Source organism: Comamonas sp. JNW (assembly GCF_003105075.1).
GTDB lineage: Bacteria > Pseudomonadota > Gammaproteobacteria > Burkholderiales > Burkholderiaceae_C > Comamonas > Comamonas squillarum.
The window spans coordinates 1-230686 of the sequence record NZ_QETI01000004.1 but is presented as its reverse complement, the minus strand read 5'-3'; the positions used below and the strand labels follow the sequence as shown (position 1 = coordinate 230686).

General features: G+C 62.4%; 194 protein-coding genes (1 of these 194 cut by a window edge). 99 read left to right on the top strand and 95 right to left on the bottom strand.

Features of this window, described 5'->3' with window-relative positions:
• Window positions 1-1155, bottom strand: the 5' portion of a protein-coding gene (locus DCO45_RS08535) for a putative Ig domain-containing protein (RefSeq protein ID WP_165841156.1). The gene continues 8556 nt to the left of window position 1, outside the view; only the first 1155 of its 9711 coding nucleotides appear in the window; the start codon lies at window positions 1153-1155; its stop codon lies beyond the left edge, outside the window.
• Between the two features lie 587 nt (window positions 1156-1742).
• Between DCO45_RS08535 and DCO45_RS08530 the strand changes: the two genes are divergently transcribed.
• A complete protein-coding gene (locus DCO45_RS08530; RefSeq protein ID WP_116925438.1) occupies window positions 1743-2453 on the top strand; it encodes a response regulator transcription factor in 711 nt (236 codons plus the stop codon).
• A complete protein-coding gene (locus DCO45_RS08525; protein WP_243419292.1) occupies window positions 2450-4480 on the top strand; it encodes an ATP-binding protein in 2031 nt (676 codons plus the stop codon). Before DCO45_RS08530 ends, DCO45_RS08525 begins: the two co-directional genes overlap by 4 nt.
• Window positions 4481-4510: 30 nt before the next feature.
• Here DCO45_RS08525 and DCO45_RS22625 read toward each other — a convergent pair whose 3' ends face one another.
• The 6 genes from DCO45_RS22625 to DCO45_RS08495 all read right to left on the bottom strand — a co-directional run bounded on the left by DCO45_RS22625 (window position 4511) and on the right by DCO45_RS08495 (window position 10119).
• Window positions 4511-5518, bottom strand: coding sequence for a hypothetical protein (locus DCO45_RS22625; protein WP_133248104.1), 1008 nt, complete (start codon window positions 5516-5518; stop codon window positions 4511-4513).
• 604 nt (window positions 5519-6122) lie between these two features.
• Complete coding sequence (locus DCO45_RS08515) at window positions 6123-7115, bottom strand: metal ABC transporter substrate-binding protein (RefSeq protein WP_116925436.1); 993 nt, start codon at window positions 7113-7115, stop codon at window positions 6123-6125.
• Complete coding sequence (locus DCO45_RS08510; RefSeq protein ID WP_116925435.1) at window positions 7112-8005, bottom strand: metal ABC transporter permease; 894 nt, start codon at window positions 8003-8005, stop codon at window positions 7112-7114. The genes DCO45_RS08515 and DCO45_RS08510 overlap by 4 nt, the downstream gene beginning before the upstream one ends.
• Entirely contained in the window at window positions 8002-8736 is a 735-nt protein-coding gene (locus DCO45_RS08505) for an ABC transporter ATP-binding protein (protein ID WP_116925525.1), read from the bottom strand. Before DCO45_RS08505 ends, DCO45_RS08510 begins: the two co-directional genes overlap by 4 nt.
• Window positions 8737-9402: 666 nt before the next feature.
• Window positions 9403-9831: a Fur family transcriptional regulator gene (locus DCO45_RS08500; protein ID WP_021026186.1), complete on the bottom strand. Its 429-nt coding sequence runs from the start codon at window positions 9829-9831 to the stop codon at window positions 9403-9405.
• 27 nt (window positions 9832-9858) lie between these two features.
• Window positions 9859-10119 carry a hypothetical protein gene (locus DCO45_RS08495; protein WP_116925434.1) on the bottom strand — a complete coding sequence of 87 codons (261 nt, stop codon included), beginning with the start codon at window positions 10117-10119 and terminating at the stop codon, window positions 9859-9861.
• 172 nt (window positions 10120-10291) lie between these two features.
• On the opposite strand from DCO45_RS08495, the gene zigA reads away from it, so the two are divergent.
• Window positions 10292-11521: a zinc metallochaperone GTPase ZigA gene (zigA, locus tag DCO45_RS08490; protein ID WP_116925524.1), complete on the top strand. Its 1230-nt coding sequence runs from the start codon at window positions 10292-10294 to the stop codon at window positions 11519-11521.
• An 89-nt stretch (window positions 11522-11610) separates the two neighbouring features.
• Here zigA and DCO45_RS08485 read toward each other — a convergent pair whose 3' ends face one another.
• From DCO45_RS08485 to DCO45_RS08440, 10 genes are all read right to left on the bottom strand, one after another.
• Entirely contained in the window at window positions 11611-12771 is a 1161-nt protein-coding gene (locus DCO45_RS08485) for a glycosyltransferase family 1 protein (protein ID WP_116925433.1), read from the bottom strand.
• The gene (locus DCO45_RS08480) at window positions 12771-13394 is read right to left on the bottom strand and encodes a NeuD/PglB/VioB family sugar acetyltransferase (protein WP_116925432.1); all 624 of its coding nucleotides are present in this window, start codon (window positions 13392-13394) and stop codon (window positions 12771-12773) included. The genes DCO45_RS08485 and DCO45_RS08480 overlap by 1 nt, the downstream gene beginning before the upstream one ends.
• The gene (locus DCO45_RS08475) at window positions 13391-14989 is read right to left on the bottom strand and encodes a glycosyltransferase (RefSeq protein ID WP_116925431.1); all 1599 of its coding nucleotides are present in this window, start codon (window positions 14987-14989) and stop codon (window positions 13391-13393) included. Before DCO45_RS08475 ends, DCO45_RS08480 begins: the two co-directional genes overlap by 4 nt.
• Window positions 14980-17247, bottom strand: coding sequence for a glycosytransferase (locus DCO45_RS22620; RefSeq protein WP_133248103.1), 2268 nt, complete (start codon window positions 17245-17247; stop codon window positions 14980-14982). Before DCO45_RS22620 ends, DCO45_RS08475 begins: the two co-directional genes overlap by 10 nt.
• Before the next feature lie 12 nt (window positions 17248-17259).
• Entirely contained in the window at window positions 17260-18003 is a 744-nt protein-coding gene (locus DCO45_RS08465; protein ID WP_116925429.1) for an ABC transporter ATP-binding protein, read from the bottom strand.
• Window positions 18000-18782, bottom strand: a complete 783-nt coding sequence (locus tag DCO45_RS08460; RefSeq protein ID WP_116925428.1) for an ABC transporter permease — start codon at window positions 18780-18782, stop codon at window positions 18000-18002. The genes DCO45_RS08465 and DCO45_RS08460 overlap by 4 nt, the downstream gene beginning before the upstream one ends.
• Window positions 18783-18819: 37 nt before the next feature.
• Window positions 18820-19902, bottom strand: a complete 1083-nt coding sequence (locus tag DCO45_RS08455; RefSeq protein ID WP_116925427.1) for a DegT/DnrJ/EryC1/StrS family aminotransferase — start codon at window positions 19900-19902, stop codon at window positions 18820-18822.
• Between the two features lie 9 nt (window positions 19903-19911).
• Window positions 19912-21003, bottom strand: a complete 1092-nt coding sequence (gene gmd / locus DCO45_RS08450) for a GDP-mannose 4,6-dehydratase (RefSeq protein WP_116925426.1) — start codon at window positions 21001-21003, stop codon at window positions 19912-19914.
• A gap of 74 nt (window positions 21004-21077) precedes the next feature.
• Complete coding sequence (locus DCO45_RS08445) at window positions 21078-22520, bottom strand: mannose-1-phosphate guanylyltransferase/mannose-6-phosphate isomerase (RefSeq protein WP_116925425.1); 1443 nt, start codon at window positions 22518-22520, stop codon at window positions 21078-21080.
• 38 nt (window positions 22521-22558) lie between these two features.
• A complete protein-coding gene (locus tag DCO45_RS08440) occupies window positions 22559-22912 on the bottom strand; it encodes a DUF2304 domain-containing protein (RefSeq protein ID WP_021026198.1) in 354 nt (117 codons plus the stop codon).
• Between the two features lie 305 nt (window positions 22913-23217).
• Between DCO45_RS08440 and dinG the strand changes: the two genes are divergently transcribed.
• Window positions 23218-25401, top strand: coding sequence for an ATP-dependent DNA helicase DinG (dinG, locus tag DCO45_RS08435; RefSeq protein WP_116925424.1), 2184 nt, complete (start codon window positions 23218-23220; stop codon window positions 25399-25401).
• Window positions 25402-25535: 134 nt separating this feature from the next.
• On the opposite strand, the gene DCO45_RS08430 is transcribed toward dinG, so the two are convergent.
• Window positions 25536-26450, bottom strand: a complete 915-nt coding sequence (locus DCO45_RS08430; protein WP_116925423.1) for a pirin family protein — start codon at window positions 26448-26450, stop codon at window positions 25536-25538.
• Window positions 26451-26774: 324 nt separating this feature from the next.
• Here DCO45_RS08430 and DCO45_RS08425 point away from each other — a divergent pair, with 324 nt between their 5' ends.
• Complete coding sequence (locus DCO45_RS08425) at window positions 26775-27017, top strand: hypothetical protein (protein ID WP_021026201.1); 243 nt, start codon at window positions 26775-26777, stop codon at window positions 27015-27017.
• 251 nt (window positions 27018-27268) lie between these two features.
• On the opposite strand, the gene DCO45_RS08420 is transcribed toward DCO45_RS08425, so the two are convergent.
• Window positions 27269-27676 (bottom strand): OsmC family protein, encoded by a 408-nt coding sequence (locus tag DCO45_RS08420; RefSeq protein WP_116925422.1) that lies wholly within the window; start codon window positions 27674-27676, stop codon window positions 27269-27271.
• A 154-nt stretch (window positions 27677-27830) separates the two neighbouring features.
• Window positions 27831-28832, bottom strand: a complete 1002-nt coding sequence (gene gap, locus DCO45_RS08415) for a type I glyceraldehyde-3-phosphate dehydrogenase (protein ID WP_021026203.1) — start codon at window positions 28830-28832, stop codon at window positions 27831-27833.
• A 377-nt stretch (window positions 28833-29209) separates the two neighbouring features.
• Here gap and DCO45_RS08410 point away from each other — a divergent pair, with 377 nt between their 5' ends.
• Window positions 29210-30205: a glycosyltransferase family 2 protein gene (locus DCO45_RS08410; protein WP_116925523.1), complete on the top strand. Its 996-nt coding sequence runs from the start codon at window positions 29210-29212 to the stop codon at window positions 30203-30205.
• A gap of 109 nt (window positions 30206-30314) precedes the next feature.
• Here DCO45_RS08410 and tkt read toward each other — a convergent pair whose 3' ends face one another.
• Window positions 30315-32354, bottom strand: coding sequence for a transketolase (tkt, locus tag DCO45_RS08405; RefSeq protein ID WP_116925421.1), 2040 nt, complete (start codon window positions 32352-32354; stop codon window positions 30315-30317).
• A 217-nt stretch (window positions 32355-32571) separates the two neighbouring features.
• On the opposite strand from tkt, the gene DCO45_RS08400 reads away from it, so the two are divergent.
• Window positions 32572-33090, top strand: coding sequence for a PepSY domain-containing protein (locus tag DCO45_RS08400; RefSeq protein ID WP_116925420.1), 519 nt, complete (start codon window positions 32572-32574; stop codon window positions 33088-33090).
• A 66-nt stretch (window positions 33091-33156) separates the two neighbouring features.
• On the opposite strand, the gene DCO45_RS08395 is transcribed toward DCO45_RS08400, so the two are convergent.
• The 15 genes from DCO45_RS08395 to DCO45_RS08325 all read right to left on the bottom strand — a co-directional run bounded on the left by DCO45_RS08395 (window position 33157) and on the right by DCO45_RS08325 (window position 47419).
• Window positions 33157-33684 (bottom strand): GNAT family N-acetyltransferase, encoded by a 528-nt coding sequence (locus tag DCO45_RS08395; protein WP_116925419.1) that lies wholly within the window; start codon window positions 33682-33684, stop codon window positions 33157-33159.
• Between the two features lie 33 nt (window positions 33685-33717).
• Complete coding sequence (locus DCO45_RS08390; protein WP_116925418.1) at window positions 33718-34287, bottom strand: carboxymuconolactone decarboxylase family protein; 570 nt, start codon at window positions 34285-34287, stop codon at window positions 33718-33720.
• A gap of 35 nt (window positions 34288-34322) precedes the next feature.
• Window positions 34323-35663: an aspartate aminotransferase family protein gene (locus tag DCO45_RS08385; RefSeq protein ID WP_116925417.1), complete on the bottom strand. Its 1341-nt coding sequence runs from the start codon at window positions 35661-35663 to the stop codon at window positions 34323-34325.
• A 158-nt stretch (window positions 35664-35821) separates the two neighbouring features.
• Complete coding sequence (locus DCO45_RS08380; RefSeq protein WP_116925416.1) at window positions 35822-36124, bottom strand: hypothetical protein; 303 nt, start codon at window positions 36122-36124, stop codon at window positions 35822-35824.
• A 98-nt stretch (window positions 36125-36222) separates the two neighbouring features.
• Window positions 36223-37455, bottom strand: coding sequence for an ammonium transporter (locus DCO45_RS08375; protein ID WP_116925415.1), 1233 nt, complete (start codon window positions 37453-37455; stop codon window positions 36223-36225).
• Between the two features lie 242 nt (window positions 37456-37697).
• Entirely contained in the window at window positions 37698-39125 is a 1428-nt protein-coding gene (locus tag DCO45_RS08370) for an FAD-binding oxidoreductase (protein WP_116925414.1), read from the bottom strand.
• Window positions 39126-39259: 134 nt separating this feature from the next.
• Window positions 39260-40087, bottom strand: a complete 828-nt coding sequence (gene hutG, locus DCO45_RS08365) for an N-formylglutamate deformylase (protein ID WP_116925413.1) — start codon at window positions 40085-40087, stop codon at window positions 39260-39262.
• A 3-nt stretch (window positions 40088-40090) separates the two neighbouring features.
• Window positions 40091-41488: a formimidoylglutamate deiminase gene (locus DCO45_RS08360; protein WP_116925412.1), complete on the bottom strand. Its 1398-nt coding sequence runs from the start codon at window positions 41486-41488 to the stop codon at window positions 40091-40093.
• Between the two features lie 4 nt (window positions 41489-41492).
• The gene (locus tag DCO45_RS08355) at window positions 41493-42083 is read right to left on the bottom strand and encodes a HutD family protein (protein WP_116925522.1); all 591 of its coding nucleotides are present in this window, start codon (window positions 42081-42083) and stop codon (window positions 41493-41495) included.
• A 16-nt stretch (window positions 42084-42099) separates the two neighbouring features.
• On the bottom strand, window positions 42100-42876 hold the full coding sequence (locus DCO45_RS08350; RefSeq protein ID WP_116925411.1) for an amino acid ABC transporter ATP-binding protein: 777 nt from the start codon (window positions 42874-42876) through the stop codon (window positions 42100-42102).
• Window positions 42873-43541, bottom strand: a complete 669-nt coding sequence (locus DCO45_RS08345) for an amino acid ABC transporter permease (RefSeq protein ID WP_116925410.1) — start codon at window positions 43539-43541, stop codon at window positions 42873-42875. Before DCO45_RS08345 ends, DCO45_RS08350 begins: the two co-directional genes overlap by 4 nt.
• Before the next feature lie 63 nt (window positions 43542-43604).
• A complete protein-coding gene (locus DCO45_RS08340; RefSeq protein WP_116925409.1) occupies window positions 43605-44345 on the bottom strand; it encodes a transporter substrate-binding domain-containing protein in 741 nt (246 codons plus the stop codon).
• 44 nt (window positions 44346-44389) lie between these two features.
• Complete coding sequence (locus DCO45_RS08335; RefSeq protein WP_116925408.1) at window positions 44390-45169, bottom strand: IclR family transcriptional regulator; 780 nt, start codon at window positions 45167-45169, stop codon at window positions 44390-44392.
• Window positions 45170-45485: 316 nt separating this feature from the next.
• The gene (locus DCO45_RS08330) at window positions 45486-46220 is read right to left on the bottom strand and encodes a 16S rRNA (uracil(1498)-N(3))-methyltransferase (RefSeq protein WP_116925407.1); all 735 of its coding nucleotides are present in this window, start codon (window positions 46218-46220) and stop codon (window positions 45486-45488) included.
• Between the two features lie 53 nt (window positions 46221-46273).
• Window positions 46274-47419, bottom strand: coding sequence for a phosphotransferase (locus tag DCO45_RS08325; RefSeq protein ID WP_116925406.1), 1146 nt, complete (start codon window positions 47417-47419; stop codon window positions 46274-46276).
• A gap of 228 nt (window positions 47420-47647) precedes the next feature.
• Between DCO45_RS08325 and DCO45_RS08320 the strand changes: the two genes are divergently transcribed.
• The 3 genes from DCO45_RS08320 to rsmA all read left to right on the top strand — a co-directional run bounded on the left by DCO45_RS08320 (window position 47648) and on the right by rsmA (window position 52349).
• Complete coding sequence (locus DCO45_RS08320) at window positions 47648-50008, top strand: LPS-assembly protein LptD (protein ID WP_313900067.1); 2361 nt, start codon at window positions 47648-47650, stop codon at window positions 50006-50008.
• A gap of 14 nt (window positions 50009-50022) precedes the next feature.
• A complete protein-coding gene (locus DCO45_RS08315; RefSeq protein ID WP_116925405.1) occupies window positions 50023-51450 on the top strand; it encodes a peptidylprolyl isomerase in 1428 nt (475 codons plus the stop codon).
• A gap of 119 nt (window positions 51451-51569) precedes the next feature.
• Window positions 51570-52349 carry a 16S rRNA (adenine(1518)-N(6)/adenine(1519)-N(6))-dimethyltransferase RsmA gene (rsmA, locus tag DCO45_RS08310; protein ID WP_116925404.1) on the top strand — a complete coding sequence of 260 codons (780 nt, stop codon included), beginning with the start codon at window positions 51570-51572 and terminating at the stop codon, window positions 52347-52349.
• Between the two features lie 73 nt (window positions 52350-52422).
• On the opposite strand, the gene DCO45_RS08305 is transcribed toward rsmA, so the two are convergent.
• From DCO45_RS08305 to DCO45_RS08295, 3 genes are all read right to left on the bottom strand, one after another.
• Window positions 52423-52848, bottom strand: a complete 426-nt coding sequence (locus tag DCO45_RS08305; protein ID WP_027010748.1) for a barstar family protein — start codon at window positions 52846-52848, stop codon at window positions 52423-52425.
• 135 nt (window positions 52849-52983) lie between these two features.
• Window positions 52984-53331 carry a ribonuclease domain-containing protein gene (locus DCO45_RS08300; protein ID WP_243419294.1) on the bottom strand — a complete coding sequence of 116 codons (348 nt, stop codon included), beginning with the start codon at window positions 53329-53331 and terminating at the stop codon, window positions 52984-52986.
• A gap of 228 nt (window positions 53332-53559) precedes the next feature.
• Window positions 53560-55872, bottom strand: coding sequence for an NADP-dependent malic enzyme (locus DCO45_RS08295; protein ID WP_116925520.1), 2313 nt, complete (start codon window positions 55870-55872; stop codon window positions 53560-53562).
• Window positions 55873-56193: 321 nt separating this feature from the next.
• On the opposite strand from DCO45_RS08295, the gene DCO45_RS08290 reads away from it, so the two are divergent.
• The 3 genes from DCO45_RS08290 (at window position 56194) to DCO45_RS08280 (ending at window position 57877) form a co-directional block, all read left to right on the top strand.
• A complete protein-coding gene (locus DCO45_RS08290; RefSeq protein WP_116925402.1) occupies window positions 56194-56826 on the top strand; it encodes a hypothetical protein in 633 nt (210 codons plus the stop codon).
• Between the two features lie 81 nt (window positions 56827-56907).
• Window positions 56908-57279, top strand: coding sequence for a hypothetical protein (locus DCO45_RS08285; protein ID WP_116925401.1), 372 nt, complete (start codon window positions 56908-56910; stop codon window positions 57277-57279).
• Between the two features lie 61 nt (window positions 57280-57340).
• On the top strand, window positions 57341-57877 hold the full coding sequence (locus tag DCO45_RS08280) for an ureidoglycolate lyase (protein ID WP_116925400.1): 537 nt from the start codon (window positions 57341-57343) through the stop codon (window positions 57875-57877).
• A 4-nt stretch (window positions 57878-57881) separates the two neighbouring features.
• Here DCO45_RS08280 and DCO45_RS08275 read toward each other — a convergent pair whose 3' ends face one another.
• The 6 genes from DCO45_RS08275 to DCO45_RS08250 form a co-directional block, all read right to left on the bottom strand.
• Window positions 57882-59066 carry an amidase gene (locus tag DCO45_RS08275; RefSeq protein WP_116925399.1) on the bottom strand — a complete coding sequence of 395 codons (1185 nt, stop codon included), beginning with the start codon at window positions 59064-59066 and terminating at the stop codon, window positions 57882-57884.
• A 41-nt stretch (window positions 59067-59107) separates the two neighbouring features.
• Window positions 59108-60124 (bottom strand): ABC transporter ATP-binding protein, encoded by a 1017-nt coding sequence (locus tag DCO45_RS08270; protein WP_116925398.1) that lies wholly within the window; start codon window positions 60122-60124, stop codon window positions 59108-59110.
• 15 nt (window positions 60125-60139) lie between these two features.
• A complete protein-coding gene (locus tag DCO45_RS08265) occupies window positions 60140-61189 on the bottom strand; it encodes an ABC transporter ATP-binding protein (protein WP_116925397.1) in 1050 nt (349 codons plus the stop codon).
• 3 nt (window positions 61190-61192) lie between these two features.
• A complete protein-coding gene (locus DCO45_RS08260) occupies window positions 61193-62095 on the bottom strand; it encodes an ABC transporter permease (protein ID WP_116925396.1) in 903 nt (300 codons plus the stop codon).
• Between the two features lie 27 nt (window positions 62096-62122).
• Window positions 62123-63073, bottom strand: coding sequence for an ABC transporter permease (locus DCO45_RS08255; protein ID WP_021024900.1), 951 nt, complete (start codon window positions 63071-63073; stop codon window positions 62123-62125).
• Window positions 63074-63199: 126 nt separating this feature from the next.
• Complete coding sequence (locus tag DCO45_RS08250) at window positions 63200-64870, bottom strand: ABC transporter substrate-binding protein (RefSeq protein ID WP_116925395.1); 1671 nt, start codon at window positions 64868-64870, stop codon at window positions 63200-63202.
• A 162-nt stretch (window positions 64871-65032) separates the two neighbouring features.
• Between DCO45_RS08250 and DCO45_RS08245 the strand changes: the two genes are divergently transcribed.
• A complete protein-coding gene (locus DCO45_RS08245) occupies window positions 65033-66286 on the top strand; it encodes a Zn-dependent hydrolase (RefSeq protein WP_116925394.1) in 1254 nt (417 codons plus the stop codon).
• Between the two features lie 60 nt (window positions 66287-66346).
• Here the strand turns inward: DCO45_RS08245 and DCO45_RS08240 are convergent, their stop codons facing one another.
• From DCO45_RS08240 to DCO45_RS08230, 3 genes are all read right to left on the bottom strand, one after another.
• Complete coding sequence (locus DCO45_RS08240; protein WP_116925393.1) at window positions 66347-67237, bottom strand: IclR family transcriptional regulator; 891 nt, start codon at window positions 67235-67237, stop codon at window positions 66347-66349.
• A gap of 89 nt (window positions 67238-67326) precedes the next feature.
• A complete protein-coding gene (locus tag DCO45_RS08235) occupies window positions 67327-68844 on the bottom strand; it encodes a CoA-acylating methylmalonate-semialdehyde dehydrogenase (protein WP_116925392.1) in 1518 nt (505 codons plus the stop codon).
• 109 nt (window positions 68845-68953) lie between these two features.
• Window positions 68954-70315 carry an aspartate aminotransferase family protein gene (locus DCO45_RS08230; RefSeq protein WP_116925391.1) on the bottom strand — a complete coding sequence of 454 codons (1362 nt, stop codon included), beginning with the start codon at window positions 70313-70315 and terminating at the stop codon, window positions 68954-68956.
• Window positions 70316-70626: 311 nt separating this feature from the next.
• Here DCO45_RS08230 and DCO45_RS08225 point away from each other — a divergent pair, with 311 nt between their 5' ends.
• Together DCO45_RS08225 and DCO45_RS08220 are read left to right on the top strand one after the other, a co-directional pair.
• Window positions 70627-72234, top strand: a complete 1608-nt coding sequence (locus DCO45_RS08225; protein ID WP_116925390.1) for an alkaline phosphatase D family protein — start codon at window positions 70627-70629, stop codon at window positions 72232-72234.
• Window positions 72235-72383: 149 nt separating this feature from the next.
• Window positions 72384-72800, top strand: a complete 417-nt coding sequence (locus DCO45_RS08220; RefSeq protein WP_116925389.1) for a VOC family protein — start codon at window positions 72384-72386, stop codon at window positions 72798-72800.
• Between the two features lie 18 nt (window positions 72801-72818).
• Here the strand turns inward: DCO45_RS08220 and DCO45_RS08215 are convergent, their stop codons facing one another.
• The 6 genes from DCO45_RS08215 to iteA all read right to left on the bottom strand — a co-directional run bounded on the left by DCO45_RS08215 (window position 72819) and on the right by iteA (window position 80803).
• Window positions 72819-73685: a methylglyoxal synthase gene (locus DCO45_RS08215; protein ID WP_116925388.1), complete on the bottom strand. Its 867-nt coding sequence runs from the start codon at window positions 73683-73685 to the stop codon at window positions 72819-72821.
• Window positions 73686-73838: 153 nt separating this feature from the next.
• Entirely contained in the window at window positions 73839-75119 is a 1281-nt protein-coding gene (locus DCO45_RS08210; RefSeq protein WP_116925387.1) for a YeeE/YedE family protein, read from the bottom strand.
• Window positions 75120-75210: 91 nt separating this feature from the next.
• Complete coding sequence (locus DCO45_RS08205; protein ID WP_116925386.1) at window positions 75211-76167, bottom strand: sulfurtransferase; 957 nt, start codon at window positions 76165-76167, stop codon at window positions 75211-75213.
• A 250-nt stretch (window positions 76168-76417) separates the two neighbouring features.
• A complete protein-coding gene (locus tag DCO45_RS08200) occupies window positions 76418-76957 on the bottom strand; it encodes a cysteine hydrolase family protein (protein WP_116925385.1) in 540 nt (179 codons plus the stop codon).
• A 455-nt stretch (window positions 76958-77412) separates the two neighbouring features.
• Window positions 77413-79662, bottom strand: coding sequence for a S8 family anti-phage peptidase IteS (iteS, locus tag DCO45_RS08195; protein WP_116925384.1), 2250 nt, complete (start codon window positions 79660-79662; stop codon window positions 77413-77415).
• Window positions 79634-80803 (bottom strand): anti-phage ATPase IteA, encoded by a 1170-nt coding sequence (gene iteA, locus DCO45_RS08190; protein WP_243419291.1) that lies wholly within the window; start codon window positions 80801-80803, stop codon window positions 79634-79636. Before iteA ends, iteS begins: the two co-directional genes overlap by 29 nt.
• A gap of 908 nt (window positions 80804-81711) precedes the next feature.
• On the opposite strand from iteA, the gene DCO45_RS08180 reads away from it, so the two are divergent.
• The 11 genes from DCO45_RS08180 to DCO45_RS08130 all read left to right on the top strand — a co-directional run bounded on the left by DCO45_RS08180 (window position 81712) and on the right by DCO45_RS08130 (window position 92819).
• Window positions 81712-82884 (top strand): NADH:flavin oxidoreductase/NADH oxidase, encoded by a 1173-nt coding sequence (locus DCO45_RS08180; RefSeq protein ID WP_116925382.1) that lies wholly within the window; start codon window positions 81712-81714, stop codon window positions 82882-82884.
• A gap of 310 nt (window positions 82885-83194) precedes the next feature.
• Complete coding sequence (locus DCO45_RS08175; protein WP_313900094.1) at window positions 83195-84085, top strand: LysR family transcriptional regulator; 891 nt, start codon at window positions 83195-83197, stop codon at window positions 84083-84085.
• A gap of 291 nt (window positions 84086-84376) precedes the next feature.
• Window positions 84377-85495 (top strand): LacI family DNA-binding transcriptional regulator, encoded by a 1119-nt coding sequence (locus tag DCO45_RS08170; protein WP_116925380.1) that lies wholly within the window; start codon window positions 84377-84379, stop codon window positions 85493-85495.
• A 118-nt stretch (window positions 85496-85613) separates the two neighbouring features.
• A complete protein-coding gene (locus DCO45_RS08165; RefSeq protein WP_116925379.1) occupies window positions 85614-86285 on the top strand; it encodes an amino acid ABC transporter permease in 672 nt (223 codons plus the stop codon).
• An 18-nt stretch (window positions 86286-86303) separates the two neighbouring features.
• A complete protein-coding gene (locus DCO45_RS08160; RefSeq protein WP_116925378.1) occupies window positions 86304-86945 on the top strand; it encodes an amino acid ABC transporter permease in 642 nt (213 codons plus the stop codon).
• Window positions 86946-87123: 178 nt separating this feature from the next.
• Window positions 87124-87921, top strand: coding sequence for a transporter substrate-binding domain-containing protein (locus tag DCO45_RS08155; RefSeq protein ID WP_116925377.1), 798 nt, complete (start codon window positions 87124-87126; stop codon window positions 87919-87921).
• 304 nt (window positions 87922-88225) lie between these two features.
• Window positions 88226-88981: an amino acid ABC transporter ATP-binding protein gene (locus DCO45_RS08150; protein WP_021027999.1), complete on the top strand. Its 756-nt coding sequence runs from the start codon at window positions 88226-88228 to the stop codon at window positions 88979-88981.
• Window positions 88982-89132: 151 nt separating this feature from the next.
• Entirely contained in the window at window positions 89133-89945 is an 813-nt protein-coding gene (locus tag DCO45_RS08145; protein WP_116925376.1) for a TIM barrel protein, read from the top strand.
• A gap of 49 nt (window positions 89946-89994) precedes the next feature.
• A complete protein-coding gene (locus tag DCO45_RS08140) occupies window positions 89995-90945 on the top strand; it encodes a sugar kinase (RefSeq protein WP_116925375.1) in 951 nt (316 codons plus the stop codon).
• 23 nt (window positions 90946-90968) lie between these two features.
• Window positions 90969-91958, top strand: coding sequence for a D-glycerate dehydrogenase (locus DCO45_RS08135; RefSeq protein ID WP_116925374.1), 990 nt, complete (start codon window positions 90969-90971; stop codon window positions 91956-91958).
• A 114-nt stretch (window positions 91959-92072) separates the two neighbouring features.
• Window positions 92073-92819: a siderophore-interacting protein gene (locus tag DCO45_RS08130; RefSeq protein WP_116925373.1), complete on the top strand. Its 747-nt coding sequence runs from the start codon at window positions 92073-92075 to the stop codon at window positions 92817-92819.
• 9 nt (window positions 92820-92828) lie between these two features.
• Here DCO45_RS08130 and DCO45_RS08125 read toward each other — a convergent pair whose 3' ends face one another.
• Window positions 92829-93704 (bottom strand): GntR family transcriptional regulator, encoded by an 876-nt coding sequence (locus DCO45_RS08125; RefSeq protein WP_232539490.1) that lies wholly within the window; start codon window positions 93702-93704, stop codon window positions 92829-92831.
• Between the two features lie 242 nt (window positions 93705-93946).
• Here DCO45_RS08125 and DCO45_RS08120 point away from each other — a divergent pair, with 242 nt between their 5' ends.
• The 9 genes from DCO45_RS08120 (at window position 93947) to DCO45_RS08080 (ending at window position 103989) form a co-directional block, all read left to right on the top strand.
• Window positions 93947-95098, top strand: a complete 1152-nt coding sequence (locus DCO45_RS08120) for a C45 family peptidase (RefSeq protein WP_116925372.1) — start codon at window positions 93947-93949, stop codon at window positions 95096-95098.
• A 5-nt stretch (window positions 95099-95103) separates the two neighbouring features.
• Complete coding sequence (locus DCO45_RS08115) at window positions 95104-96048, top strand: ABC transporter permease (protein ID WP_116925371.1); 945 nt, start codon at window positions 95104-95106, stop codon at window positions 96046-96048.
• Window positions 96045-96863 (top strand): ABC transporter permease, encoded by an 819-nt coding sequence (locus DCO45_RS08110; RefSeq protein WP_116925370.1) that lies wholly within the window; start codon window positions 96045-96047, stop codon window positions 96861-96863. Before DCO45_RS08115 ends, DCO45_RS08110 begins: the two co-directional genes overlap by 4 nt.
• Window positions 96860-98524: an ABC transporter ATP-binding protein gene (locus DCO45_RS08105; RefSeq protein ID WP_116925369.1), complete on the top strand. Its 1665-nt coding sequence runs from the start codon at window positions 96860-96862 to the stop codon at window positions 98522-98524. The genes DCO45_RS08110 and DCO45_RS08105 overlap by 4 nt, the downstream gene beginning before the upstream one ends.
• Before the next feature lie 28 nt (window positions 98525-98552).
• The gene (locus tag DCO45_RS08100) at window positions 98553-99416 is read left to right on the top strand and encodes an alpha/beta hydrolase (RefSeq protein ID WP_116925368.1); all 864 of its coding nucleotides are present in this window, start codon (window positions 98553-98555) and stop codon (window positions 99414-99416) included.
• Window positions 99417-99467: 51 nt separating this feature from the next.
• Window positions 99468-101030: an ABC transporter substrate-binding protein gene (locus DCO45_RS08095; protein WP_116925367.1), complete on the top strand. Its 1563-nt coding sequence runs from the start codon at window positions 99468-99470 to the stop codon at window positions 101028-101030.
• Window positions 101031-101119: 89 nt separating this feature from the next.
• On the top strand, window positions 101120-102556 hold the full coding sequence (locus DCO45_RS08090) for an amidase (RefSeq protein WP_116925366.1): 1437 nt from the start codon (window positions 101120-101122) through the stop codon (window positions 102554-102556).
• 12 nt (window positions 102557-102568) lie between these two features.
• Window positions 102569-103204 carry an FMN-binding negative transcriptional regulator gene (locus DCO45_RS08085; protein WP_116925365.1) on the top strand — a complete coding sequence of 212 codons (636 nt, stop codon included), beginning with the start codon at window positions 102569-102571 and terminating at the stop codon, window positions 103202-103204.
• Window positions 103201-103989, top strand: a complete 789-nt coding sequence (locus DCO45_RS08080) for a peptidoglycan DD-metalloendopeptidase family protein (RefSeq protein ID WP_116925364.1) — start codon at window positions 103201-103203, stop codon at window positions 103987-103989. The genes DCO45_RS08085 and DCO45_RS08080 overlap by 4 nt, the downstream gene beginning before the upstream one ends.
• On the opposite strand, the gene DCO45_RS08075 is transcribed toward DCO45_RS08080, so the two are convergent.
• Window positions 103990-104289: a hypothetical protein gene (locus tag DCO45_RS08075; protein WP_116925363.1), complete on the bottom strand. Its 300-nt coding sequence runs from the start codon at window positions 104287-104289 to the stop codon at window positions 103990-103992. It lies immediately after the preceding gene.
• 71 nt (window positions 104290-104360) lie between these two features.
• Window positions 104361-104609, bottom strand: a complete 249-nt coding sequence (locus tag DCO45_RS08070) for a DUF2061 domain-containing protein (protein ID WP_116925362.1) — start codon at window positions 104607-104609, stop codon at window positions 104361-104363.
• A 352-nt stretch (window positions 104610-104961) separates the two neighbouring features.
• Between DCO45_RS08070 and DCO45_RS08065 the strand changes: the two genes are divergently transcribed.
• The 4 genes from DCO45_RS08065 (at window position 104962) to DCO45_RS08050 (ending at window position 110413) form a co-directional block, all read left to right on the top strand.
• A complete protein-coding gene (locus DCO45_RS08065; RefSeq protein ID WP_116925361.1) occupies window positions 104962-106521 on the top strand; it encodes a DUF4178 domain-containing protein in 1560 nt (519 codons plus the stop codon).
• A 68-nt stretch (window positions 106522-106589) separates the two neighbouring features.
• Entirely contained in the window at window positions 106590-106808 is a 219-nt protein-coding gene (locus tag DCO45_RS08060; RefSeq protein ID WP_021027983.1) for a DUF350 domain-containing protein, read from the top strand.
• A gap of 353 nt (window positions 106809-107161) precedes the next feature.
• Window positions 107162-108649, top strand: a complete 1488-nt coding sequence (locus tag DCO45_RS08055; protein WP_116925517.1) for a polyamine aminopropyltransferase — start codon at window positions 107162-107164, stop codon at window positions 108647-108649.
• A gap of 42 nt (window positions 108650-108691) precedes the next feature.
• A complete protein-coding gene (locus DCO45_RS08050; RefSeq protein ID WP_116925360.1) occupies window positions 108692-110413 on the top strand; it encodes an FAD-dependent oxidoreductase in 1722 nt (573 codons plus the stop codon).
• 141 nt (window positions 110414-110554) lie between these two features.
• On the opposite strand, the gene DCO45_RS08045 is transcribed toward DCO45_RS08050, so the two are convergent.
• Complete coding sequence (locus DCO45_RS08045) at window positions 110555-111547, bottom strand: tripartite tricarboxylate transporter substrate binding protein (protein ID WP_116925359.1); 993 nt, start codon at window positions 111545-111547, stop codon at window positions 110555-110557.
• Window positions 111548-111783: 236 nt separating this feature from the next.
• Between DCO45_RS08045 and DCO45_RS08040 the strand changes: the two genes are divergently transcribed.
• Window positions 111784-112569: an enoyl-CoA hydratase/isomerase family protein gene (locus tag DCO45_RS08040; protein WP_116925358.1), complete on the top strand. Its 786-nt coding sequence runs from the start codon at window positions 111784-111786 to the stop codon at window positions 112567-112569.
• Window positions 112570-112602: 33 nt separating this feature from the next.
• On the opposite strand, the gene DCO45_RS08035 is transcribed toward DCO45_RS08040, so the two are convergent.
• From DCO45_RS08035 to DCO45_RS08005, 7 genes are all read right to left on the bottom strand, one after another.
• A complete protein-coding gene (locus DCO45_RS08035; RefSeq protein WP_116925357.1) occupies window positions 112603-113418 on the bottom strand; it encodes an amidohydrolase family protein in 816 nt (271 codons plus the stop codon).
• Window positions 113415-113990, bottom strand: coding sequence for a carboxymuconolactone decarboxylase family protein (locus tag DCO45_RS08030; protein WP_116925356.1), 576 nt, complete (start codon window positions 113988-113990; stop codon window positions 113415-113417). Before DCO45_RS08030 ends, DCO45_RS08035 begins: the two co-directional genes overlap by 4 nt.
• Window positions 113991-114066: 76 nt before the next feature.
• A complete protein-coding gene (locus DCO45_RS08025; RefSeq protein ID WP_116925355.1) occupies window positions 114067-115035 on the bottom strand; it encodes a LysR substrate-binding domain-containing protein in 969 nt (322 codons plus the stop codon).
• A 33-nt stretch (window positions 115036-115068) separates the two neighbouring features.
• Window positions 115069-115923 carry an alpha/beta hydrolase gene (locus DCO45_RS08020; RefSeq protein WP_207788058.1) on the bottom strand — a complete coding sequence of 285 codons (855 nt, stop codon included), beginning with the start codon at window positions 115921-115923 and terminating at the stop codon, window positions 115069-115071.
• 4 nt (window positions 115924-115927) lie between these two features.
• Window positions 115928-116953 carry a tripartite tricarboxylate transporter substrate binding protein gene (locus DCO45_RS08015; protein ID WP_116925354.1) on the bottom strand — a complete coding sequence of 342 codons (1026 nt, stop codon included), beginning with the start codon at window positions 116951-116953 and terminating at the stop codon, window positions 115928-115930.
• A gap of 79 nt (window positions 116954-117032) precedes the next feature.
• Window positions 117033-118100, bottom strand: a complete 1068-nt coding sequence (locus tag DCO45_RS08010; RefSeq protein ID WP_165841154.1) for an enolase C-terminal domain-like protein — start codon at window positions 118098-118100, stop codon at window positions 117033-117035.
• A gap of 5 nt (window positions 118101-118105) precedes the next feature.
• On the bottom strand, window positions 118106-119074 hold the full coding sequence (locus DCO45_RS08005) for a tripartite tricarboxylate transporter substrate binding protein (RefSeq protein ID WP_116925352.1): 969 nt from the start codon (window positions 119072-119074) through the stop codon (window positions 118106-118108).
• Between the two features lie 175 nt (window positions 119075-119249).
• On the opposite strand from DCO45_RS08005, the gene DCO45_RS08000 reads away from it, so the two are divergent.
• The 4 genes from DCO45_RS08000 (at window position 119250) to DCO45_RS07985 (ending at window position 123126) form a co-directional block, all read left to right on the top strand.
• Window positions 119250-120488 carry a CaiB/BaiF CoA-transferase family protein gene (locus tag DCO45_RS08000; protein WP_116925351.1) on the top strand — a complete coding sequence of 413 codons (1239 nt, stop codon included), beginning with the start codon at window positions 119250-119252 and terminating at the stop codon, window positions 120486-120488.
• Between the two features lie 15 nt (window positions 120489-120503).
• On the top strand, window positions 120504-121163 hold the full coding sequence (locus DCO45_RS07995) for a glutathione S-transferase family protein (protein ID WP_347707642.1): 660 nt from the start codon (window positions 120504-120506) through the stop codon (window positions 121161-121163).
• A 146-nt stretch (window positions 121164-121309) separates the two neighbouring features.
• A complete protein-coding gene (locus DCO45_RS07990) occupies window positions 121310-122047 on the top strand; it encodes a hypothetical protein (RefSeq protein ID WP_116925349.1) in 738 nt (245 codons plus the stop codon).
• 236 nt (window positions 122048-122283) lie between these two features.
• Window positions 122284-123126 carry a siderophore-interacting protein gene (locus DCO45_RS07985; RefSeq protein ID WP_116925348.1) on the top strand — a complete coding sequence of 281 codons (843 nt, stop codon included), beginning with the start codon at window positions 122284-122286 and terminating at the stop codon, window positions 123124-123126.
• A gap of 13 nt (window positions 123127-123139) precedes the next feature.
• Here the strand turns inward: DCO45_RS07985 and DCO45_RS07980 are convergent, their stop codons facing one another.
• The 3 genes from DCO45_RS07980 to DCO45_RS07970 form a co-directional block, all read right to left on the bottom strand.
• Window positions 123140-123613 carry a lysozyme inhibitor LprI family protein gene (locus DCO45_RS07980; RefSeq protein ID WP_165841153.1) on the bottom strand — a complete coding sequence of 158 codons (474 nt, stop codon included), beginning with the start codon at window positions 123611-123613 and terminating at the stop codon, window positions 123140-123142.
• 41 nt (window positions 123614-123654) lie between these two features.
• Window positions 123655-126357 carry a transglycosylase domain-containing protein gene (locus DCO45_RS07975; RefSeq protein ID WP_116925346.1) on the bottom strand — a complete coding sequence of 901 codons (2703 nt, stop codon included), beginning with the start codon at window positions 126355-126357 and terminating at the stop codon, window positions 123655-123657.
• A gap of 284 nt (window positions 126358-126641) precedes the next feature.
• Window positions 126642-127430, bottom strand: a complete 789-nt coding sequence (locus DCO45_RS07970) for a 3-hydroxybutyrate dehydrogenase (RefSeq protein WP_021027177.1) — start codon at window positions 127428-127430, stop codon at window positions 126642-126644.
• Window positions 127431-127629: 199 nt separating this feature from the next.
• Between DCO45_RS07970 and DCO45_RS07965 the strand changes: the two genes are divergently transcribed.
• The 3 genes from DCO45_RS07965 to DCO45_RS07955 all read left to right on the top strand — a co-directional run bounded on the left by DCO45_RS07965 (window position 127630) and on the right by DCO45_RS07955 (window position 129417).
• The gene (locus DCO45_RS07965; RefSeq protein ID WP_021027176.1) at window positions 127630-128100 is read left to right on the top strand and encodes a peptidylprolyl isomerase; all 471 of its coding nucleotides are present in this window, start codon (window positions 127630-127632) and stop codon (window positions 128098-128100) included.
• Between the two features lie 115 nt (window positions 128101-128215).
• A complete protein-coding gene (locus DCO45_RS07960) occupies window positions 128216-128776 on the top strand; it encodes a GNAT family N-acetyltransferase (RefSeq protein WP_116925345.1) in 561 nt (186 codons plus the stop codon).
• A gap of 278 nt (window positions 128777-129054) precedes the next feature.
• On the top strand, window positions 129055-129417 hold the full coding sequence (locus DCO45_RS07955) for an HPF/RaiA family ribosome-associated protein (RefSeq protein WP_021027174.1): 363 nt from the start codon (window positions 129055-129057) through the stop codon (window positions 129415-129417).
• Window positions 129418-132876: 3459 nt separating this feature from the next.
• Here the strand turns inward: DCO45_RS07955 and DCO45_RS07950 are convergent.
• Window positions 132877-133440, bottom strand: a complete 564-nt coding sequence (locus DCO45_RS07950; protein ID WP_116925344.1) for an acyloxyacyl hydrolase — start codon at window positions 133438-133440, stop codon at window positions 132877-132879.
• A gap of 175 nt (window positions 133441-133615) precedes the next feature.
• The gene (locus DCO45_RS07945; protein ID WP_116925343.1) at window positions 133616-134170 is read right to left on the bottom strand and encodes a Spy/CpxP family protein refolding chaperone; all 555 of its coding nucleotides are present in this window, start codon (window positions 134168-134170) and stop codon (window positions 133616-133618) included.
• A gap of 312 nt (window positions 134171-134482) precedes the next feature.
• On the opposite strand from DCO45_RS07945, the gene DCO45_RS07940 reads away from it, so the two are divergent.
• A complete protein-coding gene (locus tag DCO45_RS07940) occupies window positions 134483-135562 on the top strand; it encodes a recombination-associated protein RdgC (RefSeq protein ID WP_116925342.1) in 1080 nt (359 codons plus the stop codon).
• Window positions 135563-135638: 76 nt separating this feature from the next.
• On the opposite strand, the gene cueR is transcribed toward DCO45_RS07940, so the two are convergent.
• The 3 genes from cueR to gstA form a co-directional block, all read right to left on the bottom strand.
• Window positions 135639-136115: a Cu(I)-responsive transcriptional regulator gene (cueR, locus tag DCO45_RS07935; protein ID WP_116925341.1), complete on the bottom strand. Its 477-nt coding sequence runs from the start codon at window positions 136113-136115 to the stop codon at window positions 135639-135641.
• 2 nt (window positions 136116-136117) lie between these two features.
• Window positions 136118-136312, bottom strand: a complete 195-nt coding sequence (locus DCO45_RS07930) for a cation transporter (protein WP_021027169.1) — start codon at window positions 136310-136312, stop codon at window positions 136118-136120.
• Window positions 136313-136467: 155 nt separating this feature from the next.
• The gene (gene gstA, locus DCO45_RS07925) at window positions 136468-137070 is read right to left on the bottom strand and encodes a glutathione transferase GstA (RefSeq protein ID WP_116925340.1); all 603 of its coding nucleotides are present in this window, start codon (window positions 137068-137070) and stop codon (window positions 136468-136470) included.
• Between the two features lie 221 nt (window positions 137071-137291).
• Between gstA and mnmG the strand changes: the two genes are divergently transcribed.
• The 7 genes from mnmG to DCO45_RS07890 all read left to right on the top strand — a co-directional run bounded on the left by mnmG (window position 137292) and on the right by DCO45_RS07890 (window position 144403).
• Complete coding sequence (gene mnmG, locus DCO45_RS07920) at window positions 137292-139271, top strand: tRNA uridine-5-carboxymethylaminomethyl(34) synthesis enzyme MnmG (RefSeq protein ID WP_116925339.1); 1980 nt, start codon at window positions 137292-137294, stop codon at window positions 139269-139271.
• Entirely contained in the window at window positions 139268-139924 is a 657-nt protein-coding gene (rsmG, locus tag DCO45_RS07915; RefSeq protein WP_116925338.1) for a 16S rRNA (guanine(527)-N(7))-methyltransferase RsmG, read from the top strand. The genes mnmG and rsmG overlap by 4 nt, the downstream gene beginning before the upstream one ends.
• 158 nt (window positions 139925-140082) lie before the next feature.
• Entirely contained in the window at window positions 140083-140697 is a 615-nt protein-coding gene (locus tag DCO45_RS07910) for a LysE family translocator (RefSeq protein ID WP_116925337.1), read from the top strand.
• A gap of 22 nt (window positions 140698-140719) precedes the next feature.
• Window positions 140720-141493, top strand: coding sequence for an AAA family ATPase (locus DCO45_RS07905; protein WP_021027164.1), 774 nt, complete (start codon window positions 140720-140722; stop codon window positions 141491-141493).
• 181 nt (window positions 141494-141674) lie between these two features.
• On the top strand, window positions 141675-142232 hold the full coding sequence (locus DCO45_RS07900; protein ID WP_116925515.1) for an alpha/beta hydrolase: 558 nt from the start codon (window positions 141675-141677) through the stop codon (window positions 142230-142232).
• A gap of 3 nt (window positions 142233-142235) precedes the next feature.
• Window positions 142236-143153 carry a ParB/RepB/Spo0J family partition protein gene (locus DCO45_RS07895; protein ID WP_116925336.1) on the top strand — a complete coding sequence of 306 codons (918 nt, stop codon included), beginning with the start codon at window positions 142236-142238 and terminating at the stop codon, window positions 143151-143153.
• A gap of 209 nt (window positions 143154-143362) precedes the next feature.
• Window positions 143363-144403 carry a peptidoglycan-binding protein gene (locus DCO45_RS07890; protein ID WP_116925335.1) on the top strand — a complete coding sequence of 347 codons (1041 nt, stop codon included), beginning with the start codon at window positions 143363-143365 and terminating at the stop codon, window positions 144401-144403.
• Between the two features lie 57 nt (window positions 144404-144460).
• Here DCO45_RS07890 and DCO45_RS07885 read toward each other — a convergent pair whose 3' ends face one another.
• The 3 genes from DCO45_RS07885 to DCO45_RS07875 all read right to left on the bottom strand — a co-directional run bounded on the left by DCO45_RS07885 (window position 144461) and on the right by DCO45_RS07875 (window position 148807).
• Window positions 144461-146554, bottom strand: coding sequence for a hybrid sensor histidine kinase/response regulator (locus DCO45_RS07885; RefSeq protein ID WP_165841152.1), 2094 nt, complete (start codon window positions 146552-146554; stop codon window positions 144461-144463).
• Window positions 146555-146559: 5 nt separating this feature from the next.
• Window positions 146560-148068, bottom strand: coding sequence for an ABC transporter substrate-binding protein (locus tag DCO45_RS07880; protein WP_165841151.1), 1509 nt, complete (start codon window positions 148066-148068; stop codon window positions 146560-146562).
• A gap of 85 nt (window positions 148069-148153) precedes the next feature.
• Window positions 148154-148807, bottom strand: coding sequence for a response regulator transcription factor (locus DCO45_RS07875; protein WP_021027159.1), 654 nt, complete (start codon window positions 148805-148807; stop codon window positions 148154-148156).
• A gap of 367 nt (window positions 148808-149174) precedes the next feature.
• On the opposite strand from DCO45_RS07875, the gene DCO45_RS07870 reads away from it, so the two are divergent.
• The 4 genes from DCO45_RS07870 to DCO45_RS07855 all read left to right on the top strand — a co-directional run bounded on the left by DCO45_RS07870 (window position 149175) and on the right by DCO45_RS07855 (window position 155038).
• Entirely contained in the window at window positions 149175-149750 is a 576-nt protein-coding gene (locus tag DCO45_RS07870) for a hypothetical protein (RefSeq protein ID WP_116925332.1), read from the top strand.
• Window positions 149751-149769: 19 nt separating this feature from the next.
• The gene (locus DCO45_RS07865; RefSeq protein WP_116925331.1) at window positions 149770-151146 is read left to right on the top strand and encodes a CsgG/HfaB family protein; all 1377 of its coding nucleotides are present in this window, start codon (window positions 149770-149772) and stop codon (window positions 151144-151146) included.
• A gap of 118 nt (window positions 151147-151264) precedes the next feature.
• Window positions 151265-154264, top strand: coding sequence for an S-layer family protein (locus tag DCO45_RS07860; RefSeq protein ID WP_116925330.1), 3000 nt, complete (start codon window positions 151265-151267; stop codon window positions 154262-154264).
• A gap of 144 nt (window positions 154265-154408) precedes the next feature.
• Window positions 154409-155038: an N-acetyltransferase gene (locus tag DCO45_RS07855; protein WP_116925329.1), complete on the top strand. Its 630-nt coding sequence runs from the start codon at window positions 154409-154411 to the stop codon at window positions 155036-155038.
• A gap of 15 nt (window positions 155039-155053) precedes the next feature.
• On the opposite strand, the gene DCO45_RS07850 is transcribed toward DCO45_RS07855, so the two are convergent.
• Entirely contained in the window at window positions 155054-155668 is a 615-nt protein-coding gene (locus DCO45_RS07850) for a flavin reductase family protein (RefSeq protein ID WP_116925328.1), read from the bottom strand.
• A 59-nt stretch (window positions 155669-155727) separates the two neighbouring features.
• Window positions 155728-156639 carry a helix-turn-helix transcriptional regulator gene (locus DCO45_RS07845; protein ID WP_116925327.1) on the bottom strand — a complete coding sequence of 304 codons (912 nt, stop codon included), beginning with the start codon at window positions 156637-156639 and terminating at the stop codon, window positions 155728-155730.
• A gap of 125 nt (window positions 156640-156764) precedes the next feature.
• On the opposite strand from DCO45_RS07845, the gene DCO45_RS07840 reads away from it, so the two are divergent.
• Window positions 156765-158054, top strand: coding sequence for an MFS transporter (locus tag DCO45_RS07840; protein WP_116925326.1), 1290 nt, complete (start codon window positions 156765-156767; stop codon window positions 158052-158054).
• 110 nt (window positions 158055-158164) lie between these two features.
• Here DCO45_RS07840 and DCO45_RS07835 read toward each other — a convergent pair whose 3' ends face one another.
• Window positions 158165-159586 (bottom strand): FAD-linked oxidase C-terminal domain-containing protein, encoded by a 1422-nt coding sequence (locus DCO45_RS07835; RefSeq protein ID WP_027011072.1) that lies wholly within the window; start codon window positions 159584-159586, stop codon window positions 158165-158167.
• A 136-nt stretch (window positions 159587-159722) separates the two neighbouring features.
• Window positions 159723-159947, bottom strand: a complete 225-nt coding sequence (locus DCO45_RS07830; protein WP_116925325.1) for a hypothetical protein — start codon at window positions 159945-159947, stop codon at window positions 159723-159725.
• 154 nt (window positions 159948-160101) lie between these two features.
• Between DCO45_RS07830 and DCO45_RS07825 the strand changes: the two genes are divergently transcribed.
• A complete protein-coding gene (locus DCO45_RS07825) occupies window positions 160102-160713 on the top strand; it encodes a cob(I)yrinic acid a,c-diamide adenosyltransferase (protein ID WP_116925324.1) in 612 nt (203 codons plus the stop codon).
• 17 nt (window positions 160714-160730) lie between these two features.
• Window positions 160731-161630: a LysR substrate-binding domain-containing protein gene (locus DCO45_RS07820; RefSeq protein WP_116925323.1), complete on the top strand. Its 900-nt coding sequence runs from the start codon at window positions 160731-160733 to the stop codon at window positions 161628-161630.
• A 37-nt stretch (window positions 161631-161667) separates the two neighbouring features.
• On the opposite strand, the gene DCO45_RS07815 is transcribed toward DCO45_RS07820, so the two are convergent.
• Window positions 161668-162885 carry a D-amino acid dehydrogenase gene (locus DCO45_RS07815; RefSeq protein WP_116925322.1) on the bottom strand — a complete coding sequence of 406 codons (1218 nt, stop codon included), beginning with the start codon at window positions 162883-162885 and terminating at the stop codon, window positions 161668-161670.
• A 225-nt stretch (window positions 162886-163110) separates the two neighbouring features.
• On the opposite strand from DCO45_RS07815, the gene DCO45_RS07810 reads away from it, so the two are divergent.
• Window positions 163111-163995 carry an amino acid ABC transporter substrate-binding protein gene (locus DCO45_RS07810; RefSeq protein ID WP_021027896.1) on the top strand — a complete coding sequence of 295 codons (885 nt, stop codon included), beginning with the start codon at window positions 163111-163113 and terminating at the stop codon, window positions 163993-163995.
• Window positions 163996-164074: 79 nt separating this feature from the next.
• Entirely contained in the window at window positions 164075-164806 is a 732-nt protein-coding gene (locus DCO45_RS07805) for an amino acid racemase (protein WP_116925321.1), read from the top strand.
• A gap of 8 nt (window positions 164807-164814) precedes the next feature.
• Here the strand turns inward: DCO45_RS07805 and DCO45_RS07800 are convergent, their stop codons facing one another.
• From DCO45_RS07800 to DCO45_RS07775, 6 genes are all read right to left on the bottom strand, one after another.
• Window positions 164815-165243, bottom strand: a complete 429-nt coding sequence (locus DCO45_RS07800) for a hotdog fold thioesterase (protein WP_116925320.1) — start codon at window positions 165241-165243, stop codon at window positions 164815-164817.
• Between the two features lie 153 nt (window positions 165244-165396).
• Window positions 165397-166353 (bottom strand): LysR family transcriptional regulator, encoded by a 957-nt coding sequence (locus DCO45_RS07795; RefSeq protein ID WP_116925514.1) that lies wholly within the window; start codon window positions 166351-166353, stop codon window positions 165397-165399.
• An 83-nt stretch (window positions 166354-166436) separates the two neighbouring features.
• Complete coding sequence (locus DCO45_RS07790) at window positions 166437-167828, bottom strand: L-serine ammonia-lyase (RefSeq protein WP_116925319.1); 1392 nt, start codon at window positions 167826-167828, stop codon at window positions 166437-166439.
• Between the two features lie 13 nt (window positions 167829-167841).
• A complete protein-coding gene (locus DCO45_RS07785) occupies window positions 167842-169566 on the bottom strand; it encodes an acyl-CoA dehydrogenase family protein (RefSeq protein WP_116925318.1) in 1725 nt (574 codons plus the stop codon).
• Between the two features lie 61 nt (window positions 169567-169627).
• Window positions 169628-170431 (bottom strand): iron export ABC transporter permease subunit FetB, encoded by an 804-nt coding sequence (gene fetB / locus DCO45_RS07780; RefSeq protein ID WP_116925317.1) that lies wholly within the window; start codon window positions 170429-170431, stop codon window positions 169628-169630.
• Window positions 170428-171057 carry an ATP-binding cassette domain-containing protein gene (locus tag DCO45_RS07775; RefSeq protein ID WP_116925316.1) on the bottom strand — a complete coding sequence of 210 codons (630 nt, stop codon included), beginning with the start codon at window positions 171055-171057 and terminating at the stop codon, window positions 170428-170430. Before DCO45_RS07775 ends, fetB begins: the two co-directional genes overlap by 4 nt.
• Before the next feature lie 396 nt (window positions 171058-171453).
• Between DCO45_RS07775 and DCO45_RS07770 the strand changes: the two genes are divergently transcribed.
• The 23 genes from DCO45_RS07770 (at window position 171454) to DCO45_RS07705 (ending at window position 204745) form a co-directional block, all read left to right on the top strand.
• Window positions 171454-173394: a filamentous hemagglutinin N-terminal domain-containing protein gene (locus DCO45_RS07770; RefSeq protein ID WP_116925315.1), complete on the top strand. Its 1941-nt coding sequence runs from the start codon at window positions 171454-171456 to the stop codon at window positions 173392-173394.
• Window positions 173395-173396: 2 nt separating this feature from the next.
• Window positions 173397-175100: a ShlB/FhaC/HecB family hemolysin secretion/activation protein gene (locus tag DCO45_RS07765; protein ID WP_243419290.1), complete on the top strand. Its 1704-nt coding sequence runs from the start codon at window positions 173397-173399 to the stop codon at window positions 175098-175100.
• A gap of 86 nt (window positions 175101-175186) precedes the next feature.
• Window positions 175187-186325: a hemagglutinin repeat-containing protein gene (locus DCO45_RS07760; protein WP_116925314.1), complete on the top strand. Its 11139-nt coding sequence runs from the start codon at window positions 175187-175189 to the stop codon at window positions 186323-186325.
• The gene (locus DCO45_RS22615) at window positions 186322-186945 is read left to right on the top strand and encodes a hypothetical protein (RefSeq protein ID WP_133248101.1); all 624 of its coding nucleotides are present in this window, start codon (window positions 186322-186324) and stop codon (window positions 186943-186945) included. Before DCO45_RS07760 ends, DCO45_RS22615 begins: the two co-directional genes overlap by 4 nt.
• 1153 nt (window positions 186946-188098) lie before the next feature.
• Window positions 188099-188320, top strand: coding sequence for a hypothetical protein (locus DCO45_RS22610; protein ID WP_133248100.1), 222 nt, complete (start codon window positions 188099-188101; stop codon window positions 188318-188320).
• Window position 188321: 1 nt separating this feature from the next.
• A complete protein-coding gene (locus DCO45_RS22605) occupies window positions 188322-188723 on the top strand; it encodes a hypothetical protein (RefSeq protein WP_133248099.1) in 402 nt (133 codons plus the stop codon).
• Window positions 188724-189075: 352 nt separating this feature from the next.
• Window positions 189076-189480 carry a hypothetical protein gene (locus DCO45_RS22600; protein ID WP_133248098.1) on the top strand — a complete coding sequence of 135 codons (405 nt, stop codon included), beginning with the start codon at window positions 189076-189078 and terminating at the stop codon, window positions 189478-189480.
• Between the two features lie 297 nt (window positions 189481-189777).
• The gene (locus DCO45_RS22595; RefSeq protein WP_133248097.1) at window positions 189778-190062 is read left to right on the top strand and encodes a hypothetical protein; all 285 of its coding nucleotides are present in this window, start codon (window positions 189778-189780) and stop codon (window positions 190060-190062) included.
• The gene (locus DCO45_RS07755) at window positions 190058-190393 is read left to right on the top strand and encodes an Imm49 family immunity protein (RefSeq protein ID WP_116925313.1); all 336 of its coding nucleotides are present in this window, start codon (window positions 190058-190060) and stop codon (window positions 190391-190393) included. Before DCO45_RS22595 ends, DCO45_RS07755 begins: the two co-directional genes overlap by 5 nt.
• A gap of 65 nt (window positions 190394-190458) precedes the next feature.
• Window positions 190459-194277, top strand: a complete 3819-nt coding sequence (locus tag DCO45_RS07750; protein WP_116925312.1) for a hemagglutinin repeat-containing protein — start codon at window positions 190459-190461, stop codon at window positions 194275-194277.
• 103 nt (window positions 194278-194380) lie between these two features.
• Window positions 194381-194752 (top strand): hypothetical protein, encoded by a 372-nt coding sequence (locus tag DCO45_RS22590; protein ID WP_133248096.1) that lies wholly within the window; start codon window positions 194381-194383, stop codon window positions 194750-194752.
• Window positions 194753-195268: 516 nt separating this feature from the next.
• Complete coding sequence (locus tag DCO45_RS22585; protein WP_133248095.1) at window positions 195269-195664, top strand: hypothetical protein; 396 nt, start codon at window positions 195269-195271, stop codon at window positions 195662-195664.
• 94 nt (window positions 195665-195758) lie between these two features.
• The gene (locus DCO45_RS22580; RefSeq protein WP_165841149.1) at window positions 195759-196070 is read left to right on the top strand and encodes a hypothetical protein; all 312 of its coding nucleotides are present in this window, start codon (window positions 195759-195761) and stop codon (window positions 196068-196070) included.
• 59 nt (window positions 196071-196129) lie between these two features.
• Window positions 196130-196435: a hypothetical protein gene (locus tag DCO45_RS22575; RefSeq protein ID WP_133248093.1), complete on the top strand. Its 306-nt coding sequence runs from the start codon at window positions 196130-196132 to the stop codon at window positions 196433-196435.
• 56 nt (window positions 196436-196491) lie between these two features.
• A complete protein-coding gene (locus DCO45_RS22570; protein ID WP_133248092.1) occupies window positions 196492-196908 on the top strand; it encodes a hypothetical protein in 417 nt (138 codons plus the stop codon).
• 228 nt (window positions 196909-197136) lie between these two features.
• On the top strand, window positions 197137-197766 hold the full coding sequence (locus DCO45_RS07745; RefSeq protein WP_116925311.1) for a hypothetical protein: 630 nt from the start codon (window positions 197137-197139) through the stop codon (window positions 197764-197766).
• Between the two features lie 163 nt (window positions 197767-197929).
• The gene (locus DCO45_RS07740) at window positions 197930-198403 is read left to right on the top strand and encodes a hypothetical protein (RefSeq protein WP_133248091.1); all 474 of its coding nucleotides are present in this window, start codon (window positions 197930-197932) and stop codon (window positions 198401-198403) included.
• Window positions 198403-199491: a hypothetical protein gene (locus DCO45_RS07735; protein WP_116925309.1), complete on the top strand. Its 1089-nt coding sequence runs from the start codon at window positions 198403-198405 to the stop codon at window positions 199489-199491. Before DCO45_RS07740 ends, DCO45_RS07735 begins: the two co-directional genes overlap by 1 nt.
• 196 nt (window positions 199492-199687) lie before the next feature.
• Entirely contained in the window at window positions 199688-201409 is a 1722-nt protein-coding gene (locus DCO45_RS07730; RefSeq protein ID WP_116925308.1) for a molecular chaperone HscC, read from the top strand.
• 2 nt (window positions 201410-201411) lie between these two features.
• Window positions 201412-203211 carry a molecular chaperone DnaJ gene (locus DCO45_RS07725; protein ID WP_116925307.1) on the top strand — a complete coding sequence of 600 codons (1800 nt, stop codon included), beginning with the start codon at window positions 201412-201414 and terminating at the stop codon, window positions 203209-203211.
• A gap of 225 nt (window positions 203212-203436) precedes the next feature.
• Window positions 203437-203907 (top strand): hypothetical protein, encoded by a 471-nt coding sequence (locus tag DCO45_RS07715; RefSeq protein WP_243419288.1) that lies wholly within the window; start codon window positions 203437-203439, stop codon window positions 203905-203907.
• A gap of 92 nt (window positions 203908-203999) precedes the next feature.
• Window positions 204000-204257: a MafI family immunity protein gene (locus tag DCO45_RS07710; RefSeq protein WP_116925304.1), complete on the top strand. Its 258-nt coding sequence runs from the start codon at window positions 204000-204002 to the stop codon at window positions 204255-204257.
• 137 nt (window positions 204258-204394) lie between these two features.
• On the top strand, window positions 204395-204745 hold the full coding sequence (locus tag DCO45_RS07705; protein WP_243419287.1) for a hypothetical protein: 351 nt from the start codon (window positions 204395-204397) through the stop codon (window positions 204743-204745).
• 89 nt (window positions 204746-204834) lie between these two features.
• Here the strand turns inward: DCO45_RS07705 and recQ are convergent, their stop codons facing one another.
• Window positions 204835-206763 (bottom strand): DNA helicase RecQ, encoded by a 1929-nt coding sequence (gene recQ / locus DCO45_RS07700; RefSeq protein WP_116925303.1) that lies wholly within the window; start codon window positions 206761-206763, stop codon window positions 204835-204837.
• A gap of 332 nt (window positions 206764-207095) precedes the next feature.
• Here recQ and DCO45_RS07695 point away from each other — a divergent pair, with 332 nt between their 5' ends.
• Entirely contained in the window at window positions 207096-208160 is a 1065-nt protein-coding gene (locus tag DCO45_RS07695) for a homocysteine S-methyltransferase family protein (RefSeq protein WP_116925511.1), read from the top strand.
• A 29-nt stretch (window positions 208161-208189) separates the two neighbouring features.
• Here DCO45_RS07695 and DCO45_RS07690 read toward each other — a convergent pair whose 3' ends face one another.
• Window positions 208190-208864 (bottom strand): GntR family transcriptional regulator, encoded by a 675-nt coding sequence (locus DCO45_RS07690; protein WP_116925302.1) that lies wholly within the window; start codon window positions 208862-208864, stop codon window positions 208190-208192.
• Window positions 208865-209179: 315 nt separating this feature from the next.
• Between DCO45_RS07690 and DCO45_RS07685 the strand changes: the two genes are divergently transcribed.
• The 6 genes from DCO45_RS07685 to DCO45_RS07660 all read left to right on the top strand — a co-directional run bounded on the left by DCO45_RS07685 (window position 209180) and on the right by DCO45_RS07660 (window position 215827).
• Window positions 209180-209914 (top strand): DUF969 domain-containing protein, encoded by a 735-nt coding sequence (locus DCO45_RS07685; protein ID WP_021027884.1) that lies wholly within the window; start codon window positions 209180-209182, stop codon window positions 209912-209914.
• Window positions 209911-210867, top strand: coding sequence for a DUF979 domain-containing protein (locus DCO45_RS07680; protein ID WP_116925301.1), 957 nt, complete (start codon window positions 209911-209913; stop codon window positions 210865-210867). Before DCO45_RS07685 ends, DCO45_RS07680 begins: the two co-directional genes overlap by 4 nt.
• A 24-nt stretch (window positions 210868-210891) precedes the next feature.
• Window positions 210892-211560 (top strand): pyroglutamyl-peptidase I, encoded by a 669-nt coding sequence (pcp, locus tag DCO45_RS07675; RefSeq protein ID WP_116925300.1) that lies wholly within the window; start codon window positions 210892-210894, stop codon window positions 211558-211560.
• A gap of 22 nt (window positions 211561-211582) precedes the next feature.
• Window positions 211583-212359, top strand: a complete 777-nt coding sequence (locus DCO45_RS07670; protein WP_116925299.1) for a 5-oxoprolinase subunit PxpA — start codon at window positions 211583-211585, stop codon at window positions 212357-212359.
• A gap of 14 nt (window positions 212360-212373) precedes the next feature.
• On the top strand, window positions 212374-213966 hold the full coding sequence (locus DCO45_RS07665; RefSeq protein WP_116925510.1) for a 5-oxoprolinase/urea amidolyase family protein: 1593 nt from the start codon (window positions 212374-212376) through the stop codon (window positions 213964-213966).
• 136 nt (window positions 213967-214102) lie between these two features.
• Window positions 214103-215827, top strand: a complete 1725-nt coding sequence (locus DCO45_RS07660; RefSeq protein WP_116925298.1) for a biotin carboxylase N-terminal domain-containing protein — start codon at window positions 214103-214105, stop codon at window positions 215825-215827.
• A gap of 106 nt (window positions 215828-215933) precedes the next feature.
• Here DCO45_RS07660 and DCO45_RS07655 read toward each other — a convergent pair whose 3' ends face one another.
• The gene (locus DCO45_RS07655) at window positions 215934-218336 is read right to left on the bottom strand and encodes a glucose/quinate/shikimate family membrane-bound PQQ-dependent dehydrogenase (RefSeq protein ID WP_116925297.1); all 2403 of its coding nucleotides are present in this window, start codon (window positions 218334-218336) and stop codon (window positions 215934-215936) included.
• 300 nt (window positions 218337-218636) lie between these two features.
• Between DCO45_RS07655 and DCO45_RS07650 the strand changes: the two genes are divergently transcribed.
• A complete protein-coding gene (locus tag DCO45_RS07650) occupies window positions 218637-219473 on the top strand; it encodes an aminoglycoside phosphotransferase family protein (protein WP_116925509.1) in 837 nt (278 codons plus the stop codon).
• A gap of 193 nt (window positions 219474-219666) precedes the next feature.
• Here DCO45_RS07650 and DCO45_RS07645 read toward each other — a convergent pair whose 3' ends face one another.
• Window positions 219667-219927, bottom strand: coding sequence for a hypothetical protein (locus DCO45_RS07645; protein ID WP_116925296.1), 261 nt, complete (start codon window positions 219925-219927; stop codon window positions 219667-219669).
• 118 nt (window positions 219928-220045) lie between these two features.
• Complete coding sequence (locus DCO45_RS07640) at window positions 220046-222010, bottom strand: sigma-54-dependent Fis family transcriptional regulator (RefSeq protein ID WP_116925295.1); 1965 nt, start codon at window positions 222008-222010, stop codon at window positions 220046-220048.
• 280 nt (window positions 222011-222290) lie between these two features.
• Here DCO45_RS07640 and DCO45_RS07635 point away from each other — a divergent pair, with 280 nt between their 5' ends.
• Both DCO45_RS07635 and DCO45_RS07630 read left to right on the top strand, forming a co-directional pair.
• Window positions 222291-224144 carry an NAD(P)/FAD-dependent oxidoreductase gene (locus tag DCO45_RS07635; RefSeq protein ID WP_116925294.1) on the top strand — a complete coding sequence of 618 codons (1854 nt, stop codon included), beginning with the start codon at window positions 222291-222293 and terminating at the stop codon, window positions 224142-224144.
• Between the two features lie 102 nt (window positions 224145-224246).
• Window positions 224247-225227 (top strand): YihY/virulence factor BrkB family protein, encoded by a 981-nt coding sequence (locus DCO45_RS07630; protein ID WP_116925293.1) that lies wholly within the window; start codon window positions 224247-224249, stop codon window positions 225225-225227.
• 81 nt (window positions 225228-225308) lie between these two features.
• Here the strand turns inward: DCO45_RS07630 and DCO45_RS07625 are convergent, their stop codons facing one another.
• The 3 genes from DCO45_RS07625 to DCO45_RS07615 all read right to left on the bottom strand — a co-directional run bounded on the left by DCO45_RS07625 (window position 225309) and on the right by DCO45_RS07615 (window position 229891).
• Window positions 225309-226610 carry an MFS transporter gene (locus tag DCO45_RS07625; RefSeq protein ID WP_116925292.1) on the bottom strand — a complete coding sequence of 434 codons (1302 nt, stop codon included), beginning with the start codon at window positions 226608-226610 and terminating at the stop codon, window positions 225309-225311.
• A gap of 231 nt (window positions 226611-226841) precedes the next feature.
• On the bottom strand, window positions 226842-228362 hold the full coding sequence (locus DCO45_RS07620; protein ID WP_116925291.1) for an acetyl-CoA hydrolase/transferase family protein: 1521 nt from the start codon (window positions 228360-228362) through the stop codon (window positions 226842-226844).
• A gap of 236 nt (window positions 228363-228598) precedes the next feature.
• Entirely contained in the window at window positions 228599-229891 is a 1293-nt protein-coding gene (locus tag DCO45_RS07615) for a solute carrier family 23 protein (RefSeq protein WP_116925290.1), read from the bottom strand.
• Between the two features lie 287 nt (window positions 229892-230178).
• Between DCO45_RS07615 and DCO45_RS07610 the strand changes: the two genes are divergently transcribed.
• On the top strand, window positions 230179-230686 hold a 508-nt coding region (locus DCO45_RS07610), incomplete at its 3' end, for a zinc ribbon domain-containing protein (protein WP_133248090.1).

Here is a 230686-nt window from a genome sequence, read left to right as displayed (position 1 = left end):
GATGGACGCGCCCACCGGCATCTCCGCCAGCACTTGGATATCGCCGCCTTGCCCTGACGCTGTGCCGCATACGGCACCACCGCGCGCACTGCAGGTCCAGCGCATGTCCTCCACGCCCGAGGGCATCAAATCTTGCAGCCGCGCTGCGCTGACCGCTGCCGGGCCATGGTTGACAGCCACCAGCTGGAAGGCCAGCTTGCCGCCGGGCAGCACTTTGGGTGTGCTGGTGGTTTTGAACACCGCCAAATCGGCCTGCGCAGCCCCTGCAGTGCTGACACTGACCTGCACCAAGCTGTCATTGTTGGCTGCATTCGTATCCACGGTATCGGCGTTCGTTGGCGCCACCGAGGCTCGGTGCGTCAGCACGCCATCTGCAGTCGCTTTACCGGTCACCGTCACCATTACCTGGTTGCCAGCGCCAGCGGGCACCTGGGCATCCACCCGCAGCTGGTGGCCCATGCCTGGGCTGGCATCGCAGGCAGCCAGGCCCTGGGCAGTACACACCCACTGCACATCGGCCAGCGAGGCTGGCACCGTACTGCTCAAGGTCACGCCCGAGCCAGCAGCCAGGCCGGCATTGCTGACCACCAGGCGGTATTGCACCAACTCACCCACCTTGTATTGGGTACTGGCCACCGTCTGCGTGACGGCGTAATCCACTTGCGCACGGTTATCCGGTGCCGCGCCTTTGAATAGATAGAACTGCGCAAAATGCTTGCGCAGCGATGCCAGGTCATTTTGCGTAGCCCCGGCATTGTCCTGGTCACCCACAACCAACCAGACGCTGAGCTCCTGTCCGGGAGCCAATTGCCCGGGTATGGCGGACAGGGCGATCGCCATATCCTCGCCAGCAGCCGGTGCCTGGGTGCTATTGAGCAGATCACCGACCGCAGCGCGTGACAGCAAGGAGCCGGTCCAATAGCCCATCTCTCCCGCTTCCCATCGATCCGCAGCAATATGGCCAGCAGGTGCGGTCAGCGTCGGGGCCAACACCGATTCGTTGAAAAAGGTGTTATCGGCAGCATCCTGGTCAATATCCACAAAGCCGGTGATGCGCACATCGTCAAGCGGCGATAAGGTGCTATTGCGAAGTAACCACTTCCACTGCACGCCACTTGCACCAAAGCTGGATTTCTCGGCATTGATAAGCGTCAAGCCGTTTTTAAGCGGTGCTTGGGCTTGCGCAGGGACTTGTCGTATTTCCTCAGCTGAAACGCCATCGCTGAAGAAAAGACTTACCCGCTCCAAAGTCATATTGGCAGTCTGTGCGGCAGCAGATGCGGACCACAGCCATAAAGTCATCAAAAATATGCTTACCCAAACTATCTTTTGTTGCAGCTCTTGTCTTTGCGGCTGCGATACCTTCTGACCTGTCATACCCCGCCCGTCATCCAATTATAGAAATGGGCGCCATTCTCTCTTGAAACCTTTGTTTCTCTCTATCACTGTTTTCAAAAAGAACTATATTTACTTATGGTTTCTAAACTTATAGATTACTTACGGTGTGACTTCCGTCAATCTATTTGCCGAACCTATAAATAGAAAACTGCATTTTAAGGTAGGTTGTTTTTTCGTAAACGTCAGATTTAAAACCCGCATTAACTGCTTCTTCCCCTGCCATTCGCTGCGCAGGCCTGGCTCCAGCCGGAGCGATTCCGCGCAAATTCCCCACTTTCAGGGATAGCATTTTTCGCCCACTCGCATACCATCGCGGGGTCCGCCCGCGCGTTTTTTGGTTATCCATGCTTGAACCTTCGTTGCTTGTTGAAGATGCTCTTTTGCCTGTCCCCGTCCTGGTCGTGGAGGACGAGCCGCTTCTGCAGCAACGCTTGCGCCAGGTGCTGCACCAGCTTGGCTATGAGGACGAGGCGCTGATCTTTGCCGGCACGCTGGCAGAGGCGCGGGCCGTGTTCGCCGAGGGGCCGGTGGGCCTGGCCTTGGTGGATTTGCGCCTGCCCGATGGCAATGGCCAGTCGCTGATCGAAGAGCTGCGGGCCGAGGATCCGGGGCTGGGCATTCTGGTGGTGTCGGCCTGGAGTTCCGAAGACTTGATCCTGAGCGCGTTGCGCGCCGGGGCCACCGGCTATGTACTCAAGCAGCGCGACGATTTCGAGGTGATGCTGTCCATCCGCAGCGTGCTGCGCGGGGGCGCGCCCATCGACCCTTTTATTGCCCGGCGCATTTTGCAGCTGCTGCCACTGCGCGCGCCCAAGCCGGCCGGCCACGCAGCGCCCGCTGCCAGCGGCGGCGAGCCCGATGTGGGCCTCACGCCCCGGGAGGCCGAGATCTTGCGCCTGGTGGCCGATGGCATGAGCAACCGTGAGATTGCCAACGAAGTGCATCTGTCCCGCCATACGGTGGAGAGCCATGTCAAGCGCATTTACCGCAAGCTGGCCGTCTCCTCGCGCATGATGGCGGTGCGCGAGGCGCGTGCCCGGGGAATGATTGAGTGAGCCCGCGCGCTCACCCCCTGCCCCGCCTGTTGCAAGCCGGGGCGTACCTGCTGGCGCTGCTGCTGGTACTGCTGTTTGTGCTGCTGGCTGGACCTGCGATGGCCCAAACCGCGCCAGCCAGCACTCTCCAGGCTGGTAGCTGCAAGGCGCAGATCCTGCACGTGGATGCGGCACGCGCCAGCGCGCTCAACCCGCAGCTGCCCGCCCCTAGCGAGGGCTGGGAGCCGGTCACGCTGCCCGATCTCTGGACCCAGCGCTGGCCTGCGCACGATGGCGCGGTCTGGTACCGCATTGCCTGGCAGCGCAGCTGCGCCAGCCCACAGCCGGGGCTCGATACCGAGTCCACAGCGCCCCCCGAGCCCATCGCACTGGGCATTGATGGCATCAGTGTGGCCGGCGCGGTGTATGTGAACCATGACCTGCTCTGGAGTGATGCCTCCCTGGTCGAGCCGCTGTCGCGCAGCTGGAATGTGCCGCGCTGGTGGCTGCTGCCCGAATCGCTGCTGCAGCCCGGGGTCAACACCATCTGGGTATATGCGGTAGGCCACCGCGCCTTGAGCCCGGGCCTGGGCCAGCTGCGCCTGGGATCGCCGCAAGAGGTGGCCCAGGTGCAGGCGGGCAAACAATGGCGCCAGCGCACGGTCTACTTTGTCAATGCCGTGCTGTGTGCGATGGCCGGGGTGCTGTTCTTCAGCATCTGGTTGCTGCAGCGCAAAGCCCGCACCTATGGCTGGTTTGCACTGATGGCCTTGTGCTGGATGCTGTATTTGAGCACCTACCTCGCGGGCAGCCAGTGGCCCTGGCCCGATTCACTCACCCGCGCCCGCTTCAGCCTGGTGGCGCTGCTGGGCTATGTGCTGAGCGTATGCATCTTCACCTTCCGCTTTGGCGCGCAAAAGCTGCCCTGGGTAGAGCGCTTTTTGTGGCTGCTGGCCTTTGTCGGTGCAGCGGTCACCTGCCTGGTGCCGGCCGAGCATGCGCGCCAGGGCTTTAGCCTGGTGTGGCAGGGCGCGACGGCGGTGTTCCTGGTCAATGGGCTGCAGTTCCAAGTCCATGCCTGGTTTCCGCGCAAACGGCCGCGCAATCTGGCGCATATCCTGCTTGCCTGCATCTGGCTGCTGTTGACTCTGGTGGCGCTGAACAACCTCTACTCGGTGCTGGACCGCTGGCAGGTGGCGCGCGACTGGGCAGCGCTCAGCGGCGTGCTGGTGATTGGCCTGCTGATGCTGCTCTTGGGCGGCCAGCTGGTGCGGCAGATGCATGAGGTACGGCGCTTTAACCGCGAGCTCAAGGTCGGGGTGGAATCGGCACGCAGCGAGCTGGCCCAGGCGCTGCAGCGCGAGCATGTGCAGGCGCTGGAGAACGCCAAGCTGCAAGAGCGCATGGCCCTGGCCCATGACCTGCACGACGGCCTGGGCGGTGCCCTGGTACGCAGCATGGCGCTGGTCGAGCAGGCGGACGAGACCATCAGCAGCGCGCGCGTGCTGTCCTTGCTCAAAAGCATGCGCGATGACCTCAACCAGCTGATCGACTACGGTTCCAGCGCCGGCGCATCGGTGCCCGACACCCCCGTGCAATGGGCCGCGCCCCTGCGCCACCGCATCACCCGCATCTTGGATGAGATTGGTGTGCAGACCCACTGGAGCATTGCTGCGCAGTGGCAGGGCAGCGTCGAAGAAGGCAAGCGCCCCAATGCGCTGCAATGCCTGCTGCTGACCCGGCTGGTGGAGGAGGCGCTGTCCAACGTCATCAAGCACAGCCATGCCAGCAAGGTGCGGGTGGAGTATTCGCAACCCCGGCCCAACCAGCTGCTGGTGCGGGTTGAGGACGATGGCGTGGGCTTTGATGTGCAGGCTGTGCAGCGCGCCGGCCAATCGGTGGGCATGCGCAGCATGGCTGCCCGCGCCGAACGCCTGGGCGCCAGCTTCAGCGTGCAATCGAGCCCGGCCGGCACGATGGTGACGGCGGTGCTGCAGCTGGGGGCGGGGCTGCCTCATGCCGCCACCACCGTCACTGGCAAGCGCTGAATGCTGCGGCAATCACCAATACGCAGGGTTTCAGGGTGTCAGCACCCCGTCTGGCATCACACTTAAAGCTCGAACGCCCTGCACAGGTCGTCCATTATGTCTCTGCGCCGTCGGATCTTGGGGCTGTATGTTGTCCTGTTGCAGGCATTCGGTGCCCACCCAGCCGTTACCAACACCAGGGACCTGAGGTGTGCAAGACGACACTGGCTTCCACGGGGTGCGGCGCACATCACAGGTCAAATCGTAGCCAGGCGTGACAGTGGTGCGGCAGGCGCCCGGTCCGCCTTGCTCCCGCTTGCTCCAGCGGTTCTGAGGTTCGGTGCATTCAACCATGTAGTTGCCTTCTAACCCCGCATGGCAGGCGCTGGGGGCAACAGTGCTGCTCAAGGGGCTGCCACGGCCTTCGCAATAAAGGTTCATCCGCCCGGGTTGGTCATCGCCCTTCCCAGGCTCGCAAAAGGCGACCATTTCTGAGTCCGAACGCTGCGCACACGCGGTATAGATGCCACTGAGCGCATCCCATACCGGTGCGCTGGTAATGGGACAGCTGTTGTCCGTTTCTCCATCGGCGCCGTTGACTGCCACGGACGCACAGTTGGCATCCTGGTCCACATCCGTGGGGGCGCTTTGGGTGGCTATGCACCGTTGGCGATACTGCATTTTATGTATGTAAGTCCAGCTCAGGCGCTGCTGGTACAGTTTTTTGGTGACGGTGTGGGTGCCTTGAACATACCAGTACTGGCTCGCTAGCGCCAAGGCCTCCCCATCCAAGACCAACTTCTGGCGGGTGTTACCACTTCTGCTGGTCGCATGAATGGCCGCAAGGCTAGCGGCAGCACTATCTTGAGCATGCGGCGAAATAGGACCGGCGGTCGCCACGTTGGGGCATAAACCCGCCGCCATTGCCCCCACAACGGCTAATACACACCGCTTCACCGCTAAGCGCAGAGCCACAAAAGTTCTGAATCCTTGCGGATTCAGCCAACGCAGCTTTGAATAGGTGTAGGCACCGGCCAGCGTGGTCTGTAGTCTGCACAAGGTGCCACAGCCCTCACACAAGTACAGAGAGGTTGCTTTTGGTCGTAGGGGTCTGGATTGCATCATCCACGCATGATTAATAAATACTATCTTAAATTACATTTTTATAGATTATCTATTAGAGCAAATCATAGATGACCTCTTACCCATCAAGCAAAAACAAGTCCATCTGCCGCTACTTTCGGGGTTCTAAAATGCTGAAAATTTAAGCAAATTAACATCAATTAACAATGATCAGAAAAGCGAATTTGATACCAGTTTTTTATAATTTGAGAGCCTTAACAGATATTTGATTGCTCGTAAGGTCGACCCTAGCCCAGGGTATGCGTCAGGCAGAGGGACGGGAAAGCATTCACACCGGCGGTCGAGTGTGCATCTTCCAAACCAAAAACTGCCGCAAACGCGCACATTGAATAAAGTCAGACCCGCTCCAGATCCCAACCTGTGTGCGTGATCCACTGGCGCCAAACGGGTGCGTAACGCCATGGAGAAGCGTCAAGATGGAGGACGCTCCGCACCATGGACAGCAATAGTCCGTCGTGGTCGTAAACGCCGTCTGTCATGCTGCAGGGACAAACGGCGATCCACTATGGCTGCGGATTGCCTAACCCGCCTGCAAGGCCTTGAGCAAGGTAGCCGCGTTGGTCTCGACCATGTCGACGTAGGTGCTGGCAGGGCCGCCGTCGGGCGACAGTGCATCGGAGTAGAGGCGCCCACCTATGGCAGCGCCGGTCTCGCGAGCGAGTTGCTCCAGCAAGCGCGGGTCGGAGATGTTCTCCAGGAAGATGGCGCCAATGCGCTCTTCGCGTACCTGTTTGACGAGGGCCGCCAGATCACGGGCAGAAGGCTCGGACTCGGTCGACAGGCCCCGCACCGGCACAAAGCGCAGACCGTAGGCCTGGGCAAAATAGCCAAAGGCATCGTGGGTGCTGACGACACTGCGCCGTTCGGCCGGCAGCGCGGCAAAGCGCTGGCGGAGGCTGGCATCCAGCGCCGTCAGGCGGGCGATGTACTGCGTGGCCTGCTTGTCGTACTGCGCCGCGTTGGCCGGGTCTGCTTTGGCCAGGCCTTTGGCGATATTGCGCACATAGACGATGGCGTTTTTCACATCCTGCCAGGCATGGGGGTCGTTGGGGCCATGGTGGTGGCCGTGCCTATGGTCATGGTCGTGGTCGTGGTCATGCCCTTCCTTGCCAGCGCCGTGGTCGTGCCCGTGGTCATGGCCTTGGCCTTTGGGCAAGCTGCGTACCGCAATGCCCTGCGATGCGACGATCTCCTGGCCTTGAAAGCCGGACGCTTTTTTCAAGCGCGGCAACCAGCCCTCAAAATCCAGGCCATTGGCCACCAGCACCTTGGCCTGCTGCAGCTGGCGCGCCTGCTGCGGGGTGGGCTCAAACACATGGGCATCGCCATCGGGACCGACCAGCGCAGAGACGCTGACCCGATCACCGCCGACCTGGCGCGTCAAGTCCTGCAAGATCGAAAAGCTGGCCACCACGGGCAGCGGCTGGCCCGCAGCCCAGACGGAGCCGACAGGCAAAGCGCTGGTCAGTGCCAGCCCCAGCAGCGCACGGCGGTTCAAGTAGAAATTGCTCATTCGGATACTCCCATTGGTTCAGACACAGAATCGTTGGCCGGCCGCTGGCGTTGCGCCCGCACGCTGCCCAGCCGCCCCAGGCAGAGCGACAGCAGGTACAGGCAGCCGAGGCTCAAGGTGATGGCGGCCGACGCCGCAATGCCCGCGTGGTAGGACAGCAGCAGGCCCAGCAGGCTGCCGGCCATCGCGATAGCGGTGGACAGCGCCATCTGCAAGCCCACGCCGCGCAGCCAAAAGCGCGCACTGGCGGCGGGCAGCACCACCAGGGCCACCGCCATCAAAGTGCCCAGCGAATGGAAGCCCCCGACCAGGTTGAGCACAAGCAGCAGCATGAACAGTGCATGGCTGATGCTGCCCATGGGCCCCTGCAGGCGCAAAAAGCCGGGGTCCAGGCATTCCATCAGCAAGGGCCGGTACACCAGCGCCAGGCCCAGCATCGACAGGCTGGCGATGGTGGCGGTCAGGTACAAGGTGGGGTCATCCAGCGCCAGCACCGAGCCAAACAGCACATGCAGCAGATCCACATTGGAGCCGCGCAGCGAGATCAGCAGCACGCCCAGCGCGAGCGAGATCAGGTAGAAGCCGGCAAAGCTCGCGTCCTCGCGCAAGGCGGTGTAGCGGGTCACCACGCCCGAGAGCATGGCCACGATCAGGCCGGCCGCCAGCCCGCCGATCGTCATCGCCGGCAAGGACAGGCCAAACAGCAAATAGCCCAGGGCCGCGCCCGGCAAGATGGCATGCGACATCGCATCCCCCACCAGGCTCATGCGGCGCAGCAGCAAGATGGTGCCCAAGGGCGCGGCGCCAGCGCTCAAAGCCAGGCAACCCGCAAACGCGCGGCGCATAAAGCCGTAGTCCACAAAGGGCTGCCACAACAGCTCGGCGATCATGCGCGCCTCCTGGCACCCGCGCGCGCAGCCAGGCTCGGCAGCACATCGGCGCTTGCCCCCCAGGCCAGCTGCGTGCCCGCCAGCGCCAAGGCCTGCGGAAAAAATGCCTCCACCATCTCGCGGTCATGCAGCACGGCCAGCACGGTGCGGCCCCGCGTATGCCACTGCTGCAACAGCTGCAGCAGCACATCGATGGAGGGCTCGTCGACGCCAGTGAAGGGCTCGTCCAGCAGGATCACCGGCGGGTTCTGCACCCACAGCCGGGCAAAGCGCATGCGCTGGAACTGCCCGCCCGAGAGTTCGGCAATCCAGCGCGGCTGCCAGCCCTGCAGGCCCACTGTCGCCAATGCCATGCTGATCTGCGCGCGTTGCGCATCGCTGACGGCCCCCAGCGCACCCGTCTGCGCCCACAGGCCCATGCTGACAAAGTCCTCCACGCTGATGGGAAAGTCGCGCTCTACCTCGCAGGCCTGCGCCAGGTAGCCCAGCGCAGCGCGCGGATAGCGGCAGCGCAGCGACCCCTGCATCGGCGCAAGCTGCCCCAGCAGGCCCTTGAGCAACGTGGATTTGCCGCCCCCATTGGGGCCGACGATGGCCGTCATCGAGCCGGCCGCAAACTGCCCACTGACCCCGCGCAACGCCAGCTTGCCGCCATAGCCCAGGCCCAGGTTGGAGAGTTCGAAATCATTGCCATGCACGGCCGCCGCTGCCAGGCCGGAAACGGACTGCATCATGGCTGCTGCACCGCCCATAGCACCACGCCCCAGAGCAGCACGCTCAGGCCCAGCGCCAGCAGGCAGCGCGAAAGCGCAGACGCCTGCAAGGCACTGCGGCGCCTGGTTGTTTGTATTGATCCCATAGCTCGCCCATTCGCAGGCGCCCTGCCGACCAGTCAAACTGGCAGCATCGACGATTCACCTGCAGCATTTTCAAAATGTGATGTTATAACATCAAATGAAAATACCAACGCAAAAAGCGCAGCCCAGCTTGGCGGTGGCTGCCATGCACTAAAGCAGAAGAATCGTGTGTTGTGAGGAGAGAAGGGAGCTGGCCCAGGCGCTTAGAACCTGTTCAAAGTCTCCTCGCGCCGCGACAGTGTCTTTGCGGGATGGGATGCTAGGGGGCGCCCAGCCGCGCAACACCGCAGCAATAGCCCAGCTATTGCGAGGATTTGCAACAACGCAGACCGCCCCTGCCCGGGCGGCCCTAGCCGGGCGGCCCTAGCCGGGCGCCCCTTCCCGGGCAGCGCAAAGCCACTGTCCCGAAGGGTTGGAGTGAAATCGGGCGATTTCTGCGCGCTGGCCCTGGCTTGCACCCCGGTGCAAGCTGCGTTCCATCCCTTCGAACTCATCCCGATTGCACTCCAACGCGGCTGCGTAGAGACTTTGAACAGGTTCTTAGGCCGCCGGTGCCGCAGCGCAGCGGCTGCAGATGCCATGCATCTCGACATGGGTGCTGCTGGGCCGGAAGCCGTTGGCCTTCGACCAGGTCTTGAGGCGCCGCTCTACCGCAGGCTCCAGAAACTCATCGACCTGGCCGCAGGTATCGCAGATGGCGAACACCACCAGGCCATGGTCATGGCCTTCGGCATGCGTATGGGCGCAGACCACAAAGGAGTTGAGGCTCTCCACCCGGTGCACCAGGCCGTACTCGATCAGCTTGTCCAGCGCGCGGTACACCTGCTGGGGCGCACGCAGGCCCTCATCACGCAGCTGGTCGAGCAAGGCATAGGCACTGGCCGGATTGGCCTCGCGCGCAAGCGCTTGCAGCACCAGGGCTTGGTGCTTGGTCAACTCGGGCTGGGGCGTTTTGGCGGCTGTGGACATGGTGACAACAAAGGCAGAGGCCCGAGTTTAGCCGGTCTGCTGTGCGGGCGCCGCCAGCGGGGACACCGCAGCAGCGCCCTCCTGCTTTTGCTCCTGCGCCGCCTGCACAAACCAGCGCTGCACCGCCTGCCAATGCGCGTCGCCATAGAGGCGCCTGAAGCGCTGTGTTTCTTCCAGCCCCGGATTGCGCCATACCGCCAGGCGTTGCGCGATGAAGTCGGCGCTCAAGGGGATGCCGCATTCGACGGTGATGCAGTGCCGCCACTGCGCGTAGGTTCTGGGAATCATCGCTGTCCTTCTTCAATCTTCACAGCCACCAAGCCAGGTTCTCGGTAAACAGTTGAGAAAGCTGATTTTCATTTGTTATGTTATAACATACCACACTGCAGTTGAACCATAGCCAAGACCTGGCCTGGACATGCACCACGCCACCCAGACCAGCGCCAACCCGCATTCCACGATGACCTCCACCACACGCTCCTACCCGCTGGCCAACACCGCCCAACCCAAGCTCCCCGTCACCGTACTCTCGGGATTCCTGGGCGCCGGCAAAACCACCTTGCTCAACCACATCCTGAACAACCGCGAAGGCCGCCGCGTGGCGGTCATCGTCAATGACATGTCCGAGGTCAATATCGACGCGGCCTTGGTGCGCCAGGGCGGGGCGGAGCTGTCGCGCACCGATGAGAAGCTGGTGGAGATGAGCAATGGCTGCATCTGCTGCACCTTGCGCGAGGATTTGCTGCTGGAAGTCAGCCGCCTGGCCAGCGAAGGCCGCTTTGACCAGCTGGTGATCGAATCCACCGGCATCTCCGAGCCCCTGCCCGTAGCAGAGACCTTTACCTTTGCCGGCGAGGACGGCCGCAGCCTGGGCGATGTCGCGCAGCTGGACACCATGGTCACGGTGGTCGATGCCTTCAATTTTCTGCGCGACTACAGCTCGCGCGACCACCTGCGGGCACGCGGCCAATCGCTGGGCGATGAGGACCAGCGCACCGTCGTGGACCTGCTGGTCGAGCAGATCGAGTTCTGCGATGTGATCGTGCTCAACAAGTCGGACTTGGTATCCAACGAAGAGCGCGAACAGCTGATGGGCATCTTGCGCGGTTTGAACCGCCGCGCCCGCATCGAGCTGGCCGCGTTTGGCCAGGTGCCCCTGCACAAGGTGCTGCTAACGGGTCTGTTCGATTTTGAGCAGGCCTCCCAGGCCCCTGGCTGGCTGCAGGAGCTGCGTGGCAGCCACCAGCCCGAAACGGAGGCCTACGGCATTGGCAGCTTTGTCTACCGCGCGCGCCGCCCTTTCCACCCCGAGCGCTTTTTTGCGCTGATCAACCAGGAATGGCCGGGGGTCGTGCGCTCCAAAGGCTTCTTCTGGCTGGCCAGCCACCCCACGTTGGCAGGCCAGTGGTCACAAGCCGGAGCGGTGGCCCGCCACAGCGCCGCCGGCTACTGGTGGGCCGCCGTGCCACAAGAGCGCTGGCCGCAGGACGAAGAGGCCCTGGCCCTGATTCGCGCCGCCTGGGACGAGCGCGTGGGCGATGCGCGCCAGGAGCTGGTGCTGATCGGTATCGACATGGACGAGGCGGCGTTGCGCACGCAGCTGGACAGTTGCCTGCTCAGTGATGCGGAGATGGCGCAGGGGCCTGGGGTGTGGACGGGGTGGCGGCATTCGTTTGTGGATTGGCCTTGAGGGGCCGGCAGCGCCTCTGCCTTTGCCCCGCTGTTGCAAGCGCTGCAGATTTCGTCAGCTTCAAGCAAAGGAAAATTAGGTGGGCGCACTCACACCAGTTTCTGATATACAGCGATGGTTTCACTGGCACAGCGGTCCCATGAGAGCTGTGCCGCTCGTGCGAGCCCTTTGGCCCGCGCATCGGCCTGCCATGCCTCGTCGCTCAAACAGTGCTCCAGACCGTGGCGGATGTCATCTACATCTCGAGGGTTGACCAAATAAGCGGCACCACCAGCTACTTCGGGCATACAGGATGTGTTGGAGGTGAGCACAGGTGTGCCACTGGCCATCGCTTCCACGATGGGCAGACCAAAGCCTTCGTAGAGGGACGGATAGGCCATCAAACGCGCTCCCGCATAAAGGGCAGGTAGCAGGCGCTGATCAACAAAAGACATATATCGAAGCCATCCTTGCTCTTGCGCTTTAGCCATTCGAGCGTGAACGGACTCGGAGTTCCAGCCTTGGCCTCCGGCTACCACCAACGGACATGCGCGCCGCATTTCTTCTGGCAGCAACGCATAGGCTTGCACCAATCGATCCAGGTTCTTGCGCGGCTCCACCGTACCTACGAATAGGCTGTAGGCCCCACACTGCAAGCCGAGCTCTGTCATCGCCGGTGCTAGCATTTCATGGGTATGCGGCCGATACACGTCGCTTGCTGCCAAGTGCACTGCTGTGACGCGATCTGCTGGCACCTGGTGGCGGCTGATCAACTCTTTGCGAACAGCTTCCGATACCGTGATGACGTGGTCTGCCCGACGGAGAGACTCGGGCAGCATGGAGGACATCAACAGCGCGCGAGCAGCAGGGTGAAATTCTGGAGACTGTTCGTGCGAAAGATCATGAACGGTAACGATCTTGATCGCTTGACTAGGCAAAACGAAAAAGTTGGGCGCATGGAAAATTGTTTTGCTGTCCAGCTTTCGCAGTGCCCATTGAAAGTACATGGGTGCTAGCGCGGTGTAAGCCGATGCAGCCAAGCGATTGTTGGCCAAACGTGCACGCAAGTCCCATGCCTGACGCCGGGCAGACCCCTGTGACGTCATGCACTGCGTAAGAGGATCTGCGATCCAGCGCCCCAACGAAAAATACCTCACGCGACTAATGCGCTCATCGCTTTCCAACCGCGATGCTAACTCGTAGGCATAACGGCCAATACCAGTGAGCGGGTAGTGAAGATTGTCAGCACCAAAAACCAGATCCAGCTTCATCACTGCTTTCGGATGGGCTTACAGGGTGCACCGGCATAGACACCGGGACTGGCAATGCTTCTGATAACAACGGATCCAGCTCCCACCATCGTATGGTCGCCAATAGTGATCCGATCAATGACTGTGGCTCCAGCACCTAGCATCGAAAAATTTCCAATTCTAGAGCTGCCAGCGAGCGTCGCATTGACCGACACATGTGCAAAGTCGCCTACGTAGGTATCGTGCTCCACCACAGCAGCCGTATTGACGATTGCACCTCGTCCCACACAGGCGCCAGGCCCAATATGGGCGTGGTGCCCAACAAAGCTACCTATGGCAACTTTTGCATTGAACGCAATGGTGCTCCGAGGTGATAACAACGAGATCACTTGAAAGCCCAACTGCGTCAACTCATCGAGCTGCATTTGGCGTTTGGATCCATCTCCCGACGCGGCGATTGCCTCTGACCAATCTCCTTGCAAATCTCCAAATGTAGGCACCACGGGGTGCCCAGTGAATGTTTCATGGGGTCGGGCTTGTGCGTCAACAAACGCCAGGTGGGTATAGCCACAGCACAGCGCTACATCCGCCACACTTCGCGCATGGCCCCCAAATCCATATACAAGAAGTTTGCGGTCACTCATGGTTGAGAGATGCGATCCAAAATAGCGACGTGCTCATTGACGACATCTGTCCAAGTCCTGCGGGAAAGCTGCTCAAAGGCCTTGTTCTGCACTTCCAGGAGTTCCTCCCGATGCTGGAGCCCCCATTCAATGCGGTTTGCACAGTCCTGCCAGCTGTAGGGATCAAACAGGGTCACTTGCTGCAAATCCGGGTCAGTCAATACCTCTTCTGTCACGGGTATACGTGCCATCACCACCGGAGTGCCTACAGACAATGCCTCCGTAAAGGTAAATGGGCAACCACCTTCGGCAAAAGACGGATTCACCGCCAAATCCGCCAATTGATAGCATGCAGCCAATTCGCTGGTGGATAGTCCATGCAAAAACAGCACGTCGTTTTGCAGGCGATGGCGGGTCACAAATTCTTTGACGTCAGCGGCCTCCCCATTACCTGTCAGAAACAATTTATGAGAAATATGCTTTTCCCTGAGTAAATGCACATAAGCTCGAAGCAACGTCAGGACATTTTTATTAGGTCTAAATTGGCTCGCATAGAAAATATAATCTACTTTGGAATTTTGAAAGCTGCCAGTGTACTTCTGATTTACGCTGCGGCGGATTGCTGATAAAAGTAGGTTCTGACAATATTTCAGCGAAAGTCCTGGATTAGGTGGACGCGTCGAGTTGAACCCATCCATGCGATTGGGGGCATGGTGAATAACGGAAACCTTGTTAGGATTGATCCCATAGTGATCAACGAGAGTACTCCACTTAATTTCATTACTATAGGTAACCAAGTGATCCGCGCGATAAATTGATTCATTTACACGTTCAACAATGAGCTTCAATCGGTCACCATGGCTTGAAAAGCCGACAGGAAAGTCCGTTGGCCATACATCAGGAATACAAATCAGACGCGGTTTGTCGATATCATGAAAGGAAGGCCAAAATGCAACAGGGCAATACCATGCACGTACATCACTCAACTGCCCAATTATATTTTGCATTCGATCCAGTTCAGCCCGATGCATCTCATCAAAAAGATGCATTGCAAGCCCATTTGCAGAAGTGGGCACAAGAACAGAAATAATGCGATGGTATATTTTAGACCGAGATATCTTTTTAAGAAAATACGTGACTACAGCAGCAACTGTGACCACAGGCACTATAAATAGACCAAGAATTATAGCAATCAGCCCCTTAAGACCTGTCGAGGCAAGAAAAATCAATAAAGCAGATAAAGAGTGCACCTGTACCGCTTGAGAAGCGATATTACCCCAAAAGCCCAAACTCAAAGCTCGGGCCTTTTGAACAAAATTAAGGAGCCATCTGCCTCGTCTATTTTTCTTACGCCTATGCAGTCTCTCGAAAAATTTGAGTGCGTATGGTTCGCCTTGAGGGGTACAAATAGTAAAAAGATCTGCAGAAATTCTTTCACTCTCAAATAACTCTGCCAGCGCCTCTCTACTCCAACTGGGACACACAATGGTAAAGCTCAGGTCTTCCCTCTCCCCAGCACCTTTGAGGAACATGGCCAGGTATCGACCTAGCCCTTCCTTTTTGAGATCCACCATAGGTGGATATGCAATATAGATACCGTATTCTTTCACAGACATTTTCTGACCTCTTGCCAGTACCGCTGCGCATGAACAGATATGTCATTGGATTCAAATACCTCTGCCTTTGGCAGCGATGATCGCAGTGACTCAAAATTCTTTTCCATCTGCATGAGCATTCCAGCCATATTCCGCGCAGAGCTTCCATCCATGAACTGAAGATTCAGTGAATACCATTGATTCATCTCACGCATTGCGGGATAGTCTGTTGACAATGAAGGAACACCCAACTGGGCAGCCTCAATGACACTGATCGTCCCGTTATCAATGCGCGCAGGATGCATAAGAAATGCAGCCGATTTCAATTGAGCACGGTATTCGTGATCTGGCAGGTCGCCAAGCCAACGAACCCGTGAACTCAGCAGAGGAGATTGCCGGAGCAATGGTATTATTGGCTTTAGGTGCGGGAGTTTCCCCTCCGGAATGGCATCCGAACCGACGCCGGTCACCTTGCAAAGCAGCACTCCTCCATATTCTTCATAATAAATTCTTAACGCCCTCATTACCTCGATGTGATTTTTATGGGGCGCTGCATTTGTTGTCCAGATGAAATAAGGCTCAACGACCTCATTCATGCTAACCTGCCATTTTGAAAATTGAGGGATCAGCATGGGTAGTTGCGCCAAACGTCGAGGATCAACCCCTGCATATTGCAAAGCATCATTCTTCGTAAACTGTGTAGTTACTAAGACTCTATCGGCTGAGCGAGCAGTTTGGATAAATTGGAGGTCTGCTGACCGAGCGATCACATCTTCGTAGCGCTGCAAGTAATCGTAAATCATCGCTACAACGGGGCGTAGGGGCAGTAGCGGTGCTCCAACTCGGTCACTGACAACTAACCAAAGATCGCAGTCCATGAACTGACGCATTCCATCATCAGGTACTACGTGAGAAGAAGCACTAAACCAGCCTTCATGTCCTGCAAAATGCATCGCACGGCAAGCCTCCTTACTTGAAAGTTGATGCCAGCGGAAGGGCCTCAGCGCAATATCCTTCCCTAGATCAACAAAATCATCTTCTCCGTATAGATTAGACTCTTCTCTATAGGCAAATACAACTTCTACCGCTTCGCCACATTGCCGACTACCTATATGGATTGCTTGCGCTAGCATCAACGCTCCACGCAAAGTACCACCCCGATATGCCTCGGGGAGGATCACGGCAATACGCTTTGGCCGAGAAGGACGTTTACTTTCTATCTGTGACAATATCTGAAGGTCACCCTCCAACTGCTGAACTCCGGCTTTCCAAGTTGAACTCAATAACTCTGCATCAACGCTTTTGAGTAGAACTTGCTGAGAGTTGCGAATTGTTTCTACAAGACCCTTATCACCCTTCATCAGACGTCGAATAATTCGACGAGCATCCTTCAACGATGTTGCTCGACCTGGCAAATCTCTTCCACCCAGCCGATCAAGCATTCCCCCAGCCATGAAGACCAAAGGCATACCGGCCAAAACAGCTTCAAAAGGATGATGATGAATATGATTAGGCTCCTGAGAATGATAAAACATCACCCGGTTTTGATTAATATGGGAATGTCTATCTTTCTCAGTTACCTCAATTAACACACGTGAATCATTAACAGGTATTAGCTGCTCACCTCCAACAACAAAATCGAAATCCGAGAAGCTCTCTTTAAAATTCTCAAAGACCTTTTTATAATAATCACTAGTTTCAATTTGAGGGCATATGAAGTATATTCTCTCTTCGCTACCTTGCCATTTATCAGAAGCTTGAGTCATCACCCCCAACGGCATATTTAATCGCCGATTAGACAGATAGCGCTCTTCCATATCTATCAAATGAGGGAAGGATTCTGAAAAATAAAAACGAGAGTATATTTTTCGAATATGATGCTCAAGCTTATATTTAAAAATTATCTCGCTATATGTGTGTGAATTTTTCAGACCATAGGCTCTGCAGACAACCAAGCCTTTGAAGTACTTAGCAATCTCCTTTAAAAGCACCCCATCATGGAAAATGCAGAATACGACGTTAAAATATTGATTTGCTATAGCCCAGGCTTCTGGTGTTGCTCCAGAATACCAGTCACAACTATTTAGAACCTCAAGCTCAGCTGGCGGTATTTCAAGGCCAATATCTTCTTCGTAACTAACACTGTTGCTTTGAAAAGATAATTCATTCGGCACTATTTTAGGAAGATAGAACTGTGACACACCACACCGCTTAAGCATGGGAATTTCGAATTCCCTTGCCAAAGTGTGATTGAGCATCCACATAACACGTAAAGTCATGACAGGCCCCAATCACTGATTTGCTAAATGAAAATCAATAGCGTCATTAATAGCGCCATCAAACATCAATGAACCGCGCTGCAACACAATTCCTCTGTCACAGAGATTTTTCAAGGCACTCACATCATGTGATGCCAGTACCAATATCTCCGCTTGCGCAATCAGCTGTGAAATACGGCTTTTTGCCTTGGCCATGAAATTTGCATCACCGGCACCAATCACTTCATCAAGTAACAATATATCCCCACCGATCGCAGTAGAGACAGCGAAAGCCAAGCGCACTTGCATACCCGCTGAATAGGTTTTGATTGGGTAATCAATGAACTCACCCAATCCAGCAAATTCCACGATTTCCTCTTCTTTGGAACGCATGAACTTGGGAGACATACCTAACAATAGGCCTCGATAGAGTATGTTTTCTCTTCCTGTGGCATCCGGTTCAAAGCCAAGGCTCAGATCAAACAAGGATCTAATCTCTCCAGTCACATTCAAGTTGCCGCTAGAAATTGGATAAAGTCCTGCAATAGTTTTTAGCAAGGTACTCTTTCCCGCACCATTATGGCCGAGCAAGCCTACGCGTTCCCCTTGTTTGATGGACAAAGAGAGATTCCGCAGTGCATGCACATCCGCGACCTTAGATTTAAAGGTACGGGTTTTTACCAGACGTGTAATGGTAGCCTGAAGGGAATGATCTTTAAAAGCGGAGGATGCATAGTGAAGATTCACCGCATCCAGCTTGATGCCGGGGTTTGTCATATGTAAAAAATCACTTGCTTTTCAGCACGCCTGCCCACAATCCAGGCAGCACATAAAAATACGAAAGCGGTGCCCAATGAAAAAGCATAATTTTCTACTGTGGGCCATTGGCCTGTCAGCAAAGGGGCGCGGAAAATTTGCAGCAAATGGTATATGGGATTGTAATCAACCAAGAAGCTAAGGCCACCTTGCCTAAATATTTTCTCTTCAAAATACACAGGGGATACAAACCACAAAGCCTGCATTACCAAACCAGCAGCATGCGGAATATCTCGAAACCGGGCACCTGAGTAAGCTAACAACGTTGAAGCTGGCCACAATATGCAAGCCAAGATTGGAAAAATAGTCAGCGTTGCCAACCATGACCATCCGAAATTTTTCGAAAGAACAATTGCAGACCATCCATACAGAGAAGTACTGGCAAGGGCCAGTACAATCAAACTGGTCAGTACCGTTCTTAATGTATAGATCGCCAGGGGATGACGATACTGCTTGATATACGCATCTGCCTGAACAAATGACAATGATCCCCCAACCACGCAGGCCATGATGCATTCCCACACGATAATTCCGGAAAGGATATATGGTGCATAAGCATAGATATTCGAATTGAACATCTTGCTGAATACCAGTGCTATCAATGCCGTCATACCCAAGGGTTGCAGAATCGACCACAATATCCCGAAGAATGATCTGCGCCATCTTGAGCGTAGATCTGACAACGATAAATGCGTCCAAAAATAACGTGCTTTCCAAACGCCGGTCAAATAGTTGATCACGCTCGCCTTCCCCTGTCAATCTTAGAAATTACAATACTCAATCAAAAAAACCTCGAATTGACTTAGTGACCAAACTCACATCTTCGCGCTTCAGGCCGGGATAACTAGGCAAGTTGATTCCTCGTGCGCCGATGGATTCAGCGATGGGGTAATGACCGTCAGCAGCACAATGTGGCATGGTATGCGCAGGAAAGAATAAGGGCCGCGTCTCGATTCCCTCATTTTTTAGTTTACTGCGCAAATCCGATCGATTTTCTGCATCATCGACAGCAATCGAGCACATCCAAAATGAATGAACAGTATCCGGCTGCTCATCATGCGTCTTAAGTGGCAACCCTTCCAGATCCTGTCTGTACCATTCCGCAATACAGCGTTTTTTCTCCAGGATCTCTGGCGCATTTTCTAGCTGTGCCAAGCCGATGGCTGCACAAATATTGGTCATGCGGTAGTTATAGGCGACGCGATCATGCCAATACTCTCTAGTCGGAGAGACGCCTTGGTTTTTCAAGTGGTAAGCTTTTTCCAAGATGTCTTTATTTTTGGCAACCACCATACCACCTTCTCCAGTAGTAATGGTTTTATTACCAAAAAAGCTAAAAGTGGCAATGTCCCCAAAAGTGCCGGCGTGCTGACCCTTGTAGCTACTACCAAATGCTTCTGCACAATCTTCGACCAAAAATATCTGATGTTCTTTGCAAATAGCTACCAAAGGATCCATATCGCAAGGCAGGCCGTAAAGATGCACGGCCATCACAGCTTTGGTCTTAGGAGAAATTTTGCGCTTGACATCTTCCGGGTCAATTTGCCAGGTGCTCTCCAGCGAATCGACAAACACAGGCGTAGCACCTGTTTGCAAAATGGTATTAACTGACGCAATGTACGTCAACGTAGGGACAATGACCTCGTCACCAGGACCAATACCCAAAGCCTCTAACGCCAAGTGAATAGCAACGGTTCCATTACTGACAGTCGTTGCATGCTCTACACCGATGAAATCTGCAAAACCACGCTCAAATCTATTGATGAATTCACCCTTGGATGAGATCCACGTCGAATCAAGACACTGGTTAACATACTCTTTCTCACGACCTGAGAAATAAGGCTGATAAACGGGGATCATGTTGACTCTTTACTCGTGGTGATTGAAATATTTAAAGCCATGCTGCTTTACAAGCTCGTCACGCTGTGCTTCTTTAAGGTCTTCACGCATCATTTCTGCAACCAACTCGGCAAAGCTTGTCCGTGGCGTCCAACCCAGTTTGTTTTTTGCTTTGGATGGATCACCGAGGAGCGTTTCGACCTCAGCAGGGCGGAAATAGCGCGGATCAACAGCAACAATGCACTTTCCAGTGGCAACGTCGTAGCCCTTCTCCTCAATGTCATTGCCTTCCCAGCGGATCTCAATACCAATCTCTTTCGCTGCCAGCTCGACAAACTCTCGCACAGAGTGCTGCTCGCCGGTCGCAATAACAAAGTCTTCAGGCTTATCTTGCTGAAGCATCAACCATTGCATCTCGACATAGTCACGTGCATGGCCCCAATCGCGCAGAGCGTTCATGTTTCCCAGGTAAAGACAATCTTGCAGGTTGAGCTTGATGCGAGCTAGTGCACGGGTAATCTTTCGCGTGACGAATGTCTCTCCGCGAATCGGAGATTCATGGTTGAACAAAATCCCATTACACGCGTAAATGCCATAGGCTTCACGATAATTGACCGTGATCCAATATGCATACATTTTCGCTACCGCATACGGCGAGCGAGGATAAAATGGAGTTGTTTCTTTCTGTGGAATCTCTTGCACAAGCCCATATAGTTCCGAAGTAGATGCCTGATAAAAGCGCGCAGTTTTCTCCAGTCCGGCAATTCGAATGGCCTCTAGGATACGCAATGTACCCAGCGCATCAGAATTAGCGGTATATTCAGGTTCTTCGAAGGATACGGCCACATGGCTCTGTGCTGCCAGATTATATATTTCATCTGGCTTGACCTGTTGAATGATGCGAATGAGGCTAGATGAATCAGTCAAATCCCCATAATGCAGAGTCAGGTCGTAGCCTTTTTTATGCGGATCATGGTACAGATGATCAATACGATCAGTATTAAACAATGAAGCTCGGCGTCGGATTCCATGCACCTCATAGCCCTTGGCCAGTAGGAATTCAGCCAAATAAGCTCCATCTTGCCCAGTGATACCGGTGATCAACGCAATTTTCTTACTCATAAAACTCTCAATTAAAATATTATATTAATAAAAGGACAGTGTAAATATCTTCATTACCGAAGAGTTCTCACCATTTATTTGGTTCGCCCATAGGTATCTTCAAACCGAACAATATCGTCCTCACCCAGATAGCTGCCTGACTGCACCTCGATGATCTCAAGCGGCAACTTGCCCGGGTTGGCCAAACGGTGGACATGGCCCAGCGGGATAAAGGTGGACTCGTTCTCACCCAGCAAGAACGTCTGATCGCCATTGGTCACTTCGGCCGTACCCTTGACCACAATCCAGTGCTCGGCACGGTGGTGGTGCATCTGCAAACTCAGTTGGCCGCCGGGATTGACGACGATGCGCTTGACCTGGAAGCGGCTGCCGCTGTCGATGCTGTCGTACCAACCCCAGGGGCGGTGCACCTTGCGGTGGGCCGAGGCCATGCTGCGGTTCTGGGCCTTGAGGGCGGCCACCACTTTCTTCACATCCTGGGTACGCGATTTGTCGGCCACCAGCACGGCATCGGCGGTCTCCACCACTACGACATTGTCCAGGCCCACTGCAGCGATCAAGCGGCTTTCAGAGAACAGCAGGCTGTTGTTGGTGTCGATGGCCAGGGTCTCGCCACTGCCGGCATTGCCTTGTTCATCGCGCGGCAGCACATCCCAAAGGGCATCCCAAGCACCCAAATCGGACCAGCCGGCATCGAGCGGTACCACGCGTGCAGGCACGCCCAGTTCGGGGCGCACCGGCAGCTTTTCCATCACCGCGTAGTCGATAGAGTCTGCGGGGCAGGCGCCAAACAGTTCGGCATGGGGGCGGATAAAGTCCATATCCCGGCTGCTCTGCGCCATGGCTTGCTCGCAGGCCTGCAGCATCGCGGGTTGCAGGGCGGCCATGGCCTTGAGCCACTGGTCAGCACGCACCATGAACAAACCGCTGTTCCACAGGTACTGGCCGCTGCGCAGGTACTGCTCAGCCAGTTCCAGCGTTGGCTTCTCGGCAAAGCTCTCAATGCCAAAAGCACCATTGCTGTCTGCAGCGCCCTTTTGGATATAGCCATAACCCGTCTCGGGGCGGTTGGCCACAATGCCAAAAGTCACCATCGCGCCTTCGCTGGCCAGCGGCCAAGCCGCTTCTACGGCACGGTGCAATTGCTCAGGGCGCGTCATCACATGGTCGGCCGGCATGGCCAGCAATACCGCATCGGCGTCTGCAGCCAAGGCGGCCAAGGTCAGCGCGGGGGCGGTGTTTCTACCAGCGGGCTCCAGCACCAGCTTGGCATTGGCAATACCTTGCTCCTGCAATTGCTGCGCGGCCAAAAAGCGGTGGTCGGCATTGCAGACCAGCACAGGGCTGGTTTGCGTAATGCCGGGGTGGACGCCATTCAAGCGCAGCGCCGTGTTCTGCAGCATCGACTGGCCGTCGCCTCCCAGGCTCAAAAACTGCTTGGGATAGTGCTCGCGTGACAAGGGCCACAGGCGGGTTCCACTGCCACCACACAGAATGACAGGCGTTAGTTTTGGCATTCGAATCAATCTCGGTAAATAGGAGTTGCAGCAGCGTCTCAGCGCTTGTCGTTGGCCGCTTGCTGGTTTTTGAGCTGCAGCAGCGCCAGGCTTTGGTTCAGGCGCCGAACCTGCCGCTCGATACGGGTATTGACCATATCCGCATGCAGGGCCTTGATAAACAGCACGCCGACTGCACAGACCAGCAGCAAGGTGGGGGAGTAACGAATCCCCAGCTCGTCGGCAAAGTGGTCCAGCAGGCGCGGCCATACCCCCAGCAATACGGCCAGCAAGGCAACAGCCATCCAGAACAGGCCCAGGCGCAAATACAGCCGGTCGCCGCGGATCAGAAACAAAATCACCGCAGCAAAAAGCACACCCAGAACGGTGGTCGTAATTTGATAATTGGCCATTCCAACCTTGATGCACAGGGACATAACGACGGCCTGGATAAGACGCAAGCGGCGCGTGTCCCATGGTGGCGTCTTTACTGCCTGACACAGAAAATTCTTTTACCCTGCTCAAATCGCTTATTTGAACAGCCGCATGATTCTACTGTGCAGGGACGCCAGGGATTGCAGCCAAATGTCACTGCCTGGCGGGAGTTCGTCCTCTGAATGCCCTGGTTGCGCTGCTCCTGAACTGCCGACCACGGCCAACTACCGCATAAAACCCCAGTACCCGCGATAGCGGCCAATCCATGCCACACTCCCCGCCTATGTCTAGTTCCGAATGGGCCCGCAGCGCTGTTTCCGCCTTCGATCGCATGGTCAATGTCGAGGGTGGCTTTCGCTCGCGCCCCGGCCAGCGGCTGATGGCGGAGAAAGTGGCAGAGACTTTTGCAGCTGCCCAGCTGGGCAAGCTCGAAGAGGACGAAGAGCCGCAGCGCGCCATTGCGGTGATCCAGGCGGGCACGGGGGTGGGCAAGTCGCTGGCCTATGCGGTGCCGGCGATTGCGATGGCGCTGCAGCGTGGCACCCGGGTGCTGATCTCGACGGCCACCGTGGCGCTGCAGGAGCAGCTGGTGAACAAGGATTTACCGGCGCTGGCCCAGCAGATGGACCAGCCCTTCAAATACGCGCTGGCCAAGGGCCGGGGCCGCTATGTCTGCAAGCTCAAGCTCGAGCGCCTGGCCAGTGTGGCCCAGGGCGATGGTACGGAGGGCGGCGAGCCCATCGACGACGATTTCTTTCCCGAAGAAGCGGCGCAGGCACGCCAGTCGCAGCGCAGCCCGCAAGAAAACGCCGCGCGCCTGCAGTTCTACACCAGCATGGCCGATGCGCTGACCACCCGGGGCTGGGATGGCGACCGCGACAGCCTGGACACGCCGCCCGAGCCCGAGGTCTGGAGCCCGGTCGCGGCCGAAGGCAGCTCCTGCACCGGAAAGCACTGCCCGGTGTTTGGCAGCTGCAGCTACTACGAAAAACGCAAGGACTTGGTCCAGGCCCAGGTGCTGGTGGCCAACCATGATCTGCTGCTGTCCACCCTGGGGGCGCGCCTGCTGCCCGAGCTGGACAACTGCCTGCTGATCCTGGACGAGGCCCACCACCTGCCCGCCACTGCGCTGTCGCAGTTCGCCTGCGAGATGAACCTGAGCCAGCTCACCTGGATCGACAAGCTCGCCAGCCGCGCCCAGCGCGTGGGCGCCTTGGTGGAGGTCAGCGAGATTGCCGACATCCCGCGCCACTCGGGCCAGTTGCGCCAGCATCTGCAAGATTGCGCAAGGCTGTTGATGGATGAATACGGCGAGGGCATGCGCCAGCAGCTGCAGTCGGGCGGCCGGGGCCCGGCCCGCGTGCGCCTGCCCCGGGGCGAGCTGCCGCCCGCGCTGGTCGAGCCGCTGGCCCAGGCCGCGCACCATGCCAGCGCATTTCTGGATGTGCTGCAAGCGATCTCCAAGGCCCTGCGCTCGCAGATGCGCGACCGGCCCGACGAAGCCAAGCGCCTGTCCACCTTGTATGCCCAGGTGGGCAGCCTGGCCCCGCGCCTGGAGGCCGTGCATGACACCACCCAGCTGCTGCTGCAGGATGCGCCCCAGGGCAGCGTGCCGGCCGCCAAGTGGTTCACTCTGGATGTCGTGGGCGATTTTGTTGCGATAAAAGCCTATGCGAGCCCGGTGATTCCGGGCTCCACCTTGCGCCACCACCTCTGGAGCCAGGTGCGCGGCGCAGTGCTCACCTCGGCCACGCTCACCAGCGGTGGGCAGTTCGATTTCTTCTTGCGCGAATCGGGCCTGTACAACGACGCGGCCGTCTCGACCTTGGAGGTCGCCAGCCCCTTCAACTATGCCGAGCAAGGCAGTCTGATCGTCACCGAGACCCAGGCTGACCCGCGCACGCCCCAGCAGTTTGCCAACGAGATGGTCGATGCGCTGCTCGAAGACCTGGCCCAGGTGCAATCGGGCGGCCTGGTGCTGTTCACCTCGCGCGAGCAGATGCGCCTGGCCGTTGACGCACTGCCCACCGCGATGCGCCAGCATGTGCTGGTGCAAAACACCTTGCCACGCAGCCAGCTGCTGCACCAGCACCGCGAGCGCGTGGCCGCTGGCCTGCCCAGCATCATCTTTGGCATGCAAAGCTTTGGCGAAGGGCTGGACCTGCCCGGCGCGCTGTGCGAATCGCTGTTCATCACCAAGCTGCCCTTTGCGCCGCCCGATGACCCGGTCGACGAGGCCCGCGCCGAATGGCTGAAGAACTCGGGCCGCGACCCTTTCAGCGAGATTGTGGTGCCCGCCACCGCCATTCGCCTGGCCCAGTGGGTCGGGCGCGCGATCCGCACCGAGGTGGACCAGGCCCATGTCTACTGCTACGACAAGCGCCTGGTGCGCACCGGCTATGGCCAGCGGCTGCTGGCCAGCTTGCCGCCTTTTACGCTGCAGCGCCGCACGGCCAGCGCTGCTTAGAGTCGCTAAAACGACCCAGCAAACCGAAGGTTTGCGGTTGAGACTAGGCGTCCCCGACTAGGCGCCGAGCTGCAGGCAGTACAGTAGTACGACAAGGCTCGGTAACGACGTATCAAGGGTTGTGTTACCGACTCTTAGTCCTTGGTGGGCGCCTCGCCCGGACTGCGCAGGTGCACGCCTTCGAGCGAAGGAGCCACCAGCGGCGGCAGCGGCGAGGCCACCGGCGCCCCAAAGCCTTCACCGTTTTGCCAGTCGCGCAAAAAGCCCTCGATCTCTTGCTGGCTCTGGCCAACAAAGTTCCACCAGATCATCACGCCGCCTTCATAGGGCGTGCCGCCCAGCAAGATGCAGCGGCTGCCGGCGCCGCATTGCAGATCCAGGCTGGTTTGGCCATCGGGCAGGTAGACCAGTTCATTGCTGGGGGCCGCCTCGCCATTGACCTGCACTTCGCCGTAGAGGCAGAGCACCGCGTATTCAAAATCGGGCCGCAACGCGAGGCTGGCGCTGCTGGCCTGCGCCGCTTCCATATCGACTGCTACCAGCGGGCTGTGCACCTCGGTGGGTGCCTGCTGGCCCAGCCAGTCTCCCGCCAGCACCGTCATCTGGATGCCCTGATCCTGCAGCCGGGGCAGCTGCGGGTAGTGCTGAAAACGCGGGGGCATAAAGCGCTGGTCCTTGGGCAGCGCAATCCACAGCTGCACCGCATGAAAGTCCGGCTTACCCAGGCTCTCTTCCGAATGCGCAATGCCCTTGCCAGCGGTCATCAGGTTGACCTGGCCGGGGCGGATCGGCTGCTCGCTGCCCAGGCTGTCGCGGTGCAGGATCTCGCCCTCGATCATCCAGGTGAAGGTCTGCAAACAGGTGTGGGGGTGTGGGCCCACCTGCATGCCGGGCCCGCTCTCAAAGTGCGAAGGACCCGCATGGTCCAGAAAACACCAGGCGCCCACCATGCGCCGTCCGCGCTGGGGCAGCGCGCGCAGCACCGGCACACCGCCCACATCCGCAACCCGCCCGGGGTAATGCCGCAAGGCCTTGTTATCGTTACTCATATTCCATCTCCTTCATCGGGGGCGGGTGCGCTTGCGCGAAGGCGCGCACATTCCGCCGAAACAGACCTACACATCACTGCCTTGCAGGTATGGTACAAACAAGTGGTGCGGAAGTGATGACCAGAGAGGGCGTCACTGCCACATATTCCAACGTGTTAGCGCCCGGCAGCAGCTGGCGCGACGACAGGCTCCCAGGGATTCGCTCTGGCAGCCGGTGCAACTCTCAGATTTGCCAGGTCGTGCTGGCGGCTTCCATGACTCCGGCTTGGCAACGCATGATGCCAGGCTGGAATTCGGTGCCCCCTCATTGAAAGGAGACAACCAATGACGACTCAACACTCCCACAACTACCCCGAGAACTTCAAGGCTCGCGTGGTAGGCATTGTTCAGCACCGCATCGGGGACGGTCAGCTCGAAACCATCCCAAGCCCCATGGAAGTCGATGTATCAACGGCCATCGCCAGCTTTGTGCTGTCCTGGACCATCGAAGGCCAACCCGTGACCGTGTCGCTGGCCAAGCCCGACTTTGACTACCATATCGACCACAACAATATCGTTGTGCAATAACGCGCCGTCAATCGCGCTCCAAAGCAAGCCTTCAGGGCCTGCTTTGACTCTCCGGGTGTCCGGCCAGCCTTCATGAGGCGTTAATACAGCCCAACAAACCGAAGGTTTGCGGTTGAGACTAGGCGTCCCCGACTAGGCGTCCCCGACTAGGCGTCCCCGACTAGGCGTCAAGCCGCAGGCAGTACAGACGTACGACAAGGCTTGGCGCGGCCGGCCAGGCAACGACGTATCAAGGGCTGTACTAGCGTCTCTCAAGCCAGCGCCGTGACCACCCGCACCTCCCCCACCAACAACTTGTGCACCGGGCAGGCTTCTGCAATCTGCTGGAGGCGGCTGCGCTGCTCGTCGCTCAGATCGCCTTCGAGCTGAATGCGGCGCACGATGTCGTTGCCCGCTGCGGCGCCGCCATCGGGGTTCAGCGCCAGATCCACCTTCACCCCCGTCAGTGGCCAGGCCTTGCGCTGTGCATACATCTGCACCGTAATCGTCGTACAGGCACCCAGGGCCGACAGCAGCAGCTGCATGGGGCTGGGGGCCGTATCGCCACCGCCCACGGCCTGGGGCTCATCGCCATGCCATGCATGGCCTTGGGGGTTGTGCAAATCCACGCGGTAGTTGCTGGTCGTGCTCTGTGCCTGGGCTTGTGCCTGCTGCGCCATATCAGTAGATCTCCTCAAATTGATCAGGCAATATAGGTGTTTCTGCCAGACGGCGCTTGCAAACGGGCACAAAAAAACCAGCACGGTTGCCGGTGCTGGTTTTCTGGGTAGGGTGTGCCGTGCGCCGGGCCTGCGCCCGGGCCGCCCACCGCGCTTACTTGGCGGTGACGACGCGCACCATCTCCAGGCACTTGTTCGAGTAACCCCACTCGTTGTCGTACCAGGAGACGACCTTCACAAAGGTCTTGTCCAGGGCAATACCGGCTTCGGCATCGAACACCGAGGTGCAGGTCTCGCCACGGAAGTCAGTGGCCACGACCTTGTCTTCGGTGTAGCCCAGCACGCCCTTGAGCGCGCCTTGCGACTGGGCCTTCATCTCGGCGCAGATCTCTTCGTAGGTCGCTTCGCTGTTCAGCTCCACGGTCAGGTCGACCACGGACACGTCCGACGTAGGCACGCGGAAGGACATGCCGGTCAGCTTCTTGTTCAGCTCAGGAATCACCACGCCCACGGCCTTGGCAGCGCCCGTGCTCGATGGGATGATGTTTTCCAGAATGCCACGGCCGCCGCGCCAGTCCTTGTTCGAGGGGCCGTCCACGGTCTTTTGCGTGGCAGTGGCTGCGTGCACGGTGGTCATCAGGCCGCGCTTGATGCCCCACTTGTCGTTGAGCACCTTGGCCACAGGGGCCAGGCAGTTGGTGGTGCACGATGCGTTGGAGATGATGGCTTGACCGGCATAGGTCTTGCAGTTCACGCCAAACACGAACATGGGGGTGTCGTCCTTCGAGGGGGCCGACAGAATCACCTTCTTGGCGCCCGCATCGATGTGCTTTTGTGCCGTTTCCTTGGTCAGGAACAGGCCGGTCGATTCGATCACCACATCGGCGCCGACTTCGTCCCACTTCAGGTTGGCAGGGTCGCGCTCTTGCGTCAGGCGGATCTTCTTGCCGTTGACGATCAGGGTGTTGCCTTCGACGGCAATCGTGCCCTGGAAACGGCCGTGCACGCTGTCGTACTGCAGCATGTAGGCCAGGTAGTCAGGCTCGAGCAGGTCGTTGATCGCAACGATTTCGATATCGGAAAAATTCTGCACTGCAGAGCGCAGCACATTGCGGCCGATACGGCCAAAGCCGTTGATGCCTACCTTGATTGCCATAGTGATCTCCAAGTAATGAAATGCCGCATGCCCGCCGGCCTGGGCCACGCTCGCTGCCGCTGGCGCCACTTGCCGGATAGGCCAGACCTGCCAAACCGCAGCCATGGGCACGCTACAGAGAGCGGGCCGGGAAGGTGCGAGGAGGGGCGGTCTGATTTTGCCGCGTATTGTAGAGAACACTGGCTGGGCCCTGGAATAGTGGGCCATTGCCAGCCCCCAGCCAGCTATCGCCGGCGTGACTACCGGCACGCAACGGCCGTTGGCGGCCCTGGCCCCCAGGCTGTGCAACAATCCTTGCCAGCACGGGGGCCCTCCCGGCATCCTTTCAACAGCCTGCAGCAACACTGCCCCAGATGGTGGGCCGCCTCACAAACGCCATGAGTCTGTCGCTCCCCTCTTCGCCTTCCAGCCTGCGCACGGCAGTCGTCATTCCCTGCTACAAGGTGACGCGCCATATCCTGGCGGTGATTGCCGAGATCGGCCCCGAGGTCGATGGCATCTACATCGTCGACGACTGCTGCCCCGATGGCAGTGGCCGCTTTGTGCAGGAACACTGCCCCGACGCGCGCGTGCGGGTGCTGTTCAACGAGCTCAACCTGGGCGTGGGCGGCGCCGTGATGGCGGGCTACCGCGCAGCGATTGCAGACGGCTATGGCGTGCTGGTCAAGATCGATGGCGACGGGCAGATGGACCCGACCCTGGTGCCCCGCTTTGTAGCCCCCATTGCCAGCGGCCGCGCCGATTACACCAAGGGCAACCGGTTTTTCAACCTGGAGAAGATCGCCCGCATGCCGCGCATCCGCATCTTTGGCAATGCGGTGCTGTCGTTCATGACCAAGTTCTCGTCGGGCTACTGGAGCAGCTTTGACCCCACCAATGGCTTTACCGCCATTGCCGCCAGTACGGCCGCGCAGCTGCCGCTGCACAAGATCAGCCAGCGCTATTTTTTCGAGACCGACATGCTGTTCCGGCTGAACACGGTGCGCGCGGTGGTTCTGGACATCCCCATCGATTCGCGCTACGAGGACGAGGTCAGCAACCTCAAGATCCACAAGGTGCTGACCGAGTTCATGAGCGGCCATCTGCGCAACTTCTGCAAGCGCATTTTCTACAACTACTACCTGCGCGGCATGTCCGTGGCTTCGCTGGAGCTGCCGCTGGGCCTGCTGCTCATCACCTGGGGCACCGTGTTTGGCCTGTTCCACTGGGTCCAGTCCATCGTCTCCAATGTCGCCACCACCGCGGGCACCGTCATGGTCAGCGCGCTGCCCATCATCCTGGGCGTGCAACTGGTGCTGGCCTTTATCGCGTTCGATGTGGCGTCCGAGCCCACGCAATCGCACCGCCACGACGGCGAAGGCCTGGGCCGATAAGCACTGCCCTGCCTGCCACGGCGATCACCCAGCAACAGGCATAAAAAACGCAGGGTGCAGGCCCTGCGGCCCGCATCCCTGCGTTATTGGTTGCTGAGGCGGTGCGCGTTTAACGCTTTTGCAGCGCCACTTGCACCGTGTTGGCCACGTTGTCGGCGGTAAAGCCAAAGTGCTCGAACAGCACGCCAGCGGGGGCCGATTCGCCATAGGAGTCAATACCCACTACGGCCGCGCAGCCGTACTTCCACCAGAAGTCGGTCACACCCATCTCGACGGCCACGCGTGGCAGGCCAGCGGGCAACACGCTGCGCTTGTAGGCCACGTCTTCGCGGTCGAAGGTGGTCGTGCTGGGCATCGAGACCACGCGCACAGCAATCTTGCGCTCGGCCAGAAGGCGCTGGGCCTTCAAGGCCAGCTGCACTTCCGAGCCGGTGGCGATGATCACGGCTTGCGCCTTCTTGTTCAGGCCGATGTCCGAAGGCTCGGACAGCACATAGGCGCCGCGGCTGATGTTGCCGATCGCGTCGCCATTCTTGGGCGCATAAGGCAGGTTCTGGCGCGACAGCAGCAGCGCGGTGGGCTTGTTGCGGTTGGTCAGCGCCACGCTCCAGGCCACGGTGGTCTCAGCCGTATCGGCCGGGCGCCACACATCCAGGTTGGGGATCAGGCGCAGGCTGGCGGCGTGCTCGATCGACTGGTGGGTGGGGCCGTCTTCGCCCAGACCGATGGAGTCATGGGTAAACACATGCACCACGCGGCGCTTCATCAGCGCAGCCATGCGGATGGCATTGCGGCTGTAGTCGCTGAAGGTCAGGAAGGTGCCACCGTAGGGGATGAAGCCGCCATGCAGCGCCACGCCATTCATGATGGCGGCCATGCCGAACTCGCGCACACCGTAGTTGATGTGTCGGCCGATCTTGCCGTCTTCGGTCTTGACCACGGCGCCGCTGTCGTCCACGCGGAAAGCGGGTGTCGACTTGGTGTTGGTCAGGTTGGAGCCGGTCAGGTCGGCCGAGCCGCCCAGCAGCTCAGGCATGGCAGCGGTGAAGGCTTCCAGCGCCAGCTGGCTGGCCTTGCGGCTGGCCACGGTCTCGCCCTGGGTGTGGGCCTGGGCCACGGCTTCCACGGCCACTTGGGCAAACTGCTTGGGCAGGTCGCCGGCCATGCGGCGCTTCAGTTCTGCGGCCAGCTCAGGGAAGGCCTTGGCATATTCGGCAAACTGCGCATCCCAGGTGGATTCGGCCTTGGCGCCAAAGGTCTTGTGGTCCCAGGCTTCGTAGACATCGGCCGGGATCTCGAACGGGGCCGAGCTCCAGCCCAGCGCGGCGCGGGTCAGGCCGATTTCTTCAGCGCCCAATGGCTCGCCGTGGGCCTTGCTGGTGTCCTGGCGGTTGGGGCTGCCCTTGCCGATGGAGGTCTTGCAGATGATGAACGTGGGCTTGTCTGCCACCTTCTTGGCCTTGGCAATCGCGTCGCTCACGGCCTTGGGGTCGTGGCCGTCGATCGGGCCGATGACGTTCCAGCCGTAGGCTTCAAAACGCTGGGCGCTGTTGTCCACAAACCAGGGCTGCACCTTGCCGTCGATCGAGATGCCGTTGTCGTCGTACAGCGCGATCAGCTTGTTGAGCTTCCAGGCGCCAGCCAGCGCGCAGGCTTCGTGGCTGATGCCTTCCATCAGGCAGCCATCGCCCAGGAACACATAGGTGTGGTGGTCCACCACATCGTGGCCGGGGCGGTTGAACTCAGCGGCCAGCAGCTTTTCTGCCAGCGCAAAGCCCACGGCATTGGTCACGCCCTGGCCCAGCGGGCCGGTGGTCGTCTCCACACCGGGGGTGATGTCCACTTCGGGGTGGCCCGGGGTCTTGCTGTGCAGCTGGCGGAAGTTTTTCAGCTCGCTGATCGGCAGGTCGTAGCCGGTCAGGTGCAGCAACGCGTAAATCAGCATCGAGCCGTGGCCGTTCGACAGGATGAAACGGTCGCGGTTGATCCACTGAGGATTGAGCGGGTTGTGCTTGAGGTGCTTGCTCCACAAGGCCACTGCCATATCGGCCATGCCCATTGGCGCACCGGGGTGGCCGGAATTGGCTTGTTGAACGGCATCCATTGCGAGTGCGCGGATCGCATTCGCCATATTCTGATTGTTGACCATGGGAGTGGAGGAAGAAAAAAGCGACAAAGGCCGCATTTTAGCGGGCTGCCGTCTCACGCGTCCGGCATGGCAGTCTTGGCCTACGGCGGCGCAGGGCCACCGCCTACCCCAAGGGCTTGGGCAAACACTGACAATACGCAAGCTATCGCCAATAAAATTCTATTAATATAATTTATACCGACTATCGTTTGTCAGCTACCGCTTGAAAGGATTGACCATGCAACGCACCCTCTCCACCACCGCTCTGGCCTTGACGCTCGCCCTGGCATCGCTGAGTGGCAGCGCCCTGGCCAGCACCGCCGACAAGATCGCTGCCGTGCAAGCGGCCCGCTTCGACCTGGCCCAAGCCATCCAGAGCGCGCAGAGCCAGCATGGCCTCAAGGTGCTCAAGGCCGAGATCGATACCAAGAAAAAGCAGCCCATCTACGAAGTCAGCGGCATCAACGCCCAGGGCCGTGAAATCAAGCTCAAGTTCAGCGCGCTGGACGCCGCCAAGGTCATGGAAAACAAGGACGATGGCGCCGCCGAGAAAAAGGACACCGACCGCCTGGCTGCCGCCAAGATCGGCATCAACGACGCCATTGCCACCGCCTTGAAGCACACCCCCGGCAAGGCCATTGACGTGGACCTGGACGACCACCTGGGCGTGCTGACCTATGACGTCAAGATCCTCAACGCGGCCAATACCGAGGTGGAAGTGCGCGTCAACGCCGTTGAAGGCAATATCCACCAGTAAGCGGCTTTAAAAGCAAGATACCAAGGCCAGCCCCATGCTGGCCTTTTTTGCGTCCGGGGTTTGGACTCAGACCAAAGCTTGCGCCATGTACTGCGCATCCTCGCCATAGCTCAGCAAGGCCTCACGCTCCTGTGCCGACCAGGGCAGCAGCGCTGCATAGCCTTTGCGCTGCCAATACGGCTGCGAGCCCATCACCGACACCAGCGCCGAGTAACGCAGCCCATCGGCCTGCGCTTGTTGCAGCATCGCCTGCAGCAGCGCGGAGGCCAGGCCCTCGCCGGCCCGCTCGGGCGCGACGGCCATGTCATGCAGGTACAGCGTGTCGGCTGCCGATGCACAGGCAAAGCCGCCATGCAGCGGTGTTACCTTGCCCAACACGGAGCGGTAGGCCGCCAGATAGGCCAGCACCTGGCCTTGCTGCACGGCCACCAGCGAGCACTGCACAGGGCTGGCCAGCCGCGCTGCATACAGCGCGGCACTCTCCATAAAGTCCGCGCCATAGCAGGCCAGCTGCACCTGCATCAGGCCATCGAGGTGCTGCGCGGTCAGGGGTTCAAGGGACCAAAGGGGCTGGTCGTTGGAATGAAAACGCATCGGCCCATTGTCGGCGATGCGGCAGCCATCACATCAGGCCAAGGGCGCCAGTGGCTGGGCGGTCGATGCTGGCACCGCCGTGCACGCCGCGTTCATCACCATCGACAGCAGGCTGTAATAGCCATTGATGCCGATCAGGTCCATCACGCCCTGGTCGCCCAACAGCTGCTGGGCCCGGGTCCAGGTGGCATCGCTCACCTGGCGCTGCTGGTGCAGCTCGATGCAGAAGTCATGCACAACGGCCTCATCCTCAGGCATCGCATCGGGGCGGCGGCCTTGGGCCACGGCGTCCACAGTGGCCTGGCTCAGGCCTTCGCGCAGCGCAATGGGCGCATGGATGGCCCATTCCACCTGCTGCGTCCACTGGCGGGCCGTGACCAGGATGGCCAGCTCGGTCAGGCGCAGGCCGATGGCGCTGCGGTAGCGCAGGTACTCGCCCAGGCGCTGGGTGTGGTCCATCAGCTCGGGGCTGCGCAGCAAAGGCACAAAGGGCGATATCAGCGCGCCGCGCGGGCCATCGATGATGGGCTGGGCATAGCGGCGCTGCTCTTCGCTCCAGGTCTCGGGGGGCAAGGGCGGCATGCGGTCCTGGAAGGGCGTCATCGGGCAGGTTCTTTCAGATCGTTTCGGGGGCGTGTTCAGGCGGCTACCGGTTGCTGGGCCAGCACTTTGTCGATGGCATCGCCCAGGCGCTCGACCACCTGGTCCAGCTCGGCCTCGCCGCTGATAAAGGGCGGCGCCAGCAGCACATGGTCGCCATGCAGGCCGTCGATCGTGCCACCCATCGGGTAGCACAGCAAGCCCTGCTCCATCGCCTGCGCCTTGACCTTGGCATGCAGCTTGAACGCCGGGTCAAACGTCGCCTTGCTGCTGCGGTCCTGCACCAGCTCCACGCCCCAGAACAGGCCCCGGCCCCGGATATCACCGACATGCGGGTGCTCGTCAAAACGCGCATGCAGCTGCTTTTGCAGATAGGCGCCGCGTGCCAGCACCTGGGGCAGCAACTGGTCGCGCTGTATCACCTGCTGCACCGCCAGCGCGGCGGCCGCCGCCATCGCATGGCCGATGTAGGTATGGCCATGCTGGAACAGGCCACTGCCGCGCCGCATGGCCTCCACAATCTTGCGCTGGGCCAGCACCGCGCCAATCGGCTGGTAGCCGCCGCCCAGGCCTTTGGCAATGGTCATCAGATCGGGGCTGATGCCCTCTTGCTCGACCGCATGCAAGCTGCCGGTGCGGCCCATGCCGCACATCACCTCGTCGGCAATCAGCAAGATGCCATAGCGGTCGCACAGCGCGCGCAGGCCCTGCCAGTAGCCGGCAGGGGCGGCCACCGCGCCCAGGGTCGCACCCACCACGGGCTCGGCGACAAAGGCGATCACCTTGTCCGGGCCCAGCTCTTGGAACTTGGCATCGATCTCGGCCAGCAAACGCGCCACATAGGCGGGCTGGCTCTCGCCGTCCAGGCGGTCGCGGTATTCATAGGCGGGGGCCACGCGCCCCACGTCCATCAGGATGGGGGCAAACTGCTTGCGGCGCCATTCATTGCCGCCCACGGCCAAGGCACCCAAGGTGTTGCCGTGGTAGCTTTGGCGGCGCGCGACAAAGTGCGTGCGCTCGGGCTGGCCGATCTCGACAAAATACTGGCGCGCCATTTTCAGCGCGGCCTCGACCGCCTCGGAGCCGCCGGAGACAAAGTAGACATCGGTCATGCCCGCGGGCGCATGCGCGACCAGGTGGTCGGCCAGCGCCTCTTGCACCTCGGTGGTGAAAAAGCTGGTGTGGGCATAGGCCAGCTGGTCGAGCTGGCGGTGCATCGCTGCCAGCACATCCGGGTGGGCATGGCCCAGGCACGACACGGCTGCCCCGCCACTGGCATCCAGGTAGGCCTTACCGGCCTGGTCAAACAATTCCACGCCTTTGCCGCCGACCGCAACAAGAGGAACCTGGGCCAGAGAACGATGGATGACATGGCTCATGCGAGCACTCCTTGACAATGCGTCACCAGCCCTGCGCCGGCAGCGATACGCACAGTATAAGGATCATTTGTAATTTTTCAATAGATTAATGGATCATTTGCTCCATTTCCACCTATTTCTGTTCCCAGGCTTCCCCTTCCCTCCCTGTCGCTATCCGTTCAACGCAAGCCGCCTACATAGCGCTTGGCCGAGGCCACCAGCCCCTGCGGTGCAGCCGGATCGCTGGCAGGGGCCGGCGCCGCTGGGGCGGGTGCGCCCGGCAGGCTGGCCGCAAAGCGCTGCGCCAGGCGCTCCAGCTCCGCATCCTGGTTGGCCAGCGCATGGCTCAGCGCAAAGCGCGCCATCGCCTGGCCGTAGGCGGTATCGCTGGCCATCCACTCGGTATCGGTCACCCGGCCCGTCTTGCGGCGCAGCGCCACATGCAAATGCGCGGCGATGGCCAGGCGTTCACTGTCGTTCATACAAGCTCCTCCATGGCAGAACCTGAGGGGCAGGCGGCAGGCACAGAGCGCTGCAGCCTGGTGGCCCGGCGGCACCCGGTGGCGCCGGGCCTATCACGCTAGTTTTGGCTTTCCTGGTGCAGGCTGATATCCAGCCCATCGATCTCCTGCTGCGCCGTCACCCGCAAAGGCAGAACCACGCGGATAACGGTCAGCAAAATGGCAGTGCCCGCCGCGCTGTAAATAGCCACGGCCGCCACGGCCACCAGCTGGTTGAGAACCGTGGCATCCACGCCGGCAATGGCGCGGTCGGCAAACAAGGCGGTGAGCAGCGAGCCGGCAATGCCGCCCACGCCGTGCACGCCAAACACATCGAGCGAGTCGTCCACACCCAGGCGGCGCTTGAGCCAGGTGGCGCCCCAAAAGCAGGCTACGCCAGCCATCAGGCCGATGGCGACTGCGCCGCCCACCTGTACAAAACCGGCCGCCGGTGTGATGGCCACTAGACCGCCAATCAGGCCCGAGAGCACGCCCAGCAAGGTGGGCGCGCCGCGCACCCACCACTCGACCAGCATCCAGGACAGCGCGCCGGCAGCAGCGGCCACCATGGTCACCAGCATCGCCAGCGCCGCACGGCCATCGGCCGACAGGGCAGAGCCCGCGTTAAAGCCAAACCAGCCAATCAGCAGCAGCGCGGCACCCATCGCCGTCCAGCCCAGGCTGTGCGGCTCAAAGGCCTGGCGGCCATAGCCCTGGCGCCGGCCCAGCATGGCCGCGCAGACGAGGGCCGAGACGCCCGCATTGACGTGCACCACCGCGCCACCGGCAAAGTCCAGCGCGCCCAGCTTGTTGAGCCAGCCATCGCTCTCCCAGACCCAGTGGGCGACCGGCGCATAGACCAGCACGCTCCACAGCGCCGAGAACAGCAGCAGCGCCGAAAAGCGCATGCGCTCGACCACGGCGCCAATGATCAAGGTGGTGGTGATGACGGCAAAGGCCATCTGGAACAGCGCATAGAGCGACTCGGGCAGATGGGGCGCCAGGTGGCTGACCGACACGGTGCCCGCTGCCGCATCCAGGCGCATCGATGAGAACCAGGCCCGGTCCAGCCCGCCCAGCCAGGCCGTGGACTTGCTGAAGGCCAGCGAGTAGCCCAGCGCAAACCAGGTGAGTGACACCACCGCCGCCACCGCAAACACGGCCACCACCGTGTTGACCACGTTCTTGCGCCGCACCAACCCGGCATAGAAGAGCGCAATGCCCGGCAGTGTCATCAGCAACACCAGCACCGTAGAGACCAAGAGCCAGGCCGTATCGGCCTTGTCAATCGCAGCCATCTGCACCATTTGCATGCCATCCCCTTTTTACGTTGTCATCCATTGCGGGTTTGTTTCAAAAGGTAGCAGTTTCTATGCCATGGAGCGGGAAAGCGCCTGGATACGCGGTCTGCGGGCATGCGCAGGGGTGGCCAGGCCGCCGGCCTATGCCCGATCGCACCACATCGGTGCCATGGGCCTTGGAGCAGCCACCAACGGAAAACCGGCGCATGCATCGCTGCAGGCGCCGGTTCTGTCTGAGGGGACTACAACGGAATTCAGTCCGCCGCCAGTACCTTGCCCGGGTTCATCAGCCCCAGCGGATCGAGCGCCTGCTTGATCGTCCGCATGGCGGCCAGCTCCTGCGGCGTGCGGCTAAAACCCAGGTAGGGCATCTTGTGCAGGCCAATGCCATGCTCGGCCGAGACGCTGCCCTGGAACTGCTGCACCAGGCCGTACAGCACGGCCTCCAGCGCCTCGTCCTCGCCATTGATGGTTTGGCTGTCGGTCGTGACATGCAGGTTGCCGTCGCCCACATGGCCAAAGAACAGGCTGTGGTGGCCAGGCCAGCGCGCATCAAAGGCGGCGCGGCAGGCCGCAGCAAAGCGGCCAATATCCACCTGGGGCAGGCTGACGTCAAAGTTCACCGGCGGGTGCATGTGCGCCGTCATCTCGGCGGGCGCCTCGCGCAGCTTCCACAGGCTTTTGGCCTGCTCGCTCGACTGCGCAATCACTGCATCCACCACCTCACCGGCCTCCATGGCCTCGCCCAGGGCCTCTTCCACCGCAGCGCGCAGCGCAGCCTCGTCCTTGCCATCCACATCGATCAGCGCCTGCAGCGGGTGCTGCTGGGCAAACGCCGGCTGCAGCTTTTGCCACTGGATGGAGGTCTGCACAAAGTCGCTCCACATCAGCTCGAACGCGGCCACGCTGTTGCCAAAGCGGGCCTGCATGCGCGCCAGCACCGCCAGCGCTTCGTCAAAGCCCGGCAGCGCCACCATGCAGGTGGCCTTGGCCTGCGGGGCGGGCCGCAGGCGCAGCAGCACGCGGGTGATGATGCCCAAGGTGCCTTCGGCACCGATAAAGAACTGCTTGAGGTCGTAGCCGGTGTTGTTCTTCAGCATGGGGCGCAGCATCGGCAGCACCGTGCCATCTGCCAGCACCACCTCCAGCCCCAGCACCTGCTCGCGCATCATGCCGTTTTGCAGCACGCCATTGCCGCCCGCATTGGTCGAGACATTGCCGCCAATCTGGCAGCTGCCGCGCGCGCCCAGGTCCACGCCAAACACCCAGCCCGCCGCCACGGCCGCTTCCTGCACCGCCTGCAGGGTGACGCCGGCCTGCACCGTCATCAGGCCGGTGCGTGCATTCACGTCCTCGATCTGCTGCATGCGGTCCAAAGCCACCGCCACGCCCTGGGCCACTGGCACGGCCGCGCCGGCCAGGCCGGTCAGCCCGCCCTGGGGCACCACGGGCACCCGGTGGGCATGGCAGATGCGCAGCAAGGCGCTGACCTCTTCGGTGCTGCGCGGGCGCAGCAGCGCCAGCGGCGGCACCGGCGGCGTTCCGCTCCAGTCGGTCCAGTACTTCTCGGGGATGGCGCCCGCGCCGCGCGAAAAGCCGTTGGGGCCCAGCGCTTGCTCAAGATCGGTCCAGAAAGCCGCCGCAGGAGCGGCTGCCGCGTTGTCGGTGCGAGAGGTAGTCATAGACCGCTATTGTCGGGCGGTTTGCCTGACAGGCGCGGCCCGCCAGCAGCAAAACCTGCTGGGCCACTACAGCAAAAAACGGCATCCCAGGCCTGCCGTGCAAGCCCTGGATACCGTTTGCGGAGGCGTTGGAATCAGCGTGCCGATTGCTGCACGTAAGCCAGCAAGGTCTCCACCATGCGGCGCACATGGGGCTGCACCTTGGCGGCCACGGCCGGCAGGTAGTCAAAGGGCATGTGCTCCTGCATATAGCTGCTCTGCGTCATCTCCAGCTGGATGGCATGCACGTTCAGCGCCGGCTGGCCATAGTGGCGCGTGATGTAGCCGCCCTGGAAGCGGCCATTGAGCACGCTGGTAAAACCGTCAGCCTCACCCTTGCGGGCCTCGGCCAGCAGCGCCTCGCCCAGGCCTTCGCCGCAGCTCGCACCCTTGTTGGTGCCCAGGTTCAGATCGGGCAGCTTGCCGTCAAAAAAGCGCGGCAGCACCGACTGGATCGAGTGCGCATCCCACAGGCCGGCTGCGCCATGCTGGGCCTTGATGCGGGCCAGCTCGGCGGCCAGCTGGTCGTGGTAGGGCTTCCAGACCTGGTCGCGGCGCTGGGCAATCTCGGCGTCATCGGGCTGCAGCGCGGCGCTTTGGTAGACGGGGGTGTCGGCAAAGGTGTCGACCGGGCACAGGCCCGTCACGCTCTGGCCGGGGTAGAGGCTGGCGCCATCGGGGGGGCGGTTCATGTCCACCACCAGGCGCGAATGCGTGGCCACCAGGGTCGAGGCCCCGATCTCCTGCGCAAACGCATAGAGCAGCGGCAGGTGCCAGTCGGTGTCATGCACCTCGCGCGCCTCGGGCGTGAAGCGCTCGGCCAGCGCGGGCGGCACATAGGTGCCCACATGGGGGAAGGAGATCAGCAGCGGCGCCGTGCCTTGGCGGAATTCAAACGCTGCGCGGTCGGTTTCAAAATGCATGGATCACGTCTCCTGAAGAAGTTCGCTGCGCGCGGCGACAAAGCCGCGCTGCGCGCTGTGGTGCAGCCGGTGGCGGCCGTCGGCCACGCGGCACTGGCCGCCCACCCAGACACTGGCCACCGCACTGCTGCGGCTGCTGGCAAACACATGGGCATCGAGCTGCTCGGCAGCGGGCAGCCCGGCCAGCGCCAGGTGCTGGCCATCGAGCACCACAAAATCGGCCTGCTGGCCCACGGCCAGGCCGGCCACTGCGCGGCCACTGGCCTGCGCGCCGCCCTGCACCGCTGCCAACAGCATATGGCTGCCCACATGGGGCTGCTGGGCACTGGCCGCCACATTGCGCTGCTGCGATTGCAGGCGCTGGCTGTACTCCAGCATCATCAGCTCTTCGGCGGCGTTCACGCCGATGTGGCTGTCCGAGCCAATGCCCCAGCGGCCGGCACCGGCCTGCCAGCGCGGCAGGTCAAAGATGCCGTCGCCCAGGTTGGCTTCCGTCAGCGGGCACAGGCCCGCCACCGCCTGCGAGGCGGCTGCGGCTGCGTATTCGGCCTCATCCATGTGCGTGGCATGCACCAGGCACCAGCGCGCGTCCACCGGCATATGGTCCAGCAGCCAGGCCACCGGGCGCTGGCCGCTCCAGGCGACGCAGGCGTTGACCTCAGCCATCTGCTCGGCAATGTGGATGTGTACGGGCGCCTGGGCGCTCAGCGCATGCAGGCCCTGCACGGCCTCTTGCAAGGCCTCGGGCGCCACCGCGCGCAGCGAGTGCGGCGCCAGGCCCAGCGCCGCGCCTTGGGCGGCGCAGGCGGGGGCCAAGGTCTCCAGCAGGCGCAGCATGTTGTCGGTGCTGCGGATAAAACGCTTTTGCCCGTCATGGGGTGCCTGGCCGCCAAAGCCGCTGTTCTGGTAGAGCACCGGCAGCAAGGTGATGCCGATGCCCGCTGTCTGCGCGGCACGCAGCAGCGCCAGGCTCAGCTCGCCATCGGGGGCGTAGGCCTGGCCATCGGGCTGGTGGTGCAGGTAGTGGAACTCGCAGACGCTGGTGTAGCCCGCTTCGAGCATCTCGATGTAGAGCCAGGTGGCAATCGCCTCCAGGTGCTGGGGCCCCAGGCGCGCGGCAAAGCGGTACATCAGGTTGCGCCAGCTCCAAAAGCTGTCCTGCGCCTGGCCGCGGAACTCCGAGAGCCCGGCAAAGCCGCGCTGGAACGCATGCGAATGCAGGTTGGGCATGCCCGGCAGCACCGGTCCGCCGGCCTGCGCCACGCCGGCGCAGCGGGCCGCATCCACTCCCGTTTCGATGGAGCTGAAGAGGCCTTGCGCATCCCAGCGCAGCAGCACGTTCTGCGCCCAGCCCGTGGGCAGCAAGGCCTGGGCGGCAAACAGTTGGTTATGGGTATTCATCGCATCAGACACCGGCTGCTACCTCCTGCAGCGCGACAGCGATCAACAGGGCGTCGTCGCTGCTCGCTTCCAGCTGCAGCGGCTGGCCGGGCGCAGCGGTCCAGTACAGGCCATCTTCGCCACCGGCCACCAGCGCAGCGGCTTGCGCAGGCAGGCGCCAGCTGCCAGCCCGCGCCAGCAGCAGGCCCTGGGCACTGCCCAGCTGCAGGCTGCCACCCCGGTGGATCGTCACCTGCGCCTGCACGCGGCCGCGCCGGGTCATCACATTCAGATCCTGCGAGGCGCCACCCAGCAGCTGGCAGTCCAGCGCCACATCGCCCGAGAACGCAAAGGGCTGCAGGCAGTGCTGCAACAAATGGTCCACGCTGCCATCGGCAGCCTGCAAATGCACGCCATCACCACCCAGCAAGGTGATGATGCGGTCCACCCCGGCAAAGGCCGAGAACGGCCCACTGCTGGCGATCTGCGCAATGCTGATGCGCCAGGCAAAACTGTCGATGCTGGCGCCAGGCGGCCAGCACAGCACCTCTTGCGTCGTGCCGCCGCCGTTCTTCCATGGCGCGGCGGGCAGCGCGCTGCTGCTGAAAAATTGCATGCTCATCCCTGCCCGTTTATTGCTTTGTCAACACGGCCTGCAAAAAGCTGCGTGTGCGCTCCGCGGTCGGGTTGCTGAAGATGGTCTGCGGGTCACCGGCTTCGATGATGCCGCCGCCATCCATGACGACGACCACATCGGCCACTTCCTTGGCAAAGCCCATTTCATGGGTGACCACCATCATGGTCATGCCTTCGGCGGCCAGCATCTTCATCACCTGCAGCACCTCGCCCACCAGCTCGGGGTCGAGCGCCGAGGTCGGCTCGTCAAACAGCATCACTTTGGGCCGCATGGCCAGCGCGCGCGCAATCGCCACGCGCTGCTTCTGCCCGCCCGAGAGGCTGCCGGGCATCGCATCGGCCTTGTGGCCCAGGCCCACTTTTTTCAGCAGGTCATGGGCCAGCGCATCGGCATCCTTGCGGCTCAGGCCGTGGAGCTTGCGCGGGCCCAGCGTCACGTTGTCCAGCACCGACAGGTGCGGAAACAGGTTGAAGGACTGGAACACCATGCCCACCTCTTCGCGCAGCGCATTGAGGGCTTTTTCGGGCAGCATCTGGCCGTCCTGCACCAGGGTGCGGCCACAGATGTCGATGCGGCCGCCCTGCGGGGCTTCGAGCCCATTGCAGCAGCGCAGGAACGTGCTCTTGCCCGAGCCGCTGGGGCCGATGACGACCACCACCTGCTGGGGCTGCACATCGAAGTCGATGCCATCGAGCACCACATGCGTGCCAAAGGCCTTGCGCAGGCCACGGATGCGGATCATGGATTCGGAAAGTTGGGGAGCTGCGGTCATTGCACCATGCCTCCAGCGCGCAGGCGCTTTTCAAAATGGCGCAGGGCCAGGGTGGTCACGCCGGTCAATACAAAATAAATCACGGCAATCGCCAAATACACTTCCAGCGAGCGGTAGGAGACGCTGATGATCTTCTGGCCCTGGTGCATCACATCATGGATGGTCAGCAGCGAGACCAGCGCCGAGTTCTTGATCAGCGCGATGAACTCATTGCCCAGTGGCGGAATCATGCGCACGATGGCCTGGGGCAGGATCACCGAGAGCATGGCCTGGCCCGACGACATGCCGATGGAGCGCGCCGCCTCCATCTGGCCGCGGTCGATGGACTGGATGGCGCCGCGCACCACTTCGGACACATAGGCGCCCGAGTAGATGCCCAGGCCCAGCACGCCGCAGGCAAAGGCCGGCAGCATGATGCCAAACTGCGGCAGCCCGAAGAACAGAATGAACAGCTGCACCAGAAGCGGCGTGCCCCGGATGGCGGCCACATAGGCCGTGCAGATGCCGTAGATGATCCTGTTCTTGGGGTTGAGCCGGCCAATGCCGATCAGCAGACCCATCACGCAGCCCAGCACCAGCGCAGCGGCCGTGATCTCCACCGTCACCGCTGCACCGCGCAGCAGATCGGGCCACCCTGCCCAAACGGGCGAAAAATCCAAATCCATAGTCAATCCTGTCGTCTCAGATCAGCGCACTGCCTGGGCAGCGCGCTGCGGCACCCTTGCCAATTACTTGCTGCTGGGGAACCACTTGTCCACGATGGCCTTGTAGCCACCGTCGGCCTTGAGCTGCTCGAGCGCCTTGTTCACGGCGGTGGTCAACTCAGGCGTGTCCTTGCGGATGGCCATGCCGTATTCCTCGGTGGTGATCTGCTCGGCCAGCACCTTCATGCCGCCGCGCGTGCGGTTGTACTGGAACGCGGCAGGCTTGCCGGTCACGGCGGCATCGGCGCGGCCGATATCGACCAGGTTGAACATTTCCTGGTTCTTTTCGACCTCAACGCGCTGCACCTTGGGGAAGTGCTCGGTGAGGTAACCCACCGACTTGGTGCCCACCTGCACCGAGACCTTCTTGCCGTCCAGATCGCTCAGCTTGGTGATGGGGCTGCCTTCCTTGACCATGGCCACCAGGCCACCGGCGTAGTAAGGCTGGGTGAAGTCCACCACCTTCTTGCGCTCATCGGTGATGTAGATGGCAGAGACGGCCATGTCGTAGCGCTTGGCGATCAGACCCGGCACCAGGCCCTTGAAGTCGATATCGACCCATTCGACCTTCTTGCCCATCTTGGCCGCGACGGCCTCGACGAGTTCGACGTCAAAACCGGTCTTCTTGCCGTTTTCGACAAATTCCATCGGCGGGAAAGTGGCATCGGTGGCCACGCGCAGCACATTGTTCTGGGCAAAGGCAGCGCCTGCACCACAGGCCAGGGCGATCAAAGAGGTCTTCAAGACCAGGCGACGGAAGTTCATGGGAGAGTCCTTTTTCAATTCAAGTACCAAGCAAAATCGCAATGTCATCCAGCCAGACTGCGGGAGATGCGGGCCGCTGCTGCCAAGGTCGCCTGCACCAGCTGGGCTTGCTGGTGCTGCACGCGCTGCTGCGGGGCCATCAGGCTGAGCGCAGCGACCGCGCGGCGGCCGCTGGCAAACACCGGCACGCTGCAACCCCAGACACCGGCGTCGACCTGGCCCACCGTGGTGATGTAGCCCTGTGTGCGCAGCTCCTGCAGCTCGGCAGCGGCCTCGGCGCGAGCGGGGGTGCCTTCGCCGTAGTGCTGGTTGAGCAGCGCTTCGCGTTGCACGGCGGGCAGGTAGGCCAGCACGCACTTGGCAGAAGCCCCCACCTTCAGCGGCACGCTGCTGCCCTTGTCGAACGAGCAGCGCAGCGACAGTGGGCTTTCCACCATGTCCAGGCAGACGGCCTGGCCATTGGCCGCTACCAAGAGGCCTGCGCTCTCCTGGGTCTGCTGCGACAGCTGCACCAGCACAGGGCGGGCCACATGCACCAAATGGGAGCCATCGTCAAAGCCACGCGCCAGCTGCAGGCCCAGCGGCCCGGGCGCATACAGCGCGCCACTGTCGGCCACAAAGCCAAAGCGCTTGAGGCGCGCGAGCTGCCGGTACAGGCTGCTGCGGGGCAAGCCGGTGCCCTGCATCAGCTCGCTGGCCGACAGCGGCCGCCCGGCGCAGGCCAATACCGCCAGCACCTGCAGCACCCGGTCGGCCGCCGACACCTCGGAACCCGGGGTATCCGCTGCCGTGCGCTCGCTGACCAACAACTCTGTAGCATCCATTCGCAATTCCCATTCTTCGGGACTAGTGACAACAAGGATTTTGCAAGATCAATGCCAGAATTGTCGATTTGCTCCCTGTATTGCACCCTAGCGCAAACCCTAGGTCGGAATTGAATGGCCCATTCAATTCCCATTTATTGGGAATTTGAAATGTAAAAACACCGGCGTGGTGCGGCGCTTGGCGCGCAGGCCAGCGCCGCCGCACCCGTGCAGGGCGGGGTGGACGGGAGAGAGAGGGGAGTGTTTGGGCGGGCCCGTGGTGGGGGCGCCGCTCCATCAGCGTTGAGTCAACGCTTCGTCAGCGCACAGGCTGCGGTCAAAGTGCTGCCAGATAGCCCAAAGCCGCGAGCGGCGCCGTCTCGGCGCGCAAAACACGCGGGCCCAAGGTCACCGGTGCAAAGCCGTTGCCGCGCGCCAGCGCTTCTTCGGCGGGCGACAGGCCGCCTTCGGGGCCAGAGAGGAAGACGAGAGGCTGGGCGCCCGCCTGCTGTACCGCCTGGGCCAGCGGCTGCGTGCCGTCTGCCAGCGACAGCACCAAGCGCTGTGCATCGGCCAGGCCGCCGGCCTTGATCCATTGCACCAGGTCCACCGGTGCATGGATGCGTGGCACCTGGTTGCGGCCGCACTGCTCGCAGGCGCTGGCGGCAATCGCTTGCCAACGCTCCTGGCGCTTGGTGGCGCGGTCGCCCTTGAGGCGGGTGACCGAGCGCTCGGCCTCCAGCGGGGTGATGCTGGCGACGCCCAGCTCGGTCGCCTTCTCCACCAGCCATTCCATGCGCTCGCCAGCGGTAATGCCGGCCAGCAGGTGCACGGCGCGGGCCGCTTCGCGCTCGATCGCTGTGTGGCCCTCAATCTGCACGGTCACATGGCTGCGGCCCATCTGCACGATGGTGGCGTCATATTCACCTGCGGGGCTGCCGGCTACGCCATTGAACAAGGTGATATGTTCGCCCGGCTGCATGCGAAACACCTGCACATGGCGCGCAGCCTCGGGCGGCAGATCCAGTGCAGCGCCTACGCGCAACTCAACGGGGCAGTAAAAACGGGGCATGGTGCTGGGTCAATGTGGATGGCAGGAAAGGGCAGAGATTGAAGCAACGAGGTTCAGCCCCGGCCCATCATCCAGCCGCCTTGCTCCTCGATGCCCTCGACCTCATGGATCAGGCGCATCAGCGGCACCAGCTCGCGGTAGCGCGAGGCCGTCGCGCGGATGTAGTGCAAAAAGCGCGGTGCATCGGCCAGGTAGCGCGGCTTGCCGTCGCGCAAGGTCAGGCGGGCAAAGATGCCAGCCACTTTCAGGTGGCGCTGGATGCCCATCCATTCGACTGCGCGGTAGAAGTCACCAAAATCGGCACCAAAGCCCGAGGGGCTGTCAGCGCCCAGCAGGCCAGCCTTGCGCGCCTTCTCCCAGTAGCGGATGGTGATGTCCACGACAAAGTCTTCTTCCCAGCTGATGAAGGCATCGCGCATCAGGCTGGCAATGTCATAGGTGATCGGGCCGTAGAGCGCATCCTGGAAATCCAGCACGCCCAGCGGCGCACCGGCGCTGGGGGGCACCATCAGGTTGCGCATCATGAAGTCACGGTGCACAAACACGCGTGGCACCGACAGGTTCTGCGCCACGATGGCGTCAAAGGCGTTTTGCAGCACGGCCTGCTGTTTGTCGCTCAGCTGCACCTGGCGGTGCTGGGCGATGTACCAGTCAGGGAACAGCTGCAGCTCGCGGCGCAGCACGGCCTCGTCATAGACGGGCAGCACGCCTTCGCGCGATGCCTTTTGCCAGTCCACCAGGATATCGACCGCCTGCATGTACCACTGGTAGGCGGCCTGGGAATCGGGCGGCTGGAGCTTTTCGATCACCGTCTGCGTGCCCAGATCGGACAGCAGCATGAAGCCGTGAGCGGCATCCCAGTCCAGCACCTGGGGGGCATTCAGGCCAGCCTCGGCCAGCAGCGCTTGCACCTTCACAAAGGGTTCGCTGTTTTCCTTGTCCGGCGGCGCATCCATGATGATGCGCGTGCCGCCCTGCAGGTCGTCCACCCGCAAATAGCGGCGAAAGCTCGCATCGGCAGACGCCAGGCGAACGCTCTCGGGCCGCAGACCATGGCGGGCCGCTACCGCTGCCAGCCAGGGGGCAAACTGCGCGGCGCGGGTGGCATCGGCCCACACGACTGGGGTAACGCCCTGTAAAGATTGCTTGGCGCTGTCAGGCTGGGGTGCTACAGAAGATGCAGCAATAGGGTCAGACATGGGGGAAATAGATTGGCTCATGGATAATGCAGATTCTACAAAGCCCTGCCGCCCGGCTGGGCCCCAGATCCAGATCCGTGTGCATGTATGCACCGCAGATGCACAGGCCAGTGGCTATTTCCCATGGATATTCACGCTTTAACCGATGTGGCGCCAGCCTCGCCCCGCCCTGCAGGCGCCGCCGCAGGGCTGCGCGCGCGCGCAAACACCAACACATCGCCCCGCACCTTGTCCCGCACCCCCCTTAGCTTCTCCCCCACCACCATCGCCCGGCTGTGCATGGCCATGCTCTGGGCATCGCCCGCGCTGGTACTGGCCCAGGCGCCCGCTGGCAGCGATGACGCCGGCCTGGTGCTGCGCGCCAGCCCCCGCCTGCAAGAGAGCCTGAGCTCCGAGCAGCGCGGCAAGATGCCGGTCTACCTCGAGGGCGACGAGCTCACCGGCCAGACGGCGGACATGACCACCGTCACTGGCAATGCCAGCCTGCGCCGCGCCGACACGATGATCCGCGCCGACCGCCTGCGCTTTTACGAGCCCAGCAACACCGCCTATGCCGATGGCAATGTGCACATCAACCGCGCCGGCAGCGTGTTTGACGGCACCGAGCTGCAGATGCAGCTCGATTCGAACGAGGGTTTCTTCAAGGACGCCAACTACCGCCTGCTGCCCAACAACGGCTATGGCGTGGCCTCGCGCGTGGATTTCATCGACCGCGAGCGCTCGGTCGTGCATGACGGCACCTACACCACCTGCCAGCGCGACGACGAGGCCAGCTGGCAGCCCGACTGGATCATCCGTGCTGAAAAAATCAGCATCGACAACCTTGAAGAGGTCGGTGTGGCCGAGAACGGCGTGCTCGAATTCAAGGGCGTGCCGATCATCCCCATCCCCAAGATGAGCTTTCCGCTGTCGGAAAAGCGCAAATCGGGCCTGCTGCCGCCCACGATGTCGCTCGACAGTGACAGCGGCTTCACCTACGCCCAGCCCTATTACTGGAACATTGCGCCCAACCGCGATGCGACGATCACGCCGACGGCCATGGTCAAGCGCGGCCTGGCGCTGGGCGGCGAGTTCCGCTACCTGGAGCCGACCTACAGCGGCACCCTGGCGGGCCTCTACATGCCCGGCGACCGCCTGCGCGACCGCGACCGCTGGTCCTGGCTGTGGATGCACAATGGCAGCCTGGATACGCCCATTGGCGGCCTGGGGCTAAACATCAACGCCAAGCGCGTGAGCGACTCGGACTACTGGCGCGACTTCCAGGGCAACAGCTACAAGCTCAACGAGCGCCTGCTCAACAGCGAAGCCTCGGCCAGCTGGTCGCGCGATGACCACAGCCTGCTGCTGCGTGCGCAGAAGTGGCAGACCCTGCAGGACCCGCTCTCGCCGATCGTGCCGCCGTATGACCGCATGCCCCAGCTGCAGTACCGCTACACGCCGCAGAACCTGCCGCTGGGCCTGGAAGGCTCGATCGAGGCCGATGCCACGCGCTTCCGTGCCGACACCAGCCTGCTCAACCAGCCCAATGCCGACCGGGGCTATATCCAGGCCGAGCTGAGCCGACCCTTCATTGCGCCGCAGGGCTACATCACGCCCAAGCTGATGCTCAACACCCGGCACTACAACTTTGACAACTCGGGCCTGGCCACTGTCAGCAGCGCCAGCATCACCGTGCCCACCGTCAGCCTCGACAGCGGCCTGACCTTTGAGCGCAGCACACGCCTGTTTGGCCGCAACCTGATCCAGACGCTGGAGCCGCGCGCCTTCTACACCTACACGCCCTACCGTGACCAGAGCATGATCCCGGTCTACGACACGGCGCCGTACGACTTCAGCTTTGCGACCATCTTCAGCTCGAACTCGTTCAGCGGCTATGACCGCATTGCCGACAACAATATGCTGACCGTGGGCGCCACCACGCGCTTTCTCGATGCCGAGACCGGCGCCGAGGCCGCGCGCTTTGGCATCGCCCAGCGCCTGCGCTTCTCGGACCAGCGCGTGGTCATGCCCAATGCCAGCTCGGTCGAAGAGCGCTGGTCGGACATCATGCTGGGCGCGGGCATCAACTGGACACCCAAGTGGGGCTTTGACACCACGGTGCAGTTCAACCCGGACAGCGGCCGCTCGGTGCGCTCGACCATGCAGGCGCGCTACAAGCCCGGCGACTACAAGACGCTGGCACTGGCCTACCGCTACCAGGCGCAGAACAGCGAGCAGATGGACCTGGGCTGGCAATGGCCAGTCAATGAAATCTTTGGCTCCGGGGGCAAAAAAGCCAAGGGCGAAGGCCGCTGGTACACTGTGGGCCGCCTGAACTACAGCATGCGCGACAAGAAACTGGTGGACTCTGTGGTCGGTGTGGAATACGCCGGATGCTGCTGGAGCAGCCGCATTGTGCTGCAGCGCTTGCAGAACTCGCTGGTGCAGTCCAACACCAAGCTGCTGTTCCAGATGGAATTTACCGGCCTGACCAAACTCACCCTGGGCGCTGACCCGCTGGCCAGCATGCGCGAAAACGTGCCCGGCTACCAGTCTCTGCCCAGCGGCAACGGCGCTGCAGTGCCCAGCCGTTTCAGCAATTACGATTGAAGCATTCCCTGACCATGAAACAACGCATTCTCTCTTTGAGCGTGGCCTGCAGCCTGGCTTTGCTGGCCGGTGCCAGCGCAGCGCAAGGCATGAAGGCCAGCGGCGACAGCGCATCGGCTCGCATGCGGGCCCCTGGCGCAGGCCTGGCCACGCCGACGGCCGTTCCTTCGGTGGCCATCCCGGCGGCCGCTGTTGCCCAGCGCAGCAGCAATGCCCCGCGCTCTGCGGACTTCATCGTCGCGGTCGTCAATTCCGAGCCGGTCACCAACGTCGAAGTGCAGCAGCAGTACGAACGCCTGCGCGCCCAGGCCGAGGCCAACAACATGCCCGCCGAGACCGCTCGCCGCCAGGCGCTGGAGATGCTGATCGGCCAGAAGATCCAGCTGCAGATGGCTGCCGAGCGCAACATCACGGTGGACAACTTCGCCGTGCAACAGGCCGAAGAGTCCGTCGCGCGCCAAAACAGCATGACCATGCCCGAGCTGCGCCGCCGCCTGGCCAGCGAAGGCATTCCGGAAGCGCAGTTCCGCGCCGATCTGAAAAAGCAGCTGGTGATCCAGAAGCTGCGCGAGGCCGAGGTGGACTCCAAGGTGCGCGTGAGCGACCTCGACATCGACCAGTACCTGCGCGAGCAAAAGGCCAAGGCCGGCATGGCCAGTGCCGCCACCCAGCTCAACCTGGGCCACATCCTGATCACCGTGCCAGAAAACGCCAGCGACGACCAGGTCAAGCAGCTGCAGGCCAAGGCCCAGCAGGCGGCCGAAAAGATCCGCGCTGGCGAAGACTTTGGTGCCGCCGTGGCCGAGTTCTCCGATGTGCCCGACGGCAAGGGCGGCGGCGCCATGGGCCTGCGCCCGGCCGACCGCTACCCCGAGCTGTTCGTCAAGGCCACACAGTCCACCCCGCTGGGCGCCATTGCCGGCCCGGTGCGCTCGCCTGCGGGCTTCCACATCCTGAAGGTGCTGGAGAAGACCAGCGGTGAGGTGCCCGCCATCGTCACCCAAAGCCATGCCCGCCACATCCTGCTGCGCCCCGGCCCCCAGCTGAGCGAAGCCCAGGCCGTGGAGCGCCTCGAAGACTACCGCCGCCGTGTACTGGCCAAGCAGGACACGTTCGAAGACCTGGCCAAGCGCTACTCGGAAGACGGCAGCGCCAAGGAAGGCGGCGACCTGGGCTGGGCCAGCCCACGCAAGTTCGTGCCGGAGTTCGAAGAAGCGCTCAACGCACTGCAGCCCGGCGAGATCAGCCAGCCCATTGCCAGCCGCTTTGGTATTCACCTGATCCAGCTGCTCGAGCGCCGCGAAGCCAAGCTCAACCAGCGCGAGCAGCGCGACATGGTGCGCTCCATCGTGCGCGAGAACAAGCTCGAGCAGGCCTTCAGCACCTGGGCGCAGGAAGCCCGTGCGCGGGCCTACGTGGAATACCGCGAGCCGCCCCAGTAACCCATCCAGCGGCCTGGGGCGCGATGACCCTGCCCGGCGCTGTGGCGCTGCGGCGGTGTCATCATCGGCCTAGGTCTGCCCACTCCAAGAGCGGTGCTTTCGCACCGCTTTGTCATTGCATGAAACACATTCCCCGCAAGCGCTTTGGCCAGAACTTTCTGACCGATCGCGCCGTCATCGACGCGATTGTCGACGCCATCCACCCGCTGCCCGGCCAGACGGTGGTGGAGATCGGCCCGGGCCTGATGGCGCTGACCCAGCCGCTGGTCGAGCGCCTGGGCAAGCTCAGCGTCATTGAGCTCGACCGCGATCTGGCCGTGCGCCTGCGCACGCACCCGCAGCTCGATGTGGTCGAGTCCGATGTGCTGAAGGTCGATTTCCGCGCCCTCGCCCAGCGCCTGGGCGTGGACAAGCTGCGCGTGGCCGGCAACCTGCCCTACAACATCTCCAGCCCCATCCTGTTTCACCTGCTCGACCAGGTCGATGTGGTCGAAGACCAGCACTTCATGCTGCAAAAAGAGGTGATCGACCGCATGGTGGCCGCACCCGCCACCTCCGACTACGGGCGCCTGACGGTCATGCTGCAGTGGCGCTATGCGATGGAGAACGTGCTCTTTGTGCCGCCCGAGAGCTTTGACCCGCCCCCCAAGGTGGACAGCGCCGTCGTGCGCATGGTCCCGCGCGCCGAGCCCGCCCAGCTCGATGCCAAGCTGCTCGAAGACCTGGTGCGCGTGGCCTTCAGCCAGCGCCGCAAGATCTTGCGCAACACCTTGGGCAAATGGCTGGAGGAAAAAGGCTACAGCGGCAACTTCGACCTGCAGCGCCGCGCCGAAGAAGTGCCGGTGGCCGAATACGAACAGGCCGCTGCCAGCCTCTCAGCAGCTTCCAAGGTGGCCTGAGCGTTGGGGCCCCGCCCATAAGCAAAACGCCCGGCGCAAGCCGGGCGTTTTTTCTGGGTCATCAGCAAGCCGATCAGAGGAAAGAGTAAAAGCAGCGAAAAGGCACCTTGCGCTCGGCCCAGTACTCGGCCGCATCGCGAAACACATCGAGCAGCTGCTCGCGCGCTTCGCGGTCAAACTTCATCGCAGTCGGGATCTGGTCCAGCACCACGACAAAGCCGGGCTGGGGGCCACTCTTGTGCAAAGGGTCGGTCAGGCAGTCGAACAGCGCGTCGAAGTTCTTGCCGTAGTGCGACGGAAAATAAAACTGCATGCCAATCAACTCGAGCACATCGGCCTTGGACAGGGCGTGCGCCAGATTGGCGTACAAAAAGTGCTGCCCCAGGTTCTGGGCTGCGTCGCGCAGGTCTTCCAACCGGTAGGCACGAATGGCCTGCACGATGTTGGGACGCACAAAACGCAGCGATGTATCTTGTACCTGACGAAGTGGAGTGTCCATCTCCGTTGCTCTTTCCATTAGCATTTTTTAAAAACCACACCCCATCCCTGGGGCTCATTGGGCATTGTTGACTTAGCACATCACTCTGCGCAAGACATCTCTTGCGGAAAAGCGACATAGGAGGAATCTGACTGGCTAATTCACAATACGCCGAAAGCTGCTGTAGTGATCCTGGGTGTAGTAGCAAGTATCGGGCATTGTGGCGACCTGACCGCCACAAATAATGCGACGCGCCCCCCGATCACGGGAGCCGGGTGTCTTGACGGTGTATTCCCGGTAGTAACCACGCGGGTACCTGGGCAGGTTGCGTTCACGGTTACCAAATACCGAGCCGTCCTTGTCATAAGGAAAAGGGCCGCCCTCGAAGATCAATGCATAGGTTTTGCGGCCTTGTGGCGGCAATTCGGCCACAGCCACGACCGGCCCATCGAATGCGGAAAGCCCGCTGCCTCGGGCCTGAACCCCAGGCGGCAGCGCAGCCATGACCGCAGCGAGCACACCAGCCTTCACAGACGAGCGGGCCAGAAAACCCCATGCTTTGAGCATCGACAACACCTTTCAGAACTGCGGGCGCACCGAAAGTTCAGCCGGTCAGTGTGACGGATTGCCCCCCAAAATGCAAGAAGCCTGCCCAAAATTTGAGCAGGCTTCTCAGTATTTTACAGCTGCAAGCGTGGCAGACTCAAGCCAAATGCGCTGTAAATATCTTTATCAGCGCGCAAAATTCGCGTCCGCTACCGCAACAGCCGTCATGTTGACAATGCGGCGCACCGTGGCGCTGGGGGTCAAAATATGCACCGGTTGCGCGGCGCCCAGCAGAATCGGGCCAATGGCGATATTGCCGCCAGCGGCCGTTTTGAGCAGGTTGTAGCTGATATTGGCCGCATCGATGTTGGGCAGCACCAGCAGATTGGCGTTACCTACCAGCGGGCTCTCGGGCATGATGCTGGCGCGTTGCTTCTGGTCCAGCGCCACATCGCCGTGCATCTCGCCATCCACTTCCAGCCAGGGCGCCTGGATGCGCAGCAGCTCCAGCGTCTGGCGCATCTTGATGGCGCTGGGCTGGTTGCTGGAGCCAAAGTTCGAGTGCGACAGCAGCGCGGCCTTGGGCTTGATACCAAAGCGCATCATCTCCTCGGCCGCCATGATCGTGATCTCGGCGAGCTGCTCGGCCGTCGGGTCGTAGTTCACATGGGTGTCGACCAGGAAGACCTGGCGCTCGGGCAGCAGCAGGCCGTTCATGCAGGCGTAGGTCGCCGTGCCGGCGCGCTTGCCAATCACCTGGTCGATGTAGTGCAGGTGGATGGCGGTGTTGTTCCAGGTGCCGCAGATCAGGCCATCGACCTCGCCCTTGTGCAGCAGCATGCAGCCAATCAGGGTCAGGCGGCGGCGCATTTCGATCTTGGCGATCGGCACCGTCACGCCCTTGCGCTCGGCCATGCGGTGGTAGGACTGCCAGAAATCGCGGTAGCGGTCGTCATGCTCGACGTTGACCACATCGTAGTCCGTGCCTTCCTTGAGGCGCAGGCCGAACTTCTCGATGCGCTGGGCAATGATCGCCGGGCGGCCGATCAAGGTGGGGCGCGCCACACGCTCGTCCACGACGATCTGGGCCGCACGCAGGATACGCTCTTCCTCGCCTTCGGCGTAGGCAATGCGCTTTTTCGCAGCGCGCTTGGCCGCCATGAAGATGGGCTTCATCGCGGTGCCGGAGGCGTAGACAAAAGTCTGCAGGTGCTCGCGGTAAGCATCCATGTCCTGGATCGGACGCTCGGCCACGCCGCATTCCGCTGCCGCCTGCGCCACAGCGGGCGCAATCTTCATCATCAGGCGCGGGTCAAACGGCTTGGGGATCAGGTACTCGGGGCCAAAGGACAGGTCCTGGCCGGCATAGGCATTGGCGACCTCTTCGGTCTGCTCGGCCTGGGCCAGGTCGGCAATCGCGTGCACCGTGGCGATTTCCATCTCGGTGGTGATCGTCGTCGCGCCGCAATCGAGCGCGCCCCGGAAGATATAGGGGAAGCACAGCACGTTGTTGACCTGGTTCGGGTAGTCCGAACGGCCGGTCGCCATGATGATGTCGTCGCGCACCGCCTTGGCGTCTTCGGGCGAGATCTCGGGATTGGGGTTGGCCAGCGCAAAAATGATGGGGCGCGCAGCCATGCGCTGCACCATGTCGGGCTTGAGCACGCCGCCCGCCGACAGGCCCAGGAACACATCGGCGCCGTCAATCACCTGCGACAACGTGCGCTTGTCGGTTTCTTGCGCGAAAAGCTCCTTATCTTCGTCCATCAGCTCGGTACGGCCTTTGTAGACCACGCCAACGATGTCGGTGACAATCACGTTTTCGCGCTTGAGGCCGATCTCCAGCAGCAGGTTCAGGCAGGCAAGCGCTGCAGCGCCCGCCCCCGAGGCCACCAGCTTCACTTCTTCAATCTTCTTGCCTGCGACCTTGAGCGCATTGACCATGGCCGCTGCCACAGTGATCGCGGTGCCGTGCTGGTCGTCGTGGAAGACCGGGATCTTCATGCGCTTGCGCAGTTCACGCTCCACATAGAAGCACTCGGGCGCCTTGATGTCTTCCAGATTTACGGCGCCAAAGGTGGGCTCCAGCGCGGCGATCACTTCCACCAGCTTCTGGGGGTCTTTTTCGTTGATTTCGATGTCAAAAACATCGACACCTGCAAATTTCTTGAACAGAACACCCTTGCCTTCCATCACCGGCTTGGAGGCCAGCGCGCCGATGTCGCCCAGACCCAGCACAGCCGTGCCGTTGGAGATCACGGCCACCAGGTTGCCACGGCTGGTGTACTTGAAGGCAGCTGCCGGATCCTTGACGATTTCTTCGCAAGGTGCAGCTACGCCGGGCGAATAGGCCAGCGCCAGGTCATGCTGGTTGGCCATGGGCTTGGTCGCGGCAATCGCCACCTTGCCGGGGCGGGGAAACTGGTGGTACTCCAGTGCGGACTGGCGCAGCAGCGCACGCTTGTCCACCGCAGTGGGGGTTGAATTCTTCTCAGTCATGGCGGTCTCCGGCATCACGCAGCATTCACTACGAAAAACAGCTGGAACATGCTGCCATCTGCATGCATGTCTCAACAGTATGTCCAAGGGCCCAGAACGATTTTCCCACGGCCAAATGCTGTGGATCGTATACAAGGCACTCACCATTCTAGGCGCAGGCTAAAAATCAAGTATTCCAGTCGCCGTCTAGAACTATGAAAAAGATGTATAGCTTTTTCCAGTTTAGGCATACATTGCGTAAAGCCCGCCCATCTCGGCGGAAGCCAAGGTCTACAATGGCTCACGTTTGCGCTATATAGGCCCTGCAAGGCCTCATTTGTCATGGATTTAATGCTGCTGGTCGTTCTCATCCTGGGCGTGAGCTATGTGCTGCGCGCCAAGGCCCAAAAGCAGCGCATCGCCTTGCTGGCCCAATATTTGCGTAATTACGACATCGAAAAGCTGATGGAGCGCCTGGTCAGCAGCTACATGCGGGCGCTGGACGAGAAAGACAGCAACCGCCAGCAGCAAATCTGGGAGCTGCAGGCATCGGTGGAAAACAGCCTGGCCAGCCAGTTCAGCAGCTTTGCCGACACCTTGGCCAAGGCGCCCGAGCCGGCCAATGGTGCCACGTTCAAGATCAGCACCCAAAGCTTTTACTTCCCCTTCTCGCAGCTGATCGACAAGCTCCAGGGCGGCAGCAGGTCCTTTGACCTGCGCACCGCCATCCGCCTGCATGCCGATGGCATTGCACGCGTAGTGGCCAACACCGCCGGCCGCAGCCCCAAGGACCGCGCCTTTACGCTGCTGGCCGAGATGTATCTGATGCAGCACACCTGCCACTGGTACTGCAAATCCAAGGCCGTGGCCTCGGCGCGCATGCAGCTGCGCAACCAGACCACCTATGAGCAGGTTATACAGAGCGTCTCGCCCGAGACGCGCAATGCCTATCTGGCGCTGCTGGGCGAGCGCTGATTGCCGTGATTGGCTGACACCTGGGCGCCCGGCCTGCGGCGACAATGTCGGTGTTACCAGTACCACTACAGGGAAAAGCCCATGCCAGCCATTCCAACCCGACTTGCCGCCCTGGCAGCCGTCGTTGCCACTGCCAGCCTGCTGAGCGCCTGTGACGAACGCCCCGGGCCCATGCAGCCTATCTCCGGCACGGTAGCGGCTTCGCGCCAGCCCTTGCCCGACAAGCCGCTGTTCAACGCGCCCATCACCGACAGCCACTCGGTGCTGCCCCCCGCCAAGGCCGACAAACACGATCCGCTCCCCCCTGCGGTGCCACTGGCTTCTGCCGATGACCCCAAGACCTCCAACGGCGGCACCACGGCAGAAGGCGGCAGCGTGAACCCCTCGGCCGGCATGGGCGCCGTCATCACCGACAGCAAGGGCGCGCAGCACGAAGCCGATGGCAAGCCTTGACCGGTCTGCGGCGCGGGTGCCGCATCGCCAATCAGGCACCGTCCTTGCTAGCTAGCTGGCCATGACGACCTCCAACACCCACCCCGCTGCGCTGGTTCTGGAGGCGCGGCCTCTGACCGCGCACAACTTCTCGGCCTTTGGCACCGTGATTGGCCTGGCCGACCCCAGCCTGCCCAGCCAGTCCATCAACCAGGGCAATGCGCTGCGCTATGACCTGCTGCCCGATCTGCAGCTGACGGCGCAAGGCGGCTGGCCGATGCTGGCGCTGTTTCGCGCGCAGGCGCGGCAGTTTCCGCTGGCGGTGACCGAGGTCGAATGCCATGCACTGGGCAGCCAGAGCTTTGTGCCACTGGGCACCCAGCGCTTTGTCGTGGTGGTGGCCGCTGCCGGCCCCGCCCCCAAGGCTGACGACATGCAGGCCTTTGTCACCGATGGCCGCCAGGGCATCGTGCTGGCACCCGGCACCTGGCACCATGCCTTGCTCGCCGTCGAGGGCGGTGATTTCGCCGTCATCGAGCGGCGCGCCGATGCGCTGGACTGCCGCTGCGAAGCAATCAGCGCGCCGCTGCAGGTCCGCCTGCCCGCCGATCTCGCTTAATCACTTACACCGCAGCCGCCAGCTGCTGCGCAATCGCGATCAAGCTGCGGTCCGTGCCTGCCGGGCCCAGCAGCGAGATCCCCAAGGGCGCGCCGTCGCGGCTGGCCAGCGGCAGCGAGATCTGCGGAAAACCCGCCAAGCCCGCCAGGCACAGCATCTGCACCGCCTGGTTGCGGTAGGCCTCCAGCGATACCTCATCGGCGCTGCGCAGTGGCGCAATATCGGGCATGGTCGGCATCACCAGCACGCCATCGCTGCCCAGCAGATCGGCCAGATGCTGGCGGAAGCGCGCACGGAACTGCTCGGCCTCCTGCACCTGGGCATCGCTCACATTGCTCGACCAGTCAAAGCGCTCCTTCACGCCCGGGCCCAGCACCGGCGCATAGCGGCTGATAAAGGCGCCATCGGTCATCCAGGCTTCGCGCCCCTGGATATAGCGAAAGCTCCAGTACATCGCGTCGAAAGAATCGAGCACCGCATTGCAATCCTGCGCGCTGCCCAGCAGCTGTGTGATCTGCTGCAGCGCGCCATCCCAGGCCGGGCGCACGGCGCTGTCCACCAGGCCCCAGACGTCGCTGGGCATCAGCAGGCGTGGGCGGGCCGGCAGCAGCGTCGTGTCGGGCGCCAGCAGCACATCGGCCACGCGGGCAAAGGTGTGGGCATCGCGGGCCAACCAGCCGCAGGTATCCAGGCTGTGGCACAGCGCCAGGGCTGACTCCAGGCTCACCCGGCCATGCGTGGGCCGTATGCCGTACAGGCCGCAGTGGCTGGCCGGCGCACGCACCGAGCCGCCCGTGTCCGTGCCCAGCGCAAAGTCGCACAGCCGGCTCGATACCGCCGAGGCTGAGCCCGATGACGAACCGCCGGTGATGCGCGCGGGCGCGTTGCCATTGATCGGCGCGCCAAAGTGGGCGTTGTTGCCATTCATCGAGAACGCCAGCTCATCGGTCACCGTCTTGCCCGCCAACGCCGCGCCGGCATCGAGCAGCTTTTGCACCGTGGGCGCCGTCTGCGTCTTGATGCCGGACAGGGCCAGCAGCAGCGGGTTGCCGCCCCCCGTGGGATAGCCGGCAATGTCGAACAGGTCCTTCACCCCAAAGTACAGGCCGCTGAGCGGGCCGGTGGCGGCATGGCGCACCGGCACATCGGGGTAGGGAACAAAGGCATGGGCAGGGTCGTGCAAGGGCATGGTGGGGTCAGTCCTGGGCAAAAAAATAGAAATGCAGGGGCCTAAGCAGCGGCCAGCACGTTGGGCGCAAAGGCTGCCGCCGTTGCAGTGTGCACGCAGCGCGCCATATGGCCAGGCGCCAGCGTGACCGGCTCCGGCACCGCTTGCAGGCAGGCGGCCGTGGCCAGCTTGCAGCGCGGTGCAAAGGCGCAGCCCGGCGGGATGGCGGTCAGATCGGGCGGCGCGCCAGCAATGGTCTGCAGCGGCTGGCCGCGCTCCATAGCGCCATGGGATCGGCTTTGCAGCAAGGCCATGGTGTAGGGGTGGCGCGGGCTGCGGATCAGCTGCTCGGCTGTGCCCTCTTCGACGATGCGGCCCGCGTACATCACCGCAATGCGGTCGGCCACTTCCACCGCCGCGCCAATGTCGTGGGTCACAAACACAATGCCCAGGCCCAGCTCACGCTGCAGCTCGCGCAGCAGCAACAGGATCTGGATCTGCACGGTGGCATCGAGGGCGGTGGTGGGCTCGTCGGCCAGCAGCACCTGCGGGTTGCAGGCCAGGGCCAGCGCAATCATCGCCCGCTGGCGCATGCCGCCCGACATCTCATGCGGATAGGCCTTGAGGCGCTGCTCCGGGCTGGGAATGCGCACCCGCTCGAACAGCGCCAGCGCGCGCTGCTGCGCCTCGCTCTGGCTCACGCGCTCGTGCCGGCGTATGGCTTCGACAATCTGCGCGCCCACCGGGTAGACCGGGTCCAGCGCCAGCAAGGGGTCCTGAAAAATCATCGCGCAGGTCTTGCCGCGAAAGTCGTTGAGCGCACCGCCGCGCAGCGCCAGCACATCCTGGCCGGCGACCCGGATCTGGCCCTTCATCGTGGTCTTGCGCTCGGGGTGCAGGCGCAGCAGGCTGCGCAGGGTCACGCTCTTGCCCGATCCCGATTCGCCAATCAGCGCCACCGCTTCGCCCTTGGCGACCGACAGGCTCACGCCGCTGACGGCCTGGACCACTTTCTTGCCGCTGGCAAACTGCACATTCAGGTCCTGGATCTGGACCAGGGGAGGAGAGGCTGTGTTCATCGTGGTGCTCCGGGTTCAGGCGGCCAGCGCAGCAGCGGCGGCCAGGGGGTGGCCACTGCCAGGCTCATGCACCAGGCAGCGCGCGGCATGGTGCAGCTGCACCGGGGTGACGGCCGGCGCGGCCTGGGCGCAGACCGGCGCCGCCAGGGGGCAGCGCGGGTGAAAGCGGCAACCCGTGGGCGGGTTGATGGGGTTGGGCGGGTCACCAGCCAGCGGGGCCACCAGGGTGCGGTGGCTCGGGTCCATCGACGGCACCGACGACAGCAAGGCCTTGGTGTAGGGGTGGGCCGGCGCGGCAAATAGCGCATCCGACGGGCCGATCTCGGCCACCTGGCCGAGGTACATCACCATCACCCGGTCGCTGATGTAGTGCACGACGCCCAGGTCATGGCTGATGAAGACATAGGTCAGGCCAAACTCGCGCTTCAGATCAGCCAGCAGGTTCAGCACCTGGGCCTCCACCGATTTGTCGAGCGCCGAGACCGCCTCGTCCAGGATCACCATGCGCGGCTGCAAGGCCAGCGCGCGCGCAATGTTGATGCGCTGGCGCTGGCCGCCCGAGAGCTCATGCGGGTAGCGCTCCGCAAAGCGGGCCGGCGCCAGGCCCACCCGGTCCATCAAATGGTGCGCGCGGGCGACCGCCTCCTTGCGCGAGACGCCATGCACCTGCGGGCCAAAGGCGATCGAGTCCTCGATGGTCAGGCGCGGGTTGAGCGAGGCATAGCTGTCCTGGAAAACCATCTGCACCTGGCGGCGAAACTCCTTGAGGCTCAAATCCCGCGAGCCCACCGTGCGGCCATCGAACACCAGCTCGCCGGCGGTCGGGTCCATCAGGTGCATCAACAGGCGCGCCGTGGTCGACTTGCCGCAACCGGACTCGCCCACCACGCCCAGGGTCTCGCCCTTGAGCACCTCGAAATCGACACCATCGACCGCGCGCACCAGCTTGCCTTGCTTGAGCGGGAAATGCTTGGTCAACCCGCGCACCGTCAGCAGCGGCTGGGCCGGGCCACCCACATCGGCGGCCAGGGTGGCAGCCGGGTTCAGAGAAGAAGGCTGGAGCATGGCTTACCCCTTGTTGTCCATGGCCGTGCGCAGGCCATCGGAGAGCAGATTGAAGGAGATGGAGGTGATGAAGATCATCAGCCCCGGCAAGGCCGCCACCCAGGGCTGGGTGTAGATCGCCGTGCGCAAGGTGTTGAGCATCAGGCCCCATTCGGGCTCGGGCGGCTTCACACCCAGGCCCAGAAACGACAGGCCCGAGGCCAGGATCATCGACACCGCAATCAGGCTGGTGGCGTAGACAAAGATGGGGCCCAGCACATTGCCCAGCACATGCACGCGCACGATGGTGAAGGCGCTGGCCCCAGTGGCGCGCGCGGCCTCCACATAGTCGCGGTTGCGGGCCTGGGCCGTCACGCTCTCGGCCACGCGGGCGATCTGCGGGATAAAGACAATCGTCAGCGACACCAGCGAGTTGAAGATGCCCGCGCCCAGCGCACCCGACAGCGCAATGGCCAGCAGCACCGAGGGGAAGGCATAGAACACATCGATGGTGCGCATGATCACCGTGTTGGTGCGCCCCCCCGCGTAGCCGGCCACAATGCCGATACCCGTGCCAATCACAAAGGCCAACAGCACCGGGGTGATGCCCATGAACAGCGACAGGCGTGCGCCCATCATCAGGCGCGAGAGCATGTCGCGGCCCAGCTCATCGCTGCCCAGTGGCAGGCCCGCGGTGCCGATGGGCTTGAGCCGCTTGAGCATGGAGGCCAGGTAGGGGTCGGACGGCGTGATCCAGGGCGCCAGCGCCGCCACCACAATCAGCAGCACAATGACGGCGGCCGCGCCCATGGCCACCGGGTCGCGCAGCAGGCGCTGCAGCACCGAGGACCAATAGCCGCGTGAGCGCTGGGCCGGCAGCGGCTGCACCTGGGCCGCTGCTGCATCGGGAAGGGAAAGACTGGTCATGGGGACGGAACCTCCAGAAATCTGCGCTCAGCGGGCGATGCGGGGATCGAGCAAGGTCTGCACCACGTCGATGATGAGGTTGAGCAGCACAAAGAAAACGGCCAGCACCAGGATGGAGCCCTGCAGCAGCGGCAGATCGCGCTGGAAGATGGCCTGGTTGAGCAAAAAGCCGGTGCCCGGCCAGGAGAACACGGTCTCGATCAGGATGGAGCCGCCCAGCAGGTAGCCCAGCTGCAGGCCCATCACCGCCAGCGCCGTGGGCGCTGCATTTTTGAGCACATGGCGGAAGATGCCCAGATGGCCCAGGCCCTTGGCCTTGAGGCCGAGGATGAACTCCTGGTCCAGCAGCTCAGCCACCAGCGCCCGCACCGTGCGCGCAATGATGCCCATGGGGATCACCGACATGGTGATGGCCGGCAGGATCATGAACTGCACATGCGCCCAGTCCCAGGCCCAGTCGCCCGAGCCACCCGGCCCCGCGCCCGTCGCGGGCAGCCACATCAGCTGCGATGAGAAGACGATCACCATCACCATGCCCAGCCAGTAGTGCGGCACGCTGACGCCCAGCATCGACAGCATCGAGCAGCTGCGGTCCACCCAGGAGTTGCGGAAATAGCCCGCCACAAAGCCAAACAGGCTGCCCAGCACAAAGCCGATCAAGGTCGCCACCACGGCCAGGCGCAAGGTGTTGACCACGGCGGCCATCACCTCGGTGGTCACCGGCCGGCTGGTGGCAATCGACTGGCCCAGATCGCCCTGCAGCGCGCGCCAGACCCAGCGCAGAAACTGCTCGGGCAGCGGCCGGTTAAAGCCATAGAGCTCGCGCATCTGGGCCTGCAGCTCGGCCGATGCATCGGCGGGCAAGACCGACACCAGAGGGTCGCCGGGCGCGATATGCACCAGGGCAAAGCACAGCAGGGCCACGCCCAGCATGATGGGCAGGGTGTAGACAATGCGTCTGAACAGGTAGGCAAGCATGGCGGATCAGAGGTTCGTGGGGGAGAAGCGGACCATGCGGGGTCGCACTGGCGGGTTGGGCCATCGGCCTGCGCCCGGCATGCAGCGATGTCTCAGCACCGGTCTGCATGCCCGGGGACGCCCGGCTTACTTCATCGTCATCGTTGCGATATCGATGAACCAGCTTTGCGGCTGCACCACATGGCCAACCTTGGCCGACATGGCGCGCGGGCCTACATCGTGGGCCACAAACAGGAAGGGCGACTCATCGACCACCAGGGTGTGCAGCTCGGCCAGGGCCTTGTCGCGCTCCTTGGCATCAAAGGTGGTGCGGGCCTTGTCCACCACCGCATCGACCTGCTTGTTGCTGTAGAAGCCCCAGTTGTTGGACAGCGGCGGGAAGGACTTGGTGCTGACAAAGCGCACCATCGCAAAGAAGGGGTCCATGGTGGCGGCCGTCACATTGGTCGCACTGGCCTTGTTGGCGCCCGGGTCCTTGGCGCCCAGGCGCCAGCCGGAGAACAGCGTGTTCCACTCCACCACGTCGAACTCCACATCAAAGAAGCATTCCTTGAGGTTCTGCTGGATGAACTCGTTCATCGGCAGCGGCTGCATCTGGCCCGAGCCCGACGCGGAGGTCTGGATCTTCACCTTGATCGGCTTGCTGGCGCTGAAACCGGCCTGCGTCATCAGCGCCTGCGCGGCCTTCACGTCGTACTTGATCTGGAAGCTGGGGCTGCCGCGCCAGGGGTGGCCGGGCTCAAAGATGCCGGTAGCCGGCTCCATCTGGCCATTCAAGAGCTGCTTCATGCTGGCGCGGTCCACGCAGAGGTTGGCGGCATGGCGCACGCGCTTATCCAACCAGGGCGAGCCCTCGACAAACGAAAACTGCCAAGGCCAGATGTGGGGTTGCAGGTTGGCGTAGACCTTGAAGCCGCGTGCCTTGATGGCATCGAGCGCATCGGGCGCCGGCGCCTCGATCCAGTCCACCTGGCCGCTCATCAGCGCGGCAGTGCGCGAGTTGGCCTCGGGCAGCGGCAGCAGCACCACCTTGTCGATGGTCGGCGTACGCTTGGGGTCCCAGTAGCTGCTGTTCTTGACCATCTCGAAGCGCTCGCGCGGCACCAGGCGTGCGCCCTTGAAGGGGCCGGTGCCCGAGGGGTCGGCGGCAAACGCCGTCCAGGCGGCCTTGCTGCGCTCGGCCTTGCCGCTGACGGAGGCCGGCACTGCAGCCAGCTTCTTGGCCCAGTGCGCGGGCGAGGCCATGAACAGATTGCTCAGGTTGATCGGCAAGAAGGAATCGGGCTCGGTGGTGGTCAGCTCGACGGTCAGGTCATCGATCTTCTTGGCGGACTTGAGCGTGGGCATGCGCGAGGCAGTCACGCCCACCTGGGCCGGGTCAAACTGCTCGGCCTCCTTGTCCAGCACCTTGTTCACGTTCCAGACCACGGCATCGGCCGTGAAGGCGCTGCCATCGTGGAACTTGACGCCGGGGCGCAGCTTGAACAGCCACTTGGTCTTGTCCTTGGCATCCACCTCCCAGGACAGCGCCAGGCCCGGCACCAGCTCGCTGGGCTTGTCGGCCTTGCTCAGGTCCCACTGGGTCAGCGCGTCATACATCGGGATGCCGGTAAAACGGTTGCCCTCAAAACCCTGGTCGGGCTGGCCCGAGGTGCGCGGGATATCGCCCGCAGTCATCGCAATGCGCAGCACCTTTTCCTGGGCCATGGCAGCTCCCGCGCCCAGCGCCAGGGTGACAGCCAGAGCCAGGCTTTTGAGCGCGGGACGGAAGACGGAGAAACCGGAAGACGCTTGCATCACAGGACCTTTCCAAGGAGTGGGGGGATGACAAGTCCAAAGCAAGCTGCGTGCCACATCACACATATCGATAATCGATACAAGTGTTTGATTCATCGATATTTTTGGCATGCTTTATGCGAACGCTCTGCGCATTGTTCGCCTCAACCCAGGAGTACCCGCATGACCCCAATAGACCACCTGCGCATTGATGAAAACCGCCTCTGGCAATCGCTGATGGACCTCGCCCAGATAGGGGCCACGCCCAAGGGCGGTGTCTGCCGCATCGCCTTGACCGACGAGGACAAGGCCGGCCGCGACCAGGTGGTGCAGTGGTTCCGCGACGCAGGCCTGCAGGTGCGTGTGGACGAAGTGGGCAATGTGTTTGGCCGCCGCCCCGGCACCGATCCGCAGGCACGCGCCGTGGCCACCGGCAGCCATATCGACACCCAGCCCACCGGAGGCAAGTTCGATGGCAACTACGGCGTGCTCGCCGGGCTGGAGGTGATGCGCACGCTCAACAGCCATGGCATCCAGACCGTTGCGCCGCTGGAAGTGGCCTTCTGGATGAACGAGGAGGGCACGCGCTTCACGCCGGTGATGATGGGCTCTGGTGCATTTGCGGGAATTTTTGGTGCAGACCACATCCGCTCGCAACAAGATGGTGCAGGCATTACCGTCGGCGCTGAGCTCGCCCGCATCGGCTACCTGGGCGATGTGGCCTGCGGTGATGTGCCCGGTGGCGCGTTTGCCGCTTACTTTGAAGCGCATATCGAGCAAGGCCCGGTGCTGGAAGCCTATGACAAGCCGATTGGCATCGTCAGCGGCGCGCTGGGCCAGCAGTGGTATGACGTGACCGTCACTGGCATGGACGCCCATGCCGGCCCCACGCCGATGGACCTGCGCCATGACGCGATGCTGGCCGCAGCCCGCATGGTCGATGCCGTCAACCGCATTGCGCTGGACCAGGCGCCGCACGGGCGCGGCACCGTCGGCCATCTGCAGGTGCTGCCCAACTCCCGCAATGTGATCCCCGGCCAGGTCAAGTTCAGCGTCGATTTTCGCAACCTCTCGCAGACCGGGCTGGATGCGATGGACGCCGCCATGCGCACCGAGTTTGCGCGCCTCGCTGCCCAGTGCCAGTGCGAGGTGGCCATCGATCAGGTGGTGCGCTTTGCGCCCTGCATCTTCCACCCCGACTGCGTGGCCAGCGTGCGTGGCGCGGCCGACACCTTGGGCTATGACCACATGGAGGTCGTCAGCGGCGCCGGCCATGACGCCGTCTATGTGCACAGCGTCGCGCCCACCGCGATGATCTTTGTGCCCTGCAAGGATGGCATCAGCCACAACGAGATCGAGGACGCCAAGTCCGAGCACCTGGCCGCTGGCTGCAATGTGCTGCTGCATGCGATGCTGGCGCATGCCGGCGTGGCTTGATGCGGCGCTGAAAGGCCATCAAAGCGGTAGAAGAACGTGGAGCGCTCGGGCTCCGCGTTTTTAGTCAGCCGGCAATAGCTGCGACACCGCCCGCGCGCATTCAATCACCAGCGGCGCCAGCGCCTGCTGGGCATCGGCCATGTTCCAGCGGCTGGTGGGCGGCGCCAGGTGGATGGCACCCACGACCACGCCGCGTGCATTGAAGACCGGCGCGGCAATGCCCATGTCGCCCAGAAACAGCTCTTCGCAGTTGGTGGCATAGCCCGTTTGCTGGCACAGCGCCAGGCGCTCCATGACGGCATCCACCGTCGTCAAGGTGGCGCGGGTGCGCGCGGGCATCGGGGCCTGCTGCAGCAGTGCGCGCGCCTCTGGCGCAGGCAGCTGGCTCAGGTAGGCGCGCCCGCAGCTGCTGGCATACAGCGGCACCTGGGTGCCCACCGGTGTCAGCACGGGGATGTGCTGCGTCGTCAGCACCTGGGCCAGGTAGACCATGTGCGTGCCCGCCGGCTCGGACAGGGTCGCCGTCTCGCCGCTTTGCCGCGCCAGCTGCGCCAGATAGGTGTGGGCGGCGCTGATCATCGGGTGCGCCTCCAGGTAGTTGAAACCCAGTTCCACCACGCGCGGCAGCAGCACAAAGCGCCGCGTACTCGGGTGCTTGCCAATATAGCCCAGCGCCTGCAAGGTATGCACCGAGCGCTGGGCTGAGGCCTTGGTCATGCCGGCGGCCTGCGCAATCTCGGCCAGCGTCATGCTGCGGTGCGCGGCATTGAAGGCGCACAGCACCTGCAGGCCCTTGGCCAGCGAGAGGTTGAACAGGCTGTCGGAGGCGGGCTCAGACAAAGCCGCCACCGATGGGTGTGCCGGTGGCGTGCTGGGGGAGGTGCTGCGGGCTGCGGCTTCGGCTGAAGCGGCGGTGTCCGGCGATCGGCGGTGGGCGGTGCTGGTGCGCATGGTGCAAAGGCTGGGGGCAATGCCTCAGCCTTCGCAAGAAACGCACCAACTTGCAGCCTGGCCCTTCGCGGGGCGGCTGCATCCAGGTATTAGCGGCTGCTTGGGAAGCTGAACACCGCGCCGTCGCGCACACCGGCGCTGGGCCAGCGCTGGGTGATGGTCTTGCGCTTGGTGTAGAAGCGCACGGCGTCAGGCCCGTAGGCGTGCAGGTCACCAAACAGGCTGCGCTTCCAGCCGCCAAACGAGTGGTAGGCCACAGGTACCGGCAGCGGCACATTGATGCCGACCATGCCCACCAGAATGTGGTCGCTGAAGTAGCGGGCCGCTTCCCCATCGCGGGTGAAGATGCAGGTGCCGTTGCCGTACTCGTGCGCGTTGATCAGGTCCATCGCCTCCTGCAAGGTCTTGACCCGCACAATGCCCAGCACCGGGCCAAAGATCTCTTCCTGGTAGATCTTCATGCCGGGGCGCACGTTGTCGAACAGGCAGGGGCCCAGGAAGTAGCCTTCCTCATGGCCTGCCACCTGCAGGCTGCGCCCGTCGATCAGCAGCTTGGCGCCCTCTTGCACACCGCTGTCCACATAGGCCTTGACCTTCTCGAAATGCGGCTTGGTGATCAGCGGACCCATGTCATTGCCGTTGTCGGTGCCCGGGCCCACCTTCATCTTGGCGATCTCGGCGCTGAGACCCGCAATCATCTGCTCAGCCACCTCGTCGCCCACGGCCACCACCAGCGGCACGGCCATGCAGCGCTCGCCGCAGCTGCCGTAGGCGGCGCCCATCATCGCGGTCACGGCGTTGCTGATGTCGGCATCGGGCATCACCACCGCATGGTTCTTGGCACCGCCCAGCGCCTGCACGCGCTTGCCGTTTTTGCAGCCTTCGCCGTAGATGTACTCTGCAATCGGGGTCGATCCGACAAAGCTCACCGCCTTGACGCGCGGGTCATGCAGCAGGGTGTCGACCGCTTCCTTGTCACCATTGACGACGTTGAGCACGCCCGGTGGCAGGCCGGCCTCCTGCGCCAGCTGGGCAATGAAGAGTGCGCTGGTCGGATCGCGCTCGGAGGGCTTGAGCACAAAGGTATTGCCGCAGGCCACGGCCATGGGCCACATCCACAAAGGCACCATCGCGGGGAAGTTGAAGGGCGTGATGCCTGCCGTCACACCCAGCGCCTGGAACTCGCTCCAGCTGTCGATATTGGGGCCCACATTGCGGCTGTGCTCGCCCTTGAGCAGCTCGGGCGCGTAGCTGGCGAACTCGACGTTCTCGATACCGCGTTGCAGCTCGCCATGCGCATCGGCCAGCACCTTCCCGTGCTCGGCGGTGATCATCGCTGCGATCTTGTCGGCGTTCTGCTCCAGCAGCACCTTGAGCTGGCCCATGATGCGCGCGCGCTTGAGCGGCGGCGTATTGCGCCAGGCGGGGAAGGCCTTTTCGCCAGAGGCAATCGCTGCCTCCACCGTGGCCTTGCTGGCCAGCTCCACGCTCACCGTCGATTGGCCCGTCGCCGGGTTGAACACCGGCTGCGTGCGGCCGCCATCGTGCACGATCTTGCCGTCGATCAAATGGCCTACCGTGGCCGTCACATTCTTGTCGTGGTTCATCAAAGTCTCTCTTGGAAATGTCTCGAAATGGGGGGCGAAATAACGCGGGTCTGAACGCAAAATGCTGCTGGCCGGTGCGTCACCGTCGCCAGCAGCCAGGGGCGCGCCATCAGTTGGTTTCAGCCAGCGCGTCGCCCAGCGCGTTGATCAGGCGGTCGATCTCGGCCTTTTCGCTGATGAAGGGCGGCGCCAGCTGGATGGTGTCGCCACCATAGCGCACGTAGAAGCCTTTTTCCCAGCACTTCATTGCGATCTCATAGGGGCGCTTGGCCGGCTCGCCGGGCAGCGCGGCAATCGTAAAGCCAGCAGCCAGGCCATAGTTGCGGATGTCGGCGATGTGCTTGGCGCCCTTCAAGCTGTGCACAGCGTTTTCAAAGTACGGCGCCAGCGCCTTGACGCGGCCGGGCATGTCTTCTTTTTCCAGTATGTCCATAACAGCCACACCGGCCGCGCAGGCCACCGGGTGGGCCGAGTAGGTGTAGCCGTGGGCAAACTCCAGCATGTACTCGGGGCCGCCTGCGGCCATGAAGGTGTCGTAGATCTCTTTCGTCACCACGCAGCCGCCGAGCGGCTGGGCGCCATTGGTCACCTGCTTGGCAAAGTTCATGATGTCGGGCACCACGCCAAAGGCTTCGGCACCGGTCCAGGCACCGCAGCGGCCAAAGCCGGTGATGACCTCATCAAAAATCAGCAGAATGCCGTTTTGCGTGCAGATTTCGCGGATGCGTTCCAGATAGCCCTTGGGCGGGATCACCACACCGGCCGAGCCCGAGAACGGCTCGACGATCACTGCGGCGATGTTGCTGGCGTCATGCAGCGCGATCACATCGAGCAGCTTGTCAGCCAGCGCGCGGCCGCCTTCATCGGACATGCCCTTCTGGAAGGTGCCGGCCGGTGGCTGGGTGTGCGGCAGGTGGTCGGCCACAATGCCCTGGCCAAACATCTTGCGGTTGCCGGCAATGCCGCCCACCGAGATGCCGCCGTAGTTCACGCCGTGGTAGCCCTTCTCGCGGCCCACCAGCACCGTCTTGCCGGCCTGGCCTTTGAGGCGCCAGTAGGCGCGCACCATCTTGAGCGAGGTGTCGGCCGCTTCGGAGCCCGAGCCGGTGAAGAACACATGGTCCAGGCCTGCTGGCGTGTGCTCCTTGATCTTGTTGGCCAGCGCAAACGAGGCAGGGTGGCCAAACTGGAAAGCCGGTGCGTAATCGAGCTGCAACGCCGCCTTGCCAATCGCCTCGGCCACTTCCTTGCGGCCATGGCCGATGCCCGAGCACCACAGGCCCGAGAGGCCGTCAAAAATCTTGCGGCCATCGGCATCGGTGTAGTAGGCGCCCTGGCCGCTGACGATCATGCGGGGCTGCGCCTTGAAGTTGCGGTTGCCGGTGAAGGGCATCCAGTGCGCGTCCAGCCAGGCTGCATCGGTGCGCAGCGTGGTGCCTGCGTTTTGGTCGTCGATCTGCACAAAGCTCATGGTTTTCTCCTTGGAACGGCGGCGTCCCATTTTCCCAGTGTTGATAGGCGATTGTGGGCCGGTTCTTTTCTTATTCAAATATTGACATATCAAAGCTCACTTGCTGAATTTTGCAAGTAAAGCGGGTGACGCATTCGCACTATACGCGCCGCTCCTCCCGCCCGTACGCAGGGCCCTTCTGCCTGAAAAGCGCTACTGAATAAATAGCTTCGAATGCAGACACAGAGCTTGTTTACACGCTGTTTCACGCTTCATCCCGGCGTCACACAGCCCGGCTATCGTGGCGGTTTTTCTGCCATTGCTACCACCCCATGACCTCCCACGATCCCTCTGCGCGCCGCCGCTTTCTGCTCTCTTCCACCGCCATCGCCGGCACCGGCCTGCTGCCCGGCATCCTGCGCGCGCAAACGGCCCCCGCCGCCATCACCCAGGATGCCGCGCGGCCGATGCTGCTGTCGGGCCTGCAAAGCGGTGATGTGCTGGCCCACAGCGCCATCGTCTGGGCGCGGGCCAGCCGCGAGGCGCGCATGCGCGTGGAATGGTCCACCACCAGCCACTTTGCCCAAAGCACGCTGGTGCGCGGGCCCGATCTGCTGCCCGATACCGATGGCACCGGCCGCGTCGATCTGCAGGGCCTGCCCGCCGGGCAGGACATCTTCTACCGCGTGCTGCTCGATGACCTGGCCAGCAGCAACACCCGCAGCCCGGCGGTGCTGGGGCACTTTCGCACCCCGCTGGCCAGCCAGGGCCCTGCCACCCGCCCTTTTCGCCTGGTGTGGAGCGGCGACACCGTGGGCCAGGGCTTTGGCATCAACGAGGACATCGGCGGCATGCGCATCTATGACGAGATGCGCAAAGCCAACCCCGATGTGTTTTTGCACAGCGGCGACACCATCTATGCCGATGGCCCCATCGCCGAGACCGTCGCGCTGCCCGATGGCAGCACCTGGAAGAACCTGGTCACGCCCCAGGTCGCCAAGGTGGCCGAGACGCTGGACGAGTACCGGGGCCGCTACCGCTACAACCTGATGGACCGCAACGTGCGCGCGCTGGGCAGCGAAGTCGCACAGATCTGGCAGTGGGACGACCATGAGGTGACCAACAACTACTCGGACAGCAAGAGCGTGGCCAACGACAAGCGCTATACCGAAAAGAATGTGCAGCTGCTCACGGCCCGGGGCCGCCGCGCCTTTATGGAATACGCGCCCATGCGCCCCTTTGGCGCGGCCGAGCAGCAGCGCGTCTACCGCCACCTGCCCCAAGGCCCGCTGGCCGATATCTTTGTGCTGGATATGCGCAGCTACCGTGGCCCCAACAGCCACAACCTGCAGGCCGCCGAAAGCGCCGAGACCGACTTCCTCGGCCGCCCCCAGCTCGACTGGCTGCTGGCGGGCCTCAAGGCCAGCACCGCCACCTGGAAGCTGATTGCCGCCGACATGCCCATCGGCCTGTTTGTGCCCGACGGCAAGGACGCCCAAGGCCGCGACCAGTGGGAGGCCATTGCCAATGGCGAGCACGGCGTGCCCAAGGGGCGCGAGCTGGAGATGGCGCGCCTGTTGACGGGCATCAAGGACGCGGGCATCCACAACGTGGTGTGGCTCACCGCCGATGTGCACTACACCGCCGCCCACCACTACAGCCCCGAGCGCGCGCAGTTCAAGGATTTCGCACCGTTCTGGGAATTTGTCTCCGGCCCCCTCAATGCCGGCGGCTTTGGCCCCAATGAGGCCGACCAGACCTTTGGCCTTGATGTCGTCTTTCACAAGGCGCCACCCAAGGCCAACTCCGCCCCCAGCGAGGGCTACCAGTTCTTTGGCCAGCTCGATATCGACCACCAAAGCCGCGCGCTGACCGTGGTGCTCAAGGACCTCAACGGCGCCGCGCTCTACACCAAGACGCTGGCGCCCCAGCAGGCCTGAGCCACGGGCCGCGCGCCATAACGGCCAGCCGCAGACGCCATGGGGCGCTGCGGCTTTTTGACATGGGCACCGCTTGCAACGCGCAGCACAGAGCACCGCCCAGCTTGGGCGCATACTGCCCCCTGGAATCCACCTTTGGAGCAAGCCCTATGCCTACCACCACCTCTCTGGTCGATGCCCTGGACCACCTGGTGCTCACCGTGCACAGCATCCCGCGCAGCATTGCCTTTTACGAGCGGGTGCTGGGCATGGAGGCCCAGGAGTTCAAGCCCGGCCGTTATGCACTGCACTTTGGCCGGCAAAAAATCAACCTGCACGAGGTCGGTAATGTCGTCGACCCGAACGTGAAGCATGCAACCCCTGGCTCTGCCGATGTCTGCTTTCTGACCCGCATGCCCTTGGCCGATGTCATCGCCCACCTGCAGCGCGAGCAGGTCGCCATCGTGCAGGGGCCGGTGCGCGCGACGGGTGCGCAGGCCACGCTGCAATCGCTGTATTTCTACGACCCCGATGAGAACCTGATCGAGGTCGCGAACGAGGTGACTGACACGGTAAAAGCAGACTAACCGCCGATAGGCGAGTGCCTACGCCCGCTTAACGGCCGCATCGCACCAGCGCTGAGCCACCGCTGGCGAGGTCATGCACACCACCTCCTGGGTGACGGTCGTCACCGCGCGCTCCAGCAGCTGGATATCGGCCTCATGCTGGCGGGCCACATGCGGATCTTCAAAGAAGATCGCGCGCTGGCAGCGGCGCTCCAGCACCAGGTCGGCAATTTGTGCGTCACCCCCCAGCGGGCCGCTGTTGAAGCGGTCCACCCAGGGCTTGTCAGCCGGCCAGCCCTTGCTCCAGGCCAGCTCGTTGAGCTTTTGGCCGGTGGTGCCGGTGCCCACGCGGCGGCGGTAGCGCGAGAGCAGCGCAAAATTGCGCTCGCAAAACTCCAGCATCGCCGGCTTCATCGCATCATGCGCAATCAGCGCCAGGGTTTGGTTGCCATAGTCGTGCAGGCGGTCGGCATGGCGGTCGGGCGCCAACCCAGCGTGGATGCGCTCCATCTCCACCCAGTCGCGTGCGCTGGCGGCTGTTGAGATAAAGGGTTTGCCATGGATCACGCACTGGCGCTTCAAGGCCAGTGCTTCAGGGAAGATCGACGAGGGGTCCACCGGATCGATCAGGTAGATCGCGCCATCGAGCACGCGGTTGTCACCGGGCATGCCCACGACCTCGGCCACCAGCTTCATCAGGCCGCCTTCGCGGCCATAGGGGTAGCGCACCATACCCTTGTGGCCTTTGAGCATTTCTGCCGCTGCAATCGCGTCATAGGTGCGGCCCACCGCATGGAACCCGATGTTCAGCTCCCGAATCCCCTGCTCGCAGGCGCGCAAAAAACTGAACAGCGCAGCATCTTCGTTCTGGTGGTGCAAACGGTTGGCGGCAAGGCCTAAAAGCATGGTCGATCCCGTGGGTGTGGCAAGCGACTGGAAATATAGCGCCAAAACCACACTGTGGGTATGACAGCCGACTGGCGCGCTGGCCCAATACGCTACTAAAACCATAGCGCTTGGTCATCGCCGCCAAGCGGCTTCATCGCATGCAATCGGCGATCAAGCCCGGCTGCCCCACCAGGTCTGCAGCCGTAACCCCAGCCACAGCACCAGCAGCATGGCCGCGCCAAACACCCAGCCGCTCAGCGCACCCGCCATGCCGCCAGACAACAAGGTGCCCACGGTGCAACCAATACCCGTCATAGCACCCCAGCCCAGCAGCACACCGCCGAGCAAACCCCGGCCCGCATCGCGCCCGGTGGGCAGGCGCGGGCGGAACTGGCGGCTGGCAAAGGCGGCGATAAACGCGCCGGCCAGCAAGCCCAGCAGCACCAGCGCATTGGGCGTGGCCCAGGTCGCCGCGGGCAAGGTGGCGCAGCCGGCAAAGCCATCGAGGCCATTGAGCCGCTCAGGCACCCAGCCTTGGCCTTGCAGCGCGCCGCGCACCTGGCTGCCGATCAAGGCCGTCACGCCCAGGGGCCGCATGCGCACAATGGCGGCGGTGGCAATCAGCCCCACCAGCAGGCCGCCCAAGGCATAGTTCCAGCGCCCTTGCCACAGGCTGCGCCACAGCGCAGTCACGCTGCGCGGCGCAGCCGTTGCGGGTACTGCAGGCAGCGGCAAACTGCGCTGGCGCTGCTGCACATGGCGCTGCCACACCCAGGCGGCCCAAGCCGCCAGCACGCCCAGCTGCAGCAGCAGCGCGCCGCCATAGCCCAGGTGCTGCGGCAGCCAGACGACGGGCGCATCGGCCACCGCCAGGCTGTAGAGCGGGTTCCAGGTCTGAAAGCCCAGCGCAAAACCCAGCGCCGTGCCCAGCAGCGCAAATGGCGATGCGGCCGATCCCTCTGCCAGCCGGTACCAGTGCGCGCTGATGCAGGAGCCCGACACCAGCATGCCCGCCCCAAAAGCCAGGCCCGCCAGCACCAGCACCCAGCTCACCGGGCCAATGTGCATATCCGGCGGCAACTGCCCCGCCTGCGGGTTGGGCACCCAGCTGCTTTGCACCACGGTCATGCCCACCACGCCCACGGCCAGCGCCAGAATGATCGCCAAAATCCCGCGCGGGTCATCGCGCTGCAGCCAATCGCGCGCATGGCAGTAAAAGCAAAAGCGCGAGCGCTGCAGCACCACGCCCAGCGCCAGGCCAATGGCCAGCGCAAACACCAGGGTGCGCCCGCCATCGCGCTGCAGCAAGGTCTGCTGCAATGGCCAAAGCGCCAGCAGCAGCACGGCGGCCGCCACCGGCTGCCAATAAGCGCTCGCAGCGCTGACAGCCCCGGCCGCACGCTGCCCGGCAGCGCTGCCCGCACCTCCCAAACCCACGCTGGAATCAGTCATGGCATTCCATCCAAAAAAATGCCCGCGCTAGGCGGGCAGTGAACACAGGACCGAGCCCATGCGGAGACATTCAATACACCAAAGAATCGGCTTACTTGGCAGCCCAGATCGTGCCGGCCGGGTTGTTGATCGGCACGCCGACGCTGTTGCCGTATTCGGTCCAGGAGCCGTCATAGTTCTTCACCTGGTAGCCCAGGATCTTGCTGAGCGCAAACCAGGTGTGGCTGCTGCGCTCGCCAATGCGGCAGTAGGTGATGATGGGCTTGCTGCCGTCGATGCCGGCATCGGCATAGAGCTTTTGCAGATCGGCCCGCGATTTGAAGGTGCCGTCCTCATTGACCGCCTTGCCCCAGGGCACATTCACCGCGCCAGGGATATGGCCGGCACGGATCGACAGCTCCGGCACGCCGGCCGGCGCAAACACCTTGCCCTGGTATTCGTCGGCCGAGCGGATATCCACCAGTTGCGTGGCGCCCTTGCCCTCCACCGCCGCCAGCGCATCGCCCAGGCGGGCCCGCAAATCGGTGTTGACCTTCCCCACGCGGTAGGTGGTGGCGGCGTAGTCCGGCGCGCGGTTGTTCAGCGCACGGTTCTCGGCCTCCCACTTCTTGCGGCCGCCGTCGAGCAGCTTCACGTTCTTGACGCCATACACATCAAACACCCAGGCGCCCCAGGCCGCAAACCAGTTGTTGGTGTCGCCGTAGAGCACCACGGTGGTGTTGTCGCTCACCCCTCCCTTGGACAGCAATTGCTCAAACGCCTCCTTGCTGACAATGTCGCGGCGCACCTTGTCATTCAGATCGTTGTGCCAGGAGAAGTTGACCGCCCCCGGAATATGCGCCCGCTCGTACAGCCCCGGGTTCACGCTGACCTCGATCACCCGCACATCGGGCCGCTGCAGGTTGGCCGCCAGCCATTCGGTGCTGACCAGCGCGCCCGCAGGCACCGCTTGCGGCGTGTTGGCAAAAGCAGGGCTTGCGCCCCAAACGGTTGCCGCGATGGTGCCGGCAATCAAAACGCGCCAAGGCGCTGCTGTGCGGATAGTCATGCTGTGTCGTCCTTCAGGTCATGGGAGAAAAGGCTGCCATCACGGCAGGGCCTGCTTGCACTGTGCATGTTGCAAGCAGCTACTCCAACTGAGGAATGCGCAGATGCATATGTGATCTGCGCGCTTGACAGGGGCCAAGCATGAAGGGCATCGGTGCAGCACCAGCCTGCACTGGGCTGGGCTGCTTCCACTTTGGGAGCTAGAACGCCTCCCTAGCGCCTTGGGCTAACCCCAGCCAAGCCGGGTTTTCTCAAGCCTGGCTGACCGAGTCCGCCCACTGCTGCGCCGTCTGCAGCCGCGCACGCGGCCCAAAGCTGCTGGTGCTGCTGAGGGTGATGTTGTGGTGCGCAATCACCTGCTGCGGCGTGACGGCGGCATTGCCGCAAGTGGTGTGCGCATCCTCCAGCAGCACCACCGGGTAGCCATGGCGCAGCGCCGCGCGCGTGGTCACATCCACGCAGTACTCCGTGTGCATGCCGCCTATCACCAGCTCCTGCACACCCAGGTTTTGCAGCATGGGCAGCAGGTCCGTTTTCCAGAACGCATCGCCGGTGGTTTTGTCCAGGGTCAGGTCGCTGCTCTCCACCTGCAGGCCCTCGGCCAATTGCCATCCTGGGGTGCCGGTTTCCAGACCAGGCTCGGCGTGGCGCACCCAGATGATGGGGGTGTTGGCCTGGCGTGCTGCGGCGGTGACCTGGTTGATGCGGGCGATCAGGGTGGGGCAATCCCAGGCGGCGTTGGGGCCGGTGCAGAGGGATTGTTGGATGTCTATTAGGAGGAGGGCGGGCATGGGGGAGGTACTGTTGCGAGGACAGGCAGGGTTTTTGGATTGTTTACTAGCGCACTCTACGACGGCTACGTCGGCTTCTCTCGGGAGCTCCAGATCTAGGTCAGCTAAAGCTGTCGATTCAACGGACCAATTCAACAATCACTGCCTCAGACGAAAATCGCGACATCAGCTCGGTATCACTTTCGCCTGGCATTGAAGGGCGCAGCGAGGGAATTCTCTGAGGCGCTTGAGGGTAGCAGAATCAACAATTTTTGAACTGGCCTATGACTTTCTGCACTTAAATGTTCCGCGCACATTTGCAAGTTAACAGGCCTGAGACTCGGGCCAGGCCACGTTAACAGTTATTGAATTTTTTCAATCGACCAATCTAAACATACTCTCCTCAAAAATATCTTCGCAGGTGGTGAGCGCCCCCTCTCTGCCGTCGCAACGCAGCCAAGAGGAAATCGTAGCCTTTAAACCGTGACTGGCACACGCACAGGCAATTGATCGTGAACCCAGTTGGAGGCAACGAGTGCGCGGATGCCATCGGCATGCACTTGAGTATTTCCGTCAACCGAGCGCAAACTTACGATTAGAGCGACGTTCATAGGCTCCGCAAGCGGTGGCTCGTTGGCGCGTAACAATGCTTCCAACTGAATTGCCCACTGATCACCAGCGACTCCCTGAGAAAACTGCTTGCGATGGAGTTTGACAGGTGACCATTTACCTCCATGCTCAATCTGCGCTGCCTCGTAGCCATCGGTGCCCTGCTCACCCTCCATCGGCACTTTTCCCTTAATCTTGCCGCTTTCCAGAACACCAAAGCTCACACTTACATTTGCACGGACATACTCAGCCCCCGAGTTTGGATCAAGTGGTGGAGAGTACACGGCTGTGATGATGACTTCCGCGCGAAGCTTGCCGTTGTGCAAAAGTGAGGCAGGGATTGGGTAGGGCGTTTTTCGCCACTTAAAGCCTGGTACCACCAATGCTTCAAACATCATGGTGAAACAGTCATCGGTGTCGTAGAGGGCTGACAGCGCATCCTTCGGTATTCCACCTCCATAGTAGCGGCGCTCGTGAGCACTGTAGTCAGGAGATGCCAATCTTGCCGCATGGATGAGCAAAGCCTTGACGATGTGGGGCGCTACATCAACATTTCTCCTGCCCTCAAGGCTCTGCCAAACGTGTCCCGCAACTGATGACACGATCGGTGCTGCAAAGCTTGTTCCAAAGTTGCCGTAAGGTGCGTTCGTCGTGGCGAGCACCTGAATGCTACTGGCGCCCGCGTTCCAAGCTGAATGAACGCCACCGCCAGCATGCACCAGATCAGGCTTAGGTGTAAACACTGGTCCTGGTCCTCGGCGAGAGTATGGAGCGGGCTCGCCCGCCGCAACCATCGCGCCTGGCGCATCCAAGTGAGCAATCGATCCGACAGTAAGGGCGCGCACAGAATCCCCTGGACTACTCAGGCGGTCTTGCAAGCTGGGACTGGCTGGCCAGCCTCTCCGGGGCAGATCAAGATAGTTGCCAGCCGCGACGACAAAAAGAACTTTGTGCTCATCACTAAGTGCATCGAGTTGTTGTGCAAAGTAGCTGAATTCATGGTCACCGATTTGGCCCGCACCCAACGACAAATTCCATACTTTCACATGGGGCGCCTTGCGAATAGCGTTAGAGAGCCGGATGACAAGGTCAGAGGAATTGCCTCCAGCAGCCTCCAAACCGCATACATCGTGAATTTGGCACGGTGTAGAGGGTAACCATGCATGGGCCCCGTTCAATGATTTTCCGCCTGCGATAAGGGATGCTACTGCCGTGCCATGAACATAGTCCGTGTCAGGGGGCAGAACGTAGGGCTCAGAGCTAGAAATCCAGGGCTGCAGGCTGGTCGCGCCAGCCGAAGCTCCAGTATCAAAAACCCCAATAACTGGCAACTGCACACCTGCAATTGGCGGCGGAATCGGACCGGGGGCAACGCCAGCAATAGTGGCAGCGGAATAGGCTCTTGGCTCAGGAAAAATTGATCGCAGCCCGGGGAAAGCGCTGAGCACTTCAAGAGCCTCATTGCTGATTGCGTCCATTTCCACGCGAAATATTGGTGGTCCCCATCTCTGAACCAGTTCATCGGCTTGAACATTGAACCGATGGAGCAAGTTCCGTAGCGCATCGACATTGCGTGCCGTGGCATCAGCAGCGTTGAAACGAAATAGGCTGAGCAATGCCCTTCCTCGCTTTCGCAACTCTGAAACAGGCACTGTAATACGCCTAGTTTGATCCCAAGCTAAGATCGTATCTATAGCTGAAAGGTTGGCCCGAATCATTTTTGTGTTCCGGCTATTGATTACACCGGCGAGAGCGTGGATGCTTGCTGCATTAGCAGCAACAAGCATCTCTTCAATGCGAGCGACACCTGCTAATTGCAGCCCCGCCTCGGCCGCGAGAGTGTTAGGCCGATGAGATTTTGCAATTGCATTATCACGTAACTTGAAGATCAAAACGCCTGGAGATGCCGGATGGATTGCAATCTCAGGCTTCAGTTTCTTTGCTGCTGTCGCCAACGCGCCGATTAAAGCAGCCCTATACTCCTTAGTTACGGGTACAAGCTCCTTGCTACCACCCCCACCGTTTTCCGGTGCGGAAAGATCTGATGGTTGAAACGGAATTCGTTGAAATGGATTGGCATTACGCGCACTAAGCGCTGTCAACTCCTTTGTCGCCATAGTCACCCTTTTCCCCTAGCGAATTTCTAACTTGGCGCAGCGATATGCCATATGCAGCAGCCAAGACTCTTTGAGAAAAGAACTTTGGATACCAGCGCCGCAGCCACTGAATCTCAGACTGCACACTGTGAAGTCGTAGCTCTTCACCCATCGCTACTGTAAGGCCTAAACGGCGAAATATCTCGACTTCCTCGACATTCATTACTCCTGAGAGGATTGCGGTGCGTTTTGCGTCTAAAGACACTTGCTGGATCGCCGCTCCGGACAAACCTTCTGATCTTTCGGCTAGCTCCTTAAAACTTTGGGCAGATACTGCATCTGAGCCTAGAAACTGTTCCCATAGACGTTGACGTAATTCGACATCGGGTAGCGGCATAGCCAAGCGAAAAGTGAACCTTCGCCATATTGCGTAGTCCAGCAATTGGTCGTGATTGGTCGCTGCCAGCAAAATAGCTTCTTCTGGCAACGCATCAATGTTCTGCAACAACGCAATCACCACTCGCTGCAACTCACCTACATCGCGCTGGTTACCACGCGCAGTGCCCAAAGCGTCAAATTCATCCAGAAAAAGCACGCAGGGCACTTCCTGGGCATAGTCGAAAACACGTCTTAAGTTACGGCTTGTTTGTCCCAGCAAACTGCTGATAAGGGTATCGCACCGGACTGTCAGCAGTGGTAGCTGCAGCTCTCCTGCAATCCAACGCGCAGTCTGGGTCTTCCCAGTGCCAGGTGGACCATGCATGATCAATCGATTGGGTTGGGAAACACCAGCGGCCAAAAGCTTGTCGCGGAAGAGGATGGCAGACAAAAAATCCTGTATTCGAGCCTGCAAACCACTAGGCAGCAGGACTTGGATATCACCGCGTACTGGTCGACTCACATCAACAGTGTTGAGTCGACTGTCTCCATCCACAGGAAGGTTGCCAGGCAGATCCTCATGGATGCCTCGTTGTGCCGCGACAAGTGCCGAGGGTACACGCGCGAGGCGTTCACGGATGGCTGCAGCCTCACGACGGCTCCCATCACGCTCCAACTTGTCTGCCAACAGGCCTGCGTAGTTCGTTGCCATGGACTGATTGGACTTCAGGGCACCGTCAAGGATTTTGAGAATTTCGGAAAGGTGTTCCACTGTGATTTCCAAAAAATGATCCAGTTTAATTCATATTTGATCCGATTAAAACCAATTATGATCCGCTTCATCATAAGAAAAATGATGATTTTTCCAATTTTGATCCGAATTCCGCACTGAGAACTCTTTATCTCTCGACGATCAACGGCTCAAGTGAAGACTGCACGTCGCGGAAGTTGATGGACCAGCTCAGATCTAAGATTTGGATTAAGCCGGCAGTCTCATTGACTCTCCCTAATGTGAAGCCCGGACACTCCATGGCCAAACCTACTAGCAACAGGTCGGCCTTGCGTTCGAAAAATCGTCGCTGTACTAACGAGCTAGCGATCCAGACAGGCAATCGACTGCGCTCAGTCACCATCATAGACAGATACTGTTTTTATATACAGCAAAGATATGAGTACGTTTGCGTGATGGCTTCATCTGCAGCACAGCAAATGTTGCATATCGTCAGGTGCAGGCTCCTACTATCGTGTCGTGATCAGACGCTCGGGAGGTCGATCTCGGTGGTCCAGTAGGGCCGCCGGATAGACCACGACCGCAATGATTGCCAAGCGTCATTAGCACTCGCAGCTATCGCACAGATGTCTAGCGGTGCTTGGCTGATCTCCATGCGTTGGGTACCGACTGCTCGCTTAGACTTCCACCGACAAATCCTCAGCGAGTCACTACAGGCATGCAGGGCAGATTAATGCTGTACACGAGCCGCATATCGAGTGCGAGCACCAAAAACTGGTGCGTGCACGACCCTCATCCTTATGCCCTTGCAGGTCAAGTCTTTCCTATCATCCACAACACTATGCTCGGAATATGGGACTACGCTGCACGCTGTTCCAGTAACCTGTCGATGCAGCTGCGCAGCGCAAGCTCTGCTGCTGTAGTTTCTAGCCACAGCGCGATGACCAACCGGACACCCACCCATGCAAAGAACCACCGACCCTTCGCTGGCCACGCCTGCCGCCTCCAGCCACGCTGCCCCTTCGCAGCTGTTCCAACCCCTCACGCTCTCCCAGCTCACCCTCCCCAACCGCATCGTCATCGCCCCGATGTGCCAGTACTCGGCGCAAGAAGGCAATGCCAATGACTGGCATTTGATGCACTACGGCAGCCTGGCCGTATCGGGCGCGGGCATGCTGGTGCTGGAGGCCACGGCGGTGTCGGCGGTGGGGCGTATTACTGATAAGGACCTGGGTATCTATTCGGATGACAACCAACAGGCGCTGGGGCGGCTGATGGGGTCGCTGCGCAAGCTCTCGGACATTCCGGTGGCCATTCAGCTGGCCCATGCGGGCCGCAAGGCGTCCAGCCATTTGCCTTGGGAAGGCGCTGCGCAGATTGCGCCCGATGCGCCCCGGGGTTGGGTGGCGCAGGCGCCTTCGGCGATTGCCCATGCGGCGGGCGAGGTGCCGCCGGCGGAGATGACGCCTGCCGAGCTGGCAGAGGTGAAGGATGCGTTTGTGGCAGCGGCCAAGGCGGCCGATGCGCTGGGCATTGATGGCATCGAGATCCACATGGCCCATGGCTACTTGCTGCACGAGTTCCTCTCTCCGCTATCGAACAGCCGCAACGATGCCTACGGCGGCAGCCTGGAGAACCGCCTGCGCTACCCGCTGGAGCTGTTTGCCGCCGTGCGCGCGGCCGTGCCTTCGGCCAAGCCGGTGTGGGTGCGTATCTCGGCATCGGATTGGGCGCCGGGCGGCTGGGATATCGATGGCTCGATCGCGCTGGCCCAGGGGCTGAAGGCGCTGGGTTGCAGCGCCATCCATGTGTCCTCCGGCGGGCTGTCGACTGCCCAGCAGATCCCCGTGCAGCCGGGCTACCAGGTGGGTTTTGCCGAGGCCATCAAACAGGCCACCGGCCTGACCACGATTGCCGTCGGCTTGGTGACCGAGCCTGCGCAGGCCGAGCACATTGTGGCCTCGGGCCAGGCCGATGCCGTCGCCATTGGCCGCGCCGCCTTGTACGACCCGCGCTGGCCCTGGCATGCGGCCGCCAGCCTGGGCGCACAGGTGGATGCACCGCGCCAGTACTGGCGCAGCCAGCCGCGTGAGTACAGCAAGCTGTTCCGTGGCGCAGCGGTAGGCGTGCGCTAAGAGCCACTCACACAACCCTTGATACGTCGTTGCCTCGCCGGCCGCGCCAACCCTTGTCGTACTTCTGTACTGCCTGCGGCTTGGCGCCTCGTCGGGGGCGCCCAGTCGGGGGCGCCCAGCCTCAACCTCAAACCTTCGGTTTGCTGGGCCGTGTAAGCGGTTCTAAACACGTTCTGTAAACACCGAGGGCGGCGGCCGCCAAAGCCGCTAAGCTATGCGGATGCCTGCCCGCCCTCCCGTGTTTGCCTCCCCGCCCCACCCCCCAGCTGCAGCCCGCCGTGCCCGCGCGGTGCTGGGCCAGCTCAGCGATATGGATTTGCGGCTGCTGCAGGTCTTCAAGAGCGTGGTGGAGTGCGGGGGCATGTCGGCCGCCGAGCTGGAGCTCAACATCGGCACGTCGACGCTGAGCCGCCATATGAAGGACCTGGAGACCCGCCTGGGCATGGTGCTTTGCCGGCGCGGGCGCGCGGGCTTTGCGCTGACGCCGGAGGGCCACCAGGTCTACGAGGCCACCTTGCAGCTGCTGGGCGGCGTCGATCTGTTCCGCAGCCGCATTGACGATATCCACGCCCGCATGGGCGGCAATCTGGAGATCGCCATCTTCGACAAGACGGTGAGCAACCCGCAGGCCCAGATCCACCGCGCGATTGCGCAGTTCCACGGCCAGGCGCCGGATGTGAACCTGCAGCTGCACGTCAGCTCGATCAACGCGATCGAGCGCGGCCTGATGGATGGGCGCTTTCATGTGGGCATCATCCCGGCGCACCGCAGCTCGGCCAGCCTGGTCTACCGCGATCTGTTTGCCGAGAACATGCAGCTGTACTGCGCCGCCGGCCATGACCTGTGGGAGCAGGCGCATGAAGACCTGGACTGGGAGCAGCTGCGCAGCTACCCGTTTGCCGGCCTGGGTTACCACTCGCCCAATATGGAGCTGAGCCACAGCGTGCGCCTGCCGCGTGCGGCCACCGGGTTTGACCAGGAGTCGATTGCCACCTTGATTTTGTCCGGGTGTTTTTTGGGCTTTCTGCCAGACCACTATGCCGCCAGTTTTGAAAACCAAGGTTTGATGCGGGCTGTGCGGCCAGAACGCTTCCAATACCGCTGCCAATTCGTGGCCATGTGGCGCTTATCGCCTGCGCCGAGCCGTGTGGCGCAAGCCTTCATCGACTGCCTCCTCAACGCCCACACAGCACTTGACTAAGTTGCTATGAAATTAACTTATCCACAGAAACCGGCTTCCCGGTGTGCATTTCTTCTCTAGAGGGAGATTGCAGGGAGTTTCTCACGCAACAACGGGAACATTGCACAAAATTATCCACAGGGTGAGAATCGGAAAACTGCCGCTTTTGCACTGCAGCAAACGCCTGGTGCCAACCGGGCCCCCGGGGTCGCACCTGCGCGACTGCCTCCCTCCGCCCGCAGGCCGGCCAATGCGGCAGGCGTGCGGTTCGGCGCTACCATCGCTACCGTAACGACCACCCTGGACTGCCCCGTGCCCAAGCCCGCGCCCCCTGCCACTCCCCAGCGCCCCAGCCCACCGGGCGCAGCCAAGCCTGCCGCCCCCAAGGCCCGGGCCACGATTGCCGATGTGGCGCTGGCGGCCCAGGTCTCCAAGGCCACGGTCTCGCGCTACCTCAATGGCCGCACCGACATCCTCACCCCCGACATGGCCAAGCGCGTGCAGGAGGCCATTGCCAGCCTGCAGTACCGGCCCAGCCCGATGGCGCAGGCGCTCAAGCATGGCCGCACGCGCCTGATCGGCCTGGCGGTGGCCGATGTGACCAACCCCTTCTCGGTGGCGGTGCTGCAGGGTGCAGAAAAGGCCTGTCAGGCCGCTGGCTACCTGCTGGTGCTGTTCAACCTGGGCAATGAGGCCGGGCGCGAGCGCGATGCCATGCATGCGCTGTCGGCCTACCAGCTCGACGGCATGATCCTCAACCGCGTGGACACCAGCGCCCAGCTCTGGCAGGACGCGCAGCTGCACGGCAAGCCCATCGTGCTGGTGGACCGCTTCCAGGAAGGGATGGACGCCGATTTTGTGACCGTGGACAACCCCGGCGTGGTCCAGATCGCGATGGACCACCTGCAGCAGCAAGGCTTTGACGAAGTGCTGCTGGTGACCGAGCCGATTGCCGATGTGAGCTCGCGCACCGCGCGCCAGCAGGCCTTTGCCCGCTACCTGCAAGGCCAGGCTGGCACGCGGCGCGGCAAATCCGGCGGCATGCAGGGCAATGTGTGGGAGAGCACACCGCACAACGCCAGCGCCTTGCAGCAGCACCTGCAGCAGTGGCAGCAGCAGGCGCTGCAAGCGGGCCGCCACCCCGCCGTGCTGGCCGGCAATGCCGTAGCCAGCCTGCGCGTGGCCACCGCCGTGCATGCACTGGGCTGGGTGCCCGGGCGGGAGCTGGGCATCATCGGCGTGGACGAGACCGACTGGGCCGCGCTGGTAGGCCCGGGCCTGAGCACCGTGGCCCAGCCCACCGATGCACTGGGCCAGGCGGCAGCCACCTGCCTCATCGAGCGCATCCAGGGCCTGCAAAGCCCCGCCCGCACCGTGGAGTTACCAGGCACCATCATTGTGCGCGGCTCGACAAAATCTCCAAACCATTGATTCACAACCACTAAAAACAGCGTTACGCACCAAACTAGGGCAAACCCTAGTAATCGTTCCGTAACCTTGCGCTAAACTGCGGCGCTACTGAAACCGGTTTCAAAAGCGCCGCATCGCCATGAACTACACGTTCCAATTCGACCAGGTCCTGGCAGCCTGGCCGCAGCTATTGCAGGGCACCTGGGTGACCATCCAGCTGTCTTTTCTCGCCATGGTCATCGGCCTGGCCGTCGCTATCGTCTGCGCCTGGGGCAAGACCTCCGGCCCGGCGCCGCTGCGCTTTGTCATCAATGCCTATATCGAGCTGATCCGCAACACGCCCTTTTTGGTGCAGTTGTTTTTCTTCTTCTTTGCGCTGCCGGCCATCGGCCTGCGCTGGTCGCCGCAAACCGCCGCGCTGGTGGCCATGGTGGTCAACCTGGGCGCCTATGCGACCGAGATCATCCGCGCCGGCATCGAGTCCATCCCCAAGGGCCAGATCGAAGCGGGCCTGGCACTGGATCTGAAGCGCTGGGAGATCTTCCGCTTTGTGATCCTCAAGCCCGCGCTCAAGACCATCTACCCGGCGCTGACCAGCCAGTTCATCCTGCTGATGCTCAGCTCGGCCGTGGTGTCTGTGATCTCGGCCGACGACCTGACCTCGGTGGCCGCCAACATCCAGTCCGAGACCTTCCGCAGCTTTGAGGTCTACATCGTCGTGGCCGCCATCTACCTGCTGCTGTCGCTGGCCTTCAACCTGCTGTTCAAGCTCATCTACCAGATGGCCTTGAACTACCCAGACCGCCGATAAGCCCCCTCGGAGAGAAATATGCGTACTTTTGGTTGGCCCGAGTTGTGGTTCATCGTGGAAGCGGCCAAGTGGACCGTGGCCCTGTCCCTGATCGCCTTTATTGGCGGCGCCCTGGTGGGCCTGGTGATTGCGCTGTCGCGCACCTCCGAGAACGGCCTGGCGCGCGGCATTGCCACCGCCTTTACCCAGATTTTTCAGGGCACGCCGCTGCTGCTGCAGCTGTTCCTGGTGTTCTTTGGCGCGCCCATTCTGGGCTTTGAGATCAACCCCTGGGTGGCAGCCGCTGCTGCGCTGATTTTGAACAGCGGCGCGTTCCTCGGCGAGATCTGGCGCGGCTGTATCCAGGCGGTACCACGCGGCCAGTGGGAAGCGGCCGAGGCCTTGTCGCTGTCCTACTTCTGGCGCATGCGCGCCGTCGTGCTGCCCCAGGCGATGAAGATTGCCGTGGCCCCCACCGTGGGCTACCTGGTGCAGATCATCAAGGGCACGTCGCTCGCGGCCATCATCGGCTTTACCGAGATCACGCGCGCCGGACAGATCATCAACAACGCCACCTTCCAGCCAATGCTGGTGTTCGGTGTCGTCGGTGCCGTTTACTTCATCCTGTGCTGGCCACTATCTTTGTGGGCCGGCCGCCTTGAGAAGCGCCAAGCCAGATGAACACCCCGCTGAGTCGCTTACGCGCCTTCCCCCCAGGGGGGACGACGCCCTTGCTGCGGGGCGGCCCTTGCTCGGCGTCCCGCCGATGGGCCCTGCCGCAACAACGCGGGTGCTTCTGACGATAGGCCTGTATTCATTCCTTTTCCCTTCTTGCTGCGTTATTAAACCCTTAGGAGACATGAGCATGCAGATTTCCCGCCGCACTTTCACCTCCGCTGCTGCCGCCCTGGCTGCCAGCGCCCTGTTGCCCCTGACCGCATCGGCCCAGTCGCTGGCCGATCTGAAGAAAAAGGGCAAGATTACGATCGGCATGCTGGTGGACTTCCCGCCCTACGGCATCCTGAACGGCAGCAACCAGCCTGACGGCTACGACGCCGATGTGGCCAAGCTGCTGGCCAAGGAATGGGGCGTGACCGCCGAGATCGTGCCCGTGACCGGCCCCAACCGCATCCCCTTCCTGCTGACCAACAAGGTCGACATGCTGATCGCCTCGCTGGCCATCACGCCCGAGCGCGCCAAGCAGGTGCTGTTCTCCAAGCCTTACTCGGCCGCATCGATCGTGCTGTTTGGCGCGACCAAGACCGCCATCAAGGGCCCGGAAAACCTCAAGGGCCTGCGCGTGGGCGTGGCACGTGCCTCCACCCAGGACGTGGCCGTCACCAAGGCTGCGCCAGAAGGCACGCAGATCCGCCGCTTTGACGACGACGCATCGGCCATGCAAGCGCTGCTGTCGGGCCAGGTCGATGCCATCGGCTGCTCGGTGACCGTGGCGGCGCAGATCGCCAAGCGCGCACCTGCTGGCCAGTTCGAGAACAAGTTCCAGCTGCTGCAGCAGAACATGGCCGTGGCCCTGCGCCCAGGCCAGGACGAAGTGGCCGAAGCCGTGAACGCCTTTATCGCCAAGAACACCGCCAATGGTGAGCTCAACAAGCTGTACCAAAAGTGGTTGGGCGCTGACCTGCCAAAACTGGACTAACCCTAGAACGGGCTCCCCCCTGAGGCGCTGCGCGCCTTCCCCCAGGGAGGCTCTGCAAGACCCTCGCCCCATGGGATGGACGCGGATCGGGATGAGACGCAAGGCGTCTTTTGCAGTCAATAGCGAGCTATTGACAAGGAAGACAACACAGCGAATCGCCCGAGCCCGCGTTCAGACCAAGGCAGGGAGTTTTGCAGAGCCTCCCTAAGAGGGGGACGACGGCACCGCTGCGGGGCGGCCCTTGCTGGCTGTCTCTTAGCTCGGGCATGCCAGTGTTGCAATCATCTTGAAAAACGACTGCTTTATGACGACCCCTTCGCAAGCACCCATCATTCGCCTCCAAGGCGTCGAGAAATGGTATGGCAACTTCCAGGTGCTGACCGATATCAACCTCGACGTGCGTGCCGGCGAGCGTATCGTCATCTGCGGGCCTTCGGGCTCGGGCAAGTCGACGATGATCCGCTGCATCAACCGGCTCGAAGCCATCCAAAAGGGCCAGATCACCGTGGACGGCACGGACCTGACGGGTGACAGCAAGGCGATCGACACCATCCGCAAGGAAGTGGGCATGGTGTTCCAGCAGTTCAACCTGTTCCCGCACCTGACGATTGTCGAGAACTGCATGCTGGCGCCAATGCGCTCGCGCGGCCTGAGCAAGGCCGAGGCGCAGGAGCGCGCGATGCACTACCTGACGCGGGTGCGCATTCCGGACCAGGCGGACAAGTACCCCAGCCAGCTGTCGGGCGGCCAACAGCAGCGCGTAGCGATTGCCCGCGCGCTGTGCATGGCCCCCAAGATCATGCTGTTTGACGAGCCCACCTCGGCGCTTGACCCCGAGATGGTCAAGGAAGTGCTGGACACCATGATCGGCCTGGCTGAAGACGGCATGACCATGCTCTGCGTGACCCATGAAATGGGCTTTGCCCGCAGCGTGGCCGACCGCGTGATCTTCATGGCCGACGGCAAGATCATCGAGCAAGGCCCACCGGCCGCGTTCTTTGACAACCCGCAGCACCCCAAGACCCAGCAGTTCCTGGGCCAGATTCTCAGCAACCATTGATGGTGTGGCGGCGCGGGGGGCGCGCCAGCGCCACGCCCCTGGGCCCGTACAACGCCCATGCCGCAACCGAACACTGTGCACCACGACTTCCTTGATCGCTGCTAGCGCCCCGCCGGCCGGCGGGCGCCAACGGCCACTACAGATAACAACCATGGCCTTGTCTTTGCAAAACGCGGGCTCGCCCGCGCTGATCTCCCTCACCTCGTTCGGCAATGCCGAAGTGCGCCGCCACGGCCAGCTCTACTTTGCCCGGCTCTCGCACCGCGCAGGTGCCAACGGCTATGAAGTGCGCGAAGAGCTGCTGCTGAATGCCGCCCAGGAACTGCCCGCGCTGGCCGCCTATGGCCGCGAGCACCAGCTGGACCTGGTCTACTCCTGCCCCCAGCCGCTGTTTGCGATGGACGGCAGCCTGAACACCGCCGCCGTGCAACACGCGATAGCCGCCAGCCATACCTTGGGCGCCACCTGGCTCAAGATGTCGATCGGCGGCTTTGCCAGCCAATCGGTCGCACATTCGGCCCAGGGCTTTGCGGCGCTCAAGAGCGCCATCGATGGCGCGGGCCTCACCTTGCTGATCGAGAACGACCAGACCACGGCCGCCGGCACCGTGCAGGCACTGCAGCGCTTCTTTGCCGCTGCCGATGCCGCTGGCCTGAGCTTGCCGATGACCTTTGACATGGGCAACTGGCACTACCTGGGCGAATGCGCGCTGCAAGCGGCCCAGCTGTTTGGCAGCCGCGTGGCCTATGTGCATGCCAAGGGCGTGCAACGCCTGCCCGCCAAATGGGTGGCCGTGCCGCTGGCCGAATCGGCCGCCGCCTGGCGCGCCATTTTGCGCGCGCTGCCCAGCGATGCACCCCGCGCCATCGAGTACCCGCTGATCGGCGACGACCTGGTCGCCGTCACCCAGCAGGAGCTGGCCGTGCTGCGCGACGCCACGGCACTGCAGGCCAAAGCCTCCTGATCAGCTCCCAACAAACCAACAGCTACCAGCACCCAAGAGAGACACGGCCATGACCACCAAGACCTTTGATGTCGCCACCTTTGGCGAAGCGATGATGCTGCTGATTGCCGACCGCGCCGGCCCGCTGGAGAACGCCGAGTTCTTTACCAAGCGCATTGCAGGCGCCGAGATCAATGTGGCCACCGGCATGGCACGCCTGGGCTTCAACACCCACTGGGCCAGCCGCCTGGGTGCCGATTCGATGGCGCGCTACCTCATCAACCAGATGAAGAGCGAAGGCGTGAACTGCGAGCATGTGGTGCTGGACCCGGCGCAAAAGACCGGCTTCCAGATCAAGGGACGCAGCGATGACGGCAGCGACCCACAGGTGGAATACCACCGCAAGGGCTCGGCCGCCAGCCTGATGACCCCGGCTGACATCGATGAGCCCTGGTTGGCCTCGGCCCGCCACCTGCACGCCACCGGCGTGTTTGCCGCGATCTCGCAGACCAGCCTGGCCACTGCCCAGCGCACGCTGCAAATCGCCCGCGCAGCGGGCAGCACCATCTCCTTTGACCCCAACCTGCGCCCCACCCTGTGGCAGGACGAGGCCACGATGCGCCGCGAGATCAATGCGCTGGCTGCGGGCGCCGACTGGGTCTTCCCCGGCCTGGCCGAAGGCGAGCTGCTGACCGGCCACAAAACGCCCGAAGCGGTGGCCCGGTTCTACCGCGACCAGGGCGCAAGCCTGGTCGTCGTCAAGCTCGGCGAAGCAGGTGCCTACTACGATGACGCCCAGGCCGGTACCGGCTATGTGGCCGGCTGCCCGGTCGAAAAGGTGGTGGACACCGTGGGCGCCGGCGACGCGTTTGCGGTGGGCGTTATCAGCGGCCTGCTCGACGGCCGCTCGGTGGCCGATGCCGTCAAGCGCGGCTGCTGGATTGGCGCGCTGCAGGTGCAGGTGCTGGGCGACTCCGAAGGCTTGCCGACCCGCGAAGCCTTGACCGCCGCCGGCTATTGATTTCAACGCATCCAGGAGCAGCAATGAGCAGCAACCGCCACCAGATTTTGGTTTTTCGTGAACTGCCCGAGGACCAACTGGCCCGCCTGCAAGCCGCGCATGACGTGACCGTGGCCAACCCGCGCGTCGCAGCGCAGCGCGATGCGTTTTTTGCAGCGCTGCCCCAGGCCCAGGCGCTGATCGGGTCGAGCTACCCGATCACCGATGCGCTGCTCGATGAAGCACCGCAGCTGCGGGTGATCTCCAGCATCTCGGTGGGGGTGGACAACTACCCGCTGGCATCGCTGCGCGAGCGCGGCATTGCGCTGTGCCACACGCCCGGCGTGCTGACGGAGACGACGGCCGACACCATCTTTGCGCTGCTGATGGCCACCAGCCGCCGCATTCCGGAGCTGGCGATGTATGTGCGCTCGGGCCAATGGCAGCGCAATATTGGCGAAGAGCTGTTTGGCTGGGATGTGCATGGCAAGACGCTGGGCATTCTGGGCATGGGCCGCATCGGCATGGCGCTCGCCCGGCGCGCGGCGCTGGGCTTTGGCATGCGCGTGCTCTACAACAACCGCAGCGTGGTGCCCGAGAGCGAATTGGGCACGCTGGCCGGCCAGGTGCATTATGTGGCGCGCGATGCGCTGATGCGCGAGGCAGATTTTGTCGTCTCCGTGGTGCCATCGACCCCCGAGACCAAGCACCTGCTGGGGGCTGACGCCTTTGCGATGATGAAGCCCAGCGCCATCGTCATCAACGGCTCGCGCGGCGCGATCGTCGATGAGGCCGCCTTGCTGCATGCGCTCGATACCGACCAGATCCGCGCCGCCGGCCTGGATGTGTTTGCCACCGAGCCGCTGCCGGTCGAATCGCCCCTGCGCACCCATGCCAAGGTGGTGGCACTGCCGCATATCGGATCGGCCACGCACGAGACCCGCCACGCGATGGCCGAGATGGCGACCAGCAACCTGCTGCAGGTGCTGGCGGGTGAGAAGCCTGCAGGCGGGTTTGATCTGAGCCAGGCCTGAGCTGAGGGAGACGGGCCAAGCGCAGGAGCGCCCGCATAATGGCCGCTCGGCATTCTGGTGTCCAGCACGGCGCCAGCGGCCACCCACTTTCTCGTCTTGTCTCCTGACTGCGGCATGCCTTCGACTCTCCAGGTTCTCTCCCTCGCCTCCCCCTCTGCCGGCTACCGCCGCATCCGCTTTGCCGGCGCGCAGCTGGCGCCTTTTTGCCAGCACGACAACATCCACTGCCGCCTGGTGTTTCCAGCGCCGCAACGCGACGGAGCCAGCAGCACACGCGTCTACACCGTCCGCGCCTTCGATGCCGATGCGCAATGGCTGGAGATCGATTTCTTGCTGCATGCCGATGCCGGCCCGGGCGCCTGCTGGGCCCAGCAGGCGCAGGTCGGCGACTGTGTCGAGATCCTCAAACCCGGTGGCCGCACGGCCCGCATTGCCGACTGGATGGTGCTCGCTGGTGACGACAGCGCGCTGCCCGCACTGGCCCGCATCGCAGAGCGGCTGCCTGCCAGCACGCGCGGCCATGTGGTTTGCGAGATAGCCGACCCGCAGGACGCGATCGACATACGCCTGCCACCCGGCATGCAGTGGCATTGGCTGTACCGCGCAGGCGCAGCTGCAGGCACCGGCGAGCAGCTGCAGCGGGCGGTGCAAGCACTGGATTGGAGCGCCGCAAAAGCTACTGAAGGCGCCAGCCGCTTTTTATGGGTAGGCGCCGAGTTTGCCACCGCGCAGGCGCTGCGCGCCTGGGCAGTGGACAGCCTGGGGCTGGGCAAGCAGGAGCAGCTGATCGTGGCCTACTGGCGCCGGGGTATGAGCGAGAACGAGCTGCGCGCGCCCAAGGCGGACCTGGAAAAAACCTAGACCCTGTTTTTAGATCTCCGCCGAGCGCGAAATATGCCGGCGCAGCAGCGCCGCGGCATAGTCGGCATCGCCTTCCTTGAGCGCCTTGAGAATGCCCAGGTGGTCGGTGCAGGCCTGGCGGATGTGCTGCTCGCTCAAATGGCTGAAATGCGCAAACTCCGAGATCTTGCGCAGCGAGTTCTGCCGGCGCACCGACTCGATCAAAAAGCGGTTGCGCGACCAGGACACCAGCGTTTCATGAAAATTCGCATTGGCCTTGAACCACACATCCTGGCGCAGCTGCTCAACGGGCATCTGCAAGATATCTGACTGCTCGCGGAACAGCTGCTGCAGCTGCTCGGGATCGGGCGCAAAGTCCGCCATCTTGAGTGCGCCGCATTCGACGATCAAGCGGAAGTCATAGCTCTCATGCACGGCCTGGGGGTTGTCCAGGCTCTCGGTAAAACGCCAGCCATGGCCGGGCAGGCGCTCGGTCAGGCCCTCGGCGGCAAAGCGCATCAGCACGCGGCGCACGGCGCCCCGGGTCACGCCAAACAGCTCCACCAGCTGCGCCTCGGAGACTTCGCCGGCCAGCTGGCCACTGGCGCGGTGGTTCATGATCTGGCTATACAGCGCCTCGGCCTCAGAAGGGGGCACCAGCTGCTCCAGCGCATCGTCGCCATCGGGCACGCGCTCGACCCGAAAACCCCGGCCCGGGTGGTAGGCCACCAGGCCCTGGGCCGTCAGCAGCATCAGCGCCTGGCGCACCGGCGTGCGCGAGACCTTGAGCTCATCGGCCAGGTGCAGGTCGGAGATGCGGTCGCCCACGCGCCAGCGGCCGCCATGCATCAGCGCCGTCAGCTGGCGCGCGACGTCGATCTGCAAAGAACTCAGCGATTGCTTCAAACCGATTCTCCCCTGGGTAGTGCTGCTGCGGCCCGCGCCTGCGCAATGCGGCGGCAGTGGCGGTGGCGCGCAGCATCTTGTTTTTGCCGGCCAGCCCCGAGCATACGCGCCAGGCTTCCCGTCTTGGCAGCATCCTTCATCGTAGTTTCCCTAAGTTTTGTTTGATTCTATAAAAAACAAATTGACAGTCAATGACCACGAAATTAATGTATTAAAAGTTCACAAAACACAAAAGGAAAAAGATGTCGCCGTTTCCACTCGTCACGCTGTCTGGCGCCCCCCAAGCCCGTGGGCGCCAGTATGGCGCGGCGCTCAAAGACCGCATTGCCCGCAGCGCAGCCCTCTACGGCGGCGCGCTGGAGAAGTACGGCATCAGTGCCGCACACAAGGCCGCGCTGATCGCCGAGTACGCCCAGAAGATCGCCGCCTTTGACGAGAACTACCTCGAAGAAATGCGCGGCATTGCCGAAGGATCGGGCGTTGCGCTCGACGACATCGTGATGATCAATGCCCGCACCGAGGTGGTGGCCCTGGCGCGCGCCCAGTCCACCAAGCCCGTCGATGACGAGCTGGACGACGGCTGCACCGGCGCCATGCTGCTGCCCGAGCGCAGCGCCTCGGGCAACCTGATCCATGGCCAGAACTGGGACTGGCGCGCCGAATGCGCCGAGACCGGCGTGGTGCTGCGCGTGCGCCAGGACCATGGCCCCGACTACCTGACCTTTGTCGAAGCCGGCGGCCTGGCCCGCAGCGGCCTCAACGCCGCAGGCATCTCGATCACCGCCAACTACCTCGAATGCGAGCGCGACTACACCAAGCTGGGCATTCCGCTGGGCCTGATCCGCCGCAAGGTGCTGGAGCAGGAACACTTTGCGCTGGCCGCCAAGGCGGTGGCCACCACGCCCAAGTCCTGCTCCAACAACATCATGGTGGCATCGGCCGCGGGCTTTGGCATTGACTTTGAATGCGCGCCCGACGAGGCCTTCCCGCTCTACCCCGAGGACGGCATGATCGTGCACGCCAACCACTGGGTCAGCCCGGTGGCGCTGGCCAAGCTGCGCGACACCGGCATCCCCCATGTGCCCGAGAGCTTTTACCGCGACTGGCGGGTGCGCAAGATCCTGCAGGAGCAAGGCCGCCTGCTGACGCGCGAATCGCTGAAGAAGGCGCTGTTTGACGACTTCCTCTCGCCGTATGCGGTATGCCGCCCACCGCGCCCCGCCGATGGGGGCAACCTGACCGCCACCGTCGCGATGATCGTCATGGAGCCGGCGCTGGGCATCATGGAGATCGCGCCGCTGCCGGCCATCAACCGCCAGTTCACCACCTACCGCCTGCATGGCGATGGCGCGGCTGAACCTTCTGCCGCCGCCGCTGCGGCGCTGGAGCACTGAGCGCCATGTGGAAATTCGCTGCCACCCGCATCGGCATGGCGATTCCGACCTTGGTGATCGTGGCGCTGGCCGTCTTCATTCTGGTGCGCCTGATCCCCGGTGACCCGGCAGCGCTGATGCTGGGTGACTCGGCCGATGCCGCATCGCTGGCGGCCCTGCGCGAGCAGCTGGGCCTCAACGCCAGCCTGCCCACGCAGTTCCTGGTCTGGTCCGGCCATGTGCTGCAGGGCGACCTGGGCCAGTCCATCTCCAACCGCCAACCGGTCGCCGCGCTGATCTGGGAGCGCTTTGCCGTCAGCGCCCAGATCGTGCTGCCTGCCGTGCTGCTGGCTACGCTGGTCGCCGTGCCGCTGGGCATGCTGGCCGCCTGGCGCCAGGGCCGCCTCACCGACCTGGCGCTGGTCGCCACCGCCACCTTGCTGCTGTCGCTGCCAGCCTTTTGGATGGGGCTGCTGCTCTTGATGTTCTTCGCGCTCAAGCTGGGCTGGTTTCCGGTGGTCGGCTTTGTCGCCTTTGGCGAGAACCCGCAGCAGGCGCTGCTCTACCTGGTGCTGCCCATCACCACCTTGCTGCTCCATGAGATCGGTGTGATCCTGCGCATGACCCGCGCTTCCACGCTGGAGGTGCTGCACCTGGACTACATCACCCATGCCCGCGCCAAGGGCCTGAGCGAGATGACGGTGATGCTGCGCCATGCGTTCAAAAGCGCCTTTGGCCCCACCTGGACCCTGCTGGGCCTGATTCTGGGCAACCTGCTCGCCGGGGTGGCGGTGATCGAGACCGTGTTCACCATTCCCGGTCTGGGCCGTCTGCTGGTTGATGCGATCTTTGCCCGCGACTACCCGCTGATCCAGGGCTGCCTGCTCTTCATCGCCAGCATCTATGTCCTGGTAAACCTCTTTGTGGACCTGCTCTACCCCATTTTTGACCCCAGGGTGGCCGCATCATGAACCGCCGCTCCCTCTCCTTCTGGCTGGGCGCTGGCCTGGTCTCCGTGGTGGTCGTCGTGGCCTTGCTGGCCACGTTCTGGACGCCGTATGACCCGCTCAAGCTGGACTTCAAGACCCGCCTGGCAGCGCCCGGCTGGCAGCACTGGATGGGCACCGACGAGCTGGGCCGCGATGTGCTCAGCCGCCTGATGCGTGGCACCGCCACCAGCATCCGCATCAGCCTCAGCACCGTGTTTCTGGCCACCTTCTTTGGTGTTCTGATTGGCGCGCTCAGCGGCTACCTGCGCGGCTGGCCCGACCGCATCCTGATGGCCATCAACGATGCGCTGCTGGCCTTCCCGGGCCTGTTGATGGCGCTGGGCCTGCTGGCGGTGTTTGGCGCCAGCACCAGCGGCATCATCATCGCGCTGGCACTGGCCTATGCGTCATCGGTGGTGCGGGTGGTGCGCGGCACGGTGCTGGGCCTGCGCGAGCGTGATTTTGTGCGTGCCTCGCGCGTCATGGGCAACTCCGAGACCTACACCTTGCTGCGCCATGTGCTGCCCAACTGCATTGCACCGGTGATCGTCATGGCCACCTCCATGTGTGGCTGGATCATCCTGGCCGAGAGCTCGCTGAGCTTTCTGGGCCTGGGCGTGGCGCCACCGGCACCCACCTGGGGCAACATGCTGGCGGGCAGCCGCTCCTATGTCAGCCAGGCGGCCTGGCTGGCGATTTTCCCAGGGCTGGCGATCTCGCTGGCACTGCTGGGCATCAACCTGCTCGGCGACGCCCTGCGCGACCGGCTCGACCCACGCATGCGGAGGCGCGTATGACCCCATCCCCTACCCTGCTGCAGATCCAGAATCTGAGCCTCTCGGCCGGCGCCGGCAAACTGGTGGTGCGCAATGCATCCTTGCAGCTGGCCGCTGGCGAGATTGTCGGCATTGTCGGTGAATCGGGCTCGGGCAAGACCATGCTCAGCCGCGCCGTGATGCGGCTCACGCCCCATGCCATCAGCCGCAGCGCGGGCGACATCCTGCTGGACGGCCAGTCGCTCTATGCGATGAACGAGCGCCAGCTGCGCGCTGTGCGCGGCCCGCGCGTGGCCATGGTGTTCCAGGAGCCGATGACCTCGCTCACGCCCACCCTGAGCATTGGCGAGCAGCTGCTCGAAGGCCTGCGCATGCACCTGCCCCAGGCGCGCGAAGAGCACATGCCGCGCATCCACGCGATGCTCGAGCGCGTGGGCCTGCGCGATACCCAGCGCATCCTGAGCGCGTTTCCGCATGAGTTCTCGGGCGGCATGCGCCAGCGCATCATGATCGCCTCGGCCATGCTGCTGCGCCCGGCGCTGCTGATTGCCGACGAGCCCACCACGGCGCTGGACGCCGTGGTGCAGCGCGAGGTGATGGAGATGATGCTGGAGCTGACGCGCGAGAACGGCACCGCTGTGCTGCTGATCAGCCATGACCTGCCGATGGTGGCCCGCTACGCGGACCGCATGGTGGTGATGAAGCAGGGCGACATCGTCGAGACCGGCCCCACCGCCCAGGTGCTGGCCGCCCCCGCGCATGACTACACGCGCCAGCTGCTGCGCACCCTGCCCCAGCGCCGCGCACCGCGCCAGATCGACCGCACGGCCCCGCTGATGTCGGCCCGCGACCTGGTGCTGGAGTTTGGCGGCCGCCAGCGCTGGTTCCGCAAGGGGGCACCGGCGCGCGTGCTCAAGGGCATCAGCCTGGATATCTTCCCCGGCGAGGTGGTGGCCGTGGTCGGCGAATCGGGCTCGGGCAAGACGACGCTGGGCATGATCCTGTCGGGCCTGCTGCAGCCCACCAGCGGCAGCCTGCGCTACAAGGGCCAGCCCTTGCTGCCGGGCAGCCCGGGCTTCAAGGACTACCGCTACAACTGCCAGATGGTCTTCCAGGACCCCTACTCATCGCTCGACCCGCGCATGACGGTGCAGGCCCTGGTGGCCGAGGCGCTGCGCATGGCCGAGGGCCTGAGCGCCAGCGACAAGCGCGAGCGCGTCCAGCAGGCGCTGGCCGATGTGGGGCTAGGCGGCGATTTTGCGACACGCTACCCGCATGAGCTCTCGGGCGGCCAACGCCAGCGCGTGGCCATTGCCCGGGTGCTGGTGCGGCGCCCCGCGCTGATGATTGCCGACGAGGCGGTCTCTGCGCTCGATGTGACGGTGCGCGCCCAGGTGCTGGACCTGCTGGCCGAGCTGCAGCAGCGCTATGGCTTCTCGTGCCTGTTCATCAGCCACGACCTGGGCGTGGTCGAGCAGATTGCCGACCGGGTCATCGTCGTGCAAGGCGGGGTGATTGCCGAGCAGGGCACGCGCGACGCCGTGTTTGACGAGCCGCAGAACCCCTATACGCGCCAGCTGCTCGATGCCATCCCGATGCTGCAGGCGACGCCCGATGGCGGCGTGCACCTGCGCTGGCGCCATGCCAACGCCCATGCGGACAACGCCGCCTGCCATGCCTAAAAATTCAGCAAACTTTCAGGAGTCCTTTATGTCATCCCCTCCCGCCCGCCAGGGTCACGGCATCCAACTGAGCTTTTACGACTTTGGCGCCACCACCTTTTTTGCCAGCCAGTTCGACCAGCGCTTCAGCTACTGCCTCTACGTGCCCAAGAACTACAGCGAAAGCGAGGACAAGCTCTATAACCTGGCGGTGATCGTGCACGGCACGGGCCGCACCGCCAGCCAGTACCGCGACCGCTTTGCCGACTTTGCCGACCGCAATGACTGCATCGTGCTGGCGCCGCTTTTCCCCGCCGGCATTGGCGTGGCGGGCGATCTGGCCAACTACAAGCGCATTCTTTTCCATGGCATCCGCTATGACCAGGTGCTGCTGTCCATGGTCGATGAGGTGGCGGCCAAGTACCGCGTGCGCAGCCAGCGCTTTTTGATGTACGGCTTCTCGGGCGGCGGCCAGTTCTGCCAGCGCTTTTTTCTGCTGCACCCCGAGCGCCTGCAGGCCGTCTCGATTGGCGCGCCGGGCGTGGTCACCCTGCTCAACACCGACTACGACTGGTGGGTGGGCGTGCGCGATATCGAGCAGCGCTTTGGCCGCACGCTCAACCTGGCCGCGATGCGCGAGGTAGCCGTGCAGACCATCATCGGCACGGCCGACACCGCCACCTGGGAGATCACCATTCCGCGCGACAGCGCGCTGTGGATGGATGGCGCCCAGCTGCAGGGCGACAACCGCATCGAGCGCATCACCGCGCTGGCCGACAGCTTTGCCGCGCATGGCATCCGCGTGCAGCGCGACACCGTGCCCGGCATTGCGCACGAGCCCTTCAAGGTCATCGAGCCGGTCGAGGCCTTCTTGCAGCAGTGCCTGCGCACGCCGCAAGCTGCCTCGGTGTAAGAACCTGTTCCAAGCCCCCACGCCACCGTCCCCACCACCACAAGGAAGACCATGCCCACCAGCCGCTCTCTTTGGTCGCCCGCGCTGCTTGCCGCAGCCTGCGCGCTCAGTGCCCACAGCCAGGCCGCCGGCGCCCCCGATATGCTGCGCGTGGCGCTGCATGCCGATATCGCCAGCGTCAACCCCGGTGTCAACCGCGACGCCAACTCCGACATGGTGATGGCCCATGTGGTCGAGGGCCTGGTGGCCTATGGCGAGGACCTGACCATCAAGCCCATGCTGGCCAGCAGCTGGAAGGCCAATGACGACAGCACCAGCTACGACTTCAAGCTGCGCCCGAATGTGCGTTTTCACAATGGCAAGACCTTGTCGGCCGCCGATGTGGTGTGGAACTTCAAGCGCTACCTCGATCCCAAGACCAACTTCCAGTGCATCAACCGCTACAACGGCAAGATCGGGCCGGCGCTGCAGGAGGTGAAGGCGGTCGACGCGCAGACCGTGCGCTTCAGCTTCTCGGCGCCTGCGCCCAACTTCTTGATGACCCTGGCCACCATCCAGTGCACGCCCTGGATCATCCATCCTGACTCGGTAGCTGCCAACGGCAGCGTCAGCCAGGTGATCGGCACCGGCCCCTACAGCTTTGCCGAGAAGCAGACCGGCCGCTACACCGAGCTCAAGCGCTTTGCCGACTACAGCGCGCTGCCCGGCGCGCGCGATGGCTATGCCGGCAACAAGCAGGCCAGCATTGCCACCTTGCGTTTTGTCACCGTGCCCGATGCCAGCACCCGCTCCAACGGCGTGCTCTCGCGCGACCTCGATGTCATCGACGATGTGGACCCCGACACCATCAAGGTGCTCAAGGACAAGGGCGTGCAGGTGGAGGTGCAACCCACCCCGAGCTGGGTGGTGCTGCAGCTGCAGACCGAGGCGCCGGCGCTCAAGGATGTGCGCATGCGCCAGGCGATTGCCAAGGCGCTGAGCCTGCCCGATGTGGCCGAAGCCGCCGGCAAGGGCCTGTTCACGCCCAACCCCTCGGTGATATCGCCGCTCAGCCCCTACTACGACCAGCGCAGCAAGGCCTGGCCCGGCTATGACCCGGTGGGCGCCAGCGCACTGGCCAAGCAGGCGGGCTACAAGGGCCAGCCCATCACGCTGCTGGTGGCCAACCGCCAGGAGCGCGTGCAGCTGGCCACCATCTTGCAGGCGCTGCTGGGCTCGGCCGGCATCAACATCGACATCAAGGTGCGTGACTGGGCCTCGCAGCTCGATCTGTACGGCAAGGGCCAGTACGAGCTGGCCATCTTTGCCTACTCGGCGCGGCTCGATCCCTTGCTGATGTATGAATCGCTGATCGGCGACAAAAAGGCCGAACCCACCCGCCAGTGGGACGATGCGCAGGCCTCGGCCTTGCTCAAGCAGGTGGCGATGGAGCGCGACCCGGCCCGCCGCAAGGACCTGTTCAACCAGCTCCATGCGCTGATGGCCAAGGAGGTGCCGATCATCGGCCTGTACAACCTGCCCGTCGTCACCGCGATGGCGCCCAGCATCAAGGGCTACAAGGGCTGGCCCGCCGGCACGCACCGCTTCTGGGGCGTGACCCGCGCCGTGCCCTAAAGCCGCCTCTGCGCGTGGCCAGAACTGCCTGGTTCTGCCACGCGCCCGCCTCTTTCCCCGCATTCCGCTCTCTGCGTTTCACACCCTGTATGTCTTTTTCTGCAACCGACTACCGCCTGGCCGACGCCATGGCACTGGCCCAGGCCATCCGCGCTGGTGCGCTCACCCCCCAGGCGGCGGTGGACCATGCCTTTGACGCCATCGAGCGCTGCAACCCCCAGCTCAATGCCGTGATCCTGACGATGCGCGCGCAGGCCGAGGAGCAACTGCGCCAGCTGCCCGCCAATGCGCCGCTGCGCGGCGTGCCGGTGCTGCTCAAGGACGACTGCCCCAGCTATGCCGGGGCGGCGATGTCCTATGGCTCGCGCGCGGCGCTGGGCCATGTCTCGACCACCGACCACACCCTCGTGCGCCGCTACCAGCAGGCGGGCATGGTGATCGTCGGCAAGACCAATCTGCCCGAGTTCTCGGCCAATGTGGCCACCGCGCCCAGCCTGCATGGCCGCACCCTGAACCCCTGGAGTGCTGCGCACAATGTGGGCGGCTCCTCGGGGGGCTCGGCTGCGGCGGTGGCCGCCCGCATGGTGCCGCTGGCCTATGGCAATGACGGCGCGGGCTCGATCCGCATACCGGCGGCCTGCACGGGGCTGTTTGGCCTGCGCCCCTCGCGCGGCCGCGTGGCCTGCGGCCCCGTCTCCAGCGAGAACTGGGGCGGTCTGGTGAGCCACCATGTGCTCACGCGCAGCGTGCGCGACTCGGCCCTGATGCTGGACCTCACTGATGCGCTGGAGCCCGGCTCGCTCTATGCCGCGCCCGCCAAGGCCGAAGCCTTTAGCCAGGCGCTGCTGCGCCCGCCCGGGCGGCTGCGCATTGGCGTGCTGCAGGATGCGGACCCGGCCCAGGCGCTGGATGGCGACATCCTGCAGCGCCTGCAGGACACGCGCCGCCTGCTGCAGGAGCTGGGCCATGCGACCGAAGAGGCGCACTGGAACTTTTCGCACAGTGATCTGGCCGCTGCTTTTAGCCGCATCATTGCCGCCTACACCGCGCTGGAAGTGGATGACCTGGTGCGCAGCACCGGCAGGCCAGCGACGGCGGAGTTCTTTGAACCGGTGAACCTGGGCCTGGCCGAGCAAGGGCGGCGTCTGGGCGCTGTCGAGCTGTTGGGCGCGCGCAATACCTGCAACAGCATCGCCCGGCGCATGGGCGAGATGTTTGGCCGCTATGACCTGCTGCTCTGCCCGGTAATGCCGACCCTGCCCCAGGGCCTGCAGGCGCTCGATGTGCGCCAGCCCGATGCGCAGCACTTCATGCAGGAGTTCATGGATGCGACCGTGTTCACCCGCCCGGCCAATGCGGCCGGCGTGCCCGCGATGAGCGTGCCGCTGTGGCAAAGCGCCAGCGGCCTGCCCATGGGCATGCAGTTCATCGCGCCCTATGGCGCAGAAAGCCGGCTGCTGCAGTTGGCCGCGCAGCTGGAGCAGGCCCTGCCCTGGGACCCGCGCCTGCCCCCCGTCCACGCTTGATTCCAGATCCCTATGCTCTACACCAAACCCTATTACCAACCCCAGCAGCCCGCTCAGATCAAGGAGCTGGTCGACCGCGTGGTGCTGGGCACCCTGGTCACGCCGCACAGCGAAGGCGTGGCGCTGTCCCACCCGGTGTTCCGGCTCGACACCACGCGTGGCGCACTGGGCACCGTGGTCTCGCACGTGGCATCGGCCAGCGACCATGTGCGCTTTCTGCGCCAAGGGCTGCCGAGCATCGCCATCCTGATGGACCCGGGCGGCTATATCTCGCCGTCCTGGTACCCCAACTACCCGCAGCGCGACAGCGCGCCGACCTGGGGCTTTCAGGTAGTGCACCTGCATGGCACGCCGCGCATGCTGGAAGAAGATGAACTCGTCGCCCACCTGCAGGACCTGGTAGGCCATATGGAGCGTGGCCGCCGCTGCCCCTGGGACAGCAGCGAGCTGGGCCCCGGCGGCATGGAGCGGCGCCTGCCCGGCATTGTGGGCTATGAGATGCCGGTGGTGCGCTGTGAAGCCAAGTTCAAGCTCGGCCAGGACGAACGCCCGGCCGACATGCGCGGCGCCGTCGAGCGCCTGCGCGAGCAGAACCAGCATGCGCTGGCCGATACCATAGAGCAGCACTGCCAACTCCAACAACCATGACCACCCCAGACAAACAGACCGACCCCATCGCCGATGCCATTGCGCGCCACCACAGCGGCCTCAGCGCCGTGCCGGAGGCCGCCGCCTTCCATGCCTGGGTGGCGCAGCAGCGCGGCAGCTGGAGTGGGCTGCTGCCCGGCCTGGCACAGGCGCGCATGGGCCATATCGATTTCCGCAGCCCGGATTCGGCCGTGGCCGCCGCCAGCGCCAGCATGGACCGCGAGAGCGCCATCCGCGCCTATGAGGACCTGCAGCAGCGCCAGGGGTTTGAGATGGGTGTGGGCCACTGGATGGAGCAGCGCTGCGTCTACCAAAGCAGCAACTACGCATCCACCCGCCTGGCGGGCGCGATGCGCGACTGCCACCTGGGCCTGGACCTGTTTGCGCCCGCAGGCACCGCGCTGCGGCTGCCGCTGGCCGCAGAGGTGGTGGTTGCGGAGGTGCGTGATATCCGGCTGGACTATGGCGGCATGCTGGTGCTGCGCCACCAGGGCCCTGCACACCCTCAGTTTTTCAGCATCTGGGGACATCTGAGCCATGCATCGGCCCGGCGCTGGCAGCCGGGCGATCAGATTGCCGCAGGTACCGAGTTTGCCCAGCTGGGCGACTTTGCTGAAAACGGCTGGTGGCTGCCCCATCTGCACCTGCAGCTGTGCCTGCTGCGCCTGCCCGACTTCAGCGACGCACCCGGTGTCGGCGAGCAGGCCTTTGCGCCGGTCTGGCAAGACATCTTCCCCAACCCGGCGCCGCTGCTGCGCGCCGATGATGAGGCGCTGCGCAGCTAATTACTGTGCGGCTGGGTCGCAGCGCACCTGGTTCATATAGATCGAGCAGTTGTACTTGTTGCCCTGAAAGCTCGCCTGGTAGCGCGTCGATTCGCGCTGGCGGTCAAAGCCAAAGACCTGCACATGGGCCTCGGTGCTGCTGAAGTAGTTGGCGGTTTTCTCGGCGATCACCTGGTCCGACAGCACCGCATTGCTGCCAATGGGCGCCACCACATCGCAGCCCTGCAAGGCCAGCACGGCCACGCACAGGGCGGGCCAGGCGGCCAGGGGCAAAGACTTGCGCAAGATGGAGGGGGTCATGGAGGCATCCTGTAGGTAGCGGCAATGCGCTACTGTCTCACATCCCGTCGGTCCTGTCAGGAGGTGGTGCGTCAGGCTGCTTGCGCTTCGGCAGGCACGGCAGCCGAGCGCGCATTCCAGCGATGCCAGGCCTTTTCATGGAAGAAAAAGGCAAAGGCCTGCACCGTGGGCTCGAGCAAGCTCAACGTGAGCGAGGCAATCAGGTTGCCGGTGACGGCATAGGCCACCATCGCAGCCACCGTGATGTGGATCAGGTAGTAGCTGGCGGTCTTTTTGAGGGTTTGGCGGTTGTTCTGCAGGCTGCGGCGGAGGGAGGACATGGCGGGCTCTTTCTTGCAATGAGGGCCACTAACACAACCCTTGATACGTCGTTGCCTGGCCGGCCGCGCCAAGCCTTGCCGTACTACTGTACTGTCTGCGGCTTGGCGCCTAGTCTCAACCGCAAACCTTTGGTTTGCTGGGTCGTGTTAGCGGCCCTAAATCAATGACAGTGCTGTAAATGATATTTATTAGCAATGGCAAAGGCCAATGAATCCTCGCTAAAAACAGCATAGGTCAGCGCAATGCCTGCCGTCACGGGCAGGCGGCCCGCGCGCCAAGGCCTGCGCTATGATGCGGTGCGGTTGCCGACCGGGCGACGTAATAACACCTCCATAACAAGCCAGACGACCTATGACGACGGACCAGCAACGCAGCTATACGGCACCCTGCCCGGGCTGCGGTGCGCCTGTGGAATTTGCCAGCGCCCAGTCCGCCTTCGCCGTCTGCCCGTATTGCCAAAGCGCCATCGTGCGCAATGGCGATATCTTGAAGCGCATCGGCAAGATGGCCGAGGTCTTCAACGACTACAGCCCGCTCAAGCTGAACCAGACCGGCCAGTTTGCCAAGGGCAGCCAGGGCAAGCCGGAGGGCTTTCGCCTGGTGGGCCGGCTGCAGTACAAGGGGGAGACCGGCAGCTGGAACGAATGGCTGGCACTGGGCGACAGCGGCGAGACCGCCGTCATCAGCGAGGACAACGGCCAGTTTGTGCTGAGCCGCGCGAGCCAGGCCCCCACCAAGAACCTGCCCCCCGCCGACCGCTGGCAGCCGGGCCAGCGCATTGCGATCAGCGGCGTGCAGTACAGCGTGACCAGCGTGGTGCTGGCCCAGCTGATGGCGGCCGAGGGCGAGATGCCGCACCAGCCCGAGCTGGGCAAGCCCTTTACCGTGGTGGAGCTGCGCACCGAAGACGACAAGGTGCTGTCCATCGACTACAGCGAGCAGCCCCCTGCCGTCTACCTGGGCGCGCCGGTGCTGCTGGGCTCGCTCAAGATTGCAGGGCTGCGGCCCACGTCCACCAAAAAGGACCAGGGCCGGCACTTCAACTGCCCGCGCTGCGCGGCGCGTGTCGACATCAAGCTGGACACGACCCAGGCCCTCACCTGCCCGAGCTGCGGCTCGCTCATCGATGTCTCGCAAGGCATTGGCGGCGAGCTGCGCGCGGCGATGCAGAAAGACCCGGTCAAGCCCCTGGTGCCGCTGGGCAAGATAGCGACGCTGGCCGGCAGCAAATGGCAGTTGGTGGGCTTTCAGCACCGCATGGGGATCGAACCCGATGACGACGAGTACTTTGGCTGGGATGAGTACCTGCTCTACCACAGCCAGCAGGGCTTCCAGTTTCTGGTCAACAGCAGCGAAGGCTGGAGCCTGGTCAAGACGCTGACCGGCGCGCCCGACTACCGCGCAGGGCGCAGCACGGCGACCTGGAAGCAGCAGACCTACCAGCTGCAATCGCGCTACCGCGCCGAGACCACCTATGTGCTGGGCGAGTTCTACTGGCCGGTGGCCCGGGGCGACAAGACCGACAATGTGGACTTTGCCCGTGGCAAGGATGGCGCGCAGCTGCTGAACCTGGAGCAAAGCGCGCGCGAGCTGAGCTGGTCGCTGGGCCGCAAGATGACGCCCGAGTCGGTCGCAGCCGCCTTTGGCATGAGCGACCAGCTGGCGCTGTTCAAGCCCGAGACCAGCAGCTTTACGGTGCCCAAGCTGGGCTGCATGCCCATCATCATTGGGCTGTTCCTGCTGTTCTTTTTGCTGATCTGGTTGTGGCCCAAGGGCTGCGATACTGCGCTGGAGCGGCGCAAACTGGCCGCCGACCCGACCTATGTGAGCAAGTGCAGCACCAGCACGGGCAGCGGCCGGTCATCGAGCGGTTCCTGGGGTGGCTACAGCTCCGGCGGCAGCCACAAATAAACAATGGCTGGCAACAGCACTGCGCAGAGCCCAACCCGGGCGCGCATTTGACGAAGGAGAGAGTTGTGATGGATTTGGAATGGTTCCGCCCTGCGGCGTTTTTTGGCTCCATCCTGTTCGCCATGGTGGGCGTGGTGGTCTTCTGGCTGTGCTTTCTGATCATCGACAAGATCACCCCCGTGGACATGTGGGCCGAGATTGTGGAAAAGCAGAACCTCGCGCTGGGCGTGGTGGTGGCGGCGATGAGCCTGGGCATCAGCATCATCGTGGCAGCGGCCATCGGCTAGCGCCTGTTCGTGCCACGCCAGCTGCTGCGGCTGGCATGGCCACTACCGCCGTCGCCCGTTGATGATCGCTGTTGGCCACGGATGGCCGCTGCTGCAGCGCCTGGCATCTGCGCGGGCGATTGGCCCTTTTTTCCTGTTAGCCCACGCTGCTGGTGCCCGCGCGCCTGGCACCGTCCCTGCACTGTTCGCCCGTGTCGACCTCCAGCCCTGACAACCCCTCTGCCAACGCTTCCCCCCCAGCATCGCCCAGCCCGCGCCCCGATGGCGCTTTAGGCAGCGATCACGCGCTGGAGTTTGGCCACGCCGCCCTGCCGGAAAGCGGCGTGCGGCGCGCCAGCCCGCTGGAAGTGGCGATGCTGTTCAGCGTCTTTGTGGTGGCGGCCTGTGGCCTCTTGTACGAGCTGGCCGCAGCGGCGCTCGCGTCCTACCTGCTGGGTGATTCGGTGCTGCAGTTCTCCACCATCATCGGCACCTATCTGTTTGCGATGGGCATCGGCTCCTGGCTGTCGCGCTACCTGGTGCGCGAGCTGCCGGCGCATTTTCTGCGCATCGAGCTGATGGTGGCGCTGGTGGGCGGGGCCTTGCCTGCCGTGCTGTCCATCATCAACGCCTATGTGCCCAGCGCCTTCCACTGGATGCTGTATGGCACGGTGCTGGTGGTGGGCACCCTGGTGGGGCTGGAGATACCGCTGGTCATGCGCATCCTCAAGCGCAATGTGGTGCTGCGCGATCTGGTATCGAAAGTGCTGACCTTTGACTACCTGGGCGCGCTGGCGGTGTCGCTGGCCTTCCCGCTGCTGCTGGTGCCGCACCTGGGCCTTATCCGCACCGGGCTGGTGTTTGGCCTGCTGAACGCCTTGGTGGCGGTGTGGGCGCTTTTTCTCTTCAAGGAAGAGCTGCGCCGCTTTGGCAGCCATGTGCTGGCCTGCGGCCTGGTGATTGCCGCCTTGCTGGGCGGCCTGGTGGGCGCCGAGCGGCTGACGTCGCTGACCGAGGACCACTTCTACCAGGAGCCCATTGTGCTGGCGCGCACCACACCCTACCAGCGCATTGTGGTGACCCAGGGCAAGCGCGGCGCGCGCCTGTACCTGAACGGCAACCTGCAGTTTGCCCAGAGCGATGAATACCGCTACCACGAGGCCCTGGTGCACCCGGTGATGAGCCGCTTTGGCGCGCCGCGCAAGGTGGCGGTGTTTGGCGGTGGCGACGGCATGGCCGTGCGCGAAGTGCTCAAGTACCCCTCGGTCGAATCGGTGACCCTGGTCGAGCTGGACCCGCAGATGACCGACCTGTTCCAGAACGTGCCGAGCATGCAGGCGCTCAACAGCAATGCCTTGAACGACCCCAAGGTGCGCATCATCAATGCCGATGCCTTCCAGTGGCTGCAGAAGGCCGACGAGGTGTTCGATGTGATCATCGTGGACTTCCCCGACCCGACCAATTTTGCAGTGGGCAAGCTGTTCACCAACAGCTTCTACGCAATGCTGAGCCAGCATTTGGCGGCCAGCGGTTTTGCGGTGATCCAGACCACCTCGCCGCTGATTGCGCGCGAGAGTTTCTGGACCGTGGTGACCACCGTCGAATCGGTGGGCATGCAGGCCACGCCCTACCACGCCCATGTGCCCAGCTTTGGCGAATGGGGCTTTGTGATTGCCAGCCGCCGCCCCTGGAGCCTGCCGACCACCTTGCCCGAAGGCATGCGCTTTTTGAGCCTGCCCAGCCTGCCGCTGTTGTTTGACTTTCCGCCCGACATGGCGCGGGTGCCGACCGAGGTGAACCGCCTGTCCAACCAGGTGCTGGTGCACACCTATGAGCGCGAATGGGGCAAGGTGGCGCACTGACATGATGGCCTGCCACCCTTGCCCACTGCGGACCGCCCAGTGATGCAGCGCCGCTCCGTCCTGAAAGGCGCCGCGGCGCTGGCTGGCAGCAGCGCGCTGGCCGGCTGCAAGCCCGCGCCACCCAGCACCAGCACAGCCCATATCCAAGGCGGCTTTGTGGGCCAGGCCTGGGAGCGCGGCCATGCGATGCGCGACCGCCTGGCACAAGGCCTGCCGCTGCCCGCGCCCAGCCGTACTCACCGCGTGCAGGTGCTGATTGCCGGCGGCGGCATTGCCGCGCTATCGGCCGCCCGCGCCTTGCGGCTGGCAGGCGCCAGCGATGTGGCCCTGCTGGAGCTGGAAGACCAGGCCGGCGGCAACAGCCGTGGCGGCACGGTGCAGGGCCTGCGCTGCCCCTTGGGCGCCCACTACGTGCCGGTACCTGGCGACAGCGCGCCCGAGGTGCAGGATCTGCTGGAAGAACTGGGTGTGCGCCAGCGCGTAGCTGGCCGCTGGCAGTACAAGGACGAGTACCTGTGCTTTAGCCCGCAGGAGCGCCTTTTTATCCATGGCGAATGGCAGGAAGGCCTGCTGCCCACGCAGGACGTGGCCGCCAGCACCATCGCCCAGTACCAGCGCTTTGCCCAGCTGGTGGACAGCGCCATGCGCGCGCAGCCCTTCAGCATGCCGGTGATGCGCAGCTGGCAGGCCCAAGGCGGCCTGGCCCCCGCCCACCAGGCGCTGGATGCGATCCCTTTTGACACCTGGCTGGCCCAGCACCAGCTGGACGACCCGCTCCTGCGCTGGTATCTGGACTATGCCTGCCAGGACGACTTTGGCGCCGGCTGCGTCCAGGTATCGGCCTGGGCGGGCCTGCACTACTTTGCCAGCCGCCACGGCTTTCAGGCCCCGGGCATGCCAGACGACGCGCACGACAGCGTGCTGACCTGGCCGCAGGGCAATGGCTGGCTCAGCGAGCAGCTGAGCGCCCCGGTGCAGGCCGCCGGCTGGCTGCACAGCGGCCACACGGTGATGCGGATCGCCGAGACGCGCCAGGGCGTGGAGATCAACAGCTTCAACCACGCGAGCCAAAGCATGGAGCGCTGGCAGGCTGCGCACTGTATCGTGGCGCTGCCGACCTTTATCGCGGCCCATGTGGTGCAGGACCCACCCGACTTTCTGCGCGCCGCCGTGCAGGCATTGGATTGGGCACCCTGGCAGGTGACCAATGTGCATATCCGCGCCCCACTGCGCGACCGCCCCGGCGCCGAACTGGCCTGGGACAATGTGCTGTACGACGATGTGGCCCACGGCGGCCTGGGCTACGTCAACGCAGGTCACCAGCGCCTCAATGCCATGCAGCAGCTGCCCACGGTGCTGACCTGCTACCGCGCCTTGGGCGGCAACGCGCCTGGCGCCAGCGCCCGCAGCGCCCGCCAGCAACTGCTGGCCCAAACTTGGGAAGCCGCCCGCGACCAAACCCTGGCGACGCTTGCCCGCGCGCACGCCGACATCTACGAAAAAACCACCCATGTCGAGGTCATGCGCTACGGCCACGCGATGGCCATTCCCCGCCCCGGCACCCAAACCGTGCTGAGCCGCATCGGCCAGCCCGCCACCAGCGCCAAGCGCCCAGCGCGGATCAACGGCGAACGCCTCCAAGCCCTGCCCACCCCGAGCACCGGCCGCCTGCATTTTGCGCACAGCGACTGGTCGGGGTATTCGGTGTTTGAGGAGGCGTTTACGCGGGGGTTGTATGCGGGGACGGCAGCGGTACGGGGGTGATGGAGGCAGCTGCGCATGCACATTGGGAGCCATGCCTCACGCCGGCAAGTGAAGCGCATGACTGAGATGCAGCAGGCGCTGGTAAGCTCCTTTGCTCACAAAAAAAGCAGGGGTTCCTCTACCGGACGCGAGGCGTCCCGATCAATCTGCCTGGACTTTTGCCGACTTGACCACCGCCTCCCATTTCTTGCGGTCTTGGGCGATGGTCTTGGCAAACTCCTGCGGGCTGCTGTACAGCGGCTGGATGCCGTAGGGTTTGAGTGAATTTTCCATCGACGGCTCGCGCATCACCTTCACCAACTGACGGTTGAGGTAGGACACGATCTCCGGAGAGGTCCCGGCCGGCGCCAAAACGCCCAGCCACAGCGAGACGTCATAGTCCTTGAAGCCTGCAGTCTCAGCCATGGGCGGCACCTCCGGCATGGCCGGCATGCGCTCACGTGACGTCACCGCCAGCGGGCGCAGCTTGCCGCTCCTGGTGTACTCGCCAAAGAGCGACGCGGTATCGAAAGTCATGTCGATGCGCCCAGCAATCAGGTCGGGAAGCCCGGCTGAGCTGCCCTTGTAGGGAACATGCTGCATGTCCACCCCGGCGATCGATTTGAACAGCTCGCCCGACAGGTGGCTGCTGGTGCCGTTGCCCGCAGAGCTGAAACTCAGCCCACCCGGCTTCTTGCGCGCCAGCGCCACCAGCTCGGCCACCGATTTTGCGGGCACCTGCGGATTCACCACCAGCAGGTTGGCAGTGACATGCGTCAGGCCCACCGGCGCAAAGCTGGTGGCCGGATCGTATTTGAGGTTGGGATAGAGGCTGGGATTGATGGTCAACACCCCCATCGTCGAGTACAGCAGCGTGTAGCCATCCTTGGGGGCATTGGCAACAGCCTCGGCACCGATACTCCCGCCTGCGCCAGCCTTGTTATCCACGATCACCGGCTGCCCCAGCGCCTCTGCCAGCTTCTGCGCCATACCGCGCGCCATCTGGTCGGTGGCGCCGCCTGCCAGGAAAGGCACAACGAGGCGGATGGGCTTATTCGGGTAGCCACCCGGGCCCTCATCCGCCTGCACTCCAGTCACTGCCACAGCGGCCAAAGCGGCCAAAGCGAATCCGGCGATGAATTTCTTGCATTGCATTTGATGTCTCTCCATTTCTTATGCGCTGTATTGCCACGGCGGACCAGCACTGCTCCGAGTGTAGGCACAGCACAGCCCAATACCAGCCAAGCTGCGGCAAGGCTGGCATGCATCCCGAGACATAGCGGCGGTGCCTGCATCGCTCCAATGCGCATAGCAGAAGTGATGCTGCAGAGCTGGCTGGCACAGGGGGGCATTGGATAGACTGATCCTTTGCCATCACCAAGAGAAGAGACATGAGCGACTGGAAAGAATTGACGCAGTTGAGCGTGGAGGTCAGCGACCATATTGCCGTGATGACGCTCGACAGCCCCCCGGTGAACGCCCTGACGCGCACGCTCAATGACGAGCTGACCTGGGCGTTGGATCGGGTCTCGGAAATGGACGAGGTCCGCGTCGTGGTGCTCACGGGGGCTGGCAAAGTGTTCTGCGCCGGCGCGGATCTCAAGGGCCGGGCAGATGTCATCAAAGGCCCCGGGGACCTGCTGGCGCACTCGCGGCGCACGCGCGAATGCTTCCATGCGATCCGCGAATGCGCCAAGCCGGTGATCTGTGCGATCAATGGCGTGGCGCTTGGCTCAGGCCTGGCGATGGCTGCATCGTCCGACCTGCTGCTGTGCTCGGACAAGGCATCGCTGGGCCTGCCCGAGGTGGATGTGGGTTTGCTCGGCGGCAGCCGCCATGCGATGCGGCTGTTCAACCATACCCAGCTGCGCCACATGATGCTCACGGGCTACCGTATGCCCGGCGCCGAGCTGTACCGCCTTGGCATCGTTCTGGCCTGCACCACTCCCGAAGAGCTGATGCCCACCGCGATGAAGCTGGCGGCCGTCGTCGCCTCCAAAAGCCCGGTGTCGACACGCATGGGCAAGCACACCATGAATGTGGTCGAGGACATGAGCCTGCGCGATGGCTACCGCTATGAACAGGACATGACAGCGCAGATTGCCAAGACCGACGATGCCAAGGAAGCGCAGCTCGCGTTCAAGGAAAAGCGCGCCCCGGTTTTCACCGGGCGTTGAGCGCAGGCGGAGCGCATGGCGCGCCCCACCTCGTCAGTCGTAGAGTCGCGTCGGGTTGTCCTGGAGCACCTGGCGCACCGCTGTGTCGCTCCCGGACCATTGCTTGAAGGTTTCCAGCAGCTGCCCGGCATCGGGCTCAGGCGTCACACGCAGGTGCGGCCAATCGCTGCCCCATACCAGCTGCTCGGGGTTGGCCTCCAGCAGCAGGTCGTGAAACGGCCGGGCACGCTCCAGGTCGGCATCGCCTAAGACGTTGCGGTAGGCGCACAACTTGACCCACACCGTGCCCTCCTCCAGCAAAGACAGCAGTTGGCGAAAGCCGGGCGCATCCACGCCCGCGGTGGCATCGAAACCGCCCATGTGATCGATGACCACCGGCACCGGCAGCTGGCGCAGGCGGGGCGCGATATCGGGCAGCACTTGGCAGTCGGTCCACAGCTCGGCATGCAGTCCTTCGCTGGCCAAGGTAGCAGCCATGTCTTCCAGATCCTGCAACGACGCACTACCGGCGAAGTTGCCGCTGGCGCTGCGTTGGCTGAAGCGCGCCGCACGCACGCCACGCGCGCGCAGCCCGCGCAGGCGCTCCGCGGCATGGGGGCGCAGCACGGCAACGCCGCGCAGCTGCGGCAAGGCGGCGAGCGTGTCCAGCAGCAAGCGGTGGTCTTCCCCATAGGCGCTGGGCTGCACGAGCACGCCGTGGGTCAGGTCCAGGCGCCCCAGCAGCGCCAGATAGTCGGCCTGCAGGGCTTCGGGTGGCGTATAGCTGCGGTCCTCGTTCAGCGGATAGCGCGCGTAGGGGCCGAACAAGTGGGCGTGGCAGTCCCAGCCCCGGGTGATCGCATCGCTCATGGCCTATTTCCTTGGTGTTGGGGCAAGGGGAATGCCGGCTGCTGGCCTTCGGGCAACGGAATCTCGTGGGCATTGAGCGTCATCGCCACCATGGTGTAGTAGCCGACCAGCGCCGTCAGCTCCACCACAGCGCGCTCGCCAAACACCTCCAGCGTCGCCGCGTAGGTGGCATCCGAAACCGAGCGCTGCTGGTTGAGCTCCAGCGCGAACTGGTACACCAGCTGCTCCTCCGGCGCGCGAAAGGGCGGCGGCGTCTGGGCCAGCAAGGCTTCGAGGATATCGGCCTCGATGCCGATCTTCTCCGATTCGCGCCGGTGCGCATACCACTCGAAGGGAGACTGGCAGGCGCGACCCGTCACCAAGATGGCGATCTCCGACTGCCGCTGCGTCAGGCTGGTGCGGTAGCGCAGCAGCGCACCGAGGGCTTGCCAGCAGTCGGCCAACTCGGCGTTGTGCAGCGCCGCGCGCAGCGGGCCCTCGATCTTGCCGCGCGGGCCGGACACGACCTTGTCGTAGACCTGGCGCTGAGCGGGTGACATGCTCTCTGGGGCGGGTAGGGAAATGCGGGGCATGGGTCTCCTTCGTATGCAGGTCATGGATTTCACCATGCATCCCGGCCGTCTCACCCCCCTGCAGCCGGCAAAGCTGTTATGCCTGCAGCGTGGATCGCCACATGCCGGCGTGCGCCTGTTCATCGACGATCTGCGCGATCTGCCGCGCCACGGCTGACGCCGCGCGGCCCGGGCCCTTGTTGCGGGCAAAGACCATGGAGACGATGCGCTGCAGGGGAGGATTGACGATGCGCGCGGCGCTGAGGCTGCCGTCTTGCACCTCGCTCCAGACGGCATGGATCGGTAGCACGGTGTAGAGCCCCTCCTGGGCGACCAGAGAGCGCATCAGCGGCAGCGAATCGGCTTCGATGACAGGGACCAGATTCATGTGCTCCTGGCGCGCCAGCGCATCCAAGGTCGTACGCAGGCCATTGGGAGCACCGGGCAAGATGAAGGGCAGATCGTGCAGCGCAGAAAAGTTCACCTCTGGTGCCGAAGTCAGCGCATCGCCTGCCGGACCGATCAGAAAGCTCTCCACGCTGGCCAGCGCCTGCTCCTGCTCGGGCACCGCATGGCTGTATCGATAGAGAATGGCGATGTCCACGCGCGCATCGGCCAGCCATTCCTCGACCTGGCCGCTCGAGCCTTCGAGGATCTTCAGGTGGATGCCAGGAAACTGCGCCCTGATCTGCTGGAACAGCCGCCCGACGATAGGTCCGGAGATGGAGGGCAGGGAGCCCACGGTGACACGCCCGGCGGGCTCGCGCGCCTCGCCCCGGATCTCGACTTCGAGCTGCTCGGCATCCGCCAGCAGGTTCTTCACATGGGGAAAGATGCGCTCGCCCACATCGGACAGTGTCACGCCGCGCCCGGTGCGGTTGAACAGCCGCGCGCCGCAGTCGCGCTCCAGCGCATTCAGTTGGCGGCTCAGCAGGGATTGATTGCTGTCGAGAAAAAGCGCGGCCCGCGTCAAGCTGCCAAGCTCGGCAATGGCCAAAAACGTGCGCCATTTTTGCAGGTTGGAGGCGATGTCGAGCTGGAGTGTGGTGGCTTTAGCGCTGCACATGGAATCGGAAAGAGGCATCAGGACAATGGCTGATTAAACCCCATGTGCTGCGCCTGCGCCGCGTCCGCCCCCCTCCGGCAGCAGGGCCATCCAGCGCGCGATTGCGCCAGCCACCGCGACGGGTTGCTCCACCACCAGCGCATGGCTGGCCTGGTCGATCACCTGCACCGTCACCCGCTGCGCGCCCAGCAGGTTCTGCAGCTCCGAGCGGCTTTCCGGCGGGCGCCAGGGGTCCTGTGCGCCTTGCAGGTCCAGCAGCGGCGCATTGGCCACCGTCCACCAGCGGTCCTTGGCCGGCACCGTGCCCGCCACGCGGTAGACCGCACGCAACTCGGGATGCCAGCCTTCGAGCCAGGCCCTGGGGTCGTTGCCCGCGGCGAAGAAGGCGCGCTGCAGATGGGCGATGCGCAGGGCATCGGGCTGGCTGGGGTCGGAGGCGATGTCCAGCGATTCCGCCATGCCTGCCGGAAACACCCGCGCTGCGGCCCCTGCTACGACCACGCCGCGCACGCATTGCGGGTGGTCCATATCGGCCACGCGCGCGATGAAATGGCCAAACGCATGGCCGACCAGCACTGCGCTGCCGCCGCCCAGCGCCTCTACGGTGTCGATCACGTCCTGCGCTAGCGCGTGAAGTGTGAGCTGCCTGACGGGCAGCGTGGTGCGCCCCATGCCGCGTGGCTGGGGCCGCAGCACGCGGTGACCGAGCAACGCCAGCTGCCGCGCCAGGGGGTCGAAATCCAGCGAATCGCGCTGCGACGACGGTAGCAGCACGATGGCCGGGCCCGCGCCGTTCTTGGGTGCGTCGATCACGACATCGATCTCGCCGGCACTGGTGCAGACCATCTCACGGCAGTGCAGCACCGCTGGGGGAATCGTCGCGTTCATGGCATCAATCCACCGTTGCGCCGGACTGCTTGACAATGCTGCGCCACTTGGGAATCTCGCTGCGCACCAGCTGGGCAAACTCTTCGGGGCTGCTGGAGGTCGGCTCAATACCCAGTTGGGTGAGCTGTTTGCGCAGCTCGGGCGTGGCCATGGCACGCACCAACGCGGCATTCAGTCTGTCGATCACGCCTTTGGGTGTGCCGGCTGGCGCCATGACGCCCAGCCAGTTCGAGACGTCGTAACCGGCCAGCCCCGACTCGGCCAGCGTGGGAATGTCCGGCAGCGAACTGAGCCGGGTACGTGATGTCACGGCCAGCGCGCGGGCCCGTCCGCTGCGGATCTGCTCTTCGTAAACGGTGTAGGAGTCAAAGGTCATGTCGACCCGGCCAGCCAGCACATCGGTGAGCAGCGGCGCACTGCCCTTGTACGGCACATGCACCATCTTCACCCCAGCAAGGTCATCGAACAGCGCACCCGACAGATGGCTGGAGCTGCCGTTGCCTGCCGAGCCGTAGGTCAGCACGCCAGGCTTGCTTTTTGCCAGCGCAATCAGCTCCTTGACCGTGCGCGCCGGCACCGCCGCGCCCACCACCAGCACCCGCGGGGTGGTGTGCGTCAACGCCACCGGCGCGAAGTCCTTGACCGGGTCATAGCGCAGCTTGGCATACAGCGCCGGGTTGATGGCCTGTGTGCCCATGGTGGCAAAAAACAGCGTATAGCCATCGGCAGGCGCACGAGCTACCAGCTCCGCAGCAGTCACGCCGCCAGCGCCTCCACGGTTTTCAACGACCACCTGCTGTCCCAGCTCGGATCCCAAGCGCTGCGCCATGCCGCGCGCCATCATGTCAGCGGCGCCACCGGCGGGGAAGGGCACCACCAGCCGCAGTGGCTTGTCGGGAAAGCCTTCAGCCCTTGCCAGGGACGGCACAGCGGCGTACAGCGCTGCTGCCGCCAGCGCCAGCAGCAACGGGCGTCGGCCTATGCTTGCGGCAGCGCTCGCAGGCGCAGCCAAGTTTTGCGGAAATGTCATGCCGGCTGTCTCCTCGTTATTGAAACCCTGCCACCGGGCAATCTGGGTTCTACCGTCTGGGGTGGTCTTTCGCGCAGTCTCAGCTACGCCAGCCCACGCCGCAGCCCTGCCCCTTGGGCAGTGTCAGGATGCCGTCTTGCACTGGCAGCGGCGTGAACGGGTCGTCTTGCAGATGCAGATGCTCCGACAGCTCGCAGGCATAGGGCAGCGCCTTTGGAATGCATGCCGCCTGCAGTGCCATGGCCTGCATCAGCGCCGGCCCGAACGCCGCACCGATGCGGCAGGCCACCTGGCCGCCCTCGCAGATACGCACGGCTTCGAGGAAGTGGCGCAGCCCGCCAAGGTTGGTGACCTTGAGGTTGATCACATCTACCACGCGTTCGGATACCAGCCTGAACACATCGCGCACGCTCTGCGCGCTCTCGTCAGCCTCGATGGCCACCGGCAGCGTCCGCGTCAGCAGGGCCAACCCGGCGATATCGGCCGCAGGCACGGGCTGCTCGATCAGCGCGATGTCATAACGCTCCATTTTGGAGAACGCGCTGATCAGCTGCTTGGCGTGGTACGACTGGTTGGGGTCGAGCGTCAGCACCACATGGGGCCCTACTGCCGAGCGCACGGCGGCAATGCGCTGGATGTCGGTCACCGTATCGCCCGCCAGCTTGAGCTTGAGCTGGGCATAGCCTTCGCCCGCCAGCCTTGCCGCGATGGCCGCCATTTCGTCAGGCGACTTGATCGGTAGAATGCGCGACAGCGCGACGCCATCGCGCATCTTGCCACCCAGCAGCACATGCACCGGCACGCCCAGGCGGCGTGCCAGCAGGTCATGCAGGGCCATATCGATGCCGGCCTTCACGGTGGGGTTGAAGGCCAGTGTGGCATCCACCTCTTCCATGATGGAGGCGATGTCGTCGGCACGCCGACCGATCAGCCGTGGCGCGAGGAACTCCAACACCGCCAGCGCGCCGGCGCCATGTGTGGAGATCGCGGGTATCGCATGCACATAGCCAAGGCCGATGTGACCGTCCTCGTCCTGCAGCTGCAGCACCGCCCCTTCAAGGCGCGGCACCTGCGCGCGTGCAAACTTCCATTGCGGATCAGCCAGCCCCTGGATGCAGGGCTTGACCAAAGCGTGGGTAATCTTCATCGCGTTCAGTCCAGCGTGATCTTCGCACTGGTGATCACACCGCGCCATTTATCAGACTCGGCCTGCATCAGGCTGCGGTACTCCGCTGGCGTCGAGGTGGCAGCGATCGCGCCTTGCTTGAGAAACCGCTCCTTCATCTCCGGCGAGTTGATGGCCGCTACGGCTGCTTCGCGCAGCTTGGTCTGCACGCCGGCAGGAAGGCCCTTGGGCGCAATCAGACCATAGGTGGTCTCCATCAGCACATTCGGCAGCCCCAGCTCCACCGTGGTGGGAACATCGGGCAGCTGCGGTGCGCGCGTCTTGCCCGCGACCGCCAGCACCACCAGGTTACCATTGGCGGCAAAAGGCAAGATAGGCAGCAGATCCACCATGGTCATCTGCACCTCGCCCGACAGTACCGCGCTGATGGCAGGCGCCGCGCCCTTGTAGGGCACATGCACGATGGCTGCGCCCGTCTCCTGCTTGAACAGCTCAAAGCCGATATGCGGCGTGGTGCCCGCACCTGCGGAGCTGTAGTTCAGGGTATTGGGCGCGGCCTTGGCCTTGGCAATCAACTGCTCCAGCGAGGTGATACCGGACTTGCGGTTCACCACGATCACGCTGGGTATGCGCGCCGCCAGCGTGAGAAACTCCAGGTCGTCGAGCGAGTAAGGTACTTTCGTCAGGTTGGGCATGCCGGCCAGCGGGCCCGGCGCGACCAGCGCAAATTGGTGGCCGTCCGCTGGCGACTTGGCGGTGGCATCGACGCCAATGGTGCCGCCCGCGCCCGCCCGGTTATCAACTACCACCGGCTGCCCCAGGGAAGCTGCCATCTTGGTTCCGATCATGCGCGCGATGGCGTCGGTCGGGCCGCCAGCCGCATAGGGAACGATGAGCTTGAGCGGCTTGGTGGGCCAGTTGTCGGCCCACGCGTGGCCGCTTGCGAGCAAGGGGCCGATAGCCGCCAAGAGGCTGGCAAAAGTACGTCTATGCATGGTCGTTGTCTCCTTTTGCACCAGTCTATGCAGAGCCTTGCGCCCAAGTAAGACCCTTGCATCGCAAGCCTGCTATGTGCCTTGAAGCATCTCAGCCTTGCGCGCGCACCGGCTAGGCGCACTGCCAATGCCGCCCTAAAGTCCAGGCATTGCATAGCTGACTGGAGTCTTTCTGATGACCAATGCCAAAGTGGCTTCTGGCCCGTTGTCGCACCTGCGGGTGCTCGACCTGAGCCGTATTCTTGCGGCGCCCTGGGCTGGGCAGATCCTGGCCGATCTGGGAGCTACGGTCACCAAGGTGGAGCGCCCGGGCGCCGGCGACGACACGCGCTCCTGGGGCCCACCCTTTCTCAAGGATGCCGAGGGCAAGGACACCAAGGAGGCCGGCTACTACCTGGCGGTGAACCGCGGCAAGCGCTCAATCACCGTGAGCCTGGACACCGCAGAAGGACAACAGATCGTGCGCGACCTGGCCCTGCAGTCGGACATCGTGCTGGAGAACTACAAGGCCGGCACGCTCGCGCGCTATGGCCTGGACGAAGCCAGCCTGCGCAAGATCAATCCACGGCTCATCTATTGCTCGGTCACTGGATTTGGACAGACCGGTCCGCGCCGCGACCAGCCCGCCTATGACTTCCTGATCCAGGCCATGGGTGGCCTGATGAGCGTTACCGGGGAGCGCGACGGCCAACCGGGCGGCGGCCCGCAGAAGGTCGGTGTGCCCATCGTCGACCTGATGACCGGCATGTATACCGCAGTGGCAGTGCTCGCGGCCGTGGCGCGTCGCGATGAAAGCGGCGTTGGCGAATCGATCGACATCGCCATGCTCGATGTACAGGTGGCGATGCTGGCCAACCAGGCCATGAACTACCTGGTGTCAGGCAAGACGCCTCAGCGCAACGGCAATGCGCATCCCAATATACAGCCGCAGGATGTCTACGCCTGCGCTGATGGCGATGCCATCCTGGTGGTCGGCAACGACGGGCAGTTTGCCAAGTTGTGCGATGTGCTGGGCCACGCCGAGTGGGCCCAGGACGAACGCTTTGCCACCAACGCACAGCGCGTGCGCAACATCACCGCCCTGTCGGCGATGCTGCGCCATGAATTGGCCCAGCGCCCGCGCGCCGAGCTGATAGCGGCGCTCGACGGCGCGGGCGTGCCCTGCGGCGCCATCAACTCGGTGCCCGACGTGTTCGAAGACCCGCAGGTCAAAGCCCGCGGCATGCTCCACTATGTGCCGCATCCCAGCGGCGTGCAGGTGCCGCAGGTGGTAAGCCCGATGCGCTTCTCCGAGACACCATTGCAGGAGCAAATGGCCCCACCGCTGCTGGGGCAGCATTCGCGCCAGGTGCTGGAGGAGCTGGGCTATTCGGCCGAGCGCATCGACCAGCTGCTGGCCAGTGGTGTGGTGTAGCCTCTGAACCGGCCAATGCCATGCGCGCCAGCGCCGGTGCGCTCTTCTGTCTTCACTTCCAGGTTTTCTATGCAACTGCACTGGTCCCCCAAATCGCCGTATGTCCGAAAAGTCATGATCTGCGCCCATGAGCTGCAGCTGACGCAGCAGCTCCAGCTGGTCCGCTCCGTGGCCGCGATGCTCAAGCCCAATGCAGCCCTGATGCAGGACAATCCGCTGTCCAAGATCCCGACACTGATCCTGGACGACGGCCGGACGCTGTTTGACTCGGTCGTCATCTGCGAATACCTGGACGATCTGGCCAGCGGCTCGCTGTTCCCTCGGGAAGGCGACGCCCGCTGGGCGGCGCTGCGCTGGCATGCGCTGGGTGACGGCCTGCTCGATGCGCTGATTCTGTGGCGCAACGAGCGCGAGCGCGCCGTGCCGCTGGCGGCCCTATTGGCCGCGTTCGAGCACAAGACCCGCGCCAGCCTGGATCTGCTGGAGGGCGAGGTCCCGGCGCTGGAGGCGCGCGCCTTTGGCATCGGCCATCTGACCCTCGTCTGCGCGCTGGGCTACATCGATTACCGTTTCGACACGCTGGGATGGCGCGAACAGGCACCGCAGCTGGCGGCATGGTTTGCGAAGATGCAACAGCGCCCATCCGTGGCGGCTACCGAGCCGGTGGACGGCTGATCGCACGCAGTGTGTGGGACTCCATTTGTCTGAATCATCGCCAGGACGAAGGGCCTAGCAAACGGTTCATCGATACGGCTGGCTCGATTCCCGGTTCAAGGCCCCAAAATCCGAACGTAACGGCAATCTCATGGAGTGCTACGGCGATGGCTTACGCCAAGGAATTTTTTGATCTCCAGATCTACTTCGCCAGAAAGATCGCGGTACTGGCGAACCTGAAGCTGGAGACGGCCCTGCTCGACTACACGAATTTCTACGTCCGACTAGTGGGCGGTCGAGATTTCGACCCCCACCACCCCAGATGGATGGCCTACATTGCGGGGCTGAAAGACCATCCGGACCTTGGTGCATGGACCTACCATGTCTACACCCAGCGTCCGCACCTTGACCGTCCCGACTCGGTGATCGCAACATTCGGCTGTTTTTCGTATGCTTTGGGGGAGCCGGGTCAGATCAGGCTTCACTTCCACAACGACGACCACAGTTTGCAGGGACCCTTGAGCGACGAACGCATGGGGTTGCGCTTATCGGAGCTCGCTGCACTCGTGGCCCATGTTCGCGCCGAGCAACCATCAGCCAGGCAGATAGCGGGTGTCTCCTGGCTCTACCACTTGCCAACCTACAAGCGGCTGTTTCCTCCGCCTTACACCGCGCACGCAATGGTGGCCAGCAACCGATTTCGCAACATGCCACTGTGGGGCCAGTTTTTGAACCGCCACGGCGGCGTCCGAAAGAGCGCTGCGGCAGCGTTCCTTCAGCGGGTCGACAGTCAAGCCAGCGCAGACAATCCCGCACAATGCTTTCCGCTACTACCACTGGCCACTTCCGCACCGGTAGACGTCTTCCACGATTTCTACCAATCGCAACTTGCCACCAGGTTTTAGTGCTGCCAAGCCTTGCGGTAGGACTCAGGGGAACACCCAGACCACGCGTGCATGCCCCTCTGTGAACCATCCCTTCACTGCCGGCTCCTTCTGATCTTGGCGCACACCCCCCACCCTTTCGCAACCCCACCCCCGCCAAAGCCACACCCCAACCAGGGATTGCCACCCCGCCCTAGCCACAGAAATGGTTCTCATTTAAGATAAAAGATATATCTTACACACGGATTGAACACACCATGCCCTTACAACTGAGCCTTCCCACTTCCCCTTCGCCCGAGCTGTTGGCCGCGCGTGCGCCTGAGCGGGCGCGCCATGAGATCAAGCTGCGCCGCACCACCGTTGCATCGGTGGAGCAGCTGACGCCGCATATGCTGCGCATCCGTTTGCAGGGTGCCGACCTGGCGGGTTTCAGCAGCCTGGGCTTTGATGACCATGTGAAGCTGCTGTTTCCGGATTCCAATGGCGAGCTGCAGCTGCCGCCACCCGGCAGCGAAGGCCTGCCGCCCGCGATGCGCGAGGCGATGCGGGACTACACGCCCCACTCTTACGATGCGCAGGCGCAGACCTTGGCGATTGACTTTGCGGTGCATGAGGCCGGCCCTGCCACTGCCTGGGCGCTGCAGGCGGCCGCTGGGCATGCACTGGGTATTGCGGGGCCGCGTGGCTCCTTCATCGTGCCCACGGCGTTTGATGGGCACCTGCTGATTGGTGATGATGCGGCGCTGCCAGCGATCACGCGCCGCCTGCGCGAGCTGCCTGCCGGCACCCAGGCGGTGGTGGTGGTGGAGGTGAATGACGCAGCCGACGAGCAAAAGCTGGACAGTGCTGCCGACCTGCAGGTGCATTGGGTGCACCGCCAGGGCCAGCCAGCTGGCGATGCGCAGCTGCTGCTAGCGGCTTTGCGCCAGATCGATGCGCCCGCTGGCGATTACTACAACTGGGTAGCGCTGGAATCGACGGCCGCCAAGGCGCTGCGTGCAGCGCTGATTGCCGAGCATGGCGCCCACCCCAAATGGACCAAGGCAGCGGCCTACTGGAAGCGTGGCAGCTCCGGCGTGCATGAAGTCATTGAAGAGTGACCGCACACATCCATTATTCAGGATAGGCGCGCAGATAGCCCAGCAGCTGGACGATGCGCGCCTTGGTCAGGCTGTTGCGGTACTCGCTGCGCGACAACGCTGAGGAGCTGCCAAAGTCCTGGGCGTTCCAGGTGCCGTCGATAAAGGCGGCCTCGCTGGTCATAAAGCTCAGCCAGTTGCGCTGCGCGGCGCGCAGCTTTTGCGCGCCGGTGGCGCCCACCTTGGCCATCAGCGCACGGTAGGTCTGGTTCAGCTCCACATCGAGTTGCTTGGCATAGGCGCTGCTGGCGCGCAGCATGTCTGCCGTCGTGTTCTGGTTGCCGATGGCCGCCTCCAGCGGCTGGATGCGCTGCTCAAAGGCGGCCAGGCGGTCGGGGGCATCGGGGTTGTCCACGGCCTTCGCGGCTGTCGATACCAATATGGCAGCGCCCAGGCAAGCGGCGCGCATCCATAGCCAGCGGGGCTGGCGGCGGTGGTTGAAGACCATGAACATCCTCCTGATGAGTGCTTAAAAAATGGGCAGCGGGATCAATTGACCTCGCTGGCCGCAATACCTGCATTGCCGGACTGCGGGGCCGCCGTGCCAGACGGGGTGGCGCGGCGCCAGACCATGCCGCCATCGGCCGTGGGTACGGGTTGGCCCACGGTACCGGACGACACCGGCGAGACGACCACACCGCGCTCAATCGGCGGTGGGTTGCCCGCGGGCTGGCCCTGGGGCGCACTGGCGCTGCCGGGGAAGGCCGGGGCAGGAGAGGCGCTGGCCGGTGCCGGGTTGGAAGGCGCAGGGTTGGACGACGCGCCAGGCACCACGACACCGGGTTGCGGCTGGCTCGGATCGGCCGGGCGCTGCGCAGGCATCTGCGGCTGCTGCGCTGGAGATGGGTTGTTCTGGAAGACGGGGTAGTCGCCCTCGCCGCTGGGGCCGCGCGGGCCCGCGCCGCCCTGGCCTATCGGCCGGGCCTCGGGGTCGTCGATGATGGGCGCATCACCGGGGTTGCCGCGATCGGGCAGCTCCTGCATCGCAGGCGGCTGCTCAAACGGATCGACCGGTTGCTTGTTGTCGCCAAAGCCCAGCATCCAGCTGCGCAGGCGCTGCACAAAGGTGTTGTTCTCGGCCGGCATCTCAAAGCGGGCCTGTGCCTGCACCAGCTTGGCGCGCTGCGATGCGGCGGCCACCTCGGCCACCACAGGCAGTGCACTGTGGGCGCCCTGGCCCCAGTAGTCGTTCAGCTGCACACGGCTGTCGTTGAAGCCGACCCAGGCGCCGCCCACCCAGTCGGGGTGCGCCAGCATGAACCAGCCGTCGGCATTGTCTTGCGTGGTGCCGGTCTTGCCCACCCAGTCGCCGCTGACGCCATAGCGCGCCACACCCCGGCCCGTGCCCTTGGTGATGACGCCGCGCATCATGTCGATCAAGGCGTAGGTCACGCCGCTGTCCAGTGCCACCTCCGGCGCGGGTGGCTCAAACTCGGCCAGCACTTTGCCCTCGCGGTCAGTAATGCGGGTGACCATGACGGGCGCGCGGTAGCCGCCGCCGTTGGCCAGGGTGGAATAGGCGGTCACCATCTCCTGCAAGGTGACCGGGCTGGTACCCAGCGCCAGCGACAGCACATCTTCAAGCTTGCTGTCGCGCACACCCAGCGCCCGCGCCAGCTTGGCCACCTTGGCGGGCCCCACCTTGGCCATCACCTGGGCGGTGATGGTGTTCTTGGAGTAGGCCAGGCCGTCGGCCAGGGTCATCGGTTGGTCAGAAGGCGGGCCGCCATCGGTGGGGCGCCAGAACTGCCCACCGCCCAGCGGAATGCGCACGGCCTCATCCATCAGCTGGTCGGTGGGCAACGCGCCATCCTGCAGCGCTGCGCCATAGACAAAGGGCTTGAAGGTGGAGCCGGGCTGGCGGCGCGCTTGCGAGACATGGTCAAAGGGGTCGATGGCAAAGTCGCGGCTGCCCACCCAGGCCAGCACATGGGCGTTGCGTGGGTCCATGGCCATAAAGCCCACCTGCACGCGCACCTTGTCCTGGCGCAGGTTGGCCATAAAGTCGGCATCAGCCAGCAGGCGCTGCAGCGCTTCGTCCTTGTCCTGGCCATCGGCCACCGCCTGGCGATAGACGGCGCTTTCGCGCACAAAGCTTTGCACCAGCGGGTTCTTGGCGGTCCACTGGTTGCGGTTGCTCCACAGGCCATTGGCGGTCACCTGCAACTGCCGGCCCTGGCGCACCACGGCCTGGTTGGCCCATTGCTGCACGCGCGAGTCGATGGTGGTCTGCACCACCAGGCCATCGGCATAGATGTTGTAGTCGTTGGCGTCGGCCCATTCGATCAGCCACTTGCGCAGCGCCTGCGCAAAATGCGGTGCCATGCCCACGGCCTCGTCCTGGCGCTCAAAATCCAGCTTGATGCCGCGTTTTTTGAGGGTCTCAAAATCCTGGTCGCTGAGCTTGCCGTGCTTGTTCATCTGCGCCAGCACGGTGTTGCGGCGCTGCTGGGCCCGCTCCGGGTTTTGCACGGGGTTGTAGTAGCTGGTGCCCTTGAGCATGCCCACCAGGGTCGCCGCTTCGAGCACGCTCAGCTTCTGGGCGGGCTTGTCAAAATAGGTGCGTGCGGCCATCTCGATGCCAAAGGCGTTGTAGAGAAAGGGCACGGTGTTGAGGTAGGTCTCCAGGATCTCGTCCTTGGTGTAGGCCGATTCGATCTTGTAGGCGGTCACGGCCTCCTTGAGCTTGCGGTTGAGCGAGCGGGCGCGGCCGATTTCCTCGGGGAACATATTGCGCGCCAACTGCTGGGTGATGGTGGAGCCGCCCTGGGGCCGGCCCATCGCCGTGTGCAGCACTGAGCCAAAGGTGCGGCGCCAATCGAGCGCGCCATGCTCATAAAAACGGTGGTCTTCGGTGGCGATCAGCGCATTGATGACGTTCGGTGAAATGTCCTTCAGCGCCACCCATTCGCGGTTGGCGCGCTTGTACTGGGCCAGCACCTTGCCATCGGCCGACAACAGCTGGGTGGGGGCCTCGACCTTGTTTTTCTGGATATCGCCGATCGACGGGGTGAGCGGAATCAGCAGCAGCACATAGAGCAGCAGCAGCACCGGCAAGGCTGCCACCGCCAGCAACCATTGCTTTTTGCTGCGTGCGGCCAGCCAAGGGCGCAGGCGCCGGGCCAGCCCGGGCAAGGCGCCCGCTGCGCGGCGCAAGGTGTTCATCAAACCGGAGAGAAGGGGGATCGCCATGGAAGAAGTCTGCAAAGCCTGGGCCGGCAGCGCGCTGTCCGCACCGCTGCCTTGGCCAAGGCGCCATTGTCGGGCAGGCACGGTTTCCCCACCTGTCGGCTGTGCAAAGCAGACTGCAAACCATGTAACAAATGTAGGGGGCGGGCAAAAGCTATAGAAATGGGACAAGACCGAATTTCGAGCGTTTTGGCAGCATTAAACGGCACGTTGCAGAAGAATATTGCCTGCAGGTCTTGCCACCCCAGCAATACCGCCCCCGCAGGCCAGCGCGGGGCAGGCCAGCATCACTCCATGAACCAGCCGTGGCTCACGATCATTGACTGCCCCGTCAGCGCATTGGTGGGGAACGCCGCAAAGAACAGTGCCACGCGTGCCACATCGTCCACGGTGGTGAACTCGCCGTCGACGGTGTCCTTGAGCATCACGTTCTTGATCACATCGGCCTCGCTGATGCCCAGCTCCTTGGCCTGCTCGGGGATCTGCTTGTCCACCAGCGGCGTGCGCACATAACCCGGGCAGATCACATTGGCGCGTACGCCTTGCGGGCCGCCCTCTTTGGCGACGACCTTGGCCAGGCCTTCGAGGCCATGCTTGGCCGTCACATAGGGCGCCTTGAGCTTGGAGGCCTCCTTGGAATGCACTGAGCCGGTATAGATGATGCTGCCGCCACGGCCCTGCGCATACATGTGCTTGATGCAGGCGCGGGTGGTGAGGAAGGCGCCATCGAGCTGGATGGCCAGCATCTTCTGCCACTCCTGCAACGTAAAGTCCTGCACCGGCTTGACGATCTGGATGCCGGCATTGCTCACCAGGATATCGATGCCGCCATAGGCTTTCACTGCGGCTTCGACAGAGGCGTCGACCTGGTCTTCCTGCGTCACATCGACCGCCAGGCCCATGGCGGTGCCGCCCTTGCTGGCAATATCCTGGGCCGCCGCCTCGGCTGCTTCCTGCTTCAGATCGGCGATCACCACCTTGGCGCCCTGCTGCGCATACAGATCGGCGATGGCCTTGCCAATGCCACTGGCGGCGCCCGTCACATAGGCCACCTTGCCTGCGAGTTGCTGAACCATTTCTTCATCCTTTCGACCGGAAAAGCGGTCACAAATAGCCAGTCTCGCGCTGCGCTGCAGCATGCTGCCGTAGGAGAGCAAGCCGTTTGCATGACAATCACCAAACCCTTGGCGCTGCCCCTGCCATCCGGCAAGGCGCTGCGCCCACCCCGCCGCAGCCCCTACACTTGCGTTTTTGCCAGACTCTTCGAACAAGACCATGAACATCACCAAAGACTGCGCCGTCACCATCCAATACAAGGTGACCGATGCGCAAGGCAAACCGCTGGACAGCGGCAACCTCGCCTACCTGCATGGCGGCTATGAAAACATCTTCCCCAAGGTGGAAGCTGCGTTTGAGGGCCAGGCTGTGGGCTTTAGCACCAGCGTGGATCTGGCAGTGGAAGATGCCTTTGGCGTGCGCGACGAGAGCCTCGTGCGCGTGATCCCCAAGAGCGAGTTCCCACCGGGCGTGAAGGTGGGCGGCCAGCTGCGCGGCGCCAATGACCGCGGCGAGCCCCAGGCCTTCTATGTCAAGAAGATCAAGGGCCCGGAAGTGCACCTGGATGGCAACCACCCGCTCGCCGGCCTGGCGCTGCGCTTTAGCGGCAAGGTCGTCGATGTGCGCGCAGCCAGCGAAGAAGAGATTGCCCACCGCCATGTGCATGGCGCGCACGGCCACCACCATTGATACTGCCGCGTAGCGGGCCGGTGCAGTGCACGGCCCTCTTGGCGTTGTTGATCACCCCAGCGGCTCACGCAAAGGCCTAGCGTGCAGGCCGCTTTTTCATTGGAGCAGCGACCCCATGACCACCCTGATCGAGCCCCGAACCGCCCGCCTGCAGCTGCGCCAATGGCAGCCGCAGGACAGGGAGGCCTTTGCCGCGATGACGGCGGACCCCGAGGTAATGCGCTACTTCCCCGCGCCGCTGACGCGGGCGCAGAGCGACGCGATGGCAGACCGCTGCGAGGCGCTGATGGCCGAGCGCGGCTGGGGCGTCTGGGCGGTGGAGCGGCTGGAGGACCAGCAATTTATCGGCATCGTCGGCCTGCATGTGCCCCAGGCCGAGCTGCCTTTTTCTCCCTGCGTCGAAATCATGTGGCGCCTGGCGCGCCATGCCTGGCACCAGGGCCTGGCCACCGAGGCCGCGCGGGCGGCACTGGCCGTCGGATTTGACCATGTAAAGCTGGCTGACATCGTGGCCTTCACGACCACCAGCAACCTGCCATCGCAAGCACTGATGGAGCGCCTGGGCATGGAGCGCGACCTGGCAGGCGATTTTGCGCACCCTGCCTTGCCTGAGGGCCACCCATTGCGAGCCCATGTGCTGTATCGCTTGTCCGCTGCAAAATTCGCAGCAACCTAAACCTTGCACTGCGCGGCCGCCATGACCGGCTGCTGGGGATGGCTCGCCGTGTTTCAAGCCAACCGCCGCCCTGCCCCGCCGTCCGAGCGCGCACCCAGCAGGCTGTAGGACGCTTGATCTTTCTCAGGGCTTTTACGCATATTGACCATGTCGCAGCCTTTGTTGCAGTTTTGCGAGTTAGGATGTGATCAACAAGGTGCCGCAAGGCGATGGCCTTCGCTGCATCCGGTTGCTATAGCTGGGCTGCCGCCCAGCATGTTCGAGAAAGGAGCACATCCATGCAAGTTCAAGTGCACGCTGGTGACAATGTTCAAGGCGGAGAATCCCTCTCCCAATGGGCACAAACCGAGGTACAAAACAAGCTTTCGCGCTTTCGCGAATATGTGACCCGGGTGGAGGTTTACCTCACCGATGTGGACGCCCTGAAAAACGGCGGCAAAGGCAAGCGCTGTGTGATGGAAACACGGGCTACCGGGCGCCAACCCCTGGCTGTCAACGCCGAGGCCGAAAAGGTCGCCGAAGCCTTCAACGCAGCGCTGGAAAAACTGCACCGTGCTTTGGACACCGACATCGCCAAGATGCGCGACAAGAGCAACCGCGAAACCATTCGTACCGGCACCGATGAGGATGTCGAAGCCTAAGGGCTGAACCGGGCCAGCACCGCCCACCCTTCTGAGCAAAGCACCGCCTGGCGGTGCTTTTTTGCGTCTGAGGCTTGCTGTTTTCGCGGCCCTGGCACCCACCAGCTGCGTGGTTTGCAGCTCGGGCGCCCGCGCAGTCGGTCGGTGCAGTGCAAGCGCTCGCAACACCACCCAAGCAAAAAAACTTCGCCAACACCAGACTGGCTGCGCCTACGCCGGCCCACGCGCTCGGCACTCGGCAATCCGCACCCAGCCCCTAGGCGCCAAGCGCCGGCCGCCTTGGCAGGGACCTGAATAACGCTGCAGCGCGCATGTCTGCCGGCGTACAGCGCCCATGGCAGAACACAAGGCAGCTACCGGCAGACAGAGGCGGACACAGGACAGCGCGAGCGCGCCTGCTCTGGCGCTGTGCCCTCCTCCAACGGCCCTCAATGCTGCCCTCCATCCGCAGAGCTCGAAAAAGCTTGGGGCACGAACGCAGCAACGCCGAATCACGGTCGTTCAAATCCACTGAATGCACTGTTCAGACCAGGCGTTCAGACGCCGAAAAACCAGTGGATATCTTCATGCGCTCAGTCTATTGATTTGCACACAGCTTATGCACATTTGAAAAATTTCTCTGTCAAATTTTCTGACCGGGAAGATATCCACAGGTAGATGTGACTTGAGAGAAGCTATGTTTGGAGTGGCTTCAGCAAATAAAAATAGCTATATGCCGCACATATGTCGCATAACTGCCCGCAATTTTCACTTAAATATCCGCATTGCTGAGCCGTAGGACTTGAGCATGGCATGCAATGTATACACATACTTTTCCACATTTTTTGATCTTTATCGCCTATTTATTAAGCATTTATACGATGGAAAGTTATTTCTTAAGCACTGTGCATAAGAATACAAGTGACTCGCTTTAAACAGGAAATTTACAGAACCCTGTGGGTAACTCGAAATTCTATGGATCAATTTATCCACAATCCATGCTACAGCCACCTTCACATGTCAACATGTGGATAAGTCATCCGGGGAAAAGTGCTTGTCGTTTTATCGCATAAGTCCTTTACTTATCCACAAATTTGCGCCATCGTAGAGGGAGGCTCCTGCCATGCCTATGTGCATAACCCTCCACCACCAGACTCTCATATGGTGAAATATCCCACGATGTGAGATATTATGCACAAGCACGATAAGGATAACTTGTTGAAAAAGCAAGCTCCCTTTTCGGCAGTTTTGCATAAAAATTAGGCATTCGTTCGTATATGCTCGCCTTGTAGTGCTGTCATTGATTTGAATTGAATCGCTTTTGATTTCAGTTTATTTGAATTACTCAAATTGAAATTTGGGCTTTGTCGTTAGGGGCCCAGGATCCAGCGCACTCCGGTCTGAGATGCCGTCAATCACCGTCATCGCCCTCTGCGCCAGCCGCTGGGGGCTGGCAGAAATCAGCCTAGCGCCATCCCTCGATCTGCGCTTGCGTCAGAAGGTCCCGGTCGAACGTGCTTGTTCGATGCCAAACACGTGCGCAATAGCCGGTGAATACCAAAACACTGCGTCGAAAGCGCCCGAATCAGCGACGCCCCTCGTTGCGCTGAGGGCGCGACGACCACCCGCGCGCTTGTTGGGCCTGGCGATGGCTGTTGACTGCATCGCTTGATCGCCTGGCACAGCAGAAACGAAGAAAAGACCGGTGCGGGCAAATACCGGAATGCGCCGATCCTCCCCAGCGGCGAGCTCCGCCAACCGTCGGCGCCGGACTGCCGTCCCGGCGCGACGCCACGATCCCATCAGGCGCGAGATGTCCACAGATGTGGCGCATCGCGGGCAGCGGCCTTCATCGTGGGTGTGAGGCGCACCACTGCCTATGCGAATGGCGCTGGTCCGCTGTTTTGCACATGCAGTTTTTGGAGGCCTGGCGAACGTCTCTTTGCCCAAAAGTCAGCCCCAGGCAGATGGCTTTGTATCCCTAAGCGGCCGTTGCTAGCCAGTAAGTTGTTGTTTTTATTGGGTATCTTTTTGGAAAGACGGTGGACCCTCAGCGGCCACCTCCGGAACCGATGGGAGGAGCCCCAAAAGAGCTGTGTATAACAATCGGTACAAGCCCCTAACAATCCCCTAGTTATCCACAGATAGAAGCCCGACCGCGAACTTGCTCCACTACCATGCACCGGAAATAGCGTCCGGTGTCCACAGACCAATAGTGCAGTAGATATTTGTTTTGTAACGATAAAAAACTTATCCACAATTTAATGGGCCAAACTCTCCGGCATCCAAAGTGGCCGATCGCCGCCTAGGTATTGTGGACAATATTTGCGGCCCAGAGTTTCCTGCGCACAGCAGTCCAGCGGGTGCTACCATTTTGTGCTGATCACTGAGTGATTGTGGATAAGTTATTAATTATCAATCACTTGGTGAGAATTTGAGATTGAAGAATGGCTGTGGATAATGCGCATGGTCGTATCAGCTTATCCACAGAAATATCCCAGATGCCGGACTTATCCACTTCGCAGTGACAAGGATGAAGGGGTACCATCAACATGGTTGGAAAAATTTCAAGCGGTTGACAGCATTGGGCTTAATGGACTTACCCACAGAAGGTGGGGCCCTTCTACTACTATCTACTATTCTTTTAAAGAAAATAAAAGAAAAACCAAAGGCAAGCTCGGCAAAGTTTCATATCTTGAAAATTTTCAGACTGTGAAAAGTCAAGCCTCTTCGGCAGAAGTGAGCGGGGCAGAGCAGTTCTCAAAATACGCAGCACATCACCTCAGCATCCCTCTCCCCTATGGACGAGGGCATCCTATAACTTGGGGTGCTTGGTCGCAGCACTGTCGTACTGACCCAGAGTTCGATCACACAGAGAGGGGCGCTGTGCGCAAATGCACAGCCCAGCATAGGTGTTAGCTATACTTTTGGATATGCGTGGCGAGTGCGGATGCCGCTTTGCGCGGCATATGGCGGGATGAGAAGGCGGCATTGATTGGTGCGGCTGCCGCCTAGGTGTCGTTGCGCAGCAGGGAACGCATCGCAGCGGATCGCCCCGCAGGCCCTGCAGATCCGTCCACCAGGCCGCTGGAGCCTGCCCAGGCGTTGATTGGCGCTGGGTAGAGGGGTCAAGCGGGGTTGGGAGTGGTTGGGGCCAAGGATGGCTTACACCGTCTCTGCCGGCCGTGAATGGCCGTGAGAGTGTTCTATAGCCTTGGTATCTTTTGGCAGGTGGTGGTCGTGCAATGGATCAAGGAGCTGGACCCTCATCTGCGATAACTGTATTTTTATACAGTCATCGGTATGGCTTCTTGCCACAGCCCGTTTGACCTGTAGCCCATTCGACACCGCCAGCCTCTCAAGCGCCGCTATGGCTGCGTAGAGGCCCCGAACGGCGTTTCCAGCCCATAACCCCTCAGACAGGCAAAAAAATACCGCCAGATGGCGGTATGAAGGGGAAGAGGGGGGGTTATGGGGCGATCAGAAGTGGCGCGCGTAGCGCAGCTGCACAAAGTTCTCGCCAGGGTTGGGACGCTTGATCGAGGCGTTGGACAGATGCTCCAGACGCACCGACCATTCATTCTCGCGGCGCATGCCGGTAAAGTAGCCCACGCCGATGTGGGTGCCGAAATTGAAAGCGGTCGAGAAGCGCTTGTCGCGGCTTTCATAGAGCTTGCTGGAGACATAACCGCCGAGGCCCGCTTCAACAAACCAGGGGTACTGGCTCTTACTGTGAAAGCGCATCGTGGGCACGAGGCCAACCACAGCAATGGTGCGGCTGCCTTCTTGCTCCATGCGGTCGGAGTTCCAGGCGGACAGGCTCATGTCCCAATGGGCGGTGACCGCATGGCCCCACCAATAGGTCTTCCAATCCATTGGGATGGTCGAGCCAATGGTGAGCGCACGCGCGTCACGTTCGGCAACCCCTGCTTGCAGGTACAGGGTGGGGCTGTTGCGCTTGTCGGCAAACTGCGCTTGGGCAGAGGCACTCCAGACAGTCAGCGCGCACAAGCCGATAGCGGAGAGGAGAGGGCGGTATTGCATTAAATAATGTTACACCTGGACCACAGCAGCTTTTGTCAGCAAAAGCAGGATGTTGTCTGTATGCAACCGCTGACGCTGTCACGGGCATATACACAGGCACAAAAAAGCGCAGCTGGTCAGGGCTGCGCAGGAGGGGTTGGAGAGGGAGACAGATGCCAGGAGGCGGGCGGTTGCCCTATTTACTGTCCATAGGTGGAACAGTCTGTTTCGGATTGGGGCCTTGATGGCGCTGGCCATGCGGGCCCTTTCCGTCCGGGCCGCGTCCGCGGCGCTCATGCATCTTCAAGGTTTCCGCATCAAAAGTCTTTTGCTGCTCAGGCGTCAAGGTGGCATAGAAAGCCTTGGTCGCCTGGTTGCGCTGGTCCATCGCAGCCTGGTGCTTGGCATGCATGGCCTGCATCGCGTCAATACGCTCTGGCGTGGTCATCTTGGCAAAGTCTGGACGCTCAGGGCGGTCACCGGGGGCCGGGCGCTGGGGCTTGACGGCCGTCATATAGCTGGTCCAGGCGGCTTCCTGGCTGGCATTGAGCTTGAGCGAGGCCTTGAGTGCCTGCATGCGTTTGGCCATGTGTGCCTCGCGTGCTTCGGGGCCATGGGCCTTTTTGGCAGGGGCGGGGGCGCTTTGTGTGGTGGGGGCTACTGCGGGGGCAGCCGGGGTTTGGGCGAAGCTGGAAACCGACAGGCTGGCCAGCATGGCGGTCACGATGGCGCTGCGTTGTAAGAGAGACATAGTGGTTCCTTTCCGGGTTGTGATGTCTTATGCGATGTCTGCAGTGTCCGCCTGCCATGTAATAGCGCTGTCACTGGCCGGTATGGCTGTGTAAAGAATTAGCAATTTTGGTTGTGTGGCTTTGGGAGAGGCAAGCGCTGCTGCTACCAGCGCCCACCCATCCCAAACCCGGTTTTTTGCCTGGCGCATCGGGCTGGGACGGGCCCGATTCGCGGCACAATGGACAGCAGATCAGTGCGGCACACCAGGGCCGCTTGTGTTTTTTAAAGGGCTGCTGCGCAAGACTGCAGCCCCCCAGAACAAAGGAATGGCATGTTCAAGAACATGATTTTTTACCGCATCTCCGAAACCTGGCAGCCGGATTTGGTCGCGCTGGATACGGCCTTGGCCAAGCAGCAGTTTGAGCAGTGCGGCGCTACCCAGGAAAAATCCACCGGTTGGGTGCCTCCGCGCGGCGAGGAGCACGGCGCGATGGTCGAGTCGGTAGGGGGCCAGTGGATCTTGCGGCTGATGAGCGAGAGCAAGATGCTGCCCGCCAGCGTGCTCAACCGCAAAGTTGATGAAAAGCTCGCCCATATCGAAGCCCAGGAAGGCCGCAAGCCCGGCAAGAAGGAAAAGCAGGAGCTCAAGGACGAGTGCAAGCTCGATCTGCTGCCGATGGCCTTTACCAAGCAGGGCGGGCTGTGGATCTGGATCGATCCGCAGGCGCGCCTCCTGGTGCTGGACACGAGCAGCCAGGGCCGTGCCGACGAAGTGATCACCATGCTGGTGGAGGCCTCGCCCGGTTTTGCGGTGGCGCTTATCGACACCCAGAACAGCCCCCAGGGGGCGATGTCTGCCTGGCTGCACAGCTACGACGCGCCGGCGGGCTTCAGCATCGACCAGGAGTGCGAGCTCAAGAGTGCCGATGAATCCAAGGCGGTCGTGCGCTATGCCCGCCACCCGCTGGGCATCGACGAGATCCGCGAGCATATCGACCAGGGCAAGCTGCCCACCAAGCTGGCGCTGACCTGGGATGACCGGGTCAGCTTTGTGCTGACCGAGGGCCTGCAGCTCAAGAAGGTGGCCTTGCTTGATGTGGTGATGGAAGGGGCCAGTGAGGATGGCGGTTTTGACGCCGATGTGGCCATTGCCACCGGGGAGTTCAGCCAGCTGATTCCCGACCTGATCCAGGCACTGGGCGGCGAAGGCCGCACCGAGCTGGGCCAGCTGCCCGACCGGGGCGACAAACCCGCCGCAGCGGCCCGGGAAGGGGCTGCAGCGCCCGCCAAGCCGATGAGCCAGGGGGTAGGCGCTGCCAAGCCATTCCAGGCGTCTGGCAAGCCTGGCGGCATGCAGACCGGGCCCAAATCGGCACCGGTGGACCAGGATCCGGATTCCAGCCCTTTCTGATCTGGGCCAACCGCAGAAACGATAACGCGCTCCCAGGAGCGCGTTTTTTATGCCTGTGCAATGCTTGGACAGGGCTTTAGTGCTTGCAGCAGCTGGCTGCGTCAGGGTCGGCATGCGGGTCGGACAGGCTGTCGAGAATAGGGCAGTCCGGGCGCTGGTCGCCGTGGCAGCTGTGCACCAGCGCCTGCAGCGAGCGCTCCATCGCCTTCATCGCGGCAATGCGCTCGCGCAAGGCGCCGATATGCTTTTGCGCAATCTCCTTGACCGAGCTGCTGGCGCGCTGCTTGTCGTGCCAGAGGTTGAGCAGGTTCTCGATCTCCTCCATCGAAAAGCCCAGATCGCGGCAGCGGCGGATGAAGGAGAGGGTATGCACATCGGACTGGGTATACAGCCGGTAGCCGCTGTCGGTGCGGTGCACATGGGGCAGCAGGTTCAGCGACTCGTAGTGGCGCGCCATGCGCGCAGAAATACCCGCCAGCTGGGCTGCCTGGCTGATGGACACCGGCCAGGCGATGGACCGCTCAGTGGCAGGCTTGCGTGACGGGCTGGCCATGCTTACTGGACTTGGTAGCCTTCGGCCGCAATGGCCGCTGCGATCTTGTCAGCGGGCTGGCTGGACTCGACCACCACCTTGCCTTGGGCGCGGTCGATGGCTACCTTGGCCTGGGCGTCGAGTTGCTGCACAGCCTGGGTGACGGCACGCTCGCAGTGGCCGCAGGTCATGCCTTGGACTTGGAAGGTGTTTTGCATCAGAGTTTCCTTTTCCTGTAGTTGATGGCTTGATCTTGAAAGCTGACACGGTGTGAAGGTCAAGAGCAGGGGCTTTCGCCTGGAACAAGCCATCAGAACTGCTTCGGTCCGGATGTGTTTCACGTGAAACAGCATCCATGGACCGACAGGCTGCATTACTGCTTTTCGTCCGCGATGGCCTTTTGCACCGAAGGACGGGCGCCCACGCGCTGCAGGAAGCTTGCCAGGTTTTCCAGGCCGCTGATGTCGACACCGACAAACTTGCTCCAGCCGCAGACGGTGAACAGGTAGGCATCGGCCACGCTGAAGTCCGCGCCCATCAGGAATTCCTTGCCGGCCAGCTGCGCATCCACCCAGATCAGGCGCTTGAGCACTTGTCCACGGGCCATGTCCTTGACGGTGTCGGGCATATTGGGGTTGAACAGCGGGGAGAAGCCCTTGTGGATCTCGGTGCCGATAAAGCCCAGCCACTCTTGCAACTGGTAGCGCTCGAAGGTGCCGTTCGCGGGTGCCAGTTTGGAGGCGGGCGCCTGGTCGGCAATGTACTGCACGATGGCGGGGCCTTCACGCAGGCGCTGGCCATTGTCCAGCTCCAGCACCGGCACATAGCCCAGCGGGTTGATCGTGTAGAAGTCGGTGCCGTCCTTGAGCTGGTGGGTCTTGGTGCTGGCCATCTCCAGGGTGAAGGGCAGACCGGCTTCCAGCAGGGCGATATGGGGCGACAGCGAACAGGCGCCGGGAGAGAAATACAGCTTCATCGACAAATCTCCAGTGAAAGGTGAAAGCCAAACCATGCTATCGCTTTTGACAAAGCTTTGCAGCCAGGTGGCTGCGGCGCAATAACACGGCTGACCGCGTGTAAACCCCCAAGTCATTAAAATAGCGGGCAAAACCGACTATTCGCCATTCTGTCAAAGGGCTGCAGAAGGGCATGACTGCATGCAAGGCTGCTGCCTTGCGAGCCCTGGAACGAGGCCGTATGAGCCAAACCCCCTATACCTATCCGCAAGAATTTGATGTCATCGTTGTGGGTGGCGGCCATGCCGGCACCGAGGCGGCGCTGGCCGCTGCCCGCATGGGCAGCAAGACGCTGCTGCTGACCCACAACATCGAAACCCTGGGCCAGATGAGCTGCAACCCCAGCATTGGCGGCATTGGCAAAGGCCATCTCGTCAAGGAAGTGGATGCGCTGGGCGGCGCCATGGCGCTGGCCACCGACAAGGGTGGCATCCAGTTCCGCATTCTCAACAGCTCCAAGGGCCCGGCCGTGCGTGCCACCCGTGCGCAGGCCGACCGTATCCTGTACAAGGCAGCGATCCGCGAGACCTTGGAGAACCAGCCCAACCTCTGGTTGTTCCAGCAAGCGGTCGATGACCTGATGGTCGAGGGCGACCGCGTGGTGGGCGCCGTCACCCAGGTGGGTATCCGTTTTCGCAGCCGCACCGTGGTGCTGACGGCCGGGACTTTCCTGGACGGCAAGATCCATGTGGGCCTGAACCACTATCCCGCAGGCCGCGCCGGTGATCCGCCAGCGGTCAGCCTGTCGGCGCGCCTGAAGGAATTGAAGCTGCCCCAGGGGCGCCTGAAGACCGGCACGCCGCCGCGCATCGATGGCCGCTCGATCGACTTCAGCCAGTGCGAAACCCAGCCGGGCGACGGCATGCCCGGCGGCGTCAACGAAGGCCAGCTGCCGGTGTTCAGCTTCATGGGCAATGCAGAGATGCACCCGGCGCAGATGCCTTGCTACATCACCCACACCAATGCGCGCACGCACGAGATCATCCGCAGCGGCTTTGACCGCAGCCCGATGTTCACCGGCAAGATCGAAGGGGTAGGGCCGCGTTACTGCCCGAGTGTGGAAGACAAGATCAACCGCTTTGCCGACAAGGAAAGCCACCAGATCTTTCTGGAGCCCGAAGGCCTGACCACCCACGAGTACTACCCCAACGGCATCTCGACCAGCCTGCCGTTCGACGTGCAGTACGAACTGGTGCGCAGCATGAAGGGCCTGGAGAACGCCCACATCCTGCGCCCGGGCTATGCGATCGAGTATGACTACTTCGACCCACGCTCCTTGAAGAACAGCTTTGAGACCAAGCAGATCCAGGGCCTGTTCTTTGCCGGCCAGATCAATGGCACGACCGGCTACGAAGAAGCGGCAGCCCAAGGCCTGTTTGCCGGCCTGAACGCCGCACTGCAATGCCGGGGCGAAGGCCCCTGGACGCCGCGCCGTGATGAAGCCTACCTGGGCGTGCTGGTCGACGACCTGATCACCAAGGGGGTGACCGAGCCCTACCGCATGTTCACCAGCCGGGCAGAGTTCCGCCTGCAGCTGCGGGAAGACAATGCCGACATGCGCCTGACCGAAGAGGGGCGCAAGATGGGCCTGGTCGACGATGCGCGCTGGGATGCCTTCAGCCGCAAGCGCGATGCTGTTTCACGTGAAACAGAACGCCTCAAGGCTACCTGGGTGAACCCACGCATCGTCGCTGCGCAAGAAGCCGAACGTGTGTTGGGCAAGGCCATGGAGCGGGAGTACAACCTGTTCGATCTGCTGCGCCGCCCTGGTGTGGACTACACCACCTTGATGAGCATGAACGAAGGCGCCTACCAGACCAGCGACGTTTCACGTGAAACACTGGGTGCACTGAGCGAGTCCGTGGTCGAGCAGGTGGAGATCGGTGCCAAGTACTCGGGCTATATTGACCGCCAAAAGGACGAAGTGGAGCGCGCAGCCCATTACGAGAAACTGCGCCTGCCCGCCGAGCTGGACTATATGCAGGTGACAGCGCTGTCGTTTGAGGTGCGCCAGAAACTGCAGACCCACCGCCCCGAAACCCTGGGCCAGGCATCGCGTATTTCCGGTGTCACCCCCGCTGCCATTTCCTTGCTGATGGTCCACCTGAAAAAAGGTGGCTTCAAAGGCTTCAGCACTGCACAAGAGGTAACGACTGCATGAGCGCACCATTGGAAATCCCACTGCGTGACGGCGTTCAACAACTGGGCCTGTCGCTGAGCGATGAGCAAATTGCCCAGCTGATGGCTTTTCTGGATCTGCTGCAGAAGTGGAACAAGGTCTACAACCTGACCTCGGTGCGTGACCCGCAGGAGATGCTGACCCACCATTTGCTCGACAGCCTGGCTGCGGTGCCGCCGCTGGTGCGCCATCTGGAGGGGGCCGGCCTGCCAGCCCCCAAGCTGCTCGATGTCGGCTCGGGTGGCGGTCTGCCCGCTGTGGTGTTCGCCATCTGCCTGCCGCAGCTGGATGTGAGCTGCGTGGATACCGTGGGCAAGAAGGTGGCCTTTATCCAGCAAGCGGCTGCCGCGCTGCGCCTGCGCAACCTGCATGGCATCCAGTCGCGCGTCGAGCAGCTGAGCCAGCAGTACGACGTGGTCAGCTGCCGTGCCTTTGCCGCCTTGCAGGATTTCACCGCCTGGTCGGCCCAGACCTTGAAGGCCGATGGCATCTGGCTGGCGATGAAGGCCAAGCGCCCTGACGATGAGCTGGCGCTGTTGCCCGCGTCGGTACAGGTGCTGAACATCGAGCCGCTGCAGGTGCCTGGGCTCGATGCCGAGCGCTGCATTGTCTGGATGCGGCAGCAGGCGGCATAGCCCCGCGTTGCGGATCGCAGGCCGCGCCACCTGCACCATCCACCAGCCCCGATTTTTCGGGGCTTTTTGCTGACGCTTGCGCCGGTAACAACGCGCTTTTGCTGGCTTGCAAGCAGGGCCGTCGTTTACACTCAAAGTTTCCATCGCAGAGGCGGCACATGTTTGGCATTTCTGACTATGGTGCATTTGTCTTCGCCGTGCTCCTGTTCTTGATGATTCCCGGGCCCGGCAACCTGGCGCTGATCACCTCCACGGGCAAGGGCGGCATCCAGGCCGGTCTGGCCGTATGCGCGGGCTGCATGGCCGCTGACCAGGTGCTGATGTGGCTGGCCGTTGCCGGCGTGGCGACCGTGATGAGCGCATACCCGGCCGCCTTTCAAGCGGTGCAATGGCTGGGCGCTGCCTACCTGGCCTGGATTGGCTACAAGCTGATAACGGCCCGACCAGGTGACCAGCCGGTCATCAAGATTGCGCCCCGGCATTATTTCAGGCAAGGCTTTCTCATCACCATGATGAATCCCAAGGCCATCGTGTTCTACATGGCGTTTTTCCCGCTGTTTGTTGATCCGGCCACCCACCGGGGCTTGCCCACTTTTGCGGTGATGGCAGCGACCGTGGCGGTGATCAGCCTGGCCTATTGCACGGTCGTGGTGCTGCTCACCAGGATGCTGGCTGAGCGCCTGCGCGCCAATCCGGCGCTGGTTAAATGGCTGGAGAAAACGGCGGGTGTGTTTTTGATTGGTTTTGGCCTTAAGCTGGCCCTGACCAAATAAGTTAGTGGACAAGCGAGTTCTCATGGCAAAAATTTTCTGTATCGCCAACCAAAAAGGCGGCGTCGGCAAGACCACCACCGCAGTCAACCTGGCGGCCGGTCTGGCCAAGATCAAGCAGCGTGTGCTGCTGGTTGACCTGGATCCGCAAGGCAATGCCACCATGGGCTCGGGCATCGACAAGCGCGCGCTGGAGACCTCGGTCTATGACGTGCTGCTCGAATCGAGCACCATCAAGGAGGCCGCTGTCCATTCCGAGCGCTGCGGCTACTGGGTGCTGGGCGCCAACCGCGAACTGTCTGGCGCCGAAGTCGAGCTGGTCGAGCTCGAGCGCCGTGAAAAGCGCCTCAAGGCCGCGCTGGAGGCGAGCGACGCCGACTTTGACTTTGTGCTCATCGACTGCCCGCCCAGCCTGTCCATGCTCACCTTGAACGGCCTGTGCTCGGCCCATGGCGTGATCGTCCCGATGCAGTGCGAGTACTTTGCGCTCGAAGGCCTGACCGACCTGGTCAACACCATCAAGCAGGTGCATGCCAACCTGAACCGCGATCTGGAGATCATCGGGCTGCTGCGGGTCATGTTCGACCCGCGCATCACCTTGCAGCAGCAGGTGAGCGACCAGCTGCGCGAGCATTTCGGCGACAAGGTGTTCGACACGGTGATTCCCCGCAATGTGCGCCTGGCCGAAGCCCCCAGCTACGGCCTGCCCGGCGTCGTGTTCGACCCGGCGGCCAAGGGCAGCAAGGCCTTTGTCGAGTTCGCCAAAGAGATGGTCAAGCGCATCAAACGCATGAAGTGACAGCCGGCCCCGCCGCTGCCCGACCGACCTCCGCTGCCTGGCATGCGGAGGTCTTTTTCTTGGTGGCCTGCGCGCTGCAGGCACCCGCGTTGCGTATGGCAAGCATTCGGGCACAATAAGGGTTTGCATTTCTTTGAAACAGCGCAGTACGGTGGCGCTTTTTTGCTATTAAAAAATGAGCATTGAATCCTCGTCCATCAAGCTGCTGCCGGGGTGGCAAAACAGCGGGCCGGGCCATTGGCAAACGGTGTGGGAGCAGCAACTGGGGTATGAGCGCGTGCAGCAGCACGACTGGCTGCACCCCAAACGCGGTGACTGGACGGCGCGCCTGCAGGATGTGGTGCTGGATGCGCCGCAGCCCGTGGTGCTGGTCGCCCACAGCCTGGGCTGCATTCTGACGGCCTGGTGGGCCGCGCATTCGCCCCAGGCGGCCAGCAAGGTGCGCGGCGCGCTGCTGGTGGCGCCGGGCGATGTCGAGCGCGCCGACCTGGCCGAACAGATCCCTGGCTGGTCGCCGATCGCGCTGCAAAAACTGCCCTTTCCCGCCATCTTGGTGGGCAGCCAAAACGACCCCTATTGCAGCGCCGAGCGCGCGCAGTGGCTCGCTGGCCACTGGGGCGCGCGCTGGGTGGACCAGGGCGCCTGCGGCCATATCAATGCCGAATCGGGGCTGGGCGACTGGCCGCTGGGCCAGGCGCTGCTGGCCGAGCTGATGGCCGAACCAACAAAGGTGAATTAAGACATGGTTACCAAGAAACCCAAGGGTCTGGGACGCGGCCTCGAAGCACTGCTGGGCCCCAAGGTCGAGGACGCTGCGCCCGCCGGCGACGACAAGGGCCAGCTGCCCCACCAATTGCGGCTCGATGACATGGTCCCCGGCGTCTACCAGCCGCGTACGCGCATGGACGAGGGCGCGCTGTACGAGCTGGCCGAAAGCATCAAGGCCCAGGGCATCATGCAGCCCATCCTGGTGCGCAAGCTGGCCTCGGGCGACCACGCCGGCAAGTACGAAATCATCGCCGGTGAGCGGCGCTTTCGAGCCGCGCGCATCGCCGGTCTGGCCGAGGTGCCGGTGCTGGTGCGTGATGTGCCGGACGAGTCCGCCGCGGCGATGGCGCTGATCGAGAACATCCAGCGCGAAGACCTCAACCCGCTGGAAGAAGCCCAGGGCCTCTCGCGCCTGGTGGGCGAGTTCCAGATGACGCATGAGCAGGCTGCGCAGGCGGTGGGCCGCTCGCGATCGGCTGCGTCCAACCTGCTGCGCCTGCTGAACCTGGCCGAACCCGTGCAAACCATGCTGATGGCAGGGGATCTGGACATGGGCCACGCGCGTGCCTTGCTGGTGCTGGACCGCGCCGCGCAGATCACCGCAGCCAACCAGATCAATGCGCGAAAAATGAGCGTGCGTGAGGCCGAGAGCCTGGTCAAAAAGGTCAGTGCCGAGTTCTCGGGCGAAACCCCGGTCAAGGCCAAACCGGCGAAATCGCGCGATTTGAAGCGCGTCGAAGAAGAGCTGTCGGACCTGTTGATGGCCGAAGTGGAAGTGCGCGTGAAAAAGCGCGTCAAGCGCGCCGGCAAACTCGAAGAGATGGGTGAATTGGTAATCCAGTTTGGCTCTCTGGATGCCCTGAATGGATTGATTGATAAATTACGTGGATAATGCACCGGCCATGTGCTGCACGTCGTGATTTGGGTGACATTTACTAACAACTTCGCTTAAGAGCGGACAACGCTCCACCGAGGTTCCTGGAAGCAGGTGATTCCCGTGTCAGCAGCGCAAAGCAAAAATACGAAATCGAAGTAATCGAGCCTGGAAGGAATTCCGGGCTCGCTTTGAATGAACAACTGAATGATTTGCGGGAGAGCGACATGAAAAAGGCAGCATTGGCGGCACTGGCCGTCTTGGCATTGGCAGGCTGCGAAAGCACCGGTATGAAGCTGGGCGGCGGCACCAACAACATGGTGACCGGTGGCGCAGCAGGGGGCAGCAGCCAGGGCGAAAACAGCCAACTCGAAAAATGTGATTCGCCGGTGGGTACCGTCTCCCTGGTCGAGAACCAGCAAGCGGGCTGGTACACCATCTTGCGCAACGAATACCGCCTGCCACCGACCGCCAATCTGCTGCGCGTGCTGATCCAGCAATCGAACTGCTTTGTGGTCGTGGAACGCAGCGCTGCCGGCATGAACGCGATGAACCGCGAGCGCGCGATGATGGACAACGGCGAAATGCGCAAGGGCAGCAATTTCGGCAAGGGCCAAGTGGTCGCATCGGACTACGGCCTGACGCCTGAGGTGACCTTCAGCGAAGACAATGCCGGCGGCTTTGGCGCGGCGCTGGGCGGCATCCTGGGCGGCCGTGGCGGCGGCGCGCTCGCAGGCGTGGCTGCCAACAGCAAGACCCGTGAAGCATCGGCCATGCTGACCCTGGTGGACAACCGCTCGGGCGTGCAGGTGTCCTCGTCGACCGGCAATGCCAGCAACACCGACTGGGGTGGCTTTGGCACCTTGTTCGGTGGCGCAGCTGGTGCCAGCATGGGTGGCTACTCCAACACCTCGCAAGGCAAGGTCGTGTCGGCCGCTTTCGTCGATGCCTACAACCAGATGGTGCAGGCGCTGCGCAACTACAGTGCGCAATCCGTCAAGGGCCAGGGCCTGGGCGGTGGCGGTCGTCTGGGTGTGGATGGCGCCGCAGCGCCCAGCCAGACCTCGGCACCCGGCGCCAAGACCAATGTGCGCCTGAGCATGAAGCAAGCGCAGCAGCGCCTCAACGAGCTGGGCTACGATGTGGGCACCCCCGATGGCGCCTCCGGCCCGCGCACGCAGAACGCGCTGCGTTCCTTCCAGCAGGACCAGGGCCTGTCGGTGACGGGGCGCCTGGACCAGGCCACGATGCGCCAGCTGGCGGAATAAGCCTTCGGCACTGCCTAGCCAGGCCAGCAAACCCGCCGCTCACCCCGGCGGGTTTTTTCATTCCTTGTCGATGACCTCGTCGATATCGGCAGGCGGCTGGGTTTCCATGAACTCCTCAATATCGCAGCGCAGCTGCAGCTCCCGGGCCAGCAGCTTGTGCAGCTGGCGCGGATCGATGGGCTTGTGCATCAAGGTCGCCCCCAGGCTGTTGGCCATCTGCAGCCTTTTGGGGGCCGTGTCGCCGGTCAGGATCACGTAGTGGGGCAGCATCTGCTGCCAGGGCACATGCTCGGCCGTGGCATCGCGCACGGCCATGACGACCATGCTGCCGTCTTCGGTGGCCGACAGGCGCAGGTCGGTCAGCACCACATCGAAGGGCTTGCTGTTGCTCTCCTGCATATGGCCGATCAGGCGCCGCACCTGGTCCACATTGGCCGCGCTCATCACCTGGCAATGCCATTGCTCGAGCATGCTGGCCAGCCCCACGCGCACCAGCGGCTCGTCATCGACCACCAGCACCTTGAGGCCATGTAGCGACGAGTAGTCGCCATCGTCAGGCTGCTCCCACAGGCCGGCGACCAGCCCATAGCCGCCGGCGGGCACGGCCTCTGCCATCAGGCTGACGCGGAAGACGCTGCCGCGCCCCGGGATCGATGACAGCGCGACCTTCACGTTCAGGATATCGGCCAGCTCGCGCACGATCGCCAGACCCAGCCCCAGGCCCTTGGTGCCCATGTGCTGGTCTTCGGCCACCTGGCGGAACTTCTGGAAGATCAGGTCGTGGTGCTCGTCATCGATGCCCACACCGGTGTCCCAGACCTCGATCACGCGCTGCAGGCCGCGTTTGCGCACCCCCAGCAGCACGCCACCGTGGTCGGTGTAGCGCAGCGCGTTGGACACCAGGTTGCGCAGCAGCATAAAGAGCAGCGACTGGTCGGTGTAGATCCAGTCTTCGCTGTCGCGCACGCGGAAGACCAGGTTCTTGGCGTCGGCCTGTGGGCCGAACTCCTTCTCCAGCCGGCGCAAGAAGCCGGCAATGGCCACCGGCTGGAACTTGGGGTCCAGCACGCCGGCCTCGATGCGCGAGTAATCCATCAGGGTGTCGAGCATCTCGCGGCTGGCCGACAGCGCAGCGCGCGCGTGCTCGAGCACCACCGCCTGCTGGCTGTTGAGGCCCGAGCCGCGCAAGGTCTCCAAAAACAGGTTGAGCGCCTGCACCGGCTGGCGCAGGTCATGGCTGGCGCCGGCCAGAAAGCGGTTCTTGGCGCGCACCGCGTTCTGGGCCGAGCGGGCATGGTCGCTCAGGTGCTTCTTGTACGACGCAATGGCCCGGCCCAGCTGGTCGATCTCGTCACCCCACTGCTGGGGCACCGCGTAGATGCCGCCAAACTCGTCATTGCTGACCTCGCGGCGCAGCGCCACCAGGCGGCGCGAGACCGAGGCATGCATGTAGATGCCCGCCATCGCCACGCACAGGATCAGCACGGCCACCAGCCAGTTCAGATTGCTCTGCTGGGCCGCCACATCCCGGGACAGCTGCACGCTGCGCTCATTGAGCTGGCGCCGCAGGTCGGCCGCAGCGCGGCTGGCCAGCAAGGACATGTCGGTGGCCAGCATCTGGTTCTCGGCCACCAAGTGGAAGACGGCGCGGTCATCGAGGCCATGCTGCGCGGGCTGAAAGATCGCCTGGCTCAGCTGCTGCACATTGGCGTTGAGCGCATTGCGCTTGGACTGCATCAGCGGGTCGATCGCGCCATCGAGCCGTGTCTGCGTCATCTCGCCGAGCAGCTTGTCGAGCCAGCCCATGCGGTCGGTCAGCTCCACCATGTTCAGCCGCCGCTCGCCGATGTCGTTGGTGATGGCGACCAGGCGCGCATAGCTGCCGATCATCTCGCTTTGCTGCATCACGCGCGTGCTGGCAATGAGCTGCTCCATCTCCACGCTGGACAGCTGCTGCAGGGCCTGGTTGGTGCGGCGCAGGCCCTGCAAGGTCAAGGCAAACACCACGGCAATACCCACGGCCAGAATCACCAGCATCAGCAAGATGCGCGAGGTCACCGACATCGGAAAACTGCGCTTGTCCGGTGCGGCCTGCGCGGCAGGTGCTGGTGGTGGTAGTGATGGGCTGTCTGGCATAGGGGAAGCTGCCATTGCTGTCAGTTCTGCCAGCGCAGGTCTTCGAGCGCAAAGGTCGGGATCGGGCATTGGGACCACATGCCCACCAGGCCCTTGCGCATGAAGTTGCGCTCGGGCCGCACGACGATGAAGGCGTTGACCGCATCTTCGGCCAGCTGCCTTTGCGCCTGGCCCAGCCAGTCATCGAGCTCCTGGGGCGATGCGGACGCGCGCAGCTTTTCCCAGATCTTCTTGAACACACGGTTGTTGTACTGGAAGTAGTAGTCATCGCGCGCATAGATGCCGATGTCCATTGGCTCCACATGCATGATCAGGCTCAGGTCATAGTCCTTGCGCTTCATCACCTGGTCCAGCCAGGTGGGCCAGTCCATGCGGATGATCTCGACCTGCAGGCCGATGGCTTCGAGCTGCGCGGCCACGATCAGGCTGCCGTAGCGCCCGTAGTCGGTGGGCGGCACGGCCAGGCGCAGGCTGGTGCCCGGGGCCACCTGGGCCTGGGCGAGCAGGGCCTTGGCCTGGGCCGGGTCGTAGGGGTAGCGCTGCACCAGATCGACATAGGCCCGGTGGTGGGGCGAGAAGTGGCTGCCAATGGGCAGCACCTCGATGGAGCCGCCATAGATATTCTGGTAGCGGCTGCGGTCGAGGGCATGGTTGATGGCCCGCCGCACGCGGATATCGTTCAGCGGCGCGCGCGCATTGTTCATCGCGATCAGCAGCTTGCCTTCCACCCCGCGCTGGCCCATCACATAGTCGGTGCGCGCCATGAACGAGGCCGTCAGCCGCGTGACCGAGCTGAGCGCATCGATGCGTCCTTCGGCCAGCATGTTCTCGGTCTCGGCTGCGCTCGACATGAAGAGGAAATCGGCCATGCGGATGGCGGGCTTCTTGCTGTCCCACCACTGCTCGTTGCGCAGCAAGGTGATCGATTTGCCCTTGGTCCATTTTTCGACCTGGTAGGGGCCGGTGCCCACTGGCGTGCCGGCATTGCTCGCGGCGCTGTCGGGGTGCACCATCACCGCGCCGGGCATGGCCAGCGCATAGCTGAGCAGTGCGTCGGGCTCGCTCAGGCGGATGCGCAGCAGGTACTCGTCCACGGCCTCGACGGAGACGAGCTTGTCGAACCATTCGAGGTAGGCATTGGTGTTCTTCATCTGCAGCAGGCGCTGCAGGCTGAAGGCGGCCGTGGCGGCATTGAAGGGCTTGCCATCGTGGTAGCGCACTTGGCGGCGCAGCACCATATCGACCTGCTTGCCGTCCTGGCTCACGGTCCAGCTCTGCGCCAGACGCGGCTTGATCTGGCCTTGCCCGTCGATGATGGTCAGGCCCTCGAACACATTGGCGTAGGTGATCTCGCTGGCGGTGGCCGCCGATGTGCTGGTGATGTCGAACGACGCGGGCTCCAGCGGTATACCGATGCGCAAGCGGTCAGATGCCGCCTTGGCGGGCGCCAGGCCCACCAGGCAGCAGAGCAGCAAAACGGCCAGTGCCCAGCGCATCCACTGGGGCTTGTCTTGGGGGCCTGTATCCATCATCGCTTCCTCGTTGTGCACCTGCCTGGCATCGGGCCGGCAAGTGGCATGGCGCTGGCGCTTGGGCGGCGACAGCAGCAGCTTTTTATTTGATGGCCGTGGCGGGCAGGATACCGTTGCGTTGCGCCACCAGCACCGCCTGGGTACGGGTATCGGCTCCCAGGTGCTTGAGGATGGACGCCACCTGGTTGCGGATCGTGTGTTCGCTCAGCCCGAAATGCTTGGCAATAGCCTTGTTGCTAAAGCCCTTGGCCAGCATCTTGAGCACCTCATACTGGCGCAGCGGCAGCACCTCGGCGCTGGGCTTGGCGGCGGGCTCCAGGCTGCGGCCGCTGGCCTTGTGGATGTTGTGCTCCATGCCCAGGCTGCGCAGCAACCAGTGCTGCACCTGCGCGCAGATGGCCTCGGGCTCCAGCGCCTTGGAGATGAAGCCCGAGGCGCCCTGGCGCACCGCATCGCGCATCAGCTCGGGGTGGTCATGGCCCGAGAGCATCACCACATAGGCGCCGGGCCAGCGTTTGCGGATCTGGCCAATGCCTTCGAGCCCATCACAGCCGGGCATGCTGATGTCGAGCATGACCAGGTTGACCCAGTGCTCCTGCGCCACCGCATCGGTGACCGAGCCCGCTTCGTGGATATCGGCCTGCAGCATGTTGCTGCTCAGCAGCATCATGCGCAGGCCCTGGCGGAAGAGGGGATGGTCATCCACCAGCATGACCGATGGCAGGGGCAGTGTCATATCCGCAGGCTCCTTCTTGCGGCATGGGGGGCGCAGTTCTTCATGGCCCGTACCTTACATCTATTTACCGAAGCAACCAATAGTCCATATGAACTAGTGCGCCTCACCGCCGCTTTGATAGTTTCGGAGTATCTGCTCGTGTTGAAAAAAGTCCAATGATTTTTATGGATTTATTGAGAATACAAGGCTGCATTTTTCGTCCCACTTGCGCTGCTAAATGGTCTTAGGCTAGTACATCTGGTCTATTTACAATTGCTTACTGCCAGCCGAACATGCCTTCCATGCGATGGCTGGCCGCCATGGGATGCCTGTCGTCGCTCCATCTGTTTTGCCCATGAACAGCACAACACCCAACTGTGAGGACGACATGAAACACAGCGCCATCTACCTTGCCGCAGCCCTGCTGACGGCAGCCGCTTCCAGCCATGCCCAGGGCTGGCTCGGCGAATCGGTGCCCTGGCAGTTCCAGACCAGCGCCGACCGGGCCAACCGGGCCCTTACCAACGACCTCATAGAGAAGAAAAAAGGCGGCTACTACGACGCCTTCAAAAGCACCTACATCACCAATATCGAGCGCCAGGTGAACTGCAACTTCCAGCCCACCGCCGCCGGCAACAGCAGCTCGGCCGACCAGGCCAACCAGGTCGCCTCTCCGCAGACCAATGCATCGGCAGGCAACAGCGCATCGAGCACCGGCAGCGCCAGCGACAGCAGCGACAACCTGGGCCGTGGTGGCCTGGCCAACAACAACCAGAGCAACAGCGGCGCCATCAGCAGTGGCGTGCAGGGCAGCCCATCGACGACCACGATGGCGCCGATCAACAGCGAAAATGCCCATGGCCAGCAGGACATGCAGGTCGCGCAGAACAACAGCGGCAACCAAAGCACCAACGTGAGCGGCAGTTCAGCCTGCCAGTTCGGCGCCAGCGGTGCCATCAACTAAAGCGCGGACGGAGGACACCATGCACGCCCTGAACCTTTACCCCCTGTCCGCGCGCGGCCCGCTGCCCCGCCGCACGATGACCCTGTCGGCCCTGGCCGCCACCTTGCTGCTGAGCGGCTGCGCGCTGCCCACCTACCAACAAGTCCGCATGGCTGACGACGAAGCGCCCGTGATGCAAGGCCCCGGCCCGCGCCACAACGGCACCCCGCTGGACAACAGCTTTGCCTGCCTGTCGCACCGCATCGTCGAGCAGCGCAATGGCCGCGCTCCGCTGTCGATTGCCGTGGGCGACATCAAGGACTACACCGGCAAGTACTCGCAGGGCGATGGCAATGTCGTCACCCAGGGCGGATCGCTGATGGTGTATTCGGCGCTGGGCAAGCTCGGCGGCGCCATCGATGTGCGCGAGCGCTTTGACACCCGCGTGGCCGAGCTGGAGCTGGCCTACACCGACCGGCGCCAGCTGGGCGATGGCAACCAGCATGCGCTGGCCGATGAGAAGGGCCAGCGCGCGGTGCCCTGGCTGCCGTACTACGGCGGCTCCATCCTGCGCTCGGACTACTACATCATCGGCGGCCTCACCGAGGTGAACTACAACATCCAGTCCGGCGGCATCGAAGCCCAGGTCAACCAGATCGGCCCGCGTTACCGCGTCTTCACGATGAACGTGGGCGCCGACCTGCGCATCGTCGAGACCAAGACCTTGCGCGTGGTGCGTGCCGTCAGCCTGCAAAAGCAGATCGTGGGCCGCGAGATTGGTGCGGGTATCTTCCGCTTCTTTGGCAGCAACCTGTTTGACATCAACGCCGGCAGCAAGGACCTGGAGCCCGTGCAACTGGGCGTGCGTACTACCTTGGAGCAGGGCGTGCTCGAGCTGATCAGCACGGTGACGCAGACCCCAGCCGGCCCTTGCATGGAAGGCGCCAAGACGGCAGCAGGCGAGCCCGCTGCAGTACCGCCAACGCCTGTTCCCGCCGAACCTGCAGCACCGGTCCCTGCGCCTGTACCGGCTGCCGCTCCTTTCGCTGCAGCCACCGAGCCGATGCCCGAAAAAACCAAGGCCTCGATGACCTCGCTGGACGTGGTCTTTGAAGAAAACAACACCCGCATTGCGCAGCAATCGGCCACCGCTGCAGATACCGTGGCCACCCGCCTGCGCGCCGGTCAGGGCGTGCGCATGGCGCTGCTGGCACGCGAGAACGAGAACGACCAGAACCCCGCCCGGCGCGACGCGCTGACCGACGAGCGCCTGCAGGCGCTGCGCGCTGAACTGGCCCAGCACGGCATCCCGCCTGGCCAGGTGCAGGTGCTGTGGCGGCCCACGCCCGGCGACACCACCGTGCACCGCTACGGCGCGGGCTACCGCCTGCTGGCGCGGCTGCAGGTCAAGCCTTGACCGGCAACGTTCCAAAGCTACCAATTTCATAGCTTATAGCGCTTTATAGACGGGCACTAAGAGCATAAAACACCCAAATCACGTCTAGTTTTCCTCCCTGTACCCCTAGGAGACAGTCATGTCCCACAAGCACCCAACCTTTCTTCGCCGGGCACGCCTGGCTCCGCTGGCCGCTGCGGCTGCGCTGATCGCTGCCACCTCCGGCGTGGCGCTGGCGCAGAGCAATGGAACCGCTCCGGTGGCCGGACCCTCGGCCAACCAAAGCAGCAACGGGGTGGTGAACGCCCAAAACAGCAGCAATGCGCAGTACACCAACTTTCCCAGCAATGGCGTGGTGAACGGCAATGGCGTGGATGCGCTGGCCATCGGCAACCAGCACCGGCTTGCCACCGGTGCGGCTGCCGCCCTGACGATCAACAACCAGCCGCCGACGCTGCCCACGGTGGACATTGCCCAGCAGGTCAGCGGCACCGTCAGCAGCACGACCTCTGGACTGATCGGCGTCAATGCCGCCAATGTGGTGGGCAACCACGATGGTGATACCGCCAGCGTGAGCAACAACGAAGCCACCTCCACCGCGATCGGCAGCATGGCGGTAGGCACCATGCAGATCACCGGCACAGCGGTGGACATGAGCACCCCGGCGACGGCGGCGGTTAGCCAGACGGCAACGGGGGCGGTGTTTGGCACCACCTCCCTGACCCAGGTAGGTATCCGCCTGAACCAGACCGGCGGTGCCAACCCCGCCAATGCCATGGACAACCTGGGGCTGAGTGTCTCGGGCAACCAGGTCGATGCCAGTGCCCAGGCCAACACCACCCAGGCGGGTATCCAGGTGCAGGGCAGCAGCGTCAATGTGGGGGCCGATGCCAGCAGTACCGTTGACCAAGTGGCCACGGGCCCTGTCTTTGGCATCAGCTCGGTCGGTGGTTTGCTGGGTATCCGGGTTCAGGGCACCCCCAACCAGCCCATGACGGACAGCACCCTGGGCGTGAGCAGCAACCAGGTGCAAGCCTCTGCTGGCGGCAACCAGCAGACCAGCAACCTGCAGATCACGGCATCGGGTGATGTGGTGCAGGCGCCCGGTACGGTTCTGGCCACCACGGCGACCCAGGGCAATGGCGGCATTGTCGTCGCCTCAGGCTCGGCAACCACCCTGGGCATCGACAACCAGAAGCCTGGCTCGGCCAACAACAGCTACAGCGTCGCGGGCAACAGCGTCAGCGCCCAGGCCGATGGCAACAGCGGCAGCAACCGCACGGCTGTGGCTGCTGCAGGCAGTATCGACGGTGCGGTGTTGGAGACCACGAATTCCCAGACCCTGGTCTCGCCCGTCGTCACCGCTGGTGCGAGTGTGTTATCGCTGGGCGTGCAGACCCTGGACAGCAGCAATGACACCATGAGCGTCAGCGGCAACCTGGTACAAGCCCAGGCCCAGGGCTCCAGCGCCAGCAACCAGACCCGTGCAGGCGCCAGCAACATTGCTGGCAGCCTGGCCACCACGGCCAATACCCAGGTGAATGCGGGCGGTGCCGTTTCGGCCGGTGCTGGCGCTGCGCGCATCGGCAGCAGCTCGACCAGCCTGTCGGGCAGCAGCCTGGCGGTGAGCGGCAACCAGGTGGGCGCAGAGGCCACGGCCGCCTCCGCCACCAACGATGCCCAACTCGGTGCCGACAATACGGTGACGCAATCGGCCGCCGTGGTGATGAACACGCAGGGCCATGCCACCGGCGCAGTGGAGGCCAGCGCCAGCTCCAACCTGGTGGGCGCAGCGACTGCCAGCGCCACCAATGCCACGCTGGTGGTCAGCGGCAACCAGTTCAGCGCCAGCGCTGCCAGCCAGAAGGCCGACAACCTGGCCCGCATCAATGCCACCAATGGCGTGGTTGATTCTGGCGCCATCGTGGTCAATGTGCAGGACCACCAGGCCGGCAATGTCGGTGCCACGGTCGCAGACTTCATCAACGTCAGCCCTGCGCCCCAGCCAGCCCCGATGCTGATCGGCCTGCGTGCCGACACGGCCTCAGGCGCCAGCCTCACCGTCACCGGCAACCAGGGCGCTTCGGATGCCTTCGTCAACCAGGCGAACAACCAGGTCTCGATAGCCGGCAGCCGCATCGATGGCAGCTCCGCGGCCATTCTCTACAACGCACAAAACGTGTCGTCGGGCAATGCACAATCGCTCACCTGGGTCAACCTGGGGGTAGATGGCAACACCGTGGCAGACACCACGCGTGCCGGTGGCCATGAGCTGGTGGTGAGCAACAACCAGTTCAGCGCCAATGCCAGCCAGAACCAGGCCGTCAACAGCCTGGAGATGAACGCCGTCAGCACGCTGGGAACGGGCGGCCTGCAGCCGGCACTGCTGGGCAGCGTACAGACCTCGGCAGGCGCCACCTCGGCGACCACGCGGATGGACATCCTCAGCGGCAACAGTGTGGCTACCGATGCCAGCGGCAACACCACCATCACGGGCAACCAGGCCAGCAGCATGGCGCGTGCCAACGTCGCCAACAACCAGCTGACGCTGGCTGCCGGCACGCAGGCGAGCGACCAGTTTGCGTTGCTGGCCAATTCGCAGGGCAACACCGGTGCCGTCACCTCGACCACCAGCTTGCTGGCCGGTGGCAGTGCCGCCAACCGGCTTGATGGCAACATCACCACCACCGGCAACCAGGCGCTGGCCGTAGCGGCAGGCAATACGTCCCTCAACAGCGTGCAGGTAGGTGCCGGCACGGCGCTCAACAGCGGCTCGGGCGTGGGCTTGCTCAATTCGCAGGCCAATAGCGGCAACGTGTTGGCCACCGCAACGCTGAACGCCGATGGCTTCAGCCGTGGCAGCTCGCTCAACCTGAGCGGCAATACGGCCAGCGCCACGGCCGTGGGCAACAACGCGGAGAACGTCGTGAACGTGTCGGCCCTGCCTGGCCAGCAAATGGCCAGCGCCCAGCTGACCTCCACCCAGATCAACAGCGGCAACGTGTCGGCAGTGGTCAGTGGCAGCTACAGCGCCTCCGGCGTACCGGGCACCAGCGGCATCAACGTATCGGGCAACCGCTCGTCTGCCGTGGCGATTGGCAACCGTGCCACCTCGTCGATGACATTGGGTGTGCAATAAGCCGTAAGGCCTTGCACTTTGACAGCCCGCCTGGCTCCCCAGGCGGGCTTTTTTGTGTTTGCCAGCAGCGGGGCATATCGCACCCTTTGCGTGCGAAATGCTGCCGGGGCTAACCTGCCGGGTTTTCACCTGCAGGAGTTTTGTATGAACCTCGCGATACCCCCCTTCTGGGCATCCTGGCTGTACCGGCCGGTGGAGTTGCGCATCGATGTGAGCCCGATTCCACCCCAGCAACTCGAAGGCGAATGCGCCTCCATCCACGATCGCATCCACACGCCCGGCGACCGGCTCCATGGCCTGCCCGAGATCCCTTTGTCCGACCCCCGTTTTGCCATCCGCTACCGCAGCGCCGATGGCGAGTTCTATGTCTATGTCGAAGACCAGCTGGAGCACCGCATTGCGGGCTTTACCGTCTTCAACCGCCTGATCGAGCTGGACAAGCGCGCCGACCGCTACATACGCGGCCCGCACAGCCGCTTTGACCCCGCCTACCAGCGCAAGGGCCTGGCCTCTTGCATCTACCGCTGGGCGCTCGATGCCGGCCTGTGCCTGGTCACAGGCGCGCGCCAGTCACCGAGCGCGCATGCGCTGTGGCACAAGCTCGCTGCCAGCCACCGCCTGGGCTATGTCGATATCCACAACAAAAAAATGCACTACCTGGGCGAGCGCATGGCGCCCGAGCGGCTCGATCCGCTCAGCACCCGCATGTTTTTGCTCGGCCAGGGCTGGTCGCTGGGCAGCTTTGCCGCAGCCACCGGCATGCGCTGCGATTGACGATGCCGCGCGGCATTACGCGGGCCGGCGCATCACGAACTTGCCCGCCTCGCTGATTGTGAAATAGTCGCCCGGCCCGCCGCCGCGCAGCAGCGGCTTGCCCGCTGCCGTCTGGTACACGCCGCCTTGGAGCAGCTGCTCGTCGATATGCACCATCACCACCTCGCCCAGCACCAGCCAGGTGGGCACCTGCGTGCCTTGCTCGGTCTGCAGTTGCACGATCTGGGTGCAGCGGCATTCCATCGTCACCAGGCTGGCCTGCACGCGCGGCGGGCGCACCAGTGTCGAGGGCTCGGTGGCCAGGCCGGCCAGCTCGAATTCGTTCACCTCGGGGCCCACGGCCGCGCAGCTCTGGTTCATCGCCTCGGCCAGCGATTCGCTCGCCAGGTTCCAGACAAACTCGCCCGTCGCCTCGATGTTGTTCAGGCTGTCCTTGCGCCCCACGCTGGCAAAGCCGACGATGGGCGGCACATAGTTGAAGGCGTTGAAAAAGCTGTAGGGCGCCAGGTTCAGCACGCCGCTGCTGCTGGTGCTGGAAATCCAGCCAATCGGGCGCGGGCCGACGATGGCGTTGAAGGGGTCATGGGGCAGGCGGTGGCCTTGGCGGGGTTCGTAGCTGTGCAGGGGCATGGTGGGGAATGGCAGAGGTTGGATAGTGGAAGAAACGGCGGCAGACCTGGAACGGCCTCCTAGCGGGTCTGCATGCCCAGAAAACGCACCGGTGACAGGCCGCAGGCACGCTGCACCATGGCGCTGAAGGCGCTGGGCGTATAGCCCAGCTCGGCAGCTATCTGGCCAATGGCCAGGCCGCTGGCACCCAGCTCCACGGCCTTGGCCAGAATGACCTGCTGGCGCCACTGCAGGTAGGTGCAGCCCAGCTCCTGGCGGAACAGGCGCGCAATGGTGCGTGGGCTGGCGCCGCTGTTGTGGGCAAAGGCCTGCAGGCTGTCATGGGCCAGCGGGTCGTCCAGGACGGCCTGGCACAGGCTGTGCAGGCGCTTGTCGCGCGGCATGTCCACCCGCAGATCGAGCTGGGTCGCCTGGCGCAGCTCATCGAGCAGCAGCGCGCTGACATGGCGCTCGCGTGCGAGCTGCGCGGCGCTGGGCGCGGGTGCATCGTCGGGCAGGGTGGGCAGATCGCAGACGAGCGCGCGCATCAGCTCGGAGACCTCCAGCACGCGGCAGCGCCGCCAGAGGTTGGCAGCGCTGTCACCCGGGCCGGGGCCGCACTGACCTTCGGCCTGGTAGATGTAGAGGGTGCGCAGCTCGGCCGTCTCCACCAGGGTCACCGCATGCTCGACACCGGGCGGAATCCACAGCGCGCGCCGGGGCGGCACCACAAAGGTGGCCGATGGCACGCGCAGGTGCACGGTGCCCGTCACCGAGATGGCCAACTGCGCCCAGGCATGCTGGTGGGGCAGCACCCGGGTGTCTCCGCTCAGCTCACGCAGCTTGGCACGCACCGGCCGCTCGGCGGTGGGCACAAACAGGTGCGGGGTGAGCGAGTCCACATACTGCCAGGCACGGCGGGCGCTGGCAGCCTCGCCGCTGGCGGCAGCGCGTGCCGCGTGGGGCGGGGAGGCAGTCCGGGCAGAAGTCATGGCAGCAGGGCGGTTGGGGGTGGCAGTGATGGGGAAGGGCCAGGTGCAGCAGCTTGGCACATTGGCGATAGTAATCGTCTCTCTGTCGCATACATGCCGACAGGGCTTTGGCTAATATCGCTGCCATGACAACCAGCACAACAATACCGCCGGGCGCGCCCGGGCCCAGCGCGTTGGGCAGCCTGCGCCAAGATTCGCGCACCATCGGCCTGGTGGGCCTGGCCCATGGCTCCTCGCACTTCTTCCACCTGCTGCTGCCGCCGCTCTTCCCCTGGCTGATTGCAGATTTCGGCTTCAGCTACTCCGAGCTCAGCGTGCTCGTGTCGGCCTTTTTCATCGTCTCGGGCGTGGGCCAGGCGCTGGCCGGCTTTGTGGTCGACCGCTTTGGCGCCCGCCCCATCATGTTTGCCGCGCTCAGCAGCTTTGCGGTGGCCGGTGTCATTGCCGGCACGGCTAACAGCTATGCGCAGCTGATGCTGGCCGCCATCTTTGCCGGCCTGGGCAACGCACCCTTCCACCCGGTGGATTTCACCATCCTCAACAAGCGCCTCTCGCCCCAGCGCCTGGGCCATGGGTTTTCGGTGCATGGCCTCTCGGGCAACCTGGGCTGGGCGGCAGCGCCGGTGTTTATGGCCGGCATCACCTCGGCCACCGGCTCCTGGCGCATGGCCTGCCTGTGCGGCGCCGCGCTGGCGGCCATCATCCTGGCCATCATGGTGGTCAACCGCGATGCGCTCGATGACCGCGTCAGCCTGCCTGGCGCGGCTCCTGCCAAGGCGGCGGTAGCCGGCAAGCAGGAGCACCCGATGGCCTTTTTGAAGCTGCCTTCGGTCTGGCTGTGCTTCTCGTTCTTTTTCTGGACCACCTGCGCGATGAGCGCCATCCAGTCGTTCTCCAGCCCGGCGCTGCAGCAGCTCTACGGGCTGCCCGCCAGCATCACCGCCTATGTGGTCACCGGCTATATGCTGTTTGGCGCGGCCGGCATGGTGCTGGGCGGCTTTCTGGTGGGCCGGGTGGAGCGGCTGGAGAAGGTCATCTCCGCCTGCCTGCTGTTCTCCGGCATCTTGCTGGCGCTGGTGGGCACCGGCTGGCTGCCTGGCTATGTGGCGCTGGGCGTGGCCGCGCTCGCCGGTATCGGCACCGGCCTGGCCGGCCCCTCGCGCGACATGCTGGTCAAGCGCGCCGCGCCGCCGGGCGCCACCGGCCGGGTCTATGGCACCGTCTACTCGGGGCTGGACCTGGGCTTTTGCCTGGCCGCCCCGGTGTTTGGCTACATGCTGGACCACCACATGAACGCCGGTGTGTTCTTTGGCGCGGCCGTGGGCATGGTGCTGAGCGTGGTGTCGGCCGGCTTTGTCGGCGCCGGAGTGGCCGCGCGCAAGCAAAAGGAAAAGGCCGCTGTGGTGCCTGCCTGAGCAAGAGGCTGCCTACCCCCTGGGCACCCGCAGAAAACCCGCCACAAGGCGTAAAAAGGCCCGCGCAACCGCTTGGTTGCGCGGGCCTTTTACTGGGTCGCTGGTATGGATCAGCCCAGCTGGAAGATCTTGCCCGGGTTGAGGATGTTCTTGGGGTCCAGCGCCTGCTTGATGGCGCGCATCATGGCGACGGCGCCTTCGCCGGCTTCTTCCAGCAAAAAGCCCTGCTTGTGCACGCCAATGCCGTGCTCACCGGTGCAGGTGCCGCCCAGCGCAATGGCGCGCTGCACCAGCTGGTGGTTGAGCTGCTCGGCCTGCGCGCGCTGGGCATCGTTGTCCGGGTCGATCAGGTAGCCAAAGTGGAAGTTGCCGTCACCCACGTGGCCCACCAGAAAGTAGGGGATGCCGCTGGCATCGGCCTCGGTCACGCATTGCAGCAGCGCATCGGCCAGGCGGCTGATGGGCACGCAGGTATCGGTGGTGATGCAGCGGCAACCGGGCACGCTGGAGACGGCGGCAAAGTAGGCATTGTGGCGGGCGGTGAAGAGGCGCGTGCGGTCTTCCGGGCGCTCGGCCCATTCAAAGGCATTGCCGCCATGCTCGCGCGCCAGGTCCTGCACCATCTCGGCCTGCTCCTTGACGCCGGTGGGCGAGCCGTGGAACTCCATCAGCAGCATCGGTTCCTCGCGCAGATCGAGCTTGCTGTAGGCATTGACCATGCGCACTGCGTTCACATCAATGAGCTCCACGCGCGCAATCGGAATGCCCATCTGGATGGTCTCGATCACGGTGCGCACGGCCGCTTCAATCGTCGGGAACGAGCAGATCGCGGCACTCACCGCTTCGGGCAGCGGGTAGATGCGCAGGCTGATCTCGGTAAAGATGCCCAGCGTTCCTTCGCTGCCCACCATCAGCCGTGTCAGGTCGTAGCCGGCCGCGCTTTTCTTGGCGCGGTTGCCGGTGCGAATCACCTGGCCGCTGGCGGTCACCACCTCCAGCGCCAGCACGTTCTCGCGCATGGTGCCATAGCGTACGGCATTGGTGCCGCTGGCACGGGTCGATGCCATGCCGCCGATGGAGGCGTCAGCGCCCGGGTCGATCGGGAAGAAAAAGCCGGTGTCCTTGATCGCCTCGTTGAGCTGCTTGCGGGTGATGCCCGGCTGCACGGTGATGGTCAGGTCCTCGGTGTCGATCGACAGCACCTGGTTCATGCGGCTCACATCGATGCTGATGCCGCCTTGCACGGCCAGCAGATGGCCTTCGAGCGAGGAGCCGGCGCCGTAGGCGATGACGGGCACCTCGTGCTGGTGGCACAGCGCCACGGCATCCTGCACATCCTGGCTCGACTGGGCATAGACCACGGCGGCCGGTGGCGGCGCGGTGATGGAGCCTTCGTCGCGCCCATGCTGCTCGCGCACGGCCTGCGAGGTCACGCACTGGCTGCCAAAACGGGCACTCAGCGCTGCCATGAAGGCATCGGGAATGGGGCGCTGCGCAGCAGCCAGGATATGGGGGGAGGTGGGCGCGTTCATCGGGTTCTCCAGGGCGGGAGCCAAGAATAGCACCGCCGGCTTTTCATGGCTGTCCGCTGCGCTGCAGCCGGGCATGAAAAAACCCCGCCGTAGCGGGGAGGGGGAGAGTTCGGGAAAACCGGCAGTGGCTGCTGGGTCAGAGCGCCTTTTTGACCGGTTGGCGCGCCTGATGGCGGCGCGGGTCATGGGTGCCCAGTTGGCGCTCAACCTGGATAATGCGGCTGCCGCTGGCGGCCTGACCGATGCGTTGTTGGCTGCTATTGAGCGGCTGGGCATGCGCCATCGCCGATGTGACCGCAATCGATGCAAACAGCATCACGCTGCGGGCGTCAAAGGGATGGGCGAAAAACTTGCCAGACATCTGTAGATCCTTTCGTCATTCAGACATGGCTCTATTGAACCCGGAATCGGCCGGTTTTGCTATCATTTTTGCTTAGTGTTGCCTCGGCTACATATTTCCTGTGCCGGTAACAGAAAATAGGCGCTGGTTCACCGCTGCTTTACAAGGATTACCCATGGGCAACCGTCTCTCCCAAATTGCGACCAGAACCGGTGACGATGGCAGCACCGGGCTGGGCGACAACAGCCGCGTCTCCAAGGCCAGCGGCCGGCCCCAGGCGATGGGCGATGTCGACGAGCTCAACTCCCACATCGGCCTGCTGCTGTGCGAGCCGCTGCCCGCCGATGTGCGCGAGCTGCTGGTCGATATCCAGCACCAGCTGTTCAACCTGGGCGGCGAGCTGTCGATGCCCGGCTACGAGCTGCTCAAGGACGATGCATTGCTGCAGCTCGACACTGCACTGGCGCACTACAACGCGCAGCTGCCGCGCCTGGCCGAATTCATCCTGCCCGCCGGCACGCGTGCGGCGGCGCAATCCCATGTCTGCCGCACCGTCGCGCGCCGCGCCGAGCGCATGGTGGTGGCGCTGGAGCAGGGCGAGGCCATGCGCGCCGCACCGCGCCAGTACCTCAACCGCCTGTCCGATCTGCTGTTTGTGCTGGCGCGCGTGCTCAACCGCGTTGATGGCGGTGACGATGTGTACTGGAAAAGCGCGCGGCTGGCGCGCATGCAGGCCGAAGATGGCCACGGCGGCCCCGGCGACAACAACATCGGCGCGGGCCGCTGAACCCCGAGGCCCCACCCATGCGCCTGCGCCATATCGAAGTCTTCAACGCGGTGATGCACACCGGCAGCGTCAGCGCTGCGGCGCGCCTCATCAACATCTCGCAGCCAGCCGTCAGCCGCACCTTGCAGCATGCCGAGCTGCAGCTGGGCTTTGCGCTGTTCCAGCGCAGCAAGGGGCGGCTGACGCCGACCAGTGAGGCGCTGGCCTTGCTGCCGCACATGGAAAAGCTGTTCGCCCAGCTCGAAGAGGTGCAGCGCCTCGCTGACAGCCTGCGCCAGGGCCGCGACAGCGATTCGCTGCGCATTGCCAGCGTGCTGGCGCTGGGCCACGAGGTGCTGCCCCGGGCGCTGGCGCAGTTCAAGCAGAAGCACCCGCATGTCAGCGTCAGCCTGCAGTCGCTGCATTCGCCGCAGATCGTCTCGGCGCTGATGATGCAGGAGGCCGATGTCGGCTTTGTGCTGAGCAATGTGCAGCAGGCCAGCCTGCAGCAGGAGAACCTGGCCCGCGTGCCGATGGTCTGCGTGGTGCCCAAGGGCATGCTGCCGCCCTTCAAGCTGCGCGCGGGCAGCCTCTCGCTCGATGACCTGACCGGCGTGCCCACCATCAGCCTCGATGCGCAGGACCCCGTGGGCATGCTGCTGAGCCAGCTGGCGCGGGAATCGAGCGCCGGCCTGAACCACTATGTGACCGTGCAGACCTACCACACGGCGCTGGCCATGGCCCACCACGGCCTGGGCGTGGCCATGGTCGATGGCTGCACCGCCTTGTCGGCCGACACGAGCAAGGTCGATGTGCTGCCGCTGGCGCCCGGCCTGCAGGTGCCGGTCAATGCGATCCGCGCGGTCTCGCAGCCGCAATCACTGCTGGTCAAGGCGATCACGCGCGAGATGCAGAAGGTGCTGGCGGCGCAGCTGTAAGCCTCTGCGTCAACGTGCGATTGTGCGATTGCGCGGCTCAGGCAGCCTGGCCGATCTCGTAGGCCAGCTGTGCCGCCGTGCCAAACGCCAAGGTAAAACCCAGCGCGCCGTGGCCGGTGTTGATCCACAGATTGCTGGCGCCTGCGCACTTGGCAATCGGCACAGCAGTCGGTGTGGCAGGGCGCAGGCCGGCCCAGGGCTGGACCTGCACAAAATCGCTGCAGCCGGGAAACACCGCTTCGGTGGAGGCACACAGGCTTTGGATCTTGTCCTGCGGAATGCGCAGGTCGTGGCCCACCAGCTCCACCATGCCGGCTACGCGCAGGCGCTCGCCAATGCGCGCAAACACCACCTTGCGCGCGCTGTCGGTGATGCTCACCGTGGGCGCCTTGTGGCCGGCTGCTGCCACATCCAGGGTGATGCTGTAGCCCTTGAGCGGGTAGACCGGCAGGTCCACGCCCAGTGGCTTGCACAGTGCCACGCTGTCCACGCCCAGCGCCACCATGAAGTGCTCGGCCTCGATATCGCCCTGCGCCGTCTGCAGCGCGACGATCTTGCCGCCTTCGCGGCGCAGGCGGTGGATGGGGGTGTCCATGATGAACTTCACCCCCTTTTGGCGCAGCCAGTCTTCGAGCTGGCGGCAGACCTGGTAGCAATCGGCGGCGCACTCGCTGGGCGTGTGCACGGCGCCGGCAAACTGGCTGCGGTAGGCGGCGAGCGCGGGCTCCAGCGCGACGGCTTCGTCGGCGCTGACGATGCGCTGGGGCGCGCTGCCCAACTGGCTTTGCACCTCGAGCTGGTGGCGCGCCGACTGCACGGCTGCATCGCTGGGGTAGAGCACCAGCTTGCCGGTGCTGCTGTAGTCCCAGTCGCCGCCCACCTGGGTCTGCATGGCCTCAAAACGCTGGCGGCTGACGGCGGCCAACTGCAGCAATGTGCGGGTGCTGGCCGCAGACCGGTCGGCATTGCAGGCACCCAAGAAAGCCAGGCCCCATTTCCACTGCTGGGGATCGGCCTGCAGGCGGAACTTGAGCGGCGAGTCGCTGCTGAACAGCAGCTTGGGCAACTGCTTCCAGATGGCGGGGTCGGCCAAGGGTTGCACATAGCTGTAGCTCAGCTGCGCACCATTGCCCATGCTGGTGCCACTGCCCGCATGTGATGCCTTGTCAACCACCGTAACCTGGTGCCCAGCCTGGTGCAGCTCATAGGCGGCCGCCAAACCCACAATTCCCGCACCCAGAATGCATACCTGCATGGAACACCCCCTGAAAACCCTTAAATATAGGCGCTTGAATTCAGGCTGTCGCATAGCAAAATGGGCAACAGGCATGCCGTTTGCTTATAGGTACAGCGGTTCTTCACCTTTGCGGTATGCCATGCACCATAACCAAGCGTTATGGGCCTGTCCCAAAAAGGCATTGTTGGAACAAAGCGCTGGTTTCTACACTGTTTGCATTGATTGATTCAAGGAGGTCTCACCATGAAGTTTGTTAAGTCGCTGGTCTGTGCTGCCGCTGCCGTTGCCTGCCTGCCCTCGGCCTTTGCCGATGTGCTGGCCAAGGCCAAGGATTCGGGCGAAATCACGTTCGCCTACCGCGAATCCTCGGTGCCGTTCAGCTACCTCTCCGGTGGCCAGAACGCCATTGGCTTCTCGGTGGACATCTCCAACGCCGTGGCCGATGCCGTGCGCAAGGAAATCGGCAAGCCCGACCTGAAAGTGAAATGGCAGTCGGTCACCTCGGCCAACCGCATCCCGCTGATCCAGAACGGCACCATCGTGCTCGAATGCGGCTCCACCACCAACAACAGCGCCCGCAACAAGGACGTGGATTTCGCGATCAACTACTTCTACACCGGCACCCGCGTGGCCGTGAAGAAGAGCTCGGGCATCAACAGCTGGGCCGATCTGAAGGGCAAGACGCTGGCGATCACCACCGGCACCACCAACCTGCCTGTGGTGCGCAAGTACAGCGCCGACCAGAAGCTGGACATCAACATCACCTTGGCCAAGGACCATTCCGACGGCTTCTTGCTGATGGAAAACGACCGCGCAGCCGGCTTTGCGATGGATGACATCCTGCTGTACGGCTTGAAGGCCAACTCCAAGGACCCTGCTGCCTACGAAGTGGTGGCCGATGCGCTGCAAGTCGAGCCCTATGCCTGCATGCTGCCCAAGGACGATCCTGCCTTCAAGAAGATCGTCGATGGCGTCATCGGCGGCATGATGAAGTCCGGTGAGTTCACCAAGCTGTACGACAAGTGGTTCATGCAACCCATCCCGCCGAAGAACCAGGCGCTGGGTCTGCCGATGAACAAGGAACTCAAGGACAATCTGACGGCGCAAAGCGACAAGCCTGCGATCTGATGGACAATCCCGTGTCGTGCACGGCACGCACTGCAATGGCCCGGCAACGGGCCATTTTTCATTTTCTCTGGAGTTCGGCATGACGCTTTCCACCGTAGGCATTCTGGGCGGCATGGGCCCGGCAGCGGGCGCTGATTTTGTGCGCCTGTTTGTACAGGCCTGCGCAGACCATTTGCGGGCCAGCGGCGCCGCTGTTACCGACCAGGGCTACCCCACGCATTGGCTGGCCCAGTTGCCGATACCGGACCGCAGCGCCGCGCTGCTGGCGCCCGAGACCGCAGAGGACCCCTTCGCGATGATGTGCCAGGGCCTGGACAAGCTCCAGGCAGTGGGCGCCCAGGCGGTGGCCGTGGCCTGCAATACCGCCCACGCCTGGCATGGGCGCCTGCAGCAGGCCTACCCGCAGCTGCAGCTCTTGCACATTGCGCGTGTGGTGGCCGAGGGCCTGCAAGAGCAAGGCCACCAGGCCTGCATGCTGCTGGCCACACAAGGCACCTACCGCATTGGCCTGTATGACCAGGCGCTGGCCGCCTGCGGCATCACCGTGCACCTGCCGCAAGAGGCTGAGCGTGAGTTGCTGATGCGCGGCATCTACCAGGGTGTCAAGGCCGACCGCATGGACCAGGCGCGCGCCGATTTTGCCGCCGTGGCCCAGGCCATGCGCGCCCGCCATGGCGATGTGCCGCTGATCATGGGCTGCACCGAAATACCGCTGGCCCTGCCAGGCGCGGCCAGCATGCAAGGCCTGCCGTTGGTCGACCCGGCCTGGGAGCTGGCGCGGGCCTTGGCGCGCGTGGCCTACGGCAACTGAATAAGGCCTTAAGCGGCGTCTTCCAGCATCGCCATCGTGATGCGCGAAACGCAGGTCAGCTTGCCGTCATCGTTGACCATGTCGATCTGCCAGACCTGGGTCATGCGGCCGATATGCACGGGCTTGGCGGTGCCGGTGACCCAGCCGCTCTTCACACCCCGGATGTGGTTGGCATTGATGTCCAGCCCCACGCAGCGCCAGCCTTCTGGCGACGAGAATAGCGCGCCAACCGATCCCAGCGTCTCCGCCAGCACCACGCTGACGCCGCCATGCAGCAGCCCAAAGGGCTGGTGCGTGCGGTGGTCCACCGGCACGCGGCCCACCAGGTAGTCGTCGCCGATTTCAACGTATTCGATGCCCAGGTGTTCAATCGCCGTATTGCGCGCCTTGTCGCGCAGCGCATCCAGCGAGATGGGCTTTTTCCAGATAGCAGTCATGGGGTGTCCAGGCTCAACAAAAGGGATGCCACAGCATAGCGCTGCACAGGCCCGCTGCCTACCGCCTGCATGACTGGCCGGGGTTGCCAGGGCGCTGGCGTGAGCTTTGTGGCAGCTTTTGACGCAGTGGCGGGCTCGCCGGGGCCCGGCGGCTCAGTTGCTGGTCGGCACCTGTTCGTTGTCGCTGTCCGTATCGCCCTGGCCTTCGTCACCGCTGGCACCGTCTTCGACCAGCAGCTCCACCAGCTCGCGGGCAAAGGAGGGGAGCGATTCGAGGTTGCGCACCACGATCTGCATCTCGCGGTTGGACCATTCGTCCGAGATGCTGATGATGCGGATGTCCATGCTGCGCGCGTGGCGGCGGGCAGCGGATTCGGGCAGGATGCCGATGCCCACGCCCGCTTCGATCATGCGGCAGGCGGCCTCGAAATTGCCCACCTGGATGCGTTGCTTGATCGGGCGGTGCAGCAGGTCGCTGTGCTGGCGCAAGAACGCGTGGATGGCGCTCGATTCATGCAGTCCGATGTAGTCGTACTCCAGGGTGTCGCCAAAGGCCACGGCCTTGCGCCGGGCCAGCGCATGGTCGGCATAGACGACGAGCACCAGGCGGTCGCGCCGGTAGGGCATCGCGACCAGGCTTTCGGTGCGCACCTGGCCGGCGACGATGCCGATATCCGTCTGGCCTTCACCCACGGCACGGATGATGTCGTTGGACAGGCGCTCGCGCAGGTCGATATCCACATCCGGGTGCTTGCGCAGGTAGGCGCGCAGCACCGGGGGCAGGAACTCGCCCAGCGCCGTGGTGTTGGCAAACACGCGCACATGGCCCTTGATGCCACGCGCGTACTCCTGCATGTCGCCGCGCAGATGCTCGATCTGGCCCAGCACGGTGCGCGCATGCTGCACAAAGGCCTGGCCCGGCAGGGTCAGGGTCACGCCCTGGCTGGTGCGGTACAGGAGCTTGACGCCCATGCTCTCTTCCAGGTTCTTGATACGGGTGCTGGCCGCCGGCAGCGAGATGAACGACAGCTCGGCCCCCCGCGTCATGCTGTTCGCGTCTGCCACATGCACCATGAGGCGCAGATCTACCAAGTCAAAATGCATTGCCATGGCGCGATTGTAGGCGCTGGGGTCGGCCACCCCCCGTGCGCAAGGCCCGGCTTGTCACCCAGGTTGGTGGCCGCCGCTTGAGATCAGCATTCGACGATGTGCACGGCCAGCCCGCCCAGCGAGGTCTCCTTGTACTTGCTCATCATGTCGGCGCCGGTGGCGCGCATCGTGGCGATCACGTTGTCCAGGCTCACGACATGCGAGCCATCGCCGCGCAAGGCCATGCGTGCGGCATTGATGGCCTTGACGGCGGCCAGCGCGTTGCGCTCGATGCAGGGCACCTGCACCAGGCCGGCAACCGGGTCGCAGGTCAGGCCCAGGTGGTGCTCCATGCCGATCTCGGCGGCGTTCTCCACCTGCGCCGGGCTGCCACCCATCACCGCGCACAGGCCTGCTGCCGCCATCGAGCAGGCCACGCCCACCTCGCCCTGGCAGCCCACTTCGGCGCCCGATATCGAGGCGTTTTCCTTGTACAGCATGCCGATGGCGCCTGCGGTCAGCAAAAAGTCCACCACGCCGGCCTCGCTGGCGCCGGGCACAAAGCGCCAGTAGTAGTGCAGCACGGCCGGCACAATGCCGGCGGCGCCATTGGTGGGGGCGGTCACCACCCGGCCGCCGGCGGCGTTTTCCTCGTTCACGGCCAGTGCAAACAGGTTCACCCAGTCCATCACCTCCAGCGGATCGGTGCTGGCACCGTGGGCATGCTGGGTCAGTCCTTGGTAAAAGCCGGCTGCACGGCGTTTGACGTTGAGCCCGCCGGGCAGGCGCCCTTCGGTGCGGCAGCCGCGTTGCACGCAGTCCTGCATGGCCTGCCAGATCTTGAGCAGGCCGCTGTCGATGTCGGCATCGGCGCGCCAGTGGCGTTCATTGGTGCGCATGATCTGCGCAATCGGATGCTGGTGGTCCTGCGCCAGCTGCAGCAGCTGCGCGGCGCTGTGAAAGGGCAGGGGCAGCACCTCGGTGTCGGGCGCAATCGCCTGCTGGCGCTCGGCATCGTAGGCGGCCTCTTCGCTGACGATAAAGCCCCCGCCCACCGAGTAGTAGGCCTGCGCGTCGACCAGCCCATGCTGCGCATCCCAGGCTTCCAAGCGCATGCCATTGGGGTGGAAGGGCAGGCTGACCTCGCCAATCAAGAGCAGGTCGGTGGCCGGGTCAAACACGATGCGCTGCTCGCCATTGAGCAGCAGCTGCCCGGTGCTGTGGACCTCGGCAATCAAGGCGTCGATGGCATTCACATCCACCGTGTCGGGCGCATGGCCGGCCAGGCCAAGGATCACCGCACGGTCACTGGCGTGGCCGATGCCGGTGGCGCCCAGGGAGCCGAACAGCTGGCAGCGCAGGCGTGCCACCTGCGAAAGCTGGCCTTGGCGTTGCAGGCGCTGCACAAAGGCATGCGCGGCGCGCATCGGGCCGACCGTGTGCGAGCTGCTGGGCCCGATACCGATCTTGAACAAATCAAACACGCTGACGGCCATGGCTACTTTCCGATCATTTTTGCAACTGCAGACTGGCGCTGAGGATAGCGCTGATCTGCGCCTTGACAAGCGGATAAGCACCCATCACGCCCAAACTGGCATGTGGCCCCAGGCGGCTGGCGACAAAGGCATCGGCATGGGCGGGCGCTGCGTGCTGCCGCATCAGGCCCGCCTGCGCCACCAGCACCAGCTGCTGCACCCATTGGCGCGCCTGCGCCTGCTGCGCCCAGGCGTCTTGCGCCATGGCCTGCCACTGGCCTTGCAGGCACGCCAGCGCTTGTTGGATGGGCGTGTCATCGGCTGCCATGCGCTGCAAGTCCAGCCACAGCGCGTCGCGCAGGTCAGGCTCGCGCTGCAGGGCCTTGAGCACATCGAGGGACATCACATTGCCCGAGCCCTCCCAGATCGAATTGACCGGCGCTTCGCGGTAGATGCGTGCCAGCGCCGAGCTGTCGATATAGCCATTGCCGCCCAGCACTTCCATGGCCTCGGCGCTGCAGGCAATGGCGCGTTTGCAGACCCAGAACTTGGCCGCTGGCGTCATGGCGCGCTGCCAGGCCTGCGCGGTGGTCTGGCCCGGGGCGCTGCTGCCCTCAAAGGCCTGCGCCAGCTGCATGGCCAAGAGCAGCGCTGCCTCGCTCTCCAGCGCCAGGTCGGCCAGCACCGATTGCATCAGCGGCTGCGCGATGAGCGCCGCGCCAAAGGCCTGGCGGTGCCGGGCCGACCACAGCGCCTGCACAGTGGCCTGGCGCAGCAGCGCGCAGCTGCCCAGCACGCAGCACAGCCGCGTGACCGTGGCCATCTCCATGATGGTGGCAATGCCCCGGCCTTCCTCGCCCACCAGCACGCCATAGGCATCGTCAAACAGCACCTCGCTGCTGGCATTGCTGCGGTTGCCCACCTTGTCCTTGAGGCGCTGCACCAGCACATGGTTGCGGGTCCCATCGGGTTGCCAGCGCGGCACCCAAAAGCAGGCCAGCGGTGCCTGCAGTGCATGGCCGTCGGCGGCGCTGCTGGCCATGCGCGCCACCACCAGGTGCGCATCGGCCATCGGCACCGAATAAAACCATTTATGGCCTTGCAGCCGGTAGTCCGCGCCGCGCCCGCCGCCTGTGGCACCCTGCGGATAGGCCACGGTGGTGTTGCTGCGCACGTCCGAGCCGCCTTGTTTTTCGGTCATGCCCATGCCCACCCACAGGGCCGTCTTGTCTGCCAGCGGCGCATCGCGCGCGTCATGGTGGGCACTGGTAATGCCAGGCGCGATCTGTGCCCATAGCGCTGGCTCCTTGCGCAGCACCGGGATCGCCGCCGTCGTCATCGTTGCGGGGCAGAGGCTGCCCGCTTCTGCCTGGCCATGCAGGTAAAAACCGGCGGCCCAGGCTGTCCAGCGGCCGCGTGGTGCGTCTGCGGGCGTATGTGGTGTGCCAGCAAATGGCATGTCGATCAGTTGCTGCGCGCGGTAATGCGCCAGCACCTGGTGCCATGCGGGGTGAAACTCCACCTGGTCGATGCGCCGGCCCCGTGCATCCCATTGCTGCAACTGCGGTGGGTGGCGGTTGGCCTGGTCGGCCCATTGCGCAAAGGCGCTGCTGCCAACGGTGCGGGCGTGTTGCTGCAGGCCCGGCAGCCAGGCCTGGGCCTGCGCGCGTGCCAGGGCGGCCTGCAAGGCCGGATCGCTGCCCAGCGGGTCGTAGTCGACAAGCTCATCCACCAGGTTGTCCTTGTCGCGCTCTGCCATGGCTGCTCTCCCAGATGTGCTTGCCCATTCTAGGAACAGCACTGCGAGATAGCAAAACAGATCAGCTATGGGCGTTCAGCCGGTCCAGCCGCAGGCGCTGGCGCTCGTCACCCAGCGCCCGGGCGGCCAGCAGCACGCTGCCGGCGGCGGCCATGCCGCCCGCGCCCGTCAGCAGCAGCAACAACAGGATCTGGTACTTGGCCGCTTCCAGCGGGTCCATGCCGCCCAGGATCTGGCCGGTCATGATGCCGGGCAAGGTGATCAATCCCGCAGCCGACATCTGGTTGATGATGGGGATCAGCCCCCGGCGGATAGCGGCGCGGGTGTGCGGTGCCAGGGCGCGGCGGAAAGAGACCCCCAGCGCCAGCTGGGCCTCGATCGCAGCGCGCCCCTGGCGCACGCCATCAAAAAAGCTGTCCAGCCCCAGGCTCGCGGCATTGAGCACGCTGCCCAGCACAATGCCCATCAGCGGTATCGCATAGCGTGCATCAAACCAGGGATCGGGCCGCACGGCGGTCATCAGCGCCAGCACCACGGTCGACAGGCTGGCCAGCGCCACCACCAGCCCCGCAATGCGGTAGCTGCCCCCGCCTGCGAGCCGCTGGTGCGGCCGCACCGCCACCTCGCGCGCGGCAGCGGCAATCATCACCAGCACCACGACCAAGGTGGTGCCCGGGTGCGCCTGCTGGAACACCAGCCGCAGCACATAGCCCACCAGCAGGAGCTGCACCACCATGCGCAGCGATGCCCACAGCACCTGACGCTGCAGCTGCAGGCGCATCGCCCAGGAGGCGGCAGCGGCGGCCAGCACCAGCGCTGCGCCCACCAGCAAATCGCTGGGTTGCAGATGGATCGCCGTGTTCATTGCGCGGCCTCCATCGGCCGCAGCTGGTGGTCTACCAATTGCATGCAGCGCTGGCCCACGCGCGCGGCCTGCGCCTGTGAATGGGTCACCCACAGCAGGCTCAGGCCCTGCTGCTGGCAGCGCTGCAGCAGTTGCTCTACCGCAGCCACCGATGTTTCATCGAGGGCAGCCGTGGGCTCATCGAGCAGCAGCACCTGGGGCCTGCGCAACAGCCCGCGCAGCAAGGCCAGGCGCTGGCGCTCGCCGGTCGACAGCTGGGTCAGCGCAATATCGACAAAGCCCTGGCGCAGCCCCAGCGCACTGGCCATCTCCAGCAGCGCCGCCTGCGAGCCCGGCGGGAAATGCTCCATTACCGTCGCCCCCCACCAGGCAGGCTCTGCCGCCAGGTACATCACCTGCTGGCGCCAGGCCGGGCCGCTGAAGGCGCTGCGTGCCTGGCCGTTGAGCAGCACCTCGCCACTGCCCGGGTCGAGGTCGGCAATCAGCCGCAGCAACACTGACTTGCCCGCCCCCGATGCGCCCATCACCGCCACGCATTCGCCGGCTGCCAGCTCCAGCGAGCAGGGCCCGCTGATGGGGCTTTGCAGGGCGCGGATGGACAGGCGGGCAGGGGTGGTGGGGGGCATGGGGGCTGAGTGTAGCGCTGGGCGCCGCCAGACCAAGGCGCTGGGATGAAGCAGCGTTTTGCCAACGGGGCTGCAGCAGGGCGAGTCGCTGTTTTAAGTGCGCTGAAATGCCGTGCAGATCGCTGATTCCAAGCCCTGGTTTTTAAAGCTCGCAAAATGTAAATCACATCTCTTAGCTATTAGATAATCCAATGAATATATTAAAAAATCAATGCTTTCAAAGCACCGTATTTAATATATCTTTGTTCCTAATAATATTATTTGATGTTCTCAGGCCACAAAAATACAAGAAATATCAACTCTCAAATGACTAATCCCGAATTGTTAACATTTCAGCGATGACCCCTCGTTAAGATGACCGGAATTTTCTAATATCTCACTTCCTCCAGGATCGTCATGCGTTCGCGTTATTGCCTGCAGCTGGGCTTGCTACTGGCAGCCATTCAGTCTTGCTACGCCCAAGGGGTTACCACGTCAGTGGTTCCACACGCCGCCAGCGGCCCCCAAGTTCATATCGATGCAGCAGGGCGTGCGCATGTCACGCCCAATGCCTCAGAAAATGGGGTGTCTTACAACGGCTTTCAGCAGTTCGATGTGGGCAAGCCCGGTTTGTCGTTTCAAAATGAGCAAGCCAATGCCCGCACGATTGTGGCAGAGGTATTCTCGGCCGCGCCGTCGCGCATTCAGGGCGATATGGATGTGGTGGGCCCCCGCGCCAACCTGATCCTGGCCAACCAGAACGGCATCTCGGTCAACGGCGCCAACTTCTCCAACTTTGGCAGTGTGGCGCTCACTACTGGCGCCTTGAGCCTGCGCGACCAGCAGCAAAGCGAAGGCCAGGTGCAGCGCTATGTGGATGTGAGCACTAACCAAGGGCGCATCCATATTGGTGATGAGGGCATGGCCGGCAACCTGATCCGGCTCGAGCTGATCGCCAAAAGCATCCAGGTCGATGGCCCGCTGACCAATGAATTCACGTCGTCGAGCGCCCATATCCGCTTGGTGGCAGGTGAATCCACAGCCAGCTTTGATACGGCTGCGTCGCCTGTCGATAATCTGACACCCTGGGTGTACTACAAGCCCGGCCAGGCCCAGAGCAACGAGGTCGCCATTAAGGTCGGTGCCGGCTCCAAGGTCACGGCGGGCCAGATCCAAATCCTGGTGACGGATAAAGGGGCGGGCGTACGCAATGAGGGCGAAATGGTCGCCTCAGCGGGTGGATTTACCTTGTCATCCACCGGCGATGTGGTGCAAATGGGTGGTCAGATCAGCGCGCAGGGTTCCGTCCAGATCCACGCCGCCAATATCCACCTGCAAGGCTCCGCCGAGCGCCAAAGCCTGGTGTCGGCCGGATTGCAAACCCGGCTGGAGGCAGAGCAATCCATTCGCAATATCGATGGCGAGATTGTTGGCACCCAGCGCATCTCGGACGATACCCCCTATGCCGTTTATCTGAAGGCGGGCGACGCCATCGAAAACCGCAGCCCCATCGGCGCCGAAAAAACCACGGTCATTTTTGGCAAGGGCGATTCGGTCAAGCTCGACGCTGGTGCAGGCGGCATTAGCTCCACCAATGCGCGCATCATCAGCAACCTGAATCTGGATCTGGTCAGCACCGGAGCCATCTCCAACCAAAGCGCCCATATCGCGGGCGAGGCATCGCAATGGGAATCCTCCGGTGGGCTGAGCCGCCGCACCAGCTACAGCGCCGACCAGGGGCGTCTGGCCGATGAGAACCACCAGGGCTACTGGGTGGCGCAGGGCGATCTCAGCGTACAGGCCCAGTCGTTCAGCAATACCGGCGGCTTTGTGTTCTCCAATGCGGGCAGCGTCAAGATCAAGTCCGAGACCGACATCCACAACGAGGCGCTGAGTGTGGGCGGCTACGACTACAGCCGGCGCTGCTTCCTCTTCATCTGCAAAACGCGGGCCAGCAGCACCGAAAAACTGGTGGGCGGCCAGATCATGGCGGCCACGGGGCTGACCATGGAGGCCGGTGGCACCGTGCTCAACCATGGCGGCCTGGTGTATGCCGGCCAGGGCATGCAGGTGGTGGCGCCCACCATCATTGCACGCGCCAAGCCCGTGCACACCGTCATCCTGCGTGACCGGGGCCTCAAGGCGCTGTTTGGCGATACCTGGGCGCAGATCTATGCGACCGACCAGGGCGGCAGCTTTACCGCCCAGCAAGGGCGGCTGCTGCTGCAAGGCGCAGCCCGCCAGGATGGCGGCAGCTTTGTGGCCCAGGAAGGCATTGACGGCGAGATTGAAGTGCTGCGCAAGCCGCACCGCGACCCGGTCCGCATCGAAGACCACCTCGGCATCTTCTGGTGGTGATGATGCGCAACAACCTTCCTATGCCTGCGCTGGGCAAGCATGCGCTGCTGGGTACCTTGCTCGGCCTGGCCTGCCTGTCGGCAGCGGCGCAGAACAACCCCGTGCGCGACCCCAATGACCAGCTGCTGCGCGAGCAGCAGGAAAAGCTGCGCCAAGAGCTGCTGGAGCAGAACTCTGCTGGCAAGATCCAGCAGGACAGCCAGCCCGCAGCCCCCGCCGCTGACGACAACGCCTTCCCTGCCGATATCCAGGCCACGGGGCCCAGCTTCGACATCCAGCACATCCAGGCAACAGGCGACAGCAACTTGCTGAGCGCACGCGCCTTTGACCGCATCACCCAGCCCTTTGTGAACCATGCGATGGCCGTCGAGCACATCAATGTGCTGCTGGACCGCATCAACAAGGCGCTGATCCAGGCGGGCTACACCACCTCCCGCGCCTATGTGGGTGGCCAGAACCTCAAGGAGGGCGTGCTGTCCATCACCATCGTGGCGGGGCGCATCGAGGCCATCGTCTTCAACGGCGCGCCAGCCTCCGGGGTCGGTGCCTGGCTGGCCATGCCCATGCAACAGGGCGATATCCTGCGCCTGCGCGACATCGAGCAGGCCGTTGACCAGTTCAACCGTCTGCGCCGCAACAACGTGCAGGTGCTCATCAAGCCGGGCCAAACCAACGGTGGCTCCATCGTCGAGTTCGTCAACAAAGAGGGCCCCGTTGCCCGCTACAACCTGGGTATCGACAACCAGGGCTCCAGCAACACGGGCCGCGCGCGCATCCAGGCCGGTGTGGACCTGGGCAATGTGCTGGGCCTGATGGAGTCCATCACCCTGGGCCTCACCTCCAGCAAAGAGACCAATGCGATCTATGGCCTGGTGTCGGTCCCTTGGGGCTACAACACCATCTCGGCCGTCGCCTCGATCTCGGAGTACCAGAACCTCATTGGCGATACCGCGCTGGTGTATGGCCGCTCCAAGAACTTTTCGCTGTCGCTCAACCGCCTGCTGGCGCGCGACCAGAACAGCAAAACGGCCCTCGACATCTCGCTGTCCAAACGCGAGTCAACGCGCGAGGTGAACAACTTTGCGCTGACCCCGCAAGCGCAGACCAGTTTGCGCGTGGGCGTCAACCGCCTGACCCGTTTTGACACTGCGCTGGGCGCCGGGCAGTGGACAGTCGATGTGGGCCTCTCGCGGGGCCTGCCCATTTTGGGTGCGGACAAGGACCCGGATGACCTGCCCAAGGAGGCCGCGCGCTACCAGTTCACCAAGCTGGACGCTGCGGTATCGCTGGACCGGCCCGTGGCCGAGCGCCTGGTCTACCGCAGCCGGGTGAGCGCGCTGTGGAGCCACCAGCCGCTGTACTCGTCCGAGCAGCTTTTTGCCGGTGGCGTCTCCAGCGTGCGCGCCTACCCCGAGTCTTTCCTGGGTGGCGACCAGGGCCTGGTCTGGCGCAATGAGCTGGCGCTGGCCAAGACCCAGCCGCTGTGGGGCAGCGCCCGCTACGAGCCCTATGTGTTTGCCGATGCCGCCATCTTGCGCACCGTCTCGGACAAGCGCTCCAGAAGCATTGCGGGCCTCGGTGCGGGTGCGCGCATTGCCTACCAGGGCGCTTTTGCCGACCTGCAGCTGGGGCGGGCCTTGCGCTCCCCCGATGGCTATGAAAAACAAGGCTGGCGTGTGAACGCCAGCCTGACCTACCAGTTTTAACGTTGGTGCCTGAGGGCACGCAGCGACAGATGTGAACGAAGGCGCAGTGGCTGTGCCGCAGCGCCTTTGGCGACAGGAGTGTGGTGATGAGTGAGAGAAACAAGAACGAGCAGCAAAAGCCCCAGGCCACCCGGGTCTTCAGCGACCGGGGCAAGAAGCGCATTGCTGCCACGGTGATGTGGGCCCATGTGCTGACGCAAGCCAGCCTGGGCGTGCTCTCGCCCGCGTATGCGCAAACACCACCGCTGCCCCCCGCGCCCGCCCTCCCCGCGATGGCGCCAATTGCAGACCCGCGCGCGCCGATGGCATTCCAGCCCGGTGTCGAATCGCTCTCCAGCGGGGCATCGCTCATCAACATAACCACGCCCAATGCGGCGGGTCTGTCACTCAACCAGTACCAGCGTTTTGATGTACCAGAGGCCGGTGTGGTGCTCAACAACAGCCAGATTGGTGGCAGGCCCTTGCTGGGTGGCACAGCAGGGGCCAACCCGAACTTGGCGGGCGGCACGGCCAACACCATCGTCAACGAGGTCACGGTCCAGGGCAGCCCCAGCCAGATCAACGGCACCGTCGAAGTGTTCGGCAACCCCGCCGCGGTGATCATTGCCAACCCCAGCGGCATCAGCTGCAATGGCTGCGGGGTGGTCAATACCCCGCGCCTGTCCTTCAGCACCGGCAGCATCACCTTGCAGGATGTGAATGGCGCCTCCAGCAACTTTGATCTGGCATCGGGCATTGGCTACAACGTCCAGGGCGGGCAAATCAGCATCGATGGCCGGGGTGTCGAAGGCACGGTCGGCCAGATCGACCTGGTGGGCGAGCTGCTGCGCATCAACGGGCCTTTGCGTGCGCACTATCTCAACCCGGGCATCTCCAGCATCAACCTGACGGCGGGCAAATCGCCCAACGCCGCCACGCAGACGGCCGATGCCAATGCATTGATCGCCGGCACCGCTGCCGTGCCAGGCACCACCGTGGCCATTGATGCCAGCGCACTGGGCGCGATGACGGCTGGCCGCATCACCGTGGTCTCCACCGATGCCGGCATGGGCGTGAACCTGCGCGGCCCGCTGTTGGCCTACCAGGAAGATGTCGACATCCGCAGTGCCGGCCGGGTCAACACCGGCGATGTGGCGGCCTCGCGCAACATCCGCATCAATGCCGATGGCTTCGTGGTGGCAGGCGGCAATGTGGCTGCCAATGAGCAGCTCCAAGTCAGCGGCAACGACGGCGTGTTGCTGACCGGGCCAGCCCGGGGCAACCAGCAGATTGCGCTGAGCAGCAGCCAGGGCAGCGTCAGCACCCAAGGCCCGCTGGTCACCGCCGGCGATCTGAACGTGCAGGCCGCGCAGGCGGTGCGCCTGGAGTCTCGGACCGGGGCCAGCCAGATTGTGGGCAACACCCAACTGCGCGGTAATACCGTCAGCGTGGCGGGCGCCTTCCAGGGCGGCGGCGATGTCAGCATCCAGGCACGCGATGGCGCGTCCATCGCGGGCGACGCCACCATTGGCGGCAACCTGCAGATGCAGACCGGTGGCGATGCTGCGCTGTTTGGCCGTGTGCAGGTCAACCGCGATGCGCAGGTCACAGCCTCCAATGTGCGCAGCTCTGGCGAACTCACCGTGGGCCAGAACCTGCAGCTGTCCGGCGCCCAAAGCGTGGACCTGCAAGGCAACACCACCGTGGGCCAGCGCCTGCAGGTCGATGGCGGTGAAGTCACCCTGGGTGGCGATATCGATGCCGGCCAGACGGATGTCACCGCCCAGCAACTGAACCTGGGCGGCGCGGACGGCAACCTCAATGCGCGCGGCGACTTGAACCTGAATGTCAGCCAGTCCTTCCACAACACCGGCCAGGTCAATGTCTCGGGCAGCTTTGGCCTCAACACCGGGGGCGATGCGCGCTTTGATGGCGCGGTCACCACGGGCTCGGGCTTTGGCGTCAACGCAGGTGGCGACATCGCCATCAACAACACCGTCAACAGTGGCGGCAGCATCAACCTGAATGCGGGAAACAACCTGCAGGTGGGCGATACCTTGACTGCCGGTGGCGGCATCAACGGCTCGGCTGGCGGCAACATTGCGCTGAACGGTCAGGCCAACTCGGCCGGCTCGCAAAACTGGCGCGCGCAGGGCGATTTCAGCGCCACGCAAGGGCTGCAAGGCAACAACGTCAGTATCCAGGGCCACAACGTCAACGTGGCAGGCCCGGTGCTGGGCCAAGGCGCCGTCAACATTGCCGCGACTGACCAGTTGCAACTGGGCAGCGAGGTGCGTGCCAACGGCAATGTGGCGCTCTCCAGCAGCCAAGGCAGCATCAGGGCGCAAGATGTGTTCTCCAACGGCTCGGTCAGCCTGCAAAGCCAGACCCATACCGAGGTGCAGAACGTGCAGGCCGGTGGCGATATCGCCATCACCGCCACGGCCGGCCCCGTCACGGCGGAGGCCCTGTTGGCAGGGCGCGATCTGTCGGTCAACGCCCAAGACCGCATTCGCGTCGCGGGCGAACTGGGCGCGGGCCGGAACGCGGCCGTGACCTCCAGCCAGGCAGATGTGCAACTGGCCAATGCCTCGGCAGGCGGCAACCTCAGTCTCAACGCAGCGCAGTCGCTGCAAGTGGCTGGTGGCGCCAGTGCCGGCGGCAACGCCGCGCTGACCTCGCAAAACGCCGGTGTCAGTGCCCAGTCGCTGCTCGCCAACGGCGATATCAACACCCAGGCCGCAGGCGACATCGCCATTGCCGGTGAGGTGGCATCGGGCGGAAGTGCCCGCTTCGCCAGCACTGGCGGCAAGGTCGATGTAGGCGGCGCTGTCTATGGCGCGCAAGGCGCCACCGTGCAAGGCAGCAGCGTCACCTTGGGCCAGGGGCTGCAATCGGGCGGAGCGGCCACCATCACGGCCAGCACCGGTGACATCACCAGCGGCGCTGGCATCGCCTCCGTAGGCAATCTCAGCCTGCAATCGGCAGGCGCGACCCAGGTGGCGGGCTCCGTGCAATCTGCCGGCCAGGTGGCCCTGCAAAGCGGTGGCGACACCCGCATCAACGGCGACCTGATTGCCGAGCAAGGCCTGCAAGCCCAAGTAGGTGGCAGCCTGGTGGCCAACACCGTGGCATCGGGTGGCAATGCCAGCCTGGCTGCGGGCAGCATTGATGTGCAAGATGTGCAGGTCACCGGCGCAGCCCAGCTGCAAGCCCAGCAAGACATTCGCATTGCCCAGAACCTGATGGCCAGCGCCATTACCACCGAATCGGTGGCGGGCAACACGACCGTGGGCGGCCAGGTGGGCACGGCTGGCGCATTGGACATGCGCGCAGGCGGCAACATCGCCGCTGGCCAGGTGGTGGCAGGTGTGGCGGGCGGCGCCTTGGCATCGATTGATGCTGATGGCTCCGTGCAACTGGCCAGCCTGCAAACCGGTGGCAACTATGTGGGCCGTGCAGGCCAGAACCATGCGGTGACCGGCGAGATGGCCGTGCAAGGCCATGCCAATGTGCTGGCGGGCGGCAACATCTTGGCTGGATCGCTGGCAGCAGGCGCGGGCCTGCAGGCGCAGGCCGGTGGCGATATCGTGGTGGACGGCGATGCACTGGTCATCGGCAACGCCCAACTGCAAAGCGCAGGTGCGCAGCGCGTGGCGGGCAACCTGCAGGTCTCCGACCAGCTCGTGGCCAATGCACAAGGCGGCCTGCAAGTAGGCGGCGATCTGGTGGCCAACAACGGCATGCAGGTCAGCAGCACGGCAGGCGCACTGCAAGTCGGTGGCATGCTGGGCACCCAGGGCCATGCCTTGGTCGATGCGCAGCAAGGCATTCAGGTGGGCGGCAATGTGCTGGCCCAATCGGTAGATGTGCGCAGCAGCGCCGGCGCCATTGCGCTGGGCGGCCAGCTCGCCACCCAGGGTGATGCAACGCTGCAGGCGCAGCAAGACATCGCCATTGCCGGGCCTGTGGCCATCATGGGCAACCTGCAGGCCAGCAGCACCGCAGGCAGCATCAGCTTTGAGGACCAGCTGCAGGTGGCGGGCGATTTCAGCGGCCATGCGCACAAGGACCTGAACTTTCTGGGTGACAGCCTGCTGCTCGGCCAGGCCGATCTGAAGGCCGATACCGGCCGCATCCTGAACCAGGGCAACATGACCTTTGGCCAGGCGGTGAATATCGACACCACGGGCGATCTGGTCAACGAAGGCACGCTGCAGTCGCAAGGCGACATCAGCATCCGCGCCCGCAATATCGACAGCAACCTGGCCAGCCAGGGCGGCATCGCCACCGCTGGCACCTTGGATCTGCAGGCCTCGGGCGGCACGCGCCTGGGCCAGAGCGGCACCTTGAGCGCTGCGCAGGACATCCGCCTGCAATCGGCATCGGGCACGCAATCGGCGGGCACCATCCAGGCCGGGCAAGACCTGCACTACGCAGGCGGCACCCTGTCGAACAGCGGCACCGTGGTGGCGCAGAACGCGGACTTCGATGCGGGTCTCGCCAACCAGGGTAACGTCTACATCCAAAACCAGCTGGGCGTGACCGGCAGCAGCAGCAACAGCGGCGAGATTGCCGCCAACACGCTGACCATGGCCGCTCTGGACAACAGCGGCAAGGTCGGTGCGCAAGGCGCGTCGCTGGGCAGCACCAGCAATGCTGGCGAAATCACCGCCACTACCATCGACATCAGCGGTGGGCTGAGCAATACCGGCGCTGTCAGCGCAGGCGACAGCCTCACAGTGAGCGGTGGCAACACCAGCAATGACGGCAGCATCACCGGCGGCTCGGTGTCCATCTCGGGCGGCAGCATCAGCAATGGCGGCCAGATCCAGTCATCGGGTGCCATGCAGATCAGCGGTGGCTCGTTTGAGAACCGCCTGCAAGAGACCAAGAGCTGCGCGCTGCCCGGTGGCTGCAGCACCCCCGATAGCTATGAGTACAGCCAGAAGCCTGGCACGGTGTCTGCCGGCACCACGCTCAGCATCAACACCAGCACTGCCCACAACCAGGGTGTCATCCATGCAGGCACTGACATCACCATCCACAGCGCGCTGAACAACGAGCGCAGCACCAACGACCCCTACACCTCGGGCGGTGCCGAAGGCGCAGCTGTCTCGGGCATCATCTCTGCGGGTGGCAACCTGACAGTGACCGGCGCATCGCTGCAAAACAGCGGCCAGCTGCAAGCGGCCAATGCGGTGCAGATCACCACCACCGGCGCCTTTGCCAACACCGCGCCCAGCGCCGATGTGGCAGGCAAGGTGCTGGGCCAAAGCGTGCAGATCACCGCAGGCTCGGTCAGCAACGATGGCATGGTGCTGGCCCAGGCCGGCGATGTGCAGATCACCACCACGAGCGGCGCCATTGCCAACCAGGGCAGCATCGTCGCCAGCGGCGATCTGGGCTTGACCGCAGCGGGCGTCGTCTCCAACGGCAAGGACGGCAAGCTGCTGGCCGAGAACATCGCCATCAAGGGCGAATCGTTCAGCAACGCGGGCATTGTCTACGGCCAAAACGGCCCGCCCAGCACCATCAGCATCGAGACCACCGGAGGCTTCAGCAATGCCGCCACCGGCGTGGTGATTGCCGGAGAAAACCTGGACATCAAGGCCGGCGGCTACAGCAACGCCGGCGGCACCGTGGGCAGCTTGCAAGATGCCAGCCTTACGATGGCCGGCACCTATGCCCCCGCCGGCAATGCGCTGGTGGCCCTGGGTAGCTTGGACCTGAACGTGGGCGGTATCTCCGTGGGCGCGGGCGAGAGCTGGAACGTAGGCAGCCAGGATGTGCGCTGGACCGGCACCTTGCACAACCAGGGCACGGTCGCCATTGCCGGCAATGCCGATGGCAGCATCCGCAACGAAGCCACCGGCACGCGCGACCGCGCTGGTGCGCCAGACATCAGCCAGGGCGCCTATGCGGTGGATGCACCACCAGCGGGCCTGACGGGTGCGCAGGTCATCAGCTACACCGATGTGGCCAACCGCGCGCAGCTCTACATTGGCGGCACCTTTACTGGTCATCTGGACAACATCGCCTCCGATGCGCAGGTGAGCGGTTCCTTCTCCCTCAACCAGCAAAACATCGACCAGACCGTGGTGTGGGAGGGCAAGGACGCCAATGGCGATACCGTGCAGATGACGGGCACCTCTGTCTCCAAACCCCGCCTGGACACCAGCGCCGGCGCCACCGAACTGACCCTGACCGGTCCGGACATCGGCACCATCGTAGGCGACAGCCTCATCATCAACGGCGGTGACATCACCATCAAGCCACCGATTGATCCGTCGACCGGTTTGCCGCTGATCACCGATGCGCAAAACACGCAGGTGAACGCAGGCAATGCCCAGGCGGGCGATGGCTCTGAGACGGCCACGGGCGTCATCAAGCCCCTGGCGGTAGAGAACGCCCAAGCCATCAAGTACAGCGATGGCGAGGGCACGGACACCAGCGGTGCAGGCGCTGGCGCCGGCAACAATGCGGGCGCAGGCGATACCGGCTCTGCCGGCACGCCCGTGGCAGGCAATGGGGATGGCCCAGCGCCCACCACGCCAGAGCGTGGCCTGAACCTCAAGGACCCTATCTTCCAAACCCCAGAAGGCGCCGTCGCCGTGCTGATGGGCGCGGGCTTCAGCCCGCAATGGAGCGACTGGAGCCAGCTGCGCGTAGTGCCCGGCGGCCTCAGCGCCAATGACCTGCAGCTCAACCTGAGCGGCCAGTTCATCAACCACGGCCGGTTGGATGTGACCAACCAGCTGATCATCAATGCCGCGCAGGGTATCGACAACTTTGGTGCCAGCATCAGCGCAGGCGGCACCGCCAGCCTCAACGGTAAATACCTGAACAACGACAACGGCCTGATCCAGGCCGGCACCCTGGTCACCGACATCAAGGGCGACATCAGCAACAACCGGGGCCGCATCGTTGCCAGCAACGGCGGCTTCTTGAAGGCGGATGGCAATATCTCGGCGACCGAAGGCCAGTTCATCAGCGACGCCGGCAAGTTTGTGCTGGACGCCGGTGGCGATGTGGACCTGATCGCCAGCAAGGTGGTGGGCCAACAGGACGTGGGCATCAATGCTGGCGGCAACGTCAACCTGGGCGTCAAGCAGACGACCCAGACCACCCATGCCGATAAAAACAGCCGTGAATACCAGGCCTGGAACAACAGCGCCACTGGCAGCGATACCTTTGTAGAAGGCATCGCCGTCATCGACAGCCGCCAGACCAGCACCAGCACCGCCACCACCAGCGTGGGCACCACCATTGACAGTGCGGACGGCAGCGTTGCCATTGCCGCAGGCGGCAAGCTTGCCATCACCGGTGGCAGCATCAATGCCGGCCAGGATGTGTTGCTGCGAGGCGCCGAGGTAAGCGTGCGCGCCGCGCGCGACACCACGGTGACCGAGCAGGCGCAAAGCCGCACTGTGGATGGCCGCGTGACGGACAGCCAGACCAGCACCACCCACAGCGAAAGCTACAGCGGTGGCACGGTGACGGCTGGCGGCAAGGTGGCGGTGATTGCCAATGGTGATGCGAGCCAAGGCAGTGGCAATGTGCTGCTGGCGGGTAGCCGGATTGAAGGCAAGCAAGGTGTTGGCATCTCGGCCACGGGCAACGTGGCATTGCAAGCCCTGCAAGCGGAGAGCACCACCACCAGCAATGGCCAGCAAACCACGTACACCAGCACCCGTACCGAAGGACAAAGTGCTTCGGTAAAGAACTACGGTGCGGCCGTATCCAGCAGCGAAGGCGATGTACAGATCGGTGCCAAGGGCACTGTGGATGTGCTTGGCTCCAATGTCAGCGCGGGCAAAGACATCGTCATTCAAGGCGCCAGTGTCAACGTACAGGCCGCGAAGGACAGCACATCCACCAACGATTACGAAAAGCGTGGTGGCAAGGAGCGCCGTGTTGCGCAAACCGATGAAGTGCTCAGTGGCGGTGAGATCTCTGCGGGCGGCGGCATCGCGCTGATTGCCAATGGAACACCGGTGCCCAGTGCCAGCAATGCGAGCCAAGGCACAGGCACAGCCGACGACCCGATTGCCCACAAGCCCAGCGTTGTCCAGCCTGGTGCAGGCCCCGGCAATATCACGCTGCAAGGTGCAACGGTCACTGCCAAGGGTGACACCTCTCTGATTGCCAGCGGCGATGTGAATGTGCTCGATATGCAAACCGAGCACGGACGTTATGAGTCCAGCTACAGCAAGAGCAGTGGCCTGCTGAGCAGCAAGCGCACCACCACTTTGGATGTGGGCCATTCCAGCCTCAGTGAAGGAAGCATCGTCAGCGGCGACAAGGTCTATGTGCAAGCGGGCCAGGACGTCAACCTGCGCGGATCGCATGTCATCGCGCAAGACTCGGCGACCATCACTGCCAAGCGCGACGTCAACATCTTGGCCGGGCAAGACACGGCCAGCGCGGAGAGCTTCAAGGAAACCAAGAAGAGCGGCATCTTTGGCAATGGTGGCTTCGGTTTCACCATCGGCAGCAGCACCACGACCACTGAGCGCACCAATGAAAGCGTGCGCGCTGCAGGCTCTAGCGTGCAGGCCCAAGGTGGCAAGGAAGGTGAAGGCAAGAAGGGCGACGTCACCATCGTCGCGGGCAACCATTACCAGCAGACGGGCTCGGCAGTGTTGGCCGCGGGTGACATCGACATCGTGGGCAAGACGGTCAGCATCGATGAGGCCAGGGAGATTGAGCGCGACAAGTTTGAAATGCGCGCTAAACAAAGCGGCCTGTCGGTGAGCTTTAGCAATCCGATAGTGAGCCTGGTTCAAAGCGCTCAGGCGACTGCCAATCTTGCGGCTGCAACGACGCAAGTCAGCGATGCGCGTATGCAGGCGATGGGTGCAGTATCTACTGGCTTGGCTGCTTATGACACAGCGAATTTGGCTACGGATTTGGCCAAAGACCCAGGCTCAGCGGCGAGTGTCGGTATCAATATCAGCTTGGGTAGCAGCGCTAGCAAAAGCAATAGCAGCTACGAGGTCGACAGTGCCTCTGGCTCATCCATTCATGCGGGTGGCAATGCCAGGATCACAGCCACAGAAGGCGATTTGCATGTCCGTGGCAGCAGCATCGAGGCAGGCAAGGATCTGTCGCTGGATGCCAAGAAAGGCAATCTCATCCTGGAAGCAGCGGAGAACCGCTTCCAGGAGAAAAACAGTCACTCCAGCAGTTCGGCAAGCATTGGCATGGGCTTCAATGTGGGTGCGAACTCGGGCTACTCGTTCAATGCCTCTGCCAGCCAAAGCAAGGGCAACGGCCAAGGTGAAAGCCTGAGTTACACCAACACCCAGATCAAGGCGGGTGGTACCACCACCCTACACAGTGGACAAGACACCACATTGCGTGGAGCCACTGTGGCTGGCGACAGCGTCAAGATCGATGTGGGTGGAAACCTGCTGATCGAAAGCCTGCAGGACATCAACGTCTATAAGGAAACCGGAAGCAGCAGTGGCTTTGGTGTGTCAGTTTGCGTGCCACCGCTTTGCTACGGCTCGTCGAGCCTCAGTGTCAGTGCCGGGCGCACCAATATCCACAGCGACTACGCAAGCGTGGGTGAGCAAAGCGGCATACGCGCAGGCGATGGCGGCTTCCAGGTGAATGTGGCTGGAGACACCAACCTCAAGGGCGGTGCCATCACCAGTACACAAACGGCGATCGATGGCAGCAAAAACAGCTTTGCCACCGGCGGCACGCTGGCGATGAGCGATATCGAGAACAGTGCCCAGTACGACGCGAACAGTTGGAATGTGTCGGCCTCGGTATCTGGCCAGATAGGTGATCAATCCACAGCTAATACGCCTGAGCAGATCGAATCTGCCGACAAAGACACCGGAAGGCCTGGTGCCAGAGCTGGTATTGGCAGCGCAAGCGGCAGTGCCAGCAGCACGACCTATGCGGGTATCTCTGGCGTAGCAGGCAATAGCGAAGCCAGAACCGGCGACAAGGAAACCGGCATCAAGCCGATATTTGACAAAGAGCGCGTAACGGCCGATGTCAATGCACAGGTGTTGATCACGGCAGAGTTTGGCGCAAGGGCAACTCAAATTGCAGCGCAATTCGCTCAGGACCAACTTGACAAGGCGAATGGACTGCGTCAACTCGCGGAATTAGAGAGCGATCCCGATCAGAGGGCTGCGATGCTGACGGAGGCCGGAAATATTGAAGATAACTGGAAAGAGGGCGGCGTCAATCGAGTGCTCATGCATGCTGGCATCGGCTTGCTCACCGGTGGCGCTGGCGGCGCGGCAGGGGCAGCTGCAAGCGCTGCTACTACTCCTTATCTGAACGAACTCCTTACTGATGCCAATACACCGGAGCCTGTGCGGCAAGGGTTGCTGATTGGAACAGGCATGCTCATTGGCGGGGCAGTGGGCGGCCAAAGTGGTGCTGCTACTGGCACTAATGAAGTCGGCAATAACCTTTTGGGCAAGGCCGTCAAAGCAATCGGCCTGGGTGGCGTGATGGCATGCTTGCAGAACGCCGCTTGTCTCAATCGCGCCGGGTCAAGGGGCGTGTTAATTCTGGCTGCAGTAGAAACCGCTAGGCAAAATAATCCTGGAATTAGTGACGACGGAGCGTATGCGATTGGTATCACTGATGTTCTTGGCGATCTTATAGGCGGTAAGCCTAGCACTCCACCGTTGGTCCCTAACCATACTGGCGGGGATCAGATTAGAGACCCCAAGCCGGAGGATAACAATACTGGGGGCGATCAGATATTGGATCCTAAACCAGGGGATAACAATACTGGCGGGAAGCCAATAGAGCAACCAAAGCCTGATATCACAGGGGGTGGTAACCCAGCGACTCGCCCCAATCCGATCATTGATCCTAATATTTATAGTGCGCCTGGTCACCCCGAGAAGGACCCTTCCAAAGATCCAACGATGGGTAGACCTCAAGGAGTTTCAGATCGCACTGTAGATTTAGTCGATGACATTTTGAGTGGGGGGACTGATGTTTCCAAACCTGGGAGAGGCACATCTGGAACAACTAACGTCGTTTCTTACCCCGGAGCATCTAGCGAAAGTGATTTTGATCATGTTACTCAAGGGAGTGATAAAAAACCAATTCAAACAGCTTACGGGCCAGGCCAGGTGGCAATATTGCCAGATGGGTCTAGGGTAATATATCGGCCAGGTAGTCGATCCTATGGGCCCACGACGCCGACCATTGAAGTACAGCGACCCGATGGTAAAACAGTAGTGGAGATAAGATATCCATGATTAAGCACGCAAAAGATAAATATACGCCATGGCTATATGACGAAGAGGCAGCTTTTTTTGGAAAAACTTCTCATGAGGAAAATTTAGAAATTATTCGACGACGTAATTTGTTAGATTCTAATTTTGGAGCATTGATTTCTCCAGAGGTTGTGTTTGATAAAAAATGGAGTATTTCTGTAGTTTCATGTAATGATTCTGAAGAAGAGGAGTTTTTTTTAAAGAAGATATTTGACGGATGCTTCTTTGAAAATTCTATTTCTTATATGCTCCCGATACGCGGGGATAGACGGGACACGTATTTTTCGACTGGGGAAATTGAGAAATTCCATCCAGCCTTAATAGCCTCCTTCGAAATGAGTTATGAGAATTATCGCAAACTCAGATTGGGTATGATTCCAATTTTTTCTGAGAACTTTTTCATTCTCTCAAAAAATGAAGAGTTTGCTTATATTTTTGTTAAATCAGGGTATCACTTATTTGCGAGTGCTAAGGATATTATTGAAAATATTTGGGGAAGGGATTTTGAAAATATGTGGAAATCTACTCTGTTGGAGAGCTATGATTTTGATTATATAAAAAACGATTTATTGAGGGCGGCAAAAATATATGGATATGCGTAGAATCATTGCATAAGCTTTTTGAGATAATTTTATTATTTTTGTATTCGTAATATATTTTTGCGCCGTTTGATAATGGTTGGACGTATTTTTGGAAGTGTCAATCTATTGACTGAAGTGCCTATTAATTAAACCTAAATTGGGTGTCTGCTTCAAAAGCGCATCTCTGACCCATTGAGCAGATAGCTTCCTTGCAACTTTACCCGGGCGAAAGTGGTTTGTGTTAGCTCTTGCGTTCTCGCCGACCTCAAATATTTCGTGAGAGCACTCACCTTTCGATCCATTACCCTTTTTATCCTGCAAGCCCTGCTATTTGTGCTGGTGCAAGCGGAATATGGCTGCGGTCTCAGGTCAAGGCTACATCGCGAGAAAAGACGTCGACCCACTATTAATACAGTGGCAAAGATAAGATTTCAATGAAGAAATATGTTAAAAATAATCAATATGACAACCGAGACTATTTCAAGTATTATTAATTCAAATTTATATTTGCCAGATAGATTCGTATCTAAAGACTATAATAAATTTCTATTTTTTGATATATTTCTGAGAGAAAACGTAGACTTTTTAAATTTTCTTGATGATAAACTATTTAAGAATACTGCTATCGAGGTTTTTTATTGGTGTGATTATCGAAAGCTTGCTGAAATCGGTCCTCTTGAAAGTTTATTGAAAAAAAATAGGAGTAATAAATATTGATCTTAGTAAAGAAGGTGAATTCTATGGTTTGATAGTTGCTGATCAGGGTAGAGGGTGAGTCTTAGTGCAAAGCGCGCCAGTTGCGCTAGGTATTTTGGGGATTAAAAGTTCTGATGTCCACTCGTTAGAGTTTTACAGGTCCAATAAGGATAACAAAGACTGGTTTTTTACGATCGATGATTTTAAAAATTCTTTAAACCGTGTAAATGACCCGATTAGAGAGAATTTCGATGAAGAATTCATAAGAGAAATGATAAAAAATTATGGTTGAGAATTAATGTGATAGGTCACCGCTTCAAACAGATGCTGTGAAACCACCCGCCCATCGATCTATCGCCTTCCTCATCCTGCAAGCCCTGCTATTTTCGTTATTGAAAAATTTTTACCGGGCTCTGTCAAAGATGTTAATGTTCCTATTAAAAATGATGCTATAGGAAAGAATTCTGATGCAGATATTATGTTGAAGAATGGAGATGTTATTGAAGTCAAGTCGGGAGGCGGAAAGGGTGCTACGAGCCAAGTATCAAATCAATCCCAAATAATTGGCGATTCTGGTGAGGTGATTGTCTATGGGCCAGATTTGAAGCCTTCTGTTGTGAAGGGGATCCAACGTTCTGGTACTAAAGTTTTTAGTAATTTAGATGATCTTGTTTCATATATCAAATCGAAAGGCTTGTGATATGTTTAGTTTTTTGATTATTTCAAATGATATAAGTTTCTCTAATTGTATTTTTCAGACTTTCTGCACAATGGGTACGCCTAGGTTAGAAATTGACGGTCGAATATTCCTCGAGGCTGATCAAGGAATGAAGCATGGTTGGATAGCGTGTCAACGTATAGAAAATATCAATGATGACTATGAGGAGGATGAGCTGATAGAGATTAATGAGTTAGTTCCTAATGCCTCTTTTTATTTGGTGGAGGGCCGAAATGAAAAAATGAATTTTTCTAATGAGTTAATAATGAAAATGAATCCACTGCATAAATTGCTGATAGATAACGACCATGGGTTGATTGCTGATATATCAGTGATAAAAAATAAAATAAAAAGTAATCAGGATTGGCTTTACTCTACTGAATGAGTGTTTAATCTTTAATATATTTAAAGGTGTATATTTTTAATTTTAGATTACCCTTGTATTATTTTTTAATATAACGGGGATGCAATCTAATGGGCGAGCTGAAAATTTAACATAAAATTGCGATGCATATTAATATGCAAATGCAGCGTTAATTTGAATTTTACGCAATGTGTTTAGGTCGCAAGAAGTTTTTTCATTAAATTTCACGGCGTGCCGTTAATGCTTGGATCTAAGCTAATAAATATAATACTAATCATCCTATTTATAAGAGTTAATAAATTTTCAAATGAAGTTGGTTGAGTATTGTTGAAATCAAATAGATACATGCAACTGCCAGTAAGGATTAAAAATTGTGGCTAGACCAATTTTGAAAATAACAATCCCTAGAAATATATCTGAATCATTTTCATATGTCATTGATTGTTTGGGTGGCGTTGGTTTTTCAATGGTGAGTCCAGTTAGTCAAAAAATTGCTACCTGGAATGACCATGGCGACCAATTGCTATTTGAATATAGTGATTTTCATGAGATTTTGCGAAAGGACGAGCAGGGGAATTTGCAGTTTTGGAAAAATGCTAATGAAGATATTTTTGTACATTGGAAGAAAATGGGAGATAGATCCAAGTATTTGATTTATCTCGATGGGTTGAGTGGGGAAACCCAAGAGCTTCTCATTTCTACATTCTCGAATTTAATTTTAAGTAGATTGCGTTATGACTATAGAGGTGGAATTGCCTTTGCTATTATTTTTGAATAGTGAGGAGTTTTGGCCTTTCTAATGTATTGTGTATTTTGAATAATTGATTTATCTTTAAAAGAATAAATATGCATCAATATATTAAGATGGCGTGAGTAATGGATTGGCTCATATAAAAGGCTTGGCTATCTTGAGGGAGAATGCCGTGGCCCTTTAGAATGCAAAAGAGGGCTCGCATTCGGGTTGTCTCTTGACTTTGTCGGGTAATATGGAGGCTATTGCTTTCGACTCATATTTTAAAATGTTAATATTGCTGACTTTAAGCAATATTTATATTCATGTGCAAAGCAAAGAATAATGCGACAACATATTTTTCCTGGCGAAGGGTATTTGATTTCTGATTTATTCACTGTTTTAGTTTCTGACAGTGCTGAGTTGATCGAATGGTATCGGCAATGCAATTCTATGTTCTATCCAGATAAGGCCACTTCTGATGGAGATAAGGATAATCCTAAGAATTGGATGTTTTATCGGTATCAATCATGGTTGGCCTTAAATTCCCGTTGGGATGAGCTGGGTGAACGCTGCGAAAGAGTACTGGCAATAAAAGATGAAATAAAAAGATCGATCGTATCTCATTGATCATTACTTTTATCTGGCATTGGCCAAAGGCGATAAAGCAGGGATGGAAAAGGTGTTGGAAGAAAAAAGCCTTCCCAAAAATAGAAAAGTTAGATATGAGCAGGAATCAGCAATAACTCGAGATTTCATTGATTCCTATGCAACTTTTTTTGCAAAGCTGGCTTGGTATAACAGCTATGAGCTGAAGGTCGAAAATCCTTGGATTCCCAAAGATTGGCTACCGATAAAACCCAATGATCAATACGACGATGTTTGGGAGTTTATGAAGAAATTTGATATTTGGCAGCCGTTTGCAGAGCCTTGGACAAAGTTCTCACCAAGGCTGCGTTAAAGCTGTTTGCGCGGAGGCCTTGAGCCAGGCGAGCGACTGTTGACTCCTACCCGAATGCAAGCAATTTGTGCTCGCTTTGCACAGAGACTTTTGACAGGTCTTGTGTTCTCCCTGCCCTAAAAAAATCCGTGAGACCACTCACCTTTCGATCCATCGCCCTTTTTATCCTGCAAGCCCTGATATTCGTGCTGGTGCAAGCGGGATATGGGGTCGCGGGCTCGGTCACGATCACGGGCGTCATCAAACCCCTGGCGGTTGAGAACTCCCAGGCCATCAAGTACGGCGGTGGCGAAGGCACGGATACCAGCGGTGCTGAGGCAGGTGCAAGCAACATCAACCTCAAGGGTGCCACCGTGGTCGCCCTCGGCGATGTGTCCCTGGTTGCGGGCAACAACATCAATGTGCTGGACCAGCACACCGAGAGCCTCGAATTTGAGGCCGATTACAAAAAGACCAGCGGCTTCTTGAGCAAGAAGACCAGCACCTCGCAATCGATCACCGACACCGTCGCCACGGTTGGCTCGCAAGTCAGCGGCAAGAACGTGCTGCTGCAAGCCGGCCAGGTGGGCGAAGACGGCAAGCTGGTTTCGGGCTCGGGCGACATCAAGATCCAGGGCTCCGACATCAGTGCCAGCGACAAGGTCACCCTGAACGCCGGCCGCGACATCCTCATCGTCCCCGGCCAGGGAACCCTGCAAGAGTCGCATGAAGAGACGCACAAGCGATCAGGCTTGTCAGCCAGTTTCATGTCTGGCGTGTCGGTAGGTACCAGCAGCTCCAAGGGCACGGGTAGCTCCAGCCAGACCATCAATGTGGGCTCGCGCATCCAGGGTGGCGACATCCAGATGCAAGCTGGGCGCGATACCACCATCCAGGCCAGCCAGGTGATTGCCGACCGGGACATCGATGTCAAGGCCGGGCGCAACATCAACATCACCGCTGCGCGCGATATCCAGAACAGTGAGTACGCATCGAGCAGCCGTAACAGCGGCATTGGCCTGTTGCCAGGCCTGTCTGCCAATTTCACGCTGCTCAGCCACACGACGACCGATCAAAACGGCAAGGACCGGCTGGGCGTAGGCACCACCAGCGTACTGAGCGCCAATGAAGGCAACCTGACCCTGCGCGCTGGCACCGACGAGCAGTACAAGGGCACGGGCCAAGGCAATGTGACCACGCAAGGCGCCGACCTGCTGGCCAAGGAGCGCGTCAGCATCAGCGGCAATGCGGTAGACCTGCAGGCGGTAGAGACCACGCACGAGAGCGAAGACCATCTGCGCAGCAAGAGCCTGGTGGTGGGCACACGCCCTGCGGGCATGCTGGGCGCGGTCATCAACACGGCCGATGCAGCACTGCAAAGCGCGCGCAGCGGCTCCGAGCGCCTGGCAGGGGCCAACGCCCTTAAGGCTGGTTATGACGCCTACAAGTACGCGCAGAACGGTGCTGCCAACGAGGCTGCTGCGGTACGCCAAGTCACTGGCAGCGGCGGTGACGGCAAAGCGATCGATCCCAATGCCGCGAGCTTTGGCGTGAGCGTCTCGCTCAGCTATAGCGAAAGCCGCCAGGACAGCAGCCAAAACAGCACCACGCAGCGTGGCACCAACGTTCAGGCGTCCAACATCGACATCACTGCGAACGAAGGCGACATCACCACCCATGGTGCCAAGCTGCAGGCAGAGAACATTGCGCTTGACGCTGCCAAGAACATCCACCTGCTGGCCGTTCAAAACACCCAAGCGGTGCAAAGCAGCAGCAGCAGCTCGGGTGGCGGCCTGGGTGTAACGGTGGCGCTGGGCGAGCAAAGCGGGGTGAGCTTCCAGGCCAACTACGGCCAATCGCGCAACCGTGGCAATGGCACGGAGACCGTGCACGACAACACGCAAATCATTGCCGGCAACCGCCTGAGCATCAAATCGGGTGGCGATACGGAACTGCGCGGCGCGCAAGTGGCGGGCAAGCAAGTGTCAGTCGATGTGGGAGGCAACCTCACCATCGAAACCTTGCAAGACAAGACCACCTACGAGATGCAGCAAAGCAGCTCAGGCTTTAACGTCAGCCTGTGCATACCGCCTATCTGTTATGGCAACCCGGTTACCGGCAGCGTCAACGTCAGCCGCACCGAGCTGAACCACAACTACCAAAGCGCGGTGGGGCAAAGCGGTATCTCCGCCGGTGAAGGTGGCTACGACATCAAGGTGGGCGGCAACACCCACCTGATTGGCGGCGCCATCACCAGCACTGCAGAGCCGGACAAAAACCAGCTGCAAACGCAAAGCCTGACCTTTAGCGACCTGACCAATACGCAGGACACCCATGTCAGCGCTAGCAGCATCGGCCTGAGCTATGGCGGCGGCAGTGCCCTGGCCACCGCTGCAGCCAACGCCACCAGCAACCTGCTGGGCGGCACCGCTGCCCTGGCTGGCCTGCCAGAAGCGGGCAGCGACCGCAGCCAAACCCAAAGTGTCATCAGCCCCGGCAAGGTCACCATCACCGGCCAAGACGCCGATGGCAGCAGTGCCCAGGCAGTGGCCACCTTGACGCAGCGCGACCCGGAGACGGCAGACCAGGGCCTGACCAACCGCCTGACCTTGGTGCAAGCCCAGCAGATTGAGGCGAACCAGAGGGAGGCGCAGGAGAACCTGCTGATCGCCAACCAGGTGGGCTCGGTGCTCACCGGCGCGGTTGGGGATATCTCTGCCGGCAAGTGGGAAGACGGAGCGCCCGAGAAAGTGGCATTGCACGCCATGGTGGGCGCGGCAGTCGTCGCGCTAGGCGGTGGTAATGCGGGCGTTGGCTTGCTGACGGGCGCAGCGAATGAGTTGGCCGTGGGCGTGATGCGCGATAACCTCACGAGCCAAGGCTATGTGCAGGGCACGCCTGAGTTCAACGAGATGATGAAGTTGGGCTCTGCGGTGCTGGGCACCGTCATCAGCCGCACGGCTGGTGGTGATGCACAGACCACGGCGGCATCGGGTCAGTTGGCTCGGGATGCGACGGAGCATAACTTTTTGAGCCACAAGCAAGAAAAGGAATTCAAGCAAGATTTGGCGAGCTGCCAGGGCGACCGCTCATGCATTGAAGGCAAAACAGAAAAATGGAGCGCTATTGACGAGCAGCAAACCGCTGATGTCGATAACTGCGCCACGGGTAGAGCCTGTTCAAACCTGGCTGAGCAAGCGAGAACGGGTAATGGTTATTCTTCTGCAGAGATTAATGCCATGTGCGGCGGAGTGCCCTCATGCGAGTCTTTTGCCCGTAGCCTTGCTCGTACCAATAGCAACGACACGTTCAATGCCAATGGAAGAGCTACTTCCGTACCTGTTGAGACGAGTGCTCAGCGCCTCTTAGACGAAGGCTATGACCCTCTCTTGGTTCAGACGCTCGGCATGATATCGCCTGCCGACTTGGCTGGGAAAGGGCCAAGTAATCGTGGGGCATCTAAGGGCAATGGCGGTAAGGGAACTGGCAATGGCAAAGAGACTGCGCCGCCCGTCTCCAACAACGGAAGCGCAAACTCAGTTGCAGACGAAACAGCAGCATTGGGACGAATTCGTGATAATCCGAATGGGCCGGTGCTGAATGATAAGGCGCCAAATGCAAATTTGAATAAGCCGTCAGTACCGGATAAACCTGTATATGGAAATAAGTATCCCGAACATAGTATTGATCCCGCGAAAGTCGTTCCTATCGAAAGACTAAGCGGAATAAGTGGGAATTTCAATTATGTAGTTAATGAACGAGGCGTTCTTATCGTAGGCAGAAGTGGTCATACTAGTTTGACCGGGGGGGGACGGTGCAAGCTGCTGGAGAAATCCAATTATATAACGGTCGCATTAAATGGATTGATAACGCGTCTGGACATTACCAGCCGCCTTCAAGTATAGGGCCGGTTGCTGAATCTGCTTTTAAGAATGCTGGATTGGATTCTAATGGAAAATTTGTACCTAAGGTTTGGGTTCCAAATCCTAAATTGCCAAGGGGAGGATCATGGGTAAAAGAGAACTAATTATTAATTTTCGACGCGAATTAATGCAGGCTGAACATGTGCTTAATACGAAGTACTCATTTGACCTCGCGGAACCATACTATCGAAAATGCCTATCGTTCGTTGCGGACAGTCCAGAATATCAGAATGATTTTGAGAATGAGCTGTTAAATTTATATTTAGGAGGTTTGGTCAGTGATGAGCCCGTAGCCTACTTGATGCATATATTGAGATGGAAAAATGTAAAACTAGCCATAGAGGGAATTATGTTTGGTGATAGCTCGGCTATAGCGTCAGGACAGTTTCACCAAAATATTCTATCGGCATATGACGATGAATGGGAACATAAAATTTTTTATAAATTTAGGGATTGAAACTAGTGTTGTTGATCAAATTAATAAGCTGTCAATATTCATAATTTGGTTGGAGTTGGGATTGCTGCGATCGGATTTAGGAAGGGTAGTGGAGGAAGTAAGCCGGTGGTTAATGGACTAGTGGCTTCGGGTGGACCCTCTAACTCAGGAGCTAGACCGACTGGGCCAAATGTAAACGGCACTGCAATAGCGCTTAATGGCAGCGTCATCGCAATGATTACTCCTGGATCGTTGCCTTCAGCACAAGAGGCTATAGTGACTTCAACTATTAATAATATTCAAACAGGGAATAAACCATCGGGCCCGCAAGGTGTGCGTTGGGGAGTCCCGTTTCAAAATCGGGAGGGAGAATTACCGGCTGGACAATACACTGAGTATTGATTGCCACCATCGTCAGTTAAAAGTGGTGCCGGCACAAATCGAATTGTTGTGGATTCTCGAACTGGTGCCACATATCTGACTTGGACCTACTACGGTGATACTGGCAAGCCTGCTTTCGCAAGGATACGGTGAATCATGAATTCTTTTAATTACGACAAAATAATTAACGAAATTGATGTTTTTTATGCGGAAATTTCAAGATTAAAGTCTGATGGGCTTTTCGTAATTGAATTTCCTATGCAATTTAGTAGTAAAAATGAGATATTTGAATTTGTAAAAGCAGAGTTTCCATTAGACCCTTTAATCAAAGGTGGAAAAAGTTGGGATGCACTTGCAGATTCTATTGGCAGAGGGCTTGAAAAATTTCGCGCCAATGGAGTAGTGGTGGTGATGAAATACGATACGAACAATAGGTGTCAAACGAACAGCTCAATGATTGAATTCATTGATATTTTGTTTCAGATAAGAAATGAACAAATTCCAGATGATATGAAAATTTATCTTCACTTGCCCAACGGCTTTGTTGAATAAATGAATTTACTTTCGCTGAAAAACAGTGTAAATATAGATAATGGATCTAAACATCAAATTCCCGAGTGATTTGTTTGCTACGGAAACTATTCAATTGAATGATATTCCTTGCGTATGCAAAGTGATGTTCAGTGGAGATTTTTATGTTGTATTTAATGAGCTGTTGTTTGAAGCATCGGGTTTTATGAGTGATTTTAATAAAAAAGAGATCGATTTAAGATTTCCAGTGTATGCAGGAGGGCCGTTCGCACAACACTGCAATGCAATGATCACCTTAGGGTCAGCAGATGATATTAAATATAAGGTTATAAATTTAAAGTTTTTTCATGGCCTATCCGGTTGGATTAGCCTGATCGAGAATTGTGATTTCGTTCCCATAGATGAAAATAAATACAATGGATACTAATATTTATATCCTGGGGAAATCACTTCTGTATGCATAGGGAATTGCTGAGTTCTAAGTACATGACTTTTAAAAATACAGAAAAAAACTTGGTTTTTATTTTGAATGAGATAGAAAACCAACGAGAAATTTCTAAATCATTTCCTGAGGATATGCTGGGATTCGATGAAACTATAGCAAGAATTCATGAATATATAGAAGAAGCAGGAGAGTATGCTTTAGCGTATGAGCTAATGGTAATTCTACTTGAAACTTATGATTTTACTATTTCTGGATTGGGAGCTGTAAAGCTCTTGGAATTGGGCTTAATAATGAAGTTCAAGACTACTAGAGAGATCGATAGTCGATTCAATTTCGAAAATTGCTGAGGACAAGCTTATTGTTAAAAGACCCAGGTGCTGCGATTAAGCTACGCATAGCTATTATGGATATAGATGAATTTGAAATTAACGTCATGCTTCTTGCCTTGAGAGGGAGTGATGATTGGGTCGTAAAAATGCGAAGTCAAATTTCGCATCTGAAATTCTCAAAAAGAGAACACTTCAATTGCGGATTTGTCACGTCCTTCAACCATTCTTCTAAGGCTGAATCTGTTGTTATCCCTCGTGATGAGACTGGGCTGCCAGTGAGTGGCTATCCACCTGCAATAAATGCAAGGCGCCGATACCCCGTTGACGGGTTGGTCAGCTTTCTAGTCTGGGTCGGACAAGATGGGGTGATTGACAGACTTGAAGCTGTTTCATTAACGGATGACAAGTGGCCAGAAGATATATTTGATGGGTTTTATGATTTCCAAGATGACTTTGGATGTATCGTTCAGGTCACTGCCGACAACAAATAATTGCAATAAATCAAGATTTATTCGAATAGATCTGTTTTCAGCTAGTTACGCCTAATTCTTAGTAGCTAACGCTTGAGCATCTTTGGGCTAAGCATCACTTCTTTGAAACTGCTTATGGTCTCTCTGTAGACAATTATTTTTAATAGCGGCTTATTGCGTCTGATTGATAGATATTTTTAATTGAAAATTAAAATCCGTGAGTATGGATAAATTAAACAAGTTTAGAACATGATCAAAGTAAACAAGATTTTTATTGGCGCCATCGCCAGCGCCGCCCTGTTAGCGGGCTGCAAAACCACCCCCAAGGCACCCCCGGGTCCCCTGAAGGTCACCTACTCCAAAGCGCCGTATGCAGCACCCAGGCTCAAAGAAACGCCGACGGAAGTGCGGATCGTGCGGCGAGAGGAAACAAGCGCTGCGGTTGCTGCACAGGTAGGGGTGCATCTGCTGATGGCTGCGTTGGGTGGTGGCGTGGCGGTCAATACCTTCAACAAGGAAGACCTCAAAGGCGTCCCTATAGAGGATGTGATTGACCGCCAATATTTGAACAACCCGGTGCCGACGAGCTTTGTCCAGTCGTTGCAAGAAGCGGTTGATGCATCTATTGCAGAGAACCCATGGGCGCAGCAGAAAAGCTTTAGCTATCCACTGGTAGTGGGAGGCGGCTCCGCGCAGCTGATCTATGACAACTTGATGGGTACTGATGACGCGAACTACCAGCTGGTGTTGGATCTCGATGTCTCTAAAGCGCGTGAAGCAGGCAAGCGCAAAAACCTTCCCGTTGTCCGGTGCAGCGGCCGCTCCGAGCCCGCGCATCCTTTGGCCTATTGGGCAGAAGACTCCTACCGCAACGTGTAGCAAGAGTTGAACCGCATGTTGGCCGACTGCCAAGCCAAGGTGCTGGCGGATCTGCCCAACCTGTTAGAGCAGTAAACCCCTGAGAACCCTGAAGAAGATCCCTTGCCCCGCCAGCGCGCTGGCTGGGTTTTTTAGTGCGTTAGTGTTTAAAAAGGATAGTTGGATGAAAAAGCTTTCATTGGCCTGGTTGGCCCCTGTACCGGTGGCGGTGTCCCTGTTGATGGCGAGCGGCGCGCAAGCAGCCGAGCGCAGTTTTACCCCGCAGGCGGGCACCTGGGTGGTGACCAGCGAAGTCAATGGCAAGCCGGGCCGTGGCCTGGCCATTGATGTGCAGGAGGACACGTTCTTCATGCAGGTCTACAACTACCAGGCCAATGGCGAGGCAACCTTCCACACGGCACTTGGCGTAATGCAGGGCAATACAGTGACGGCGCCGCTGACCTACTACGCAGGCGGCCGCTACTTTGGCAGCGAGGCGCGCACGGCCGATGAAGCTGGCCAGGCCGGCAATGTGACGATCACCTTCGAGAACGGCCTGAAGGGCACGGTGCAGTTCCCCGGCGAGGCGCCGGTGGTCATTGAGCGCTTTGTGGCGGGCGACTCTGCCGACGCTTCAAGCCTCAGAATGCAGCCTTGATGCAGGGCGGGCAAAACGCGGTGTGGGCCACCATCGATGGCACAAACCTGCACGAGGTGTGGCAAAGCAATCTGGTGCAAGCGGGCGCCGGCTACCGGCTGACCTTGCGCCCGTTCAGCCAGGTCATCGCGCCACCGTTTACCGTTATCCGTGAGCTCAACTACGACTGCCACCGTGCCAGCCAAGGCGCCGCTGGTTTTGACTGCACGCAAGACGCTTCGCACGCGGATTTGGACTACCTGCCCACGCTGAGCTTTCGCTATGCCGCCGCCGATGTAACGGGCACGGCTGTGGCCAGCGAGGCATCGGGCAAGGCGCTGAAGCTGGTGGGCCACCTGCTGGCCAATGGCACGGTGCCCAGCGCCAATCCGGCCGAATGCCAGCCAGCGCTGCAAACCTTTGTGCCGGGCAACAGCTGCAATGCCTCGCGCATCCCCGTGAACGGCACCTGGGTGGTGGCCGATGAGCTCAATGGCAAGCCTGGCCGGGGTATCAGCATGGATGTGCAAAACGGCGTGGCCGTGCTGCAGATTTTTGACTACCTGAGCACCGGTGCATCTACCTTCCACATGGGCTCGGGCGCCTATGGCCAATCTGCGATGGATATCGGCCTGTTCCAGTACGCAGGCGGCCGCTACTTTGGCGGCCCCGCCCGCACCGGCCACGAAGTGCAAGATGCCGGCGCGGCCTACATCGATCTGCAGCAGGCCGATTCGCTGGTCGAAGGCACCATCCAGTTCCCCCGCGAGGCACCCAAGAAGATCATCCGCATGGACCTGACCGGCCACGGCAGTCCTGCGGAATCGCTGCTGGGCTACTGGCAGTTGTCGATGAGCAAGGGCAACCTGCGCGTCAACACCCGTGCCACCCTGGACCGCATCACCGATGGCGTCGCCACCAACAGCACGGGCAGTGTGCGTTGCCAGTTCGTATCCGTTGCCGAGCGGCGCGCTACCTGCGGCTTCTACACCGTTGGTGCAGCACCGCAAGAGATGGCCAGCACCACCTTTTTCTACAACGGCCACTCGCCTGCGACGGGTAGCGTGATGAAGATCAAGGACAGCAAGGGCAATGTGCTGGGGCTGTGATGTTGGGGGGTTGGCGTGGTGCTTTGACTAAGACACCTGCCAACCGCATTCGCTGCGTCGCCGGCTGCCAACCGGCAGAGAAGGGGCGCAGCGGATGTCGATACGTTCAATGATCGCTATGCGAAATCTCGCACCAGCCAACCACCAAAGCGCGCCTGCTTATCACGCTGGGCGACTTATCGACTGCTGAGGAAATATGTTCGTAGGTATTGATTTAGGCACCACCCATAGCCTGGTGGCGGTGTGGCAAGACGGAAAAGCCAGGCTGGTGCCCAATGCCCTGGGACAGGTGTTGACGCCTTCGGTGGTGAGTGTGGACAAGGACGGCAGCCTGCTGGTGGGGGAACCCGCACGCGAGCGCTTGCAAAGCCATCCGCAGCAAAGCGCTGCGGTGTTCAAGCGCGACATGGGAACGGCACGTGTGTTTCGCCTGGGAGCGCATGCGATGCGCGCCGAAGAGCTGTCGGCCTTGGTGCTGCGCTCGCTCAAGGCCGATGCAGAGGCGGAGCTGGGAGCGGTCATTACCGATGTGGTGATAACAGTGCCGGCCTATTTCTCGGATGTGCAGCGCCATGCCACCCGGTCGGCGGGGTTGTTGGCGGGCTTTACCGATATCACCTTGCTGAACGAGCCGACAGCGGCTGCTCTGGCCTATGGCTTGCACCAGAGCGAAGGGCGGTTTTTGGTGTTTGACCTGGGCGGCGGCACCTTTGATGTATCGGTGCTGGAGCTGTTTGACGGGGTGATGGAGGTGCGTGCCACCGCAGGCGACAACCGCCTGGGGGGAGAGGATGTGGATGCGCTGATGGTGCGGCGCTTTGTGCAGCACCTGGGCCTGACGGAAGAGCAGGCGCAACAACCCATGACCGCTGCGCGGCTGCAGCGCGCGGCCGAGGCGACCAAGCGCAGCCTGGCCGTGCAGGAAGAGGCGTTGATGCGCATTGAGCTTGACGGCAAGCCGCTGGCAATGACGTGGACCGCGCAGGATCTGGAAACCGTGCTGGAGCCCCTGATGGAGCGCATGCGCCAGCCGGTAGAGCGCGCACTGCGCGACTCAAGAATCCGCCCGCAGGAGCTGGATGCTGTGGTGATGGCAGGCGGCAGCACGCGCCTGGTAGCCGTGCGGCAATTGGTGACCCGCCTTTTTGGGCGCTTTCCGCAAACCGCTCTGGACCCGGACCAGGCGGTGGCGCTGGGCGCTGCGGTGCAAGCGGCACTGCGGGGGCGCGATGCAGCATTGGCCGAGCGTGTGATGACCGATGTGTGCCCTTATACGCTGGGTGTGAAGGTTACTAAATACCTAGCCGATGGAAGAACCCAGGACGGCTTTATGGCACCTGTGCTGGAGCGAAACACCATCATCCCCGCGAGCCGGGTCGAGCGGTTTTTTCCTAACTCCGCAGAGCAGCGGCAATTGAATATTGACATCTTCCAAGGCGAGGCACGCCGCGTGCAGGACAACATTGGCTTGGGCTCCTTGATATTGCCCTTGCCAGCCCGCAGCGATGGTGATGGTTTGTCGACCGATGTGCGCTTTACGCTAGATGCCAATGGCTTGCTGGAGGTGGAGGCCGTGTTGTTGCGACATGGCCAACCCCAAGGGGTGGCCAGGCAGTTGGTGATTGAGGCTTCGGCAGAGCGCCTGTCGCCCAAAGAGCTGGCAAAGAGCCTGGAGCGTATGAAGGCGCTCAAACTTCATCCGCGTGACCGGCTGGAGGTGCGCGCACTGATCGCGAGGGCCGAGCGCCACCATGCGCAGCTGTTGGGACGCTGGCGTACAGCGCTGGCAGACGCAATTATGGAGTTTGAGGTAGCGCTGGAGACGCAGGACGATCGCCAGTTTGCCCAGCCGCGACAGCAGCTGCAAGCGATGCTGGCGCGCATTGAATCAGAACAGTACTTGCCTGATACGGACTGACAATGAATCTGCAGGAAGTATTTGCGCAGCTGGGGTTGCCGGTAGATGCTGATGAGCGGGCGGTGCGCCGCGCTTATGCGCGGTTGCTCAAGGATATTGACCAAATCGCGAAGCCGCAGGAATTTATCGCATTGCGCAGTGCCTACGAGCAGGCCATGGCATGTGCGCGTGGCGAGCCTGAGCTTGATGTGTGGTTCAAGCATGTTGAGGCTCAGCCGTCGCCACCAGAGCTACTGCAGACGATGGATCAACCGGAAATCGCGCAATCCGACGAAGGGCCAGAAGCGAGACCGGACTTTAGCGCTGACACTGACCCCGCCTCAAACGCAGAATACGAGCCCGAACAGGAACCGGAACCCGTTCCGGAACCTGAGGCTAAGGCTGAGCGGCTGGTCACGAATCCCATGGCCGTTGCCGAGCAGCTGCTGGATGCTTGGAATTGGCAGTTTGCAGCAGCGGACATGGAGGCTGCAAAGGAAGAGCTGCAACGTTTGCTGGCAAGCCCGGAGCTGGAAAGCATTGAAAACCGGGAAGCGTTTGTGATGACGCTGGCGCAGCGCATTGCGGGTAAGACGCTTGGCGTGCGTCGCAGTGCCCTGTTGGTTGCTGCGGATAGCCTGTTTGCATGGCAGCGAAACGGCGTCAATAACGAAGTGCTGGAATACATCTTGGATGCATTCCAAACCCTTAAGACGAAGCAGCGCCAGGTTGCGATTGCCTTGTTGGGTGAGCCTGACCCCAAGGTGGCGCAAGCTCTTCGGCTGACGCCTGAGAACCTTGAACTGTTTGAGGAGCAGTGGCGCCATTTGTTGAACTGGTGGCTGCCTGAAGGTCAGCTGCAGAACTGGATGTCGCAATGGGCGCAATTGCCAATGCACACACGCGCTGCTGATGGCATCCACCAGTTAGCGAAGCAGTGGAAGCCCAGAGCGAAGGCATATTTGACGCACTTCGGCTTGATCGCTGTGATCTTGGTGGCAGCGCTTCTCTTCTTCAATTGGTTTGCGGGTCGTACCCACGGATCACAACAAGCAAAGTCTGACATGGAGTGTGCACAAACCTTGGCAGGTGGCCGCGCAAACTCTTGGCAAGCAGTGCCAGCAAATGATCTCTGGAAATACTCTTCCTGTATCACGAACCCTCGCGTTGCCACCAAGGTAGATAAACGAGGCTTGGAGCAGGCCAAGCGCATTGCGCGTGTGCTGACCGGAGTTGGTCATCACTTGGGCGGCGGATCATTCAGCTCAAGGCTGTCCCATCTGTATTTGAATATGCCCGATGGTCGTGCCTTTGGCTTTGTGCGCCCAGAGTCGCCCGTGCGCTACTGCGCCGAGCTGCGCAGTTTTGCACTGCGTAACCAGTGGCTGCAGGTTGGTGATGTGCCATCGGCGAAGGCATTTGTGCAAGAACTGGCTTGGTGCACGACTCAGAAATCTCCACGCGATAGAGATGCCACACAAGGTCTGATGGCGAAGGATAAATTGGCTATCAATGACCTTGAGCGTGATTACTCGACCGTCTTCTGGAACCTGCTGAGCCATGTAGATGCCTGGCCGGATGCAAAGAAGCCTCTGTTGTCATTGCAGCAATTAGTGAACGAAGCCAAGCTTCCGGATTACGACTGGCGGCTGCCTCCTGAGTCGGGTGCAGATGCTTTGGAGTGCGCCCATGATTCGTCCCTTATTCCCTGCCAAAGACCCGATTCATCCTTGTCGACTTTGCAGGAGCGTGCAGAGGAAAGAAGACGCCAAGGGAACGCTCAGTTGAAGGAGTTGGACACACACCAGCTCAAGCTGCCATGAAAAGCAACGGAGATGCCGATACGAGTGATCTGAACTGCAGGGTATGTGGTTACTTGCTCAATGATCCCCCATGGGGTGAGGACGGCTGCAGCCCTACCTGGAGCCTATGCCCATGTTGTGGAACTGAGTTTGGCTATGAAGATGCCACCCCTGCCAGCATAAAACGCAAGCGGATCGATTGGATCTCTGGTGGTGCCAAATGGTTTGAACCGCGCTTGATGCCCGTTGGCTGGAGCTTCGAAATTCAAAGTTTGGGAATCTCTGAAAAATTCAGGTGAAATTCAGGCTAACTTAGTGGATGCAAAAATGCTTTTAGAGTGCGAGGGTAAGCCTTCGATTCATCGCCCCACCCCCACGCAGGGGCGAAGAGTTTTGTCCAGTCTTAGAAGTTATGGCCCATCGTCTTACGCTTCACCCACTGACGAAAATAAGAACTACGTACAAGTGGCAGGCGGAGGAACAACATGCCTAATGGAGTTCTATCGCGCTGAATCGGTCAAGCGATGGCGTGCCTATGGTGATATTCGAAGCAAAGTTTTTCCAGACGGAACACTGCTGGTGTTTAGTGCTGGCCAAATGCCGATGATGGCGGATGAGTGGATCAGCATAGACAAAGTGAATGAAGCGTTTTGTTGTTTTTTGAATGGCGTGGACTATGCGAGCGATATAAAGTGGCGGATAGCCCCTTTATTTTAGGCTGCCAACTATCACTTATTCGTTTTGCTACACACTCTGAAAAAGCGTCTGCTTGAATTTGCTTTTTGGAAAATGGATGGAGAGTATTAAAGATGAGCGAAGATGAAGAGATCTGTAACTTGGCAGATTTATTTTCTGAGAAATTGCCAGATTTTCGTATTGAAACTGTGAAGGACTATGTGAGTCACGGAGAAAACATGCTAGCGCTAGAGCTGTTGTGTGATTTCTTCGTGGATCACGATGTCAATTTAAGTGAATCTGAATACCAACAGGTCGTACGGGTTGGGAATTTGCTAAAAATGGACTTTTCGGGCACTAGGTTTGACTACCTTCGGTTGCGTGACAGTTAATGAAGTTGGGCTAATTGCATGGTCTGGTAACACAAGTTCACAGCAAGAGCTACTTTCTACGGTTTACTGCTAGCTTGAGTGAAAGTACTCACCGAGATGGCCTGCAGCAGCAGAGCGGACCGAACAATGGAGTGAATATGTGGGGTGAAGAGAGAGCTACATACGAAAACCTGAAAGAATGGGCGCTTGAGTGCTATTTCGAAGGGTGTCGAGACCACGCGGTGAAAAAGGCGTGGTCGCACGAACAAGTCATGGGCTATGTAGCCTATCAATTTGACGATGGATTTGACCTGCCCATTGAGGATTTGATGTGGCAAGTGGTGCTTCTGGTGTTGTCTGGTGGGTGGCTTCCACAATGGGATGTCGAAATGAGAGGAGCGATCGCGGATTGCATCGCTAAGCATGGCTTAGACAAACTCTTGGTCGAAGTCCCAAACGACGAAGCGGAAACTTTTCTGCACGACCTTGGCATCCTGCAATTGATCTGACCTTGGCCGTCTTGATCAATAAGAGTGCAAGAACTAGCGCAGCGTCACAGCGCAAGGCTGATGCAATGCTCCAGAGCAACTACCAAGCGTCAATCCCTACACACCTTCAACACCGCCTCCCCATAAGCCTCCAGCTTCTTCACCCCAATCCCGCTCACCCCCTGCAGCTCGTCCAGGCTCTGCGGGTTGCGCTGGGCGATGGCGGCCAGGGTGGCATCAGCGAAGACCACGTAGGCGGGGACGTTGTGCTCCTTGGCCACCTCGGTGCGCCAGGCCTTGAGGTTGATGAAGCGGACCTGCTCGTCGGGGCCCAGGTTTTGCGCGGCGACGGCGGGTTTGGTGCTGCGCTGGCGTTTGCTGGGGCTACGCTCGGCGGTGCTTTCGCGCAGCTCCACGGTTTGCTCGCCGCGCAGCACGGCGCGTGAGCCGTCGCACAGGGTCAGGGTCTCGAAGCTGTAGCCGGCTTCGGTCTGCACCTTGTGGGTGGCGAGGGCGCCAATGGCCAGCAGCTGGCGCAGCACGCCGCGCAGCTGGGGCTCGGTGTAGTCCTGGCACAGGCCAAAGGTGCTCAGCTGCTGGTGGCCGAACTGGCGCACCTTGTCGGTTTCCTTGCCGCGCACGATGTCGAGGATATGGCTGGCGCCAAAGGTGATCTGGCTGGCCGAATGGGCACGGTAGATGGTGGACAGCAGCTTGCGCGCGGCATCGGTGCCGTCCCAGGTCTTGGGTGGGCTCAGGCAGTTGTCGCAATTGCCGCACTGGTAGCGCGGTGCCTTCTCGGCGGATGCGGCGGAGGCCTCGGGGTGGGCCGAGTCGTAGTCGCCGCCCTGGCCGTAGACCTCGTCAAAATAGGCCAGCAGGCGCACGCGCCGGCAGTCGGTGGCCTCGGCCAGGCCCAGCAGCGCGTCGAGCTTGCCGCGCATCACCTGCTTGAAGGCGTCGCCCGCCGGGCTCTCGTCGATCATGCTGCGCTGGCTGACCACATCGCGGTAGCCATAGGCCATCCAGGCGTCGGCGGGCAGGCCGTCGCGCCCGCCCCGGCCGGTTTCCTGGTAGTAGCTCTCGATGTTCTTGGGCATGTCCACATGGGCGACAAAGCGCACATCGGGCTTGTTGATGCCCATGCCGAACGCGATGGTGGCAACCATCACGATGCCTTCTTCGCGCAGAAAGCGGCTTTGGTTCTTTTGGCGCAGCTCGGCGCCCAGGCCGGCATGGTAGGGCAGGGCGTTGATGCCGGCATCGCACAGCGATTGCGCGACCTCTTCGACCTTCTTGCGCGAGAGGCAATACACGACGCCGGCGTCGCCATCGTGCTCGCGCTCGATAAAGCGCAGCAGCTGGGCGGTGGCGTCCTTTTTCTCGACGATGGTGTAGCGGATGTTGGCGCGGTCAAAGCTGCTGATGAAGACGCGCGCCGATTCGAGCTGCATGCGCTCGACGATGTCGGCGCGGGTCAGCGCATCGGCCGTGGCGGTGAGCGCAATGCGCGGCACGCCGGCATAGCGCTGGTGCAGCACGGTCAGCTCGCGGTACTCGGGCCGAAAGTCATGTCCCCACTGGCTGACGCAATGGGCCTCGTCAATGGCAAACAGGGCCAGCTTGCCCATGGCATGCAGCTCATCGAGCAGGCCCAGAAAGCGCGGCGTGTTGAGCCGCTCGGGCGCCACATACAGCAAGGTGATGCCGCCCGACATCAGCTGCAGCTCCACATCGCGGGTCTGGTCGTAATCCAGCGTGGAGTTGAGGAAGGCCGCGTCCACACCGATCTCGTGCATGGCGCTGACCTGGTCGTGCATCAGTGCGATGAGCGGCGAGATGACGATGGTGGTGCCATGGCCCTGCTGCTGGCGCACGATGGCCGGGATCTGGTAGCACAGGCTTTTGCCACCGCCGGTGGGCATCAGCACCAGCGCATCGTCGCCGCCAATCACATGGTCAACAATGGCTTGCTGCGAGCCGCGAAAATGCGCATAGCCAAAGGCATCTTGCAAGACGGTGTGGGCGAGGGAAGTCACAAATTGCTAGAGAAGGCAGCTGTGCCAGCCCCCTGGGAGGGCCGCGCAAGCGGGGTATCGTCAACGGGCCAGAAGAAGTCGCCCAGACACGGAGCCCGGGCGCAGGCGCAAAGCGCTATTGTGCGCGTTTTGGGGCGCGGCAACGGTAGGGCGGGGTTTGTGGGGCGGTAACGGGCGGTTTTGTGGCGCGGATGCCTTGCAATTGCGCTGTGGATGTGATGCAGATGTGCTGTAGAGGCCCTGCAGCAACCGGGCGCCATACAACCAGCGCCGGTATGGCAAATAACGCCTGGGCGCCACGCCTGGCGGGCGGCCGCCCTACAATGGCCGCCATGTCACTGCCCCGCTATACCCGAGCCCAAGAACTGCCCGCCACCCTGGCCAAGCGCCTCGTCATTCTCGATGGCGCAATGGGCACCATGATCCAACGTTTCAAGCTGGGCGAGGCCCAGTACCGGGGTGAAGGCTATAGCGGCCCTGGCAGCGTCGGTGAGCGCTTCAAGGACTTTGCCTACGACGTCAAGGGCAACAACGAGTTGCTGTCGCTCACCCGCCCCGATGTGATCAGCGACATCCACGAGAAATACCTGGCCGCTGGCGCCGATCTGATCGAGACCAATACCTTTGGTGCGACGACGATTGCCCAGGAGGACTACCACATGGCCGATCTGGCCTATGAGATGAACCTCAAGAGCGCCCAGCTGGCACGTGCGGCCTGCGACAAGTACAGCACCCCGGACCATAAGCGCTATGTGGCTGGCGCCTTGGGCCCCACGCCCAAGACGGCCTCGATCAGCCCCGATGTGAACGACCCGGGCGCGCGCAATGTGACCTTTGAGGCGCTGCGCCAGGCCTACCTGGAGCAGACCTTGGCGCTGATCGAGGGCGGCGCCGATGTGATCCTGGTCGAGACGATTTTTGACACGCTCAACGCCAAGGCAGCGCTGTTTGCGGTGGACGAGGCCTTTGAGCAGACCGGCGAGGTGCTGCCGATCATGATCAGCGGCACCGTCACCGATGCCTCGGGCCGCATTCTGTCGGGCCAGACGGTGACGGCCTTCTGGCACAGCGTGCGCCATGCCAACCCGCTGTCGATCGGGCTGAACTGCGCGCTGGGCGCCACCCTGATGCGCCCCTATGTGCAGGAGCTGGCCAAGGCCGCACCCGACACCTTCATCAGCTGCTACCCCAATGCCGGCCTGCCCAACCCGATGAGCGATACCGGCTTTGACGAGACGCCCGAGATCACCAGCCGCCTGGTGCACGAGTTTGCCGCCGAAGGCCTGGTCAACATCGTGGGCGGCTGCTGCGGCACCACGCCCGACCACATTGGCGCCATCGCCCAGGCGGTGCAAAGCGCCACGGCGCGCAAGCTGTTCTACCCCGCAACTGCCTGAACGGCGGCGCGGCCTCAACGCAGCGGCGTTTACAGCTCCATGCCCGCATCGCTCATGCGGCGGGCATAGACGCTCAGCAGCACACGCTCGGAATGGGTCAGGTAGTCATGCATCAGCTTGGCCGCCTGCTCCATCTCCCCGGCCTCAAAGCGCTCCAGGATGTGGGCATTGAGGTCGATATAGGGCGCATGCATGAACTCGGCATCGCCCAGCATGCCAAAGGCCAGGCGCAGCTCCACCAGCAGGTGCGAGAACAAGGTATTGAGCCGCTCGCTATCGGCCAGCGCCACCACCCCTTTGTGAAAGCGCATATTGCCGGTGCCCACCTCCACCCAGCGGCCGGCCTCGCGCAGCTGCTTCTGGGCGGCGACGGCCTCGCGCATTTCCTTGCGCGCCGGGTGCTGCGGGATGGCCTGCTGCAGCGCCTGGCACTCGATCATGCGGCGCACGCGGTAAATGTCCATGATCGAGGCCATCGATGGGATGGCAACAAACACGCCCCGGTTGGGCAGATGGCGCAGCAGCCCTTCCTTGGTCAGCAGGCGGAACACCTCGCGCAAGGTGTTGCGCGAGATCTCCAGGCTTTCGCTCAGCGCCACTTCCGAGAGGCGTGATCCGGGCTGGAATTCGCCACGCACGATGCGGTCGCGAATCTGCTCGGCCACGCGGTCATTGAGCGAGAGAGTAGGCAGTGCAACATTCATGGCGATCGCAGGTAGTCAGAGATTGATACACATGATAGCGGCGGCCTGTGGTCCGGCCCAGCGCATTGGCCCCAGCCCCTGAATCGGTCACTGTGGCGATTTTCTTCGCCACAAAGACGAGAATTTCGCCTACATCGCTATTTGAAAGCAGATGTGTACGGGTTTTCCCGATAAGAAAGCTTGTTTTGTTTGGCTAAAATTTTGTATTGTTCAACAAATTCAAATTTACCATTGGTCAAATTGATGATTTGTTGAACAAAAACTATGCGGTGCCCAGTCCTTGGGAACCGTGCCTATAACAAACCTTGTATTGTCATGGACAGCTCAATCGTCAACCTCTGGCCGCTCCTCGGGGTGGCCGTCATCATCGTGGGATTCGTCCTGCGTTTCAATCCCTTTGTGGTGGTGGTCGTGACGGCGCTCGTCACCGCTGCGCTGGCAGGTTTCCCCCTGCAAAAAGTGCTGGCCGAGCTGGGCACGGGTTTTGTCAAAACCCGCAACCTGCCGCTTATCCTGGTGTTGCCGCTGGCCGTGATCGGCCTGCTGGAGCGCCATGGCCTGCGCCAACACGCGCAAAACTGGATCGGCCACATCAAGTCGGCCACCACCGGCCGCCTGCTGATCGTCTACCTGGGCGCGCGCCAGCTGACCGCTGCCATTGGCCTGACCAGCCTGGGTGGCCACCCCCAGATGGTGCGCCCGCTGCTGGCCCCCATGGCTGAAGGTGCGACCGAAACCCGCTACGGCAAGCTGCCCGAAGCGCTGCGCTACCGCCTGCGCGCTTTCAGCGCCGCCACCGACAACGTCGGCCTGTTCTTTGGTGAAGACATTTTTGTGGCCTTCGGCGCGATTGTGCTGATGACCACCTTCCTGCATGAAGCGGGCATCGACGTCGAGCCGATCCATGTGGCCGTCTGGGGCATCCCCACGGCGATCTGCGCGTTCCTGATCCATGCCTACCGCCTGCGTCGTCTGGACCAGTACATCGCCAAGGAAATGGCCAACGCGCCTGCCGCAGCATCGACCACCCGTGAAGGAGGTGCAGCATGATTTTCAGCATCACCCAAGTCTATTGGCTCGCCGGCCTGGTCATGGCGGCCGTGGCCGTCTTCAACCTGCTCGATGCCAGCAACCCCAAGCGCTGGACCACCGGCCTGTTCTGGGGCCTGTACGCGGTCATGTTCCTGCTGGGCGACAAGATGCCGCCTGAAGTGGTCGGTGCCGGCGTGATCGTGCTGGCTCTCATCGTGCTGGTCAAGGGCGTGGGCGGCGGCAAGCCGCAAGTGCGCAGCGATGCCGAGAACAAGGAAAGCGCGCTGCGCCTGAAGAACAAGCTGTTTGTGCCGGCGCTGGCCATCCCTGTGGTGACCGTGATCGGCAGCGTGCTGCTCAAGGACTTCAAGATCGGCGGCAACTTCCTGATCGACCCCAAGAACGCCACCTTGGTGAGCCTGGCGCTGGGCTGCATCATCGGTGCAGCGATGGCCTGCAAGATGACGAAGGAATCGCCGGTGCAATCGCTGCGCGAATCGCGCCGCCTGGTCGATGCGATGGGTTGGGCCATGGTGCTGCCGCAGATGCTGGGCATGCTGGGCCTGGTGTTCTCGGACGCCGGCGTTGGCAAGGCCGTGGCCCATGTGACCACCACCTACATCAACATGGACCTGCGCTTTGTGGCCGTGGTGGTGTACGTTGTCGGCATGGCGCTGTTCACCGTCATCATGGGCAATGGCTTTGCCGCCTTCCCGGTGATGACGGGCGGCGTGGGCGTGCCGGTGCTGATCAATGTGTACCACGGTGACCCGGCCATCATGGCCGCGGTGGGCATGCTCTCGGGCTACTGCGGCACCTTGCTGACCCCGATGGCGGCGAACTTCAACATTGTGCCGGCGGCCCTGCTGGAGCTGCCGGACCGCAATGCGGTGATCAAGGCGCAGGTGCCCACGGCACTGGGCATCCTGGTCTGCAACGTGTTTTTGTTGTATTTTTTGATGAACCACTGATCGCCGCAACCACAGGACTTCTGCATGACTGACGCAACCGTACTGGTGCTGGGCTTTGAGCCCTTTGACAAAGCCCCCCTCAACCCCGCGTGGGAAGTGACCCGCAGGCTCGATGGCAAGGCAATCGGCGGTGCGCGCATCGTCGGCGTGCAGCTGCCCTGTGTGTTTGGCAAAGCGCTGGAGGCGCTGGACGCCGCCTTGCAGCAGCACCAGCCCAGCCTGGTGATTGCGCTGGGCCTGGCTGGAGGCCGCACGGCCTTGTCGATCGAGCGCGTGGCCATCAATGTCGATGATGCCCGCATCGCCGATAACGCCGGCCAGCAGCCCATCGATGTGGCGGTGGCCGCCGATGGCCCTGCGGCCTATTTTGCGCGGTTGCCCATCAAGCAGGCGGTCGCTGCGATGCGCGCAGCCGGTGTGCCCGCCGAGGTGAGCAACACCGCCGGCACCTTTGTCTGCAACCATGTCTTTTACGGCCTGATGCACCGCCTGAACACCGTGCCCGCCTGGGCGCAGACGCGCGGCGGCTTTGTGCATGTGCCCTACCTGCCCGAGATGGCCGCAGCGCTGCCCGGCGCCCCGAGCATGGCGGTGGAGACGCAGTGCAAGGGTATTGAAGCGCTGATTGCGGCCGTGCTGCGGCATGATCCCGAGCAGCAGGATCTGCAGCTGAGCGCAGGCCAACTCCACTGAAATTCATAAGAAAGGTAGCACCATGTCCCTCACCATGGATTTGAACAGCGACCTGGGCGAGAGCCTGGGTGCATGGACCATGGGCGACGATGCGTCCATGCTGTCCATCGTCAGCAGCGCCAACGTGGCCTGCGGTTTTCATGCAGGCGATCCGGCTGGCATTCTCGATACCTTGAAAAAAGCCAAGGCCAACAACGTCGTGGTCGGTGCCCATGTGGCCTACCGCGACCTGGTCGGTTTTGGCCGCCGCAACATGGATGTGGCCCATGCCGACCTGGTGAGCGATGTGATCTACCAGATTGGCGCGCTGCAAGGCCTGGCCGCTGCGGCAGGCACCACGGTGCGCTATGTCAAACCCCATGGCGCGCTGTACAACACCATCGCCCAGGACCGCCGCCAGGCCGCTGCCGTGATCGAGGCCATGCAGGCCGTGGGCGGCCAGCTGGCGCTGGTGGTGCTGGCCGGCTCGCCGCTGATGCAATGGGCAAGCGACGCGGGCCTGACGGTGATCGCCGAGGCCTTTGCCGACCGGGGTTACACCCCGCAAGGCACCTTGGTATCGCGCCGCGAGCCCGGTGCCGTGCTGCACGACCCTGAGATGGTCGCCCAGCGCATGCTGCAGCTGGTGCAGCAAGGCACGGTGCAGGCCAACGATGGCTCGGTGGTCGAGGTGCAGGCCGATTCCATCTGCGTGCACGGCGACAGCCCCGGCGCAGTGGCGATGGCCCAGGCGGTGCGTGAGCACCTGCAGGCCGCCGGCGTGCAGATCCGCTCCTTCATGGACAAGGCGGGCGCATGAGCGACGAACGCACGATGCGCTTTTTGCCGGTGAGCGACCAGAGCATGCTGGTGGAGCTGCAGGACCTGGAGCACACCCTGGACCTGCTGGCTGCTTTGCAGGCCGAGCTGCCCGCTGGCGTGCAGGAGCTGGTGCCCGCTGCGCGCACCATCCTGATCGCCTTTGACCGCTGGCAGACCAGCGCGGCCGACCTGCAGCGCCACATGGCTGCGCTGCAGCTGGGCCGCCAGGCGCGCAGCGCCGGCCAGCGTGTCGAGATTGCGGTGCACTACGACGGCGAGGACCTGGCCGATGTGGCGCAGATCCTGGGCATTGATGTGCCCGAGCTGATTCGCCGCCACAGCGGCAGCGACTACAGCGTGGCCTTTTGCGGCTTTGCGCCCGGCTTTGCCTACCTGACCGGGGGCGACCCGAGCCTGAACGTGCCGCGCCGCAGCACGCCGCGCACCAAGGTGCCTGCGGGCTCGGTGGCGATTGCCGGCACCTTCAGTGCCGTCTACCCCAATGACACCCCCGGCGGCTGGCAGCTGCTGGGCCGCACCGATGTGCCCATGTGGGACCTGCTGCGCAACCCGCCCGCCTTGCTGCAGCCGGGCATGCTGGTGCGCTTTGTCGACGCCAGCACCGCTGCGGGCCAGGCCTTGCTCCAGCAGCAATCCGCTGTGCAAGCCCCGGCCCCGGCAGCGGCGGAGCACACCGGCGCCGGCATGCGCGTGCGTGCTACCGGCCTGCAGACCTTGGTGCAGGATGCCGGCCGTGCCGGCCAGGCCGGCCAGGGCGTATCGGCCGCCGGTGCGCTGGACCAGGGCGCGATGCGCCGTGCCAACCGCCTGGTGGGCAACGATGCGCGCCTGTCGGTGCTCGAATCGGTGGCCGCAGGCCTGCAATTGCAAAGCCTGGGTGCCACCGTGGTGGCCGTCACTGGCGCCACCGGCCCCTTGACCGTGCGCAGCGCCAGCGGCGCTGCCTGGCAGGCCGCACGCAATGCGGCCATTGCCTTGAACGATGGCGATGTGCTGCAGCTGGGCGAGCCCGACAGCGGTGTGCGCAGCTATGTGGCCGTGCGCGGTGGCTGGCTGGTCGAGCCCGTGCTGGGCAGCACCAGCACCGATACCCTGGCCCGCATTGGCCCCGCCGCATTGGCTACCGGCCAGACCCTGGCCGTGGGCGATGCGCGCGATGCCGCAGCCGTGGAGGACGCCGATCTGAACCCGCCAGCGCTGCCCAAGGCCGGTGAGACCGTGGTGCTCGATGTCGTCATGGGCCCGCGCACCGACTGGTTCACCCCCGAGGCCGTGGCCCTGTTTGCTGCGCAGCGCTGGCAGGTGACCCCCCAGTCCAACCGCGTGGGCTTGCGCCTGGCCGGTGAAGCGGCTCTGGTGCGCAGCCAAACCCAGGAGCTGCCCAGCGAGGGCACGGCCCTGGGCGCCATCCAGGTGCCCGCCAGTGGCCAGCCTGTCCTTTTCCTGGCCGACCACCCCTTGACCGGTGGTTACCCAGTCATCGCCTGCATTGCCTCCTACCACCTGGACCTGGCCGCGCAAGTGCCCGTCGGTGGCTGGTTGCAATTCCGCCCCCTGGCGCCCTTTGCGGACCTGGTGGGCTGAGTGTGGAACAGGGCCTGCGCGCCCGTTCTTGAATGGATTTAGCTATGAGCGAAGTGTTGATTGCAAAAGGCCGTGAAACACGCTGCGGCAGTCGCACTTCTCTGTCGTGTTTTGGTTGTCTGGAGTCTTCTCAGCCATGAAAAAAGTTCTGATTGCAAATAGAGGCGAGATCGCCGTCCGCATCATCCGTGCCTGCACGGACCACGGCCTCAAGAGCGTGGCGGTGTATGCCGACGCCGATATCGACGCCCTGCATGTGCGCATAGCCGATGAGGCCTATGCGCTTGAAGGCCAGCGCCCGGCCGAGACCTATCTGGACATCGCCAAGCTGATCGCAGTGGCGCAAAAAAGCGGCGCAGATGCCGTGCACCCAGGCTATGGCTTTCTGTCCGAGAACGCCGCCTTTGCCCGCGCGGTGATCGGTGCCGGTCTCACCTGGGTGGGACCACCGCCTTCGGCCATTGAGCAGCTGGGCGACAAGGTGCAGGCGCGCAAGCTGGCGCTGAGCGTCGGTGCGCCGCTGGTGGCAGGCACGCCCGAGCCGGTCAAGGATGTCTCCGAAGTGCATGCCTTTGCGCGTGAGCATGGCCTGCCGATTGCGGTCAAGGCCGCGTTCGGCGGTGGTGGCCGTGGCATCAAGGTGATCTGGAAGGCCGAGGACATCGACGAGCTGTATGGCGCGGCGGTGCGCGAGGCGGTCACGGCCTTTGGCCGTGGCGAGTGCTTTGTCGAGCAGTTCCTGGATAAGCCCCGCCACATCGAAGCCCAGGTGATGGCCGACCAGCACGGCAATGTGCGGGTGCTGGGCACGCGTGACTGCTCGCTGCAGCGCCGCAACCAGAAGCTGGTTGAAGAAGCACCTGCGCCATTCCTCACCGACGCGCAGCGCGAGCGCATCCACCAATCGGCCCGCGAGATCTGCCAGGCTGCGGGCTATGTGGGCGCCGGTACGGTGGAATACCTGCTGAGCCAAGGCGGCGCGATCTCGTTCCTGGAGGTCAACACCCGTTTGCAGGTGGAGCACCCGGTGACCGAAGAGACCACCGGTACCGACCTGGTGCGCCTGCAGTTCCGCGTGGCCGAAGGCGAAGTGCTGGCCGATACCTCGGTGCCTGCCCCCCATGGCCATGCCTTTGAGTTCCGCATCAATGCCGAAGACGTGGGCCGTGGCTTCCTGCCCGCCCCTGGTCTGGTGACCCGCTTCGAGGCCCCATCGGGCCCCGGCGTGCGCGTTGACAGCGGTGTGGAATCGGGCTCGCAAGTGGCGGGCCAGTTCGATTCGATGCTGGCCAAGCTGATTGTCTGGGGCCCCAGCCGCGAAGTGGCCGTGCAACGCGCACGCCGCGCGCTCAAGGAGTTCAAGATCGAAGGCGTGCCCACGGTGCTGCCTTTCCACGAAGCCGTGATGGCGCATGCCGACTTCATCAACGGCGAGCACTTTGGCGTGCACACCCGCTGGATCGAAACCGAGCTGATGCCCCAGTGGGATGCCCAGCCCGAAACCCGACCCCAGCCTGCCGCTACCGCTGGCCTGCAGCGCGTCGCCATCGAGCTCGACGGCCGCCGCGTGATGCTGGGCCTGCCCGCCTCCCTGCTGTCGGGCCTGTCGGCCCCTGGCGCTGCTCCAGCGCCCGTGGAAGCGGCTGTGGACGAGAAGGCCGTCACTGCCGCCTCCGCCGGCACCCTCACGACCTGGAAGGTCGCTGATGGCGCCAGCGTGCAGGAGGGCGAGCTGATCGCCGTGATGGAAGCCATGAAGATGGAAATGCAGATCAACGCCCCCCGCGCTGGCCGCATCAGCCTGAAGGTGGAAGCGGGCAGCTACCAGGCGGCCGGTGCCGTGATTGCACGGATCGACTAAGCCGCATTTTTACCAATGCAAAGGGCCGCGCAGCCATGGGTTGCGCGGCCCTTTTTATGCGTTGGGGAGCGGTGTTATTGGCGACGGCTCCCCATCCGTCTGCCCATCAATCCGGCAGCGCATAGGCCATCAGCGAGTCGCCCATCTTGGTGCCGAACGAGCCATGCCCGCCGGCCATGATGACCACATACTGCTTGCCGCCGATGTCGTAGGTCATGGGGGTGGCCTGGCCGCCCGCTGGCAGGCGTGCCTGCCAGAGCAGATCGCCATTGCTGGCGTTGAATGCGCGCAGGTAGTTGTCCTGCGTCGCGCCAATGAACATCAGATTGCCGCCGGTGGAGATCAGGCCGCCCAGGCCGGGTACACCGGCCTTGATGGGCGGCAGCTGCATCAGATGGGGGAGGCTGTCGCGGATGGTGCCCACGCGCTTTCTCCACACGACCTCATGGGTGGCGAGATCCACACCAGCGACGGTCATCCATGCGGGCTCCTTGCAAGGCAGACCCAGCGGTGACAGGAAGGCATTGAGCTCCACCCCATACGGCGTGCCGTACATGGGCTGCACGCCTTGCTCGGTGCCGGCGCCTTTTTCGGTGCGTGGGCGGTTCGGGTCTGCAGGGATCAGCCGCGAGACAAAGGGCAGACCCAAGGGATTCATGAACGCGACCTGGCGGTCGGTGTCCACCGACATGCCGCCCCATTCGAATATGCCGAGGTTGCCCGGGAACACCAAGGTGCCGTTTTCCGACGGTGGCGTGTAGATGCCCTCGTAGTTCAGGCGGTGGAAGATCACCCGGCACATCAGCTGGTCGAACATGGTGGCGCCCCACATGTTCTTGTCCGTCAGGTTCTCGTGCGGGCCCATGTTCAATGTCGAGAAGGGCTGCGTCGGCGAATAATGCTCGCCCTTGGTTTGTGGGCCACGCTTGACGCTTTGCGGCACCGGCTTTTCGGTCACCGGCAGGATGGCTTCGCCACTGCGCCGATCAAGAACGAACAGCTGTCCGGTCTTGGTCAGCACATAAATGGCAGGCACCGTTGTGCCATCGGGGCGCTTGAGGTCGACCAGCGAAGGCTGCGAGGGCACATCCATGTCCCAGAGGTCATGGTGGGTGGTCTGGAAGTTCCAGACCAGCTTGCCGGTGCTGGCATCCAGGGCCAGCATCGAATTGGCATAGCGCTCTTTCAATTCGGTGCGGTCGCCGCCCCAGATATCGGGCGTTCCCACGCCGGTCGGCACGTAGACGATGTCGGTCTTGGCGTCATAGGCCAGCGGTGCCCAGGCATTGGGGGAGTTGTGCACAAACTCGCCTTTCTCGCCCGGCATCTGGTTCGGGTCCTCGGCGCCGGTGTCAAACACCCAGCGCAGCGCACCGGTATTGACGTCATAGCCCCGGATCACGCCCGAGGGCTCTGCGTTGGACAGGTTGTCGGTGATGGAGCCGCCAATCACGATCGTCGAGCCCGTCACTACCGGGGGCGAGGTGGGGTTGTAGCCGCCACGGTAGGGGAACGGCATATTGGCCTGCAGGTCGACCTGGCCCTGGTTGCCAAAGTCGCTGCAGGGCTTGCCGGTGTCCGGGTTCACCGCGAACAGGCGCCCATCGTTGACCGGCAGAATGACTTTGCGGGGGCACTCGGCAGAGGCCTGGGTCAGGTTCTTTTGCACGCTGGCGCTGTTGCCCTCGACGTTGGCGCTGTCGTAGTACGACACGCCTCGGCAGGTCAGATGCTGGAAGGTGCGGTCGGCTTTGAGCTGCGGATCAAAACGCCAGAGGCGCTTGCCGGTTGCGGGGTCCAGCGCATCGAGGAACTGGTGGGTCGTGCAGATGAACATGCGGTTGCCCACCTTGATAGGGGTCAGCTCCGCCGTGGTTTCGCCCGAGTCGTCATCGCCCTTGAAGTCGCCCGTCTGGTACTTCCAGGCCAGCTGGAGCTTGCTCACATTGCCATCGTTGATCTGCGCCAGCGGCGAGTAGCGCACACCGGCCTGGGTGCGCCCATAGGCCGGCCAGTCAGCATCGGCCACGCCGGCCACCGGTGTTTTCTGCGCCGACGGCGCGCGCGCCAGGCTGCCATTGACCTCTTGCGGATCGTTGAACCAGCTCATGCCCAGCACGGCAAGCACCGCCACAAGGCCCAGCGAGAGCAGCGATTTCGCGCCCGTGCTTTGGCTCAGCCGCCGGCTCGCCCAGGGCAGCACCAGCCACAGGCCCAGCACAAACCAGATATCCAGTCGCGGCGTCAGCGCCCAGAAATCGGTCCCCGACTCCCAGATGCCCCATGCGATGGTGGCAAGCAGCAGCACCGCATACAGCCACAGGCTAGCGGCGCGGTCGCGCGCATACCACCAGGTGATGACGACCATCACCAGGCCTGCCACCAGGTAGTAGGCCGAGCCCCCCAGAGCGATCAACCATCCCCCGCCCCCTACTAAAAACAGGGTCACCAGGACCAGGATCGCTACGGTGAAGTTTCTAGCGATGGGTTTGCCATGCGATTGCGTCATTGCTTCCACTTTCAGGCCATCGGGCCCAAGGTTGAACGGAAGACTTCTACCCATTGGAGCAGTCGCTAAACGTTCTAGTCTCTGGGCCGCTGAATTGGATGAGTCGGCAACTATTGCAGCACCAGACGATGGCAGTGTCTGTCAGCCAAATGCGGTGTTTTCCGCGCAGCAGCGGAAAAGCCCGGGCACCCCAATGGGCGGCGTCTTGCTTTTGATTTGCGCAGCAGCCATCTGCGCCCGCCCATGGTGGTGCGCCAGGATTTCCAGGCAGGCGCATGCACGTCTACGACAATGCGGTGCATGTCCTCCGACCTCGAACCCTTCAATGTCTACCTCCAGCGCTGGGGTGTACGGGCTGCTGGCAAGCCCGTGGTCACGGCGACCAGTGATCTTCTGCCGGTGAGCCTGCGCGGGTCGCCAGAGGGCCTGCCGGCAATGATCAAGGTGACGCGAGATGCTGACGAGCGCATTGGCGGCCAGGTGCTGCAATGGTGGGGTGGCCATGGCGCGGCGCGGGTCTATGCCTCTGATCCCGCGTCAGGCGCGCTGCTGATGGAGCGCGCCATGGGCTCCCAGGATTTGCTGCGCATGGCTTTGGCAGGCGAGGATGATGCGGCGACGGCCTGTATCTGCCACACCCTGGCCCAGCTGCATTCCCACCGCGCATCGGACCCCCCGGAACATCTGCTGCCGCTGGCGGACTTTTTCAGGTCGCTGGCGCCGATGGCGCAGCGTGAAGGGGGGCTGATGGCCGACTGCGCCATGGTCGCCCAGGAGCTGTTGCATGATCAGCGTGAGCAGGTCGTGCTGCATGGCGATGCGCACCACCGCAATATTCTCGATTTCGGGCAGCGCGGATGGCTGGCGATAGACCCCAAGCGCGTCAGCGGTGAACGCTATTACGACTATGTGAATGTGCTGTGCAACCCGGATCTGCCAAGCTGCACCGACCCGCTGCGCTTTGCGCGCCAGTTGGCGGTCATTGTCGATGTGGCGGGACTGGAGCGCCAGCGCCTGCTGCGGTGGGTGATGGCCCACGCCGCTTTATCTGCTGCCTGGTTTTTGGAGGACGGATCGCACAGCCAGGCCCACCAGGAGTTGGCCGTGGCGCATCTCGCTCGCCAGGCCTTGGCCTGAGGCTCTTTGAACAGGTTCTTAGGGCTGGCAGCTCCCGCCTCACCGCAGCGGCATCGCTGCAGGTGCTGAAGATGCTGCGCAGCTGTCCAGGCAAGCGCCGTGATGGTGTGGGGTGGCAGGCTATCTCCTCAGGCACCGCCCGAATGCCAACCAGAATGCCAGCCCTATCCCTGGTGGCTGCGTACACACCCGCTCAGGGAGTGCCTGCGTTCCTCGACGCATCCCCCGCACCCGTCACCCCTATCTCCGTCACATCGCCCCTGCTGCCCGTCGCCATCTCATGGTAGATGTCGTAGAGGTACTGGGTCAGCTCGCTGGCGGGCAGATCGGCGGGGACGGCCAATTGCACGGGTGCGCGCTTGCCGTCCTGCCCGACGGCATAGCAGCGCCAGCCGGTGCTGACGGGTTCCAGATCAAGGATGCGGCCAAAGACATTAAAGCGGTATCGGGGCATGGGCAGGCAATGCGGCAAGGGGGTGGTGGCACCAGCCTAACCGAGGCGGCGCAGGCCGTTGCTTTAGCGGGGCTCTTGCGTGTTGCGTGCGGGGCGCGAGGAGACTGTGAACAGTGGCCTAAGGCCGCTCTCCCTCCTGCCTGGCAAACACCCGGCTGAGCTGCTGGCGCTGGATGCGGCGGTGGATGGTGGAGCGGTTCACGCCCAGCAGGCGGGCGGCTTCGGAGACATTGCCCTGGCACTGGGCCAGGACTTGCTCCAGCGTGGCGTTGCGCAAGGCAGGGCCATCCAACGCGGTATCTGCCAATGCGCCATCGCTGACCGTGTCCCGCCCCTGCGCCACAGCGGGGCTGCGCTGCAGCGCATCGGGCAGGTGCTCCAGGTCGATCTGCTGCTCGGCCAGCGCAGCGGCATAGCGCAGCGCATTGTGCAGCTCGCGCAGATTGCCGGGCCAGTGGTGGGCGCGCAGGGCGGCTTGTGCGGCCTCGCTCAGGCGCAGGCTGCAGCCCATGACGGCGAGCATGTGCGCGGCCAGGGCCAGCAGATCGCTGCGCTCGCGCAAGGCGGGCAGCGGCAGCTCGGCGGCGTTCAGGCGGTAGAGCAGGTCGGCGCGGAACTGGCCGCTTTGGGCCAGCTCGGCCAGCGGCCGGTGCGATGCGGAGATGACGCGTATATCGACCTTGCGCGGCGCACGCGCGCCCAAGGGCGTGATCTCCGACTCGGACAGCACGCGCAGCAGCTTGGCCTGCAGAGCCAGCGGCATGTCGCCGATTTCGTCGAGAAAGAGGCTGCCCTGGTGGGCGGCCTCGATCAGCCCGGTGCGGCCTTTGTGCGCGCCTCCCGTCCAGGTGCCGGGCAGGTAGCCAAACAGCTCGCTCTCGAGCAGCGCCTCGGGGATGGCGGCGCAGTTGATGGCGACAAAGGCACCGCTGCGGCCGCTGGCCGCATGCAGCGCGCGGGCCAGAAACTCCTTGCCGCTGCCGGTCTCGCCCTGCAGCAGCACCGGCAGGTCCTGTGGCGCCAGCCGCGCGGCCTTGTGCAGCACCTGGCCCATGGCCGTATCGCCGGTGTTCAGCGCCTGCAGCGGCGCTGGCAATGTGGGGCGCGGGATGGGCTGCGCGCTGCTGCGCGGCTGAGGCGGCAGCGCATGGGCAAACCAGATGCTGCCGTCGCGTGCGCGCAGGATGCGCTCTTGCGCCGGGCGGTTGCGCATCAGCTGCGGCAGTGCCTGCAGGTCGGTGTCAAAAAAGCGGCCCAGGGGCTGGCCTGTCAGCAACGGGTGCTGGCGCCAGTTCAGCCCGGCAATGGCGGCCAGCATGCGGCTGGCGGCATGGGTCATCGCGCGGATGCGGCCGCGCGCATCGATGCTGAGGGCGGCGTCAGCATCGACATCGAGAAAATCGGGCGACTGCGCCAGGCGCAGCACCCAGTCGCTACCCGATTGGGCCATCAGGTTGGCCAGCTCCACGCGGCGCACGGCAGCGGTGACCAGGTGCAGCGCCATCTGCTGGCTGGCGCGGGCGGCGGGCGAGCGCAGCAAGGACAGATCCAGCACCGCAGCGAGCTGGCCTTGCAGGTCGTAGATGGGCGCGGCGGTGCACGACAGGCGCGTGTGGGTGAAGTCGAAATGGTCGCTCTGGTGCACCGTCAGCGCCTCGCCGGTCGCCAGGCAGGTGCCGACGGCCGAGGTGCCTGCCACATCCTCGCGCCACTGCGCGCCCAAGTAGAGGCCGGCGCCGCGCAGGTCGCTGGCGTCGCTGTCATGGCCCAGAAAATCCACCGCCACGCCATGGCGGTCGGCCAGCAGCAGCACATAGTCCAGGCCCTTGAGCTGTTGGTAGAGGCGCTCGAGCCCGCTGCGGGCAATGCGGATCAGCGGCTCGGACTCTTCGCGGTGGGCGCGCAGCTGGCCGGCGGGCACGATATGGGCTTCGCTGGTGCGGCAGGGGTCGAGCCGGTGCTGGTCGATGCAGCGGCGCCAGCTGCCCAGCACGGCCCGGTCGCGTGCCTCCCCCTGCAGCGGGTAGCCCATGCCAAAGGCTTCGAGCTCCTGGACATGGGCGGTATAGCTGTGGATGGGCATGGCGGGTCTCCTGCAATCACCGGGCTGATTCTGTGCCCGCCCGCAGGTGCTGCCAATCAGGCTAACCCGCAACACATGCTGCAGTGCAAAAGGGCGCATGCAACAGGTGTTGCATCGGCTGCGGCAGTGCCGCTGCCAGCCCGCTGCTGGCAAACCCGCAATGCGCGCCCCTGGTGCAAGGAGGTTGCAGTGCAGCATGGCCGCTTGGCATGGGGCTTGCAAAAACAGCCCAGCTGCGGCCGCTCAGCCGCTGCGATATCCCAAAAAAAGGAGACAAGCCATGACAACCGCTACCACCGCCAACCCCACCCCGGATGCCAGGCCCGCTGAGGCCGGCACCCCCACCGCCCGCGCCCAGGCCCTGCTGGACCAGCTCAACCAGGCGCTGGCCGCCCGCGATTTTGCGGCCGCCAGCCAGCTGTTTGCCCAAGACTGCTTCTGGCGCGACCTAGTGCTGCTGACCTGGAACCTCAAGACCTGCGAGGGCCCGGCGCAGGTGGCCGACATGCTGGCCGCGCAGCTCGACGCCGCCGCGCCCCTGGTGCTGCAGCTCGATCCGAAGGAGGAGGTCATCGAGGCTGATGGCGTGCTGAGCGCCTGGCTGGTGGTGGATGCGCGCCATGCGCGGGGCCTGGGCCACCTGCGTATTCGCGATGGGCGCATCTGGACCTTGCTGACCACGATCCAGGAGCTCAAGGGCTTTGAAGAGGCGCAAGGCCTGCGCCGGCCGATGGGGGCCGAGCACGGCATACGCCGGGGCCGCAAGACCTGGCTGGACCGCCAGCAGGAAGAGGCCGAGACCCTGGGCGAGAGCCGCCAGCCCTATGTGCTGGTGATTGGCGGCGGCCAGGGCGGTATTGCGCTGGGCGCGCGGCTGCGCCAGCTGGGCGTGTCGCACATCGTCATCGACCGGCAGCCGCGCCCGGGCGACCAATGGCGCAACCGCTACAAATCACTGTGCCTGCACGACCCGGTCTGGTACGACCACCTCCCCTACATCCCCTTTCCCGAGCACTGGCCGGTGTTTGCGCCCAAGGACAAGATTGGCGACTGGCTGGAGATGTACACCCGCGTGATGGAGGTGAACTACTGGTCGTCCACCCAATGCCTGGGCGCGCGCTATGACGAGGCGGCCCAGGAGTGGGAAGTGACGGTGGAGCGCGAGGGCCGCCAGATGGTGCTGCGCCCCCAACAGCTGGTGTTTGCCACCGGTATGTCGGGCAAGGCCAACATCCCCCGCATCGAAGGCCAGGAGCGCTTCCGGGGCGAGCAGCAGCACTCGTCGCAGCATTCCGGGCCCGAGGCCTATGCCGGCAAGAAGGTGGTGGTGATCGGCGCCAACAACTCGGCCCACGACATCTGCGCGGCGCTCTGGGAGCATGGCGCCGATGTGACCATGGTGCAGCGCTCGTCCACGCATATCGTGCGCTCCGATTCGCTGATGGACATTGGCCTGGGCGATCTGTACTCGGAGCGCGCGGTGGCCAGCGGCATGACCACGAAGAAGGCGGATCTGGTCTTTGCCTCGCTGCCCTACCGCATCATGGCCGACTTCCAGGTGCCGCTGTATGACCGCATCCGCGAGCGCGATGCCGAGTTCTACCGCCAGCTCGAAGCGGCGGGCTTCATGCTGGACTTTGGTGATGACGATTCGGGCCTCTTTATGAAGTACCTGCGCCGCGCCTCGGGCTACTACATCGATGTGGGCGCCTGCGACCTGGTGATCGACGGCAGCATCAAGCTGCAGGCGGGCGAGAACAAGGGCATCAGCCACCTGACCGAGAACGCCGTGGTGCTGAGCGATGGCACCGAGCTGCCCGCCGATCTGGTGGTCTATGCCACCGGCTACGGCTCGATGAATGGCTGGGTGGCCGAGCTCATCAGCCAGGAGGTGGCCGACAAGGTGGGCAAGGTCTGGGGCCTGGGATCGGACACGACCAAGGACCCGGGCCCATGGGAGGGCGAGCAGCGCAATATGTGGAAGCCCACCCAGCAGCCGCAGCTGTGGTTCCACGGCGGCAACCTGCACCAGTCGCGCCACTATTCGCTGTACCTGGCGCTGCAACTCAAGGCGCGGCAGGAAGGGCTGGCCACCCCGGTCTATGGCCTGCAGCCGGTGCACCATCTGCGCTGAGGGTGCCTGGGCGGTTCGCAGAATGTCAGGAATTGGCACCTGGTGCCAGCTATGGCCGATGGCTGACACCGGCGGGCCGCCCATCGATGCCAGAATCGGGCGATGGTGACACAAGACTCGACGCTCGCCCAGCGGGTGCAACGCAAGCTCAATCCTTTCCGCCCCTTCTACCATGCGGCCGAGCAATGGCTGGCGGCCGATGGTCTGCGCATGAGCGCGGCCATGTCGTTCTACGGCATGCTGAGCCTGGCGCCGCTGCTGCTGCTCTTGGTGGGGGTGCTGGGCTGGTGGCTCGATCGCTCCTACATCGAGAGCAACCTGATCCACCAGGTCGAAGACATCATGGGATCGCAAGTGGCCGATGTGGTGCGCGGTGCGCTGTCGAGCGCGCAGACCAAGTCGCAAGGCCTGATCGCCTCGGCGATTGGTTTTGTGATGCTGCTGTCGGGCGCGACCGGGGTGTTTGTGGAGCTGCAGACCTCGCTCGAGCGCCTGTGGAACCATGGCGAAAAAGTCGACAAGAGCGGCACGCCCTGGTGGTACTCGCTGGTGCAGCGTGTGCGCGGCCTGGGCTATATCCTGGTGCTGGGCTTTTTGATGCTGATATCGCTGGTCCTCACCACGATGCTGAGCATGACCACGCGCTGGGCCGGCGCCGTGTTGCATATCGAGGCCCCCGGCATGCTGCTGGGCGTCATCAACGAGACCGTGTCCTTCCTGATCACCGTCACCTTGTTCGTCGGCATGATGCGTATCGGCACCGGCACTAAGCCCCGGCTGCGTTTTCTGATTGCCGGCGCGGCCATTGGCGCCTTCCTCTTCACCATCGGCAAGCAGGTGCTGGCCTGGTATCTGTCCACCGCTGCCGTGGTCTCGGCCTATGGCGCGGCCGGCTCGCTGGTGGTGCTGCTGATGTGGATCTATTTCTCGTCGGCTATTTTGCTGTTTGCCGCCAGCTGCGCGCGCGCACTGAACAGTGCTGACATTGCGCTGCATGGCAAAGGGGGAGGCGGGGCCGAGGAGGACAGCACGCGCCTGCGGCCAACGGCCGGGCAGGCCGCTACCGTGGATTTCCAGATCTAAGAACCTTTTCAAAGTCTCTACGCAGCAACAACAATGCGCCCGAGGGCGCATTGTTTTTTGGGAGGAGGGCTTAGCCGCTCCTTAGTGGGCCTGGGCCTTCACATCAAAGCCTTCGGCGCGGGTGTCATGGCGCATGAAGAACACCAGTGCAAACGCGACGACCGCCAGCGATGCCAGGAACATGACGGCGTAGACATCGTTGCCCATCTTGTCCTTCAAGGTGCCGAAGATCGTGGGGCCGATGTAGCCGCCCAGGTTGCCGATGGAGTTGATCCAGGCGATGCCCGCAGCGGCTGCGGTGCCGCTCAAAAAGGCGGTGGGCAGGGTCCAGAAGGTGGGCAGCGCGCTGAAGATGCCAAAGGCAGCCAGGGTCACCGCCGCCATCTTGGGCACCGGTGCGGCGGTGTTGGCGGCGATCAGCAGGCCGGCGACGATGCAGGCCAGCGGAATCAGCACAAACCATTTGCGCTCCTTCATGCGGTCGGAGCCGCGCGTCCAGAAGATCATCGCGATCGCGCCGACCAGGTAGGGGAAGGCGTTGATAAAGCCCACCTGCACATTGGACAGGCCACCAAAGCCCTTGATGATCTGCGGCAGGAAAAAGCCCAGGCCGTAGAGCGGCACGGTGATGCCCATGTAGACAAAGCCCAGCGCGATCACCTTGGGGTTGAGCAGGGTCTGCTTCCAGGAGATCTTGTGGATGGATTCGCGGTTCTGGCGCTCGGCCGTCAGGGTCTGGGCCAGCCAGGCGCGCTCTTCGTCGCTCAGCCACTTGGCATCCTGCGGGCCATCGGGCAGGTAGAACAGCACGACAAAGGTCAGGAAGATCGCGGGCAGCGCTTCGAGGATGAACAGCCACTGCCAGCCGTGCATGCCGCCCATGCCGTCCATGTCGAGGATAAAGCCGGAGATGGGCGCGCCGATCACTGTGGAGATGGGGATGGCAAACATGAACCAGCCCACAATGCGCGCCCGGTAGGCGGCCGGGAACCACAAGGTGATGTAGAAGATCACGCCGGGGAAAAAGCCCGCCTCGGCAATCCCCAGCAAAAAGCGCACGATGTTGAAGCTGGTGGCGCCGCCGACCCAGGCCTGCGCGGCCGACAGCACGCCCCAGCTGAACATGATGCGGGCAATCCATTTGCGCGCGCCAAACTTCTCCAGCGCCAGGTTGCTGGGCACTTCACAGAGAAAGTACGACAGAAAGAAGATACCGGCCGCGCTGCCAAAGACCGCTGCCGAGAACCCCAGGTCCTTGGACATGCTGGCCCCGGCAAAGCCGATATTGACGCGGTCGAGGTAGGCGATGAAGTAGCAGACCATCAGCAGCGGCAAGAGCCGCCAGCTGATCTTGGAGATGGTGCGCTGTTCCAGGGTGTCCATATTTGGTCTCCGATGCTGTTATGGGTAGGACGGGTGGCTAAGGTGCTTCGCTTTTGATAGCTGTATGTTCAGCTTTATCAAAGGCTTCTGCGGCTTTTTACATAGCTGATGCCATGGATCGCCGCTATTGTGCGCCGCAGCGCGCGCCGCCGCTATTGCGTCGGAGACAGATGCAAAAAAGCCCCGCGCAGCGCAGCTGCCGGGGCATGGAAACGGGGTCAGGGTCCGGAATCAGGCGGTCTTCATCGAGCCGGTATCGAGGTAACGCTGGTGCCAGGACAGCGCCTCGGTCAGGATGTGGGGCGTGTGCAGGCCGGCCGACTGGTGCATCGCGCGGTCCACATAGTCCTGCAGCATGGGGCGGAAGTCCGGGTGCGCGCAGCGCTCGATGATAAGCTTGGCGCGCTGCCTGGGCGAGAGGCCGCGCAGGTCGGCCAGGCCCTGCTCGGTGACGATGATCTGCGTGTCGTGCTCGGTATGGTCCACATGCGAGCACATCGGCACGATGCAGGAGATATGGCCGTTCTTGGCCACCGAGGGCGTGACGAAGAAGGACAGGTAGCCGTTGCGCGCAAAGTCGCCGCTGCCGCCAATGCCGTTCATCATGCTCGAGCCCATCACATGGGTGGAGTTGATGTTGCCGTAGATGTCAGCCTCGATCATCGAGTTCATCGCGATCACGCCCAGGCGGCGCACCAGCTCTGGGTGGTTGGAGATCTCCTGCGGGCGCAGGATGATGCGTTCGCGGTAGAAGTCGATGTTCTCCTCGAAATCGCGGTAGGCAGCTGCCGACAGCGAGATGGAGGTGGCCGAGGCGCGCGCCATCTTGCCCGTGCGCAGCAGGTCCAGCATGCCGTCCTGCAGCACCTCGGTAAAGCCCAGCAGGTTGTCGAAGGGGCCGGTGAGCAGGCCGGCCAGCACGGCATTGGCCACATTGCCCACGCCCGACTGGATGGGCAGCATCTCCTGGGGCAGGCGCCCCATCTTCATCTCGTGCGAGAGAAAGTCGATGATGGAGGCGGCAATGGTGTTGGAGTTGGCGTCCGGGGCGGCAAACACATTGTCGCGGTCACCCTTGTGGGTCTCGACGACGGCGACCACCTTGTCCAGGTCCACCTTCAGGTAGCCCTCGCCAATGCGGTCATCGGCGTGGGTCATGCGGATGGGCACGCGGCGCGGCGGGATGGCGGTGCCGTAGTAGATGTCGTGCATGCCTTCCATCTTGGCGGGAGGCTTGGTGTTCACCTCCAGGATCACCTTGTCGGCAATCTCCAGCCAGGTCTTGTTGTTGCCAACGGCAGTCGACGGGATCAGCAGGCCATCGGCGGTGATGCCCAGTACTTCGACCACCGCCACATGCATGTGGCCCAGAAAGCCGAACCAGGCATGCTGGGCGACGTGGGACAGGTGCATGTCGATGAAGTCGATGTCCCCGGCATTGATGGACTTGCGCGCGATCGGGTCGGTGTTGAAGGGCAGGCGCTGGCCGATGGCAGCGGCCTCGGCCAGCACGCCGTCGCATTCGGCAGCGGTGGAGGCGCCCGTCCAGACATTGATCTTGTAGGGCCGGCCGGCGGCATGCTCGGACTTGGCATGGGCTGCGATGGCCTGGGGCAGGGCCTTGGGGTAGCCTGCGCCGGTGAAGCCGCTCATGCCCACATTGGCGCCAGCAGGGATCAGCGCGGCCGCGTCGGCGGCGGACATGATGCGGGAGTGCAGCGCGCTGCAGCGCACACGGTCATTCAACGACATGGGGGGAGACTCCAGGAAGGTGTTTTCGTTATTGTCTACAGATGCTGCCCGGCGGCAATGGCCGGGCTGCGAGGCGGGCAAATCTTAGCAGTCGTTGCACCCGAAACCATTGAGGATCCGGGAATACCCGATTGTGGATAAGTGCTACTGCGCTCGCAATTTATTGTTGCACTGCAACAATTTAGCGCATAAAAAAGCCCGGGACAACCGGGCTTGGGGATGCGTTGGCGTGCCGCTCAGCGCTTGTCGCTGCGGTTGAGCAGCTGGTAGAGGATGATCGCGCCAAAGGTCGCGGTCCCGATGCCGCCCAGCGCAAAGCTGCCGAACTTCAGGGTGAAGTCACCGGTGCCGATGATCAAGGTGATCGCCGCAACGATCAGGTTCTTGTTCTGCGAGAAATCCACCTTGTTTTCCACCCAGATCTTGGCGCCGGCCACTGCAATCAGGCCGAACACCACGATGGATACGCCGCCCATGACGGGCAGTGGAATGGCCTGGATCAGCGCGCCGAACTTGGGCGAGAAGCCCAGCAGCAGCGCGATGAGGCCAGCGACCATGAACACCGCGGTGGAGTAGATGCGGGTGGCCGCCATCACGCCGATGTTTTCTGCATAGGTGGTCACGCCCGTGCCGCCCACGCCGCCGCTGACCATCGTGGCCACGCCGTCACCGATGAAGGCCCGGCCCATGTACTGGTCCAGGTTGCGGCCGGTCATGGCTGTCACGGCCTTGATGTGGCCCAGGTTCTCGGCCACGAGGATGATCACGATCGGGGCGATCAGCACCATCGCCTGGGGGCTGAACTGGGGTGCCGAGAAATTGGGCATGCCAATCCAGGCGGCCGTGGCCAGGCCCGACAGATCCACCGGCTTGCCCAGGCCCATGCCATTGGTCAGGAGGGCGTAGAGGACAGCTGCGGCAATCAGGCCCACCAGGATCAGCAGGCGCTGCACCATGCCCCGGGTGAGCACGGCCACCATGCCAACGCAGACAAAGGTCATCGCCTGCATCCAGCTCTCGAAGTTGTTGCTGGCCATGTTCTTGACGGGAACCGTGGCCAGGTTCAGGCCGATCACGGCGACGATCGCGCCCGTCACCACCGGTGGCATGAAGCGCTCGATCCAGCCCGTGCCCACCGCCTGCACGATAAAACCGATCAAGGTGTAGAGCAGGCCACAGGCGATGATGCCGCCCAGCGCCATGCCGATGTTGGCATTGGGCCCGGAGCCGGCGTAGCCGGTGGCGGCAATCACCACGCCGATGAACGCAAAGCTCGATCCCAGGTAGCTGGGCACGCGCCCGCCGGTGATCAAAAAGAAGATCAAAGTGCCGACGCCACTCATCAAAATGGCGACATTGGGATCAAAACCCATCAGAATGGGCGCCAAAATGGTCGAGCCAAACATGGCGATGACATGCTGCACCCCCATGATCGAGGTTTGTGGCCAGGGCAGGCGCTCATCGGGCGCGACAACATCATCAGCACCCGGGCGCACTTCGCGCCAGCGGGGAAGGAAGGAATCAGACATGGTTTTGGCAGGCCGCAGGCAGGGCTGCTCCGGGAGGGGCAGTTGCAGGCGAGCGAGAGAAAAGGTGCTGCATCATAGTGAATTTGGCAAGCCTTGTAGAGAGAGGGAAACTCTCTAACCAGCGCCAGAGCGGGGACTGCAAGGCCCCGCATGCCCGGGTCGGCGCAAGGCTGTGGTGCGGTAGCACTGGATTGTTGGGTGAATGCGATAGATAATCACAATGACATTGAGAACAAATACGGCTGGTTGCCTGCAGCAACCGGCCTGTTTCGGGAGAGAGGGTTTCCATGAACTGTGTGCAATGTGGCGAGGCATTGGCCGCCAGCGCTAAATTCTGTCGAAAATGCGGCTGCAAGGTGCAGAGCGCAGCGGCGCCCGAGGCCGTAGCCAGCCCCCGCAGTGCGCCGGCTGCGCCGGTGGCCGCCTACGCCACCTGCCCCGATTGCGGCGCGCTGTGCAAGGGCCAGGCGCTGTTTTGCAAGCAATGCGGATGCCGGTTTGAAGAGGCGCCTGGTTTTGAGGACACGGCTCCCTACTGGGACGCGCCGCTGAGCGTGGCCGAAGAAAAGGCCATTCTGGTCTTTGGCAATGTGCAGGACAGCTCCCTGCCGCCCTCCAGCTTGCCGCCCGGCGAGCGCATCCAGACCAGCGCTGCGATGGTGATTGGCGGCGCGGCGGCGAGCCCGGCAGCGGCCGTGCCGGCGCCCGCGTTGCGCGAGCCCGAGGTGCCCTTGTGGGAGACCGATGCCGCTGCCAAGCGTGCCCCTCCCGTCGCAGCGGACCCCCCTCTGCGGC

What these genes read in the sequence shown, in the direction of transcription:
- DCO45_RS08530 (WP_116925438.1), top strand. Translation starts at nt 1,743, where the DNA reads ATGCTTGAACCTTCGTTGCTTGTTGAAGATGCTCTTTTGCCTGTCCCC.
- DCO45_RS08515 (WP_116925436.1), bottom strand. Translation starts at nt 7,115, where the DNA reads ATGAGCAATTTCTACTTGAACCGCCGTGCGCTGCTGGGGCTGGCACTG.
- DCO45_RS08510 (WP_116925435.1), bottom strand. Translation starts at nt 8,005, where the DNA reads ATGATCGCCGAGCTGTTGTGGCAGCCCTTTGTGGACTACGGCTTTATG.
- DCO45_RS08505 (WP_116925525.1), bottom strand. Translation starts at nt 8,736, where the DNA reads ATGCAGTCCGTTTCCGGCCTGGCAGCGGCGGCCGTGCATGGCAATGAT.
- DCO45_RS08500 (WP_021026186.1), bottom strand. Translation starts at nt 9,831, where the DNA reads ATGTCCACAGCCGCCAAAACGCCCCAGCCCGAGTTGACCAAGCACCAA.
- DCO45_RS08495 (WP_116925434.1), bottom strand. Translation starts at nt 10,119, where the DNA reads ATGATTCCCAGAACCTACGCGCAGTGGCGGCACTGCATCACCGTCGAA.
- zigA (WP_116925524.1), top strand. Translation starts at nt 10,292, where the DNA reads ATGACCTCCACCACACGCTCCTACCCGCTGGCCAACACCGCCCAACCC.
- DCO45_RS08485 (WP_116925433.1), bottom strand. Translation starts at nt 12,771, where the DNA reads ATGAAGCTGGATCTGGTTTTTGGTGCTGACAATCTTCACTACCCGCTC.
- DCO45_RS08480 (WP_116925432.1), bottom strand. Translation starts at nt 13,394, where the DNA reads ATGAGTGACCGCAAACTTCTTGTATATGGATTTGGGGGCCATGCGCGA.
- DCO45_RS08475 (WP_116925431.1), bottom strand. Translation starts at nt 14,989, where the DNA reads ATGTCTGTGAAAGAATACGGTATCTATATTGCATATCCACCTATGGTG.
- DCO45_RS22620 (WP_133248103.1), bottom strand. Translation starts at nt 17,247, where the DNA reads ATGACTTTACGTGTTATGTGGATGCTCAATCACACTTTGGCAAGGGAA.
- DCO45_RS08465 (WP_116925429.1), bottom strand. Translation starts at nt 18,003, where the DNA reads ATGACAAACCCCGGCATCAAGCTGGATGCGGTGAATCTTCACTATGCA.
- DCO45_RS08455 (WP_116925427.1), bottom strand. Translation starts at nt 19,902, where the DNA reads ATGATCCCCGTTTATCAGCCTTATTTCTCAGGTCGTGAGAAAGAGTAT.
- gmd (WP_116925426.1), bottom strand. Translation starts at nt 21,003, where the DNA reads ATGAGTAAGAAAATTGCGTTGATCACCGGTATCACTGGGCAAGATGGA.
- DCO45_RS08445 (WP_116925425.1), bottom strand. Translation starts at nt 22,520, where the DNA reads ATGCCAAAACTAACGCCTGTCATTCTGTGTGGTGGCAGTGGAACCCGC.
- DCO45_RS08440 (WP_021026198.1), bottom strand. Translation starts at nt 22,912, where the DNA reads ATGGCCAATTATCAAATTACGACCACCGTTCTGGGTGTGCTTTTTGCT.
- dinG (WP_116925424.1), top strand. Translation starts at nt 23,218, where the DNA reads ATGTCTAGTTCCGAATGGGCCCGCAGCGCTGTTTCCGCCTTCGATCGC.
- DCO45_RS08430 (WP_116925423.1), bottom strand. Translation starts at nt 26,450, where the DNA reads ATGAGTAACGATAACAAGGCCTTGCGGCATTACCCCGGGCGGGTTGCG.
- DCO45_RS08425 (WP_021026201.1), top strand. Translation starts at nt 26,775, where the DNA reads ATGACGACTCAACACTCCCACAACTACCCCGAGAACTTCAAGGCTCGC.
- DCO45_RS08420 (WP_116925422.1), bottom strand. Translation starts at nt 27,676, where the DNA reads ATGGCGCAGCAGGCACAAGCCCAGGCACAGAGCACGACCAGCAACTAC.
- gap (WP_021026203.1), bottom strand. Translation starts at nt 28,832, where the DNA reads ATGGCAATCAAGGTAGGCATCAACGGCTTTGGCCGTATCGGCCGCAAT.
- DCO45_RS08410 (WP_116925523.1), top strand. Translation starts at nt 29,210, where the DNA reads ATGAGTCTGTCGCTCCCCTCTTCGCCTTCCAGCCTGCGCACGGCAGTC.
- tkt (WP_116925421.1), bottom strand. Translation starts at nt 32,354, where the DNA reads ATGGTCAACAATCAGAATATGGCGAATGCGATCCGCGCACTCGCAATG.
- DCO45_RS08400 (WP_116925420.1), top strand. Translation starts at nt 32,572, where the DNA reads ATGCAACGCACCCTCTCCACCACCGCTCTGGCCTTGACGCTCGCCCTG.
- DCO45_RS08395 (WP_116925419.1), bottom strand. Translation starts at nt 33,684, where the DNA reads ATGCGTTTTCATTCCAACGACCAGCCCCTTTGGTCCCTTGAACCCCTG.
- DCO45_RS08390 (WP_116925418.1), bottom strand. Translation starts at nt 34,287, where the DNA reads ATGACGCCCTTCCAGGACCGCATGCCGCCCTTGCCCCCCGAGACCTGG.
- DCO45_RS08385 (WP_116925417.1), bottom strand. Translation starts at nt 35,663, where the DNA reads ATGAGCCATGTCATCCATCGTTCTCTGGCCCAGGTTCCTCTTGTTGCG.
- DCO45_RS08380 (WP_116925416.1), bottom strand. Translation starts at nt 36,124, where the DNA reads ATGAACGACAGTGAACGCCTGGCCATCGCCGCGCATTTGCATGTGGCG.
- DCO45_RS08375 (WP_116925415.1), bottom strand. Translation starts at nt 37,455, where the DNA reads ATGCAAATGGTGCAGATGGCTGCGATTGACAAGGCCGATACGGCCTGG.
- DCO45_RS08370 (WP_116925414.1), bottom strand. Translation starts at nt 39,125, where the DNA reads ATGACTACCTCTCGCACCGACAACGCGGCAGCCGCTCCTGCGGCGGCT.
- hutG (WP_116925413.1), bottom strand. Translation starts at nt 40,087, where the DNA reads ATGCATTTTGAAACCGACCGCGCAGCGTTTGAATTCCGCCAAGGCACG.
- DCO45_RS08360 (WP_116925412.1), bottom strand. Translation starts at nt 41,488, where the DNA reads ATGAATACCCATAACCAACTGTTTGCCGCCCAGGCCTTGCTGCCCACG.
- DCO45_RS08355 (WP_116925522.1), bottom strand. Translation starts at nt 42,083, where the DNA reads ATGCAATTTTTCAGCAGCAGCGCGCTGCCCGCCGCGCCATGGAAGAAC.
- DCO45_RS08350 (WP_116925411.1), bottom strand. Translation starts at nt 42,876, where the DNA reads ATGACCGCAGCTCCCCAACTTTCCGAATCCATGATCCGCATCCGTGGC.
- DCO45_RS08345 (WP_116925410.1), bottom strand. Translation starts at nt 43,541, where the DNA reads ATGGATTTGGATTTTTCGCCCGTTTGGGCAGGGTGGCCCGATCTGCTG.
- DCO45_RS08340 (WP_116925409.1), bottom strand. Translation starts at nt 44,345, where the DNA reads ATGAACTTCCGTCGCCTGGTCTTGAAGACCTCTTTGATCGCCCTGGCC.
- DCO45_RS08335 (WP_116925408.1), bottom strand. Translation starts at nt 45,169, where the DNA reads ATGGATGCTACAGAGTTGTTGGTCAGCGAGCGCACGGCAGCGGATACC.
- DCO45_RS08330 (WP_116925407.1), bottom strand. Translation starts at nt 46,220, where the DNA reads ATGCCCCGTTTTTACTGCCCCGTTGAGTTGCGCGTAGGCGCTGCACTG.
- DCO45_RS08325 (WP_116925406.1), bottom strand. Translation starts at nt 47,419, where the DNA reads ATGTCTGACCCTATTGCTGCATCTTCTGTAGCACCCCAGCCTGACAGC.
- DCO45_RS08315 (WP_116925405.1), top strand. Translation starts at nt 50,023, where the DNA reads ATGAAACAACGCATTCTCTCTTTGAGCGTGGCCTGCAGCCTGGCTTTG.
- rsmA (WP_116925404.1), top strand. Translation starts at nt 51,570, where the DNA reads ATGAAACACATTCCCCGCAAGCGCTTTGGCCAGAACTTTCTGACCGAT.
- DCO45_RS08305 (WP_027010748.1), bottom strand. Translation starts at nt 52,848, where the DNA reads ATGGACACTCCACTTCGTCAGGTACAAGATACATCGCTGCGTTTTGTG.
- DCO45_RS08300 (WP_243419294.1), bottom strand. Translation starts at nt 53,331, where the DNA reads ATGGCTGCGCTGCCGCCTGGGGTTCAGGCCCGAGGCAGCGGGCTTTCC.
- DCO45_RS08295 (WP_116925520.1), bottom strand. Translation starts at nt 55,872, where the DNA reads ATGACTGAGAAGAATTCAACCCCCACTGCGGTGGACAAGCGTGCGCTG.
- DCO45_RS08290 (WP_116925402.1), top strand. Translation starts at nt 56,194, where the DNA reads ATGGATTTAATGCTGCTGGTCGTTCTCATCCTGGGCGTGAGCTATGTG.
- DCO45_RS08285 (WP_116925401.1), top strand. Translation starts at nt 56,908, where the DNA reads ATGCCAGCCATTCCAACCCGACTTGCCGCCCTGGCAGCCGTCGTTGCC.
- DCO45_RS08280 (WP_116925400.1), top strand. Translation starts at nt 57,341, where the DNA reads ATGACGACCTCCAACACCCACCCCGCTGCGCTGGTTCTGGAGGCGCGG.
- DCO45_RS08275 (WP_116925399.1), bottom strand. Translation starts at nt 59,066, where the DNA reads ATGCCCTTGCACGACCCTGCCCATGCCTTTGTTCCCTACCCCGATGTG.
- DCO45_RS08270 (WP_116925398.1), bottom strand. Translation starts at nt 60,124, where the DNA reads ATGAACACAGCCTCTCCTCCCCTGGTCCAGATCCAGGACCTGAATGTG.
- DCO45_RS08265 (WP_116925397.1), bottom strand. Translation starts at nt 61,189, where the DNA reads ATGCTCCAGCCTTCTTCTCTGAACCCGGCTGCCACCCTGGCCGCCGAT.
- DCO45_RS08260 (WP_116925396.1), bottom strand. Translation starts at nt 62,095, where the DNA reads ATGACCAGTCTTTCCCTTCCCGATGCAGCAGCGGCCCAGGTGCAGCCG.
- DCO45_RS08255 (WP_021024900.1), bottom strand. Translation starts at nt 63,073, where the DNA reads ATGCTTGCCTACCTGTTCAGACGCATTGTCTACACCCTGCCCATCATG.
- DCO45_RS08250 (WP_116925395.1), bottom strand. Translation starts at nt 64,870, where the DNA reads ATGCAAGCGTCTTCCGGTTTCTCCGTCTTCCGTCCCGCGCTCAAAAGC.
- DCO45_RS08245 (WP_116925394.1), top strand. Translation starts at nt 65,033, where the DNA reads ATGACCCCAATAGACCACCTGCGCATTGATGAAAACCGCCTCTGGCAA.
- DCO45_RS08240 (WP_116925393.1), bottom strand. Translation starts at nt 67,237, where the DNA reads ATGCGCACCAGCACCGCCCACCGCCGATCGCCGGACACCGCCGCTTCA.
- DCO45_RS08235 (WP_116925392.1), bottom strand. Translation starts at nt 68,844, where the DNA reads ATGAACCACGACAAGAATGTGACGGCCACGGTAGGCCATTTGATCGAC.
- DCO45_RS08230 (WP_116925391.1), bottom strand. Translation starts at nt 70,315, where the DNA reads ATGAGCTTTGTGCAGATCGACGACCAAAACGCAGGCACCACGCTGCGC.
- DCO45_RS08225 (WP_116925390.1), top strand. Translation starts at nt 70,627, where the DNA reads ATGACCTCCCACGATCCCTCTGCGCGCCGCCGCTTTCTGCTCTCTTCC.
- DCO45_RS08220 (WP_116925389.1), top strand. Translation starts at nt 72,384, where the DNA reads ATGCCTACCACCACCTCTCTGGTCGATGCCCTGGACCACCTGGTGCTC.
- DCO45_RS08215 (WP_116925388.1), bottom strand. Translation starts at nt 73,685, where the DNA reads ATGCTTTTAGGCCTTGCCGCCAACCGTTTGCACCACCAGAACGAAGAT.
- DCO45_RS08210 (WP_116925387.1), bottom strand. Translation starts at nt 75,119, where the DNA reads ATGACTGATTCCAGCGTGGGTTTGGGAGGTGCGGGCAGCGCTGCCGGG.
- DCO45_RS08205 (WP_116925386.1), bottom strand. Translation starts at nt 76,167, where the DNA reads ATGACTATCCGCACAGCAGCGCCTTGGCGCGTTTTGATTGCCGGCACC.
- DCO45_RS08200 (WP_116925385.1), bottom strand. Translation starts at nt 76,957, where the DNA reads ATGCCCGCCCTCCTCCTAATAGACATCCAACAATCCCTCTGCACCGGC.
- iteS (WP_116925384.1), bottom strand. Translation starts at nt 79,662, where the DNA reads ATGGCGACAAAGGAGTTGACAGCGCTTAGTGCGCGTAATGCCAATCCA.
- DCO45_RS08180 (WP_116925382.1), top strand. Translation starts at nt 81,712, where the DNA reads ATGCAAAGAACCACCGACCCTTCGCTGGCCACGCCTGCCGCCTCCAGC.
- DCO45_RS08175 (WP_313900094.1), top strand. Translation starts at nt 83,195, where the DNA reads ATGGATTTGCGGCTGCTGCAGGTCTTCAAGAGCGTGGTGGAGTGCGGG.
- DCO45_RS08165 (WP_116925379.1), top strand. Translation starts at nt 85,614, where the DNA reads ATGAACTACACGTTCCAATTCGACCAGGTCCTGGCAGCCTGGCCGCAG.
- DCO45_RS08160 (WP_116925378.1), top strand. Translation starts at nt 86,304, where the DNA reads ATGCGTACTTTTGGTTGGCCCGAGTTGTGGTTCATCGTGGAAGCGGCC.
- DCO45_RS08155 (WP_116925377.1), top strand. Translation starts at nt 87,124, where the DNA reads ATGAGCATGCAGATTTCCCGCCGCACTTTCACCTCCGCTGCTGCCGCC.
- DCO45_RS08150 (WP_021027999.1), top strand. Translation starts at nt 88,226, where the DNA reads ATGACGACCCCTTCGCAAGCACCCATCATTCGCCTCCAAGGCGTCGAG.
- DCO45_RS08145 (WP_116925376.1), top strand. Translation starts at nt 89,133, where the DNA reads ATGGCCTTGTCTTTGCAAAACGCGGGCTCGCCCGCGCTGATCTCCCTC.
- DCO45_RS08140 (WP_116925375.1), top strand. Translation starts at nt 89,995, where the DNA reads ATGACCACCAAGACCTTTGATGTCGCCACCTTTGGCGAAGCGATGATG.
- DCO45_RS08135 (WP_116925374.1), top strand. Translation starts at nt 90,969, where the DNA reads ATGAGCAGCAACCGCCACCAGATTTTGGTTTTTCGTGAACTGCCCGAG.
- DCO45_RS08130 (WP_116925373.1), top strand. Translation starts at nt 92,073, where the DNA reads ATGCCTTCGACTCTCCAGGTTCTCTCCCTCGCCTCCCCCTCTGCCGGC.
- DCO45_RS08120 (WP_116925372.1), top strand. Translation starts at nt 93,947, where the DNA reads ATGTCGCCGTTTCCACTCGTCACGCTGTCTGGCGCCCCCCAAGCCCGT.
- DCO45_RS08115 (WP_116925371.1), top strand. Translation starts at nt 95,104, where the DNA reads ATGTGGAAATTCGCTGCCACCCGCATCGGCATGGCGATTCCGACCTTG.
- DCO45_RS08110 (WP_116925370.1), top strand. Translation starts at nt 96,045, where the DNA reads ATGAACCGCCGCTCCCTCTCCTTCTGGCTGGGCGCTGGCCTGGTCTCC.
- DCO45_RS08105 (WP_116925369.1), top strand. Translation starts at nt 96,860, where the DNA reads ATGACCCCATCCCCTACCCTGCTGCAGATCCAGAATCTGAGCCTCTCG.
- DCO45_RS08100 (WP_116925368.1), top strand. Translation starts at nt 98,553, where the DNA reads ATGTCATCCCCTCCCGCCCGCCAGGGTCACGGCATCCAACTGAGCTTT.
- DCO45_RS08095 (WP_116925367.1), top strand. Translation starts at nt 99,468, where the DNA reads ATGCCCACCAGCCGCTCTCTTTGGTCGCCCGCGCTGCTTGCCGCAGCC.
- DCO45_RS08090 (WP_116925366.1), top strand. Translation starts at nt 101,120, where the DNA reads ATGTCTTTTTCTGCAACCGACTACCGCCTGGCCGACGCCATGGCACTG.
- DCO45_RS08085 (WP_116925365.1), top strand. Translation starts at nt 102,569, where the DNA reads ATGCTCTACACCAAACCCTATTACCAACCCCAGCAGCCCGCTCAGATC.
- DCO45_RS08080 (WP_116925364.1), top strand. Translation starts at nt 103,201, where the DNA reads ATGACCACCCCAGACAAACAGACCGACCCCATCGCCGATGCCATTGCG.
- DCO45_RS08075 (WP_116925363.1), bottom strand. Translation starts at nt 104,289, where the DNA reads ATGACCCCCTCCATCTTGCGCAAGTCTTTGCCCCTGGCCGCCTGGCCC.
- DCO45_RS08070 (WP_116925362.1), bottom strand. Translation starts at nt 104,609, where the DNA reads ATGTCCTCCCTCCGCCGCAGCCTGCAGAACAACCGCCAAACCCTCAAA.
- DCO45_RS08065 (WP_116925361.1), top strand. Translation starts at nt 104,962, where the DNA reads ATGACGACGGACCAGCAACGCAGCTATACGGCACCCTGCCCGGGCTGC.
- DCO45_RS08060 (WP_021027983.1), top strand. Translation starts at nt 106,590, where the DNA reads ATGGATTTGGAATGGTTCCGCCCTGCGGCGTTTTTTGGCTCCATCCTG.
- DCO45_RS08055 (WP_116925517.1), top strand. Translation starts at nt 107,162, where the DNA reads ATGCTGTTCAGCGTCTTTGTGGTGGCGGCCTGTGGCCTCTTGTACGAG.
- DCO45_RS08050 (WP_116925360.1), top strand. Translation starts at nt 108,692, where the DNA reads ATGCAGCGCCGCTCCGTCCTGAAAGGCGCCGCGGCGCTGGCTGGCAGC.
- DCO45_RS08045 (WP_116925359.1), bottom strand. Translation starts at nt 111,547, where the DNA reads ATGCAATGCAAGAAATTCATCGCCGGATTCGCTTTGGCCGCTTTGGCC.
- DCO45_RS08040 (WP_116925358.1), top strand. Translation starts at nt 111,784, where the DNA reads ATGAGCGACTGGAAAGAATTGACGCAGTTGAGCGTGGAGGTCAGCGAC.
- DCO45_RS08035 (WP_116925357.1), bottom strand. Translation starts at nt 113,418, where the DNA reads ATGAGCGATGCGATCACCCGGGGCTGGGACTGCCACGCCCACTTGTTC.
- DCO45_RS08030 (WP_116925356.1), bottom strand. Translation starts at nt 113,990, where the DNA reads ATGCCCCGCATTTCCCTACCCGCCCCAGAGAGCATGTCACCCGCTCAG.
- DCO45_RS08025 (WP_116925355.1), bottom strand. Translation starts at nt 115,035, where the DNA reads ATGTGCAGCGCTAAAGCCACCACACTCCAGCTCGACATCGCCTCCAAC.
- DCO45_RS08020 (WP_207788058.1), bottom strand. Translation starts at nt 115,923, where the DNA reads ATGAACGCGACGATTCCCCCAGCGGTGCTGCACTGCCGTGAGATGGTC.
- DCO45_RS08015 (WP_116925354.1), bottom strand. Translation starts at nt 116,953, where the DNA reads ATGACATTTCCGCAAAACTTGGCTGCGCCTGCGAGCGCTGCCGCAAGC.
- DCO45_RS08010 (WP_165841154.1), bottom strand. Translation starts at nt 118,100, where the DNA reads ATGAAGATTACCCACGCTTTGGTCAAGCCCTGCATCCAGGGGCTGGCT.
- DCO45_RS08005 (WP_116925352.1), bottom strand. Translation starts at nt 119,074, where the DNA reads ATGCATAGACGTACTTTTGCCAGCCTCTTGGCGGCTATCGGCCCCTTG.
- DCO45_RS08000 (WP_116925351.1), top strand. Translation starts at nt 119,250, where the DNA reads ATGACCAATGCCAAAGTGGCTTCTGGCCCGTTGTCGCACCTGCGGGTG.
- DCO45_RS07995 (WP_347707642.1), top strand. Translation starts at nt 120,504, where the DNA reads ATGCCATGCGCGCCAGCGCCGGTGCGCTCTTCTGTCTTCACTTCCAGG.
- DCO45_RS07990 (WP_116925349.1), top strand. Translation starts at nt 121,310, where the DNA reads ATGGCTTACGCCAAGGAATTTTTTGATCTCCAGATCTACTTCGCCAGA.
- DCO45_RS07985 (WP_116925348.1), top strand. Translation starts at nt 122,284, where the DNA reads ATGCCCTTACAACTGAGCCTTCCCACTTCCCCTTCGCCCGAGCTGTTG.
- DCO45_RS07980 (WP_165841153.1), bottom strand. Translation starts at nt 123,613, where the DNA reads ATGGTCTTCAACCACCGCCGCCAGCCCCGCTGGCTATGGATGCGCGCC.
- DCO45_RS07975 (WP_116925346.1), bottom strand. Translation starts at nt 126,357, where the DNA reads ATGGCGATCCCCCTTCTCTCCGGTTTGATGAACACCTTGCGCCGCGCA.
- DCO45_RS07970 (WP_021027177.1), bottom strand. Translation starts at nt 127,430, where the DNA reads ATGGTTCAGCAACTCGCAGGCAAGGTGGCCTATGTGACGGGCGCCGCC.
- DCO45_RS07965 (WP_021027176.1), top strand. Translation starts at nt 127,630, where the DNA reads ATGAACATCACCAAAGACTGCGCCGTCACCATCCAATACAAGGTGACC.
- DCO45_RS07960 (WP_116925345.1), top strand. Translation starts at nt 128,216, where the DNA reads ATGACCACCCTGATCGAGCCCCGAACCGCCCGCCTGCAGCTGCGCCAA.
- DCO45_RS07955 (WP_021027174.1), top strand. Translation starts at nt 129,055, where the DNA reads ATGCAAGTTCAAGTGCACGCTGGTGACAATGTTCAAGGCGGAGAATCC.
- DCO45_RS07950 (WP_116925344.1), bottom strand. Translation starts at nt 133,440, where the DNA reads ATGCAATACCGCCCTCTCCTCTCCGCTATCGGCTTGTGCGCGCTGACT.
- DCO45_RS07945 (WP_116925343.1), bottom strand. Translation starts at nt 134,170, where the DNA reads ATGTCTCTCTTACAACGCAGCGCCATCGTGACCGCCATGCTGGCCAGC.
- DCO45_RS07940 (WP_116925342.1), top strand. Translation starts at nt 134,483, where the DNA reads ATGTTCAAGAACATGATTTTTTACCGCATCTCCGAAACCTGGCAGCCG.
- cueR (WP_116925341.1), bottom strand. Translation starts at nt 136,115, where the DNA reads ATGGCCAGCCCGTCACGCAAGCCTGCCACTGAGCGGTCCATCGCCTGG.
- DCO45_RS07930 (WP_021027169.1), bottom strand. Translation starts at nt 136,312, where the DNA reads ATGCAAAACACCTTCCAAGTCCAAGGCATGACCTGCGGCCACTGCGAG.
- gstA (WP_116925340.1), bottom strand. Translation starts at nt 137,070, where the DNA reads ATGAAGCTGTATTTCTCTCCCGGCGCCTGTTCGCTGTCGCCCCATATC.
- mnmG (WP_116925339.1), top strand. Translation starts at nt 137,292, where the DNA reads ATGAGCCAAACCCCCTATACCTATCCGCAAGAATTTGATGTCATCGTT.
- rsmG (WP_116925338.1), top strand. Translation starts at nt 139,268, where the DNA reads ATGAGCGCACCATTGGAAATCCCACTGCGTGACGGCGTTCAACAACTG.
- DCO45_RS07910 (WP_116925337.1), top strand. Translation starts at nt 140,083, where the DNA reads ATGTTTGGCATTTCTGACTATGGTGCATTTGTCTTCGCCGTGCTCCTG.
- DCO45_RS07905 (WP_021027164.1), top strand. Translation starts at nt 140,720, where the DNA reads ATGGCAAAAATTTTCTGTATCGCCAACCAAAAAGGCGGCGTCGGCAAG.
- DCO45_RS07895 (WP_116925336.1), top strand. Translation starts at nt 142,236, where the DNA reads ATGGTTACCAAGAAACCCAAGGGTCTGGGACGCGGCCTCGAAGCACTG.
- DCO45_RS07890 (WP_116925335.1), top strand. Translation starts at nt 143,363, where the DNA reads ATGAAAAAGGCAGCATTGGCGGCACTGGCCGTCTTGGCATTGGCAGGC.
- DCO45_RS07885 (WP_165841152.1), bottom strand. Translation starts at nt 146,554, where the DNA reads ATGGCAGCTTCCCCTATGCCAGACAGCCCATCACTACCACCACCAGCA.
- DCO45_RS07880 (WP_165841151.1), bottom strand. Translation starts at nt 148,068, where the DNA reads ATGGATACAGGCCCCCAAGACAAGCCCCAGTGGATGCGCTGGGCACTG.
- DCO45_RS07875 (WP_021027159.1), bottom strand. Translation starts at nt 148,807, where the DNA reads ATGACACTGCCCCTGCCATCGGTCATGCTGGTGGATGACCATCCCCTC.
- DCO45_RS07870 (WP_116925332.1), top strand. Translation starts at nt 149,175, where the DNA reads ATGAAACACAGCGCCATCTACCTTGCCGCAGCCCTGCTGACGGCAGCC.
- DCO45_RS07865 (WP_116925331.1), top strand. Translation starts at nt 149,770, where the DNA reads ATGCACGCCCTGAACCTTTACCCCCTGTCCGCGCGCGGCCCGCTGCCC.
- DCO45_RS07860 (WP_116925330.1), top strand. Translation starts at nt 151,265, where the DNA reads ATGTCCCACAAGCACCCAACCTTTCTTCGCCGGGCACGCCTGGCTCCG.
- DCO45_RS07855 (WP_116925329.1), top strand. Translation starts at nt 154,409, where the DNA reads ATGAACCTCGCGATACCCCCCTTCTGGGCATCCTGGCTGTACCGGCCG.
- DCO45_RS07850 (WP_116925328.1), bottom strand. Translation starts at nt 155,668, where the DNA reads ATGCCCCTGCACAGCTACGAACCCCGCCAAGGCCACCGCCTGCCCCAT.
- DCO45_RS07845 (WP_116925327.1), bottom strand. Translation starts at nt 156,639, where the DNA reads ATGACTTCTGCCCGGACTGCCTCCCCGCCCCACGCGGCACGCGCTGCC.
- DCO45_RS07840 (WP_116925326.1), top strand. Translation starts at nt 156,765, where the DNA reads ATGACAACCAGCACAACAATACCGCCGGGCGCGCCCGGGCCCAGCGCG.
- DCO45_RS07835 (WP_027011072.1), bottom strand. Translation starts at nt 159,586, where the DNA reads ATGAACGCGCCCACCTCCCCCCATATCCTGGCTGCTGCGCAGCGCCCC.
- DCO45_RS07830 (WP_116925325.1), bottom strand. Translation starts at nt 159,947, where the DNA reads ATGTCTGGCAAGTTTTTCGCCCATCCCTTTGACGCCCGCAGCGTGATG.
- DCO45_RS07825 (WP_116925324.1), top strand. Translation starts at nt 160,102, where the DNA reads ATGGGCAACCGTCTCTCCCAAATTGCGACCAGAACCGGTGACGATGGC.
- DCO45_RS07820 (WP_116925323.1), top strand. Translation starts at nt 160,731, where the DNA reads ATGCGCCTGCGCCATATCGAAGTCTTCAACGCGGTGATGCACACCGGC.
- DCO45_RS07815 (WP_116925322.1), bottom strand. Translation starts at nt 162,885, where the DNA reads ATGCAGGTATGCATTCTGGGTGCGGGAATTGTGGGTTTGGCGGCCGCC.
- DCO45_RS07810 (WP_021027896.1), top strand. Translation starts at nt 163,111, where the DNA reads ATGAAGTTTGTTAAGTCGCTGGTCTGTGCTGCCGCTGCCGTTGCCTGC.
- DCO45_RS07805 (WP_116925321.1), top strand. Translation starts at nt 164,075, where the DNA reads ATGACGCTTTCCACCGTAGGCATTCTGGGCGGCATGGGCCCGGCAGCG.
- DCO45_RS07800 (WP_116925320.1), bottom strand. Translation starts at nt 165,243, where the DNA reads ATGACTGCTATCTGGAAAAAGCCCATCTCGCTGGATGCGCTGCGCGAC.
- DCO45_RS07795 (WP_116925514.1), bottom strand. Translation starts at nt 166,353, where the DNA reads ATGGCAATGCATTTTGACTTGGTAGATCTGCGCCTCATGGTGCATGTG.
- DCO45_RS07790 (WP_116925319.1), bottom strand. Translation starts at nt 167,828, where the DNA reads ATGGCCGTCAGCGTGTTTGATTTGTTCAAGATCGGTATCGGGCCCAGC.
- DCO45_RS07785 (WP_116925318.1), bottom strand. Translation starts at nt 169,566, where the DNA reads ATGGCAGAGCGCGACAAGGACAACCTGGTGGATGAGCTTGTCGACTAC.
- fetB (WP_116925317.1), bottom strand. Translation starts at nt 170,431, where the DNA reads ATGAACACGGCGATCCATCTGCAACCCAGCGATTTGCTGGTGGGCGCA.
- DCO45_RS07775 (WP_116925316.1), bottom strand. Translation starts at nt 171,057, where the DNA reads ATGCCCCCCACCACCCCTGCCCGCCTGTCCATCCGCGCCCTGCAAAGC.
- DCO45_RS07770 (WP_116925315.1), top strand. Translation starts at nt 171,454, where the DNA reads ATGCGTTCGCGTTATTGCCTGCAGCTGGGCTTGCTACTGGCAGCCATT.
- DCO45_RS07765 (WP_243419290.1), top strand. Translation starts at nt 173,397, where the DNA reads ATGCGCAACAACCTTCCTATGCCTGCGCTGGGCAAGCATGCGCTGCTG.
- DCO45_RS07760 (WP_116925314.1), top strand. Translation starts at nt 175,187, where the DNA reads ATGAGTGAGAGAAACAAGAACGAGCAGCAAAAGCCCCAGGCCACCCGG.
- DCO45_RS22615 (WP_133248101.1), top strand. Translation starts at nt 186,322, where the DNA reads ATGATTAAGCACGCAAAAGATAAATATACGCCATGGCTATATGACGAA.
- DCO45_RS22610 (WP_133248100.1), top strand. Translation starts at nt 188,099, where the DNA reads ATGTTGAAGAATGGAGATGTTATTGAAGTCAAGTCGGGAGGCGGAAAG.
- DCO45_RS22605 (WP_133248099.1), top strand. Translation starts at nt 188,322, where the DNA reads ATGTTTAGTTTTTTGATTATTTCAAATGATATAAGTTTCTCTAATTGT.
- DCO45_RS22595 (WP_133248097.1), top strand. Translation starts at nt 189,778, where the DNA reads ATGCGACAACATATTTTTCCTGGCGAAGGGTATTTGATTTCTGATTTA.
- DCO45_RS22590 (WP_133248096.1), top strand. Translation starts at nt 194,381, where the DNA reads ATGGGTAAAAGAGAACTAATTATTAATTTTCGACGCGAATTAATGCAG.
- DCO45_RS22585 (WP_133248095.1), top strand. Translation starts at nt 195,269, where the DNA reads ATGAATTCTTTTAATTACGACAAAATAATTAACGAAATTGATGTTTTT.
- DCO45_RS22575 (WP_133248093.1), top strand. Translation starts at nt 196,130, where the DNA reads ATGACTTTTAAAAATACAGAAAAAAACTTGGTTTTTATTTTGAATGAG.
- DCO45_RS22570 (WP_133248092.1), top strand. Translation starts at nt 196,492, where the DNA reads ATGGATATAGATGAATTTGAAATTAACGTCATGCTTCTTGCCTTGAGA.
- DCO45_RS07745 (WP_116925311.1), top strand. Translation starts at nt 197,137, where the DNA reads ATGATCAAAGTAAACAAGATTTTTATTGGCGCCATCGCCAGCGCCGCC.
- DCO45_RS07740 (WP_133248091.1), top strand. Translation starts at nt 197,930, where the DNA reads ATGAAAAAGCTTTCATTGGCCTGGTTGGCCCCTGTACCGGTGGCGGTG.
- DCO45_RS07735 (WP_116925309.1), top strand. Translation starts at nt 198,403, where the DNA reads ATGCAGGGCGGGCAAAACGCGGTGTGGGCCACCATCGATGGCACAAAC.
- DCO45_RS07730 (WP_116925308.1), top strand. Translation starts at nt 199,688, where the DNA reads ATGTTCGTAGGTATTGATTTAGGCACCACCCATAGCCTGGTGGCGGTG.
- DCO45_RS07725 (WP_116925307.1), top strand. Translation starts at nt 201,412, where the DNA reads ATGAATCTGCAGGAAGTATTTGCGCAGCTGGGGTTGCCGGTAGATGCT.
- DCO45_RS07710 (WP_116925304.1), top strand. Translation starts at nt 204,000, where the DNA reads ATGAGCGAAGATGAAGAGATCTGTAACTTGGCAGATTTATTTTCTGAG.
- DCO45_RS07705 (WP_243419287.1), top strand. Translation starts at nt 204,395, where the DNA reads ATGTGGGGTGAAGAGAGAGCTACATACGAAAACCTGAAAGAATGGGCG.
- DCO45_RS07695 (WP_116925511.1), top strand. Translation starts at nt 207,096, where the DNA reads ATGTCACTGCCCCGCTATACCCGAGCCCAAGAACTGCCCGCCACCCTG.
- DCO45_RS07690 (WP_116925302.1), bottom strand. Translation starts at nt 208,864, where the DNA reads ATGAATGTTGCACTGCCTACTCTCTCGCTCAATGACCGCGTGGCCGAG.
- DCO45_RS07685 (WP_021027884.1), top strand. Translation starts at nt 209,180, where the DNA reads ATGGACAGCTCAATCGTCAACCTCTGGCCGCTCCTCGGGGTGGCCGTC.
- DCO45_RS07680 (WP_116925301.1), top strand. Translation starts at nt 209,911, where the DNA reads ATGATTTTCAGCATCACCCAAGTCTATTGGCTCGCCGGCCTGGTCATG.
- pcp (WP_116925300.1), top strand. Translation starts at nt 210,892, where the DNA reads ATGACTGACGCAACCGTACTGGTGCTGGGCTTTGAGCCCTTTGACAAA.
- DCO45_RS07670 (WP_116925299.1), top strand. Translation starts at nt 211,583, where the DNA reads ATGTCCCTCACCATGGATTTGAACAGCGACCTGGGCGAGAGCCTGGGT.
- DCO45_RS07665 (WP_116925510.1), top strand. Translation starts at nt 212,374, where the DNA reads ATGCGCTTTTTGCCGGTGAGCGACCAGAGCATGCTGGTGGAGCTGCAG.
- DCO45_RS07660 (WP_116925298.1), top strand. Translation starts at nt 214,103, where the DNA reads ATGAAAAAAGTTCTGATTGCAAATAGAGGCGAGATCGCCGTCCGCATC.
- DCO45_RS07655 (WP_116925297.1), bottom strand. Translation starts at nt 218,336, where the DNA reads ATGACGCAATCGCATGGCAAACCCATCGCTAGAAACTTCACCGTAGCG.
- DCO45_RS07650 (WP_116925509.1), top strand. Translation starts at nt 218,637, where the DNA reads ATGTCCTCCGACCTCGAACCCTTCAATGTCTACCTCCAGCGCTGGGGT.
- DCO45_RS07645 (WP_116925296.1), bottom strand. Translation starts at nt 219,927, where the DNA reads ATGCCCCGATACCGCTTTAATGTCTTTGGCCGCATCCTTGATCTGGAA.
- DCO45_RS07640 (WP_116925295.1), bottom strand. Translation starts at nt 222,010, where the DNA reads ATGCCCATCCACAGCTATACCGCCCATGTCCAGGAGCTCGAAGCCTTT.
- DCO45_RS07635 (WP_116925294.1), top strand. Translation starts at nt 222,291, where the DNA reads ATGACAACCGCTACCACCGCCAACCCCACCCCGGATGCCAGGCCCGCT.
- DCO45_RS07630 (WP_116925293.1), top strand. Translation starts at nt 224,247, where the DNA reads ATGGTGACACAAGACTCGACGCTCGCCCAGCGGGTGCAACGCAAGCTC.
- DCO45_RS07625 (WP_116925292.1), bottom strand. Translation starts at nt 226,610, where the DNA reads ATGGACACCCTGGAACAGCGCACCATCTCCAAGATCAGCTGGCGGCTC.
- DCO45_RS07620 (WP_116925291.1), bottom strand. Translation starts at nt 228,362, where the DNA reads ATGTCGTTGAATGACCGTGTGCGCTGCAGCGCGCTGCACTCCCGCATC.
- DCO45_RS07615 (WP_116925290.1), bottom strand. Translation starts at nt 229,891, where the DNA reads ATGTCTGATTCCTTCCTTCCCCGCTGGCGCGAAGTGCGCCCGGGTGCT.